This is a genomic window from Micromonospora sp. WMMB482 (assembly GCF_019038635.1).
GTDB classification, from domain to species: domain Bacteria; phylum Actinomycetota; class Actinomycetes; order Mycobacteriales; family Micromonosporaceae; genus Micromonospora; species Micromonospora marina.
The window spans coordinates 6,678,650-6,851,653 of record NZ_JAHOPD010000020.1 but is presented as its reverse complement, the minus strand read 5'-3'; the positions used below and the strand labels follow the sequence as shown (position 1 = coordinate 6,851,653).

At 71.6% G+C, this 173,004-nt stretch carries 128 protein-coding genes and 4 pseudogenes (1 of these 132 running past the window's edge); 62 read left to right on the top strand and 70 right to left on the bottom strand.

Features of this window, described 5'->3' with window-relative positions; all coding sequences use genetic code 11:
- Positions 1-201: 201 nt before the first annotated feature.
- From KSK32_RS33770 to KSK32_RS34700, 3 genes are read right to left on the bottom strand one after another with little or no spacing between them, the layout of a single operon-like run.
- On the bottom strand, positions 202-348 hold the full coding sequence (locus KSK32_RS33770) for a hypothetical protein (protein ID WP_254187290.1): 147 nt from the start codon (positions 346-348) through the stop codon (positions 202-204).
- On the bottom strand, positions 345-482 hold the full coding sequence (locus KSK32_RS33765; RefSeq protein ID WP_254187289.1) for a hypothetical protein: 138 nt from the start codon (positions 480-482) through the stop codon (positions 345-347). Before KSK32_RS33765 ends, KSK32_RS33770 begins: the two co-directional genes overlap by 4 nt.
- A complete protein-coding gene (locus KSK32_RS34700; protein WP_308163775.1) occupies positions 473-919 on the bottom strand; it encodes a peptidoglycan-binding domain-containing protein in 447 nt (148 codons plus the stop codon). The genes KSK32_RS33765 and KSK32_RS34700 overlap by 10 nt, the downstream gene beginning before the upstream one ends.
- 31 nt (positions 920-950) lie before the next feature.
- On the opposite strand from KSK32_RS34700, the pseudogene KSK32_RS35035 reads away from it, so the two are divergent.
- Together KSK32_RS35035 and KSK32_RS32235 are read left to right on the top strand one after the other, a co-directional pair.
- Positions 951-1,831, top strand: a pseudogene (locus KSK32_RS35035) (DUF2254 family protein).
- A gap of 40 nt (positions 1,832-1,871) precedes the next feature.
- Complete coding sequence (locus tag KSK32_RS32235; RefSeq protein ID WP_216935668.1) at positions 1,872-2,294, top strand: DUF2254 family protein; 423 nt, start codon at positions 1,872-1,874, stop codon at positions 2,292-2,294.
- Between the two features lie 463 nt (positions 2,295-2,757).
- Here KSK32_RS32235 and KSK32_RS32230 read toward each other — a convergent pair whose 3' ends face one another.
- The 3 genes from KSK32_RS32230 to KSK32_RS32220 form a co-directional block, all read right to left on the bottom strand.
- Complete coding sequence (locus tag KSK32_RS32230) at positions 2,758-3,174, bottom strand: hypothetical protein (protein WP_216935043.1); 417 nt, start codon at positions 3,172-3,174, stop codon at positions 2,758-2,760.
- A 37-nt stretch (positions 3,175-3,211) separates the two neighbouring features.
- Entirely contained in the window at positions 3,212-3,415 is a 204-nt protein-coding gene (locus tag KSK32_RS32225; protein WP_216935660.1) for a DUF1330 domain-containing protein, read from the bottom strand.
- 201 nt (positions 3,416-3,616) lie between these two features.
- Complete coding sequence (locus tag KSK32_RS32220; protein ID WP_216935047.1) at positions 3,617-3,886, bottom strand: BON domain-containing protein; 270 nt, start codon at positions 3,884-3,886, stop codon at positions 3,617-3,619.
- Positions 3,887-4,536: 650 nt separating this feature from the next.
- On the opposite strand from KSK32_RS32220, the gene KSK32_RS32215 reads away from it, so the two are divergent.
- The 4 genes and pseudogenes from KSK32_RS32215 (at position 4,537) to KSK32_RS32205 (ending at position 6,532) form a co-directional block, all read left to right on the top strand.
- Positions 4,537-4,926, top strand: a complete 390-nt coding sequence (locus KSK32_RS32215) for an SCO5389 family protein (protein ID WP_374226737.1) — start codon at positions 4,537-4,539, stop codon at positions 4,924-4,926.
- A 392-nt stretch (positions 4,927-5,318) separates the two neighbouring features.
- Positions 5,319-5,660 (top strand): annotated as a pseudogene (locus KSK32_RS34695) (DUF305 domain-containing protein); the annotation flags it as partial.
- A gap of 106 nt (positions 5,661-5,766) precedes the next feature.
- Positions 5,767-5,919 carry a DUF305 domain-containing protein gene (locus KSK32_RS33740; protein ID WP_308163619.1) on the top strand — a complete coding sequence of 51 codons (153 nt, stop codon included), beginning with the start codon at positions 5,767-5,769 and terminating at the stop codon, positions 5,917-5,919.
- 166 nt (positions 5,920-6,085) lie between these two features.
- Positions 6,086-6,532, top strand: a complete 447-nt coding sequence (locus KSK32_RS32205; RefSeq protein ID WP_216928006.1) for a DUF305 domain-containing protein — start codon at positions 6,086-6,088, stop codon at positions 6,530-6,532.
- Between the two features lie 89 nt (positions 6,533-6,621).
- Here the strand turns inward: KSK32_RS32205 and KSK32_RS32200 are convergent, their stop codons facing one another.
- The 5 genes from KSK32_RS32200 to KSK32_RS32180 all read right to left on the bottom strand — a co-directional run bounded on the left by KSK32_RS32200 (position 6,622) and on the right by KSK32_RS32180 (position 11,255).
- Positions 6,622-8,286 carry a serine/threonine-protein kinase gene (locus tag KSK32_RS32200; RefSeq protein ID WP_216928005.1) on the bottom strand — a complete coding sequence of 555 codons (1,665 nt, stop codon included), beginning with the start codon at positions 8,284-8,286 and terminating at the stop codon, positions 6,622-6,624.
- Between the two features lie 86 nt (positions 8,287-8,372).
- Positions 8,373-9,092 (bottom strand): anti-sigma factor domain-containing protein, encoded by a 720-nt coding sequence (locus tag KSK32_RS32195; protein ID WP_216928004.1) that lies wholly within the window; start codon positions 9,090-9,092, stop codon positions 8,373-8,375.
- Positions 9,089-9,706, bottom strand: a complete 618-nt coding sequence (sigK, locus tag KSK32_RS32190) for an ECF RNA polymerase sigma factor SigK (protein WP_216928003.1) — start codon at positions 9,704-9,706, stop codon at positions 9,089-9,091. The genes KSK32_RS32195 and sigK overlap by 4 nt, the downstream gene beginning before the upstream one ends.
- A gap of 60 nt (positions 9,707-9,766) precedes the next feature.
- Entirely contained in the window at positions 9,767-10,453 is a 687-nt protein-coding gene (locus KSK32_RS32185; RefSeq protein WP_254186906.1) for a class F sortase, read from the bottom strand.
- A 16-nt stretch (positions 10,454-10,469) separates the two neighbouring features.
- On the bottom strand, positions 10,470-11,255 hold the full coding sequence (locus KSK32_RS32180) for a hypothetical protein (protein WP_216928001.1): 786 nt from the start codon (positions 11,253-11,255) through the stop codon (positions 10,470-10,472).
- Between the two features lie 212 nt (positions 11,256-11,467).
- Here KSK32_RS32180 and KSK32_RS32175 point away from each other — a divergent pair, with 212 nt between their 5' ends.
- Positions 11,468-12,199, top strand: coding sequence for a hypothetical protein (locus KSK32_RS32175; RefSeq protein WP_216928000.1), 732 nt, complete (start codon positions 11,468-11,470; stop codon positions 12,197-12,199).
- Positions 12,200-12,357: 158 nt separating this feature from the next.
- On the opposite strand, the gene KSK32_RS32170 is transcribed toward KSK32_RS32175, so the two are convergent.
- Positions 12,358-13,161 (bottom strand): hypothetical protein, encoded by an 804-nt coding sequence (locus KSK32_RS32170; RefSeq protein WP_216927999.1) that lies wholly within the window; start codon positions 13,159-13,161, stop codon positions 12,358-12,360.
- Between the two features lie 192 nt (positions 13,162-13,353).
- Here KSK32_RS32170 and KSK32_RS32165 point away from each other — a divergent pair.
- Together KSK32_RS32165 and KSK32_RS32160 are read left to right on the top strand one after the other, a co-directional pair.
- Positions 13,354-13,817: pseudogene (locus KSK32_RS32165) on the top strand (aminoglycoside phosphotransferase); the annotation flags it as partial.
- 592 nt (positions 13,818-14,409) lie between these two features.
- Complete coding sequence (locus KSK32_RS32160) at positions 14,410-15,021, top strand: hypothetical protein (RefSeq protein ID WP_216927998.1); 612 nt, start codon at positions 14,410-14,412, stop codon at positions 15,019-15,021.
- A gap of 575 nt (positions 15,022-15,596) precedes the next feature.
- Here KSK32_RS32160 and KSK32_RS32155 read toward each other — a convergent pair.
- The 3 genes from KSK32_RS32155 to KSK32_RS32145 form a co-directional block, all read right to left on the bottom strand.
- Positions 15,597-16,391, bottom strand: coding sequence for an SGNH/GDSL hydrolase family protein (locus KSK32_RS32155; RefSeq protein WP_216927997.1), 795 nt, complete (start codon positions 16,389-16,391; stop codon positions 15,597-15,599).
- A gap of 198 nt (positions 16,392-16,589) precedes the next feature.
- Positions 16,590-16,760: a DUF1080 domain-containing protein gene (locus tag KSK32_RS32150; RefSeq protein ID WP_216927996.1), complete on the bottom strand. Its 171-nt coding sequence runs from the start codon at positions 16,758-16,760 to the stop codon at positions 16,590-16,592.
- Between the two features lie 84 nt (positions 16,761-16,844).
- Positions 16,845-17,591, bottom strand: a complete 747-nt coding sequence (locus KSK32_RS32145; protein WP_216927995.1) for a hypothetical protein — start codon at positions 17,589-17,591, stop codon at positions 16,845-16,847.
- A gap of 177 nt (positions 17,592-17,768) precedes the next feature.
- Here KSK32_RS32145 and KSK32_RS32140 point away from each other — a divergent pair, with 177 nt between their 5' ends.
- Positions 17,769-18,563, top strand: coding sequence for a hypothetical protein (locus KSK32_RS32140; RefSeq protein ID WP_216927994.1), 795 nt, complete (start codon positions 17,769-17,771; stop codon positions 18,561-18,563).
- 151 nt (positions 18,564-18,714) lie between these two features.
- A complete protein-coding gene (locus KSK32_RS32135) occupies positions 18,715-18,927 on the top strand; it encodes a hypothetical protein (RefSeq protein ID WP_216927993.1) in 213 nt (70 codons plus the stop codon).
- Positions 18,928-18,947: 20 nt separating this feature from the next.
- Here the strand turns inward: KSK32_RS32135 and KSK32_RS32130 are convergent, their stop codons facing one another.
- Positions 18,948-19,613, bottom strand: coding sequence for a low temperature requirement protein A (locus KSK32_RS32130; protein ID WP_216927992.1), 666 nt, complete (start codon positions 19,611-19,613; stop codon positions 18,948-18,950).
- Here KSK32_RS32130 and KSK32_RS32125 point away from each other — a divergent pair.
- Entirely contained in the window at positions 19,588-19,989 is a 402-nt protein-coding gene (locus tag KSK32_RS32125; protein WP_216927991.1) for a hypothetical protein, read from the top strand. The two genes, KSK32_RS32130 and KSK32_RS32125, sit on opposite strands and share 26 nt — an antisense overlap.
- On the opposite strand, the gene KSK32_RS32120 is transcribed toward KSK32_RS32125, so the two are convergent.
- Positions 19,971-20,228 (bottom strand): hypothetical protein, encoded by a 258-nt coding sequence (locus KSK32_RS32120; RefSeq protein WP_216927990.1) that lies wholly within the window; start codon positions 20,226-20,228, stop codon positions 19,971-19,973. The genes KSK32_RS32125 and KSK32_RS32120 overlap by 19 nt on opposite strands.
- Entirely contained in the window at positions 20,229-20,450 is a 222-nt protein-coding gene (locus KSK32_RS32115; RefSeq protein ID WP_216927989.1) for a hypothetical protein, read from the bottom strand.
- A gap of 228 nt (positions 20,451-20,678) precedes the next feature.
- On the opposite strand from KSK32_RS32115, the gene KSK32_RS32110 reads away from it, so the two are divergent.
- Positions 20,679-21,602 (top strand): NAD-dependent epimerase/dehydratase family protein, encoded by a 924-nt coding sequence (locus tag KSK32_RS32110; protein ID WP_254186905.1) that lies wholly within the window; start codon positions 20,679-20,681, stop codon positions 21,600-21,602.
- A 48-nt stretch (positions 21,603-21,650) separates the two neighbouring features.
- Here KSK32_RS32110 and KSK32_RS32105 read toward each other — a convergent pair whose 3' ends face one another.
- Positions 21,651-22,229 carry a dihydrofolate reductase family protein gene (locus tag KSK32_RS32105; protein WP_216927988.1) on the bottom strand — a complete coding sequence of 193 codons (579 nt, stop codon included), beginning with the start codon at positions 22,227-22,229 and terminating at the stop codon, positions 21,651-21,653.
- Between the two features lie 243 nt (positions 22,230-22,472).
- On the opposite strand from KSK32_RS32105, the gene KSK32_RS32100 reads away from it, so the two are divergent.
- Entirely contained in the window at positions 22,473-23,663 is a 1,191-nt protein-coding gene (locus tag KSK32_RS32100) for an FUSC family protein (protein WP_216927987.1), read from the top strand.
- Between the two features lie 82 nt (positions 23,664-23,745).
- On the opposite strand, the gene KSK32_RS32095 is transcribed toward KSK32_RS32100, so the two are convergent.
- The 4 genes from KSK32_RS32095 to KSK32_RS32080 form a co-directional block, all read right to left on the bottom strand.
- Positions 23,746-24,309 (bottom strand): hypothetical protein, encoded by a 564-nt coding sequence (locus KSK32_RS32095; RefSeq protein WP_216927986.1) that lies wholly within the window; start codon positions 24,307-24,309, stop codon positions 23,746-23,748.
- 898 nt (positions 24,310-25,207) lie between these two features.
- Positions 25,208-26,443: a PP2C family protein-serine/threonine phosphatase gene (locus KSK32_RS32090; RefSeq protein ID WP_216935658.1), complete on the bottom strand. Its 1,236-nt coding sequence runs from the start codon at positions 26,441-26,443 to the stop codon at positions 25,208-25,210.
- A gap of 497 nt (positions 26,444-26,940) precedes the next feature.
- Positions 26,941-27,369: a PRC-barrel domain containing protein gene (locus KSK32_RS32085; RefSeq protein WP_216927984.1), complete on the bottom strand. Its 429-nt coding sequence runs from the start codon at positions 27,367-27,369 to the stop codon at positions 26,941-26,943.
- A 109-nt stretch (positions 27,370-27,478) separates the two neighbouring features.
- Positions 27,479-27,865, bottom strand: coding sequence for an ATP-binding protein (locus KSK32_RS32080; protein WP_216927983.1), 387 nt, complete (start codon positions 27,863-27,865; stop codon positions 27,479-27,481).
- Positions 27,866-28,181: 316 nt separating this feature from the next.
- On the opposite strand from KSK32_RS32080, the gene KSK32_RS35030 reads away from it, so the two are divergent.
- The 4 genes from KSK32_RS35030 (at position 28,182) to KSK32_RS32055 (ending at position 30,615) form a co-directional block, all read left to right on the top strand.
- A complete protein-coding gene (locus tag KSK32_RS35030) occupies positions 28,182-29,771 on the top strand; it encodes a YhjD/YihY/BrkB family envelope integrity protein (RefSeq protein WP_374226736.1) in 1,590 nt (529 codons plus the stop codon).
- Positions 29,768-30,049, top strand: coding sequence for a DUF3618 domain-containing protein (locus tag KSK32_RS32065; protein WP_216927982.1), 282 nt, complete (start codon positions 29,768-29,770; stop codon positions 30,047-30,049). The genes KSK32_RS35030 and KSK32_RS32065 overlap by 4 nt, the downstream gene beginning before the upstream one ends.
- The gene (locus KSK32_RS32060; RefSeq protein ID WP_216927981.1) at positions 30,046-30,318 is read left to right on the top strand and encodes a DUF4235 domain-containing protein; all 273 of its coding nucleotides are present in this window, start codon (positions 30,046-30,048) and stop codon (positions 30,316-30,318) included. The genes KSK32_RS32065 and KSK32_RS32060 overlap by 4 nt, the downstream gene beginning before the upstream one ends.
- Before the next feature lie 99 nt (positions 30,319-30,417).
- The gene (locus KSK32_RS32055) at positions 30,418-30,615 is read left to right on the top strand and encodes a hypothetical protein (protein ID WP_216927980.1); all 198 of its coding nucleotides are present in this window, start codon (positions 30,418-30,420) and stop codon (positions 30,613-30,615) included.
- 77 nt (positions 30,616-30,692) lie between these two features.
- Here the strand turns inward: KSK32_RS32055 and KSK32_RS32050 are convergent, their stop codons facing one another.
- The 6 genes from KSK32_RS32050 to KSK32_RS32025 all read right to left on the bottom strand — a co-directional run bounded on the left by KSK32_RS32050 (position 30,693) and on the right by KSK32_RS32025 (position 36,698).
- On the bottom strand, positions 30,693-30,854 hold the full coding sequence (locus tag KSK32_RS32050) for a hypothetical protein (protein ID WP_216927979.1): 162 nt from the start codon (positions 30,852-30,854) through the stop codon (positions 30,693-30,695).
- Between the two features lie 253 nt (positions 30,855-31,107).
- Entirely contained in the window at positions 31,108-31,755 is a 648-nt protein-coding gene (locus tag KSK32_RS32045) for a TetR/AcrR family transcriptional regulator (RefSeq protein ID WP_216935656.1), read from the bottom strand.
- A 240-nt stretch (positions 31,756-31,995) separates the two neighbouring features.
- A complete protein-coding gene (locus tag KSK32_RS32040; protein WP_216935654.1) occupies positions 31,996-32,469 on the bottom strand; it encodes an NlpC/P60 family protein in 474 nt (157 codons plus the stop codon).
- Between the two features lie 235 nt (positions 32,470-32,704).
- Positions 32,705-34,777: a glycogen debranching N-terminal domain-containing protein gene (locus KSK32_RS32035; RefSeq protein ID WP_254187286.1), complete on the bottom strand. Its 2,073-nt coding sequence runs from the start codon at positions 34,775-34,777 to the stop codon at positions 32,705-32,707.
- A gap of 333 nt (positions 34,778-35,110) precedes the next feature.
- A complete protein-coding gene (locus tag KSK32_RS32030) occupies positions 35,111-36,148 on the bottom strand; it encodes an NADP-dependent oxidoreductase (protein ID WP_216935650.1) in 1,038 nt (345 codons plus the stop codon).
- Between the two features lie 73 nt (positions 36,149-36,221).
- Entirely contained in the window at positions 36,222-36,698 is a 477-nt protein-coding gene (locus tag KSK32_RS32025) for a GNAT family N-acetyltransferase (RefSeq protein WP_216935648.1), read from the bottom strand.
- A 148-nt stretch (positions 36,699-36,846) separates the two neighbouring features.
- Between KSK32_RS32025 and KSK32_RS32020 the strand changes: the two genes are divergently transcribed.
- A complete protein-coding gene (locus KSK32_RS32020) occupies positions 36,847-37,629 on the top strand; it encodes a hypothetical protein (protein ID WP_216936504.1) in 783 nt (260 codons plus the stop codon).
- A gap of 201 nt (positions 37,630-37,830) precedes the next feature.
- Here KSK32_RS32020 and KSK32_RS32015 read toward each other — a convergent pair whose 3' ends face one another.
- Both KSK32_RS32015 and KSK32_RS32010 read right to left on the bottom strand, forming a co-directional pair.
- Entirely contained in the window at positions 37,831-38,235 is a 405-nt protein-coding gene (locus tag KSK32_RS32015) for a VOC family protein (RefSeq protein WP_216935646.1), read from the bottom strand.
- A 278-nt stretch (positions 38,236-38,513) separates the two neighbouring features.
- Entirely contained in the window at positions 38,514-39,065 is a 552-nt protein-coding gene (locus KSK32_RS32010; protein WP_216935644.1) for a hypothetical protein, read from the bottom strand.
- 310 nt (positions 39,066-39,375) lie between these two features.
- On the opposite strand from KSK32_RS32010, the gene KSK32_RS32005 reads away from it, so the two are divergent.
- Positions 39,376-39,909: a dihydrofolate reductase family protein gene (locus KSK32_RS32005; RefSeq protein ID WP_216935642.1), complete on the top strand. Its 534-nt coding sequence runs from the start codon at positions 39,376-39,378 to the stop codon at positions 39,907-39,909.
- Positions 39,910-40,014: 105 nt separating this feature from the next.
- Here the strand turns inward: KSK32_RS32005 and KSK32_RS32000 are convergent, their stop codons facing one another.
- A complete protein-coding gene (locus KSK32_RS32000) occupies positions 40,015-40,296 on the bottom strand; it encodes an NUDIX domain-containing protein (RefSeq protein WP_216935634.1) in 282 nt (93 codons plus the stop codon).
- 58 nt (positions 40,297-40,354) lie between these two features.
- Here KSK32_RS32000 and KSK32_RS31995 point away from each other — a divergent pair, with 58 nt between their 5' ends.
- On the top strand, positions 40,355-40,525 hold the full coding sequence (locus KSK32_RS31995; RefSeq protein ID WP_216935632.1) for a hypothetical protein: 171 nt from the start codon (positions 40,355-40,357) through the stop codon (positions 40,523-40,525).
- A gap of 245 nt (positions 40,526-40,770) precedes the next feature.
- Here KSK32_RS31995 and KSK32_RS31990 read toward each other — a convergent pair whose 3' ends face one another.
- The gene (locus tag KSK32_RS31990; RefSeq protein WP_216935630.1) at positions 40,771-41,208 is read right to left on the bottom strand and encodes a DoxX family protein; all 438 of its coding nucleotides are present in this window, start codon (positions 41,206-41,208) and stop codon (positions 40,771-40,773) included.
- A gap of 205 nt (positions 41,209-41,413) precedes the next feature.
- Between KSK32_RS31990 and KSK32_RS31985 the strand changes: the two genes are divergently transcribed.
- Complete coding sequence (locus KSK32_RS31985) at positions 41,414-41,884, top strand: SRPBCC family protein (protein WP_216935628.1); 471 nt, start codon at positions 41,414-41,416, stop codon at positions 41,882-41,884.
- A gap of 94 nt (positions 41,885-41,978) precedes the next feature.
- On the opposite strand, the gene KSK32_RS31980 is transcribed toward KSK32_RS31985, so the two are convergent.
- Positions 41,979-43,007 carry an FUSC family protein gene (locus KSK32_RS31980; protein ID WP_216935626.1) on the bottom strand — a complete coding sequence of 343 codons (1,029 nt, stop codon included), beginning with the start codon at positions 43,005-43,007 and terminating at the stop codon, positions 41,979-41,981.
- Positions 43,008-43,248: 241 nt separating this feature from the next.
- Positions 43,249-43,737 (bottom strand): hypothetical protein, encoded by a 489-nt coding sequence (locus KSK32_RS31975; RefSeq protein WP_216935624.1) that lies wholly within the window; start codon positions 43,735-43,737, stop codon positions 43,249-43,251.
- Between the two features lie 411 nt (positions 43,738-44,148).
- Between KSK32_RS31975 and KSK32_RS33735 the strand changes: the two genes are divergently transcribed.
- Positions 44,149-46,173 carry a cellulase family glycosylhydrolase gene (locus KSK32_RS33735; protein ID WP_254187284.1) on the top strand — a complete coding sequence of 675 codons (2,025 nt, stop codon included), beginning with the start codon at positions 44,149-44,151 and terminating at the stop codon, positions 46,171-46,173.
- Positions 46,174-46,252: 79 nt separating this feature from the next.
- Here KSK32_RS33735 and KSK32_RS31965 read toward each other — a convergent pair whose 3' ends face one another.
- From KSK32_RS31965 to KSK32_RS31955, 3 genes are all read right to left on the bottom strand, one after another.
- Complete coding sequence (locus tag KSK32_RS31965) at positions 46,253-47,788, bottom strand: ricin-type beta-trefoil lectin domain protein (RefSeq protein ID WP_216935622.1); 1,536 nt, start codon at positions 47,786-47,788, stop codon at positions 46,253-46,255.
- A gap of 166 nt (positions 47,789-47,954) precedes the next feature.
- Positions 47,955-49,115 (bottom strand): RICIN domain-containing protein, encoded by a 1,161-nt coding sequence (locus tag KSK32_RS31960; protein WP_254187283.1) that lies wholly within the window; start codon positions 49,113-49,115, stop codon positions 47,955-47,957.
- Positions 49,116-49,312: 197 nt separating this feature from the next.
- Positions 49,313-51,667, bottom strand: a complete 2,355-nt coding sequence (locus tag KSK32_RS31955) for an AbfB domain-containing protein (RefSeq protein WP_216935621.1) — start codon at positions 51,665-51,667, stop codon at positions 49,313-49,315.
- Positions 51,668-51,794: 127 nt separating this feature from the next.
- Between KSK32_RS31955 and KSK32_RS31950 the strand changes: the two genes are divergently transcribed.
- Positions 51,795-51,992 (top strand): substrate-binding domain-containing protein, encoded by a 198-nt coding sequence (locus KSK32_RS31950; protein WP_289256463.1) that lies wholly within the window; start codon positions 51,795-51,797, stop codon positions 51,990-51,992.
- Between the two features lie 43 nt (positions 51,993-52,035).
- Here KSK32_RS31950 and KSK32_RS33730 read toward each other — a convergent pair whose 3' ends face one another.
- Positions 52,036-53,694 carry an RICIN domain-containing protein gene (locus KSK32_RS33730; RefSeq protein ID WP_254187282.1) on the bottom strand — a complete coding sequence of 553 codons (1,659 nt, stop codon included), beginning with the start codon at positions 53,692-53,694 and terminating at the stop codon, positions 52,036-52,038.
- 184 nt (positions 53,695-53,878) lie between these two features.
- Here KSK32_RS33730 and KSK32_RS33725 point away from each other — a divergent pair, with 184 nt between their 5' ends.
- On the top strand, positions 53,879-55,501 hold the full coding sequence (locus KSK32_RS33725) for an RICIN domain-containing protein (RefSeq protein ID WP_254187281.1): 1,623 nt from the start codon (positions 53,879-53,881) through the stop codon (positions 55,499-55,501).
- 41 nt (positions 55,502-55,542) lie between these two features.
- Here the strand turns inward: KSK32_RS33725 and KSK32_RS31935 are convergent, their stop codons facing one another.
- A complete protein-coding gene (locus KSK32_RS31935; protein WP_289256461.1) occupies positions 55,543-56,580 on the bottom strand; it encodes a LacI family DNA-binding transcriptional regulator in 1,038 nt (345 codons plus the stop codon).
- Between the two features lie 309 nt (positions 56,581-56,889).
- Here KSK32_RS31935 and KSK32_RS31930 point away from each other — a divergent pair, with 309 nt between their 5' ends.
- The 6 genes from KSK32_RS31930 to KSK32_RS31905 all read left to right on the top strand — a co-directional run bounded on the left by KSK32_RS31930 (position 56,890) and on the right by KSK32_RS31905 (position 65,370).
- Complete coding sequence (locus KSK32_RS31930; RefSeq protein ID WP_216935615.1) at positions 56,890-58,152, top strand: extracellular solute-binding protein; 1,263 nt, start codon at positions 56,890-56,892, stop codon at positions 58,150-58,152.
- 70 nt (positions 58,153-58,222) lie between these two features.
- Complete coding sequence (locus KSK32_RS31925) at positions 58,223-59,194, top strand: carbohydrate ABC transporter permease (protein ID WP_254187280.1); 972 nt, start codon at positions 58,223-58,225, stop codon at positions 59,192-59,194.
- A gap of 13 nt (positions 59,195-59,207) precedes the next feature.
- Positions 59,208-60,089, top strand: a complete 882-nt coding sequence (locus KSK32_RS31920; RefSeq protein ID WP_216935608.1) for a carbohydrate ABC transporter permease — start codon at positions 59,208-59,210, stop codon at positions 60,087-60,089.
- A complete protein-coding gene (locus KSK32_RS31915; protein WP_216935606.1) occupies positions 60,086-61,723 on the top strand; it encodes a glycoside hydrolase family 43 protein in 1,638 nt (545 codons plus the stop codon). Before KSK32_RS31920 ends, KSK32_RS31915 begins: the two co-directional genes overlap by 4 nt.
- Before the next feature lie 394 nt (positions 61,724-62,117).
- The gene (locus KSK32_RS31910; RefSeq protein WP_216935604.1) at positions 62,118-64,124 is read left to right on the top strand and encodes an AbfB domain-containing protein; all 2,007 of its coding nucleotides are present in this window, start codon (positions 62,118-62,120) and stop codon (positions 64,122-64,124) included.
- A gap of 49 nt (positions 64,125-64,173) precedes the next feature.
- Positions 64,174-65,370 carry an RICIN domain-containing protein gene (locus KSK32_RS31905; protein ID WP_216935602.1) on the top strand — a complete coding sequence of 399 codons (1,197 nt, stop codon included), beginning with the start codon at positions 64,174-64,176 and terminating at the stop codon, positions 65,368-65,370.
- Positions 65,371-65,841: 471 nt separating this feature from the next.
- Here KSK32_RS31905 and KSK32_RS31900 read toward each other — a convergent pair whose 3' ends face one another.
- Positions 65,842-67,119, bottom strand: coding sequence for a low temperature requirement protein A (locus KSK32_RS31900; protein ID WP_216935600.1), 1,278 nt, complete (start codon positions 67,117-67,119; stop codon positions 65,842-65,844).
- Positions 67,120-67,337: 218 nt separating this feature from the next.
- Between KSK32_RS31900 and KSK32_RS31895 the strand changes: the two genes are divergently transcribed.
- Positions 67,338-68,411 (top strand): NAD(P)-dependent alcohol dehydrogenase, encoded by a 1,074-nt coding sequence (locus KSK32_RS31895; RefSeq protein WP_216935599.1) that lies wholly within the window; start codon positions 67,338-67,340, stop codon positions 68,409-68,411.
- 61 nt (positions 68,412-68,472) lie between these two features.
- Here KSK32_RS31895 and KSK32_RS31890 read toward each other — a convergent pair whose 3' ends face one another.
- Entirely contained in the window at positions 68,473-69,348 is an 876-nt protein-coding gene (locus KSK32_RS31890; protein WP_216935597.1) for a helix-turn-helix transcriptional regulator, read from the bottom strand.
- Positions 69,349-69,695: 347 nt separating this feature from the next.
- Between KSK32_RS31890 and KSK32_RS31885 the strand changes: the two genes are divergently transcribed.
- The 3 genes from KSK32_RS31885 to KSK32_RS31875 are packed head-to-tail and all read left to right on the top strand — an operon-like array spanning position 69,696 to position 71,663.
- Complete coding sequence (locus tag KSK32_RS31885) at positions 69,696-70,103, top strand: cupin domain-containing protein (protein WP_216935595.1); 408 nt, start codon at positions 69,696-69,698, stop codon at positions 70,101-70,103.
- A gap of 23 nt (positions 70,104-70,126) precedes the next feature.
- Positions 70,127-70,774 carry a carboxymuconolactone decarboxylase family protein gene (locus tag KSK32_RS31880; protein WP_216935587.1) on the top strand — a complete coding sequence of 216 codons (648 nt, stop codon included), beginning with the start codon at positions 70,127-70,129 and terminating at the stop codon, positions 70,772-70,774.
- A gap of 34 nt (positions 70,775-70,808) precedes the next feature.
- Complete coding sequence (locus KSK32_RS31875) at positions 70,809-71,663, top strand: aldo/keto reductase (protein ID WP_216935585.1); 855 nt, start codon at positions 70,809-70,811, stop codon at positions 71,661-71,663.
- 327 nt (positions 71,664-71,990) lie between these two features.
- On the opposite strand, the gene soxR is transcribed toward KSK32_RS31875, so the two are convergent.
- From soxR to KSK32_RS31855, 4 genes are all read right to left on the bottom strand, one after another.
- Positions 71,991-72,416, bottom strand: coding sequence for a redox-sensitive transcriptional activator SoxR (gene soxR / locus KSK32_RS31870; protein ID WP_254187279.1), 426 nt, complete (start codon positions 72,414-72,416; stop codon positions 71,991-71,993).
- A gap of 160 nt (positions 72,417-72,576) precedes the next feature.
- Complete coding sequence (gene sodN / locus KSK32_RS31865) at positions 72,577-72,981, bottom strand: superoxide dismutase, Ni (RefSeq protein ID WP_216935580.1); 405 nt, start codon at positions 72,979-72,981, stop codon at positions 72,577-72,579.
- Positions 72,981-73,466 (bottom strand): flavin reductase family protein, encoded by a 486-nt coding sequence (locus KSK32_RS31860; RefSeq protein WP_216935578.1) that lies wholly within the window; start codon positions 73,464-73,466, stop codon positions 72,981-72,983. The genes sodN and KSK32_RS31860 overlap by 1 nt, the downstream gene beginning before the upstream one ends.
- A gap of 162 nt (positions 73,467-73,628) precedes the next feature.
- The gene (locus KSK32_RS31855) at positions 73,629-75,224 is read right to left on the bottom strand and encodes an MFS transporter (protein ID WP_308163772.1); all 1,596 of its coding nucleotides are present in this window, start codon (positions 75,222-75,224) and stop codon (positions 73,629-73,631) included.
- Between the two features lie 105 nt (positions 75,225-75,329).
- On the opposite strand from KSK32_RS31855, the gene KSK32_RS31850 reads away from it, so the two are divergent.
- Both KSK32_RS31850 and KSK32_RS31845 read left to right on the top strand, forming a co-directional pair.
- Positions 75,330-75,971 carry a TetR/AcrR family transcriptional regulator gene (locus tag KSK32_RS31850; protein WP_216935576.1) on the top strand — a complete coding sequence of 214 codons (642 nt, stop codon included), beginning with the start codon at positions 75,330-75,332 and terminating at the stop codon, positions 75,969-75,971.
- A gap of 63 nt (positions 75,972-76,034) precedes the next feature.
- A complete protein-coding gene (locus tag KSK32_RS31845) occupies positions 76,035-76,490 on the top strand; it encodes a MarR family winged helix-turn-helix transcriptional regulator (protein ID WP_216935574.1) in 456 nt (151 codons plus the stop codon).
- Positions 76,491-76,618: 128 nt separating this feature from the next.
- On the opposite strand, the gene KSK32_RS31840 is transcribed toward KSK32_RS31845, so the two are convergent.
- Positions 76,619-77,950: a radical SAM protein gene (locus KSK32_RS31840; RefSeq protein WP_216935572.1), complete on the bottom strand. Its 1,332-nt coding sequence runs from the start codon at positions 77,948-77,950 to the stop codon at positions 76,619-76,621.
- Between the two features lie 226 nt (positions 77,951-78,176).
- On the opposite strand from KSK32_RS31840, the gene KSK32_RS31835 reads away from it, so the two are divergent.
- From KSK32_RS31835 to KSK32_RS31815, 5 genes and pseudogenes are all read left to right on the top strand, one after another.
- Entirely contained in the window at positions 78,177-79,598 is a 1,422-nt protein-coding gene (locus KSK32_RS31835; RefSeq protein ID WP_308163771.1) for an FAD-dependent oxidoreductase, read from the top strand.
- A gap of 184 nt (positions 79,599-79,782) precedes the next feature.
- Positions 79,783-80,037: a hypothetical protein gene (locus KSK32_RS31830; protein ID WP_216935570.1), complete on the top strand. Its 255-nt coding sequence runs from the start codon at positions 79,783-79,785 to the stop codon at positions 80,035-80,037.
- 150 nt (positions 80,038-80,187) lie between these two features.
- Positions 80,188-81,550: pseudogene (locus KSK32_RS31825) on the top strand (IS1380 family transposase).
- Positions 81,551-81,657: 107 nt separating this feature from the next.
- Positions 81,658-82,104: an acyl-CoA thioesterase gene (locus KSK32_RS31820; RefSeq protein WP_254187277.1), complete on the top strand. Its 447-nt coding sequence runs from the start codon at positions 81,658-81,660 to the stop codon at positions 82,102-82,104.
- 3 nt (positions 82,105-82,107) lie between these two features.
- Entirely contained in the window at positions 82,108-82,731 is a 624-nt protein-coding gene (locus KSK32_RS31815) for a LysE family translocator (protein ID WP_216935568.1), read from the top strand.
- 52 nt (positions 82,732-82,783) lie between these two features.
- Here KSK32_RS31815 and tsaD read toward each other — a convergent pair whose 3' ends face one another.
- Together tsaD and def are read right to left on the bottom strand one after the other, a co-directional pair.
- Entirely contained in the window at positions 82,784-83,827 is a 1,044-nt protein-coding gene (tsaD, locus tag KSK32_RS31810; protein WP_216935566.1) for a tRNA (adenosine(37)-N6)-threonylcarbamoyltransferase complex transferase subunit TsaD, read from the bottom strand.
- A gap of 3 nt (positions 83,828-83,830) precedes the next feature.
- Positions 83,831-84,376, bottom strand: a complete 546-nt coding sequence (def, locus tag KSK32_RS31805) for a peptide deformylase (protein ID WP_374226735.1) — start codon at positions 84,374-84,376, stop codon at positions 83,831-83,833.
- 52 nt (positions 84,377-84,428) lie between these two features.
- Here def and alaS point away from each other — a divergent pair, with 52 nt between their 5' ends.
- The gene (gene alaS, locus KSK32_RS31800) at positions 84,429-87,086 is read left to right on the top strand and encodes an alanine--tRNA ligase (protein ID WP_216935561.1); all 2,658 of its coding nucleotides are present in this window, start codon (positions 84,429-84,431) and stop codon (positions 87,084-87,086) included.
- Positions 87,087-87,092: 6 nt separating this feature from the next.
- Here the strand turns inward: alaS and KSK32_RS34690 are convergent, their stop codons facing one another.
- A complete protein-coding gene (locus tag KSK32_RS34690; protein ID WP_216935560.1) occupies positions 87,093-87,689 on the bottom strand; it encodes a CGNR zinc finger domain-containing protein in 597 nt (198 codons plus the stop codon).
- The gene (locus tag KSK32_RS31790) at positions 87,668-88,126 is read right to left on the bottom strand and encodes a Fur family transcriptional regulator (protein ID WP_216935558.1); all 459 of its coding nucleotides are present in this window, start codon (positions 88,124-88,126) and stop codon (positions 87,668-87,670) included. Before KSK32_RS31790 ends, KSK32_RS34690 begins: the two co-directional genes overlap by 22 nt.
- Positions 88,127-88,211: 85 nt before the next feature.
- Here KSK32_RS31790 and KSK32_RS31785 point away from each other — a divergent pair, with 85 nt between their 5' ends.
- The 4 genes from KSK32_RS31785 to KSK32_RS31770 all read left to right on the top strand — a co-directional run bounded on the left by KSK32_RS31785 (position 88,212) and on the right by KSK32_RS31770 (position 92,311).
- A complete protein-coding gene (locus KSK32_RS31785) occupies positions 88,212-88,826 on the top strand; it encodes a superoxide dismutase (RefSeq protein ID WP_216935556.1) in 615 nt (204 codons plus the stop codon).
- Between the two features lie 4 nt (positions 88,827-88,830).
- Positions 88,831-89,100, top strand: coding sequence for a superoxide dismutase (locus tag KSK32_RS31780; RefSeq protein WP_254187276.1), 270 nt, complete (start codon positions 88,831-88,833; stop codon positions 89,098-89,100).
- Positions 89,101-89,730: 630 nt separating this feature from the next.
- Positions 89,731-90,849 carry a site-specific integrase gene (locus tag KSK32_RS31775; RefSeq protein WP_289256459.1) on the top strand — a complete coding sequence of 373 codons (1,119 nt, stop codon included), beginning with the start codon at positions 89,731-89,733 and terminating at the stop codon, positions 90,847-90,849.
- A 505-nt stretch (positions 90,850-91,354) separates the two neighbouring features.
- A complete protein-coding gene (locus KSK32_RS31770; RefSeq protein WP_216935554.1) occupies positions 91,355-92,311 on the top strand; it encodes a hypothetical protein in 957 nt (318 codons plus the stop codon).
- Positions 92,312-92,534: 223 nt separating this feature from the next.
- Here the strand turns inward: KSK32_RS31770 and KSK32_RS31765 are convergent, their stop codons facing one another.
- The 8 genes from KSK32_RS31765 to KSK32_RS31735 form a co-directional block, all read right to left on the bottom strand.
- On the bottom strand, positions 92,535-92,882 hold the full coding sequence (locus tag KSK32_RS31765) for a hypothetical protein (RefSeq protein ID WP_216935553.1): 348 nt from the start codon (positions 92,880-92,882) through the stop codon (positions 92,535-92,537).
- Positions 92,879-93,154, bottom strand: coding sequence for a hypothetical protein (locus KSK32_RS31760; protein WP_216935552.1), 276 nt, complete (start codon positions 93,152-93,154; stop codon positions 92,879-92,881). Before KSK32_RS31760 ends, KSK32_RS31765 begins: the two co-directional genes overlap by 4 nt.
- Positions 93,155-93,333: 179 nt before the next feature.
- Positions 93,334-94,074, bottom strand: a complete 741-nt coding sequence (locus KSK32_RS33715) for an ISL3 family transposase (RefSeq protein WP_254188896.1) — start codon at positions 94,072-94,074, stop codon at positions 93,334-93,336.
- A gap of 1 nt (position 94,075) precedes the next feature.
- Positions 94,076-94,651 carry a transposase family protein gene (locus KSK32_RS33710; RefSeq protein WP_254187275.1) on the bottom strand — a complete coding sequence of 192 codons (576 nt, stop codon included), beginning with the start codon at positions 94,649-94,651 and terminating at the stop codon, positions 94,076-94,078.
- A 311-nt stretch (positions 94,652-94,962) separates the two neighbouring features.
- Entirely contained in the window at positions 94,963-96,219 is a 1,257-nt protein-coding gene (locus KSK32_RS31750; RefSeq protein WP_216935551.1) for a TIGR02679 family protein, read from the bottom strand.
- On the bottom strand, positions 96,216-100,313 hold the full coding sequence (locus KSK32_RS31745; RefSeq protein ID WP_216935550.1) for a TIGR02680 family protein: 4,098 nt from the start codon (positions 100,311-100,313) through the stop codon (positions 96,216-96,218). The genes KSK32_RS31750 and KSK32_RS31745 overlap by 4 nt, the downstream gene beginning before the upstream one ends.
- Positions 100,310-101,530 carry a TIGR02678 family protein gene (locus KSK32_RS31740; RefSeq protein WP_216935549.1) on the bottom strand — a complete coding sequence of 407 codons (1,221 nt, stop codon included), beginning with the start codon at positions 101,528-101,530 and terminating at the stop codon, positions 100,310-100,312. The genes KSK32_RS31745 and KSK32_RS31740 overlap by 4 nt, the downstream gene beginning before the upstream one ends.
- On the bottom strand, positions 101,523-103,025 hold the full coding sequence (locus tag KSK32_RS31735; protein ID WP_216935548.1) for a TIGR02677 family protein: 1,503 nt from the start codon (positions 103,023-103,025) through the stop codon (positions 101,523-101,525). Before KSK32_RS31735 ends, KSK32_RS31740 begins: the two co-directional genes overlap by 8 nt.
- A 609-nt stretch (positions 103,026-103,634) precedes the next feature.
- On the opposite strand from KSK32_RS31735, the gene KSK32_RS31730 reads away from it, so the two are divergent.
- Positions 103,635-104,803 (top strand): IS3 family transposase gene (locus KSK32_RS31730; protein ID WP_216935541.1). Its coding sequence is split into 2 segments (ribosomal slippage): positions 103,635-103,919 and positions 103,922-104,803, totalling 1,167 coding nucleotides; the frame shifts between segments, so codons are not numbered across the junction.
- Positions 104,804-104,822: 19 nt separating this feature from the next.
- Positions 104,823-105,188: a hypothetical protein gene (locus tag KSK32_RS31725; protein ID WP_216935539.1), complete on the top strand. Its 366-nt coding sequence runs from the start codon at positions 104,823-104,825 to the stop codon at positions 105,186-105,188.
- 7 nt (positions 105,189-105,195) lie between these two features.
- Here the strand turns inward: KSK32_RS31725 and KSK32_RS31720 are convergent, their stop codons facing one another.
- Entirely contained in the window at positions 105,196-105,978 is a 783-nt protein-coding gene (locus tag KSK32_RS31720; RefSeq protein WP_216930649.1) for a transposase family protein, read from the bottom strand.
- Between the two features lie 338 nt (positions 105,979-106,316).
- Positions 106,317-107,234 (bottom strand): hypothetical protein, encoded by a 918-nt coding sequence (locus KSK32_RS31715; protein ID WP_216935537.1) that lies wholly within the window; start codon positions 107,232-107,234, stop codon positions 106,317-106,319.
- Between the two features lie 280 nt (positions 107,235-107,514).
- On the opposite strand from KSK32_RS31715, the gene KSK32_RS31710 reads away from it, so the two are divergent.
- From KSK32_RS31710 to KSK32_RS31700, 3 genes are all read left to right on the top strand, one after another.
- On the top strand, positions 107,515-108,927 hold the full coding sequence (locus KSK32_RS31710; protein WP_216935535.1) for a glycosyltransferase family 2 protein: 1,413 nt from the start codon (positions 107,515-107,517) through the stop codon (positions 108,925-108,927).
- Between the two features lie 90 nt (positions 108,928-109,017).
- A complete protein-coding gene (locus tag KSK32_RS31705) occupies positions 109,018-110,241 on the top strand; it encodes a glycosyltransferase (RefSeq protein WP_216935533.1) in 1,224 nt (407 codons plus the stop codon).
- Between the two features lie 121 nt (positions 110,242-110,362).
- On the top strand, positions 110,363-110,719 hold the full coding sequence (locus tag KSK32_RS31700) for a hypothetical protein (RefSeq protein ID WP_216935532.1): 357 nt from the start codon (positions 110,363-110,365) through the stop codon (positions 110,717-110,719).
- Positions 110,720-111,058: 339 nt separating this feature from the next.
- Here KSK32_RS31700 and KSK32_RS31695 read toward each other — a convergent pair whose 3' ends face one another.
- The 4 genes from KSK32_RS31695 to KSK32_RS31680 all read right to left on the bottom strand — a co-directional run bounded on the left by KSK32_RS31695 (position 111,059) and on the right by KSK32_RS31680 (position 113,454).
- Positions 111,059-111,619 carry an NADPH-dependent FMN reductase gene (locus KSK32_RS31695; protein ID WP_216935530.1) on the bottom strand — a complete coding sequence of 187 codons (561 nt, stop codon included), beginning with the start codon at positions 111,617-111,619 and terminating at the stop codon, positions 111,059-111,061.
- Positions 111,620-111,630: 11 nt separating this feature from the next.
- Positions 111,631-112,569, bottom strand: coding sequence for an ROK family protein (locus tag KSK32_RS31690; RefSeq protein ID WP_216935528.1), 939 nt, complete (start codon positions 112,567-112,569; stop codon positions 111,631-111,633).
- 8 nt (positions 112,570-112,577) lie between these two features.
- Positions 112,578-112,931 carry a DoxX family protein gene (locus KSK32_RS31685; protein ID WP_216935526.1) on the bottom strand — a complete coding sequence of 118 codons (354 nt, stop codon included), beginning with the start codon at positions 112,929-112,931 and terminating at the stop codon, positions 112,578-112,580.
- 91 nt (positions 112,932-113,022) lie between these two features.
- Positions 113,023-113,454, bottom strand: coding sequence for a type II 3-dehydroquinate dehydratase (locus tag KSK32_RS31680; RefSeq protein WP_216935524.1), 432 nt, complete (start codon positions 113,452-113,454; stop codon positions 113,023-113,025).
- A gap of 331 nt (positions 113,455-113,785) precedes the next feature.
- Between KSK32_RS31680 and KSK32_RS31675 the strand changes: the two genes are divergently transcribed.
- Genes KSK32_RS31675 through KSK32_RS31665 form a run of 3 tightly spaced genes read left to right on the top strand, consistent with a single transcriptional unit; the run spans position 113,786 to position 116,809 of the window.
- Entirely contained in the window at positions 113,786-114,949 is a 1,164-nt protein-coding gene (locus tag KSK32_RS31675; RefSeq protein ID WP_216935522.1) for a DegT/DnrJ/EryC1/StrS family aminotransferase, read from the top strand.
- The gene (locus KSK32_RS31670; protein WP_216935520.1) at positions 114,946-116,076 is read left to right on the top strand and encodes a Gfo/Idh/MocA family protein; all 1,131 of its coding nucleotides are present in this window, start codon (positions 114,946-114,948) and stop codon (positions 116,074-116,076) included. The genes KSK32_RS31675 and KSK32_RS31670 overlap by 4 nt, the downstream gene beginning before the upstream one ends.
- A 37-nt stretch (positions 116,077-116,113) precedes the next feature.
- Entirely contained in the window at positions 116,114-116,809 is a 696-nt protein-coding gene (locus KSK32_RS31665; protein WP_254187274.1) for an HAD-IA family hydrolase, read from the top strand.
- A gap of 73 nt (positions 116,810-116,882) precedes the next feature.
- On the opposite strand, the gene KSK32_RS31660 is transcribed toward KSK32_RS31665, so the two are convergent.
- On the bottom strand, positions 116,883-120,584 hold the full coding sequence (locus KSK32_RS31660) for an amino acid adenylation domain-containing protein (RefSeq protein ID WP_216935519.1): 3,702 nt from the start codon (positions 120,582-120,584) through the stop codon (positions 116,883-116,885).
- 127 nt (positions 120,585-120,711) lie between these two features.
- Positions 120,712-124,395: an amino acid adenylation domain-containing protein gene (locus KSK32_RS31655; protein ID WP_216935517.1), complete on the bottom strand. Its 3,684-nt coding sequence runs from the start codon at positions 124,393-124,395 to the stop codon at positions 120,712-120,714.
- Between the two features lie 823 nt (positions 124,396-125,218).
- Between KSK32_RS31655 and KSK32_RS31650 the strand changes: the two genes are divergently transcribed.
- Entirely contained in the window at positions 125,219-126,409 is a 1,191-nt protein-coding gene (locus tag KSK32_RS31650) for an ATP-grasp domain-containing protein (RefSeq protein ID WP_216935515.1), read from the top strand.
- A gap of 104 nt (positions 126,410-126,513) precedes the next feature.
- On the opposite strand, the gene KSK32_RS31645 is transcribed toward KSK32_RS31650, so the two are convergent.
- Positions 126,514-127,551, bottom strand: a complete 1,038-nt coding sequence (locus KSK32_RS31645; RefSeq protein ID WP_216935513.1) for a 3-dehydroquinate synthase — start codon at positions 127,549-127,551, stop codon at positions 126,514-126,516.
- The gene (locus KSK32_RS31640) at positions 127,532-128,365 is read right to left on the bottom strand and encodes a hypothetical protein (RefSeq protein WP_289256456.1); all 834 of its coding nucleotides are present in this window, start codon (positions 128,363-128,365) and stop codon (positions 127,532-127,534) included. The genes KSK32_RS31645 and KSK32_RS31640 overlap by 20 nt, the downstream gene beginning before the upstream one ends.
- A gap of 225 nt (positions 128,366-128,590) precedes the next feature.
- Between KSK32_RS31640 and KSK32_RS31635 the strand changes: the two genes are divergently transcribed.
- From KSK32_RS31635 to KSK32_RS31625, 3 genes are all read left to right on the top strand, one after another.
- Positions 128,591-143,506 (top strand): type I polyketide synthase, encoded by a 14,916-nt coding sequence (locus tag KSK32_RS31635; RefSeq protein WP_216935510.1) that lies wholly within the window; start codon positions 128,591-128,593, stop codon positions 143,504-143,506.
- 70 nt (positions 143,507-143,576) lie between these two features.
- The gene (locus KSK32_RS31630) at positions 143,577-145,139 is read left to right on the top strand and encodes a bifunctional 3-(3-hydroxy-phenyl)propionate/3-hydroxycinnamic acid hydroxylase (RefSeq protein WP_216935508.1); all 1,563 of its coding nucleotides are present in this window, start codon (positions 143,577-143,579) and stop codon (positions 145,137-145,139) included.
- A 29-nt stretch (positions 145,140-145,168) separates the two neighbouring features.
- Entirely contained in the window at positions 145,169-146,056 is an 888-nt protein-coding gene (locus tag KSK32_RS31625; protein ID WP_116506946.1) for a class I SAM-dependent methyltransferase, read from the top strand.
- A gap of 70 nt (positions 146,057-146,126) precedes the next feature.
- Here KSK32_RS31625 and KSK32_RS31620 read toward each other — a convergent pair whose 3' ends face one another.
- Positions 146,127-146,888, bottom strand: a complete 762-nt coding sequence (locus tag KSK32_RS31620) for a thioesterase II family protein (protein WP_289256455.1) — start codon at positions 146,886-146,888, stop codon at positions 146,127-146,129.
- 285 nt (positions 146,889-147,173) lie between these two features.
- Between KSK32_RS31620 and KSK32_RS31615 the strand changes: the two genes are divergently transcribed.
- The 3 genes from KSK32_RS31615 to KSK32_RS31600 all read left to right on the top strand — a co-directional run.
- Entirely contained in the window at positions 147,174-152,741 is a 5,568-nt protein-coding gene (locus KSK32_RS31615) for a type I polyketide synthase (RefSeq protein ID WP_216935506.1), read from the top strand.
- A 44-nt stretch (positions 152,742-152,785) separates the two neighbouring features.
- Entirely contained in the window at positions 152,786-172,291 is a 19,506-nt protein-coding gene (locus tag KSK32_RS34390; RefSeq protein WP_305801526.1) for a type I polyketide synthase, read from the top strand.
- 246 nt (positions 172,292-172,537) lie between these two features.
- Positions 172,538-173,004, top strand: partial view of a metallophosphoesterase gene (locus tag KSK32_RS31600; protein WP_216935504.1) — the 5' portion only. Its footprint extends 382 nt past the window's final position; the window shows 467 of its 849 coding nt (coding positions 1-467); its start codon is at positions 172,538-172,540; its stop codon lies off the right edge, out of view.

Sequence of the window (173,004 nt, the reverse complement as noted above, 5' to 3'; positions counted from 1 at the left end):
CGTGCTGAAGAACTGCTCGACGAGCGCGTCCATGCCGCCACCCTAAGGGGTTTCGCACCCTATTGCCGGGAATGTCAGGATCAGGCGTCCGACAACCTCGCGCGGGCAACGGGTACGGCAGCGGTGTGCGTTCAGTACACCCAGACCCGGGTCTTCTTCGGCAGCAAGTCCTGCGCCACAGCCAGTCCATCGCCGGCAGCGTCACCCGCACACACCCGTGCGACGCCGGATACGGCGGGACACTGTGTAGCCGTGGATCGCGATCCCCTGCTCCTGGAAGTACTTCGGCCGGTACAGCCGGCCGAGCGGGCCGTCGCGCCAGCCGTCGACCTGCCAGTCGATGGTCACCTCCGCGCGGGGTGTCCGCCAGGTAGGTTCTCCCCCTGGTGGGTGTAACGCTCGAACGTGCCGGTCGAGGTGTTGAAGATCCGACTCACCTCGCCGTCGTCGACGATCATCAGCAGTTGCCGTCTCAGGTCCACCTCGGCGAGGTGGCCGCCGGTGCTGCGGGCGTCCGGCGCCTCCCGTCGTCGAGCGCGGCCCGGGTCTTCGCGCCGACGATCCCGTCGGGGCGCAGGCCGGCCGCCTTCTGGAGCGCGTACACCGCCTGCTCGGTGAGCAGGCCGAAGGTGCCGTCGGTTTCGCCGACCCAATATCCGAGCCGGTCCAGCCCCTTCTGCAGCGCCTGAACCCGGTCGCCGGTGTCGCCGCGTCGCAGGGCGTCCCGTACGTCGGCGTCGGCGGTGCTCGGCGGCGACGGGGTCGCCGAGGGCGCCGCCGTGGTCGGCGCGGGCGTGGACGCCTCGCCGGTCGTCGGAGCCGCCGGCGTTCCCCGGCGGCGAGGCCGAGGGCACCGTGTGACTCGGGCCGGGTGAGGTCGGCTCCGGTTCCGGCCGTCGGCGCAGCCGGCCGCGAGCACCAGCAGGGCGGCGCAGGTGACGGATGCCGTGATGTTGTCGGCTCTTCATGATCAGCGTGCCGGAGTCCCGGCCCACCCCCTTCGTGCGTCCGTTCGAGGTCTCCCTTCAGGTAACAGACCCGTCGGCAGGCATGCAAAAGCACGCGCAGGGGACTACTGCGGGATGAGCAGCGCTCCGCGTACCCTCCGGCCCGCCTGGCGGCGGTGTGGTCGGGATTCTGGCTGGTGCCCGGCGGCGTTCGCCGCCGGGGCCGTGCTGCTGGCCCTCGGCCTGTCGGTGGCCGAGCTGCGACTGGGCCTGCCGACCGGCGGGATCCTGCCCAGCAGCGTGGCCGGCGCACGGTCGCTGCTGTCGTCGATCATCACCGCGATGATCTCGTTCACCGCGCTGGTCTTCTCCATCACCGTGGTGGCCGTACAACTCGCCAGCAGCCAGTACTCGCCCCGGGTGCTGCGGACCTTCCTGCAGACCGGATCACCCAGGTCGCGCTGGGCACCTTCCTGGCGACCGCGCTGTTCGCCATGGTGGTGCTGGCGGCGCTGCCGGCCGACGTCGACGCCGACGCCCGGCTGCCCGATCTGTCGCTCGCCGTGACGATGACGCTCGTGTTCGCCAGCAGCGGGCTGTTCGTCTACTACCTGCACCACGTCACCACGGTCATGCGGGTCTCGCACATCATCGCGGCGGTCGGCGCCCAGTCCCGCCGCGTGATCGAGGAGCAGTATCCGGTCGGCCCGGCCGCCGCGCCCGTCACGCCGCTGCCACCGCCGGTGCAGGTGATCACCGCGGTGCAGCCCGGCATGGTCGAGCACGTCGACCTCGACCGGCTCGCCGCGCTGGCCCGCGAACACGACTGCGCCCTGTCGGTCCTGCCCGCGCCGGCGACTTCGTGGTGGCCGGGCAGCCGCTGATCGCGGTCCATCCGCTGTCCGGCGGTCCCTTCCCTGCGGCGTGCCGGAGGCGCGGGCGTGCGTCGCGGTGAGCCTCGGCGTCGAACGGACCCTGGGCCAGGACGTCGGGTTCGGGTTCCGCCAGCTGACCGACATCGCCGAGCGGGCCCTGTCACCCGGGATCAACGACACCACCACCGCGGTCCGCAGCGTCCAGGAGATGCACGACCTGCTGCGCCGCCTGGCCGGCCGGCCGGGTCACCGCATGCTCGTCGACGATCCCGACGGCACACCACGCGTACGGGCGCGGACGCAGGACTTCGACGGCTTCCTCGCGGTCGCGGTCGACGACGTCCGGCGGGCGGGACGTGACCAGCCGCGGATCACCCGCCTCCTGGACGACGTACTGGCCGACCTGCGTTCCGTGGCGTTGCCGGAACATCTGCCCGACATCACCCGCAGGACCGTGCACCGGGAAGCATGAGTCGCCGAAACCGGGAAGGCGGCGGGCACGAGTCCGCGCCGCACGGCGTACTCACCCGGAGGGAGTGCCATGACCGCGTCCAGCGAGCCCGCCCGAGGAACAGGCGCGTCGACCCGCGCCGGCCGAACCGGTACGGCGGCCAAGACCAGCACAGCCGCCGCTCTCGCGCTCGTGTTCGGCGTGGCCGCCCTGTTCAGCGTGCTCACCGCCATCCTCGCCTGGATCGGCGTGGTGCTCGCCATCGTCGGCATCGTCCTGGGCATCGCAGGGCTCAAGATGGCCGCCCGACCGGGGGTGACCGGCCGGGGCGTGGCAATCGGTGGCCTCGTGCTCAGTGTGATCGCCCTGCTGCTCGGACTGGCGCTCGGTGCGGCATCACCACGTTCCTCAACAACGAAAGCGCGCGGTGGACCGACTCCAGCAGCAGGTCGACGACCTGCGCGACCGACTCGACAGCTGACGGTCATTTCCACACGGTCACGTCCCCGGCGACGAGCGCCCGGCCGCCCTCGAAATCCCGATAGGGGCCGGAGGGCCCGAGCTCATAGCGGCCGGACAGGTCACGGTACGAGAAGTCGACGACCGTGCCGACCACGGTCACCAACTGCGGCGGTTCCGGGATGTCCGGACCGGCGGACAGCACCAGCAGCGTCCCGTCGGTGAAGTCGACGTCGCGCACCACGAAGGCGGTGCCGGTGATGACGCGGTCGACAGTGGCGGTCACGGTCAGACGCGAGCCCGCCTCGGCGCGCGCGACAGTGCCCAGCCGGACGGTGGAGGTCGGCTCCGGGGACGGCTGGGGGTCACGCGGCTGACGGGCGCAGCCGGCGACGAGCATCGTCGCTGCCGAGAGTGCTGCCAGCGCCCGGCGCGTGTCCACCCGCGGGCGTTCCCTCCCTCGCCGCGGCCGCTGCGGCTCACTTCCCGGCCCACGGGAACGTGGGTTGCAGAACGGCCTCCTCCAGTGCCAGGGTCCGCCACCGGCTCACCTCCTGATACTCCGGGTCGGCGACCATCCGGCTGAACGCCGTCCGGCTCGGATAGCGCACCAGCAGCACCGCGTCCCACTGCTGCCCCTCCTCCGCCACCAGGGCCGGTCCACCTTCACCGGCGTAGAGCACCTTGCCGCCGTAGCGAGGCAGGAACGTCTCCCGTAGGGCGCGCCGTACCGCGCGTAGGACTCCCGTCCCCCTTCGGCAAAACGCAGCAGGTTGAGCATGACCACCGGACCGTCGGGGTCGGTGGCGAGAAACGCCTTCAGGTCCTCACCGATGGGATCGACTGCCATGACCTGTTTCTCCTGTCGTCCTCGCCTGCCGGCGTCACGCCACGTACACCCTGACGTTGACATCGTGCACCCCGGAGACGGCCCACGCGAGTGCGCGTGCACGGGCCAGCGCCTCGGCCGAGCCGACCCGGCCCTCCAGGATGACGACCCGGTTCTGCGCCTCGACACAGATGCGCTCGTGGCGCAGCAGCGGGTCACGACTCATCTGCTCGACGACGTGGCACGCCAACCGAATGTCGTCAGTGACCGGGCCCTCGTGAAACAGCGGCGGCAGCCCTTCCGGAAAGAACCACGGGTGGGTCATGGCGGGTCTCCTCACATCGCGATCGGGTTCTTCAGGCCGTACCCCGATGGTTCGACCGGAAATACGACAAACCGTGACGATCTGCACCCGCCTGTGCGACAGTTCGCCGCCTCGATCGATCGCCGCTCCGTTCCGCGCCGGCCGCGGTTTCTCCTGCTGGCCCCGGGCAGGGGACGACATGCTGCCGCGCCGGTCCGTCGGCGGGATCCCCTCGCCGGAGGTACCAGGCGCCGGCAGACAGCCCGCGCGACACTAACGCTTTTGACTATGGTTTGCACTGGCGATCCACCCGGCGCCCCGACCCTCGTCGCCTCTGGCACGGGCCGGCCGACGTGCGTCCGCAGGTGGGCGCCGCGCCGGCCGGTCCCGCCTCACCTGAGGTACCCCCTACCTCGCGGACGGCTTCACGATAATGAGTTCCGCTTCGATTGTCATCGGGAGCGGCCCCCCGGATACCCGCACCCCTGCGACCTGAATCGGATCGCCTGTCACCGCTGGCGAGACAGCGTCCGGCCGCCGTCGCTGCCGCCCGGAGCGGCCCGCGCCGAGCGGGGTCCAGTGAGGACTGTTGACGAGCCGTACGACTACGTGGTGTGCTCCTTCCGTAACCCTAATGGTAGCGATGGTCGTTTCAGGTTCCTAGGAGGATCATGTCTCTCACCGTCCCACCTGCCCTGCTCGAAGCCGCCGAGGCGGGCCCGTGGACGACGACGCCTTCGTCGCCTGTGTCCGCGACTCCCTCCCCGTACGCCTGGGCCACCGTCACCCGGGTGGTCGCGATCTACAGTCCTCCACCGGTGACTTCGCCGACAACGTCGTGCCGCCGCCGACCGAGGCGGAGCGGGCCAGCTCTTGCGGCGTTGGCCAGCGATGCGATCCGCTCAGGTCTGGAGCGCCATTTCGGGGTGAAGCTGGCATTTCAGAACTGTCACCGGGTGGCCGCGTTCCGGTTGAGCGCCGTCGACACCGACGTCTACCGCAGGTTCGTCTCGACCCGAGGCAGCTTCTCAACCCAGTCACCAGAGCTGCGTGACTGCTGACCACCACGCTGTCGGATCGCCCGGCGGGCAGGTCCAGGCACATCTGTTCCTGCTCGCCGGGCACCGGGCCGGCGGCAGCCACGCCGAGGCCCTGGCGGACGCGCACCGATTCGGACTGGCGGCGGAGGACGCCGGCTACGCCGGCTCGTTCGGGGTGGCGCTGGCGCTGACCGCAGCCCTGCTGTTGCGACGGGCGAGCGTCGCGCCCGGCGACGACCGATGCCAGCCGTCCTCGGCGGGTTCCGTGTCCCGCCCCCCTCGCCCGGGATGGGGCAACGCGCCGCCGCGGTGTCGGTGCTGCGCACATAGGAGCGTCTCTGCGGGCGGGCACCACGGCTGCCCGCCCGAGTCGCTCTGCGCACGTTCACCGACTTGGAAAGGCTTGGTCTGTCATGTCCCGTACCTTTCGGCGCTGTGCCCTCGTGGCCGGCGTGCGCCTCACCGCCGGCGCTGCGTTGGTCGCCTGCGACAGCATCGACGACCACCGCGCGGCCGGCGACGGCCACCGCTCGCCCACCACCACCTCGGTCGACAGCACGTGGGCTGGGGCACAGAACGCGGCGGACGTGATGTTCGCGCGGATGATGATCCCGCACCACCAGCAGGCAGTGGCCATGGTGGACCTGGCCGCCACCAGGGCTGCCGACCCTCAGGTCAAGCAGCTCGCCATCCAGACCAAGGACGCCCGGGCACCCGAGATCGCCGCGATGAGCCGCTGGTTGACCAAGTGGGGCACGCCGATGCCGCCGGGCGGCACCACCGCCACGCGGAGCGGCATGCCGGGGATGGACCACGGCGGCCCGGCGGCAGCCGGACGGATTCGACAGGCAGATCCTGTCGATGATGATCGCCCACCACGAAGGGGCGATCGCGATGGCGCGGGACGAGGCCGCGCACGGGACCAACGCAGACGCCAAGGCGCTCGCCGGGCGGATCAGCACCACCCAGCAGACCGAGATCGACACGATGAGGATCCTGCTGAGCCGGATCTGACCAGTACCGCGCGGCGGCCGGACCCGTCCGGCCACCGCGCCGGTCAGGGTGGCGGAGCACGGTCAGCGGCGTGCGCCTCGCCTCAGCTCGCGCCTCCACAGAAAGTGTCACCGATGGAGACAAGACGCCCGTGCATGACGGGCCGTCGAGTACCGACGGAGGAAAGATGACGAGGAACTACATCCGGTTCGGCCTGGTGCTGCTGATCAGCCTCGCGGTCATGTTCGTCCTCACGCTGTCGCAGATCCGCCGATGGTCGGACTTCTACCTGAACCCGAGCAACTTCTACATGGCGGTGCTCATGGTGGCCGTCATGGGTCTGATCATGATGGGCGTCATGCACCAGATGTTCACCGACCGGCGCCTCAACATCGTGCTGTACGCCGTGTTGGGCGCCCTGTTCGTCGGCGGGTTCGCGGCCGTACGCACCGAGCCGTTCGTGGGCAACGAGGGCTTCCTCAAGTCGATGATTCCCCACCACTCCCGGGCGGTCCTGGTCTGTGCGGAGTCGAACATCACCGACCCGGAGATCGTCCGGCTCTGTGACCAGATCGTCACGTCCCAGGAGGAGGAGATCACGCAGATGAAGAGGATCCTCCGCGACCGGTACTGACCCAGTCCTGATCTGGGCGCACGACGCCGAGTCTGCCCGTGATGTCGGGTCGATCCCGACACCGTTCCATGAACCGTCACTCGGCCGCCTCAGACCAGGCGAAAATTTCGGAGGGCCGTCTGTTGGAGCGGGCGGGTCTGGGTCCACCGGCTGTCCTGGGTGATCCAGGACAGGCTGTAGGCGCGGGCTCGGCCGTCGTTGATCAGCAGCCGGCGGGTGTGCAACCGCTCCCCGTCGGGCTGGTCGCAGGTGTACTCCCACTCGGCGGCGCCACCCGGGCGGATGATCGGCCCGATGCTGATTTTCTGATATCCGGACAGCGCTCCGGTCCTGAGCAGGTCGCGCTCGGCGGCCTCCCATCGCTTCGATGGCATGGTGGAGGCTCTGACGCTGAGGTCGACGGCGACGGCGTCTGGCCGAGCGGGATCGCGGAAGCAGATCGTCGTGCCCTCGGTGTGCCGGGTCCAGCGGTCGGGCACCGCGATCAGGAAGCCTGCCGGGTCCTGGTGCCACGACCACCCCTTCGGCGGGGCGTGCGGCAGCGGTTCGGTGGGTTCCCGCAGCGGTTCGGCCTCGCCGGCGGCGTCGTTCAGGCACAGGTGGACGGGGCGGGCCGGTGGGGTCGCCGGCATCGCGCCGGCCGTCGTGTCGTCCCGTCCGGCCGCCGGTGCGCCGTCCTGGCCGCGCAAGCCGCCCGTCACCGCGCCGGCTGCCGTGACGGCGACGGCACCGACTCCGATCAGGCCCAGCACGGCGCCGGCGAACGCCCAGCCGGTCTTCCGGTCGCGGGTGGTCGACGCGGTGACCGCGATGGGCGTGGTGGTGACCGCGTCCGGTGAGATCGGGTCGGTCGCCGCGGCGGCTGGACGCCACCGGGGCCGACCGCCGGCCCGGGGCTGCCCGCGGCCTGCTCGGGGTGTGGGCACGGGGTCGACGGGCGAGGTGGCCGCCGTTACCTGCTCAAGCCGGTCGCGGGCTTCCCGGGTGGACAGGCGCTGACGGGGATTGCGCAGCAGGAGACCGGTGATCGCGGGCTCGAGCGGCAGCGCGGTCATCCGGTCCGGTGCCTCGGTGGCCAGGGCGGCGAGCGTGGCGAGGGTGGTGGGCCGGGTCCACGGCAGCCGGCCCTCGGCGGCCAGGTAGAGGGTTGCGCCGAGGGCCCACAGGTCGGTCGCCGGGGTGGACCTGCCGTCCCGGGTGTGCTCCGGCGCGACGTACTGGAGCCTCGACAGGGTCGCCGCGGTGACGGCCGCCGGGACGCGGCTGTCGAGGATCGACAGGCCGAATCCGCCGAGTACCACCCGCCCGTCGTCGGCGAGGAGCACGTTTCGCGGACGGACCTCCCGGTGCAGCACCCCCACCGCGTGGGCGGCGTCGAGGGCGGCGAGCAGGTGCAGGCCCACCCTGGCGACCTCGGCCGGAGCCAGCGGGCCGTCGGTGGCGACCACCTCGGACAGGGTGCGGGAGGGTACGTGCTCCATGACGAGCCAGAGGTACCCGTCGGTGCTGAGCGCGTCCCACATCCCGGTCACGCCCGGATGGTCCAGACTCGCCAGGGCGCGTACCTCCCCGAGCGTCGTGTCCCGCAGGCGCGACCGTTCCGCGTTGCTCACCCAACCCGGTAGGGCGATCTGGTTGAGTGCGACGTGCCGGTCGAGTAGCTCGTCGCGTGCCAACCAGACGCGCCTCGGGGTCGCCGGGTCCCCGATCGGCGTGAGCCGGCGGTACCGGCCGGCGAGCAACTCGTCATCCATGCTGGTGATTCGAAGCGGCTCCCGGCCCGGATGGGAACGGGCGATGAGAATCTGCGGGCCGCGGCTGCGGCCCGGCGCGCCCGGGCTCAGCTCAGTTCGACGGTGCCGACGATCCGCGTGGGAGCGGCGGAGCCGCCCCGGGGCTCGTTGGACACGCCGAACGTGCCCGCACCGGCGACCGGACCGACGACAGTGGTCGCCGCCCTCGCTTCCTCGCCGAGTTGCCCCACCTTGCGGGGCTCGCCGCCGCGGATGAGCCACAGCTCGTAGATCCGTCCGCGGCCGGGCTCGGGCAGGTCGCGCAGCAGCACCACACCGCGGTCGCGCTCGCGCGAGACCACCACGGTGGCCGCGCCGCCGGGCTGCAGCGACCGCTCGAACACCCGGGCGTCGGGGGCCTCCAGGATGGCGGCGATGCGCCGGGCCTCGTCGGCGCTCGCCCGCTCGTCGCTGATCCGTCCGCTGCTCACGGTCCAGGTGACCGCGCTCGCACCGCCGGCCACCAGAACGGCTGCGGCTGCGGCCACGGTGAGCTGTCGCCACCTTCCTGCGCGCCGTCCGGCGCCCGCGGCGCGGCCCCTCAGCTGCGGGGTGCGCGCCACCTGGGCCAGGGTCCGCTCCCGCAGCCCGGGCGGTGGAGCCACGACGGTCTCGTCGGCGAGCCGCGCCACCGTCTGCCGAAGCTCGGCCACCTCGGTGCGGCACGGCTCGCACTCGGCCACGTGCCGCTCGAACGCCGCCCGCTCGACGTCGTCGACCGCGTCGAGAGCGTACGCACCGGCGAGGGTGTGGATGTCGCCGCTCATGCCCGCCCCTCGATCTCGATGCCGAGGCAGTCGCGCATCCGGATCAGGCCGTCGCGCATCCTCGTCTTCACTGTCGGCAGCGGTGTCCGGAGCTTCTCGGCGACCTCGCGGTAGGTGTGGCCGCCGTAGTAGGCGAGGGTCACCGCTTCCCGCTGGACCGGTGTCAGCCGGCCCAGACACCGGCGGACCTGTTCCCGCTCCAGCCGCGCGGTGACGTCCTCGACCACCTCGTCGTAGGGAACGTGCGCTTCGGCCGCGGCGACCTGTGACGTCCGTCTGGTGTGCGCCTGTTCCGAGCGCACCCGGTCCACGACCCGGCGGTGCGCCATGGTCAGAATCCAGGCCAGGGCCGAGCCACGACCGGCGTCGAAGCGGCCGGCGGTGCGCCACACCTCCACCATGACCTCCTGCGTCACCTCCTCCGCCTGCGCCGCGTCGCGAACGACGCGGCGAGTCAGCCCGAGGACCCGGCCCACCACGACGTCGTACAGCGACGCGAACGCCGTCTCGTCGCCACGCGCCACGCGCGCCAGCAACTCCTCGGCGGTCGGCGGCGTCGCGGTGTCGGGCGGTATCGGCCGGAGCCGCCGCGCCTGTTCCGGGTCACCGCTCATTCTCGGCAGGTCCTTCCGCATACGGGACGATGGGTGTGCCGCCTACGCGTACCCGACGTGCTAGGCGGGATGGGCATGGGCGAGGCGCGCGTAGACGATGACATTGTCGCGGTAGTGCTGCGTGTTGTCGTCGAACTCGCCGCCGCAGGTGATCAGGCGCAGTGCCGCGTGGTCGACGGCCCCGTACACCTCGTTGGTGGGGAAGCGGTCCTTGGGATACTGCGCCACCCTGGTCACGGTGAACATCGCGCTGCTGCCGTCCTGCCGGTCGACCGTGATCCCGGCACCGACGGCCAGCCTGCCCAGACCGAAGAACGTTCCGCGGTGGCCCTTCCAGTCGACGTGGCCGGCCAGCACGGCCGGGCCGAGCGCTCCGGGCGTCGGCGCCCTGGTGAACCACCCGACGTCGGCGGCGCTGTCCGGGACCTGCATCGCCCCGTCCGCCTGCAGGCCGAGGGCGACGACTGCCGCGGTGGCCCGCAGCGACGGAATCGACACCCGCGTTGGCGGCGACGAGGACATGAGCGGGCCCGACGTCAACTCGCCCGGCCTAATTGCCGGGCCGGCCGCCGGATCCGCGGCCGGCGCCGCAGCCGAGACGTCAGGTCGGGGCGGTTCTCCGCCCGGTTGGGCGACGGCGAACCCGATCGTCACGGCCGCCGTCAGGGTGAGGATGCCGGCCACCGCCAGGAGCGTGGCGCGCTCCCGACGGCGGCCGGCCGGCACTCGCGCGTCGCCGGTGTCCATCACCACCGCCTCCGGTTCAGCGCCCGCCGGCGAGCCGGCGGCGGGCGACCACCGCACCGGCGGCGCCGAGCAGCGCGAGAGCACCCACCGACCACATGACCGGCGTGTCGCCGGAGGTACTGCCGTCGCCGGTGGCGACACCCCCTGCGGGTACGGAGCCGGCCGCCGCGCCGCTGACCATGCCGCACGTCGCGGGATCGGTGGCCTCGGCGGGGATGCCGTTGACGCCGACGGACTTCGCGAACGTCGACTCCCCGAGCGCCTCCATGTCGTACGCGCCGTTCTTGTTGGCGTCGATGCCGTGCTGCACGAGATGCAGGTCCTTCAGGTGTTCGATGGTGCCGGCGGGCAGCTCGGCGGCGGGGATGGTGCGCTCGTAGCTGAGGTTGCCCCGCGCGTCGGCCTTCGGCATCCGGTCCACCGCCAGGCCGCTGGCCCTGGTGGTGTCCCCGGTGGTGGTCAGCGAGATGAAGATGTCCCCGTACATCTTCAGGCCCTCCTCGGTGCTGACGTAGCCGTTGCCGTCGGCGTCGGCGGACTTGTCCGGACAGTGGAAGTCCATGCCGTTGACCGCGCCGTGCACGTGCTGGGCGTGCGGCGAGTTCGGCGTCATGCCTGTCGACCGGATCATGACTTGCAGGTCGCCTCCGTCCGTCACGGTCAACGTCGCGGTCCCGGTCGCGCCGGTCTCGTTGAGATCCTGCAACCGGACCTGCACGCTCTCGCCGGCGTGCGCGACGCCCGGAACCGAGAGGGCCAGCGCGGCCACGGGCAGGGCGAGCAGGGCTCGGGAAAGTCTCACAACAGGTCTCCGTCTCCGCCTGGTCACGGCGCTGGTGTCGTTGCTGTCGGGAGGGATTCGTCGCCCACCGCCCGCCGGACTGGTGCCGGATCGCACATTTCTCGACCGGCGACCGGGCCACCCGCCTGTCGCGGTGGCACCGTGCCGTCTGCTGCTTCGGTAACGTCGACGCCAGGGCGAGCGCCCGGACATGCCGATCGATCGGAGGAGACGTGGACGATCGGGTGCGATCACTGGCCCTCGGTGGCGCCTGTGCGGCGTTCATCGCCGTACCTGTTCTCGGCCCGTTGCTCGGCAAGGGCGAACAGACCCGCCGCTTCGACACGGTGATCACCCCACCCGGCTACGCCTTCGTCGTCTGGGCGCCGGTCTTCGCCGGGTGCGCCCTGTCGACCGTAGGTCGGTGCCTGCCCGAAGGTCGAAGCCATCCCGTCAGCCGCCTCAGCGGATGGCCCCGGGCCGGTGCCTACGCGGCGAACACCGCCTGGTCGCTCGCCGCGCAGAGTGATCGGTTCGCCGCGACGCCGTTCCTGCTGTCCGTGGCCGTCGGCTTCGCCGCCGCGGCTCACGTCCGCCTGCAGCGCGCCACCCCCACGACGGCGTGGACGGCCGTCTCGCCGGCCAGCACCGGCCTGCTCCTGGGCTGGACAGCTCTGGCCGGCGTGGTCAACCTCGCGGCGGCCGGGGTCGCCTCCGGTGGGAGCAGGACCGCCCCGCGCACGGTGGCGGCATCCGCAGCCGGCCTGTTCGCCGCCGCCGGCGCGCTGGCCGCCGGAGTCGTCCGGAGCCGGCGGGGTGCACTGCCGCTCGCCGCGGCATCCGGCTGGGGGCTGCTGACCACCGCGCTGGCCATGGGCAGGCCGCGCAGCGTCAGAGTCGCGGCGGAAGCAGGCGTCGTCATGCTCGTGGCCGCCGTCGGGAGCGCGGCGACTCGTCGCGGGTAGCGGTCGCGTCGCGCCGTGATGACCCCGTCCCGGGCGCAGGCGGAGCGTCCGGAGCGAAGGTCCCTCCGGCGGTACGTGAGGTCGAGCCCGCGTCTCCGACCCTCACCCGTGACCTGTCGGTCTCCGACCTTCACGACGACGCGCGCTGACACCGCCGGTCATGCTCGTCGGGTCGACGGATCGACCACTCCGTATCGCCGGAGCGCCCGACGCACCAATCCCAGACCGGCGAGCCCGGGCAGCCTCTCGATCCGATCGTCGAGCTGCCGGATCTCCTGCCAACCGGCCTCGTCGGCGAGCAGGTACCGCATCAGGTGTGAGGTCTCGACCCGAGGCATCCTCGCCGCGTCGGCCGGTGCCCAGAAGTGGCGCAGCGCGAAGCGGGTCAGGCGACGGACGCGCGCCGAGTGGGCCAGCCGGTCGTGGGCCTGGCCTGCGTAGTAGGCGGCATGTCGCATCTCCAGACTCGTCACCCGGTGCAGGACGTCGGTCAGGACGGGGTGCTCCTCCCGTAGGACGAGCCGGTGATAGCAGCTGTGGGTCATCCACTCGTTGATCGCGCCCCACGTCATCCGGATGGCGGTGGCGTCGTCACCGCTGACGCCATGGCGTAGAGCCCACCGGGCCGGCCCCCGGCGACCACGTCGACCGATCCTGCACGGCGCCGCTGTCACAGGCGGCGTGCCGGTCGGGACGTTGTGTGCGGTGAGTACCTTGGCCAGCACCTCCCGATGCCAGTCCTTCTCATAGATCCATCTGGTCAGGATGGCTGTGTCGGTGGGTTCGGTGTGCGCCGGGGCGACCAGCAGGTCGTGCGGATGGCAGAGGTCACACAGATGGCGCAGGCAGCGTAGCCCCCCGGGCGAGAGAGGCTGGCGTCGGAAGACGTCGTAGTCCACGCCGTCGCCGCGGCGGGCAGTCCCACGGGTGTACGGACCGTAATCGAAGGCCATGAACTGCATTCGGAGGCGGCTGCCTGACGGATGGGTCTGTCGTCGACGGCGACGATCACGGCGCTCGCCCGCGCCCGTACCGTTCGGGAGCGAGCGCGGCTGCCGAGTGGTGGTAGGGGATGAGCCGCCACCTGGGTGACACCTCGGCAGAGTGTGGTGGGATACCGCGCATGGGGCGAGTCGCATTCTCCGGTGCTGGAGATGTTGTGGGAGGCGTACGACCCCGCCGCCACGCTGGGTGGAAGGTTCGGCTTCAGCGGCGGTGAGTCGGCTGGCCGGTGGGTCGCCGACATGCTCGACGAGCACTGGGGTGTTCGGGTCGACTCCTGTGAGCGGATCGTGATGAGCAGCGGCAACGCGCTCGCGTGGGTTGACACACCCGTGGGCCGGCTGATTGCGAATGGTCGGTGGTGCGCGACCGTTTCCCGAGGCTCGCGAAGATCGCGCCTATTACGAGTTGGCTGGACGGACGGGGTCTGCCGGTTTCGGCGCCCGTTCCGGCGCGGGACGGGCGCCTTCAGGTCGAGGCCGGTCACGCCTCGATGAGCTTGCAGCGGGTGATCGCGGGCGAACTCCTCGACCCCTCTGATCTGGCCCAGGTGCGGGCGGCCGGCGCGCTTCTGGCCCGGCTCCAGCAGGCACTGGCAGCCTGCCCGCATTCCGATCCGAACCCCGCCTTGGCCTCCTGCACGACGTGACGCGAAGGCGGCGCGGGTCCGTCGGCTGGCGGGCCAGCCCCACGCCGGCGCGCAGCCCGGCGACCAGTCCAGACGGGCCGAAGGTCGAGGTTTGGGCAGGTGCGACCCGGGGATCCAGGTGCTTCCACGCCACGCTCCGGGACCGGCGACGATCAACGTCGCCGGGCCCGAAGCGTGGCTGGGGTGCCGAATGTGCACGACGTTCAGTGCGGTGTCGACACCTCTGGGCCGGAGGTCGACGGGCTTCGGCGCCCGATCGTGAGTTCACTCAGCGGTTGCGCTGACAGATCCGGGTCGTCGCGCAGGAGGCGGCCAAACAGGTGGACAAGCGGCCGGGGCTTCCGTTCGCCAGCATCCACCACCGCGACGTGGACGCCGCGCGTGAGGTCGGCGGGGCTGGCCGCAGGTACCACCAGCATTCGCCGTATGGCAGCTCGGAGACGTACGGGAAAATTCCTGACGTCCGGTGTGGTGCCGCCGCCGGGAGGCTGTCGTCGTGTGGTGGGCCTCGATCCGGGTACACGTCGCACCCGGCGGTCGTGCGAGGACGGGGGAGCTGGTGACGGAGCAGGAGCGAGCGCAGGTTCTGGTAACGGCGTTGACGACCGAGCACTTCGTGCTGCAGACATCGCGTTCGGCAACGGTCGCGGAGTCGGTGGGTCGCGCCACCGTGTTCCTGTCGACGCTGTCGGCTGGGCTGATCGGGCTCGGCTTCGTCGCCGGCAAGGGTACGGTCACCGCGGCGTACCTGGCCGCCGTGATGCCCACGCTGTTGGTCGTGGGGTGGCTGACCTTCGTACGCCTCACCCAGACCACCGTGGAGAACGCGGTGGACCTCCAGCGGATCCGTCGCATCCGCGCGTACTACCACGAGCAGTTCGAGCCGGACGGCCAGTTCTTCGCCGACGCCGTCGCCCCGGGCGGCAACGCACGAGTGGCTTGGGCGGCGACCGGGGTGCCGCCGAGCCGGTTCGCGATGCTCTACACCGCTGCCGCCATGGTGGCAGCGATCAATTCCCTGCTCGCCGGCGCTGCCGTGGCGCTGCTGCTGGCTCTGGCCAGAACCGCATTCGTGACGGGCATCAGTGCCGGCGTCGTGATCGCTGTTCTCGCCTTCGTGGCGCAGATCCGCTTCCAGCGGCGGGTCATGTCCCGCCTACCCGAACCGTGAGTCGACACCCACGACGCCTGGGCCAGTGACCGTTGCGACGCGACGGTCGGAGCCGGTGGCATGGCGCTCTGCGTGGTTGCGGCCCCACGTATCCTGCTGCCCCCGCTGGGCTACCGAATCGTGCGGGCTTGCCTGCCGGTGTCCTACCTGCGTTCGCCCGGCGAAGTGTGACGAGCTTCGGCGGATGTGGTGGCTGACTCGTCGTCCGATAGATCCATCGGTCCCGGCCGCTGGTGGGCGTGACGGGCCGGTCCGGAGTCGACCGGTTCAGGAGGCTCCGTCATGGGCGGCTGTCGCGCCGCCTGCGCCCATCCCTGGTCGCTGGGCACGGGCCGTGCCGGGGCACCTGCGGGCGGCACCGAAGCGGCAACGCGGGGTTGTACCCGGCCTGGGTCGCGTCGCGCCAGCCGGGATCGACTTCGGGGTGAGTACGGGCAGGGAGGGGCGCGATCCGGCCCGACACTCCGGCGGGAACGCATTCCGGATCCGGTAGCCGATGACCCTCCAGATCCGGTCGGACGCTGAGGCGCGGAGCGCCTCGGGCCCGACCGGTCGGTCGGGCCCGAGGCGCTCGGTCAGCCGGTGACGGCGGTGAGCGCCGGTAGGTATCCACCGGAGTAGCCGCTGGCCCTGGGGTGGTAGGACTCGACGACGGGCAAGGTCGTGCCGTTGATCCAAGGGCTGCTGGCGCACACACCGTGTCCGGCGAAGCGGCCCCGCACGTCGGCGTAGGTGAAGCCGGCCGCCGACGCGCGGCCGGAGATGACGCCGGACATGGTGTCGGCGCCGCCGTTGAGCAGGCCCCGCTTGTACGCATTGATGCTGCCGAAGCCGCAGGAGCCGAGTTCGAACAGGCGCGGGTAGCCGAGCACGACAACCCGCGCGCCGGGCGCGCGGTTGCGGATCGCCCGGTAGGTTTCGTCGAGGCGGCCGGGCAGCGTGTTGGTGATGTAGGACTTGGCGTTGTTGACGGCGGTGAGGCATCCGCTGTCCGAGCCGAGGCGGCAGGTGGTGACGACGTCGGCGAAACCGGCGTCGTTGCCGCCGATCGAGATCGTGACGAGATCGGTGCCGGCGTTCAGCGCGGCGAGCTGGTTGTTCAGCACCTCGCGCGTGGTGGCGCCGGAGCAGGCGACGAACTGGAAGCTCGCCGGTGCGTGGCTGTTGGCCCACAACCTCGGGTACGCCTGCGGGCTGCGCCGGCACGAGCCGCTGCCGCTGTCGTAGTTGTTGGTGCCGACACCGGAGGAGTAGGAGTCGCCGAGGGCGGTGTAGTCCGTGCCGGCGGCGGAGGCGGGGGCGGCGAGACCGAGGCTGAGCAGCAGGCCGGTGGCGAGACTGCCGAGAAGCGCCAGGGGGCGACGGGTCATGCGGGACCTCCAGGGGGATGGGGCCCACTTCGTAACACGTCGTCTACTGGCTAGTAACAATTATCGGAGTCGATTCCATGGCTGGCGCTTTTTGTCGCAGCCGGCCTTGCCGTCGATGAAATCTATCGAGCAAAATGGATGGGTTCATGGTCTGGTGACGGCGAGGGCGGCCGCCCGCTCCGCCTTGACCGACGGGCCTCAGGTCAGCGGTTCGCGCCAGTTGCTGCGCTGCCGGACGTCTGCTCCGGGATCGCCGTGATCCTGGAGCCGCAGTCGCCCGCCGGTTGCCGTCTCGGCGGCGCCACCGCCGCGCGGGCCGGTGACCTCGGTGTCGTCGTGTACCGGCACACCGTTGCACCGCAGGCTCATGCGCGCCTGTCCGGGGGCCGACGGCCCGCTCCGGCCGCCGGGGAGAGACATCGATTACCGGCTACGGCCTCAGCAGCACATGCCTCAGCACGGATAGCCGGTGCGAACCTTGTCGAAGGCGGCCTCGCGGGTCAGGCCGGTCTCGCTGACGCTGGTCGGCCCATTGCGGGCGGACCGGCCGAGCTGCATCGGTTCGATCACGGTGCGGCGGATCTGGTACCTGTCGCCGTCGGTCGTTCTCTCCGCTCGAAGGCCGACCAGTGTCAGGCCGTCGCTCCCGCGTAGGCATCCGACGCCGGTGCCGGACCGGGCGAACCCGTTGTCGAACCGGTACTGCTCGCCCTCGGCGTTGCGCGTCACGACCACTCGGCATCCGACGAACGCGAAGAGGTATGCCTGCCGCGAGCCGCCGAGAAGGATGAACGACGAGCCGTCGGCGATGAGGAAGCCGTGCGGTTCCAGTTCGCTGGGTTCGGCGACGGAGAAGCGGGTGGAGGTGGTCAGGCCGGTCGCGGTCCGGACCCCGATGCTGTTCTCCCCGTCATCGACCAGGAACAGCGTGTCCCGCCGGCCGTCATGGTCGAGGTCGCCCGTCGATACGCTGCGGGAACCCGGCGGGATCCGATCCTCGTTCGCCGGACAGCCCGGCCCGGTGCCACTGCCCGGGGCGCCGGCGGTCGGCGTGGCGGGGCTCGGCGTGCCCGTGGTCGTGGCGGTGCCCGGCGTCGTGGGTGCCGCCGGGGCGGCGGCCTCCTCCCCGGTGCAGCCGCTCAGCCCGGTTGTCCCGAGGATGACCAGGGCTGTCGCCAGCATGACGGTGGGGCGTCGCATCCTCTTCCTCTCCTCGACGGCACGTGTCCGGCGAACGTGCTCACGTGGGGCTCAGTGCCCCGTCCGGGTGGAGCCCACTCCTACCGTCCGGTGACGCATCGGGGCGGCGAGAACCTTCCGGGGAGGCGTCGCACGCCGGGGGAGTCGCCCACGCTGCGACGGGGTAGGAACCGGGGCGTGACGCAGACGGTTGGGATGGTGCGGCGGATGATCGAACGCGGGCCGGGTGGAGGAGTCGTGGGGCTTCTCCTGCTGGCGGCGCTGCTTGGCGGCTGCCGGGCCGGCGAGCCACGGGACGCCGGCCGCCCGGGCGCCGGCGGCGACGGCCACGCGTGGACCGACCGCAGTCCCGGTGGCGAGGATCGGCACACCGTGGCGGCGGATCGGGGTGACCTGCGTTCCGCCGTCTTCGTGCTGGTCGACGGCGCGGACGCGGTGCGCGTGCGGACCGCCGATCTCGGGGACGACCTGTACCGGGTGTCGACGCCGACCGGCGCGAAGGTCCGGCCGGCGGTGTCGGTGTCCGACGGCACCGTGACGGCTGGTCTTGCCGCCGCCGGCGGCGCGGGTCCGGCATTGGTCGAGGTGGCGCTGCACGACGACGTGCGGTGGCGTGTCCGGCTCGGCGGCGGCGCCCAGGAGGAGGTGCTCGACCTGCGTGGCGGCCGGATCGAGGAGGTCGAGCTGACGGCCGGCACGAGCCGCGCGGAGGTCACGTTGCCGCCCGCCGAGCGTACGGTGCGGCTGGCGATGACCGGTGGGGCGAGTCGGCTGCTGGTCCACCTGGCCGGCGACGCGCCGGTGCGGGTTCGGGTGGCGGGCGGTGCCGGCCGGATGAGCGTGGACGGTGCCGAGCGAACTGGAGTGGCCGGCGGCACGGTGCTCACGCCCAGCGGTTGGGACACCGCGACCGACCGGTACGACGTCGACGCGGTCGCGGGAGTCTCCGACCTCGTCGTCGACCGCACATGACCGAGCCTGCCCCACCGACGCGAGCACGCTTGACCGGCAGGGATGACGGCCGCGTCGCCACCGGTTCGGACGGTGTTCACCGTGCGGTGGCCCGCACGGGGAACGAGCGGCGTTGAATGGCGGTGAGCACTCCGCCGTCGGAAGGTTCACCGTGGCGCTGCCGTTGCCCGAGGGTCTGCTGTTCGCCGGGTGGATGATCGCCCTGGCCTGCGCCGCTGCCGGTGGATACGCGATCCTCGCCCATCGCGAGTCCTCCCGGCCGGCGACGATGCTGCGGGCGGGGCGGTATGCGGTCATGGTGGCGGCGACGGGACTCGTCGGCCAGGCCGCCTGGGCGTTGCTCACCGTGCTCCTCGACCGGTGACGTCGGACGACAGGCGGCGATCAGTGGCGGTGGCGGCGTCGGTGGGAACGGTGTGATACGACGCTGACACTGGCGACGACCGCGGCGGCGGTGACGAGGCCGGCTAGGGGCACGGCGAGTGGGCCGGTGAAGCTTGCCGCCAGGGTGAGCGCGGCCGCGGTCGGTGCGATGAGCTGCTCTGTCCGACCTCGTTTGTAGTGGCGGGTCTGCAGGAGCCAGACGGCGAGCACGAACATGGCGGTGGGCGCGGTCACCGCGACAGCGACGGCGGTCACGTCGGCCGTGCCGCGTCCGACGGCGTGCTCGAAGGCTGCCTCCAGGCCGGCGCCGACCGCCGCGGCGGAGGCGAAGACCACGTAGTGGCCGTAGCCCCAGTTGAAGCCGGATCGGCGGTCGAGCAGGCGGTCGCGCCCGGGCACGGCGAAGTAGATCGACCAGAACGAGAAGACGATCAACAGGCCACCGGCCGCGATCGGCAACAGTTGGTCGAGCTGGTCGGCGCCGTCCACGGCGGACTGCAGCGCCACCGAGGCGGCGGCGATCGTCTCACCGAGCACAATGATGGTGAACAGGCCGTACCGCTCGGCGATGTGTCGGGGGTTCCACGGGGTGGGCCGTCCGCGTTCGGCGGCCGGAGGCACGCTGAGTTCGGCGGCGGCCGTGGCGACGAACAGCCACGGCTTCACCGGCACCGGTACGGCGACCAGCAGCAGGCAGCCGAACTGTCAGATCCTCGATCGGGATGGGGCCGGCCAGCGGCTGCCCGCGAAGGTGCCGGTCGAACAGGGCGAGCACCTGCTTGCGGGCGACGGGTGCCGCGTACTCGAAGGGGGTGGCGACCGCGTCGAAGTCCAACTCCTCGACCAGGTCGCGCGCCTGACGCGACTCGTCCTGCGAGAGCGGGATCTGGGCGTGGTAGGACAGCCCCACCGGCATTTACCCGGCAAGCTCCACCTTGATCAGGTCGCCGCCGAACAGGATCCCGCGCCGCTCGTCGTGCAGCACGCTGTGCCCGGGGAGGTGGCCGCCGGTGCGGTACATGGTCAACCCGGGCGCGAGTAGCTGCCGGTCGTCGGTCGGCAAGTGACCTGGAACGCCTTGGTCCAGGCCAGGTCGTGGATGCCGATGGCGAGCAACGGTGGGGCCAATTCGTCCTGGAGCTGCCACAGGGCGCCGTACCCGTGCACGTGGCTGGCGCCGAGCGCCACCAGGCCGCCGCAGGCGCGCAGGTCGGCGAGGGCCGCGGCCGGATACCGACCGGCCGCCTCCCAGCCGACCAGGCCGACATCGGTCTCGATCACTCAGCCGCTGCTGCCGAGACCGAGCCGCGGCTCGCTCCAGTAGCCGGTCACCCCGGGCGCGACGACGGCCGAGCGGGCCTGCCCTACCGCCACCTCGTCAGCGCTGAGGAACCGCCGGCCGTCGGAGGGCAGCGCGTTGCGCATGTCGGTGCAGACCGGACAGGACGGCGGGCGCGCGAACCAGCGCTGCCAGTGGCCGCAGGCGTACGGGAGCAGAGGCACGTCAGTTACCCGGCTATCGCCGTGGTCGCCACGGTGCCACCCAGTCCGACCACCGCGACCCCGATGTGCTGCTGCGTCATGCTGCCTCCCGATTCGACCGGGTCGTCCGACCTGGGCCGCCGCGTACCCGCGCGACGCCCCGCCAGCCATGCACATCCGTCGAACTTACCGTCCATGCGCCGATCCGTCGATGCCGGAAAGGAACGGTGGCCTGCGGCCAGGATGCAGATGGCGGCGTCACCGGTCGTGGTGGCGGTCACCCGGGGAGGTCTGCTGGTGAGGGTGCTGATCTCGGGCGGAGTGGGGTTCATCGGTAGCACGGTCGCCTCGGCGTTGACCGATGCGGGAAACACGCCGGTGGTGCTGGACAACCTCGTCATCGGGCGGCGGGAGATCTGCCGCGGACGGGCGTTCCAGCTCGGCGACGCTGGAGTTCGTCGACCGGCTGCTGGCGCACGGCGTACACCGGTTGATCTTCAGCTCGTCGCGGCGATCTACGCCCCCGACGCCGACATCGGCGTCGACGAGACGTCGCCGCTGGCGGCCGGCAGCCCGTACGCGCAGACCAAGCTGGTGGTGGAGCGGATGCTCGCCGACATCGCGGCAAGCAGCCCGCTGCGGGTGCTGTCCCTGTGCTACTTCAACCCCATCGGCGCGGACCCGGCGCTGCGTACCGGGCTGCAGACCTCCGTGCCGTCGCACGCCCTGGGCCGGCTGATGCTCGCGCACCGAGCCGGTGTGCCGTTCGCGGTCAACGGGTTCGACTGGCCCACCCGCGACGGCTCAGGACTTCGCGACTACGTGCACGTCTGGGACCTGGCTGCGGCACACCTGCGGGCACTGGAACGCTTCGATGACATCTTCGCCGTCGGTGCCGCTCCGCACGTGGCTGTGAACCTGGGCAGCGGCACCGGCACCACGGTGCTGGAACTGGTCGCGGTGGTCGACCGGCCGGTCCTGGTTCGGGAGGCGCCGCGTCGGCCCGGCGACGCCGCCGGCGCGTACGCCCGGGGTCGCCGGGCCCGTGAGTTGCTGGGCTGGCGGGCGCGACGTGACCTCGCCACCGGCATCGCCGACTCACTGGCCTGGCACGACCGGCGCGAGCGGCTTCTCGGGGATCTGGCACCGCGCCGTCGGCAGCTCGCCGGCTGATCGATCGGACCTTCGGGCGCGCCGAGTCGGGCACCATGGGTCGCCGCATCATCGGAGGGTGGGGCGGTAGACAAGCTCCTGGGTGTGGCCGTCGAGGGTCCGGCTCTCGAGCAACTCCAGGTCGAAGTCGTCCGCGCCGTGCAGAACGGGGCTGGTTCCGCTCCGTCCGGATATGACGGGGAAGATGGTCACCTGGAATCGGTCGACCAGTCCGGCGGCCATCAACGCCCGGTTAAGCGACAGGCTGGCCTGCGAGCGTAGCGGCACGTCCGACGTCTGCTTGAGCTGGGCGACGATGTTCACGGCATCGCCGCTGACGATGGTCGCGTCCGGCCAGCCGAGGGTGTCGTGCAACGTGGAGGAGATCACGGTGGCGGGCATGCGCATCAGCCGGACGTTCCACTCGTCCGAGGAGTGAGGGTCGAGGCCCGAGGTCATGATCTGTGCGACCTCGCGGAGGGTGGTGGCGCCGTAGACCATCCGTTGTGGGGTGCCGAAGAGGGCAGCGCGGTGTTCGAGCAACTCGGGGCCCTGCTTGCCCCAGTAGCCGCCCCAGTCGCCGGTCCGGTCGTAGGAGCCGTAGCCGTCGACGGTGGAGAAGACATCCCAGGTATACGTGGCGGTCATGACAAAATTCTCGTCTCTGTTGTGGAAGGGCGGCGTGGACGTCCCGCTCTCCGCGTCTGCGTACCCGATCGCGAGCGTGCCACGAGTCGGTCGGAGGCATCCAGCGCTCGGTTCCCCCGCGGTTGAGGCGGCGCCTGCGCCGTTTTCGGCCAGCTTCCGGCGGGCGCAGTACCGGGACCTCGCCGCGCGGTCCGCACGCCCCCGAAGCGGGATTCGGGCACCTGATGACGGGTAAGGACTCGTGTGGCTGACGACCGGCGGAACGGGCGCGCCGCCGACGCGGCGTGGCGCGCGGCGGCCGAACACGGTGAGCGGGACGTCGTGAGCGCGCGGCGGCGCGGTCAGGCCGCCGGCCGGGTCCGCCTCCGTCAGACGGAGGTCATCCTGGTGATCTCGGTCCAGGCCGGTCTGGCGGCTGCCCCCGCCGCCGTTCTCGCCGACCACCTGCTCGGCCCGGGGGCGCACGTGTTCGCGCCGTCCGCGGCCGTCGGCACCATCGCGACGGCCATCGGGCAACGCGCGCGGCGTACCGTCGAGTTGCTGGCCGGCGTCGGGCTCGGGATCGCCATCGGCGACGGGTTGCGGTTCCTGCTCGGGTCGGGCCCGTGGCAGACCGGGGTGATGGTCGCTCTGGCGATCGCCGCGGCTCTGCTGCTCTCCGGCCGGGGTAGCGCCCTCGTCGGTCAGGCCGGCGGCACGGCGGTGCTGATCGCCACGCTCGCACCGATGGAACGCGGGCTCGAGCTCCCACGGATCTTGGACGCCCTCGTCGGTGCGGTCGTGGGCATCGCCGTCGTCACCCTGCTGCTGCCGGTCAACCCGCTGCGCATCCTGGACAAGGCCACCAAGCCGATCTTCGACTCGTTGTCCGGTCAGCTGAACCGGGTTGCGCGCGCGCTGGTCGACCGGGACGCCGAAGCCGCCGTACGGGTGCTCGAGGAACTCCGCAACCTCGACGACGACCTCGGTCGGATGCACGAGGCGCTGGCCGGCGCCGACGAGGTGGTCACGCTCGCACCGGTCCGTTGGCGCCGCCGGCAGCAGTTCCACCGGTACGCGGACATCGCCCAGCACCTGGAGCGCCTGGTCGTTGACGCGCGTGGCATGTCCCGCTGGGCAGCGAACGCGCTGCAGTATCGCGAGCTGATGCCCTGGTCGTTGCCCCGGGGGATCGCCCGCCTCGCCGATGCCATCGACCAGCTACGGCGGGAGAGTCACCGCGGAAGCGGCCACGCGCACAGCCGGGACATGGCCCGACAGGCGGTCGAGTTGGCCGCGGCGGCCCGGAGCGGCGGCCTGCGCACGTACGGCGACGGCCTCGTCGCCGACCTGCGGACGGCCGCCAGCGACGTCCTTCGGGCGACCGGTTGTCCATCGCCCGAGGCGAACCGGATCGTCCGTGCGGCGGCCGACGCCGGGACGACGGCTACCTGAGCTCTCGAAACGGACGACGGAGCGGGGAGAATGTGGTGGGGCGCCACCGGCGCGCTTCCGGGGCGGGCCGCACCACGCCGGCTCACCATCGCAGCGGCACGCGACCCGCGGCGATGAGGCCGAGTCGGCGGGCTGCGCTCATGAGCTGTGCGATCCTGCGGCCGTCGCCCGTCGGGGGCAGGCTCCCGGCCGGCACACCATAGGCCGCGATCACGCCCGAGACCAAAGCCGTCGTGGTCCAGCCGACCGGCACCTCGATCAGGCCGCCGGCGAAGGGCAGTCCCGTCGGGTCGTGAAGCGCGAAGCCCATGGCGTGCCGGCGCGCGTACCATCCGGGTGCCGGCGGTGGCGACGCCGCGTGCCCCCACCGGGCGAGCCCGAGCACGATCGCGGCCTCGACCTGCGCCTCGTACACGTGTCCGTTCAGGGCCTCGGTCATCGCCGGGCGCCCCGGCGCGAACCACACCACGGCCGGCGACCGATCGACCGCGTCGGACCGGCGCGGTAAGAGGAGCACCCGGACCGCGCCCGGTTCAGGGGTCCGCCGTCGAGCGGTCTCAGCCTCCGCGAGCATCCACGCGTCACTCACGTGGTCCCGCTGACGCGCCCGGGGAGCTGCGGTCGGATCGCTCGCGTCGTACACCACGTGACGTAACGTACCGAACACCCGCGGGGATGTCCGAGTCTGATGGAACACCGTCGGGCCCGAACCTCATGGACACGGTCTCGGGCGCCGCACCGTCCTGCCATCGTGACGAATCCAGAATGTCTCCGGGTTGACCGCGCTCCGGTGCGGTACCGTGCCCTGCGCACTGATCGCCACGGCGGATACGGCCGGACGAGCCGCCCCACTGTCGTTTTCCGCAGATTGCGTACCGTGACATTCTGATTGGGTTCCTGGCCTGCGGTTCACTCCCGATGCTCAGGCCGGGGCACCGGCCCGGCCTGTTCGCCGGTCAGCGCTTTCCGTCAGTCCGTCCCGTTCGCAGAAGTTACCGTCGCGGATGCGGGGCGCACCCTTCCAGGAGGGACCACGGATGTGAACATGCCGCATCGGGAGTCTGACGCGCCACGGGAACTCACGATCGACTTCTTCGTCGGTGAGCGGCTGATGCGCCGCCTGCGCCGAACCGCGGCGCCGATGTCTGCGAAGCGGCGGCACCTTCCGGTCGTGCCCGACTGGTACTGCGGCGACTGCGCCCAACCCTGGCCGTGCCGAGCCGGTCGCGATCGCCTCAGGGACGAGCACCGCCGTGCGCCCGGAGCCGTCTTCCAGTACCTCGGCGTCTGCTACACGCGGGCTCTGACCGACCTACCCGCGGAACCGACCCGATACCTGCACGCACGGTTTCTGGGCTGGATACCGCGTCGTCGGACGCCCAATTCCGTTCCCGATCGGAGGTACGGAAGAGACGTGCCGTCGAACTGAGCCCAGCGCGAGCACGAGGGGGACCGGCAGGAGGAGGCTTGAGGTGAGCAGCCGCGGTGCCTGTCCTCGCCGCAGGCGGCGGCCGACGCGGCGGAGCAGGCGACACGGTCAGGCCTCATCCTCCGTCGCTTCCAGGCCAGGTCAGGTGGAGCAGGGCGGTGTCGTCGTTGTGTCGGCCGTCGTCGCCGCGCCTGATCTCGGTGAGGAGAGCGGTGAGGAAGTCGCCGGGATCGGTGGTGACGCTCAACCTGCCGGCGAGGTCGACGAATCGTTGCTCGCCGAGCCGGGTTCCGTCCTCGGCGAACCCTTCGTAGGCTCCGTCGGTGTAGAGCAGCAGTCCCGCGTCTTTCGGAAGGGTGACGATGGACTCCTGCCAGCGGCCCCGTCCGGGGAACATGCCCAACCCGAGGTGGTGACGGATCGGCGCGGGGTAGGCGCCGTCGGGTGTGATCACCAGGGGTGCGGGATGGCCGGCGCTGACGACGACCACCGTCGAGCGGTCCGGGGTGACGCGGATGGTGCAGGCGGTGGCGAACATCGCCTCGCGTGGTCGTTCGGCCACCAGCACCTGTTCCAGCAGCCGCATCCGGGAGGTCTTGTCCACTCCGGCCAGGGTCAGGGTGCGCCATCCGACGCGGAGGCCGACGCCGATCGCGGCCTCGTCCGGGCCGTTGCCGCAGACGTCACCGATGACGGCGTGGATCGTGTGGTCCCTGTCCTGCACCAGGTCGAAGAAGTCACCGCCGAGCAGCGATCGTCCTCGCCCCGGTACGTATCTGCTGGTGACCGCCAACGTGGGATCGGTGATCAACGGTGTCGGGAGCAGGCCCCGCTGCAGCCGGAGGTTCTCGCTGGCCTGCATGCGGCTGTCCCGCAACTGCCGCTGCGTGACGACCACCCGGCGGCGCTGAACGGCGTACTCGACGGTGCGCCCGAGAAGCGTCCCGTCGATCTGGCCCTTGATCAGGTAGTCCTGGGCGCCGGCGGCGACGGCTGCCGTGGCCGTGGCGGCGTCGGCCAGGCCGGTGAGCACCACCACGGCCGCGTCCGGCCATCGGTGCAGCACCTGCCTGAGCGCCGCCAACCCGCGGCTGTCGGGCAGGTGCAGGTCAAGCAGTACACAGTCCGGCGTCGAGGTGGTGGCGGCGGCCTCGGTCAGGCTGCTGGCCTGCGCGAACCGGGTGCCCAGGCCGCTGTCCGCCAGCAGTTCCCGGGTGAGCAGCGCATCGCCGGGATCATCCTCGATGAGCAGGACCGCGAGATCTACCGCTGCGGACGATGACGCCGGACGCCCGACCGTCGACGGTGCGGCGGTGGACGGCGCCACCGGCCGGTCGGCGTCACTGAGCACGGCAGATCCCCTTCTCCCCGGCTGCGACATGGATGCTGACGTCAGCGCGATGCGTGATCCGCTCGTCCGGTGGATCCCAGCCATTATCACCTTCGCTCACGCCGTCGGATACGCCGCCGGCGTCGATGTGGCCGCGCCGCCCGACGACGTTCGCCCCAGCGCCGGTCGAGGGCCGGTCCGGGAACGAAACGAAGCGAGAGTCAGACGCCCGACGCGGACTCGCAGTCGAGGTCGATGATTGGCGACGGGACTGGCGGGGCATCAGGAAGGTAGATCCGATCGGGTTCGAGTGGCAGCGATCCCCGTGCTCGATCGCGAGGAAGAGAGGTCCCCTGCCGCTTCGGGCGGCAGGGGCTCTCCTTCGCGGCGGATGATCCTTGGTCGAAGCCCCGGCAGCCGCGTTGCGTGGTAGCGGCGCCGAAGTGACAGGCGCGAGGTACGTCTACGCGTCGTGAGTCAGCCCTCACCGATTCGCTGTCCGCACCCCGCCGTGGTGGTCAGGGTCGATCGTGCTCGCCATCGTCCAGTGAAGCGGTGTACGTGCAGGCGTAGTAGTCCCCGACACGCTGACGGAACCCTGCGGTGTCGAAGTCCGCCTCGTCGTACCGAGGGGAGTTCTTGATCTGCTCCTTGGTGCGGTCGACGAACAGGGTGCGTGCGTCGTGGTCGGCGTAGGCGACGGTGCCCGCGGGCAGAAGCACTTTGCGACCGAAGATCCAAGGACCGGTGTCCACGACGAGCAGGGCGTCGCCGACGTCGTAGCTGGCCCGGTCGACCGAGCCGATCTGTCCGTCGGTGGCCTCCACCCAGTAGCCCACCATGTCGGCGTGCGGGCTGCCGGCCGAGCGGCCCGCGTCCGGATCCTCGGTGCCGCGGGCAGCGTCGAGAAAGCTCTCGCGCCACGTCCAGGGGGTGAACGGCTGCACAGCGACCTCCGGTCCTGACGAGCGTCGTTCCTGCTCCGGTAAAGTACCCAGGGTCAGGTGGGCTGACTCCGTCATGGGGGCGCGTAGCACCCCTGCCCGGCCGAGGAGATCAGGCGGGCCGGTCGAGGGGGATCTCCGCCCACACCACTTTGCCGGGCCGGCCGTCGTCGATGGTGTGCGCGCCCCACTCGCGCGCCATGGCCTCCACGATCAGCAGGCCCCGCCCGCCGATCCGATGCGGGTCCGGCGCGAGACGTCGGGGTTGCCGGGTGGAGTTGTCGAACACCTCGACGAGGATCGCGTCCGCCTGACGCGTCAGCTCGAGCTTCCCACCGTCGTCGGTGTGCCTGATGACGTTGTGCATCAGTTCCGTGATGACGGCGAGCGCGTCGTCGGCGACATGCGCGGCGTCCCAGTCGGCAAGGATCTTCCGGGCAGCCTGGCGGACCGGCGCGCTGTCAGCGCTGCCTCCGAAGGGCATCCGCACCGAGTCCATACCGAACACCTACCCCGCTCCACCGCATCCGTACCGTAGTCGATCATTCTGGCGTCGGCGAACCGGGCACTGCCCGCGTCCCGACCGCGCCGTCACCGCACGTTCGGGCGACCCCGGCGTGGATCGAGCAGTCCATGCCACCTGACCCGGATCAGGTGAGCGCCGCTTCTCAGCCATCGAGCAGGGGAGTGTCTAGGCTGGTCGACGACGTCGCCGGCCGACAATCCGGTCCGAACGGGCCGCTCCTGTTACCGGATCGTCTCGGCGGGGTACCGGCGAGGGCATGTCGCGTCCTGTCCGCGCGAAGGAGGGCAGAGTGGCGAGGAACGGATCAGCGGCCCACAGCGTGACCGCCGGCAGTGGTCAGGTGCCGCAGCGGCTGCGGCAGATGCGCGCGGCGGCGTGGCGCGGAGTGTTCCGGCGCGCGGCGCAGGGGTTCATGAAGAACAGTTGTACGGACCTGGCGGCAGGTCTGACCTACTACGCGGTGCTGGCGGTCTTTCCGTCCGCGATCGTCGTCGTCGCCCTGGTCAATCTGGTCTCCGAGGGTGACCGCACCGTCGACACGATCGTCGACCTGCTCCGCGACCTGGGGGCCGGGGCGGTGGTGGACCAGCAGTTGCGCGACCTGATCCAGGAGGTGGTGTCGAGCCAGGGTGGCGCGGGGGCGCTGCTGAGTTTCGGGTTGCTGGGCGCGCTGTGGTCGGCGTCGGGCTACGTCGGCGGTTACACCCGGGCGTCCAACGTGATCCACGGGGTGCGGGAGGGGCGGCCCTTCTGGAAGTTGCGCCCGCTGCAACTGCTCATCACCGCGGTGTCGTTGCTGCTCATGGCCGTCGTCGTGGTGATCCTCATCGTGAGCGGTCCGGTCACCCGAGCCGTCGGCGACGCCCTGGACATCGGCGAGACCGCCCGCACTCTGTGGTCCGTGCTCAAGTGGCCGGCCCTGGTGCTGATCGCCATGGTGATGCTGGCGATGCTGGGGTGGCTCGCGCCGAACGTGCAGCCGCCGCGGCTCCGCTGGCTGACCGTGGGCGGCTTCGTCACCCTGCTCGCGGTGGCGATCGTGTCCTTCGGCTTCGGCTTGTACGTGGCCAACTTCGGCTCCTACGACAAGACCTACGGCACGCTCGGCGGGGTGATCGCGTTCCTGGGCTGGCTCTACCTCGTCAACGGCGCCGTCCTGTTCGGTGTCGAGATCAACGCCGAGGTGCAGCGTGGCAGGGCACTGCAGGCCGGTCAGCCCGCCGACGATCCCGTCCTGCCTCCACGGACCGCAGCCGACGGCGACCGCTCCGACGAGGCGACGACGCATGCGGCGCGACCGGGTGAGCGGCCACCCTCGCCGCAGCGGGACGCCGCCGACGACGGCGCTCGTCCCCACTCGGGGGCAGCTATCCTGGCGTTTGCGCCGCGACCGCTGGGGGCATCACGGGAGCAGCCAGACGAGGAGGCCCCGGTGTCGCCAGACGCAACCACCCGTGCACAGGAGTCGCCCTCCGGTACGCCGGAGACGATGTCGACGTCGGAACTGGTCACCCGGGCCGCCGAGCAGGTGAGCACGCTGATGCGTGACGAGCTGGCGCTGGCCAGGGCGGAGATGGTCGCGAAGGGCCGGCGGGCCGGAGCCGGTGGCGGACTGTTCGGCGGCGCCGCGGTCCTGAGCCTGTACGGGTTGGGACTGCTGCTGGCGCTCGCGGTGGTGCTGCTGGACCTGGTCTGGCCGCTGTGGCTTGCGGTCCTGGTCGTCCTGGTGCTCGTGTTCGCCGTGGCCGCGGTGCTGGCGCTGCTCGGCCGTCGGCGGTTGCGCGCGGCGACGCCGCTGGTGCCGCAGGAGGCGGTTTCCGGGGTCGCGGCGGACGTGGACGCGGTGAAGACCGCGGTTCGGGAGGGACGATCGTCATGAGTGAGAGCACACCGACGGACCCGCAGCAGTTGCGGGCAGAGATCGCGCAGACGCGCGCCGCTCTCGGTGACACCGTGGAGGCGCTGGCGGCGAGGACCGACGTCAAGGCCCGCGCCAAGGCCGGCGTCGAGGACGCCGCCGCGCAGGCTCGGGAGAAGGTCACGACGGCGGCAGGTCGCATCGAGGGGGCAGCCGGGGCGGTGCCGCTGGCGGTGGTCGGCGCGGCGGCGGTGCTGGCGGTGCTGGTGGCCCTTCTGGTCCGGCGGCGGCGGGCGTGAGTCACGTCGCGGCGAAGGTCGCGTACCGACCGGTCGGCCTCCTGCTCGGCGTCGGGGCCGGACTGGTGTCGGGGCTGTTGTTCAAGCAGGTGTGGAAGCTCGTCGAGGGCGAACAGGACGCACCACACGCCACCGACCAAGACCGTGGGTGGGGCGAGATCGTCATCGCCGCCGCGATCCAGGGCGCCATCTTCGCGGCGGTGAAGGCCACCGTCGACCGGGCTGGTGCCGTCGCCGTGCACCGGGTCACCGGATACTGGCCAGGCTGACCGGGCACCCGGGTCGCCGCATCGACGTGCGGCAACGGCAGACGACTTCGCGCCTGCGAGAGCAGCACCATCTTCGGCCAAGGGTCAGAGAGGAACACGATGAAGGTCACGAGGTTCGCCGCCGGCCTGGCGGTCGGCTACGTGCTCGGCGCCCGCGCCGGCCGCGGCAAGTACGAACAGCTCACCGGGCAGGCGCAGGCGCTGCGCGCGAACCCGACGGCCGCCCAGGCCCGGGCTGCCATCGTCGAGCTGCTCTCCAAGCCCAAGGTCACCCCTACGCTGCCGACGCCCGAGTAGCGTGTCCGCGCCTCGGGCAGCCGCTGACACCGGCAGGCAGGCCCGCCGGCGCGGCGGTGACGTGCGGAACCGCCGCGTCACACCGCTCGGTCGTCGGTGACGGTCGCCAGCGACAGGTCCTGTGCGGCTGCCTCGATCCAGTCCAGAAGCACCTGGATCCACTGGTCCACCTCCGCGACCCGTCGAGCCAGGTCGGCGAGACGCAGCGACTGCTGCTCCATGACAGCTTCGAAGGTCATGCGACGACCTCGCTCTGGAGGATGGCCTTCGCTCCTCGGCTCTGTGCGGCCATGTCAGTGCCACACCGCCCGTCCGGCCGGCGTGGCCGAGCAGTGGCGGGTGAACCTGCTGAGGAGCGCCGGCGGTGCGGACGATGTCGCGATCACCGTACATGTGTTCGGGAACCGACGAACGCAGCGCCTCTGGCCGGAGGGATGCTGGTCCCACCTCGAACCGGGCTCCGCTCGACCTGCGGGATGGCGCTGTGGCGCGTCACGTGACCGTTCCCGTTGCGGGGGAGTCGTACTTCGCCGCCGTGACGCTGGTCAGGTCGATGCCGGTCGTGTGGCTGGCGTATCTGAGCAGGTAGGCGCGGGCCTGCTCGGAGGTGACGGAGGTGCGGGCGATGATGTGGTAGCCATAGGCATCCTCCAGTGCGACGAGGTTGCGGGCGGCTTCCGCAGCGGGTAGAGCGAGAGTGAAGGCGCCCTGGTCGCTGCCGGCGTCGAGGAGATCCTCGTACAGTTGGGCCTGCCGGTCGTAGAGACTGCGGCGTAGGGCGGCGTGGTCGGGGCGGCGGCGCGCGCGTGGGGAGAACTCGTAGAGCAGGCAGCACAGTTCGTCGTCGGCACCATGAGGCAAGCCGGCGTCGATCGCGGCCGCCAGCTTCCTGGCGTGGTCGATGTGTTGCTCCACCGCGTGCGCTCGTTGGCGGTGGAACCGGTCGGCGGCGTCTTCGAAGACCTGCTGGAACAGGTCGTCGAGGTGCCGGTAGTAGTAGGTGACGGTGCCGGGAGACATGCCCGCCGCATCGGCGATGTCCCGGATCCGCACGCGGGCCAGGCCGTGCTTGACGATCGCGCGGCGAGCCGCCGCGGTGACGTGGGCGCGCTGGTGGTCCTGATCCTTGGGGCGGGCCATCTGTCTCTCCGGTGACGGTGGGCTGCCGGGCCGCCTGCCCACGCTACCAACGCTGTCACCGCTGTGCCGTGCGGTACCGGGGTGGCGTTGACGGGGACCACGGCTTCGTGGTGGTCCGGAGGTGGTCGGCCGGCCGTTGCGACACCGCCGGCACCGGCTGACCGCCGGTGGGGCAGCGGCTGGGCCCTGGTGAGGGCCGGCCGGTGGTCTACGGTGCTCACCGGCCGGCCCTACGTCCGCTCAGTAGCCGTTGGGCGTCAGCACGTCCACGAAGATCGGGTCGGGTTCGGTGCCGCCGAGGGTGATGGTGTCGTACTTGACGTAGCCGTAGTAGGCGTTGGCGTCGATGGCGCGGTTGTTGCCGACGTACACCCCGGTGTGGTCCAGGTCGCCTCCGTAACGGATCCCGTCGTGCGGGTCCGTGTCCCAGAAGATCAGGTCCCCGGGCCTGGGGTTGTTGGTGCGCCGCCCCTGATTGATCTGCCCCTGCAGCCAGTAGTTCAGCTGTAGTCCCCGACCGGTGGCGGCCTTCGTGCCGTCCCAGATGGCGTGGCGGTTGAGGCACTCGCAGTCAACCCTGGCGGTCCCGCACGTCCACCCGTACGCCAGCTTGTAGGGCGTGCCCAGGTATGCCTTGGCGGCGTTCACCACGCTCGTTCGCACGCCGGCCGCCTGAGCCGGACCAGTGGTCACCTGCACGGTGCCGACGGTCATCAGAACGGTTACCGAGGCCACCGCCCCGCCTCGACGAACCGCGTCACGCACTCTGCGTCGAAGATCCATTCCCATTCCACTCCTCACCGTCCCGGCGCCGAGGAGATCCAGCGCCCGAATTCTTCGTTCCGGACAGCAAAGAATAGACGGGTCTCGCTGTCAAGAGGGTGAGGTCGACTGCTCGCCGGGCCATACCCCCGCGACGTCCATATCGGCAGCGGGCTCACCAGACGGTCTAGACATCCTCCAACCGGACGTAGCCAGTGCGTCCTACCGCCTCGATCGTCCAGCAGTGGCCGAAGGCTCGGACCCGCTCCGCGGTCATCCGGCCGAACTCCTCCGGTATGTCCGGATCGAGGGTCAGTCTGCCGTCGACCGGGTGAAGATCGAGCATCGCCCGCAGCAGGGCCAGCGGCGCTCCGCTCGCCCACGCCTGTGGGCTGCAAGCGGTGGGATAGGGCACGGCGAACAGCATCAGTTCCCGTGCGTAGCCGCTGAGTGCCTCCGGCAGCCGGTGGCCGAACTGCTCGGCCGCCTCGAACATGGCAAGGCTGATCCGGTTGACCTCGTTTCGGAAGCCGTATCGGGCCATGCCGAGCGCGGCGATCGAGTTGTCGTGCGGCCAGACGGTGCCCAGGTGGTAGCCCAGCGCGTTGTAGCGGCGTTCCTCCCGGGACAGGGTGCGGACGCCCCAACCGGAGAACATGTCGGGCGACATCAGCTGCCGCACCACCTGTTCGGCCCGATCCGCCGGGACGATGCCGCTCCACAGCAGGTGACCCATGTTCGAGGTCTTCGAGTTGATCCGGTTCTTGTCCCCGTCGAGGCCCACCGCGTAGTAGCCGCCGCGTTCCTCGATCCAGAAGTCGCGGTTGAACCGTTCGAACAGTGCGGCGGCATCTGCGCGTAGCCGCACGGCGAGGGTCGGATCGTCCAGCGGTCCGTCCGCCAGCTCCGCCAACCGCATCTTGGCGTCGTACGTGTAGCCCTGCAGGTCGCACGTGGCGATCGGCAGGAACGGGATCTTGCCGTCGGAGAAGCACACGCCGTCCGGTGAGTCTCGCCAGCACTGGTTTCCCAAGCCCTCCGGGGAGCGGGTGCCGTACTCGACGTATCCGTCGCCGTCCCGGTCGCCGTACGAGTCGATCCATCGCAGCGCGGCCAGCGCGTTGTCGCGCAGGTGCCGCACCGTGTCGTCGTCGCGGGTCCACCGCCAGTACTCGGAGAGCAGGATCAACCACAACTGGGTGGCGTCCGCCGTGCCGTAGTTGGGGTTGTACGGTTTCACGCCGGTCCGCGTCAGCTCGCCGCTGCGGAACTCGTGCAGGATCTTGCCCGGCTCCTCGTCGGTGAAGTCGTCACAACGGGTGCCCTGCAGCCGGGCGAGAGCCAGCAGCGCGCCGCGCGCGAGCGCCGGCCCGGCCACCAGCGTCTGGTAGGCGGTGATCAGCGTGTCGCGGCCGAAGACGGTGAGGAACCAGGGCAGCCCGGCGCCGGGAAGCATGACCTGCTGACCCTTGATCTCCATGTCCAACCGCAGCGCCCCGAGATCCTCCCGGGACCGGCCGAGCACTCGCTCGAGCATCGGGTTGTCGCTGCGTACCAGCGCCCGGTTGTCCACCCACCGGCGTAGCGGGTCGTCGACCCGGCCGTGAATCACCTCGGCGATGTCGCCGCGAACCGGCTCGACCACGCCGAGACCGGGCGGCAGGGGCACGTGGAGGTCGAGCTGCCAGCGCTGACGGGGCGCCAGGTCGAGCTGCCAGATCAGGTCGTCGCCCTCGACCCGGTCGGGCGGGATCGACGTCAGCACCGACGTCTCGGCGGTGAAGTCACCGTTGGCGTACGCGAAAGCCAACGCCGCCCCGCTCGCGTTGCGCCGGCGGTCGATCCGGGCTGAACGGTCCCGCACTCCGGACTTGACCTCGAACAGGTCGGCGAAGTCGGCTTCCACCGACAGCCGTACCTCGATCCCGACCGGCTCGGTACGGAAGGAGACCAGCTCGATCCGCTCCCGGAAGCCGTCGCCGATGTAGCGTAGGCGGCGCACTCCGATGCTGTCCGTGGGTAGACCGGGCAGGTCGGGGTTAGTCAGGACGAACTGCGCCGAGTAGTGCTGGAGCGTCTGCGAACGCAGCACCAGGAGGCGCCCACCGTTGACGGTCAGCAGCCACCCGCTGAGCAACCGCGTGTCGAGGTGTACCAGGCCGCCGATGCTGCCGGCCGGCACGTCCCCGACCGAGTCGGAGTACATGAACGTCGGCCCGCTGAGCACGGCGATGGAGTCCGGTCCCAGTTCGGGCGGCATGGCCCGTTGGTCACCGCTCTCCTGCGAGGCACGTACACCGGGTGTGGGATCGGCGGGTGTCGGACGCGCGGCAGCTGCCATATCCCTGACCGTAGAGCGACGCCCACCCGGCCACATCACCCGTTTCGGATGATTCCGGCCCGGGTGGATCATCCATCTCGGAGCCGGGCAGGATGGGCCAGGCGGCATGGTGACCGGCAACCGCACGAGAGCGGTCAGCGAGCGCCGTCGGCGTTCCGGGGCCAACCGGCGATCGGCAATCGATCCCGACCGCGCCCCCGCCCCTATGTCTACCGGTCAAGACGTCGGAGCGCCGAATCGGGTCCGTGCGGATCAGTGGACCCGTAGGAGAAGCTTGCCCAGGTAGGGCGCCTGCAGGCGGCGGTGCGCCTGGGCCGCCTCGGCGAGGGGAAAGGTCTCGGCGACGTGGATCTCGAACGGTCCCGACTCGATCAGATGGTTGAGCCGGCGCAGCTGGTCGGGCCCGGTGGTGCCGTCGTAGGCACGCGCGCCGCGCCCCGCCGGTGCGGTGGGCTCCGGCTGCACCCCGTGCGGGTAGGCGAGCGTGCCGTCGGGCTTCAGCAGGTCACCCAGGCGCGCCAACATCGGGCCATTGGCCATCGCCAACAGCCCGTCGACACCGCCGGGTACGGCCTCACCCGCCCGTGTCGGCGTGGCGGCGTCGTGCCCGTCGAGGACGACATCGGCGCCGAGCCGGGACACCAGGCGGACGCCTTCGTCGCCGGAGGCGATCGCCACGACCCGCAGCCCGAGCCTCTTGGCCAGCTGAACCGCCAGATGTCCCTGACCACCGCTGGCACCGAAGACGAGCACCGTGGCCCCGGCCGGCAGGTCGAGTGCGTCCAGTCCGGCCAAGGCGGTCAGCGCGTCCGTCGGCATCGCCCCCACGTGCTCGATCGGCACGTTCTCGGGCACCCGCGTCACGTAGTCGGCCTTCACCGCCGCGTATTCGGCGTAGCAGCCACCCTTGGGTCGGGAGAAAGCGTACGCGTAGACGACGTCGCCCACCGAAAAGTCGTCGACGGTGGCGCCGACGGCGGTGACCGAGCCGGCCGCGTCGGAGCCGGGAACGATGGGGAAGGTGGCGCCCTCGGGCACCAGTTGGCCCTGGCGTTCCATGACGTCCCACACCCCGACTCCGGCGGTCCATACCTTGAGCAGGATCTCGTCGTCGGCGATCTGCGGAATCGGCAGTGTGCGGGCCGTGAGCACCTCGGGCCCGCCGAACTCGTCGAACGCGACCGCCCGCATCGACGTCAACTGCTCATCACGGCTCATCACTCGTCCTTCCAGCTGCTCGCCGGAGCATAAAGCCGGGTCGACCGTCAGGACCGGGGAATCAGCAATCACGGTGGCCGGCGTCGGACCGGCCGGGATCGCCCGCGGCGCGGCGCCGACGGGCGGAAGTGACCCGTGGGTCGCGTCAGGCAGGTGCGGAGCCGGTCGTCTCGTGATGCATGACGTGGCCGGTGGCGGGGAAGGCCTCGTTGCCGGCGAGTCGTCCGGTTCGGGTCTGCGTCACGGTGAAGCCCTCACTCTCGTACAGCGCGAGGGCGGCCGGGTTGCCGTCGAGCACGGTGACCTCCACCCGCCGGCCGGCGGCACTCAGCGCATGCCGCAGCAGCGCTCTCCCGACGCCTCGCCGGTAGCGGTGCGGATCGACGTACAGCCAGGTGATCTCGTCCTCGCCGAGTGCGACGAAGCCGACCACGCTTGCGTCGATCTCGGCCACCCACACGCAGCCGTCGAAGAGCCCTTCGGCGTTCGCGGTCTGCGCGAGCGTGCGGAACGCGTCGACGCCGGCGGAGCCGCGCAACTCGTCGAGCCGGGCGGCGTCGTGGATCCGCGCGATCGCCGGCCAGTCACGGTCGGAGTAGGGCCGGATGACAATGGCAGACATCGCGCGATGATGGCAGGTGGAGTGGGGCTTGCCCAAGCCGATTCTCGGCGGCGGGGCGGGCCGGCGCCGGGGCGCCGGGGTTTCGAAAATCGTCGACACACCGGCCGCGGGCTGCGTAGCGTCGCCTCGAATGAGGGAGGTCGATATGCTGGGTGCCGTCACCCGCCGATCCCTGCTGGCCGCCGGCGCGACAGGATTGCTGTCCACGGTTGCCGGGGCGTCGCCGGCGCTGGCCGGACCGGTCGGGCCGATCCCGCCGTCACTGGTGACCAGGTACGGTCTGGACACCCGGTGGTACGGCAAGTACGTCGACGCGTGGGGGCTGCCGGTCTTCGGTCCGCGCCACGTGCAGGACGCGACCCTGGTGCGGATGCGGGACCAGCTCCAGACCTTGCTGTGGACCTACCCCTACTGGCCCGTGCCCGAGTTGGGCCGGCGCAACGTGCGCCTCGTGGTCGTCGCGCGAGGTGAGCACATGAGTTCGATCCCCGAGGTGTACCAGCGGTTCGGTGAGACCTTGGACGCTCGGTACTGGGCGGGATTCGGCGCCACCGACTCCTTCCCGCTGTCGGTCTGCACCGAGAGCAACGTGCTCGACAACCAGGGGCGGGAGAACGTGTTCGTGCACGAGTTCGGGCACACTCTGCATCTGATGGCCCTGCAACACATCGACCCCGCTCTGTCCGCCGAGTTGGCCGGTGCGTGGAGCAGCGCCCGCGCCCGCGGCCTGTGGAGGAACACGTACGCGGCAGCGAACATCCAGGAGTACTTCGCCGAGGGCGTCCAGAGCTACTTCGGCGTGAACTACCCCGGACCGGCGGGCGGCGACGGTGTGCACAACGACATCAGCACGCGGACGGCGTTGCAGGCCTACGATCGAGCCCTGTTCGGCCTTTTCGACCGCATCTACCGAGGTGCGGTGCTGCCGTGACGACGATCACCACCGTCCACGTCGCCGCGGTTGACGAGTGGCTGCGACACCGACCTCAGTGGGCCGAGTCGACCATCAGGGGACTGTCCCGTCGCGAGCGACCGGAGGCGGTGGCCGGCGGCGGGACCGGGCCGGCCGATCGGTGCGGAGGTGTGAGAGACCGCGCGACACGGGGCTCGAGTCGGTCCGAACTGGCGCCGGTCAGGCGAAGTCGGCCGCCGTCATCCCGGCTGGATGGTCGGGTGGCCACTGCACGAGCTCGATCCGGTAGCCGTCGGGGTCGGTGAGCCACGATGTCCGCATCCCTGGCCCTGGTTCTGTCGGCGGCTCGGCGGCAACGCCCCTGGTTGCCAGTTCGGCGAGCGTAGCGGTGAGGTCATCCACCTGGATGACGAGGTGGTTGACGGCGCCGATGTCGTTGACCGGCCGCGCGGGATCGTGCACAAGCTCCAGGCTGACAAACGGGTCGTCGGGGAGTTGAAGCATGGTCAGGCTACCGAACCCGGTCTCAGGGACACTGCCGATCCTGGCGTATCCGAGCGCGCTGTAGAAGGCGAGCGAGCGTTCGAGACTGGTTACTCGAAGACCGAGGTGTAACATCCGCATGCCGGGAGAGTATCGCCCGTCTCCGGCCCGTGGTACCGATGTCCGACCACGCGACGCCAGTCGCGGCAAGCTGCCCGAGAGCGCAGGTGACGATCGGCCAGGTCCGCCTCTCGGCGGCGCAGCAGGCTCTCGTGGGATGACCGCCGTTCGATCACGTCGAACGTGGAGCGTGTCCGATGTGCCTGTGCAACAGGACAGCCAACAGCGCGATGAGCAGCACCTGCGCCTCCGAGTCGTCGCCCTCCTGCCGCGCCGAGGTAACTCCACAAGGCCGAGGCTCAACGCCGCCTCAACTCGGCCTCCATGCGCTGAAGAAGGGCCTTTCTGGCCTTGCCCCGCCGCTCGCGTTGCAACGCGGCGCGGAGATCCCGGGTGTCGAGCCCTCGCACGACCTTCCCCGCCTCGGCGACCGGCAGGTCCGACAGTCGGTTCGGAGTGGTCACGTTCTTTCGCGCGCGTTTGGCCGGCCCGGTGTTGGGGACGAACTGCCGTCCGGTCCTGGACGCGCGCCGTTTCGTGCTCTCGGTTGCCGCGCGCTCCTGGTCGGAGAGCTGTTCCCAGGCCCGTCTGGGGAGGTAGCGGCGGGTCTCACCGCCCTGGCGGGCCCTGGTCGAGCCGTCCTCGGTCCGCCAATCCTGTTCGCCCCACCGTTGCAGGGAGCGCTGCCGCTCGTCCTTGGGGCCGATGAACCCTCCACCCTGTCGCTTGTACTCCTGGGTGAGCAACTGCGATTTGCGCGCCGACCACTGCCCCTTCCGACCTCCCTTGTCGGAGTCGCGGATCTGCGCCTTGAGCCTTTCCCGCAGTTCGGGTTCGGTGTATTTCGCCATGCCGGGACGATTCCCCGTTCGAACGGCCTCATGCCTTCGGTTGGGCCACCCATGCCACCACGTCGGCTCTCGTGGGTGGTCGGGGAGTCACAGCCCACGATATGAGGTGTGCTTGCGGGCCCGCCGACCGTCGGATCTGGCGACCCGGCCTGTTCGCGGTGGGGCGACTTCCGCCGGGCGCACCCCGGGCCTACTGTGCGAAGGTACGCGGCTGCCCGGCAGTACGCGGCCTGGGCCAGATCGGAGTGCGGAGGTTCGGTCCCCCTCGGGCCGGGGCCGGCCACGCCTCCGGCAACGGAGAGGAGCCCTGATGGGCGCACTGATTGTGTCCGTCCAGACGACGATGGACAGCGTCATGGATCAGCTCGAGGGTTGGTTCCAGGAGCAGGGGGACGTCGAGCACCACGGGGTCGAGGAGTTGCGTGCCGCCGACGCGGTCCTGTTGGGCCGCAAGACCTACGAGGAGCTGGCGGAGCTGTGGCCGAAGGGGTCGGGGCCGTACGCTGACCTGATCAACCCGATGCCGAAGTACGTCGCATCGCGGACCCTGAACGAACCGCTGGCCTGGAACGCGAAGCTGCTCGGCCGGGACACCGTCGAGGAGGTGGCGGCGGTGAAGGCGAAGCACCCCGGATCACTGATCTCGTACGGCTGCGGCGAGCTGGCCAGCGTGTTGGCGCGCCACGGGCTCGTCGACGAGGTGCGTTTCTGGTTGCACCCGGTGGTCTGGGGTGACGGTGAGAGGCCGTTCCGGCCGGGTAGGTTGCCGATCAGACTGCGACTGGTCACCGCCGCCCCCTACCCCACGGGTGTCGTGAGACTGAGCTATCAGCCGCTCGTCTGACGGCGGGCGGTTGTCAGGTCCGCCGGACGGCGTCGGGCATGTAGACCGGCGTCGGTCCGGGCCGTGCGCGCACGGCCGCGATCAGGCGGGCGGCCGTTCCCTCCGTCACCCGTGTCGGGGGCCGCAGTCGAAGAGGAAGTAGACCGCCGGTCCGGCGCGGTGCCGGTGGGGTGGCAGCCAGTCGATCACCAGGATCCGGGAGGGGACGACGCGCAGGCCCGTCTCCTCTCGGATCTCACGGGCGCACGCCCGCTCGGGAGTCTCGCCGATTTCGACGTCACCACTCGGAGGCACCCGGTCCGGACGGCAGGCGGGCTGGGTCCGCAGGATCCGCCCCAGCCGGTCGGTTTCCGCCGTCGTGGTGTGGTCGCTCGGCCCCGGTCTCATCGCGGGCCGTGGCCGCCTCGCGGTCGCCGACGGGGAGACCATGATGGATGATTGCTCCATGACAAACCCCGATCTCGACCCGGACGTCTACCCGCCCCTCGATCCGCGTGAGCCGATACCGGACGACGCCGACGAGCTTCTGGCCGACACGCCCGGGGAACTGCCGGAGGCCCCGGTCGAGCCCATGCCTGACGGCGGCGAGGCGGGCGGGGTGCCCGAACCGGCGTGACGCACCGCGGCACAGGACGATACGGAGTTGTCGGCGGCCGGGGCTTCGCCCGCCACCTCGACGCTCTCGACGACCAGCCGGCGAGCTGAGGCGCCCAGCTTGAGCGGCGGCCACCGCCGAGGGGCGCTCCCGAGGGCGCTTCCGGCGCAGCCGCTGCCGGCAACTCCGACCGGCCGTGGTCCGGTCGGGGTGAGGCTCAGCACCGCGGTGCGGGGCGGTGTCCCCTCCCGATGGGGCCGGCCGCTCTACGCGTCCGGGTTCGCGACCGGTCCGGCGGCTCGGCGGGCGAAATGCTCGACGACCGAGCGGCGGCGGCCCCAGGCGACGAGCACGAACAGCGCGAGCAGCACCACGGGTGTGATCACCAGTGCGCCACCGTGCAGGATGAACGCCTGGGTGATGGCGGCGCCCACCATGAGCAGGGCGAGTCCGGCAGCCGCCAGGCCGGCGAGCCGTGGTACGAGCAGTCCGATGCCGCCGGCCAGTTCGAGCAGGCCGACGAGGACGCGGAACCAGGGCGCCGCGCCCATGTCCTCGAAGGTCCGGACCGCGTACGTCTCGCCGACGAGTTTGGGGCCGGCCGAGGCGACGACGAGGAACACGCCGAGGACGCCCTGTAGTGCCCAGAGCGTGCGGTGCATTCCGCGGGTGACCTGTGCGGGCGCGGCATGGACAGCAGTCATGATGATCGTCCTTCCTGATGGTCGGGCTTTCTGCCTCCGCCGGCAAGCGGATGCACCGGTTTTGACCGGCGAGACCGCCGGAACTCATCGCCGATCCCGCGCCGAGATTTCGCCGGCCTCGTGTCGAAGCTCCTCGGTGGGCTCGGGATTGAATCGGGTACGTGGGGGCACTACGACGTGACGTTCCGTCGTTCGAGGGGGTTCCGTGAGTACCGTGACCGAGTCCGTCGACGTCCGGGTGCCGATCCGGGCGGTGTACGACCAGTGGACGCAGTTCGAGTCGTTTCCGCAGTTCATGGACAACGTCGAGTCGATCACGCAGATCGACGCGACCCACACGCGTTGGGTCACCAAGGTGGCCGGGGTGACCCGGGAGTTCGACGCGGAGATCACCGAACAGCACCCCGACGAGCGGGTGGCCTGGAAGAGCACCGGCGGCGACACGAAGCACGCCGGTGTGGTCACGTTCCACCGGCTCGCGCAGGACGAGACGCGCGTGACGATCCAGCTCGACTGGGAGCCGGAGGGTCTGGTGGAGAAGGCCGGCAGCGCGGTCGGGGTGGACAGTCACCAGGTGAAGGCCGATGCGAAGCGGTTCAAGGAGTTTATCGAGAGCCGGGGCAACCCCACCGGCGCCTGGCGCGGCGAGGTCGACCGCCCCGACGCTACGTCCTGATCGGCGTTTCGGTGCCGCTCTGCCGGCACCTCGGCTCCGTTACTTCAGTTCTACGCGGGTGCGCGGCGCAGCAGCGTCCGGCGGGCGACGGCCCTCATCGCTGCGTGGCCTGCCGGACCATCCGGTTGGCGTCGGTACGGGAGATCGCGGTGGCGCGCAGCAGATCTCGGGCGATGGTGCGGATCTGGGCCATGACCACGGTTCCGGAGAGGCCCAGGCCGTCGCGCGCGGCGTGACCGGCCTGGTGGACGGCCCGCAGTGCGTGGTGTCGTGCCGAGGACGGTTCGCGCCCCCGCACGAACTCGGCGTGCAGGCTTCCTACGGCGTGGCCCAGGTCGACGACGGCATGACCGAGGACAGCCGGGATCGGCTCGTCGTCACTGATCGCCGTGTACGCGCGCCGGGCCAGGCCACGGGCACCCAGCACGGCCCGGTCGAGGTGTTCGGCGCCGATGCGATACTCCCGCAGCGTGCTGCGCCAGCGGAAGCGCTGCGGTGAGTACCTGACCACTTCGAGCCCACCCTGAACGGCGTCGGAGAGTTGGGTGAGCTGCGCCCCCATGCTTCGAAGTCCCTGGAGCGAGTCGGCGACGGCTGCCGGGTCGCGGCGGACCAGTGCGTGACCCACCTCGGTGAGCTGGTGGGACAGGTCGTCCAACTCCGGGCCGGCGGCGCGTTCGACGATGCGCAGGGGGTTGAGTGGTAACAGCAGGAGCACCACGACCAGTGCGCTGGTGCCCCCGAGGACAGCGTTGAAGACCTGCGGCGCGTCGACCCGTTCGCTGGCGGGGGCGACGCTCGTCACCAGGACGGCGGTGCCGCCGGCCTGGGTGCTCAGGCTACCGCGTCCGACGACCGCGATGGCGGTCGCGATCGTGACCGCTGCGATCACCGCGATCTGCCAGGCTCCGCGGTCGACGACCACGACGAGTCCGTCGGCGACGGCCGCGCCCAGCGCCACTCCCACGACGAGTTCGACCGTCCGCCGCAGTCGCTGCCCCGCGGCGGCAGCGACCGTGCCGACAGCGGCGATGGGCGCGAAGACCGGGTTGTTGTCGAGGGCGACGGCGCCGGCGGCCGTCCAGGCGAGACCGGCGGCGAGGCCTGCCTGGATCGCGACCACGAGGTAGATGCCCAGTTGACGGCGTCGATTGCGGAGGCTGGGTCGTCGTTGCGATTTCCACCGCCGGAGGACCGCCTCTGCGCGGGCATCGTGGTCGCCGCTTCGGCCACCGGGTCGCGTGTCGGCGGAAGAGTCACTGCGCCCTCGCATGACGCGAGATACCCGAACTCTCCGTGGACAAGCGGGCGGATCTCACGTGCTCGCGTGAGCGGGTCGAGTGCCTGTTGACTGGATCCGGACGTCAGAGGGGACCGGTTGCCCCCGGGTCGAGACCGAGGTGTTCCAGTGCCGTGCTGCCCACCCACCCGTCGGTGACGGGAAAACCGTGGCACCGGTTGACGACACCACCGAGGGGAACGGCCCACACGTGCTCGACCAGGAGGATCAGGACGCCGCTGCCGGCCGGCATCTGCTGCCGCAGTGAACCGATTCGACCGGCAATGAACAAACCGTTGTCGTCCGTCGTCGGCTCGCTGGTCAGCGACGCCTCCGCGCCCGCTTCTGTGATCAACCTGCTCAGCAGCCGTCCGGGCGTCCCCGACCAGGTCCGCGCCAGGTCGGAATCCGTAAGCTCCCGCATGGTGCGGTCCGGACGCATCGCGACGGACCACATGTCGAGCACATGGACGCAGGATTCGTCGCGCATGAGAGAGCACACCACGTCGTGCACTTCACGGGGAATTCGATTCCCGCGGAATCCGATCATCATCAGCTGCACCGGTCCGATCACGTCGCCCTCCCAGTCGTCGAGGTCGACCCCGTGCGCCTGTCATGCCGGGGCGGGATCGACGGATTGACGCTTCCGGGCTGCGGCGTGCGGGAATGGTGGGAAGCCGCTGCGCAGACCACGCCCGGCGTCAGAGTGACCTGGCCGAGAGGTGGAGGCGTCGAGCACGTACCCACCGGCGAGGTCGAGCAGGGTGACGTCGCCCGTCGCGTACCCCGGAAGCCGAGGCGCTAACGCGGCCAGGGGCCGCCAAGCGTTTTCGAAATCTCTGGCCGGCACCCAACCGCATATCACAAGCTTCGATGGAAGCGCTCCCATTCCGCTCCACCACACCAGCTTTGGGGATTGCGAATGAAAATTTTTTCCATCCGGTGTCATCCGCGCTCTCCCGTCATGCGACGAGGAGTCGCCCGAATGATCGTTGCCGTCGTGGCCGCTGCGACGATGCTCACGCCCAACGGCGCGCAGGCGCAGCCCGTTGCCTCGCTCATGGTCGACGGGTCTGTGGCGGCGCCCGCCGCCGGCGACGACTGGCTGCACGTCCAGGGAAACCAGATCGTCGACGCCGCCGGCAACGCGGTCTGGTTGACCGGGACGAACTGGTTCGGGTTCAACGCCACCGAACGGGTCTTCCACGGCCTGTGGTCCGGCAACATCACCGAGATCACCAGGTCGATGGCGAACCGCGGAATCAACATCGTCCGGGTGCCGATCTCCACCCAACTGCTCCTCGAGTGGCGCAACGGCCAGGCCGCGGTGCCGTCCGGAGTGAACACCTGGGCCAATCCCGAACTGGCCGGCATGACCACGCTCCAGGTCTGGGACTACTTCCTCCAGTTGTGTGCTCGCTTCGGCATCAAGGTTCTGCTCGACGTGCACAGCGCCGAGGCGGACAACTCGGGCCACATCTATCCGGTCTGGTGGAAGGGCAGCGTCACCCCGGAGCTGTTCTACCAGGCATGGGAGTGGGTGGCCAACCGCTACAAGAACAACGACACGCTCGTGGCGATGGACATCAAGAACGAGCCGCACGGCAAGCACACCGAGTCGCCCCGGGCGAAGTGGAACGGGTCCACCGACCAGGACAACTTCAAGAACACCTGCCAGGTGGCGGGACGCCGGATCCTCGCGCTCAACCCGAACGTGCTCATCCTCTGCGAGGGCATCGAGATCTACCCGCGAGACGGCGTGAACTGGAACTCCACCGTCGAGGGCGACTACCACTTCAACTGGTGGGGCGGCAACCTGCGCGGCGTCCGCCAGTATCCGGTCGACCTCGGGTCCCAGCAGGACCAGCTCGTCTACTCGCCGCACGACTACGGACCCCTGGTCTGGGAGCAGCCCTGGTTCCAGAAGCCGTTCGACAGGGCCACGCTCACCGCGGACGTGTGGGACCCGAACTGGCTCTACATCCACAAGCAGAACATCGCACCGCTGCTGATCGGGGAGTGGGGCGGCCGGCTCGGTCAGGACGCCCGACAGGACCGCTGGATGACCGCGCTGCGGGACACCATCGTCGAGCACCGACTGCACCAGACGTTCTGGGTGTTGAACCCGAACTCGGGTGACACCGGTGGACTGCTGCTCGACGATTGGAAGACCTGGGACGAGCAGAAGTACGCGTTGCTCAAGCCGGCCCTCTGGCAGCACGGCGGCAAGTTCGTCAGCCTGGACCACCAGGTGCCACTCGGCGGCGTCGGCTCGACGACCGGCAAGAGCGTCTCCGACGTCTACGGAGGCGGTGGTGGCGGCGGCGACACCAGCCCGCCGAGCGCACCGGCCGGCCTGCGCTCCACCGGCGTGACGGCCTCGTCGGTCGCGCTGGCCTGGACCGTCTCGACCGACAACGTCGGCGTCACCGGCTACGACGTCTACCGCGAGGGCGCGAAGGTCAACGGCTCCCCGGTCGTCGGCACCGCCTACACCGACGTCGGCCTCACCGCCGGCACGGCCTACCGCTACACCGTGCGCGCCCGGGACGCCGCCGGCAACGTGTCCGCGCCGTCCGCCGCGCTCACCGTGACCACCAGCGGGGGAGGCGGTGGCCCGACGACGACGATCATCGGGCAGGCGTCCGGCCGGTGCGTGGACGTGTCCGGTGGGCGCACCGCCGACGGGACGGTGGTCCAACTCTGGGACTGCCTCAACAACCCGGCGCAGCAGTGGCGGCGATCCGGCAACACGTTCGTCAACCCCAACTCCGGCAAGTGCCTGGACGTCTCCGGCGGGCGTACCGCCAACGGCAGCGTGGTGCAGTTGTGGACCTGCCTGAACAACGGCGCCCAGCAGTGGGTGGTCAACAGCGACGGCTCGGTGGTCAACCCGAACTCGGGCAAGTGCCTGGACGCGGTCGAGTACGGGACGACCAACGGCACACGACTGCAGATCTGGGAATGCGGCCGGCCGCTGGGCGGGAACCAGCGGTGGCGCCTGAGCTGACGCGTTGCTGAGCGGCACGGCGTCCCATCCGCGGCCCACCTCGGACCGGCCCGGACGGGACGCCGTGTCACGCCTCGGATCAGCCGGTGCGCCACTTCTGGTTGGCGGTGCCGGCGCACTCCCAGAGGATCAACCGCGCGCCGTCGTTGCCGTTCCAGTCCTTGATGTCGACGCACTTGTTGGCCTGCGGGTTGACCAGGTCTCCGGCGGCCGAGAGCACGAACTGCTGGGCGGGGTTGCCGCTGCAGTTGGCGATCTGGATGACCGCGCCGTTGTCCCGGGAGCCCCAGGCGACGTCCATGCACTTGTTGTTCTGCGTGCGTAGGCTGCCGCCGGTGAACGTCCACCCCTGGGCCGCCGTGCCGTTGCACGTCCAGGCCTGCAACGGCACTCCGTCGGAGAAGTTCGAGTTGGGCACGTCGATGCACTTGTTGTTCCAGTTGCTGATGATCCGGGTGCCGGAGCCGCCGCCGGTGGTGACCAGGCTCAGTCCGTAGGTGCCGAGGATCTCGTTGACCGGCTGGAACCACATCGTGCCGCCGGTGGAGCAGTTGCCCGATCCGCCGGAGGTGACGCCTTGGGCCTGGTCGCCGGAGAGCCATGCGCCGCCGGAGTCGCCGCCCTCGGCGCAGGCGTTGCTGCGGCTGAGTCCGTAGACCGCGCCCTGCGCGTAGTTGACCGTCTCCTCCCGACCCAGGAGGGTGCCGCAGCGCCAGCCGGTCGTCCGTCCCGACCGGCACACCGAACTGCCGATCACCGCGTCGCGGGAGCCGGCGACGGGAGCGTTACCGCCGGCGTAGTTGTTCACCCAGGGGCGCGACGTCCAGTCGCCGTTGGTGCGCACCCAGGCGTAGTCGTTGCCGGGGAACGACGAGCCGGCGAAGGTGCCCTGGGCGGCGTTGTTGAAGCCACGGGTGGGGCTGCCGGTGGCTCCGCAGTGACCGGCGGTGACGAAACCGCCGACCACGGCGAAGCCGACCGAGCAGAGCACGTTGCCGTTGATGACGAACTGGTCGCCGCCGCGGATGTCGTACATCGGGCGCGGCGCGTCGGGTGTCGGCGCGTAGCGGACGAGCGTGTCGGCGAGGCCGGCGCCGCGCACGAGCGCTCGGCCGGCGCGTTCCTGCCCCGGCGCGATCCGCACCACCACCTGGTTTGCGGCGACGTCCACGTACCATCCCCGGACGGCGGCGCCGGGGGGTCGGCCGGTGGCGCTGCGGTCGAGGGCGGTACGCGCCGAGGACAAGGTCGCGAGCGTTCGAGGGACGAGCCGGGGTCGGGCACCCTCGGCCCGGACCGCGGCGGCAGTGGACGCGTCGGCGACGGCGACCGTGAGGAGGCCGTCCGCCTCCAGCCACGAGCCGGCGTACCGGGTGCCGAGGCGCGAGCGTAGCCGCCGGTCGACCACGGCCGCGGCGGCCTCGGCCGTGAGTCGGGCGGTGAGTTGATCGTCGGTCAGGTGCAGGTCGCGGCGCATCGCGGCGGCCATGCCGGACGGCAGGCCGGCCACCGCTGGTCGCGCCCCGGGGTCGTGTGCGGTGGGTGCCGCCGTCGGGGCCGCCGGTGCCGACAGCCCGAGCGTCACGGCGGTGAGCAGCGCCATTGTCCTGATCATCGAACTCCTTCCGGTTGTTCGCCGACACGTCGGAGGCGACGTGGGAGAGCGCTCTCAGCGTGAAACCGTAAATAATCCTTGTCAATAGAAAACTCTCGATTCCTTCTCGCGGGTGGGCCGCTCGTCTCGCCGGTCGACGGGACGAGCGCCGGTCACCGCGCGGACGTCAGCGGAAGCTCCACGTCTGGTTGGACTGGCGGCTGCCGCACTCCCAGATGATCAAACGGGTGCCGTTGACGGTGCCCCAGCCATCGGCGTCGAGGCACTTGCCGGACTGCGGGTTGCGCAGGGCGCCGTCGACGGCCAACCACTGCTGCGCGCCGTTTCCGAGGCAGGTCCACAACTGCACCACGGTGCCGCCGGCCGTCCGGCCGCCGGAGACGTCGAGGCACTTGCTCGTGGCGGTGTTGACCAGTGTGTTGCCCCGCCAGCGCCAGCGCACCTCCGGCCCGCCGTGGCAGTCCCAGAGCTGGACCCGGGTGCCGTCGGCGCTACGCCCGCCGGAGACGTCGACGCAGCGGCCGGATCCGGCGCCCGCGATCATCCGGTCCGGCTGGACCGGCAGGCCGGGGACGCCACGCCGGTTGCCGAGCGTCCATGCCTTCGCGCCGAGGCCGAGGTTGCCCGGGATGGTGCCGTTGAGGAAGTCGCGGTACCAGCCGATCCAGTACGGGAGTCCGTACTGGTTCTGGGTGTAGCCGTGGTCGGCGGCGGAGTGCAGGTCGACCGCGCCGGGGACGCCACGCTGCTGGAAGTAGTACTGCTCACCGAGCTGGTGCAGCATCTCGTGCACCCAGCCGGCCAGCGCGTCCTGGTGGTAGCCCAGATCGTCGCGGGCGTTGACGCTGCTCCAACCGGTGTTGTATGGCCCGGGCGCGCCGCTGGAGAAGTAGGCGTGTGGTCGGAACGCGTTGTAGACGAAAACGCCGTCCCACTCCTCGGGGTGCACGAACTCGGCGACGTCCTCCGGGATGTTGCCGGGCTCGACCATCAGGCCCGCGTACCCGATCGAGGTGAGCGGTCGGGGCGAGATGACCACCTGCGTGTTCATGTCCACGGTGCCGTTGGTCAGGTCCTCGACCATGCGTGGGAACGTGCTGAGGAAGGCGGTGCTGGCCGCGTCGACCTGTGCCGGGCTGAGCGTGGCCGACAGGTTGGGCACCTGCGACACCGGCTTGACGATCATCAGGAAGCGCAGCGACACCTGGGGTGCGGCCGCGGCGGCGTGGGCCGACGGAGCGCCGGGTCCCGCCCCCAGCAGAGTGGTGGTGCCGAGGGCAACCGTTGCCGCCGAGCGGAACAGCCGTCGGATCAGGGAGCGTGTCATGGAGGGGTCTCCGATCTCCGGCGTGCGTCAGGTGTGGGACCCGCGACGGCTCGTCCGCCGGTGCGCGCCGGTGCGGGCCCGGCGAGGCTGTGGCAAGTGTCGATCGACGGGTACTGTGCGCCGAGACGTTTCGAAACCTCGACGCCGACGGCGGTCCAGGACGCCGGAGTCCATCCGGCGTCCTGGACCGGTGCGCGTCAGGGCACCCAGGGAGCTGCGATGTTCCAGGTGCTGTCCGCGGCCCACAGCGTGGGGGAGTTCCACGCCTCACCGCCCGTGCCGTTGCTCAGCCAGACCTCGGAGTTGTAGTGCCGCAGATACTTGCCGCGGAAGTTGTACGACTCCAACGAGACGCCGCTGCCTGTGACGCCGACCCGCGCGCACCAGGTCGCATCGGCGCGCATAAGCGCCGAGCCGTCGTTGGGTGAGTTGCGCACCCGTGATTCCTGGTGCCGCAGGAACTGGCCCGGGAAGTTGACCGACTCGAACGAGTAGCAGGCCGGGTCGGCCAGACCGGTCCGGACGGTGTAGGTGGCGTCGTTCTTGAGCAGCGCGGAGCTGGCCGCATCCACCACCTCCGTGTAGGCGAGGCTGTCCCGGTGCCGCAGGTACCGGTTGGTGTAGCCGGGCGTCGTGACCTGGAGGGACCGTCGGGTGTTCAGCGGCAGTGCCACCGGGGCCGAGTTGCCGATCGACTTCGACGCGTTGATGAGGGACAGGTTGGCGGCCCGCACGCGGGCCTGGTCCATCTTGACGACCTGCCGGTCGTAGGTGAGGAATCCGTTGAGTTCACCCTCCTGGTCGGCGATCTCGGTGTAGACCGAGGCGCTCAGTCCCTTGCCGAGCATCAGGTTCTGTGTGCCTTGAGCGAGGCCGACATAGCGGTCGGTCAGCGCAGTCGAGTTGGGTTGCCATTCGTAGGCGAAGAAGTTGCCGTTCGGGCTCCACTCGTGGCCGGGCGCTCGCAGGCCCAGGCCGCCGAACTCGCCGAGCACCGCGATCCGGCTGCTCGACGGCACGGGTGAGTCGGGTCCGAGGTAGATGTGCCAGTCGTCGATGTCGCCGTTGCCCGGGTTGCCCAGCGACTGGCAACAGTTGTAGCCGCTGTGCGCGTTTACCAGTCGGGTCGGGTCCTGGTTCTTCACGTTCTGGGCGACCCGGCGGGTGTCGCTGAGTGCGCGCTCTCCCCAACCCTCGTTGTAGACGGTGTAGGTAACCACCGCCGGGGAGCTGCGGTGCTCCTCCACGATCTCGCGGGCTTCGGTCTCGAGCTGCGCCTGCTGCGCGTCCGTGGCATTGATGTCCTGCGCAGTCAACGAGGGGATGTCCTGCCACACCAGCAGACCGAGGCGGTCGGCGTGGTAGAACCAGCGCTGCGGTTCGACCTTGATGTGCTTGCGCACCATGTTGAAGCCCAGATCCTTGTGTTTCTGCAGGTCGAAGGCGAGCGCGGCGTCGGTGGGCGCGGTGTAGAGCCCGTCCGGCCAGAATCCCTGGTCCAGCGTGCCGGTCTGAAAGACGAACTGGCCGTTGAGCTTGGGCCGCAGGACGCCGTTGACCAAGCCGGTGCTGATCTCGCGCATGCCGAAGTAGTGCGTGGTCCGGTCGACCTGGCCGCCGGCGGCGTTGCGCAGGGTGACCCGCAGGTTGTAGAGGAACGGGTCGTCGGGCGACCACCGCCGGGCGTTCGGTACGGGCACCGTGAACTCGGTGAAGCCGCCGGTGGCGGAGCCGACCACGGTGGAACCGTTGAGCGCCTCGGCCACGACGCTGTGCCCGCTGACGTCCCCGCGGGTGAAGACCCGGACGCGGAGCGTGTTGTCGGCGAGGTTCGGATAGAGGTCGACGCTGCTGATCGAGGCCGCCGGCACCGGTTCCAGCCACACCGTCTGCCAGATGCCCGAGCTCGGCGTGTAGAAGATGCCGCCGGGTTGCTTGGTCTGCTTGCCGATCGGCGGCAGACTGCCGTTCTGCCGGCTGTCGGTCGGATCCCAGACCTTCACCACGATCTCGTTGGTGCCGCCGCGCAGGTGCGGGGTGACGTCGAAGGTGAACGCGTCGTAGCCGCCGGTGTGCCCGCCGACGGCGGTGCCGTTGACCCAGACGGTGGTCTGCCAGTCGACGGCGCCGAAGTGCAGCAGGACGCGGCGCCCGCTCCAGTTCGTCGGCACCGTGACGGTACGGCGGTAGAACAGGTAGTTGCGGTTGTCGCCGGCCGCCCGCCGCACCCCGGACAGCGCGCTCTCCACCGGGAACGGCACGTTGATCCGCTCGGGCAGGTCGGTGTTGAACTGGGGGGCGTCGTCGGTGGTGGACTGGCGTAGCTGCCACTCGCCGTTGAGGTTGAGCCAGTCCGGGCGGGTCATCTGTGGTCTCGGATAGTCCGGCAGTGGCGTGCCGTTGAGTGCCTGAGCGGTCCAGGGGGTGGTCAGCGGCGGGTTCTTCGCCGGCACGGCGCGCGCCGGTGCGGCCGGCGGGGTGAGCAGGCCGGCGATCAGGGCGAGGACAGCCAGCAGGGGTGCGGCGAGGCGGACGGGATCGGGACGTGTCATGCCGTCTCCATCGGACGGGCCGTCAGGACCGAGCTGCGCCACTGGCGGCTGGCGGTGGGTGTCGGGGCGGCCGGTCGGTCGGGTCCGGGCCCGGATGTCGGTGGGATTTCCGGGGGCGATCGTCGCGGTGGCCGGCATCGACGACATCGAGGAGGGTCGCTTCAGTAACCCCACCTTGACCAGCATTGCCCCGGACAAGCGGGAGACCGGCCGGCTGGCGGTCCGGCGATTGGTGGCCCGGATCGAGGGCGAAGGTGGTCCGCCGATGCATGCGCAACCCGCGTTCCATCTGGTCGAGCGGGAGAGCACCCGCCCCGCCCGGTGACGAGAGCGGATCCCTGCCGGGCAGCAGGGACCCGCTCCGCGAATCAGCCCAGTCGCCAGATCTGGTTCGACTGGTTCGTGCCGCACGCCCAGATGATCAGCTCGGTGCCGTTGGCGGTGCCCCAGCCGTCCGCGTCCAGACACCTGCCCGACTGCGGGTTGAGCAGGGTGCCGTTGCTCTGCTGGACCCAGCGCTGGGCGCCGCTGCCGGCGATGCAGGTCCAGAGCCACACCTCGCTGCCGTTGGCGGTGCCGTTGCCGCGCACGTCGAGGCACTTGCCGGACTGGGGGTTGACGAAGGTGTCGCCGGAGCGGCGCCACTGTTGTGGCGCGCCGCCCCAGCAGTCCCAGAGGATGATGTTGGTGCCGTCGGCGGTGCCACCTCCGGCCACGTCGAGGCAGCGGTTGCTGCCCTGCCCGCGGATCACGGTGCTCGTGGCGGTGGCGCCGCCGACGTAGATCGACTTGCGGATCTCGGTGAGGAACCGGCTGCGGATGGTGGGATCGGCCTGGATACGCGAGTCGCCCCAGTAACCGTTGGCGCAGCCGGGCTGGCCGGCGGGAGCGCCGTTGCACTGCCACTGCGTCTGGGCGTCCCAGTTCGTGTTGATGTAGGCGACGGCCCGGATGACGTCGGTGTTGGCGTTGACGTAGCCGAAGAAGTCGGCGTACCAGGTGTCCCAGAGCGCGGTCGCGCTGATCGGCTGCGGGTTCTTCGCGAAGATGCAGCTGGAGGTCTTGGCGCCGGTGGTGAAGCCCTGCGGCGCGGCCTCGGCGATCATGACCGGCTTGCCGTGCCCGCGGGCGAAGTTCAGCGCCCGGTCCTGCAACGCTCTCGGCGAGGTGTTCGGGGCGCGGCAGGACCACTGGTAGCGCTGGTAGGTGGCGCCGTAGAACGCGGACAGGCCGACCCAGTCGACGTACTGGTCGCCCGGGTACCAGGCATCGAAGTGGTTGGCGGCCGTGACCACGTAGTTCCACTCCGGGTGGTCGGTGTGCTCGTCGATCGGCCAACCGGCGGACTGCCAGACGGTGGCGACCCGGCTCGCGCCGAGCGCGTCGATGCGACTCTTGACGAAGCGGAACGCCTCCTTGTAGTAGTCGGCGTTGTAGCAGTTCCACGGCCCGTCGTACTCGTAGCCGATGCGCAGGAACACCTCTCGTCCGGTGTTCTTGAGCCAGGTGACCATCTCGTCGACCTTCTGCCGGTAACCGGCGGTCAGGTTGACCACGTCGGCGTCCGGGCGACCGATGATGGCGCGCAGGGGCTGGTTGTTGCACCCCGTGCTGGCGTCGGACAGGTAGAGGCCGACGGCGAGCGCCGCGTCCGGGTACTGCGCGAGCGTGGCCGGGAAGTCGACAGTGCCCGAGCCCCAGTTGACCGGGCCGTAGAAACCGGCGAGCGGCGGTGGGTCCCCGCCCAGCAGCAGGTTGGTGTACAGGGTTACCCCGCCGGGGCGCGGTGCGGTCGGATCGGTGTCCAGGACGTCGCGCTTGTAGTCGGTCAACGTGCTTGAGTCCTGCCCCATGAACAGGCGGACCTTCCCATCGGCGGGAAGGTTTCGGCCGCTGACCGCGGCGCTCGCGGGGGGCGCGGGAATCAGACCACCGATGCTCGCGGTCGTCGCGAGGACGAGGGCGAGCGCGGCGCGTATCAGGGTACGGGACCGGCGTGCGCCGCCGGTCGAGCGGATGGTCCGCATCGAAGCTCCCTGGTTCGGAGGTGGTGGGGGGTGCCGGCCCTTCGCCGGGACGATCCGGCGTGGGGACGACGGCCGGAACGTAACGACGTTTCGATCGAAAGTCCCGTAGTTTCGAAACACGCCGGCAACAATCGATTATCGAAAAACGTCGACGTCGCGGCGGCCGGCTGCCTAGCGTTCGCCCATGTCACGTACCCGTCCCCTGGCGATGCTCGCGGCCCTGCTGATGGTCGTCGGCGTCGTCACCGTGTTATCCACATCCACCCCCGCGTCGGCCGCGACCTTTCTCCCGGCCGACGGCGGCCGGCTGTTGTTCGTCGGCCAGTCCACCGCCGCCGCCTGGAACGACTACACCTCGTTCGCTGCGCCGCCGTCCGGCGGCTCGGTGTACTACGAGGTGAGGTCCGGCACCTGGGTCAACCCCGGCCACCGCGACCACGCCACCCAACTCGCTCAGCAGGGCCGGATGGTCCAGGTGGGTATCTCCTGGAAGGACAACCCGCCCGGCTACACCGGCGGCGACGAGAACGCCAAGGCGGCCCGCTCGCGCGCGGTGACCCAGGAGATCGCCGACGGGCGTCACGACGCCCAGTTCGGCAACCTGATCGCCTTCGTCAATCAGTATCCCGCGGCGAAGTTCTTTCTCCGCGTCGACTACGAGGTGTCGTCGTTCTACCACTGCACCGACGCCTCGTGCGCGTCCTACCGGAACGCGTTCGCGAAGGTGCGCTCGTTGATCAACGCCGCCAAGCGGCAGGACAATGTCACCTACGTGTTCCACCCGGTGCGGGGCGAGTTCGAGAAGCTCTACCCGGGTGACGCGGTCACCGACTGGATCGGCGTCTCGGTCTTCGCCCACGAGCTGTGCCTGCCGATCTACGACAACGGTTACCTCTACAACGGCACCCCACCGCAGAACTACGACACGGCGGCCTCGCAGTGCCGCAATGCCTACGTCGGTACGGACGCGGCCGGCAATCCGGCAGCGGTGTGGCGCAACTGGGACCACGACGCGAACGTGTTGAAGATGATGAAGTTCGCCAAGGACCACGGCAAGCCGATGATCGTCTCGGAGGCCGGGATGATGAACTTCACCGACAACGGCGCCGACACCGTCGGCCTGGAACCGCAGCGTGGTGACCTGTGGGTTCGGCGGCTGTTCTCGCTGATGGACTACGTGGGTCCGATCCCGAACATGTCAGGCAGCTACGACCTGCGCGGCGTGATCCGCGCCGCGGTCTACATCAACCTCGACTTCCGCTACGGCTGGGACGGCGTCAACGACGGATCCTTCGACTTTCCGGTCAACTCGACCTGGTTCGTCGACGGCCGGCTGTCCCGTTACGCGGAGGCGCGCGCCTCGTTCTGCCGAGGGCTGACCGAGCGCAACTTCGTCACCCGTTGCACCGGCAGCACCGACCGGGCGATCGTCGGCGCCGGCAGCGGGCGCTGCGTCGACGTGGCCGGCGGCGGCACGGCGGACGGTACCGCTGTGCAGTTGTGGGACTGCCTGGGCAACGGCGCCCAGCGCTGGCGCCGGGCCGGTGACACCTTCGTCAACACCGGATCCGGCAAGTGCCTCGACGTCCGCGGAGTCGGTACCGCCGACGGCAGTCAGGTGTGGCTGTGGACCTGCATCGCCGGCAGCGCCGCCCAACGATGGCTGGTCAACTCCGACGGCACCCTGGTCAACCCGAACTCCGGCAAGTGTCTCGACGCGGCCGGGTGGGGTACCGCCAACGGCACCCGGTTGCAGATCTGGGCCTGCGGTACGAACCAGTCCAATCAGCGGTGGCAGGTGATCTGACGGTGTGGACCGGGCCGCCGGGCGCGAGCCGGTGGCCCGGGTCAGGTCGGTGGCGGGGGAGCGGTGCTCTCCCGCTGGACCAGAGTCGTGGCCAGCTCGATGCGATGGGTGTCGAGTCGCTGGCCACCGATGATCCGCAGCAGCGTCCGGGCGGCGGTGACGCCCATCTCCCGCAGTGGCTGGCGCACGGTCGTCAACGGGGGAGCGGTCCACTGGGCGAAGTTCAGGTCGTCGAAGCCCACCACGCTGACGTCGTGCGGGATGCTGCGCCCGATCTGTCGCACCGCCTCGTAGACGCCGGTGGCCTGCTGGTCGCTGCCGGCGAAGATGGCGGTCGGCGGCTCCGGCAGGGCGAGCAGGCGCTGGGCGGCGGCCAAACCACCGGTGTGGTGGAAGTCGCCGTAGCGCACCAGCTCACGGCACACGGGCAGGCCCGACGCCTCCAACGCGGCCCGGTAGCCGGCCACCCGGGCCCGGGTGCACAACATCTGCTCCGGACCGCCGATCACGCCGATCCGGCGATGACCCAGAGCGAGGAGATGTTCGGTGGCGGCGTAGCCGCCGCCGAAGTTGGTGGCGCCGATCGAGGGCACCTCCGGCGGCGGCAGGCTCACCCCGTCGACCACGACGAACGGCAGCGTCCGCCGGGCCAGCTCGGCCCGCTGTTCCTCGGCCAGTTCCGAGAGCACCAGGATCGCACCCTGCGAGCCCCGGGAGATCAGCGAGTCCAGCCAGCGTCGGGTCAGGCTGGCCCGGTTGTGCACGGCCGAGACGACGAGGCTCATGTTGACCTCCTCGGCCACCTCCTCCACCCCGGTCAGGATCTCCAGCGCCCATGCGCTGTCCAACTCGTTGATCACCAGATCGAGGAGATCCCCTCGCCGGCTGGTCCGCCGCGGCACCCGGGGTCGCTGGTAGCCGTGCAGGGTGAGCAGCCGCTCCACGTGCGCCCGGGTCGTCGGTGCGACGTCGCTGTGCCCGTTGAGCACCTTGGAGACGGTGGGCACCGAGACGTTCGCCTCCCGGGCGATCGTCGCCAGCGTGCACCGGGATGCCGGAGCAGCCGATGTGCCTCCCACGGTGCCTCCCTCGCGCCGCGGTCCCCGGTGATGCGCCGCGTCCGGCCAGTCTGCCCCCGCCCGGGTCACAGTTTCCAACATGTTTCGAAACTTGTTGGTCGATGTTTCGAGCCGCCCTACGTTGTGTCGCACCGCACCGGTGCCGATCTCCGCCTGATTGGCGACGGCACCACCGGACCGTTCGCGACCGTCGTGGATCGGCCGGGCGGATTCCACCAGCAAGAGAGCGTCCCGGGCCGGCCGGCCCGCTCATTGAGGAGGCAGACAATGGCGCCTTGGCGCACCCCGCTCCGTCGCGGAGCCGTGGGTATGAGGTTGGCCGCCGGGCTGATCGCCGCCGCGCTCGCCGTGACCGCGAGCGGCTGCGGTGGCGGCGACGGCGGCTCGGGTGGCAAGACCACCCTCACCGTCGCGGTGTTCAGCGACTTCGGGTACGAGCCCCTGGTCAAGGAATACATGACCGCGCACCCCGACATCGAGGTGAAGATCCGCAAGGCGGAGTTCGACCCGCACCACAAGCAACTCGCCACCCGGCTGGCCGCCGGCTCCGGCGCGGCCGACGTCGAGGCGGTGGAGGAGGGCTTCCTGCCGCAGTTCCGGCAGTCCAAGGACAAGTTCGTCAACCTCGCGGACTACGGCGCGGCGGACCTGAAGAGCCAGTGGCTGCCGTGGAAGTGGGAGCAGGGTGTCGCCGACGGCGGCGCGTTCGTGATGGGTCTCGGCACCGACATGGGCGGTCTCGCGCTGTGCTACCGCGCGGACCTGTTCAAGGCCGCCGGTCTGCCGACCGGCCGAGACGAGGTGTCCAAGCTCTACATGAGCTGGGACGACTACTTCGCGGTCGGTCAGCGGTTCGTCGCCTCCGGCAGCAAGGCCAAGTGGTTCGACAGCGCCGGCAACGTCTACAGCGCCATGATCAACCAGTTGCCGTACGGCTACTTCGACCCCAGCGACCAGTACGTCGGCGACACGAACCCGCAGATCAAGGACACCTTCGCCAAGGTCGCCACGGCGGCCAGCGGCAAGGGCATGTCGGCTCAGCTCGACCCGTTCAGCCAGCAGTGGAACGTCGGATTCAAGCAGGGCACGTTCGCTACCCTTCCGTGCCCGAGCTGGATGCTCGGCCTGATCAAGGACGGCTCCGGGCCTGCCAACGCCGGCAAGTGGGACATCGCCAAGGTGCCTGGCAGCGGCGGCAACTGGGGAGGATCCTTCCTGACTGTGCCGAAGCAGGGCAAGCACCCCAAGGAGGCGTACGAGCTGGCGAAGTTCCTCACCTCGCCGGAGTCGGAGACCAAGATCTTCCAGAACGTCGGAAGCCTGCCCTCCCAGCCCGGGCCGCTCAAGGACCCGGCGGTACTCGACTTCCGCAACGAGTACTTCAACAACGCCCCGGTGGGCGAGATCTTCGCCCGCTCGGGTGAGACCCTGCGCCCCAACTACCGGGGCACCCGTGACGGCGACGTCCGGCCGGTCTTCGGACGCGCGTTGGCCCGCGTCGAGCAGGGCAAGCAGTCGCCCGACGCGGCCTGGCAGGCCGCGCTCGGTGAGGCCCGGAAGACCCTCGGCTGATCGGCTGTCGACCGCGGGTGGCACGGACATGTCCGTGCCACCCGCCCCGACGCGAACCCTCGGAGTTGACATGACCACCGACGTGAGCCTCCGCCGCGCCGCCCGGCACCGACCCGCGACCCCACCTCCTGCGGCCCGCCGCCGCACGCTGGCTGACATGCTGGACCGCCGGACGACCCCGTACCTGTTCATCGCGCCGTTCTTCGTCCTGTTCGGAGCCTTCGGACTGTTCCCCCTGCTCGCCACGTTCTGGATGTCGCTGCACGACTGGCACCTGATCAACGGCGACGGCGGCTGGACCGGCGTGCAGAACTACCGCACGCTCCTCGCCGACGGCGACTTCTGGAACGCGCTGTTCAACACCCTGAGCCTGTTCGTCATCTCCACCGTGCCGCAACTGCTGCTGGCCCTCGGCCTCGCGGCGGCGCTGAACACCACGCTGCGCGCTCGTACGTTCTGGCGGGCCGGCGTGCTGGTGCCCAACATCGTCTCGGTGGTCGCCGTGGCGCTGGTCTTCGCCCAGGTCTTCGGCAAGGACGCCGGGATCGCGAACTGGCTGCTCGGCTTCGTCGGGGTCGACCCGATCAACTGGCAGGCCGAGAAGTGGTCCGCGCACCTGGGCATCAGCGTCATCGTGATCTGGCGTTGGACCGGCTACAACGCGCTGATCTACCTGGCCGCCATGCAGGCCGTGCCGGCCGACCTCTACGAGTCGGCCCGGCTCGACGGCGCCTCGGCCTGGTCGGCGTTCTGGCACGTCACGGTCCCGATGATCCGACCGACGATCCTGTTCACCACAGTGGTGTCGACGATCGGGGGACTGCAGCTGTTCGCCGAACCGCTGCTCTTCGACGGCCAGGGTGAGCCCAACGGCGGCTCGGACCGCCAGTTCCAGACCGTGACCATGTACCTCTACGAGAAGGGTTTCACGCTCTTCGACGCCGGCTCCGCCTCCGCGGTCGCCTGGCTGCTGTTCCTGCTCATCGCCGTGTTCGCGCTGGTGAACTTCCTCGCGGTCCGGCGCTCGGTGGCGAGCCGGTGAAGGGAAGACGACCATGGTGACCTCCACGCGTGTCGGTGCCGCGCCCCCTCTCGCGGCCCGGCCGGGCCGCTACTCGCGCGGCCGCCGGCCCGGGAAATTGATCTACCTGTTCCTCGCCGCCGTGCTGGTGGCCTCGATGTTCCCGCTCTACTGGACCTTCGTGGTCGCCAGCAACGACAACAGCGTCATCGGCAACACCACCCCACCGCTGACACCCGGTGGGCACCTGCTGGACAACATCGCCCGGGTCTTCGACAGCTCCGACTTCGGGGTGGCGCTGACCAACTCGTTCCTGGTCGCCACCTCCGTCGCGGTGGGCAACGTCTTCTTCGCCTCACTCGCCGGCTTTGCGTTCGCCCGCCTGCGCTTCCGGGGCCGCAACGCCCTGCTCGTGCTGGTGATCTCCACCATGATGGTGCCGACCCAGCTCGGCATCATCCCGCTCTACCTGCTGATGACCGAGTTGGGCTGGACCGGTCGGCTGCAGGCGCTCATCGTCCCCGCGCTGGTCTCCGCGTTCGGTGTCTTCTGGATGCGACAGGCGGTCGAGGAGACCGTGCCGGCGGAACTCGTCGAGGCGGCCCGGGTCGACGGGTGCAGCCTGATCCGGGTGTTCTGGCACGTCGCGCTTCCGGCGATCCGGCCCGCCGCCGCAGTGCTGGGCCTGTTCACCTTCATGACGGCGTGGAACGACTTCTTCTGGCCGCTGGTGGTGCTCAACCCGGAGAACCCGACCGTCCAGGTGGCGTTGTCGGTGCTGGCCAGCGGCTACTACACCGACTACGCCCTGATGCTCACCGGCGCCACGCTAGGCGTGCTTCCGGTGCTCGTGGTCTTCGTCCTTCTGGCCCGACAGATCGTCGGCGGAATCATGCAGGGAGCGGTCAAGGGATGACGGAACTGCTCGCGCCCGGACGGCCCGGCCCCGCCGGCGAGGACACGGCTCTGATCCGCAACCCGGTGCTGCCCGGCTTCCACCCCGATCCGTCGATCCTGCGGGTCGGCGACGACTACTACCTCGCCACCTCCACCTTCGAGTGGTATCCGGGGGTACGAGTGCACCACTCCCGGGACCTGGTGCACTGGCGCCCGCTCGGTGGTGTGCTGACCGATCGGCGCCTGCTGGACCTGACCGGATGTCCGGACTCGGGCGGCGTGTGGGCACCCTGCCTGTCCCACGTCGACGGCGAGTTCCACCTGGTGTTCACCGACGTCGACTCGTACACCGGCGGGTTCTGGGACACCCCCAACTTCGTCACCACCGCACCGTCGATCGACGGGCCCTGGTCCGACCCGGCGCCGTTGCACGCCCGCGGCTTCGACCCCTCGCTGTTCCACGACGACGACGGCCGCAGCTGGCTGTTGTCCAACGCCTGCGACTGGCGGCCGGGCCGGTCCTGGGCCGGCGGGATCATCGCGCAGGAGTACGACCGACGCCGGCGTGTCCTGGTCGGCAAGTCGATCACCCTCTTCGACGGCACTCCGGCCGGTTTCACGGAGGGGCCGCATCTGTATCGCCGAGGGGACTGGTACTACCTCGTGACCGCGGAGGGTGGCACCGGTTGGGAGCACCAGGTGACCGTGGCCCGATCCCGCTCGCTGACCGGCCCATATGTCGCCGATCCCGATGGACCGATGCTCACCTCGACCCACCGCCCGGATCTGCCGCTGCAGAAGGCCGGCCACGGCAGTCTGGTCGCCGCCCCGAACGACCAGTGGTATCTCGCGCACCTCACCGCGCGCCCGCTCGGCCGCCGGGGCGCCTGTGTCCTCGGTCGGGAAACCGCGCTGCAGCGCGTCGACTGGACTGTCCACGGCTGGCCGCGCGTCGAGGGCGGCATACCGCACGAGCGGGTTCCCGGCCCCCGGCTACCAGCAAGGCCGTGGCGGGAGGCGCCGCAGACCGACGACTTCGACGCCGATCGGCTCGACCCGGCCTGGAGCACCCTGCGCCGGCCGCCGTCGCCGGACTGGCTGTCGCTGACCGCACGCCCCGGTCACCTGCGGCTCGCGGGCGGCCAGTCGCCGTCGTCGCGGCATCGGGTGAGTCTGGTCGCCCGGCGGATCGAGCACCCACGCGCCACCTTCTCGGCGGTGGTCGACTTCATCCCCCGCTCGTACCAGCACCTCGCTGGGGTGGTCGCCTACTACAACACCCGCAACTGGTACTACGCCCACCTCACCTGCCAGGACGGCGTCGGCGTGGTGGCGGACGTGCTGACCTGCCGACGTGGACGGTTGCGCCGTCTCGGCCGGCCGGTGCCGGTGCACGGGCCGGTCGAGCTGCACGTCGCGCTGGACGGGCCGGCACTGCGCTTCGCCCAGGGCGCGCCGGGGGCGGCGCCGACTTGGTGGCCGGACGTGTTCGACGCGACGATCCTCTCCGACGAGCACGCGACCGAGATCGTCGACGGGGTGCCCGAGGTGTGGGGCTTCACGGGTGCCTTCTTCGGTCTGTGGGTTCAGGACCTGACCGGCGGCGACGCGTACGCCGACTTCGACCGGACGACGTACCGGGCGGCGCGGTAGCGCGTCGGACGCGGTGGGGTGACCCGTGGCGCCGTGCTGGGTCATGTTTCGAAAACACTGGTTCGGACATCGACGAGCATTGCATCCTGTCGATCGAAGCGTTGCCCTGGCGTTCCAGCCAGAACATCCTCGCGCGGGCTCCCGTCCGCCCGCCACCGGGCGGCGGGCGGACCGGAGCCGGCCGGCGGCTGCGATCCGCCGGGAGCGCGTACCACCACCGGGAGACACCATGACCACACGACGACAAGAGTTGCCCGGCCACACTGGCCTCGCGCCCGCACGAGCCCGGCCCGTCGGTCCCACATCCACGAGCCCGGTCCCGCGACGGCTCACCGGACGACGCCGCCGAGGGTGGGGAAACGGACCGGTCGGTGCCCGCGCATCCCGACTCGTCGTGGTCGCCGTCCTGACCCTCGCCGGCGTCGTCGCCGCGCTCACCGCACCCGTGGCCGCCCGCCCGGCCGCGGCGGCTGGCGGGACGCCCGTCGACGGTCAGGCCGCCCTCTATCCACGCGCGGTACGGCTCGCCCACTCCGGCGCCGCGAGCGGGCGGGTGATCCTCACCGTCACGCAGTTCCCGGCCGGAGGGCCGGCTGCGGGCATCTACGAGAGCACCACCGACGGTCCCTTCCGCCGCGTCGGCACGGTCACCGACCCGGAGGCTCGGCGGGGCCTGTGCTGCACCACGCTGTTCGAGCTGCCGCGACCGCTCGGCGGGCTGCCCGCTGGCACCTTGCTCTGGGCGGGCAGCGTCGGTCAGGACGGCGGGTCCGACCGGCGCATGTCGATCCGCGTCTGGGCGAGCAACGACGTGGGCCGCACCTGGCGCTACCTGTCCACCGTCGCCCAGTCGGGCAACGCCGGCGGGCTGTGGGAACCGGAGTTCTTCCTCGACGCGGCCGGCCGGCTTGTCGCGCACCTCGCCGACGAGAGCCAACCCGGCCGAAGCCAGGTCCTCGTGCAGTCGATCAGCACCGACGGGCTCACCTGGTCAACGCGGTCGCCGATCGTGACCGGACCACAGCCGGGGCACCGCCCCGGCATGCCCGCCGTCCGCCGGATGCCCAACGGCACCTACCTGCTGGCGTACGAGGTGTGCGGCTTCGGCGGCCAGTACGACTGCGCGGTGCGCTCCCGCACCTCCGTGGACGGAACGACCTGGGGCGACCCGGCCCGGCTCGACCCCGTGGTCCAGACCGCGGACGGGCGCTACCTGACCGCCACCCCGACGCTCGCCACCACCGCGACCGGCCGTGTGCTGCTCGTCGCGCAGCGGATCCGTAACGCCGACGGCACCGAGGCCGCCCTCAACGGCCGAGCGCTGTTCGTCAACCTGGACAGCGGTCGAGGCTCCTGGTATCCGGCACCCGCTCCGGTGGCGGTGCCCGGCGCGCGTCCCGGCGTCTGCCCCAACTACAGCCCCACTCTGGTGCCATCCGCCGACGGCTCCGCACTGTTGCAGGTCAGCACCGATGACGCTGCCGACGGCACCTGTCGCGCCTACTCGGCCTCCGCGCTGCTGCCGCCGAGTTCGGCGCGCCCCGGACGCTTCGTCGGCGGCGCCGGAAGCTGCGTCGACGTCGGGGGCGGCGGCGCGGCCAACGGCGCCGCGGTGCAACTGTGGCAGTGCAACGACGCACCGGTGCAGCGGTGGACCCTGCGACCCGACGGATCGGTCGGCGCCCAGGGACGGTGCCTGGACGTGCCCGGGGCAGCATCCGGGGCCGGCACCAGACTGCAGATCTGGGACTGCAACGGCTCACCGGCCCAGCAGTGGCTGCGCCGCGGCGACGCACTGGTCAACCCGAACTCCGGCCGGTGCCTCGACGCACCCGGCGGCGCGACCGCCAACGGCACCCGCCTGCAACTGTGGGACTGCAACGGTCTCGCGCCACAACGCTTCCCGTTCGTCGCGGCGGTGGATCACCCACCGCAACTGCGTCCCGGAAGCACCGTCTCCCTGCGCGTCACCACACCCGGGTTCACCGACCGCTACCTGCGCCATCGGAACTTCCTCTCGGTGACGTCGGTGCTCGACGCCGGCGCCGCCGAGCCCGACCGACGCGACGCGACGTTCCGCGTCCAGTCAGGGCTGGCGGACCCGACCTGCGTCTCCCTGGCGGCCGTCAACGTCTCCGGCGCCTACCTGCGGCACCGCGACTTCCGGGTACGGCTGGACAGCTTCACCGACACCGCGCTGTTCCGCGCCGACGCCACCTTCTGCCCGGAGAGCACCCCGGGCGGAGTCCGCCTCCGCTCACTCAACCTGACCGACCGCTACCTGCGGCACTACGACGCCACCGGATACATCGCCGAGCCCGCAGGCGGCAACGCCTTCGACAACCCCGCCCACTTCGACGACGACACCGTCTGGCAGCCGACCGCCCCACTCGCTCCCTGAACCACCCGCGTTCCACCGCGACTGTCCACTTCTCACCGAGGAGGATCCATTGAACTGGCGATTCCGCCCACTCGCCGCCGCCGCCGCGCTGGTGGTCACCGCGGCCACCGCGCTGCTGGCGGTCAGCACGGCCCCGGCCAGCGCCGCGCCGCTGCTGTGCGACCAGTACGCCACCGCCCAGGTCCAGGGCGGTCGGTACATCGTGCAGAACAACCGCTGGGGTGCCAGCACCACCCAGTGCATCGACGTGTCGAACGCCGGCTTCACGGTGACCCGCGCCGACCACAACAACTCCACCAGTGGCCCGCCGGCCTCCTACCCGTCCATCTACGCCGGCTGCCACTACGGCGCCTGCACCGCCAACAGCGGCCTGCCGGCCCGGGTGGCCGGGTTGAACAACCCCAGGGCCACGTTCAACATCAGCACCCCCAACGCCGGCGAGTGGGACGCGGCCTTCGACCTGTGGTTCGACGCCAACCCCAACCCGGCCGGGCAGAACTACGGCGCCGAACTGATGATCTGGACCAACCACCGCGGCCGCCCACAACCCATCGGCAGCCGGGTCGCCACCGTCACCATCGAGGGCGGCACCTGGGACGTGTGGTTCGGCAACATCGGCTGGAACGTCATCTCCTACGTGCGGACCACGCCGAGCAACACGTTCGCCAACTTCAGCCTGAAGTCCTTCATCAACGACTCCGTCGGCCGTGGAAAGATCAACACGAACTGGTACATGACGAGCGTTCAGGCCGGCTTCGAGCCCTGGATCGGCGGCGCCGGCCTGGCCGTCAACCTCTTCGACTTCAACATCAACGGCAACGCCGCCGGGGGCGGTGGTGGCGGAGGCGGCGGTACCTCGGTCATCCGGGGGGTGGCCTCCAACCGGTGCGTCGACGTGGCCGGCTGGGGCAAGGCCGACGGGACCCCGGTGCAGCTCTACGACTGCTTTCCGAACAACGGCAACCAGCAGTGGCGTCGCGTCGGCAACACGTTCGTCAGCAACGACTCCGGCAAGTGCCTGGACGTCTCCGGTGGGCGCACCGCCAACGGTAGCGTTGTGCAACTCTGGTCCTGCCTGAACAACGGCGCTCAGCAATGGATACCGAACAGCGACGGGTCGATCGTGAACCCGAACTCGGGTAAGTGCCTCGACGCCACCGAGTTCGGAACGGCCAACGGCACCAGATTGCAGATCTGGGAATGTGGTCGGCCGCTGGGCGGCAACCAGCAGTGGCAGCTGGGCTGATGCCGGAAGCACACGCATCGACGAAAAGGGAGTAGGAGATCAGTCTGACGCTCGGGTTCCACGACCGCACCGGTGCTCGATCGGTGCGGTCGTGGCGGGGCCCCGGTCGACCTCCGGTGCAGGTGCCACCCGATAGCCTTGCACCGCCTCAACGGCATCTACCGACCGTTCATCGACGACAGGCCGCTGATCGAGGGCATGGGGGCGCGCGGTCGGACGGCGTAGTCCCCGACGATCCGCAGTGGCACATCAGCGACCCGCTTCGACGACCTCGCAGAACGCATGTGGGCTCGCCTGGCATGACCCGAGCCGGCGGAAGCCCGCCGGGACGCGCTAGTTACACCTCGTGAGGTAGGCGAGGGTTTCAGCTACCACGGAGGGCTTCCGGTCTCCGTAGGGCCGGGGTCGGCAGGCTGCTGAGCTGATGTCATCAGCACGGGCTGATCGCCGTCGGCTTACGGCCGACCAGGATCAGTGCGGCAACTGGCTGGAATGCGTCAGCTTGGTCGCGGCGATGATGAGAAGCGCTGCGGCTGTGAGCAGCGTCAGGTATGGCGGTGCGAGGGCGCCGGTTATCGCACCGGCCAGCGCCAGTGCGGTGGCGGCGATCAGCCAGGGCCGCGGGTTGCTCGGGGGAACCCTGCGCAGGTACCAGCCTTGGGCGAGGAGGAACAGGATCGAGCCACCGTACAGCAGCACGCTGATCGTGGCGGCCGCCCGGCCGTGCGGATGTCGGATGATCATTTCTTGGGCGGCCGCGACGGCGATGAGCCCGGCCACCATGACGGTCAGGACGTTGCCGGCCATCCGGGTGGCCCGGTTCGGGTCGCCGGTCCGTTCGACGTGGTGTTGGACCAGCCGGCCCGGACCGCCGAAAGCGAGCAACCACAGGGCGACGGTGACGAGCAGGGCGGCTGAGCCGGTGACCACGGTGAGTGGGGTCAGCGGCGTCGCGGTGAGGGCCAGCCCGGTGGACAGGACCGTGCCGCCGAGTGCGAGGAGCAGGAACAGGCGGCAGCGTTCCAGCATGTGTGCGCTCTCGGCCGTGGCGGCGTTTTCCGAGTGCAGGGTGCGCCCGGGGATCGGGTGCCCGAGCCAGGTGCCGAGCAGGTCGACCCCGGCGGCTGCGGCCCACCAGTAGAGGCGATGCGCGGGAGCCGCAACCGCGCCGATTGCCCACAGCGGTGCGCTGACGAGCAGCCACAGCAGCGTCCGCCGATAGTGGTCCCGCCAGATGTCGCCGGGCACGTTCAGCAGGGTCCAGAGGCCACGGCCGAGCTGCACGAGCAGGAACGGCGCGGCGAAGTCCCATCCCGAGCCGGTGAACGCGCGGGACACGGCGGCGGTCAGGAAGAGGCCGAAGAAGGTCACGGTCAGGACCATTGCGGTGGTTCGGGTGCGCTCGGTCCGTACGAGGGTCGCCTCCCAGCTGGTGAAGTACCACACGGTGAAGACCGCCAGCAACAGCACACCGGTCTCGCCCGCACCACGGATCGAAGGGTCTTCCCGCAGCCGAGTGGTGAGCTGGAAGATCGCGAACACGAAGACGAGGTCGAAGAACAACTCGACGGGGTCTACGGCGTACGTCTGCCGTTGCCGCGCGGTGCCGTCGGCGGTCTGGCCGGTTCCGGACAGTGGATCTCTCCTTTCCTGGAATCCGCTGCTCGGCTGGGCGCAGCCCAGGCCCGGTGTGCCGTGCGGGTGCCCTGGCCGGTGCGCTGCCCGCCACCGCTTTCCATCCCACCACATCCGCGATACGTAGCCGTCCTCGGACAGGTTGTTTCCTCCATCGGGTGGGCAACCAGGCGGGTTCCCCCGGTGGTGTGAAGATTTCCCGAGGCAACGACGACGCCGCCCCGTCCGACCACGCTGTTCGGTAGAGCCCGGCCCATCGGGCCGCCGGTAGGTGATGGCGCTCCGCGCTCGGGCGTTCCCCGAATCCGTGACCGTCAGCAAGGAGCATTCTCATGGCGTCGAACATCGGATGGGCCACCGCGGGTGCGGCAGAACCGCTGGCGTCTGTGCCGTTCGATCGTGGCCCGGTGGGCCCCGAGGACGTGCGCATTGCCATCGCCTTCTGCGGGGTCTGTCACTCCGATATCCACCAGGCCCGTGACGAATTCGGAGGCGGCCTCACCACCAACTTTCCCTGCCTGCCGGGACATGAGATCGCCGGGACGGTGAGCGAGGTCGGCGAACGTGTGCAGCGGCATGCCGTCGGCGACCGGGTGGGCGTGGGCTGCATGGTGTATTGGGGGTCCGAGGACCAGCGCGGCGCCGTGGACGAGCAGTATCAGGTTCCGCCGCCGGTGTACACCTACAACACCAGGGATCCAGACAGCGGGCAGGTGACCTTCGGCGGCTACTCCGACGAGATCGTGGTGAACGAGCACTTCGTGTTGCGGATTCCGGACTCTCTGTCGTTGGAGCGGGCCGCGCCGATGCTGTGCGCCGGCGTCACCACCTGGTCACCACTCAAGCACTGGAATGTCGGTGACGGCCAGGTGGTCGCGATCGCCGGCGTCGGCGGGCTGGGTCACATGGCGATCCAGCTCGCGAAGGCGCGTGGCGCGGCGAAGGTCATCGCGTTGACCACCACGGCCGCCAAACGCGACGACGCGGTGCGCCTGGGCGCCGACGAGGTCATCGTCATGCCCGACAGCGACGCCGTCACCGCACGTCAGGCGTCGGTCGACTTCCTGCTGTCGACCATCCCCACACCCTTCGACATGAAGCCGTACCTGTCACTGGTCAAGCACGACGGCGCCTTCGTCACCGTCGGGATGCTCGAACCCAGCCTGCCCCAGGCCATCGATTTCGGGATCGTCTCGATGCTGCGCGTCAGCGTCGCCGGCTCGCTGATCGGCAGCATCGCCGAGACCCAGGAGGTGCTCGACTTCTGCGCGGAGCACCGGATCGCCGCCGACGTGGAGGTCATCACCGCCGACCGTGTCAACGAGGCCTTCGACAACGTGGTCGCCAAGAAGGCCCGGTTCCGCTATGTCATCGACAACTCGACCATTCGCTCAGCGGCTACCTAGTCCATTCGGGGGCCGGGCCGACAGGCCCCGAGCACGCTGGCTCCGTGAAGGAGGTTGACGCTCATTCGCCGTCGGATCCCCGGAGGGCCGGATCGTTGCTCGATGCGGCCCAGGTCGACAGGAGGCGTAGGGCGTCGGCGGTTGGAGTGCCGGGTGCGGCGCTGTAGGCGGTGAGGGTGAGTCCTGGGTCGGCGGGCATCGGCATGGCCTCGAAGTTGAGGTCCAGGAGTCCCACCACGGGGTGGCGGAAGGATTTGACGCCGGTGTGGTGCAGTCGGACGTTGTGCGCTCCCCAGCGGGTGCGGAAGTCGTCGCTGCGGGTGGCGAGTTCGCCGATGAGATTGCTCAGATCCTTGTCGCAGGGATCCCGGCCGGCTTCGGTGCGCAGCAGCGCCACGGTGGTGTCGGCGGCCGCCTCCCAGTTCGGGTAGAGCTGTGGGGCTCGTGTGTCGAGGAAGCAGAACCGGGCCAGGTTCACGGGTCGGACCGGCGTCTGGAAGGCCGGCAGGTAGAGCGCCTCGGCGAGGTGGTTGGCGGCGACGATGTCGAGGCGCCCGTTGCGGACGAATGCGGGCGCGTCGGTCATTGCCTCGAGTAGGTGCAGGGTGGCGGGGCGGATCTGTCTGGTGGGGCGCCGGCGTACCCGGGGGTTGGTGTTGGCGGCGCGGGCGAGGTCGTACAGGTGGGAGCGCTCCGCCTCGTCCAGCTGCAGGGCCCGGCACAGAGCGTCCAGCACGCTGTCGGAGACGCCGGACAGGTTCCCGCGCTCGAGGCGGGTGTAGTAGTCGGGGCTGACTCCGGCGAGCATGGCCACCTCGGCACGGCGCAGGCCCGGCACGCGGCGGCTGCCGCCGAAGTCCGGCAGACCAGCCCGTTCGGGCGTGATCCTGGCGCGGCGGGTCGCGAGAAACTCCCGAATGTCGGCTCTGTTGTCCACCCTTGCGACGGTACGGGGCTCGACCACGCGTCAACGAGGCCCTGTCATGACCTGTCCTGCCGGACGCCCCGGACGCCGGCGTCCCGCCGGAGGTCCAGTTCCCACCCCGCCCGGGGGCTGCACCCTTGGTACCCGCAACCAAAGGAGTTGAGCGGAGCGGCCGACACACGGCAGGGCGAAGCAGAATCGCTGCGGCCTGATGGGGGCACTGTCATGACCTGTTTCGACAACCCCTCCCACGGGCACCCGGTAGCGGCTTACATGGTGACGTGAACCCGCCCGCTGATCGCTCGTGGGTCACCAAATGCATAACATGTTCGCTTTCGTGGCTTGTGAGGAGAACTGACATGGAACTTCAGCCTGTACGGCAGACCGCGAAGGCGCCCGCCCAGTCGTTCATCGGCGACGTGTACCTGACCCCGATCTACAACGGCACCGGGCCGTCGCGGATGACTGTCGCGCTGGTGCGGTTCGTTCCCGGGGCGCGGACCAACTGGCACTCCCACGCCGTCGGCCAGACTCTGCACGTGACCGAGGGGGTCGGCCTGGTCGGCACGCGTGACGGCTCGGTGGTGCGGATCCACGCCGGCGAGACGGTGGTCTGCCCACCCGGTGAGGAGCACTGGCACGGCGCCGCCGCCGACACGTTCATGAGTCACCTGGCCATGCTCGAAATGGCTGCGGAGGGCGGTGACCCGACGACCTGGCTGGAGCCGGTCACCGCGGAGGTCTACGAGCAGGCCAACAAGCAGTGACGTCGCACGGAGAGAGTCGATCGATGGCGAACGGATCCGAGCTGAGCCCGCGGCGGCAGGCGACCGCGGCGATCGCGGCCTTCACCGCCACCGGCCAGCTGCCGCAGCTGCGTGACGCCCTGGCCGACGGTCTGGACACCGGGCTGACGGTCACCGAGATCAACGAAATTCTGGTGCAGATGTACGCCTACGCGGGGTTTCCGCGTGCCCTCAACGGCCTTGGCGCGTTCATGGCGCTGCTTCAGGAGCGCCGCGACAGCGGCATCGACGACCCGGCCGGCGAGCCGCCGACCCCGTTGCCCGCCGGCACCGACATGCTCGCGCTGGGCACCGAGAACCAGACCCGGCTCTCCGGTCGACCGGTGACGGGGCCCCTGTTCGACTTCGCCCCCGCGATCGACGAGTTCCTCAAGGCGCACCTGTTCGGCGACATCTTCGCCCGCGACACCCTCGACTGGCAGAGCCGCGAGATCGCCACCGTCGCCGCCCTGGCCACCCTCGATGGCGTCGAGAGCCAGTTGAGGTCACACCTCGGCATCGCGCTCAACGCCGGGCTGAGCCCGGCGGACCTGCACGGCCTCGTCGCGACGCTGCGCTCCCGCGTCGGCCAAGCCGCGTCCGACCGGGCCGGTGACCTGCTCGACCAGGTCCTGGCCGGCAGCGACGACTGAGAACCGTCACCGCAACCGAAGGAAGACAGAGATCATGACTTTCCACGAGACGTACACGTTGTCCAACGGCGTGGTCATCCCCAAGCTGGGGCTGGGCACCTGGTTCATCGACGACGACAAGGCGGCCCAAGCCGTCCGCAACGCCATCGAGGTCGGCTACCGCAACATCGACACTGCACAGGCCTACGGCAACGAACGCGGCGTCGGCGAGGGCGTACGCACCAGCGGCACCTCCCGCGACGAGCTGTTCGTGTCCACCAAGCTCGCCGCCGAGATTAAGAACTACGACGACGCGGCAGCGGCCATCGACGGCTCCCTGCAGACGCTGGGCCTGGACCACATCGATCTGATGCTGATCCACGCCCCGCAGCCGTGGAACGACTTCCGCGGCGGCGACTACGCCGAGGGCAACCGCGAAGCCTGGCGTGCCCTGGAGGACGGGCTCCGTGCGGGCAAGCTCCGCTCCATCGGGGTGTCGAACTTCCTGCAACAGGACCTGGATAACATCCTCGCGTCGTGCACCATCGCGCCGCAGGTGAACCAGATGCTCGTCCACGTCGGCAACACCCCGACCGAACTGATGACCTACTGCGAGAGCAGGAACATCCTCGTCGAGGCGTACTCGCCGATCGCCCACGGTGAGATGCTCAAGAACGCCGACGTCGCCGCGGTGGCGGAGAAGTACGGCGTGAGCGTGCCGCAACTGTGCATCCGCTACACCATTCAGTTGGGCACCGTCTCGCTGCCCAAGACCGCCAACCCCGAACACATGCGCAGCAACGCCCAGCTCGACTTCGTCATCTCTGACGACGACATGGACCTGCTGCGAAACATGGTCCAGCGCGACTACGGCGAGCACAGCGTCTTCCCCGTCTACAGCGGCAGGTAACCACCGCCGGCCGGTCCGACCGCGAGCCTCTGGTGCCCCGATCGGCTGCCGCTGGTGCCCAGCGCGCTGGTCGGGGGTCCGTCGCGGCGGGGGCACATCCTGTCGGTGTTGGTGGTGTTCACGACGCGGCTGGCGTCGCTGCCGGCCATTTGCCGCGGTTGTGGGGGCCGGCGCGCACGACGCGACTGCTGTGCTGCATGGATGGAACATCGCGGTGCTGCTCACCAACGCGTTCTCGGTGACCGGCGCCGCTGCCGTGGTGGTCGCCCGCCAGGATGCCGCAACCCGGAATCAGGCGACATCGGCACCGTGATCTCTCTCCCGGAGTCATCTGCGAGAGTCGTCGAGGCGCACCGGACCAGGGCCGCGTGCGCGGAGTCCGTCGCCGGGGTTGAGAAGGTTGCAGGCCTTCATCGAGAGACATCCGCATCCTATGCAGCCGACCAGCTCGTGTTCGAGGTTTTCGAGGTAGCGCCGCCGATTCTCCAGCTGGCGTTTCCACGACCTGGAGACGCGTTGCCAGTCGTCCTGCGTCGGCGGGCGGTCGCAGGGAAGGGAGGCGAATACGTCAGCGACCTCGGTGAGGTGGATCCCGAGGCGTTTGGCGACGAGGATGAGCGAGATCCTGCGGAGCATGTGCCGCCGGTACAGGCGCCGATTGCCGCTACTGCGCTCGGCGGTGATGAGGCCTCTGCTCTCGTAGAACCGCAGAGCGGATGCGGCCACACCGGTACGAGCGATGACCTCCGCCATGGTGAGACGATCGTCGGGGCTGGCGTCGTTACCGGATATGGCGAGTTTGCTGGTAGGCGGCGGCGAGGTGAGTGCTGACGTTAGGGTGTGCGACGGCATCCGGCCTCCTGAACGGGTTGTGCGGAACCGGGTACGCCGGCGCGTACCCGGTCCCCGTGGCTCACGCCTGTTTGGTCTGCCAGAAGATCGTGGAGATCTCCTCGACCTTCGCGAGCAGTTGCTCGGCGACGGCGGGGTCCGCGGATCCCTTCGCGCCGCCGGCGCCAGCCAGCTTGGTGGCCTCGTTGAGCAGGGTGTGTAGCTGGGGGTACGTCGCGAAGTGGGGTGCCTTGAAGTAGTCCGTCCACAGCACCCAGAGGTGGTGCTTGACCAGTTCGGCGCGCTGCTCCTTGATGATCAGAGCGCGGGCGCGGAACGCCGGATCCTGGCTGGCCTGGTACTTCTCGCAGATCGCTCTGAGCGACTCGGCTTCGATGCGGGCCTGCGCGGGGTCGTAGATGCCGCACGGCAGGTCGCAGTGGGCGCTGACGGTGGTGCGCGGGCGCAGGAGGCGTGGCAGTCGCATCAGATTCCTTCGCTGGATGGTGAGATGACGAAATTCCTGTGGTGATAGATCAGCCGCCCGTCGGGCGGCCCGTGAAAGACCTCGGCCACGGAGGCGACGACGAGCGTCGCGTCGCCCACGCTTATCCGTTGCAGTGGCATGACGCGAAGCGCGGCGAGGGCACTGGGGAGCATCGGTTCCCCCGACGGCAGAATTCTCCAGCCCTGGTCCGGGGTGAAGTGCCGACCGTCGGCGTGGGAGAAGTCCTGAGCCAGATCGGCATGTTTGGGTCCCAAGAGGTGCACGACGAAGCTGGGCGCTTGCAGCAGAACCCTCGCCGTCCGCGTTGCCATGAGGGAGAAGGACAGCGTTGGTGGTGCCACCGACACGGACGCGACGCTGGAGGCGGTCAGCCCGACCGGCCCGTGGGGACCAGCCGCAGAGATGACGGCGACTCCCGTGGGGTACCGGCGGAAAGCCTCCTTGAACCGCTCGCTCAATGGCACTTCCTCCCTTCCTGCTCCCGGGCGAGACGCTAAAACCTCAACCGCGCTTCATGTCAAACGCCTGGCACCCCCAAGGCGCCTTTCGAGCTGTTGCCGAGGTGGTGAGCCGCACGTCAGTTCGAGGTGCGGTCCGCGACCGACCGGGGGATCGGGGCGCCACACTCAGCCCATGTGCACAGCCGAAGCCGCCTTGGCGCCGTGCTGTGCCTTGGAGTTCAGGGCTGTCAACGTGATCACCAGAGCGATGATCAGCAGGCCCGACGCGGCGGCGAACGCCACCGTGTAGCCGTGTGTCAACGCGTCGGAAGCCTGCTGGATCAGGCCCCTGTCGCCGGTGGCCACGCCCTGGAAGAACGCGCCGTCGGCGTGGGGCAGTTGATCGTCGGCGGCGCTGGTCGACAACGTCGCCAGCACCGCCAGGCCCACGGCACCACCGATCTGCTGCGTGGTGTTGAGCACCGCCGAGGCGATCCCGGCGTCTGTGCTGGTCACCCCCGAGACCGCGCCGAGGGTCATCGGCAGGAAGCTCGCGCCCAGGCCGACCGCAGTGACGAACATGGCCGGCATCAGGTGGGTGGCGTACGAGGACGACGGCTCCAGCAGGCTGAACCACAGCATGCCGCCCGCCGCCAGGACAAGGCCGGGCGCGGCGATCGCACGCGGCGGGAACCGGCCGACCAGCCGGGAACCCAGACCCGCCGACAGGCCCATGCCGAGACTGAACGGCAGGTACGCAAACCCGGCGCGGACCGGACTGTAGCCGTGCACCTGCTGCAGGTACAGCGACAGGAAATAGAACGTCGCGAACATGGCAGCACCGATGAGCAGCATCGTCGCGTACGATCCGGCCCGGTTGCGGTCGCGCAGCAGCCGTAGCGGCAGGATCGGGTGGCTGTTGCGCCGCTGGGTCCGCAGGAACACCGCCAACAGGACCGCTGCGATGACGAACATCCCGATCGTCACGTTGTCGTTCCAGCCGCGGTCACCACCCTGCGTGATCGCGTACACCAGAGCCACCAGGCCGCCGGTACCGAGCACGGCTCCCCGCACGTCGAGCTCGCCGTGCGACTTCTCGCCGCTGGCCACCACCCTGGTGCCGATCAACACCGCCAGCCCGATCGGCACGTTGACGAACATCACCCACCGCCACGAGAGATAGTCCGTGAGGACCCCGCCCAGCAGCAGACCGACGGTCGAGCCGATACCGGACATGGCGGCGTACACGCCCATCGCACGGTTACGCGGCGCGCCCTCGGCGAACGTGGTCGCGATCAAGGACAGCGCGGTCGGGGCGATCACGGCAGCGCCGAGACCCTGCAGAACCCGGGCGGCGATGAGCAGCTCGGCGTTCGGCGCGAGTCCGCCCAGTAGTGACGCGAAGCTGAAGACGACCAAGCCGACCCGGAACACCCGGCGCCGGCCGTAGAGGTCACCGGCCCGGCCCCCGAGCAGCAGCAGGCCGCCGAAGGCGAGCACGTACGAGTTGACGATCCAGGACAGACCGGAGGCCGAGACCTCAAGGTCTTCCTGGATGCTCGGTAGCGCGATGTTCGTGATGGTGCCGTCGAGCACGACCATCAGCTGTGCTGCGGCGATCACGACGAGCGCCAGGCCCGGATGTGCGGTCGCGGACCCCGCCGAGACTCGCTCGGTACGCACGGGCACCGTCATTCTCACCCTCCGAAAAGTAGACAGTCGTTGAGAAACTTTGGTCAGCGTAGCCGGACGGTTGGGGCGGCCCGTAGGCGAGTGCCACACCTCACCCCCGTGGCCGTGACACAGCCCGCCGGGTCGGTGGACGGCACTTTGTCTGGCAAATCAGCCCAGGTACGATCGACGTGCCGAGGTGAGAAGGAGTGCCAGATGAGCCGGGCGCAGGCGGACGGTCCCTCGCCCCCCGGGATCCTCTCGGAAGCGACCGCGCAGCGGCCGGAGCGCAAGGGCGAGCGCACCAAGCGCCGCATCCTCGCCACGGCACGACGAGTGTTCGCCGAAGTCGGTTACGAGCGCGCCACCATTCGGGCGATAGCCGCCGCCGCCGACGTCGACAAGTCCTCGGTCATCCAGTACTTCGGTACCAAACAGCGGCTCTTCCGCGAGGCCGTGCACTGGCGCATCCCGCTGCGCGAGCTCACGACCGGCGACCCTGTGCAGAGCACCGACAACTATCTGAGAGCCATGCTCAGTAGCTGGGCCGCCGACCCGAACAGTCCGATGGCGGTGCTCCTACGGGCCAGCATGACCAGCGACGAAGCCGCCGGGATCCTGCGTGACCACGTCACCGCCGAAGCCGTCGACGTCATGGCCGACACCATCACCGCCGCGGAGCCGCGGCTGCGCGCCGCCCTGGCTGGCGCCATGATGATGGGAATCGCCGCCCAGCGCTACGTGCTCCGCATGCCCGACCTGGCGGACGCGGATCTCGACGATGTCCTGCGCGTGGTCGCGCCGGCCATGCGTGCCATCATCGCGCCGGACTCCTGCATCGGCGCTGACGGCGAATGAACGTCGGTTACCACCGTCGAAAATTTTCTCAACGCCCGTCTACTTCCAGGTAGACTCGGTCCCATGGCTGCTGTACCCGCCGGGGATTCGGAGCACCGTTGCGGGCCGCTGCTCGATCACCTGGCCCGGCGGATCTGGCTGCGTGCCGAGCCGGCGCTGACTCCGCTCCATCTCCGGCCACGGCATCTTGTCGCGCTGACCATGATCCGCGCCGGCGGCGGAATCAGTCAGCAGGCCCTGGCCAGGACGCTGGCGATGGACGGGACGAATATCGTGGGGCTGCTCAACGAGCTGGAAAGCGGTGGCCTCACCAAGCGGATGCGCTCACCGCAGGACCGTCGTCGGCACCTGGTCGAGCTGACCCCACTCGGGGTCGAGCGCCTCCGGGATGCGGAGGGCGCCATGGCCACCGCCGAGGACGAGGTGCTCGTGGCCCTGGCGCCCGTCGAGCGCGAGAGGCTCTACCACCTACTCCGGCGGGCCTCCACCGCGGTCGACGAGGAGTTGACCGCACGCTGATCGGACCGACAGTTGGCGCCAGATGGCCCCGCCAGCGGCCCGCGCAAGTTTTGCCGCGTCTGTCGTCAGACCGACCACCAAACCGATCCGCTCTCTCGTGCGCGACCTGTCGCCGCCGACGTCGGAGGCTATCCGTTCACGGCTGCACCGGCTGCGGAGTCGGCGGGCAGGCTGTCCATGAACGAGCTCACCGAGAAGACCGCCCGCCCGGGACCAGCGGGGCCGTACCCGGGCGGACTGGACAGGCCGTTGGCCTCCATGGTCGCCCGGTAGGTCTCCAACAGCCGGATGTGGTACTCCAAAGGTGCGCCCTGAGGGTTGGTCCGGCCGAGCGGGGTGGTCGGCTCCGGGCACCAGGTGGTGAATCGCGGGGTGATCCCGCGGGACATGAAGTACTGCAGGCCCTCGGCGGTCGATTCGATTGCCTCGTCCACCGTGGTGAAGCCGTGCGGGGCGGCCATCTCGACGCCGGCGACGAAGTTCGGGATGACGTTGCGTGGTCCGAAGACCTCGGCGGAGTCGAGGATGCGGCGGTGCCACTCCTCGCGGCCCACGTACCGCTCCTTGCCGGGGCAGTAGAGTTCGAAGAGTCGCTTGTCCCACACCTCGTAGTTGGGGTGGTAGATCCGGATCCCGTAGTCGTGGAAGCGCTGTACGTCGGCCCGCGGCAGGGCTTGGGCGACCACCTTGCCGACCCACCGGCCCGGGAACCGCTCCTCGATCGCCTGGGCGTAACGGCCGTAGAAGTCGGCCTCGGCCAGCCCGTCGACCTTCGAGGTGATGCTGCCGCCGGTCAGTGTGTACGCCTGTGAGGCGCGTGCCGTGTCGTGCTTGTCGATGATTGCCAGCGCTTCGAGGACCTCGTCGACCGGCTTGACCCCGGTGTACGGGCGGCCGGCCTGCTTGTGCTGACGCCAGTTGTGGTTGATGTCGCAGTACTGGCACTCCTCTTTGGCGCCGAAGTACTGGCAGACCCGGAAGGCGGTCAGGTAGATGAGGTAACCCCACTGGATCGTGGGGGCGACCTCCATCACCGACTTGCCGTTGGCGAGCGTGTGCCGGTAGTAGTCAGGCATCGGGGGCAGGCCCACCTCGGCGATCGCCCGCCCGTCGAGGAGCAGCATGAGCCGTCCGTCGTCGTCGGGCTTGACCCGGTAGGGCGAGTCGGGGTTCGTGCGGACCGACACGACGGTCCGGCGCAGGTCGTACGGCCCCCCGGTGAGCACGATCTCCTCCGGCGGCCGACGCAACGCGGCGGCGCCCAGCTCGGGCAGTGTCCGGTGGTCGAACGAGAAGATGAAGTACGACTTCGGCTTGACCTCACCGTGTTCGTTGTCGGTCAACGCCGAGTCGTCGAAGGCCAGTCCTCCGCGCAGCAGGTCCTCCTTGATCACCGCCTCACGCGGCACATCAGGAAAGCGTCCCATCAGGTCTTCGATGAGGTCCGTACGAGACTGCATGCGTTGCTCCTTCTCGACGGCCGACGAATGTTTGGCGGCGGGTCAGCCGTCCGTCATTCGCTCCATGCAACACCCGCCCGGACCGGTGCGGCAACGAGGGCCGCGCTACCGGCGGCGTAAGTGTGAGCAGAGTCTCCCTTCATTGACCTGAAGTCCGGTTGAGTTCCTAGCTTTGCGGCGAACCGACACTCCCGCCGCCTCCGAGTCTTGATAAAAAGCGCGAAGAGTGCTGCATATCTGCGTACGACAAGCGGCTCTTCGCAATCCTGAGTATCCGACTGGTACACGAACAGAGGGAACAGCCATGGACCGATCCGTGCGGGTCGCCATCGTAGGAGCCGGCCCGGCTGGCATCTACACCGCGGACATCCTCACCAGAGCCGTCCCGACGGCGACCGTCGACATCTTCGACCGCCTGCCCACGCCGTACGGCTTGATCCGGTACGGCGTCGCGCCCGACCACCCACGGATCAAGGAGATCATCACCGCACTACACCACGTGCTGGACGACCCGCGGATCCGTTTCATCGGCAACGTCGACTACGGCGTGGACGTCAAGCCGGAGGAGCTTGACCAGTTCTACGACGCGACAGTCATCGCCACCGGCGCCGACAAGGATCGTGAGCTGGCGATCCCGGGTATCGATCTGCCGGGCAGCTTCGGTGCCGCGGACTTCGTCTCCTGGTACGACGGGCACCCCGACGTGCCCCGCGACTGGCCGCTGACCGCGACCAGGGTAGCGGTGATCGGCGCCGGCAACGTGGCGGTGGACGTAGCCCGGGTCCTCGCGAAGACCGCTGACGAGCTACTCGAGACCGAGATCCCGGACAACGTGCACCAGCGCTTGATGACCAGCCCGGTCACCGACGTGCACCTGTTCTCTCGCCGTGGGCCCGGCCAGGTGAAGTTCACGCCGCAGGAACTGCGCGAGCTCGACGAGTCGCCGAATGTCGAGGTGATCGTGCACCCGGAGGGCATGGAGTTCGACGAGGGCAGCCTGGCCAGGATCCGCGCCAAGCGTTCGGTCAAGATGTGCGTCGACATCCTGCAGAACTGGGCCGCGCGTACACCAACCGCACGCACACGCAACCTGCACCTGCACTTCCTCGAGGCGCCGGTGGAGATCCTGGGTCAGGGCCGGGTGACCGGCTTGCGCACCGAGACGCAGGAGCTGACCGGCGACGGCTCGGTGCGCGGCACCGGCGTGTACACCGACTGGGACGTCCAAGCCGTCTACCGGGCGATCGGCTACCTCAGCCGCCCCATCGCCGACCTGCCGTTCGACGCAGCTACCGGGACGGTTCCGCACGACGCCGGTCGCGTTCTCGGCCTCGACGGCGACCGGATCCCCGGTAGGTACGTGAGCGGCTGGATCAAGCGTGGCCCGGTCGGACTGATCGGCCACACGAAGAAAGATGCGAGTGAGACCGTCGCGAGCCTGCTTGCCGATCTGCCCGGCAAGCAGACGGCGAGCACCCACCCGGCCGACATGCTAGCCCACCTCGCCCGACGTGGTATCACCCACACCACGTGGGCGGGCTGGCAGCAGCTGGACCGCCACGAGATCGAGCTCGGCCGCCCGCACGGGCGCACTCGAGTGAAAGTCGTCCCCCGACAGGACATGATCGACATCAGCAGCGTGCGCTGAGAGTCACATCGCCCGCGCAATCGAACCCGGCGGCACCCCTCAGCTTCCTCGGCCGCTGCCGTCCCGGCTCTCGACGGAGCGGGTGTGCGACGGATACCCGGTGCCACGGACGGCCACGGGCCGGCCGCCGGAGCTGGTGATCGGCGACCAGCGGTGGAAACCACTGAGTCGCACCCTCATAGTCGTGCTGAAAGGCAGTCTCGTGAACGCTCGGCAGCCGATCGACGATCTGATCGTGCAACGGCGCATCGCCACGGCAATACGGGCAATTCGCGCGGCCGAGGAGTGCAGCCTCCAGCGAGCGCTTGACGTGTTCTACGAACGGTACGACTTCCTGCGGCGAACCAGGGCCCATGACTTCACGGTCTCCCACGAGGAGTACTGGCAGGGCGTCTACAGGGCCGGACAGTGGGATGTCCATCCTGATCGCATGAACTAACCTCGGCCCTTCGGTAAGGGCTGTCCACGGACTGGGCTGGGAACGAAGAAGTGCCTTCTGATCTGGGAAAATAGGGCTTGCTGAGGGTCCGATTTTCCTGTCACGGAAGGCACTTGCTGGGTGAAGGTTACCGCAACACGTCCGAAGATCATGGTGACCGGCGGCGGGCGGGGGTCACGTCGGTGCCCGGCTGCTCGCTGATCTGGCCGACGTCACCGGGCTGACCAGCGCGTTCGGGGAGGCTCTGGCGGGGCTGCGGCAGCGGCAGGGCGGGCATGACCCTGGCCGGATCGCCGTGGATCTGGCGGTGATGCTCGCCGACGGCGGTGAGGCCATCGCTGATCTGGCGGTGCTGCGGGATCAGCCGGGGTTGTTCGGGCCGGTCGCCTCTGACCCGACCGCGTGGCGGCTGTTGTCGCAGGTGGACGAGACCCTGTTGGCTGGGCTGCGGGCCGCGCGGGCCCGCGCCCGTGAGGTCGCCTGGGCCCAACACGCCGAGGTCTGCGGTGACCTGCCGCAGCCGTTGGTGGCCGGCCGGCACGTCGAGGGTTTGGTCCTGGACATCGACGCCACGATCGTGCTCTGCCACTCCGAGAAGGAAGCAGCGACCCGCACCTGGAAGAAGACGTTCGGCTACCACCCGCTGCTGTGCTTCCTGGACAACACCGGCGAAGCCCTGGCCGGCCTGCTGCGGGAGGGCCGAGCCGGGTCGAACACCACCGCCGACCACATCACCGTCCTGAACCAGGCATTGGCCCAGATCCCCGACGCCGTCCGGCACGGCACCCCGATCCTGCTACGCGCCGATTCGGCCGGCAGTAGTCACGGCTTCCTCGCCCACATCCGGACTCTGCGCCAGCAGCAGCACCTGGACATCCGGTTCTCCGTCGGCGCCGCGATCACCGAACCCATCCGGGCCGCGATCAGGTCCGCTACCGGCTGGCTCCCCGCCGTCGACACCGACGGTGGCCTGCGCGACCACGCCGAGGTCTGCGAGATCACCGGCCTCATCGACCCGGCCGGCTGGCCCGAAGGCACCCGATTCCTGGTCCGCCGCGAACGCCCACACCCCGGCGCCCAACTGACCTTGTTCGACACCGTCGAAGGCTGGCGACATCAAGTCGTCGCCACCGACACCCCACCCGGCCAGGGCAGCATCCAGCACCTGGAGGCGCGCCACCGCGCTCACGCCCGCGTCGAGGACCGTATCCGCACCGGCAAGGACACCGGCTTCGGTCGGTTCCCCTCCCGGATCTTCGCCATCAACCAAGCCTGGCTGCAGTTGGCACTGACCGGCATCGACCTACTCGCCTGGACCCAAACCCTGCTCCTCGACGGTGACCTCGCCCGCGCCGAACCCAAGAAGCTGCGCTACCGGCTGCTACACGTCGCGGCCCGCCTCACCCGCACCGCCCGCCGGACCCGACTCGCCATCGCCACCGACTGGCCCTGGACCCACGCTCTGACCAGCGCCTTCACCCGCCTCGCCGGACTACCCCGACCCGCCGGCTGAACCCGCAGCCCCACGCCCCGACCAGCAACACCGAGGAACCCGGCCCCGCGCCGGGCCATCAGCATGCCAACGACCCGGCGCGCGAACCCCGGACCCTGTCGCAGATCATGGACCAGCACCACACCAACCTGATGGGTACGGTGCACGGCGGCCGGATCCTCAACCTGATCGACTCGGTCGCCGGGGTCGTCGCCGCCCGCCACTCCGACGGCCCGGCGGTCACCGCAGCCATCGACGAGACCGCCTTCCTACGCGCGGTCCGCGTCGGTGACGTGGTCAACGTCGACGCGCGGATCACCTGGGCCGGCCGCAGCTCGATGGAGGTGGCGGTGAAGGTCAGCGCGGACCGCTGGGACCGCGCGGTGCCCCCGGTCGACGTGGCCACGGCACACCTGGTGATGGTGGCCGTCGACGACCACGGCGACCCCCGCGCGGTCCCGCCGCTGCTGCCGCAGACCGACGGGGACCGGCGACGCTACCGGGAGGCGCAGATCCGACGGGAGCACCGGCTGGCGCTGCGCCGGGCCCTGCTCGACGGCGCCGGGGTGGGCTGAACGGTGCTCGGACTGTCCGTTGCGGCGCTCGCCGGCTATCTCGCCGCGATCGTCGTCCTCATGGTCACGCCCGGCCCGGACATGATGTTCGTGCTGGCCAACGCCACCCGCTACGGCGCCCGATCCGGGGTCGTCGCCGCGCTCGGTGTCGCCGCCGGGGAAGCCGTGCACGTCGCCGCGGTGGTCGGGGGACTGGCCACGGTGATCAGCGCGTCACCGGTCCTGTTCACCGCCATCCGATGGGCCGACGCCGCGTATCTGATCGTCCTGGGGGTCTGGGCCGCGTGTCGGCGCGATCCGGTCACCGCCGACGATCCGGACCGCGGCGCGTCGCCCGGGCGGGCCTTCCTGCGTGGACTGGTGACGAACCTGCTCAATCCGAAGATGATCCTGTTCAGCGTGGCGTTCCTGCCCCAGTTCGTCGATCCCGCCGCCGGTGACGCCACGGCGCAGCTCGTCCTGCTCGGCGCCCTGTTCGTCGCCGTGCAACTCGCCGTCGACGTCACCCTCGGCGCGGGCGCCGGCAGGCTCGCCTACCGGTTGGCCGACCAGCGGTGGTCGCGGCGGATCAACCGGCTCTGCGCGGTCGCGTTCATCGCACTCGGCGTCCGGCTGGCCGTTGGCTGACATGCCGTCACCGGGTGGGGCGGCGCTCACGCCGACTACCTGAGCGTCGTGCTCACCGGTGCCGACCGGCGCACGGGATCGTGGCGCGGGTCAGGGCGGCGTTCGGGTCGGCGCCAAGGATCAGTGGTGAGGGCGCGACGTCGGCGCGGACGAGGAGGTCGCCGATGGCGGCGATCATGGCGCCGTTGTCGGTGCAGAGTCGGGGTGCGGGGACGCGCAGGGTGATGCCGGCGGCGTGACAGCGCTGTTGGGCGAGGGCGCGCACGCGGCTGTTGGCGGCGACGCCGCCGACGAGCAGCAGGGTGTCGATGTCGTGGTCGCGGCAGGCGGCGACGGCTTTGCGGGTGAGTGTGTCGGCGACGGCTTCCTGGAAGGAGGCGGCGATGTCGGCGACGGGCAGGGGGCCGTGGTGGCGTTCGGTCCAGCGGGCGACGGCGGTTTTCAGGCCGGAGAAGGAGAACCGGTAGGGCGGGTCTCCGGGTGCGGTCATGGGGCGGGGGAAGGCGATCGCGGTGGGGTCGCCGTGGCGGGCGGCGGCGTCGATTGCCGGGCCGCCGGGGTACGGCAGGCCGAGCAGCCGGGCGACCTTGTCGAAGGCTTCGCCGGCGGCGTCGTCGGCGGTGTCGCCGAGGTGGACGACGGGGTCGCGGGCGAGGTCGCCGAGCCGCAGCAGGCTGGTGTGGCCGCCGGAGACGATCAGGGCGATGCTGCGCGCGGGTAGCGGGCCGTGGTCGAGGATGTCGACGGCGGCGTGGCCGGCGAGGTGGTGCACGCCGTAGAGGGGGACGCCGAGGGTGAGGGCGTAGGCCTTGCCGGCGGCGAGGCCCACCTGTACGGCGGTGGCGAGGCCGGGGCCGGCGGTGGCGGCGACTGCGTCGATGTCGGCGAAGCCGATACCGGCGCGGTCGAGGGCGTGGCGGACCATCGGGGTGATGGCGTGCAGGTGGGCGCGGGCGGCGATCTCGGGGACGACGCCGCCGAAGCGGGCGTGTTCGTCCATGCTGGTGGCGAGGGCGTCGCCGAGCAGGACGCCGCCGGCGACGATGCCGACGCCGGTCTCGTCGCAGGACGTTTCGATGCCGAGGACGACCGGCACCGCTCAGTCCTGCCCGGCGCCCGCGCCGACGCCGGGGTGTTCGGCCGCGGCGGCGAGCAGTCGTTTGCGGGTGCGGGCGGGTAGCCGGTCGACGTAGGCGAGGCCGTCGAGGTGGTCGACCTCGTGTTGCAGGCAGCGGGCGAGTGTTCCGGTGCCGTCGATGCGGACGGGCTGGCCGTGCAGGTCGACGCCGGTGACGGTGGCGGTGGCCTGGCGGGTCACGTCGGCGTACTGGCCGGGCACGGACAGGCAGCCCTCGCTGTCGGTGGCGAGGTCACGCTGCTCGGGCAGGTGCAGGACCGGGTTGATCACGTGGGCGACGGTGTGGGCGCCGGTGGCGTCGGGGCAGTCGAGGACGAAAATCCGGGCGTCGGCGCCGATCTGGTTGGCGGCCAGGCCGACGCCGTGGGCGGCGTGCATGCTGGCGAACATGTCCGCGACGAGCTGCGCGAGGGCGTCGTCGAAGACGGTCACCTCGGCGCAGCGGCGGTGCAGCACCGGGGTGCCGTATCGGGTGATGGGTCGTGGGGTGCCGGTCGGTGTCTGCACAGTCGCCCATACTATGCAATTGCCAATGACTTGCAGTAAGGGATGGGGTGGTATGCGGACGGGGGAGATCAGGCGGCGGTTCCTCGCCCATTTCGAGGCGAACGGGCACGCCGTGGTGCCGTCGGCTCCGCTGCCCGCCATCAGCGACCCGAACCTGCTGTTCATCAACGCGGGCATGGTGCAGTTCGTGCCCTACTTCCTGGGCCAGCAGGCCCCGCCGTACCAGCGGGCGACGAGCGTGCAGAAGTGCATCCGGACGCCGGACATCGACGAGGTCGGCAAGACCAGCCGGCACGGCACGTTCTTCCAGATGAACGGCAACTTCTCCTTCGGTGACTACTTCAAGTCCGGGGCGATCCCGCTCGCCTGGGACCTGGCCACCAAGTCGGTCGAGGCGGGCGGTTTCGGGCTGGACCCGGAGCGGATCTGGGCGACGGTCTACCTGGACGACGACGAGGCGTACGACATCTGGCGGGCCACCGGCGTGCCCACCGAGCGGATCGTGCGCCGGGGCAAGGCCGACAACTTCTGGTCGATGGGCATCCCCGGCCCGTGCGGCCCGTGCTCGGAGCTCTACTACGACCGCGGCCCGGCCTACGGCCGCGAGGGCGGCCCGGAGGTCGACGAGGACCGCTACCTGGAGTTCTGGAACCTCGTCTTCATGCAGTTCGAGCGCGGCCCGGGCACGGGCAAGGAGGACTTCCCGATCCTCGGCGACCTGCCGGCGCGCAACATCGACACCGGCATGGGCCTGGAGCGGATGGCCTCGCTGCTGCAGGGCGTGGACAACCTCTACGAGATCGACGAGGTCAAGCCGATCCTGGACCGGGCCGCCGAGCTGACCGGCAAGCGGTACGGCGCGCACTCGGGTCACGCGGCCAACCAGTCGCACCCGGACGACGTGCGGCTGCGGGTGATCGCCGACCACGTGCGCACCGCGCTGATGCTGATCGGCGACGGCGTGACCCCGTCGAACGAGGGCCGGGGCTACGTGCTGCGGCGGATCATGCGCCGGGCGATCCGGGCGGTGCGGCTGCTGGGCTACCAGGATCGGGCGCTGCCGGAACTGCTGCCGGTGGCCCGCGACTGCATGGCGCCGTCGTACCCGGAGCTGGCCGAGGACTTCGGTCGGATCTCCCAGTACGCGTACGCCGAGGAGGACGCGTTCCTGGCCACGCTGCGCGCGGGCACCACGATCCTGGACACCGCCATCGCCGAGACCAAGTCGGCCGGCAAGCCGGCGCTGTCCGGTGACAAGGCGTTCCAACTGCACGACACGTACGGCTTCCCGATCGACCTGACCCTGGAGATCGCCGCCGAGCAGGGCCTCCAGGTCGACGCGGAGGGCTTCCGCCGGCTGATGGCCGACCAGCGCAGCCGGGCCAAGGCCGACGCGCAGGCCCGCAAGACCGGGCACACCGACCTGTCTGCCTACCGGCGGATCATCGACACGGCGGGCCCGACGGACTGGCGCGCCTACACCGACCTGACGACCGAGTCGACGATCGTGGCGATCCTGACCGACGGCGAACCGGTGCCCGCCGCGTCCGAGGGACAGATCGCCACTGTGGTCCTGGACGTCACCCCGTTCTACGCCGAGTCCGGCGGGCAGGCCGCCGACGCCGGGCACCTCACCGGCCCCGACGGCGCGGGCGAGGTGATCGACGTGCAGCGCCCGGTCAAAGGGCTCGTCGCCCACCAGGTCCGCGTCACCGCCGGGCACCTGACGGTCGGCGCCCACCTCACCGCGCACGTCGACGCGACCTGGCGCCTCGGTGCCCGACAGGCGCATTCCGGCACCCACGTGCTGCACGCCGCGCTGCGGCAGGTCCTCGGCCCGACCGCGTTGCAGTCCGGCTCCTACAACCGGCCCGGCTACCTGCGGCTCGACTTCACCTGGCCCGGCGGCCTGTCCCCGGCCACCCGCAGCGAGGTCGAGGACGTCGCGAACCAGGCGCTGCGCGACGACCTCCCGGTCACCGCGCAGCTCATGCCGCTGACCCGAGCCCGCCACCTCGGCGCCCTGGCCCTGTTCGGGGAGACCTACGACGAGCAGGTCCGGGTGGTCGAGATCGGCGGGGCCTGGTCCCGGGAGCTGTGCGGCGGCACCCACGTCGCCCACTCCAGCCAGATCGGCCTGCTCGCGCTGACCGGCGAGTCGTCCGTCGGCGCCGGTCACCGCCGCGTCGAGGCCGTTGTCGGCCTCGACGGGCTGCGCTACCTCGCCCGGGAACGTGACCTCGTCACCCAGCTCGCCGCGCAGCTGCAGGCCCCGCGCGAAGACCTGCCCGAACGCATCGGCGCGCTGCTCGACCGCGCCAAGGCCGCGGAACGCCGCGCCGACCAGCTCACCCGAGAACTCACCGCGCAGCGCGCCCGACGCCTCGCCGCCGACGCGGTACGCATCAACGGCACCCGCCACGTCGGCGTCGTCGCCGCCGACGGCGAGGACCCACGGCAGCTCGCCGAGCTGATCCGCGCCGCGCTGCCCCAGGACCAGCCCGGCGTGGTCGCGGTCGCCGCGTCCGCGCCACGCAACACCCGACTGGTCGTCGCCACCACCGCGGCGACGCCGGACCCGCTCAGCGCCGTACACCTGGTCAAGGCCACCCTCGACGGGCGCGGCGGCGGCACCGCCCGCCTGGCGCAAGGCGGAGCCTCGGGTCGCACCGCCGAGGAGATCCTCACCGCGCTCGCCACGATCATCTGACCGCCGTCAGGTGACACGCCGCCGCGCGCGGTGCGCCCGCACGTGCGTGCGGGTGGCGCAGCGCGGCGAGCAGAAACGGCGACGCCGGTTCGTGCTGCCGTCCAGGAACACCGCGCCGCACCCCGGTTCGGCGCACACCTTCAACCGGTCGACGCCCTGCTCGCACAGGAACACCGCGAGCGCCCACACCGCCGCCGCCACATACTCCACCGCCGCGTCGCTGCCCACCGCGGCGACGTGCAGATGGCGATCCGACGGGCCGGCGCCGGAGATGACCGGCCGCAGCCGGTGCCGGGTGAGCAGCCGGTTGAGCCGGTCGACAGCCTCCCGGTCGCGGCCGCCTGCGGCGTCGACGAAGACCGCGCGAAGCTGCCGGCCCGCCGACCCCAACACCGCGAGGCCGGTCGACGTGAGCCCGTCGCCCAGGCCCGGCCACCGGGTCACCGCGGCGCACACCTGGGTGGTGTCGTCGAACCGCGTGTTGGCCAGGCACACCGCCAGCGCCGTCAACTCACCGCGATCGGTGAGGTCCGTCCGGTGCTCGCGAGGGCGGGGCACGGACGTGCGACCGGCCGACGCGGTCAGGTGATCCTGCTGCGGCACGGCGCGCACCGCCCGTACACGACCACCCCGCCGTTACCCCCGTCCGGATCCACCTCGATGCCCACCGCCCGGGCCGCCGTGACCGTGCCAGCCACCGCCGAGGCGGCCAGCTGGCGCATGCCGCCGCAGCCCTGACACACCGCGTGATGGTGCGGCAGGTCAGCCAACCCGAACGTCGCCGTCCCACTCACCGACACCGTGTGGGCCACACCGACGTCCACCAGCTGGGTGAGTACGCGGTGCACGGTGGACAACTCCACCGCCAGTCCTCGACCGGTGAGCCGCTGATGCACCTCGGCGGCGCGCAGATGCCGACGCTCGCCGGCGGCCTCGCCGAGCGCGTCGACGACGCCGCGACGCGCGAATGTCGTACGAAGACCGGCACGGCGCAGCCGATCCATCACGGCGCTCACCCGGTCGACAGGCGATGTGATCAATCCCCGCTCCTCACGACAACCGCCACCTTGTTGCAAGATACTGGCAACAACCAAACTACGGCAGCATCACCGGAAGGATTCCCTGATGGCGCTCTACACCCTGCCCGACATGCCCTACGACTACGGCGCGCTGGAACCGGCCATGTCCGGCGAGATCCTCCAGCTGCACCACAGCAAGCACCACGCGGCGTACGTCAAAGGCGCCAACGACGGCCTGGAGAAGCTCGCCGAAGCCCGTGAGAAGGGCGACTTCGCCACGCTCGTCGGCCTGGAGAAGACGTTCGCCTTCAACCTCTCCGGCCACGTGCTCCACTCGATCTTCTGGGGCAACCTGTCCCCGGACGGCGGCGACCGCCCCGACGGCGACCTCGCCGCCGCGATCGACGAGCACTTCGGCTCCTTCGACGCGTTCACCGGCCAACTCTCCGCAGCCACCAAGGGCGTGCAGGGCTCCGGCTGGGGCGTGCTCGGCTGGGAGCCGCTGGGGCGGCGGCTGATCGTCGAACAGGTCTACGACCACCACGGCAACGTCGGCCAGGGCACCACCCCGCTGCTGGTCTTCGACGCCTGGGAACACGCCTACTACCTGCAGTACCGCAACGTGCGCCCCGACTACGTCGACCGACTGTGGAACCTGGTCAACTGGTCCGACGTGATCGCCCGCTTCGACGCCGCCCGCGCGACGAGCCCGAAGATCTGACCTGGTGGATCAGACCACCCCCGCCACGGCGGACCTCCTCCAACGCGCCGCCGGAGTCATCGCCGCCAAGCACCGCGGTGACCTCGCCGGCGCCGAGGAACTGCTCGCCGCGTTCGCCGGCGAGCAGGCCCGCACCCTCGGCTTCTACCTGCTCGCCGACCTGGCCCTCGGCCTGGTCCGGGCCAGCAGCGGCCAGCCCATGGACGACCTGGTCCGGGAGCTGTCCCTACTCGTCGCCGCCACCGCCGGCCAGCCACCGGTAGAGGGAAGCTGAGCGCAGGGTCCTCGACGCCCGCACCACCGGCGACGAGGACCCTGCCAGGCATGTCGACACCGCCGATCACACCCAGGACCTCACCGTCGACGACTGACCACCATCGCCCCCCCGCGGGCAGTCGCAGCCTTCGAGGGCAGCTATGCCGTTAACAGGTGATGACCCCGTTGAGCGCTACCGAGCGACTCATCCGCCCTCTGCTTCCCACCCATCGTCCCGAGAGACCAGTCCCCACCCCGATGCCGATACCGGTACTGCCCACCCGAAGCCCTCTCCCGACGGTCACCGAGCCGTCCGATCTGCTCCTGGGGATGGCTCACCCCGCCCGGTGCGGCCGACTGACCGCCCAGCAACCGCTTCGGGCATTGGCCTGGGGCCCGGGACACCGCCTCGAAATCCGGCCCCACCAAACGATGATCGTCATCACGTCGTCCGACATCGGCCGGCACCGGGTGGGCAGCCGAGGCGACCTGCCACTGCCGGCCAGCCTCCGACAACTGTGCCGATTCGAACCAGGCCAACCGGTGCTGCTCGCTACCCTCGTAGACCACGACACGCTCATCGTCCACCCCTTCACCGTCGTCGTGCGTCTTCTAGCCACCCTGCACGCTGACCTGTCGGGAGAAGATCGTGACCGCTGATCCCGCCACCGTCGCCGTAGCCCGCCAGGTCCTGGCTCGCCTGGGTGTCACCATCGCCGACCTTCAATCCCAAACCGCGACGTCGGTAACCCTGCCGACGATCACCGAGTACCTGCCCCACGTCGTCGCCGCTGCCGGGCCCGGAGCCCGACGCACGTACGGCACCTACTGGGCCCGCATGGCCTACACGTGGCCCGACCGACCCCTGGACACCATCGCCGCCACCGACATCGAGGCCCTGAAACAAACGATCATCGCCACCGCCGTATCGCGACGAACCAGCCGCAACGGTCGCCACGCCGGTGAACACGTCATCGCCGCCGCCCGCGCCTTCTACGCCCGCGCCATCGACGACGGGCTGATCGCCGCGTCCGCCAGCCCCGCGCACCGGGTCGCGAAACCCCGGCGACTGCCCAGCAACCGTCGCGCCCTGACGCGACACGAGCTGGAAGAGATCAACATCGAAGCGCGTACGAGTGGTAACGACGTCGTACTCGACACGCTGCTGCTGCGGCTGCACACCGAGACCGCGTGCCGCCGCGGAGGCGCCCTCGCGCTGCGGCTGGTCGACCTCGACACCACCAACGGACTCGTCCGCCTCACCGAGAAGGGAGCCACCCTCCGCTGGCAGCCGATCACCCTTGATCTTGCCGAACACCTGCGCGAACACGCCCGCGCCCGGGGTGCCGTTCTCCACACCGATCGGCTGCTACGCAACCGCGCCGGCCAACCGATCACCAGCCGCCGCTACGACCACCTCTGGAAACGCCTTGGGGAACGCCTACCCTGGGTCGCCGTGCACGGCGTGTCGACCCACTGGCTGCGCCACACCACCCTGACCTGGGTGGAACGACACTTCGGCTATGGCATCGCCCGCGCCTACGCCGGACACACCGACAGCCCAGGTCCCTCCACCACCACCTACATCAAGGCTGACCTGCACGACATGGCCGCCGCGTTGTCCGTGATGACCAGTCAACCCCACCCACTGGCCCAGGCGGCAGCAGACCACGCCGTCCCCTGGCCCCGCATCCGCGAACTACCTCATAAGGCACCTCCGAATGCTGTCCCGGACCCCCGCGGCGCTGCTCGACCGCCTTCCCCATGAAGTCGCGCCTCATCGGCCCGACGCCGTGCAGCGTGGCCAACTCGCCGCGCGGCACTCCGGCAAGCTCACCCGGAAGCGGTGCGGCCAGTCTTGTTCTCAATCCGGACCGTTGACACACCGGTGTGACGCTGCGGATCCGCGCCGGTGCCGAGCACACAGGTTGGCGGTGCAGGACTCGGCCCCTTGATCCGTCGGCTGTGGCCTGTCGATCTGCGCATGGCGGCGCTGCTGCTGTTGGAGAGCGCCGGCTGTCGCGCGCCCCGTGTGCGGTGCGGCGCCCCGTGTGGCCCCGGCCCCGGGCCGGGGCCACACCGCGACATGTGCGCGCCTCGCGGTGGTCGTAGACAGCGCGGAGCGCGCACAGCAGAGCGGGCTGGCAACCGAGAGGTACCCGCCGCTCGCGTGTCGCAGCGAAGCTGTGGGCGCACACCGCATAGCCTCCATCAACGGCAACCTATGGCGTCCGTGACCACCCGTAGCGCCCCCATGTCGAAGGAGAGGACCCGTGCGGGAAACAACAACCGATGTCCCTGAACACGTGGCACCGTCGACTCCTCCCGAGATGACGCCCGAGGCCGTCGACACCGTCTTGGCGGACCTCGCCGCGACCGCCGATCGCCTCATCGAGGAATCGGCTACGGCGCAGCGCGAACTCGACGAATGCAACGACGACAACGAGCGCTGGTTCACGCAGGACGGGCTACCGGCCGGCCACCTCTGCTACCCCAACCCGAGCCGAGCGCTGTCGTCCGTGCGCCTGGCCCACGCCACCGACAGGGCGCGCCTCCTGCGACAGTCAGCCCGACAGATCGTGGCCTGGTGGGCCGACCTGGCAACCTACGCCGTGTTGTCCACCGTAGCCGGCCAGCCGATCGACCCCGTGCGCGCAGCCGGCGCCGACCCCAGCGCCCACCTCACTGACGAGGAGCTTCACCACCTGCCAGGGCCATCCCAGGACGTCAAAACGTTGGCCAGGCTCGCCGCGTTGTTCGCGGGACCGCCCGTGAACCCGGACGCACCCGCTGACCCACCGCTGGATGCGGGCGAGTACGCCGCCCGAGCAGGACTGATACTTCAACGCTCACCGTCCGGCGAGATGGACGTGGTCGATGATCCCCTGCCCGATGCTCGGCTGCGCCGCATGTGGGGTGACACCTGGGTCGACCATCAGATGCCGGTTCTGCTGCCCGCGGACGAGCTCACGGCGACGATCACCGCCGCTGGCGTACCGCTGACGGTTGTCGACACCATCCGAACGACGACCAGGGCCGTCGACGTCGCGCTCGCCGCCGCCGTACGGCTCGCCGAGCCGGAGGATGCCGCTGCCGTATCCGAGGCGGAGGAAGAGGCGCTGTGGGAACATGTCGAGCGGACCACGGACCTGCTGGCCGCGTATGCTCGAACCCTGACCAGTCACCTGCCCGCGATCCGCAGGGCAGCTCAACAACGCGCCTGTCGCTGAACGGGCGGTCGTTGCCGCCCTACCGTACATGGTGCCTGCGGGCGGGGGCGGACCTGCCGCTTCTGGTGCCGGGGGAGCGGGATGGCTTGGGTCGCCGCAGTCTCGTGTCGCGGTGCGTGTAGTTATTGACCGCTCAGACCGAGCAGGACGTCCAGGCGGGCGAGGCAGGTTGCGCGGTTCTGCTCGCCCGTTGTGAGCCTGGTGTCGGCGGTGATCTACGTGGTCAGGCGGCGCGGCGGACCGGGCGGAGCAAGGTGAGCGCGCGAAGGGCGTCGGCGCGGGAGATGGGCTGGTCGTCGTCGGACTGCATGGTCAGCACGATCTCGATGGCTTGGCGGATCCAGGCTGTTTTGGTGACGCCGGCGTCTTTGGCGGCTGCGGTGACGGCGTCGTCGAGGTCGGTGGGCATGCGCAGGGACCGCACGACCATGACCTCGGCGCCTTCTGGCGGGAGGGAGGCAAGCAGCTCCGCCTCCTGTTCCGCTGTCGTCGGCGCAGGGTCGAAGGTGAGGTCGTTCATGAGTGCGGCGGCCTCTTCCGGGGTGCGCGGCAGGTGCTGGTTGTCGCTCATCGCGTCTGCTCCCATCGGGTGAAGTCAGCACGTTCGGTGTCGCTCATGTCTCGGGCACCGATGATCTTCCAGGTGAAACCGTCGACGTGGTGCACCGCCACGATCAGAGGACGACCGTCGCGGGTGCGCGCCCACACGGTCAGTACGCGCAACCCGGTGGCGTCAGCGCCTGGACGCGGCCACCGCTGCTTGGCTTCCAGGACTTGGCGGACCTCGTAGGGCTGAATGCCCGCCAGCGCCTGCAACGCCCACTCTTCCCACTCGTACGGCACCTAGCGAGTGTAATACACACGTATTTTAGCAGCTAGACCCGTCGTTTCGGACAAGGCTCAAGGCCACCGGAGGGGGAGTCCATGCGCCCGGCAGTTACGCGTCTGTCCTAGGACGCCCTACAAGCTGTTTCGGAGACCGCGCCGCCAGTGTGATGACTATCCATACCGGCTCTTCTAAGTTAAGCGGGGTTGAGGTGTCCGCGGTGGCGGCGGGTGGTCGCGGTGCGGGTGCGTAGTCGCTGGTTTTCGGTGTTTCGGAAGCCGTAGGCGTCGCGGGCGACGGTCTTGATGACCCGGTTGGTTCCTTCGGAGCCGGCGTTGGTGATCCCGGTTGTCAGGAACGCAAAGATCTGTGGCCACCAGGTCTCGATGGTGGTGGCGAGTCGGTGGAGTTCGGGCAGGTCGGTGGCGGCGCAACGGGTGTAGAAGCGGCGTAGCAGATGGTGGACGTGTTCGCGGTCCGGGTGGGTGCGGGCGGTCGCGAGTAGGTCGAGGAGGTCTTCCTTGGCGTTCCACGCGGCGAGGATCGGGGCGCCGATCTTGGCGGGTAGGGCGTCGAGGGTGTCGGCCAGGCGGTCGACGTGTTTGCCGGGCATGCGGGCCGCGGATCGGGTCAGCCGGTTGCGGATCCGCCATTCCGGGTCGGTGCCGCGGCCACGGCGTCCGCGCTGGGTGAGCGTGACCCGGCGGCGGACCTCGGTGACGGCCCGGTTGGCCAGTTGCACGACGTGGAAATGGTCGACGACCAGCAGCGCGTGTGGCAGGACCTGCCGGATGGCGGCCTTGAACACGGTGCACATGTCGATCGCGACCGCCGTGACCTGCTCGCGCCAGGCGGGTGGGCGAGCGGCCAGCCAGCCGGTGACCGCGGCGGTGGTGCGGCCTTCGACCTGGGCGAGTAGCCCTTGGCCGCCGGACAGATCACAGAAGCCGACGTGCCATCGGTCCGCGGTCGTGGTTCCATGAGGCGGCCTGCTCGTCCCAGACCCAGCGGGGCTTGCCCCGGCGGACCTCGTCGATGCCGAGCACTGCGACCGGCTCGGGCTCGGCCGGCAACACCGCGGTGGCGTGGGTGGTGAACGCGGCCGCGACGATCGGCCACGAGATACCGTGGTCGCGGGCGGCCTGCACGATCGTGCGTCCGCCGTCGGCGACCGCCGCCCCGGCCGCCTGCCGCAGTCGGGTGGTCAGCCGTGAACGGGCCGGAACCTGGGCGACCTGCTCGGTGAACGACCTGCGCGGACAGGCCGGGGTCGGGCAGTACCAACGTCGTTTGCGCCAGCGCAGCCGCACTGGTCGACCGGCGACCGGCAGGTCCCGCGGCCGGGTCGTGGCCCACTGCTTCACCCGGGCCGCTCGCTGCCCACACTGCGGGCAGCATCGTGCCTGCTCACAACCGGTGGACACATCCACCACGGGGACGCCCTCGACGTCCAGCTCGACCCGTTCCACCACCAGGCCGTCCAGACCCAGCAGCCGGGTCGTATCGTTGACCATGCTCGCAGCTCTTCACTTGTGACCATCCGATCTAGACACTCAGATGATCACCGATGAGCTGCGAGCCCTCTATATCCGGGTCGCCGTCAGCCACGAACCCCGCTCAACTTCGAAGAGCCTCCATACCTCTGAGCCGACCGGGGTGGGCTTCGCCACCGACGATCGGCCGCGCTGTTGTGGGCCGTGGCTGGGCCACACGGGCTCACGGGCGAGATGGACCAGAGGGACTGCCGGGCGGCACAAGATCCCGGCCGGCCTGCCTGCGTCGAGCCCAGGGCAGACCAGATTTTCGGCGAAGGCGGGCAGGCCAGCTACCTCGTGCGACTAAGGTCGCCCAAGAGGCTCTCGATCACCGCCTCCTCGTGGATCGCGGTGGCGGTCTGCGCCATCGCCCCGGAGAGGGCCGGATCCCACGGAGTCTCCCTCGCGCGCCCGGTGAGAGGTTGTCGTGGCGTCCCACGTTTGGTGGCCTGTGCGACGGCACGGCGATAGTCGGCAGCCATGAATTGCCAGGGTTTGGCGTTGTATCGCCGCATGATGCGGTCGGCGATGGCGATGCCAGGCCAGTCGAAGTCTCCGTGGTAGAGCAGACGCACGTCCGGCGATTCCACGGCAGCGTCTAGGAGGGCGATGGAAACCGTTGTGGGGTTGCCCATCGTGCAGACGATCGCCGGAGCAGCACCCGCATCGGCCGCAGCTTCCAGAACCCGTGGGTTCTCACATACATAAACGGTCTGCGGGGCCAGACGCAGGGGAGCAAGACGGCGGATTTCCCGTAGCGTCAGGTGGGTCTCGGCGCCTGCGTCGGCGCGGAAGCGCAGCCAGTCATCGCCGAGGGGGCGCAGCCCATAGGTGAGTACGGTCGTCGCAACAGTGTCGCTGGTTACCCCGGCGGCATCCCAGAGAGCGCGGCGTTCCGCAGCGCCTAGCGGGTAATCGGAGGCACCGGTGAGGGCGAGGGCGAGCCCTCGCAGGACTAGGCGGGTCAGCGGGCTGTCATCGTCGAGCCCGTGGGCGCTGCCGGTGACTACTTGAGCCAGTTCGCCGCGGGACCAGGTTCGCCCGTGCTCGCCGACGGTCAGCCCAAGCGTGGTGGTCGCCTGGCTGATGATGCGGCGTACCTCCTCGGAAGGTAGGCGCGCCGGTAGGCCGTGACGCCACAAGTGGTCCAACCACTCGGACGTCCAAGGGCAGTTGCTCAGGCCGGCGGCTACCAGGGCTGCGTTCGCCTGGTCCCGCAGCCAGGCTCGCCGCGCCGTCTCTACGGAGGCGTCGGCTCGTCGGTCCGGCACCAGACCGACGATCGCTTCCACCACGCCGAGCAGTCCGGTTCCCGCAGCACTTTCCCACAGCTGCCGGTCGAGGTCGGCCAATTTAAGCGTGTGCGTCGACCCGACAGCCTGACCGAGGAACTGGCCGACGGCTTCGCGTTCCTCGTCGTTCAGCCCTGTCAATGTCAAACGTCCACCGACCATACGGCCGTTACGCACCAGGCGCGCGTGTACGGCAGCCCACAATGGTCGTAGCCCATTTGACTTCAGGTATTCGAGTGCGCCGACCGGGATCATGAGGTGAGGACCGTCCGGCGGCGACCGTCCCAGCGGAAGTGCAGCGTGGCAACGCCGGGTTGGGCGGGGTCGCGGAGACACTCGTAGATGCCCAACGAGGGCACCTCGGGGAAGCAGCCCCAGAGCCGCTCGCTGGTCAGCACGGCATCCAGGTCGAGGTCGACCAGCAGACCGAGCAGCCGACCATGGGTGGGTTCGTCGACCTTTGCGAACGCGTCGTCGAGAAGGATCAACCGTGGGGCTTTCGGGTAGGCATCGCCGACCGAGGTGAAGTGTGCGGCGGCGGCGGCGAACAACACCAGGTACGACACCACCCGCTGCTCCCCTTGCGACATCGCGGTACGCGCCGACAGGATTCGCTCCCGGTTCGGGTTTGCCTGGTCGGTGACCTTGACGGTAAAGCCGAACCAGCTGCGGTAGTCGAGTGCCGCGCGCAGATGCACCGCGTACCCGGCGGAGGGGTCTGCGCGTCGGGCATCCTCGACCCGGCGGGCGAGGGCCGCGCGGAGCCGGTCGTTGTTCTCTCGGGTCCGCAGCTCGAGCGGGGTCCTGAGCAGGGCGACGGCCGTACGGGTGTCCGCGTCCGCGCCGTCCTTCAAAGTCCACACGAGTCGGGCGCCGAGCCCGTGCGAGGTCCGTACTCCGGCGAGGGTGGCGTTCATGGCCGACACGAGGCTCTCGGCAGAACGGATCTGCCGGGACAGCGCATCCCCCAACTCGCCGAGCAGGAAGCGCTCGAACGCGTGCCGTTCCCGTTCGGCGACGGCAGAACGCTTCTGCTCTAGCTCCGTGCCGAGTCGTGCGGTTGCCACGGCGGCGGGGTGCTGCCCGATGTCGTCGGCGATCTCGACGACCTTAACGCCGTCCCGATCCTCCCAGACGAGGTCGAAACCGCCGGGCAGCCTGCTTCGAACGTCGTTGTAGCGCTGGTGCAGGGCATTCTCGCTCAGGTCCTGCTGGGGCCGGCCGAGCGCTTCGCGGAGCAGGCCGGCGAGTTCGTCGAGCTGCCGGATCCTCTCCGGCGGGGCCCCGGTGCCTGGCTCGAATGACACGTCGGTGGACAGCGCGAGCGCGGGACCGACGCCGGGCAGGGTGAGGACACGTGGCAGCGCGATGCCGGCGTCCAGGGCAACCTGCTCCTGATGAGTCAGCAGTTGCCGGGTGTGGTCGCGCACCTGTTCGGCCCGGACCCGGCGGTCCCGTGCCTGTTCGTAGCCGCGACGGGCCGATGGCAGCTCCGTCTCGGCCGCGTGCAGGCGTGCCTCGGCTGCGCTTTCCTGCCGGTGGATTTCCGCCGGCTCAGCGTCGAGCGACCGTTCGAGAACGGCGAACGCTTCTTCCGCAGCGAGATATACCTCGGCTGCGGCTCGGGCCTCGTCGGCGGTAACGGCGGCACGGTCACCGGCCTCAACGTGCCGGACGATCAGTGACTCGTATTGCTTGAGCTCGTTGATGAACTGTCCGATCTTCCGGCTGTAGCGGGGCAGCTCCGCACCGAGCTGGCGCAGGCGTTGGTCGATGCTGCTCAGACTGTCGCGATCCGCGGGTAGGAGATGGGCCTCCGCCGCGGACTGCACGCGGGCCCTGCGGTCGTCGGCGACGCTGCGGAGCTCGCGTGCTCTTCGTCGCGCGTCGGCCGCCTGGCGAGCAAGCCGGTGCGCGGTAGATTCCGCTTCGTCACGACGGGCCCAGGCGCGGCCCAGCTCAGCGCCATCGGGCAGAGCGCGAAGCGCCGTGGTGAGCGCGCCACGTTCGCGGTCGTTCACGGTGAGCTGTTCGTCGATGCCGGTGAGTACGTGCGTCAGGTCGTTCAGCTGTTTTTGCAGGTCGGCGAGCCGGCGTCGCCGCAAGGCCTCGCGGTTGGCCGTGCCGACGTACTCGGCCGCCGGTTTCGTCCAGGCACCGTGGGCCACGCCGAGTCGCCATCGACCGTCGTCGGCGATCCAACTGCTCGCGTTCGAGGTCGGCCCGAGGCCGATGCTGTGCAGCAGGTCCGCCACGTGTTTAGCCCCGGGCACGACGACCAGCGCCTCCCAGAGAGTGGGTGCGGCTGCCGGCGGACCAGGTCGGAGAATCACCTCACCGCTTAACGGGTCCAGCACCGTGCCGCCCTCGGCGAGCAGCCCGTCGAGCAGCCCGCTGGACTCCAGAGCTGCCTCGATCCCGGCCCGCTGCCGCTCGTCGAGGTGATCGGCGAAGTCAATCAACCGGTATAGCGGTACGCCCGGTCGCGACGGGGAGCCGGGCCGAAATCGCGACCGGGGTGGCTCAGGGTCGGTCATGGCGTTCCACCGACTGTGCTCGCCGCGTACCTCGTCGAGGTTGGCCTGGACCTGCGCCTGCTGGGACCGCAACGTGTCGCGCCGGGCCTCGGCCGCGCCGCGCAGCGGTTCCGCAGCAAGCTCAGCCGCTGCGCGCACCTCAGCCTGCGTGCCCGCCGGCAGCGGGTCATCACCGAGCAGAGCCTCCTGCACCGGCGCGAGAGCTGCGTCGGCCAGGGCCGGCAGCGACATCCATTCCCTTACGGCGTGCGCGAAGGCGCTGCTGGCCGCAGCGAGGCCGGTCGTGACCTCGCTCAGGCGGTCCTGAGCGACGCTCTGCTGTCCGTCGAGCAGGTCGCGGTCGGCCTCCGCGCGGACGGCCGCGGCGACGGCCGCGTCCGCCTCGTCCAGCCGCCGGTGAACGTCGACGACGGCCGTCCGCCGTGCCCGCGCCGCCTCCTCGGCCGCTGCGATGCGCGCACGGTGCTCGCCGAACTCCTGACCTGCCAGGCTGTGGTAAACAACTCGCGTCGAGGGGTCAGCCGGAGCTCCGAGATAGCGCAACTCCGGCACCGCACCGAAATGTCCGGTGTCCAGGCCCGATTCGGCGGCGAGGTCGCGAAGGTGCCGATGGCTGTCGCGCAGTTCGCTGACGGCGCCCGTCAGCCGGTCGGTCTCCGCGGCAAGGCGCGACACGACATCGGTGAAAGTCTGTCGGTCGGCGTCGGCTGCGCGCGCCGCGGACCGGGCCGCCGACTCGAGCGCCCGTACCGCGAGACGGCGCTGCCCCAGCTCCTGAACGGCCCGATACGCGGCGCTGTCGCGGAGAGCTCCGAGCTCGGCCCGAGCCTGCCGCTCCGCGTGCTCGCAGCGTTCGACTGCGGCCACGGCGGCTTGCTCCGCGCCGAGGGCCGCCGCGACCTCCCGCTCGGCTTGGCCCGCCTGCCGACGCTGGGCTCGTAGCTGGGACAGAGCCTCGTCCACCGCCTGTACACGGCGGCGCAGCTCGCCGCGCAGATATCCTCGGTAGGCCGCCATGAGGTCGACTAGCGCGGCATGGGTGGCTTCGAGTCTGCCCAAGTCTGCGCGGACGGTCTCCAGGTCGTCGAGATTGTGCGCGACCGAATCGAGTACGTCGTCGTCGACTGATGGCAGTGCCTCGCTCAGTTCGGTGGTGAGCTGGCCCGCCTCGATCCGGTCGCCGATGGTGGGACGGCGCAGCCGGTACAGCAGGTGGACGAGATTGCGGTATCGGCCCGGATCGCTGATCCCGAAGAGTTCACGACCCACCCGGGCACGGTAGTCACGGGCGCTGCTCATTAGAGCCGCCTCGCCCAGGGTCTCGCGGAGTCGCTCGACGGGCACGGGTTGTCGGTCCACTGCCAGGTCGACGTCAACGCCGATACGCAGGGGAGTCATGAAATAGGTGAGCCGTGCCTCCGTGGTGGATGACGACCACCGAACGACCGCCCCCAGCGTCACAAACTGTGCCACGTCATGTTCGTCGGTGCGCCGGAGCTCCAGCCAGACAAATCCCTGCCGATTCACCCCGCTGGCACCCTCACTCATCAGCCAGCGGAAGGTGGTGCGGCCAGCACCGGTGGCATCCAGACGCTTGGCGTCGCCGTCCAACAGGAATGGCAGCAGTAATTCCAAGGCCTTCGATTTTCCGGCGCCGTTCTTACCGCGCAGCAGCAGGCGGCCGCCCTCGAACTGGAACACCTGATCGTCGTACTGCCAGATGTTGCAGATCCCCGCCCGGTGTAGGCGATACCTGTACGGGTGCGCCGGCAGGGTCTCCATCCGGCTTGCCACGACGGCCGCTGTGCTCATGACCGCACCGCCTCGCTCGCAGCGTAGCGGGCTGCAGCCGCGAGCAGAACCAGCGTGCCTTCGGGGGCGTCGCCACGGGCGGCGCGAGCGTCGACCGCCCGTTCGGCGGCGACGGTTTCGTCGGACTCGGCGTCGGCTACCGTCGGCGCCGATCGCGCCAGTAGTCCCATGCTGGTCAGCAACGCGATGACCGCCTCTCGCAGCAGGAGTGGATCGTCGACGTACCGGCCCGCCCACCGCCGGCTGTGGCGGTCGGCCAGGTCAGCCAAAACCCGGTCCAGGGCGCCTTCAGGTATGGGCACCCCGACCACCAGCCGCCCCGAGGCTGGGCGCACCTGCTCGACCAGCGCACCGATGGTCAGCAGCGCGGCTTGGGCGACGGTACCGACCCCGGGAAACAGCACATCGGTGAGATCCTCGTCGGGGTCGAGTAGAGCTGCCCCCTCGGCGCGCAGCTCCGCCTGCAGGCCGGTGTATTCCAGAAACGACCGCTCGTCGCGGCGTTGCTCCCGGCGCAGCCAGGCACGCTCCGAGGCGGGCAGCTCGTCGAGGTAGGTCACCGGTTCCTCAGTCAGCCGCCGGCGCACCGCGTGGCGCGCGCCACCTGGACCGGGCTCGGCGGCACAGCGGACGAACTCCGCCGCTGTGGCAGCCCGTCCCGGGGGCGTCGCCATCAAGTGGGCGACGATGTCGCGATTGACGGTGAGTAGGGCTTCGGCTTGGTCGTCGTCGGCGTAACCGGCGACCGTGCCCTGCTCCTCGCGCAGCGCGTTCCATGAGACTAGTTGCCGGAGCGCGGCGCTAAGCGCGCGGCGTTCGGTGGGCCGTTGGGCGTCACCGAGTTCGATCCGGGCCTCGACCGCCGCCGCCCGTACATCAGCGATGAGCTGGGACAGCAACACCTGTTCCGGGCATGTGAGCAGCACCGCCGCAGCGAGCGTTACGTAGGCATACATTCTCGGGGTGAACGGCCCGGTCGCGCGCAGCAACGGACGGCCTCTCCCCGGACCCAACCCGGGCTTGAAGAGCCGGGCGAAGTCCGCCTCTACGACGAGTCGGTAACCGAGAAAGTTGCCGAACCAACTCTTCAACCATTCGGCGTGGCGGCGGGCCAGGGGAAAGTCGTCGCTGGCGGTGAGCAACAGCGGCGAGGCCAGCAAGGCGCGTATGGCCCTGCGGCGCTCGGTCGCCAGCGCGATGTCGTGGTCGTCAGCCACCACAGTCCTCCAGGCGAGTGATCGCGATATCGATGTCCTGGGCGATGAAGTTCCCGGCTGCCGAGCGTAGGGTCAGCACATTCCGCGGCTTGCTCATGAGCTCGCAGCGCAACCCTAGATCGACGACCATGGTGACGGCGTTGCCCAGCAGGGGGTCACCGGCGCCCAATGTCTGCGCCATCAATTCGAGCAGGAGATGTACGGCCGGGGCGGAGAGGCTTACCGCACCAAGGTCTGCCGCGGCGGACAGTAGCTCCGCCGCGGCCGCGACCCGCAGCTCATGAAGGACGGCCGCCTGATCGATCAATGCCTGTTGTAGGGCGCTGCGATCGGCAATTCCGGAAGCGCGACCGCGCGGCGTGCGCTCTCCGCGGTCGCGCAGAGCGACGGGAACCTGCACCGCCGGGGTCGGCCACCAGCTCGCCGTCGCGGCTACCACGCCCTGCTGATCGGCCGCGATGCCGAGGTGCCGGGCGCCGTAGAGCCCGAACGCCGACGTGTACAGATCAGCCGCCGATTCCTCATCGGCGGTGTCCAGCCAGGCTGCCAGCCGCAGCAGCTCACGACGCCTTGAGGCACCGTGTCCGGTGGAGCGCATCATCCGTTTCGCATTGGCGAGCAGGGACTGCAGGGCCCGCATGGTGGCGTCTCGCAGTTGAGTTACCTCGCTGCGGCGACCGTCGGCGTCACTGAACCAAGCTCGCAGCGCAGTCCAGTCGGCGAGTTCATGCCCGCGGCTGCGTTGCACCGTGACGCCGAGGTCGGCGGCGGCTCCGGCCAGCCCTCCGTCTCTCATGACTTGTACCAGGCCCGGCAAGTGCGGCCAGAGGCGGTGAAGATGACGTTCGATCCGTGGTGCGAGGAGAACGATCTCCTCGGTGATCGACTCGACGTAGTCCAGAAGAAGGTCCTTGAAGCCGACGTACTCCGCACTGTTGAGGTCGTACCGCGCCAGAACCTGTCCGAGGAAGGCGTAGAAGTCGCGTACTGAGTCCCGAAACGCCCAGAACTGGGCGAAGATCGCGGCGACCGTCTCGCGAGCGGTGCCGGTATCGAGCCCGCCCGGTTGTTCGACACGATTCGCCAGGTCGCCCAACCCGCTGCTGATCAAACCCAGCAGCTCACGGCTGATTTCTCGGGCGGCGTCCGCACTCGACAGCACGTCATCCGCGTGCCGTTGCACCCGTTCGCCCAGCGGTGAAAGCTGATATCGGGACCGGGCGCGTTGATACTCCTCGATGCTTTTCACTCGTACGGTGTGTGAGCTCGGAAGCAGATTGCCCCACCCGACAAGCTGGTTCAAGCGGCTCACCGCGGTGTCGAGGTTAAGGTCAATCTCCTGGGCGGCGAGTTCCTCGACCACCTGCTGGGCGGAGAGATCCGTCATCAGGGACGCCGTGAACAGACGCATGATGGCGAGGTAGGTGGCGCGCTCAGGTGCGGTCAGATAGGTGAAGGCCTCAAGGCGGCCCAGGTCGTCCGCCAGCTCACCCACGAGGACAGAATAGGCGACAGTCAGTAGTGGCCGCATTGCCGGAACCGCTGGAAAATGCGGTCCAGCGGTGGACGGACAACTTGGACTGGCGGGCCGGTAGCGGCCGAGGCGCTCCCCTCAGTGGGGCGCGCGCCGCAGCAGCGAGGCGCGGGCATCGGCGACGACCCCCAGATCGTCATCACCGGACCTCGCTGCAAGCGTGTTCGGCGCAGGAAGGTCGGGAGGCACCCGCTCGACACGCCTCGGCGATTCATGCTGGCGCGGCGTGTGCACTAAGTGGACGATTTGCGCGTGCTGATCATCCCCTTCCCCAGCTTCAACCCCGAATCGCTCAGTTCCGCGGTCGGGAACCTACGTGACTCTCTCGCGAACGTGTACGTCGCCGGCACCGACCGAACAGTTGGGCGGGCCTACACATATCTGGAATGGGTGAACCAGGCCTGCCGGCACCTGCGCAGGCAGATCCGGCCGCGTCGTCCGGTCTCCGGTCTGCAAGCGGGCTCACCATGCCAGGTCAAGCGAGGTCTCTTGCTCACGGGTCGGGTCTGCTGCACCGATAGGTGACATCTGAGATGGCTTGCCCTGACGGCGAGCTGGAAGGATGTCGCTGTGCCCAAGCCCTATCCCCGAGAGTTCCGCGACGATGTCGTGCGGGTGGCCCGTGACCGCGATCCGGGCGTGACGGTCGAGCAGATCGCCAAGGACTTCGGAGTCCACCCGATGACGTTGTTCAAGTGGATGCGCCAGGCTGACGTCGACGCCGGAACCAGACCGGGTGTCAGCGGCGGCGAGTCAGCCGAGCTGCGTGAGGCCCGTAAGCGGATCAAGCTGCTGGAGCAGGAGAACGAGGTCCTGCGCCGGGCTGCGGCTTACCTGTCGCAGGCGCATCTGCCGGGAAAAGGCTCTACCCGCTCGTGAGCGAGCTGGCCGCTGACGGGGTCCCCGTGGCGGTGACGTGCCGGGTATTGACCATCGCTCGTCAGCCCTACTACCGGTGGCTTGCCCGCCGTGTCACAGACGCCGAGCTGGTGGCGGCGTATCGGGCGGACGCGTTGTTCGACGCGCATCGCGACGACCCGGAGTTCGGCTACCGGTTCCTGGCCGATGAGGCCCGCACTGCCGGCCAGCCGATGGTCGAACGCACCGCCTGGAAGATCTGCTCCCACATGGGCTGGTGGAGCGCGTTCAGCAAGCGCAAGCGTCGGGGCAAGGGCGGCAAGGTCGGTCCGCCAGTGCACGACGATCTGGTACGCCGCGACTTCACCGCCGACGGCCCGAACCGGTTGTGGCTGGCCGACATCACTGAACACCGCACCGGTGAGGGCAAGCTCTACCTGTGTGCGATCAAGGACGTGTGGTCCCACCGGATCGTCGGCTACTCCATCGACTCACGGATGAAGTCTCGCCTGGCCGTCAATGCCCTGCGCAACGCCGCAGCACGTCGTGGTGACGTGGCCGGCTGCGTGCTGCACACCGACCGCGGATCGCAATTCCGAAGCCGGAAATTCGTCCACGCCCTCAACCAGCACAACATGACCGGGTCGATGGGCAGGGTCGGCGCCGCCGGCGACAACGCTGCCATGGAATCCTTCTTCGGCCTGCTGCAGAACAACGTCCTCGACCGCCGAACCTGGACGACCCGGCAGCAGCTGAGGACCGCGATCGTGACCTGGATCGAGCGGACCTACCACCGCCGCCGACGCCAACGATCCCTGTCCCGGTTGACCCCCATCGAGTACGAGACCATCATGACCCCACCGGCCAGTCAGGCCGCGTGACTGAACCTGTCACCTATCGGTGCAGCAGACCCACAGCATCCTCGCCATCGAAGGCTTCGAGATCGCACACAGCCAGGGGCGACCCGTCATTCGGCCCTACAAGCAGCCAGAAGACCAAGAGCAACAGTCACCAGACGTCATGCTCCACGTGGCCATGGCAGACATCGTCCGCGACGCCGACCTCGCGATCGTCCTTGAAAGTCGGCTCAACGAGGCACGCATCTGCGACCGCAACGGTGCCTACGCCAGCGCGATCATCATGCTCGGCAGCCTTCTGGAAGGCGTTCTCCTCGACGCCGTCAAGGCCCGCACGCCCAACGCACAAAAGCCTCTCGACAAGTGGACCCTGCACGAGCTGATCGAGACCGCCCACCATGAAAAGTGAGCCATTTTCATCCTGCGTAGCGGTTCGCTTCGACGTGGTGCAGGGCGAGGATGGCCTGGACGATCGCGGTGGCTCGGCGTGGGCAGCAGCGCAGCTTGACCAGAATTTTCCAGGTCTTGAGCGTGGCGATCGCTCGTTCTCCGCGGGCGCGGATCTTGGCGTTGGCCCGGTTCACGGCCTTTTGCCGGCGTGACAGCTTCGGGCGGAAGCGGCGTCGCTTGAACGGGGTGCGCACGCTGCCACGGGCGCCCTGGTAGCCCTTATCGGCGAAGGTCATCACATCCGCGCGGGTCAGAGCATCGATGATGCCGTGATGGCGGGCGGCGGTCAGGTCGTGTACCGACCCGGGCAGTGCCGGTGATGCCCACACGAGCCGGCCGGCGGCGTCCGCGATGACCTGCACGTTCACGCCGTGGCGTTTGTGCTTGCCGCTGTAGTAGAGCCTCTGATCGGCGACTCGGTCGATCGGGATGAGCGTGCCGTCCAGGATCGCGTACGCCAGCAGCCGGATGCGTCGCATCGCGGTGTCCAGGTCATCGGCTGCCGAGCTGAGCAGGGCGATCGCTTCCTGGACGTAGCGCCAAGCAGTGGCGACGCCGATCTCGAATCCGGCCGCGAGTCGGGTGTAGGTGTCGCCGTTGCGCAGATGGGCGAGAGCGAGCAGCGCCTGCCGGCCGGGTTCGAGACGCCGCCACCGGGATCGGCGCTGCTTACGGTGGCCGCGGATGCGTTCGGCGAGGTGGTTCAGGGTGCGGCTGGACAACGGAATCGTGGCGGGGTAGGACAGCATGGCGAGGCTCCCGGTCGGGGCTTCGAGTCTTGGTCGACAGCTGTCCTACCTGGAGCCTCGCACCCATCGATCACCGGGCCTACCGCAACCGCCCTGAGCTGCAAGATCAGCTTGGAAAAGGCTCAGTGGATACAAGCCGACGTCCGCGGTTTCGCTGGAAAACTCCGCGAATACCGCAACCTCGTGCATCCCAACGCCCAGGTGAAGATCGGCCATGCTCCAGACCGCGATACTCTCAGCATGTGTTGGCCCGTGATCAACGCAGCCCTAAACGACTTGGCGGCCACCGCAACATGACACCGAAGCTGCGGCTGGCCGCTCGACGTACCCGACATGCCTCAAGAGATCCCGTGGCCAGCGGGCCCCAACCGTCGTCGGCCGGCTGACCAGCGCAGACATCGAACCAGGGCGGTGAACCTCGTGCACTGAGCGCCGAAGAATTCGACCGCTACGGTTGCCGGCACGTCGACCGGCTGAAGCGCGCCATAGGCAGAAATGCTTAGCGGCGGCTCGCCGGCGCCTGATTGAGCGGTCATTGGGGATAGCTGCACATTCATCTTGGCCCGTCGATGACGGGGCGAGCCGCTGCGCAAGGTATGTGGGCCCAATGTGTGCGAGCTGCCATTCATGCTCACGCACAGTGATGTGCATTGGGGGATTGAACCAATCCTGGCCGTGCCGTAACCTATGAGCATGCGCACCCAAAATGGCGCACAGGTGATACGTACAAGAGTTCGAATCCCCCCTCGGACACCAACTGAATCCCAACGGTGCGCGGCAAGGTCAACACTTGCCCGCACCGTTCGCGTTTCCGGGTCGTAGGTCAGGTGCAGCTCGAGGCTGCGGTAGACCTCCAGTTTGTGTTCCGGCTGCGCGTTCCGCAGGGCGGCCACGAGGTCTCCGAGTTCCTCGGCGACGGCGATGATCTGCTCCTCGCTGTAGCGGGTAGGGACGTTGGTCTTCTCTTCGACTGGCGTGTGCTGGTGCCGTTCGGCGTGTTCACGTTCTGCCTGGGTCTCGGCGATCCAGCCGGCAACGACGCCTGGGTGGGCGCCGGCGTCCGTCGCCGCACGGTGGCGCGCCAGTTTGGCGTCGCACTCGGCGATTGTGGGTTCTTCGAGCGCCGTCGGGGCGGCGGTGGGTGTGCCGGTGTGGGCCTGGTCGAGGAGCGTGGTGACGGTGTTCCGCCGGTGCAGTGGCCCGAAGCCCTGTATGAGCCAGGTGTCCAGCGGTGCGATCAGCACGTCTTCCCGCATGATCACATCTCGGGGGTGGTCGACTCTGTTGGCCAGGACGTACTCCCCCTGCCAGGCGTACATGAGTTCGCCAGCCGAACCGGGTTGATCTAACCCTCTGCTTCCTGTCGCGGCTGCTGTTCCTGCGCGTGGGTAGGTTCCGATCAGGCGGCGACTGTCGTGTCGGGACAGTGCACCCCTATCGACCCCTATTGATGCGTAAGGATGTCGTCGCGGAGCGTTATGGTCTGACGGTGTCGCCGCCCCCCGACGGCAAGATCGTCTGACGGAGAGGATCGCCATGTCGCTGCCCACCAACCCTCCGGCGCTGAGTGTGGTGATGCCGACCTACCAGGATCCGCAGTGCCTCGCGCTGACCCTCAGGGCGCTGACCCGGCAGACGCTGCCGCCGGAACGCTTCGAGGTGATCGTGGTCCGGGACGGTGGCTCGTCCGACGGGTACGCCGAGGCGCTCGCCGAGGGCGCCGGTCTCCGCCTGCGCGTGCTGGAACTCGCCGAGCGCAAGGGCCGCTCCGTCGCCCGCAACGAGGGGGCGCGCCGTGCCTGCGCACCTCTGCTGGTCTTCCTCGACGCCGACTCGTGGGCGGTGCCCGACCTGCTGGAGCGGCACCTGGCCTGGCACAGCGTGCCCGGCAACGCGGCGGTGCTGATCGGCCGGCGGGACGAGATCGGCCTCGCTGACCTGCCGGCAGTGCTGGCCGGGGAGTCGCACGCTGTCGCACGCGCCTTCCCGCACGGCGGCGACCTGCGGTTCGCCACGGGGCTTCCCGACGACGGGGGCGAGTGGCTCCGGGCCGGCTGGGTCATCGCCTACACGCACAACATCTCGCTGTCCAGCGCGCACTTCGCGCAGGTCGGTGGCTACCGCGAGGCGTTCGGTCTGAGCTACGGCGTGGAGGACGTCGAGTTGTTCTACCGCGTCGACCGCAGCCTTCCCGACGGCGTCAACTTCGGCTACGACGACGACGCCCGGGTCGTCCACCTGCCGCACCACAAGAACATCACCCGCAACTGGATGGAGATGAAGGCCAACTTCCAGCAGGCGGCCCGGCTCTATCCGTGCCTGGAGTGGGAGTTCCTCACCGCCGTCATGGGGTACGAGGCGATCCGGCGCATCCTGCACTATCGCGCGCTCATCGACGAGTGCGTCGAGCGGTCGGCCTGCGCCATCGGGCCCGCCGCCGCGCGCCTCGCCGGCCAGGTGCGGGGGCACCGCACGCTCTGGATCGGCACCGGCCGCGCCGAGTCCGGGTTGCCCGCCTCGGCGTTGACCTTCGACTACGCCGCACCCATCGGGCGGACCAACTTCCACCTGCTCGGCGTCGCCCCGCCCATGCCGCCGGGCAGCCTGGACGCGGTGATCAGCGTGGACTTCTGGCGGTACCTGCTGTGGCCGGAACTCTGCCAGTTCATCTCGGCCTCGCTGCTGCTGGCCGGCGAGGTCCACCTGGTCGCCACCGCCGGCTCGACGCCGGGGATGTGCGCCGCCGACCCGCAGACGCTGGACTACCTGCGCCAGGCGCAGGCCGCGGCCTGCACGGCCGAGCTGCGCGCGGTCGAGGGGCTCGGCCACGTACTGATCCTGCGGCCCCTCCGACCCGCGCCCGGCGCCGCGCGCCGGGTACCCGCTCAGACCGCCGCCAGGGCGCGACCCGCTGCCCTGGTGCCGGGGCGTTCCACGACGCGGGGATAGCAGATCGACGGTTGGGCCAGGCCCGACAACGCTGTCGGGCCTGGCCCAACCGCGCCCGGATCCGGCGTAAAAGACGGAAAGGCGAGTACCATGCGCGTACTGCTGTCGACTCTCGGGTCGCGCGGCGATGTCCAACCACTGGTGGCGCTCGCGTCGCGGTTGACGGCCCTCGGCCATCAGGTCCGCCTCTGCGCCCCGCCCGACTTCGCCCGCTGGGTGGCCAGCTTCAGGATTCCCTTCGTGCCCGTCGGCCCGCCCTGGCGCAGGTCGGCGGCGCCCAGGTCGCGGACCGCCGTGCCCAAACCCTCGCCCGCGCAGGTACGCAAGCTGGCCGAGTCCTCCATCGGTATCCAGTTCGAGGTGCTGTCGGCCGCAGCCCGGGACTGTGACATTGTCGTCGCGTTGACGGGCCTCCAGATCGCCGCCCGCACCGTGGCGGAGAAGCGCGGCATCCCGTACGTCTTCGCGGCGCTCTGCCCGGCGGCCCTTCCCTCACCCCACCACCCCCCGCTGCCGCTGCCGGTGCCCGGGGAGGTTCCGGCACCCGCGTCGGCCGACAACAGCGACCTGTGGGCCGCCAACCTGCGGCACGTCAACGACACCTTCGCCGCGCCCCTCAACGCGCTGCGGTCGGCGGTGGGGTTGGGCACGGTCGACGACGTCAGCGACCACATCCACACCGACCGGCCGTGGCTGGCCGCCGACCCGGCCCTGGCACCCTGGCCGGACGTCGCCGATCCGGCCGTCTACCAACCCGGCGCCTGGTTCCTGCCCGACGAGCGGGCCCTGCCCGCCGAGCTGACGGCCTTCCTGGACGCCGGCGGGCCGTGCGTCTACGTCGGATTCGGCAGCGTCGCCGCACCCCCGGGTCTGCTGGAGACGGCCGTGCGGGCCGTGCGCGCGGTCGGTTGCCGGCTGGTCGTCTCCCGGGGCTGGGCACCGCTCTCGCCGGTCGACCGGTCCCCCGACTGCCTGGTGGTCGGCGATGTGAACCAGCAGGACCTGTTCCGGGAGGTGGCCGTGGTGGTCCACCACGGCGGCGCGGGCACCACGACCACGGCCGCGCGGGCCGGGACGCCGCAGGTCGTCGTACCGCAGGTGTACGACCAGCACTACTTCGCGCGCCGGGTGTCCGCGCTCGGCATCGGCACCGCACACCCCGGCTCCGTGCCGACCGTCGAGTCGCTGACCGAGGCTCTGGGCGCCGCGCTGCGGCCGGAGGTGGCCGCCCGCGCCCGCGAGTTCGCCGGCGTCGTACGCACCGACGCGGCGCAGGTCGCCGCGGAGCGGTTGGTCGCCGCACCGGGGGCCTGAGCGGGCAGCCCCGCGCCGAGGTCAGGGCGTCGGCGGACCGGGCCGGTGTCGGGGTGCTCCCTACTCCGGCCGCGCTGTTCACCGGCGGGGCTGCGGAGACCGTCGGTCGCGCCGCGGGCTCGTGGCGGGCGGGGCGCGACGGCGTCAGAAGCTGCTGACCAGCTTCACGAACGCTTCGTCGATCTTGGCGGGACCGGTCGCGTCGAAGGCCTTGTCCGATGATGCCTTGGCGATCCGGTCCAGGGGTGGCGAAGTCCGACTCCCGGTCGAAGGCGATCCCGAACACCTTCACCGGACGCCGCGGATCCAGGGCGACCTCGGCGAGCAGGCGGTCCAGGTCATTGTCCTGTCGGTACTCGTTGTTGCCGTCGGTCAGCACGACGATCGCGTTGATCCGCTGTGGGTCGTACCGGTCGAGCAGCTCTCGGTGTGCGGCCCGGACCGTCGCGTAGAGCGCGGTGCCGCCCTCGACGTGTAGGCCGGCCAGTTCTGACATCCCGACTCCATCAGGGTTGTGCCCGGCCACCGGCGGCGCAGGACACGGCCACCGTGCCATGCCGCAGCGGCGACCGAGGACAGCCGATCATGGGTGGAGGCCACCACCGCCGGTGGTCTCGCGGCGGTGGTCGCCGCACTGCGCGGGTCGGCCTGGCCTACGACAGCGGGCGTCGCTCCAGGGTGTCCCTTCGTCCTCCGCCGTGGCCGGCGCGAACTCGCTTCCCGCCGTGCCGTGCCGTGCCGGGCCGGGCCGGGCCGAGCGGTCGGGTCGACGCTGGGTGCCCGACTCCCGTCACCGGCCCGCGCAGCCGCAGCGGCGTCAGCCCCGGCGCAGCGTCCGCAGTGTGCCGGCCCAGGCGACCACCTCGTCGAGCATGGTGCCGAGGGCCTGCTCGTGGTGCGCGGCCGGCCGGAAGTCGCGGAAGTTGACGAAGTCGGTCGTCAGAGAGAGCGCGACCTGGGAGCGGACGTCGGCGACGCCGAGCTGCCCGAGCACCAGCCGCAGGTGCTCCGCCGCCCGGGTGCCGCCGTGCACGCCGTAGCTGACGAGACCGGCGGCGGCGTGTCGCCACTCCTGGTAGAGGAAGTCGAGCGAATCCTTCAGCGCGCCCGGAATGGAGTGGTTGTACTCCGGCGTGACGAAGACGAAGCCGTCGAACCCGGCCACGGTCGCCGCCCAGCGGCGTACGGCCGGGCGTCGCGACGGCGCCATCGACGGCGGCAGCACCTCGTCGAAGTGTGGCAGGGCGTAGTCGGCGATGTCGACCAGCTCGACAGTGGCGTCGCCCCGCTTGGCGGCGACGTCGCGCACCCAGCGGGCCACGGCGTCGGCCTTGCGGCCGGGTCGCGTGCTGCCGACGATGACACCGATCCTGACCATGCTGCTCTCCTCTATGCGATGGGGATGGGGCGCGCGGGAGCCGGCGTGCCGGTCAGGTCACGAGCCAGCTCCACCGCTCCGTGCAGGGACGACAGCCCGCCGAGGGCGGCGGGACGCACCGGTGGCGCCGGGCGCCCGGCCCGGCCGGCGCGGCGTGCCCGTTGCGCGACGAGCGGCACGAAGCCGGGCAGTCCGGCGGCGAACCCACCGCCCACGATCGCCAGCGCCGGATCGAGGATCTCGCCGAGGCTCACCACCGCCGCCGCCAGCGCCCGGCAGCTTTCCTCGACCGCCGCCACCGCCCAGGGCTCGCGCCCGTCGAGTCCGGCCCGTAGGTCGTCGAAGCCCACCTCGCCGCCCCGGCGGGCGGCGGCGCGGCGCAGGGTGGCGGGGCCGGACGCGACGGACTGGAGGCAGCCGTGGCGGCCGCAGTCGCAGCGCTCACCTTCGAGGGCGACGACCACGTGGCCGATCTCGGCGGAGGACCGGCCCGGCACCGGCCGGCCGGCCAGCACGACGCCGCCGCCGATCCCGGTGCCGACGCCCAGGTAGACCACGTCGTCCGCGCCGGCGCAGCGCGCCTCGGCCAGGGCGGCGAGATCACCATCGTCGGCGACGGCGGTCGCCGCGTCGGGAAAGAGGCGGCGCAGCGCGCCGGTGAGGTCGAGGCCCACCCAGCCGGGGCGCCCAGGCCAGGTGGTGACGGTGCCCTCGGTGTCAGTGGTCGCCGGCATGGCCACCCCGACCGCGTCCACCGGTCCCCACCGGTCGCGCAGCCGGTCCACCTCGACGGCCAGCACCGTCAGGTCGGCGGCCGGGTCGGCGGCCCCCCGGGGCCAGCGGAAGGTCCGGTCGTACGCCGGCCGCCCGGGTGCCTCCGCGTGCAACGCGACCTTGGTGCCGCCGACGTCGATGCCGAGGACGCCGCCGTGGCGCTGCGGACCGGACACGGCCGGCCTCAGCCCAGCCGCACGTGCAGGTAGACGAGCGCCAGGGCGGCCACGGCAAAGATCACCGGCGTCAGGATCGTCGCGGCCGGGTCCTTCGCCCGGGCGTGGTAGACGACCGCGCCCGTCATCTGCAGGGCGAGACCGATCGCCGCCGCGATGCCCAGGGGCGGCCAGAGCAGGCCGAGCAGCAGCCCGGCGACCGCGGCGAGTTCCAGCACCCCCAGCACGCGGGTCAACCCCGGCGAGACGCCGAGGTGGTCCATCCGCTCGCGCATCTGCGCCTGCCCGGTGAGCTTCGGCACGGCGGTGCCCACGAACACGGCGGCGAGGACGAGGGTCAGGACGAGGACGGGAATCTCCACGTGAGGTCCTTCGGGAAGAGTCGGGACGTGCGGACGACCGTACTGCCGGCACGCCGGCGCCCACGGCACCGGACGTCGGGGTGCCCGGTCGTCATCGGACGGTCGCGGTGAGGGCGCGCGCGGCCAGCCGGTAGCCCAGCGCTCCGAGCCCGACGATCACCCCGCTGGCCAGCGGGGCGATCACCGAGTCGTGCCGGAAGCTCTCCCGAGCCCACACGTTGGACAGATGCACCTCGACGAAGGGCCGGGGGTAGTCGGCCAGCGCGTCGCGCAGGCTCCAGCCCGCGATCATCAGGGCGCCCGGGTTGACGATCGCGCCCACCGTGCCGTAGCTGTTCTGGATCGTACGGATCAGCGCACCCTCGCAGTCGTGCTGCTCGGCGACCACACCCCAGCCCCGGGCGGCGACCTCCTCGCCGACGGCGCGTCCGATGTCGTCCAGGGTGTCCGTGCCGTAGATCTCCGGTTCCCGCCGGCCGAGAATGCCCAGGTTCGGGCCGTTCAGCAGCAGTACGTCCGACACGCTTCACCTCGTGGGGCACGGCCCTGGTCCCGCAGAGCCTGATGACTGGTCACCGCAGTCTTACTACGCCGACGGCTCCCGGCGAACCAGCGGCGCCCGACGCACGGGCGGACTAAGGGGTGGCTAGGGGCTGTTAGGGGCGGTGACCGCGTATCCGCGTCGGTTACCGTCCTCCCTGCTGAAGCGACGCCGCCGGCTCCAGACGGAGGCGTCACGTACCGCGGCCATCCGGTGCTCCGCTGCGCCCGGACCGCGCACCGGCGGTCTCGGGTCGCACCGCCCGATGGTCCGTCCAAGCCCCTGGTCTGCCCGAGTTGGGAAGTGGGAAGTCATGAGTGGTCAGCCCTCGACGGTGTCCGAGTTCCCCGAGTGGCCGCGGTACGGCGACGAGGAGCGAACCGGACTGATCCGCGCCCTCGAACAGGGCCAGTGGTGGCGGATGGGCGGCAGTGAGGTCGACTCCTTCGAGCGGGAGTTCGGTGACTACCACGGCAGCCCCCACGCGCTCGCCGTCACCAACGGCACCCACGCCCTGGAGGTCGCGCTGGAGGTGCTCGGCGTCGGCCCCGGTACGGAGGTGATCGTCCCGGCCTTCACGTTCATCTCGTCCTCGCTGGCCGCCCAGCGTCTCGGCGCGGTCGCCGTGCCGGTCGACGTCGACCTGGACACCTACTGCCTCGACCCCGCCGCCGTCGAGGCCGCGATCACCCCGCGTACCAAGGTGATCATGCCGGTGCACATGGCCGGGCAGTTCGCCGACATGGACGCGCTCGACAAGCTCGCCGCCGACGCCGGGGTGGCGCTGCTACAGGACGCGGCACACGCCCACGGCGCGCAGTGGCGGGGCCGGCGGGCCGGCGCGCTCGGCTCGGTGGCCGCCTTCAGCTTCCAGAACGGCAAGCTCATGACCGCCGGCGAGGGCGGAGCGGTCGTCTTCCCCGACGAGGAACTGCGCGAGCGGGCATTCCTCGTGCACAGCTGCGGCCGGCCCCGCACCGACCGCGACTACCTGCACGGCACCACCGGCTCGAACTACCGGATGGGCGAGTTCGCCGCCGCCGTGCTGCGCGCCCAGCTGACCCGCCTTGACGAGCAGATCGCGCTGCGCGAGCAGCGTTGGCCGCTGCTGTCGAGCCTGCTCGCCGAGATCCCGGGCGTCGTCCCGCAGACGGTCGACCCCCGCACCGACCGCAACCCGCACTACATGGCGATGTTCCGCATTCCCGGGATCGGCATCGAGCGCCGCCGTGCCGTGGTGGACGCGCTCATCGCCCGGGGCGTCCCTGCGTTCGTGGCGTTCCGGGCGATCTACCGGTGCGAGGGCTTCTGGATGGCCGACGCGCCCGACGAGTCGGCAGAGGTGATCGCGGCCCGCTGCCCCAACACCGAGCAGATCCACTCCGACTGCGTCTGGCTGCACCACCGCACGCTGCTCGGCACGGAGCAGCAGATGCACGAGATCGCCGCCGTGCTCGCCGACGTCCTCGCCGGATGACGGCCCGGCCCCCGGCCACGTCCGACCGGCCGGTGCGGGTCGCGGTGGTCGGCCTCGGCTGGGCCGGGCGGGAGATCTGGCTGCCCCGGCTCGCCGCACACCCCGGCTTCGAGGTGGTCGCCGTGGTCGACCCGCAGCCCGTGGCGCGCGACCAGGCCCGCGACACCCACGCCGTCGCGTCCGCGTACGCCGACGTCGAGGACCTGCCCGCCGGAACGGTCGACCTGGCGGTGGTCGCCGTACCGAACCACCTGCACGCGGTCGTCGCCGTCCGGCTGCTGCGCCGGGGCGTACCGGTGTTCCTGGAGAAGCCGGTCTGCCTGACCTCCGCCGAGGCGGGCATCCTGGCCGATGCGGAGCGTGACGGCGGCGCGGTGCTGCTGGCCGGCAGCGCCGCCCGTTACCGGGCCGACATCCGGGCGCTGGCCGACGTGGTCGGCGGGCTGGGCCCGGTCCGACACGTCGATGTGGCCTGGGTCCGCGCCCGAGGGGTACCCGACGCGGGCGGCTGGTTCACCCGCCGCGACCAGTCCGGCGGGGGTGCGCTGGTGGACCTCGGCTGGCACCTGCTCGACACGGTGCTGCCGCTGCTCGGCCCGGCCCGGGTCACCCACGCGATCGGCAGCGTCTCGGACGACTTCGTCAACGACGTCGCCGCCCACGCCGCCTGGCGCGGCGGGGCCGACACCGCAGGTCACGTTTCCGGCGACGTCGAGGACACCGCCCGGGGGTTCCTGCTCACCGACACCGGCGCCTCGGTCGCCCTGCACGCCTGCTGGGCCTCGCACGAGTCGCTGGACCGCACCACCGTCACCGTGCACGGCGCCGCCGGGTCGGCGACGCTGCGCTGCACGTTCGGCTTCAGTCCCAACCGGGAGCCCACGCCTGTGCTGACGCGTACCCGCGACGGCCGGACCGCGCGGCTGCCGCTGCCCGCGGAGCCGATCGGCGCAGAGTACGACCACCAGCTCGACGCCCTGCCCGGGCTGCTCGCCGACCCGGCAGCCCGAGGCGCGGCCGTCGTCGAGGCCCGCCGGACCATCGACATCATCGAACGGATCTACCAGTGCGCCCGGCCCACCCGGCCGGAGCGCCAGCACGCACTGGTGGGCCATCGCGCCGGGTGAGAACCACCGTCGGCCCCAACCGCTTCCGGGAGCAGCTATGAGCCGTCCATCGTCCACAGTCGAGGTGACCCCGCCGTCGCCGGCGCGCGGGCCGATCCGCGCGGTCGTGTTCGACCTCGACGGCGTCATCGTCGACAGTTCGGCCGTCATGCGTGAGGCGTTCAGCATCGCGTACGCCGAGGTGGTGGGCGACGGGCCGGCGCCGTTCGACGAGTACAACCGGCACATGGGCCGGTACTTCCCGGACATCATGCGCCTGATGGGGCTGCCCCTCGAGATGGAGGAGCCGTTCGTCCGTGAGAGCTACCGGATGGCCCACCTCGTGCCGCTCTTTCCCGGCGTCCGGGAGACCCTCGAGACTCTGCACTCGCGGGGCATCCGGATGGGGATCGCCACCGGCAAGGCCGGCCCGCGGGCCCGCTCCCTGCTCGACCAACTCGGCGTGCTGGGCCTCTTCGGCCAGGTGATCGGCTCCGACGAGGTGGCCCGTCCCAAGCCTGCCCCGGACATCGTGCTCCAGGCGCTGGACAACCTCGACGTGCCGCCGCACGAGGCCATGATGGTGGGCGACGCGGTGATCGACCTGCTCAGCGGCCGGGACGCCGGGGCGACGGCCGTCGCCACGACGTGGCACGGCGGGGACATCGCGGCGCTGCTCGCCGCCGGCCCCGACCTGGTCGTGCACGCCCCGGCGGAGTTGCTGGCGCACTGCCCGGCGGCCCTCGTCCACTGACCCGGACCGGAGCGTGCCGGGCTGCTCGCGCGAGCCCGGCGCGCTCCGGTCCGGGCCTGCCGGCGGGCGGTGGTCAGCGTGTCCCGCTGACCGCCTCGGGGCCGGCTTCCAGGAAGCGCAGCATGCCGGTAGCCAGGATCTCGGCGACGGGGGCCGGGACCAGATCGGTACGGATGGTGACCCGCAGGAGGACACTCCCGTCGCCGGGCAGCACCTCGGCGACGCAGGCACCGGACCACTCCCGGGCGTACGGCTCGACGACCTCCTCGGTCCGGCAGCCGGGCAGGTCCAGCGGGAGGACGAGGTTGTCCTGGTAGGCGAACGAGGGCAGGCTGTCGATCACCTTGCGGGGCAGGTCGAGGACCGGGTCGTCGGTGACCATCTCCAGGAAGGAGACGTCCTGGGCGGCCATCAGCTCGTCCGCCGTCTGCTGGAGGGCGCACATCAGGCCGTTCTCCGGGTCACCGAACCGGACCCGGAGACAGTTGCTGCTGATCCTGCTCGTGAAGGCGGAGTCGAGGACGCGGCTGCCGCGCTGGGCGACGATCATCAGCAGGGCGATGTCGTCCTGCCCGTGGATGGCGCGCAGCGCCGAGGCGTAGGCGGCGGCGAAGTAGGTGGACCGGCTGAAGCGGTGTTCACCGGCGGCCCGGTCCCAGCGCCGCACCAGCTCGGGCGAGACAGCGACGATGTGCCCGGTCTTGGGGCCCCAGGGCGGGGTCTGTTCCAGGATCTCCTGCGGCCGGCCCTCGCCTTGGCGGGGTAGGTCGCGGAGTTGTTCGCGCCAGTAGGTTCGTTGGGTTTGCAGGTCGGCGGCGTTGCGGAGGCGGGTGTGTTCGTCGTGGGTCTGGTGGAGTGTGGGTGCGGGGTGTGTCCAGGTGGGGGTGTGGCCGGCGTGTCGTGCGGTGTAGGCGTGGTTGAGGTCTCGTACGAGTAGTCCGTATGACCAGCCGTCGAAGGCGATGTGGTGGATGCCGACGCCGAACAGGATTCGGTTGGTGGTTTTGTTTCGGATCAGGGCGGCGCGCCAGTTGCGGCCCTGGGTGTAGTCGAGGGGTTGTTGTACTGCCTCGGCGAGTTGGTCGAGGGCGTCGTGTTCGGTGGCGGCGTCGGCGAGTAGCCGTAGCTGTGGCATGCCGGGGTTGGGTGGGATGATTGCGGTTGGTGGGTCGGTGCGCCGGTAGCGGGCGTGCAGGGCCTGGTGGCGGTGGTGTATGTCGCCGAGGGCGGCCATCAGGGCGCGTAGGTCCAGCTCACCCTCGATCCACCAGGTGGTCGGGCAGACCAGTTCGAAGGGGAGCACGACGCACTTCGCGACGGACGGGGTCAGCGGGACGGGCTTCGACGGGCCGGGACGGCCGGTGACGGACGGCGCCGGCTCGGCCCCGGGGCGGCGGGGGGCGGTGGCGAGCCAGCGGGCCAGCTCGTGCGGGGTGGGCGTGCGGTGGATCTGCGAGACGGGCACCACCACGTCGGCGGCCTCGTCGAGGGCGACGGCGACGGCGGCGGACTGCAACGACGTGCCGCCGAGGTGGAAGAACCCGTCGAGTGCCCCGACCCGGTCCAGCCCGAGCACCGTCGCGAAGATCCCCGCGACGAGGCGTTCGGAGTCGGTGGCCGGTTCGGTGTACGGCACGTCGAGGTCGGGACGACGCGAGCCCGGTTCTGGTAGCGCCCGCCGGTCGATCTTGCCGGTGCCGCCGGTGGGTAACCGGTCCAGGACCATGATCACGGCAGGGACCATGTAGGGCGGGAGCACCGCGGCGGCGTGTGCCCGCAGGTCGGCGGTGACGGGGACGCGGCCGTCGCGTCCGGTGACGTAGCCGACGAGCCGGGCGATGCCCTGGTCCTCGCGACGGGTGACGACGGCGGTGCCGACGTCCGGATGCTGTTCGAGAGTCGCTTCGATCTCACCGAGTTCGATCCGGATGCCGTTGACCTTGACCTGATGGTCCATCCGGCCGAGGATCTCCAGCGCTCCGGCGGCGTTCCACCGGCCGAGGTCGCCGGTGCGGTAGGCGGTCCCGCCGCCGTACGGGTCGGTGACGAACCGCTGGGCGGTCAGTTCGGGGCGGTTGAGGTAACCGTCGGCGACGCCGGCGCCGGTGATGAGGATCTCGCCGGGAACGCCCATGGGGACGAGGTCGAGATTGGCGTCGACGACGCGGATCTGCCGGTTGGGCATGGGTCGGCCGATGGGCACGTACGCGCCGGGCCAGCCCTGCGACGCGTCGAACCAGGTGCAGGCGACGGATGCCTCCGCGGGCCCGTACGCGTTGATCAGGCGGGCACCGGCGGCCGTCCAGCGGTGTGCCATGCGGGGCGGAATGGGTTCCCCGGCGAGGGTCACGCACGTCAGGCTGGGGCAGTCGGCGGGATCGACGGCGGCGAGGTTCGTGGGTGGGCAGAACGCGTGGGTGGCCTGCTCCTTGGCGATCAGCTCCGTCAGCCGGCGGGCGTCGAGCAGGTCGTCGCGGGAGCTGACGACGACGCGGGCACCGGAGGTCAGCGCGGTGTAGATCTCGCCGAGGGCCACGTCGAAGACCGGGGAACAGGAATGGAGCATCCGGCTGTCCGGCCCGACCGCGCACTCCTCCCGCATCCAGGTGACGAAGTTCGTCAGGTGCTCGTGGGTCAGCACGACACCCTTCGGTGTCCCGGTCGAGCCGGACGTGTAGATCACGAACGCCGGCCGGGAGGGGGCCACCACCGGCAGGTCGGCCGCCTCGGCCGCCGCCACGGTGGGCCGGTCGGCATCGAGGGCGACGACCCGTACGCCGTCAGGTCTGGGGACACGCGGGGCGACCTCGCCGACGGTGAGGACGACCCGGGCGCCGTGGTCGGCCAGCAGCATCCGCATCCGCTCCGCGGGCCAGGACACGTCCATCGGCGTGTACGCCGCCCCCGCCCGCAGCACCGCCAGGGTGGCGACGAGCGTCCACATGCTGCGGTCCAGCGCCAGCGACACCACGTCCCCGGGCCGTACGCCCATCGACCGCAGCCGCGCGGCCAACTCCCCCGAGCGACGGGCCAGCTCCGCGTACGTCAGCACCTCCCCGGCGGCGACTCCGGCCACCGCGTCCGGCGTGCGTCGCGCCCATTCGAGCACCAGCTCGTGCAGCGGCGCACCTGGCACCGGGCGGGCCGGCCCCCGGCCCCACGCGAGCAGCCGCTCGCGCTCGGTCGCGCCCAGCAGCGGCAGCGCGCCCAGCGGCACCCCGGGTTCCCGGACCCCGGCCGACAGCAACGACACGGTCTGGTCCACCAGGCCCCGCACCCAGTCCGCCGAGAAGCCGTCGGCGGTGTAGTCCACCCGGAGCGCCGACCCGTCCCCCGCGACGGTCACCAGGATGTCCACGTCCACCACGTCCGGCCCCACCTCGGCCACCGGGGCGTCCACCAGCCCGACCACCACCGGCCCCGCCGCGCCCGCGCTGCGCGCGACCGGTCCGGCCAGCGCCGTGGCCACCCGCGACGTCAGCTCTCCGAAGCCCGGTTCGTCCGCGACGTCGACCCGCAGCACGCCGCCCGACGACAGGCCGACCGCCACCTCGGCCTGGCCGGTGTACCGGGCCAGCACCCCCAGCAGACCGGCCAGCAGCACCGGGCCGGGGGAGCGCGCCCCCTGCGGGACGGGCGGGTCGACCCGCCGGTAGGCGGAGGCCGCCCGGGCCGGCCACGCGGCCGGCCGGCGCAGGTCCCCCATCAGGTCGAGGATCTCGAAGCCGGGCCCAGCGACATCCGTGGCCTGCGCACCGACGATTCCGACAGACATTGAGCCAGCCTCCGATCAGGGCCGGCGCCACCCAGAGGGGTGCGCCGGAAGGGACAACCACGAACTCTCGGGACAACGGGCCGCATGCCACGCGGCGACGAGCGGTCCGGTACGCAGGGGCGGACGGTCAGCCGGCGGTGGGCGCACCCGCCGGCCCGTCTTCGAGGAAGCGCAGCATGTGGTGGTTCAGCTCCTCGGCGAAGCTGTACGGCAGGTAGTCGGTGCGGATGGTGACGCGCAGGAGGGCATGGTCGACGCGGGGCAGCACCTCGACCGTGAGCCCGTTGGGCACCTCCCGGGCGTACGGGTCGACGACCTCCTCGGCCCGGCAGCCGGGCAGCTCCAGCGGCACCACCACGTTGTCCTGGAACACGAACGTCGGCAGGCTCGCGACCACCTCGCCGGAGAGCCCGGCGGCGGGATCGTCGGCGGTCTCCGCGAAGGGAACGTCCTGGGCCCGCATGAGATCGCGGATCGTCTCGTCGACCCGCAGGACCAGCTTGTCGTCGTGCGGCCCGTCGAAGCGCACCCGCACACAGTTGAGGTTGAGCCGGGTGGTGAACGCGGAGTCGAGGACGCGGCTGCCGCGCTGGGCGACCACCATCAGCAGGGCGATGTCGTCCTGCCCGTGGATGGCGCGCAGCGCCGAGGCGAAGGCCGCCACGAAGTAGCTGGATCGGCTGAAGCGCTGGTCGCGGGCGGCCCGGTCCCAGCGGTCGAGCACCTCGGGGGTGACGGTGACGGTGTGGCCCGCCTTCGGTCCCCAGGCGAGGGCCTGTTCCAGGGGCGCGGTGGCCGGGCCCTCGCCTTGGCGGGGTAGGTCGCGGAGTTGTTCGCGCCAGTAGGTTCGTTGGGTTTGCAGGTCGGCGGCGTTGCGGAGGCGGGTGTGTTCGTCGTGGGTCTGGTGGAGTGTGGGTGCGGGGTGTGTCCAGGTGGGGGTGTGGCCGGCGTGTCGTGCGGTGTAGGCGTGGTTGAGGTCTCGTACGAGTAGTCCGTATGACCAGCCGTCGAAGGCGATGTGGTGGATGCCGACGCCGAACAGGATTCGGTTGGTGGTTTTGTTTCGGATCAGGGCGGCGCGCCAGTTGCGGCCCTGGGTGTAGTCGAGGGGTTGTTGTACTGCCTCGGCGAGTTGGTCGAGGGCGTCGTGTTCGGTGGCGGCGTCGGCGAGTAGCCGTAGCTGTGGCATGCCGGGGTTGGGTGGGATGATTGCGGTTGGTGGGTCGGTGCGCCGGTAGCGGGCGTGCAGGGCCTGGTGGCGGTGGTGTATGTCGCCGAGGGCGGCCATCAGGGCGCGTAGGTCCAGCTCACCCTCGATCCACCAGGTGACCGGGACGACGACCTCCAGCGGCGACATCAGGCACTTCGCCACCTGCTGCGCGAGCGGGACCGGTCCCGGGCGCTGCCGGGCCTGTCCCACGGTCGAGCCGGTGTCCGTGCGGCGGGGGGCGGTGGCGAGCCAGCGGGCCAGCTCGTGCGGGGTGGGCGTGCGGTGGATCTGCGAGACGGGCACCACCACGTCGGCGGCCTCGTCGAGGGCGACGGCGACGGCGGCGGACTGCAACGACGTGCCGCCGAGGTGGAAGAAGCCGTCGCGGGCACCGACCCGCTCGATGCCGAGCACGCTCGCGAACACCTCCACGACGAGGCGCTCGCCCTCGGTGGCCGGCTCCACGTACGGCACGCCGAGATCGGGGCGTTGGGCGCCGGGTGCGGGAAGGGCACTCCGGTCGATCTTGCCGGTGCCGCCGAGGGGGAAGCGGTCGAGGACGACGACGGCGGCGGGGACCATGTAGCCGGGCAGGTGGGCCGTGGCGTGGTCGCGCAGGTCGCCAATGCCCGGGGCGCGGCCGTCGCGCCCGGTGACGTACGCGACGAGCCGGGCCACGCCCCGGTCCTCGCGGCGGACGACGACGGCGGTCTCCACCTCCGGGTGCTGGGCGAGGATGCTCTCGATCTCGCCCAGCTCGATGCGGATGCCGTTGACCTTCACCTGGTGGTCCATCCGGCCGAGGATCTCCAGTGCGCCGGCGCTGTTCCACCTCCCCAGGTCGCCGCTGCGGTAGGCGAGCCCGCCGCCGTACGGGTCGGTGACGAACCGCTGGGCGGTCAGTTCGGGACGGTTGAGGTAGCCGTCGGCGACGCCGAAGCCGGCGATCAGGATCTCCCCGGGAACCCCGACCGGCATGAGGTCGAGGTTCGCGTCGACGACGCGGACCTGCCGGTTCGGCATCGGCCAGCCGATCGGTACGTACGCGCCACCCCACCCGGCCGACGCGTCGAACCAGGTGCACGCCACGGCGATCTCGGCCGGCCCGTACGCGTTGACCACCCGCGTGCCCGCCGTCAGCCACCGCTGGGCCAACCGCGGCGGGACGGCCTCGCCGCCGAAGATGATGCAGCGGAGGCCGGGACAGGCGGCCGGGTCGAGCGGGGCGATGTTGGTGGCCGGGCCGAACGTGTGCGTGACGCCGTGGCTGTTGACCAGGTCGGTGAGCCGGCGCGCGTCGAGCAGATCGTCGCGCGGGCACACGACGACGCAACCCCCGCCGGTGAGCGCGGCGAACATCTCCCCGAACGCGGCGTCGAAGACCGGTGCCGCCGAGTGCAGCATCCGGCTGCCGGGGCCGATCGCGCATTCGTCGGTCATCCACGCCAGGAAGTTCGTCAGCCTCTCGTGCGACAGCACCACGCCCTTCGGCGTGCCTGTCGAACCCGACGTGTAGATGACGAACGCCGGAGCGTCCACCGGCACCACCGGCAGATCCGCCGCCGCACCGGCCGGTACCGTAGGCCAGCCGTCGTCCAGCGCCACCACCGTGACCCCGTCCCCGACGGGGATCCGGGGCGCTACCGCACCGACCGTCAACACCACCCGCGCCCCGTGGTCGGCCAGCAGCACCCGCATCCGCTCCGCCGGCCACGACACGTCCATCGGCGTGTACGCGGCACCCGCCCGCAGCACGCCCATCGCCGCCACCAGCGACCACAATCCGCGCTCCAACGCCACGGACACCACGTCACCGGCGCGGACACCCACCGACCGCAGGTACGCCGCCAGCAGTCCGGACCGGCGATCCAGCTCCCCGTACGTCAGCACCTCGTCGCCCGCGACACCCGCCACCGCCTCCGGCGACCGCCGCGTCCAGCCCAGCACGAGCTCGTGGATCGGCTCAGCCGGGATCTCCCGCACCGGGCCGCGCCCCCACGCCAGCAACCGCTCCCGTTCCGCGGCATCCAGCAACGGCAACCTCGACAGGGCGACCTGCGGCGCCGCCGTCCCGGCGGAGACGAGCACCACTACCTGATCCACGAGTCCCCGTACGAACTGCGCGGAGAATCCCTCCACCGCGTAGTCCACCCGCAGCACGGATCCGTCCGCAGCCACGCGCACCACCATGTCGACGTCCACCACGGCCGGTCCCGTCTCCGCCACCGGACCGTCGGTCAACTCCACCGCCACCGGGTCCGGCCGGTCCGGGCCCGCCACCGGCACCGTCCACGCCAGTCCCACCCGCGCCGCCAACTCCCCGAATCCCGGGTCGCCCGAGACGTCCACCCGCGCCACCGACCCGCCGGCCGGGGCCGGCCCGAGCACCACCTCGTCCTGGCCGGTCCAGCGGGCCAGGACCGCCACGAGCCCCGCCACCACGACGTGCCCGGCCGGTGTCACGCGCGACGGCCAGGCGGGCAGCACCCGGTGCACCGAGGCCGCCCGCGCGGGCCACACCGCCGGCCTCCGCAGGTCCCCCACGAGTTCCAGAGCAGCCGCGCCGTCCGCGGCCTGGGCGCCATCGAACCCGACAGACAACAGCTCAACCTCCGATCGAAAGGGGACGACCGAAAGGCTCAGGGCCGCGACGATCGGTCAGCCGGGATGCCGTACGCCGGACGGTGGGGGTGACGCGAGGCGCGTCGACGGGCGGCACTGCTCGCGGGCCACCCGATCCGGTGCGCTGAGAGTGGCAACGACGAGCCGACGGGGCCCGACCATACGAAGCGCTGTGCAGTGACGTACACCCCTAGAGATCGGCATGTCGACCCCTAGCGCGCCAGCCGGAGATCCCGCCCCCGGGCAGGCCGGGGACGTGGCGGCGGTGCAAGCCCGGCACCGGCCGCGTCGAGGCCGGGCCGGCAATGTCAGCCTGGCAGAGGGCGTGGCCGTGCGAGTCCGGGCCGTCGGCAGCGCGGGCTGCGACAGCGCTGTCCGGCGACTCCAGCCCTACCGAAGAACAGCTTTTCGGTCAGCCCGAGTCGATGGCCCCGCCTAGGAGTATCGGCGGCCCCGGCGGCGAAAGGGCCGTCCACGTTCGCCTGTCTGGCCCATCCCGGGGCAATGAGTAGTGACTAAGCTCCTTCGATCATGACTCCAGTCGGTGGCTGGAAAATCAGCCGCTGACCGGCGGTGTGCACCTCGCCGAGCGACGCCGGCCACAAGTCGGCCGGCTTCCCGGCCGGTCCAGCTCACGACCGTTCGGCCGGTGCACACTGCACGCCCGACTCTCGCGGCCGAGCGGCCGCATCAGGACCGGGAGCCCACGCCTGAGGCCATGTTCTCCGCTGTTCGTGGCCGTGGCGCACCGGTTTCAGCGCTACCCCGAGGCCCGCACCGGGCCAGCATGTCAGGAGATCAGATGCAGGTTCCCATCCAGGTACAGGTGTTCGCACACGACGGGGTGGTCCTGGCCCGACCGCCCGACCCGTCGGCCACCGCCGACAGCCCCTATCTCGCCGGCGCGGGCGCCGCTCTCCACAACGGCCTGGACATGATCACGGGTCTGCACCTGACCCTTCCGCATCAGTCGGCGGCCATCTGCAGCACCGGCTCCAGCGCGGACAAGTCACTGCGTCTGCTCAGCCGGAGTGGTTTGAAGACGCCCAGCGACCTGCGGGAGTTCCGTTCCGGCGCGCAGGCGGTGCGGTACGCGCGGGAAGCCGTCGAGCGGGGCGAGACGCTGGAGTTCCAGTTTCCTCCGCATGACCCGCTGCTGCGGGCCGCTCGCGCCCGGGTGCCCGCGGATCTGCTCGCCCGCCTCAACAACAAGACCGTGCTGGAGACTCTGGTCGCGCCGGAGTACCTGCCCCGCCGGCAGGTCGCCACCCCCGCCGAGGTGCGCCGGATCGTGGCGCGGGACCGCCGGCCGGCGGTCATCAAACCGGCCGGGGTCGAGGTGTCCAGCGGAATTGCGATCTTCACCCGTCGGTTGCGGGACCGGCGGAACCGTTCCCTGTTCAACCAGTTGGAACAGGTGAGCGAGCAGTGGATCGTCGAAGAGGAGGTGCCCTTCCAGACGATCTGGGGTATCCAGTTCGGCGTGACCGACAGCGGATCGGTGCACTACTTCGGATCGTCGGTACACCTGCCGCAGCCCACCTCGACGTGGGTCGGTTGTGTGATGGACGACGACCAGCCCCCGGAGGAGCTGGTCGAAGCGCTGACCGTAGGGGTCCGAAAGGCCAGTGAGCTCGGGTACCGGGGCTACTGCTCCTTCGACGCCGGGATCGGCCGCGACGGCGCCCTGCGGGTCATCGACCCGAACTTCCGGGTCAGCGGGGCCACCAGCTCGCTGCTGCACCGAAGCTCGCTGCTGGGCCGGCATCCGTGCGCCATGACCACGTTCTTCTCACTGGCCCCCGGCGTCGACGCCGAGCCGATCCTCGCGCCGTTCATCGACCGGGGGCAGTTCGTCGTGTTCATGCACCACGATCCGGCGGAGACGGACAACGGCCCGCTGCCGGCGACCATCGTCGGCATGGTCGGGGCCGCGGACCGGTACGCCTGCGGCGTGCTGGTGGCGCAGATCCAGCGGGCCCTGGGCGCCTGACGCGCCGGTCCGGGCCCGCTCGGCTCCGGCGGCTCGTCATCTGTTCGCCGGCCCGGCCGCCCCCGCGGCGCCGGCCGGCGAACGGGCACCCGGCCGTGTCGGCCTCACATGCCGGAAAGTGCGGTACGCACAGCGACCTCGGGGACACGGGCGACCAGTTCGACTCCGCCCGGTCCGTCCAGGACGAAGGACAGGCCCGAGGTTGCCTTCTTGTCCCGGCGCATCAGCCTGATCAGCTCGTCGTGGTCGACGCCGCCGGGCAGCGTGGTGTCGAGCCCGTAGCCCGCCACCACGTCGTGGTGCTCGGCCACCCGGTCGGCCGGTATCCGGCCGAGGACGCCGGCCAAGCGGCCCGCGAAGACCGTGCCGACGCCGACCGCCTCACCGTGGCGCATGCCGAAGTCGGTGGCCCGCTCCAACGCGTGCCCGAGCGTGTGGCCGTAGTTGAGGATGTGCCGCAGGCCGGAGTCCCGCTCGTCCGCGGCCACCACCCGGGCCTTCAACGCCACCGACGCGGCGATCTGCTCCGCCACCGGCCGGTCACGCAGATCACCGGCGCCGATGAAGTGCGCCCGGGCGATCTCCCCGTACCCGTTGCGCCACTCCCGCTGCGGCAGCGTCCCCAGGTGCTCGGTGTCGCAGAGCACCGCCCGGGGCTGCCAGTACACGCCCACGAGATTCTTGCCCTCCGGCAGGTTGACGGCGGTCTTCCCACCGACGCTGGCGTCCACCTGGGCCAGCAGCGAGGTCGGCAGGTGGATCACCGGTACGCCCCGGTGGTAGAGGCCGGCGGCCAGCCCGACCACGTCCGTGGTGGTGCCGCCGCCGCAGGAGACCACCGCGTCCGTCCGGGTCAGCCCGAACTCGGCGAACGCCCGGCAGAGCTGTTCCACAGTGGTCAGGTTCTTGTCGTGCTCGCCGTCGCGGGCCGGCACCACCCGGTGCGGCACGCCCGGGTCGGGCGTCCACTCCGGTGGCCGGGCCGAGACCACCACGACCCGCTGGGCGCCGATCCGCGCCACCTCCGCCGGGAGCCGGTGGCGCACGCCGGGACCGATCAGCACCGGGTACGACCGTTCCCCGAGTGCCACCTCGACGCGGGCCGGCTCGCCGGCGGGACGGTCAGGTACCGGCGCGTGCATGTGGTTGCTGCCTCCTCTGCGGAACGTGGGCCGGCGCGGTCGCGGCCGGGCTGCCCCGCACCATCGACAGGCGCAGCGCCAGCGCGGCCAGCGAGTCGACCTCCGGCCGGATGCCCCACCGATCGTGGGTGAGCTGCGCGTGGTGCGCCAGCAGGAACCCGGGAGGCGCTGTCGGGTGGTCGTGGCCCACCACGTCGGTCACCCGGTCCAGGTAGCGCTGCCACGCCACTGCCACGTCCCCGCCCAGCGGTAGGTCACCGGCCGACAGGACGATCTTCTCCGCCCCGGCGTCGGCCTGCGCGGCCAGGTCCCGCCGCTGCGCGCCGGTGAGCCGCTGGCTGCGTTCCTGCCAGTGCAGGAACAGGAACGCCAGGCGGTCGGCCGCCGGCATCAGCCCGGTCAGGTGCCGCAGGTGCGCCACGGCCAGCGGCAGCTCGCCGCCGGCCAGCCAGGGCACGTCGCCGCCGAGCAGGGTGAGGGCCAGTTCGCTGCCCGCGAACGCGAGCGGGCCGCCCCGGGCGGGGTCGCGCACGACGCACCGGTCCCCGGCGAGGGACGTCCCCGGGTCGTAGGCGAGCAGCCCCGCCCGTACCGCGTCGAGCGCGGCGGGGGCGGCATGGAAGCCGAGGCTCAGCCGCCCGGCGGGGGAGTTCTCCGGGTCGAAGAACCAGTCCATGCCGGGATCGGCCCGGCGGGCGGCGGCGACCAGCCCGGTCAGGACGGTGCCGACCAGCTCGGTCAGCCGCGTGCCCGGGCAGCCGCCGGCCGGTACGGCCGAACGGGCGAACAACCAGCAGCGTTCCAACGACGGCACCTCGGCTGACGGGCGGGTGGAGCACGGGATTCGACGGTCCGCGGGGGTCGCCCCATCATCGGCCCGCAGGCCCGTTCCACCACCCGATCGGCGCTCCGAACTGGGGACGACTTAGGGGGTGACAGGGGTAGGACACCGGCAGGGTGCTCGGAAGACTTGGGCCGCTACGGCGAGCGAGGTCTACGCCGCGGATGAGGAGTCTCGCCGACGGATGGATGTGGTGACATGCTTCGGAGCGACCTGATCCAGCCGTTGTCCGATCTGATCGAGGCGCACGCCGCCAGGTCGGGGAACAAGGTCGCATTCCGCGACGACCGCCGGGCGGTCGGATACGCCGATCTGGCGGCGCGGACCCGTCGGCTGGCCGGTCACCTGGCGGCGGCCGGGGTCGCCCGGGGCGACCGGGTGGCCTTCTGCCTCGGCAACCGCGTGGAGACGGTGGAGACCTGGCTGGCCGTCACGCGGGCCGCCGCGGTCGGCGTGCCGGTGAACCCGCACAGCACCGACGCGGAACTGGCCCATCTGCTGGACGACTCCGGCGCGGTGCTGGTGGTCACCGACCCGCGTCACCTCGACCAGATGCTGCGGCTGCGTGCCACCCGGCCGGCCCTGCGGATCGTGGTCACCGGGGACAACCCGGTTCCGGACGGGGTCGTCGCCTGGCGCGACCTGGTCGACACCGAGCCGGCCGTGGGGGCCCGCGACGACCTGGGCCTCGACGAGGTGGCCTGGATGCTCTACACCTCCGGCACCACCGGCCGGCCCAAGGGTGTCCTTTCCACCCAGCGCACCTGCCTCTGGTCGGTCGCCGCCTGCTACGTGCCGATCCCCGGGCTCACCGCCGCCGACCGGGTGGTCTGGCCACTGCCGCTGTTCCACAGCCTCTCCCACATCGGGTGCGTGCTCAGCGTGACGGCGGTCGGGGCCACGGCCCGGCTCATCGACGGCTTCTCCGCCGACGACGTGCTGCGCGCGGTCGACGAGGACGAGGCCACCGTGCTCGCCGGTGTACCGGCGATGTACCACCACCTGGTCACCGCCGCCCGGGAGACCGGCTTCCGCGCCCCGGCCCTGCGGGTCTGCCTGGTCGGCGGGGCGATCACCACCGGCGCGCTGCGGCGGGCGTTCGACGAGGTCTTCGACGCGCCGCTGCTCGACGCGTACGGCAGCACGGAGACCTGCGGCTCGATCGCCGTCACCCGGCCGGAGCAGCCCTGGGTCGAGGGCTCCTGTGGACGCGCGGTGCCCGGCGTCGAGGTGCGCCTGGTCAGCCCGCAGACGGGTCTGGACGTGCCGACCGGCGCCGAGGGGGAGGTCTGGGTCAGCGGTCCGAGCGTCATGCTCGGCTACCACGGCCTGCCGGAGGTCACCGCCGCGGCCCTGCGCGACGGCTGGTACCGCACCGGTGACCTGGCCCGCCGCGATGCCGACGGCAACATCTTCGTCACCGGCCGCCACCAGGAGCTGATCATCCGGGGCGGGGAGAAGATCCACCCGGGCGAGGTGGAGGAGGCGCTGCGCGCGGTGCCCGGCGTCGCCGACGTGGCGGTGACCGGCCGGCCGCACGAGGTGCTCGGCGAGGTGCCGGTGGCGTTCGTGGTGCAGGGGCCGGAGGGCTTCGACCCCCGTGCCGGGTACGCGGCCTGCCGGGAGAGGCTCAGCTACCACAAGGTCCCCGAGGCGCTGTACGAGATCGGGCAGGTGCCCCGCACCGCGTCCGGCAAGGTCACCCGCCGGCTCCTGCTCGACGGGCCGGCCCGGCTGCGGGCGGTCAACGGCAGCCACCACGAGGCGCTCAGCCTGCTCGCCTGGCGACCGCTGGACCTGACCGCCGTACCGCCGGTGGCGGCGCCCGTACCGGCGGCCGCGCAGGACGCCGCCGCCCCGGCCCGCCGCTGGGCGCTCGTCGGCGCCGGGAGCGAGCCGCTGGTGGAGCCGCTGCGCGCGGCGTCGCCGGGGGAGCGGTTCCGGGCCCACCGGGATCTGGCCACCCTGCGCGAGACTCCCGACGCGCCCGACGTGACGGTGCTGCTGGCCGGGCCGGCCGACGCCGACGCGGCGGACCTCGCCGACCGGCTGCGTGGCTGGCTCGACGACGACCGCTTCGCCGGCACCCGGCTGATGCTGCTGACCGGCCCGGCCGGCGACGCGGCCAACGGCCCCGGTACGAGCGGTGCCGGCAGCGCGGGCGACGCCCCCGCGCGAGACGCCTCCGCGGGCGAGGCCACTGCGGGAGACGTCGCCGGGGGAGCCGCCACTGGGGGCGACGCCGCCGGCTGGCCCGGGCCCGATCCGGCGGCCGGCGCCGTCTGGGCGGTCGGGCGCAGCCTGCAGGCCGCGTACCCGGACCGGATCGTGCTGGTCGACCACGACGCGGCGGACCGCTCGCTCGCCCTGCTGCCCGCCGTCGTGGACGCCGGCGCCGCGCAGGTCGCCCTGCGGGCCGGGGCGGCCCGGCACGCGGCCCTCGTGCCCGCCCCGGCGACCGTGCCGGGACGGCCGGCGACCGTGGCCGACCCGGAGCGCCCCGTCCTGGTCACCGGCGCCGACGGACCGACCGGCGCCGCGCTGGCCCGGCACCTCGTCGCCGCGCACCGCGCCCGCCGGCTGCGGCTGCTGCACGCTGGCGCGACACCCGCCCCGGCCCTGGCGGACCTGGCCGCCGAACTCACCGCCGCCGGTGCGGAAGCCGTTCCGCTGCCCGCCGAGCGGGCGGGCGACGAGGCGTTCGGCGCCGTCTTCCTCTGCCCGTGCGACGACGACCTGGCCGACGCCGAGGGCGCAGTCCGGCTGCTCGGCCTCGCCGCGACGCTGGACGCCGCGGGCCGGCACCCGGGGGCGGCGGCGTTCACCGTCCTCGCGCCGTCCGCCCTGCTGCTGGGTGCGGCGGGCCGGGAACGCGCCGCCTCGGCCGTCGGGGCCCTGCACGCCCTGGTCGCCCGCCGCCGGGCCGCCGATCACCCGGCCCGGCTCGTCGGCACGACCGCGCCCGCCGAGCGCGGGCCGGCGGCGACCGGACCCGCAGCGGGCACCGCGTCGGCGGCCGTACGTGCCGACCTCGCCGCGTTCGACGTGGCCCACGACGGCGCCGACATGGTCGTGCTCGCCCGCCCGGCGGGCCACGCCGACGCCGCGCACCCCGCCTGGCGCGGGCCCGTGGCCGAGCCCGGCGACTCCACGGACGACCGGGACGCCGCCGAGCTGCGCCGCCGGCTGGCCGGGCTCACCACCGCCGAGGGGGACCGGCTCGTGCTCGACCTGGTCCGCGCCGCCACCGCGCAGGTGGCCGGGCTGCCCGACCCGGCCGCGGTCCGCCCCGGCCGCGCCTTCAAGGAGCTCGGCTTCACCTCGGTCGCGGCGGTTGCGTTGCGCGACCGGCTGGCCCGGGCCACCGGGGTACGGCTCTCCGCCACGGCCGCGTTCGACCGGCCCAGCCCCCAGGCCCTCGCCCGGCACCTCGCCGCCCGGCTGCGCGGTGCCGTCCCGCCGGCCACTCGCACGACCGGCCGGTCGGTACCTTCGTCAACGGTGGACGATCCGGTGGCCGTCGTCGCCATGGCCTGCCGGCTCCCCGGCGGCGTCGCCTCCCCCGAGGAGCTGTGGGAGCTGGTCGACCAGGGCCGGGAAGGGCTCACGGAGTTCCCCACGGACCGGGGCTGGGACCTGGCGAACCTGTTCTCCGACGACCCCGACCGCCCCGGCACCTCGTACGCCCGGGTGGGCGGCTTCCTCACCGGCGCCGCGGACTTCGACGCCACCCTGTTCGCGATCAGCCCGCGCGAGGCGCTCGCCATGGACCCGCAGCAGCGGCTGCTGCTGGAGACGTCCTGGGAACTGTTCGAGCGGGCCGGCATCGACCCCACCTCGCTGCGCGGCAGCGCCACGGGCGTCTTCACCGGCGTCATGCACCACGACTACGCCGCGAACCTGCGCCAGGCGCCGCCCGGCACCGAGGGCCACCTCGGCGTCGGCACCGCCGGCAGCGTCGTCTCCGGCCGGGTCGCGTACGCGCTGGGGCTGGAGGGGCCGGCGGTCACCGTCGACACGGCGTGCTCGTCGTCGCTGGTGGCGCTGCACCTGGCCGCCCAGGCGCTGCGCGCCGGGGACTGCTCGCTCGCCGTGGCCGGCGGCGTGGCGGTGATGGGCACCCCGCAGGCGTTCGTGGAGTTCAGCCGGCAGCGCGGGCTCGCCCCGGACGGCCGGTGCAAGGCGTTCGCCGACGGCGCCGACGGCACCGGCTGGTCCGAGGGCGTCGCCGTGCTGCTGCTGGAACGGCTCTCCGACGCCCGCCGGCACGGGCACCCCGTCCTCGCCGTGCTGCGCGGCTCCGCCGTCAACTCCGACGGCGCGTCCAACGGGCTGACCGCCCCCAACGGGCCCGCCCAGGAGCGGGTCATCCGCCGGGCGCTGGACGCGGCCGGGCTCTCCACCGCCGACGTGGACGCCGTCGAGGCGCACGGCACCGGCACGTCCCTCGGCGACCCGATCGAGGCGCAGGCGCTGCTCGCCACGTACGGGGTGGGCCGCGGTGACGCCGAACCGCTGCGGCTGGGCTCGCTGAAGTCCAACCTGGGCCACACCCAGGCCGCCGCCGGGGCCGCCGGGGTCATCAAGATGGTGCTCGCGATGCGGCACGGGACACTGCCGCGCACCCTGCACGTGGACGCCCCGACGTCCGAGGTGGACTGGTCCGCCGGCGCGGTCGAGGTGCTCACCGAGGCCCGCCCGTGGCCCGAGGTACACCGGCCCCGCCGGGCCGGCGTCTCGTCGTTCGGCATCAGCGGCACCAACGCCCACGTCATCGTCGAGGCCCCCGCCGATCCGCCTACCGCCGCCGGCGACGCCGCCCGGCAGTCGCCGCCCGCCACCGCGGCAGCGCGGCCGTCGACCGGCACCGCTCGGCCGCCCGTACCGTGGCTGCTCGCGGCTGCCTCCGGCGAGGCGCTGCGTGACCAGGCGGCCCGCCTGCTGGCCTGGCTCGACGGGCCGGGGGCGCACGCCGACCCGGCCGACGCCGGGCACGCCCTCGCCACCACCCGCGCCGCGCTCGAACACCGGGCCGTGGTGCTGGTGGACGACGCGGAGTCCGCCCGGACGGGGCTCGGCGCGCTGGCCCGCGGCGGACCGGACCCGGGCCTGCCGGGCGTGCTGACCGGCCGGGTCGTCGACGGCCGACTCGGCCTGCTCTTCGGTGGGCAGGGCGGCCAGCGCGCCGGCATGGGCCACGAGCTGCACGCGGCGTACCCCGTCTTCGCGGCAGCCTTCGACGCGGCCTGCGCCGAACTCGACCGCTGCCTCGCCGGCCACGCCCTGCTCCCCGTCGCGGACGTCGTCCTCGCGGCCGAGGGCACCGCAGCGGCCGACCTGCTCGACGAGACCCTGTACACCCAGCCGGGCCTGTTCGCCTTCGAGGTGGCGCTCTACCGCCTCCTGGAGCACTGGGGGATCCGCCCCGACGCGGTGCTCGGGCACTCCGTCGGCGAGCTTGCCGCCGCGCACGTGGCCGGGGTGTTCTCCCTCGCCGACGCGGCGGCGCTGGTCGCCGCCCGCGCCCGGCTGATGCAGCAGCTGCCCGCCGGGGGCGCGATGGTCGCCGTCGAGGCCGACGAGGCCGAGGTCGCCGCGCACCTGACCGACCGGGTGGGCCTCGCCGCCGTCAACGGCCCCACCAGCGTCGTCCTCTCCGGCGACACCGACGCGGTGCTGGCCGTCGCGGACACCCTGCGCGCGGCCGGGCGCCGCACCAGCCGGCTGCGGGTGTCGCACGCGTTCCACTCGCCGCGCATGGACCCGATGCTCGACGAGTTCCGCGCGGTCGCGGCCGGTCTCACGTACCGCACCCCGCACCTGCCGGTGGTGTCCAACCTGACCGGCCACCCCGTCGACCCGGCCCGGCTCTGCTCGCCCGAGCACTGGGTGGCGCACGTGCGGGGCACCGTCCGCTTCCACGACGGCGTACGGGCCCTGCACGGGCAGGGCGTCACCACATTCCTGGAGATCGGCCCGGCCGGTGTGCTCACCGCGATGGCCCAGGACTGCCTCGTCGCCGAGGCCGACGAGCTGGCCTTCGTCCCCGCCGTACGGGGCACCGCAGGGGAGGTCGAGGCGCTGCTCGCCGCCGTGGCGCGGCTGCACGTGCGGGGCGTCGCGGTGGACCGTGCCGCCCTCGCCGGCCCCGGCCCGCACCGCCGCGTCGACCTGCCCACGTACGCCTTCCAACGCCGGCACTACTGGCTGCCCGCTCCCACCGGCGCAGGCGGTCCCGTCGGCGCCGGACTGGCCGACGCGGGGCATCCGCTGCTCGGCGGCCTGCTGGCGGTCGCCGGCACCGGGCAGGTGGTCTGCACCGGGCAGATCGCCACGGCCACCTCGCCGTGGCTGGCCGCGCCCGGCGACGGCACGGCGCCGCTGCTGCCCGCCACCGCCCTGCTGGACATGCTCACCCACCTCGGCGACCAGCTCGGCGCCCCGAGCGTGCGGCGGCTGCGCGTGCCCGAGCCGGTTCCGCTGCCCGCCGAGGCCGCCCTCGAGGTGCAGATCGACGTGGGCGCGCCGGACGAGCACGGACGCCGGGTGGCGCGCTGTCACGTCCGGGCCGGCGAGGGGCAGCCCTGGCGGGAGGCCGCCGAGGCGGTGCTCGCACCCGTCGACCCGGAGAGCGGCCGGGGTGCCCTCGCCCCCGTCTGGCCCCCTGCCGGGGCCCGGCCGGTGGACCTGAGCGCCCCGCCGCACCGCGCGCTGGCCGGGGAGCTGGCCCGCGCCGCGTGGGTCGCCGCCGATCGGCTCTACGTCGACGTACGCCTGCCCGACGACGCCCGCGACCCGGACGCCGAGCGGTACGGCGTGCACCCGCTGGTGCTGGAGGCGGCCCTGCGCCTGCTCCCGCTCGCCGGCTTCGCGTCGGTCGCCGACGCCGGGCCCACCGCCCGGCTGCTGCCCTCCGAGTGGGCGGGCGTGCGCCGCCACGCCGTCGGGGCGCACGCGCTGCGCGTCTGCCTGGCCCCCGCCGGGGCGGACGCGGTGACGCTGAGCGCCGTCGACGACGCGGGCGGGCCCGTGCTCGACGCCGACCGGGTGGTGCTGCGGCCGGTGGACCTGCCGTCCGCCGACGCGCCGGCGCCGGCGGCCACCCCCGCCGGGCTGTACGCCGTCGACTGGCTGCCCGCCGCGTTCCCGGCGACCCCGGCGCCCTCCTGGACGCTCGCCGACGGCACGCCGCCGGACGGGCCGCTGCCGCCGCTGCTGGTGCTGCGGGTCGGCGACGGCGAGCCGGGCCGGCCGGTGCCCGATCGGGCGCACGCCGTCGGCCTCGCCGTGCTCGACGTGCTCCAGACCTGGCTGGCCGACCCCCGCGCGGAGACCACCCGCCTGGCCCTCGCCGTGCGCGACGGCGACCCGGTGCACGCCCCCGTGGCCGGGCTGCTCCGCGTCGCCCAGGCCGAACAGCCCGACCGTTTCCTCCTGCTCAGCCTCGACACCACCGACGACGCCGCCATCCGTTCGGCGCTGGCCGCCGCCGACGACGAACCCGAGGTGGCCGTCCGCGACGGCCGCGCGCTGCTGCCCCGCCTCCGTCCCGTCGAGCGGCCCCCGGCCGGCGCGCCGCTCGCGGCCCTGGCCGGCGGCACCGTGCTCCTCACCGGAGGCACCGGCGGGATCGGCCGGCACGTCGCCACCCACCTCGCCACCGCGCACGGCGTCACCGAGCTGGTGCTGGTCAGCCGCAGCGGCCGGGCCGACGACTGGACGACCGCGCTGACCGACGCCGGCGTCACAGTGCGGGTGGTCGCGGCCGACGTCGCCGACCGGGCGGCGCTCGCCGAGGTCGTCGCCCCGCTGGCCGACCGGCTCGTCGCCGTCGTGCACGCCGCCGGGGCCACCGACGACGCCCTGCTCACCGACCTCGACCCGACCCGCTGGGCCCGGACCCTGCGCGCCAAGGTGCACGGCGCCTGGCACCTGCACGAGCTCACCGCCGGCCTCGACCTGACCGCGTTCGTGCTCTTCTCCTCGGCCGCCGCCACCTTCGGCAGCCCTGGCCAGGGCAACTACGCGGCCGGCAACGCGTTCCTCGACGCGCTCGCCGCGCACCGCCGCGCCCAGGGCCGGCCGGCGAGCGCCCTGGCCTGGGGGCTGTGGGCCGCCGAGGACGGGATGGCCGGCCGGCTCAGCCCCGCCGACCTGGCCCGGCTCGCCCGCGGCGGCACCCGCCCCCTCGACACGGCCGCCGGGCTGGCGCTGTTCGACGCCGCCCTGCACGTGGACCGGCCGGCGCTCGTGCCGATCGGGCTCGACCTGGCCGCCGTACGGACCTCCGGAGAGGTGCCCGCCCTGCTGCGGGCGCTGCTGCCCCCGCCGCCCCGCCGGGCGGTCAACGCCGCCTCCGCGCCCGCCTCCGCGAAGGGCTTCGCCGACCGGCTGGCCGAACTCGCCGAGCCCGAGCGCGCCGAACTGCTGCTGGACCTCGTGCGTGCCCGGTGCGCCACAGTGGTCGGGCACAGCGGCCCCGAGCAGGTCGAGCCGCGCCGCCCGTTCAAGGACCTCGGCTTCGACTCGCTGATGGCCGTCGAGCTGAGCAACCGGCTCACCGCCGTCTCCGGGGTCCGGCTCGCCCCGCACGCCGTGTTCAACCACCCCACCCCCGAGTTGCTCGCCGCGCACCTGCACGCCCGGCTGCTCGGCACCGCCGCCACCGAGGTTGCCGACGCGAGCACCGTCGCCCTGGACGAGCCGGTCGCCATCGTCGCGATGGCCTGCCGCTTCCCCGGCGGGATCGGCTCCCCGGAGAAGCTGTGGCGGCTGCTCGACGCGGGCGACGACGTCATCGGCGACCTGCCCGACGACCGGGGCTGGCCGCTGGCCGACCTCCACGACCCGGTGCCCGGCACGCCCGGCCGGACGTACGTGCGCTCCGGCGGGTTCCTCACCGGCATCGCCGACTTCGACGCCGAGTTCTTCGGCATCAGCCCCCGCGAGGCCCTCGCCATGGATCCGCAGCACCGGCTGCTGCTGGAGACCTCCTGGGAGGCGCTGGAACGCGGTGGCATCGACCCGGCCACCCTGCGGGGCAGCCGCACCGGCGTCTTCGCCGGCACCCACGGGCAGGACTACGCCGACCGGGTCGCCCCCGGTGTCGTCTCCGACGACGGCGAGGTCACCGCCGACGAGGGACACCTGCTGACCGGCACCGCCGGCAGCGTCCTCTCCGGCCGGGTCGCGTACGCGCTCGGGCTGGAGGGACCAGCGGTCACCGTCGACACCGCCTGCTCGGCGTCGCTGGTGGCGCTGCACCTGGCCGTCCAGGCGCTGCGCCAGGGCGACTGCGACCTGGCGCTGGCCGGTGGGGTGTCGGTGATGTCCACCCCGGCCGGGCTGACCGGCTTCAGCCGCCAGCGGGGTCTCGCCGCCGACGGGCGGTGCAAGGCGTTCGCCGAGGACGCCGACGGCTTCGGCATGTCCGAGGGCGTCGGGATGCTGGTGGTGGAGCGGCTCTCCGAGGCCCGCCGCCGGGGCCACCCCGTGCTGGCCGTCGTGCGCGGCTCGGCGGTCAACTCCGACGGCGCGTCGAACGGGCTGACCGCGCCGAACGGGCCGTCGCAGGAACGGGTCATCAAGGCCGCGCTGGGCGCCGCCGGGCTGAGTGCCGCCGACGTGGACGTGGTGGAGGCGCACGGCACCGGCACGTCGCTCGGCGACCCCATCGAGGCGGAAGCGATCCTCGCCACGTACGGGCAGCGCCCGGCCGGCGCCGCGCCGGTGCTGCTCGGCTCGGTCAAGTCCAACCTCGGGCACACCCAGGCCGCGGCCGGCGTCGCCGGCGTGCTCAAGATGGTCCTCGCCATGCGGCACGGGCGGCTGCCCCGCACCCTGCACGCCGAGCGCCGCAGCTCGCGGATCGACTGGGACTCGGGAGCGGTGCAGCTGCTCACCGAGGCCCGCCCGTGGCCGGCGGCGGACCGGCCGGTGCGCGCCGGCGTCTCGTCGTTCGGCATCAGCGGCACCAACGCCCACGTGATCGTCGAGTCGGTCGCCGAGACGCCGCCGGAGGCCGCCGAATCCGAGCCGCCGCAGGAGCGCGCGCTGCCGTGGCTGCTGTCGGCGCGTACCCCGCAGGCGCTCGCCGGCCAGGCGCGGCGGCTGCGGGAGCACCTCGCCGCCCGGCCCGACCAGCGGCCCCTCGACGTGACGTGGTCGCTGGCCACCAGCCGGGGCACCTTCGACTCCCGGGCGGTGCTGGTCGCCGCGTCCGCGCAGCGGGTCGCCGACGCCCTCGACGCGCTCGTCGAGGGCCGGCCCGACCCGGCGGTCACGCGCGGCGAGGCGCAGCCCACGGGCCGGTGCGTCTTCGTCTTCCCCGGGCAGGGCTCCCAGTGGCTCGGCATGGGGTTGGACCTGCTCGACCAGGCCCCCGTGTTCGCCGAACGCATGGCGGCCTGCGACGCGGCGCTGCGGCCGTACCTGGACTGGTCGCTGCTGGACGTGCTGCGCCAGGTGCCGGGCGCGCCCGGCCTCGACGAGGTCGACGTCGTGCAGCCCGCCCTGTTCGCGATGATGGTGTCGCTGGCCGAGCTGTGGCGCTCGTACGGCGTGCAGCCGGCCGCCGTGGTCGGCCACTCGCAGGGCGAGATCGCCGCCGCCTGCGTCGCCGGGGTGCTCTCCCTGCCCGACGCGGCGCGGGTGGTGGCGCTGCGCAGCCGCGCGCTACGGGCTCTGGCCGGGCACGGGGCGATGGCCTCCGTCGCGCTGCCCGCCGACACGGTCCGCGACCGGATCGCCCGCTTCGGCGAGCGGATCTCGGTCGCCGCCGTGAACGGGCCGGCCGCCGTCGTGGTCTCCGGCCAGCCGGAGGCGGTCGAGGAGCTGCTCGCCGAGCTGGCCGGCGAGCAGGCCCGGGTGCGGCGCATCGCCGTCGACTACGCCTCCCACTCCGCCCAGGTGGAACGCATCCGCGACGAGCTGGCCGAGGTGCTGGCCGGCATCACCCCCGGCCCGGCCGCCGTGCCGCTGTTCTCCACCACCGACCTGCGCTGGCTCGACGGCGAGGAGATGGGGCCCGACTACTGGTACCGCAACCTGCGCCGGCCCGTCGAGCTGGAACGGGCGATCCGCGTGCTGGCCGGCGAGGGCCACGACGCGTACGTCGAGTGCAGTCCGCACCCGGTGCTCACCGTCGGCGTGGAGGAGACCCTCGCCGACCACGACGGCGATGCCGTGGTGGTCGGCTCGCTGCAACGGGACCAGGGCGGCCGGGAGCGGTTCCTGCTCTCGCTTTCCCAGCTCCACGTGTCCGGTGTCGCGGTGGACTGGCGGCCCGCACTGGCCGGCGGCCGGCGCGTCGACCTGCCCACGTACGCGTTCGCCCACCGCCGCTACTGGCCCCGGGCGGTCTCCGGCCCCGGCGACGTCGGCGCCGCCGGTCTGGACGCCGCCGGTCATCCGCTGCTCGGCGCGTCGGTCGTGCTGGCCGAGACGAGGGGCCACCTGTTCACCGGGCGGCTGTCGGCCGACGCGCAGCCGTGGCTGGCCGATCACCGGGTCACCGGCAGCGTGCTGGTGCCCGGCACCGGCCTGGTGGAGTTCTGCCTGCGCGCCGGCGACGAGGTCGGCCACCCGTTCCTCGACGAACTGGTCATCGAGGCCCCGCTGACCCTGCCCGCCGACGGCGCGACGCAGGTGCAGGTGGCGGTCGGCGCGGGCGCCGGCGACGGACGCCGCCCGGTGACCGTGCACTCCCGGCCCGCCGACGCGCCGGCGGGACAGCCGTGGACCCGGCACGCCAGCGCCACCCTGCGCGCCGACCAGCCCGCGGTGTCGCCGCAGCTCGCCGCCTGGCCGCCGCCCGACACCCGGCCCGTCGACCTGACCGGCTTCTACGCCGGCCTGGAAGCCGACGGGTACGCGTACGGGCCGGCGTTCCAGGGCCTGCGCGCGGTGTGGACCAGCGGCGACGAGGTCTACGCCGAGGTGGAACTGCCGGCGGCCCAGCGGGTCGACGCCGACCGGTACGGCCTGCACCCCGCCCTGTTCGACGCCGCCCTGCACGCCGCGCACTTCGGCGGCCTCGCCGGGGCCGGGGCCGGCCAGCTCCTGCTGCCGTTCGCCTGGAACGGTGTCAGCCTGCACGCCACCGGGGCGACCGCCCTGCGGGTACGGCTGACCCGGGTCGGGCCGCACGCCATCGCGCTGACCGTCGCCGATCCGACCGGCGCCCCGGTGGCCGAGGTGGCCGCCCTGACGATGCGCCCGATCTCCACCACCGAGCTGGCCGTCACCGACGACCGGGCCACCCGCGACGCCCTGTTCCGCGTCGACTGGACGCCGCTGCCGCCCGTCGAGTCGGCCACTCCGGTCGACGCCGTGGCCGTCGCCCCCGGCCTGGACAGGTTCCCGCTGTACCACGGGCTGGACGGGCTCGCCGACGCGGTGGACGCCGGACTGGCCCGGCCCGGGGCGGTGCTCGTGCCGCTCGACGCGGACCCCGCGCAGCCCACCCCCCGCGCGGCGCGCCACGCCGCCGTGCGGGCCCTCGACCTGGTCCGGCGCTGGCTCACCGAGCCCTGCTGGGCGGCGTCGCGGCTGCTGCTGGTGACCCGGGGCGCGGTGGCCGTGCACCACGCCGGCGAGGTGACCGACCCGGCCGCCGCGGCGGCGTGGGGCCTGGTGCGCTCCGCCCAGTCGGAGAATCCGGGCCAGATCGTCGTCGTCGACGTCGACGGCGACGGGATCGGCCCCGACGAGGTGGCCGCCCTGCTGGCGGCGGACGAGCCGCAGGCCGCGATCCGGGTCGGCACCGCGTACGTGCCGCGTCTGGCGCGGGCCGGGTCGGCCGGTGAGCTGCCCGTACCGCCCGCCGCCGCGTGGCGGCTGGACGCGCCGGTGCGCGGCAGCCTGGAGAACCTCACCCTGGTCCGCACCGACGCCGCCGACACCGCGCTCGGCCCCCGCGAGGTCCGGGTACGCGTCCGTGCCGCCGGCCTCAACTTCCGCGACGTGCTCAACGCGCTCGGCCTCTACCCGGGCGACGCGGGACCGCTCGGCGGCGAGGGCGCCGGCGAGGTCGTCGAGGTGGGCGCCGAGGTGACAGACCTGCGCCCCGGCGACCGCGTGTTCGGGGTCTTCGTGGGCTGCTTCGGGCCCGTCGCGGTCACCGACCGCCGCCTGCTGGCCCCGATGCCGGCCGGCTGGTCGTACGTCGAGGCCGCGTCTGTGCCGGTGGTCTTCCTGACCGCATACCACGGTCTGGTCAACCTGGCCGGGCTCACCCGTGGCGAGTCGGTGCTGGTGCACGCGGCGGCCGGCGGCGTCGGCATGGCCGCCGTGCAGCTCGCCCGCCACCTCGGGGCCGAGGTGTACGCCACCGCCAGCCCTGCCAAGTGGGACGCCCTGCGCGCGCTCGGTCTCGACGAGGAGCACCTGGCCTCGTCCCGGACCCTCGACTTCGAGTCCCGCTTCACCGACGCCACCGGCGGCCGGGGCGTTGACGTCGTGCTGGACTCGCTGGCCCGCGAGTTCGTCGACGCCTCGCTGCGGCTGCTGCCGCGCGGCGGGCGGTTCGTCGAGATGGGCAAGACCGACATCCGCGACGCCGCCCGCGTCGCCGTCGACCATCCGGGGGTGGCCTACACCGCCTTCGACCTGACCCTGGAGGAGCCCGACGAGGTGCAGCGCATGCTGGTCGTCCTGCTGGGGCTCTTCGAACGGGGGACGCTCACCCCGCTGCCCACCCAGGTGTGGGACGTCCGCCAGGCGCCGGAGGCGTTCCGGCACGTCAGCCAGGCCCGGCACGTCGGCAAGGTGGTGCTCACCATGCCCCGGGCGTGGAACCCCGACGGTACGGTGCTGCTGACCGGCGGCACCGGGACTCTGGGCCGGCTGGTCGCCCGGCGGCTGGTCGAGACGCACGGCGTACGGCGGCTGCTGCTGGTCAGCCGCCGCGGCGAGCGGGCCCCCGGCGCGACCGAGGCGCTCGACGAACTGCGGGCCCTGGGGGTCGAGGCCATGGTGGTGGCGGCCGACGTGTCCGACCGCGACAACCTCGCCGGGGTGCTGGCTGCGGTACCGGAGCGGCACCCGTTGACCGCCGTCGTGCACCTCGCGGGGGTGCTCGACGACGGGGTGGTCACCGCCCTCACCCCGCAGCGCGTCGACAAGGTCTTCGCGCCGAAGCTCGACGCCGCGTGGCACCTGCACGAGCTCACCCGCCACCTCGACCTCGCCGGGTTCGTGCTCTTCTCCTCCGGTGCCGGAGTCTTCGGCGTACCCGGTCAGGCCAACTACGCGGCGGCCAACGCGTTCCTCGACGCGCTCGCCCTGGCCCGCCGTGCGGAGGGGCTGCCGGGCCGGTCGTTCGCCTGGGGGCTGTGGGAGCAGGCCAGCGAGATGACCGCCAAGCTGGACCGGACCGATCCCCGGATCACCGCCCGTGACGGGCAGCTCGCCATCCCGTCCGAGCTGGGCATGGCCCTGTTCGACGCGGGCCTGCGGCTGGCCGAGCCGGTGCTGGTGCCGACGAGGATCGACGTCGCCGCGCTCGGCGAGCGGGCCGAGCGGCCCCCGGCGCTGCTGCGCGGGCTGCTGCGCCGGGAGCGGCCGACGGCGCGGGCGGCCACCCCGACCGGCGGCGGGCGCACGCTCGCCGACGAACTGGCGGCGCTGGACGGGCCCGAGCGCCACACCCTCGTGGTCGACCTGGTACGCGACCAGGCGGCGAGCGTGCTCGGGCACGGCAGCCGGGTGGCGGTGGCCCCGGGCCGGGCGTTCAGCCAGATCGGCTTCGACTCACTGACCGCCGTCGAGCTGCGCAACCGGCTGACCACGGCCACCGGCCTGCGCCTGCCGGCCACGCTGATCTTCGACTACCCGGACCCGAACGAGCTGGCCACGTACCTGGTGTCCGAGCTGGCGCCGGACACCGGACCGGCGGCCCCGCCGGTCCTCGCGGACCTGGAGAACCTGGAGCGCTCGCTGGCCGAGGCCACTGTGGAACCGGAGCTGCACGACCAGATCGGGTCGCGCCTGGAGGTGCTGATCGCCAAGTGGCGGACGATGCGCGCCGGCACGGGCGGCGATCCCGACCTCGATCTCGAACTGGCCAGCGACGACGACCTGTTCGATCTCATCGACTCCGAACTCGGTATCTGATGGCCGTCCGGCCGCCCCGCACGCCGCAAGCCCACCCCGTGTCCGACCGACCCCCGAGGAACCGATACCGATGCTGACGACCGACGTCCTGATCGTGGGCTACGGCCCCGTCGGTGAGATGCTCACGATCCTGCTGGCGCAGCGAGGGCTCACCGTCACGGCGGTCGAGCGGTGGGCAACCCCGTACAACTTCCCCCGCGCGGTGTCGTACGACGGGGAGGCGAGCCGTGTCCTGGCCGCCGCCGGCGTCGCCGACCGCCTCGGCCCGGTGGTGGAGTCGTCCGGCGAGTACACCTTCAAGAACGGCTTCGGCCGGACCCTGCTGCACGTCAAGGTCACCGGCGACGGCCCGATGGGCTGGCCGGACTCGGTCTCGTTCTACCAGCCGGGACTGGAGGCGCTGCTCGCCGAGCGGGGCGCGGAGCTGCCGGGTGTCACGGTGCTGCGCCCGTACCAGGTGACGGGCCTGGTCGAGCACGACGACCGGGTCGAGGTGACCATCGCCGGCCCGGACGGCGAGGAGGTCCGCGCGGCCCGCTGGGTCATCGGCTGCGACGGGGCCAACAGCTTCGTGCGGGAGCACCTGGGCAGCGGCGTCACCGACCTCGGCTTCACGTACGACTGGCTGGTCTGCGACGTGGTCCCGCACGAGGCCCGCGAGTTCAAGCCGAACAACCTGCAGGTCTGCGACCCGGCGCGGCCCCGCACGGCCGTTTCGGCCGGCCCGGGGCACCGGCGGTGGGAGTTCATGCGGGTGCCGGGGGAGAGCCGCGAGGAGTTCGAGAGCACCGCCAGCGTGTGGCGGCTGCTCGGCCTCTTCGACATCACCCCCGACAACGCCACCCTGGAGCGGTACGGCGTCTACACCACCCAGGCGTGCTCGGCCGGGCGCTGGCGTTCCGGGCGGATCCTGCTCGCCGGCGACGCGGCGCACGTGATGCCGCCGTTCATGGGGCAGGGGATGAGTTCGGGCTTCCGCGACGCCCTCAACCTCGCCTGGAAGCTCGACCTGGTGCACCGCGGCCTCGCCGACGAGGCCCTGCTGGACACCTACCAGGAGGAGCGCTGCGCGCACGTGCAGCACGCCATCCGGATGTCCATGGACTCGGGCACGGTGATCTGCGAGACCGACCGCGCCGCCGCGGCCGGCCGCGACGCCGCGATGCTCGCCGAGCTGCGCCGGCGTACCGCCCGCCCGCGCACCCGGTCCCTCCTGGAGCCCCTGTCCGGCGGGATCCTGCACAGCGGCTGCGAGGCCGCCGGCGCCCCGATGCCGCAGGGCCGCGTCGAGGTCGACGGCCGCGCCGGGCTCTTCGACGAGGTCGTCGGCACCGGCTTCGTCCTGCTCTGCGCCGAGGATCCCGACGACCTGCTCGACGCCGACGCCCGGGCCTTCCTGGACGCGCTCGGCACGCGGGTCGTCCGGATCGTTCCCGCCGGCGCGCCCGTACCCGGATCCAGCGCCGCGCCGACCGCCTTCGACCTCGACGACGTGTACCTGCCCCACCTCAAGCGGTACGACGCGGTGGCGGTGCTCGTCCGGCCCGACTTCTACGTCTTCGGCACCGCCGCCGACCCGGCCGTTGTGCCCGCGCTCGTCGAGGATCTGCGCCGGCAGATCCGGCGCGGCTGATCGGCATCCACCCACCGGAAGGAACCGACATGTTCGAGAACCTGAAGATCGCCGGCCGGGCGATCCGCACGGTCTTCACCGCCGACCCCATCACCCGGGTCCGGCGCTTCTACGAGATCCAGTCGCCCGACGTGGAGTTCGCGGCCCGCCGTACCCACTACATGAACGTGGGCTACTGGTCCGACGGGGTCACCGACATCGACACGGCCGCCGACGCGCTGGCCGACAAGCTGGCCGACGCCGCCGGGCTGAAGCCGGACGACACCGTGCTCGACGTCGGCTTCGGCTACGGGGACCAGGACTTCAAGTGGCTGCGGGAGCGCCAGGTCGCCAAGGTGTACGGCCTGAACATCACCCCGCACCACGTCGAGGCGGCGCAGCGTCGGGCGCAGGAGGAAGGGCTCGCCGACCGGACCGACTTCCGGCTCGGCAGCGCCACCGAACTGCCCTTCGGGGACAACACCTTCGACCGGGTCGTCGCCCTGGAGTCCGCCTTCCACTTCTACCCGCGCAGCGCGTTCTTCGCCGAGGCGCTGCGGGTGCTGCGCCCGGGCGGCGTGCTCGCCACGGCCGACATCATCCCGGTCAGCGGCGACGTCGTCCGCGCCGCCATCCAGTCCGGCCCGCTGAGTTTCGTCAAGTTCAGCATCCCGAAGGAGAACTGGCACGACCGGGACACGTACCGGCAGCAGTTGGTCGAGGCCGGCTTCGCCAACCCGGAGGTCCGCTCGATCAAGGAGCAGACCTGGGAGGGCTGGCGGGCGTACATGGCCGAGCGGACCAACGACCCCGCGTTCCGGGCCGTCGTCAAGCCGGCCGTCCGCAAGAGCATGGCGGCCCACTGGAAGAACCAGGACCTCATGAAGCGTGAGCTGGCGCAGCTCGACTACGTGATCGCGGTCGGCCACAAGCGGTGACAGCGCGCACCGACGAGGGGCCCGTCCACCGGTCGTGACGACCGGTGGACGGGCCCCTCGTCCGGTGGGATCAGATCGCCGGCGCCGCGCTCAGGGCCGTCGAGATGGCCCGCAGGACCGCCGGCTGGTGCTCGGCCAGGAAGAAGTGCCCGCCCGGGTAGACCTTCAGGTCGAACGCTGCGGTGGTGTGGTCCGACCACGCCCGGGCCTCCTCGACCGTCGTCTTCGGGTCGTCGTCGCCGGTGAGGACGGTGATCGGGCAGCTCAGCGGCGGCCCCGCCCGGTAGGTGTACCGCTCGGCGGCCCGGTAGTCGTTGCGGATCGCCGGCAACGCGGCGCGCAGCATCTCCGGGTCCCCGAGGACGGCGGAGTTGGTGCCGCTCAGCTTCCGGACGTCGGCCAGCAGCCCCTCGTCGTCGAGCAGGTGCACCGTCTCGTGCCGTGACTTCGACGGCGCCCGGCGCCCGGAGGCGAACAGGTGCGCGACGCTGCCGCCGTCCTGCTCGATGAGCCGGGCGAGTTCGAAGCCGAGGCTGGCCCCCATGCTGTGCCCGAAGATGGCCAGCGGCTCGTCCCGCCAGGGCCGCAGCACGGTGAACACCTCGAGCGCGAGGTCGTGGATGTCGCCGATGCACTTCTCGTGGCGCCGGTCCTGCCGCCCCGGGTACTGGATCGACAGCACCTCCACGGCGGGGGAGAGAGCGCGGGACACCGGGAAGTAGAAGCTTGCCGACCCGCCGGCGTGGGGCAGGCACACCAACCGCCTCGCGCCGCCCGGAGCGGGGTGGAAGCGTCGCACCCACAAGCCGTTGTCGGTATCTGGCGTCGTCATCCTCTGGTGGTCCTTCCGGCGGCTGCGGTTGCCGACCGGATCGGCGCGGACCCGGTCGAGGCGACGCTAGTGCGACGGGTCGGGACCGGACACCCCTAGCTGGTCGGTTGCCTGGTTAGGGGTTGTCCGCGCTCGCGCGCAACCAATAGCTTCTCCCGGCAGATGGGGATCTGCGTGGCTCTCGGCCGAGCGAGCCGAACGACAGATACAGGTGTCGCCTGAGACTTCTGCGCATTCGTACCGTCGCTTACGTCGAGTCTCCGCCGTGAATCGCGATGGGCTGGGTTGATGGACACCGAAGAGAAGCTCCGGGAGTACCTGAAGAGAGTCACCGCCGACCTGCGGCGGACCCGGCAACGGCTCCGGGACGTCGAGGCCGACGCGCAGCAGCCCATCGCGATCGTCGGCATCGGCTGCCGGTTCCCCGGCGGGGTGCGCACCGCCGAGGAACTGTGGGCTCTCGTCGCGTCCGGCGGTGACGCGATCGCCTCCTTCCCCACCGACCGCGGCTGGGATCTCGACGCGCTCTACGACCCGGAGCGGTCCCGGCCGGGCACCTCCTCGGTCCGTGAGGGCGGATTCGTGGCCGACGCCGCCGAGTTCGACCCTCGGCTGTTCGGGGTCTCGCCGCGCGAGGCCCTTGCCATGGACCCGCAGCAGCGGCTGCTGCTGGAGACCGCGTGGGAGGCCGTCGAGACGGCGGGGATCGACCCCACAAGCCTGAAGGGCGCCCGGGTCGGGGTCTTCGCCGGCATGACCCACAGCGGGTACGCCCACCCGCCGGAGTCCCCGCCGGCGGGCGTGGAGGACTACCTCGGTCTCGGCAACGCGGGCAGCATCGCGTCGGGTCGGGTGGCGTACTCGTTCGGGTTCGAGGGGCCGGCGGTCACTGTGGACACGGCGTGTTCGTCGTCGCTTGTGGCGTTGCACCTGGCGGCGCAGGCGCTGCGGTCGGGGGAGTGCGATCTCGCGCTGGCCGGCGGCGTGACGGTGATGCCCACTCCCGCGGTGTTCGTCGACTTCACCCGGCAGGGCAACCTGTCCCCGGTGGCCCGGTGCCGGGCGTTCGCCGACGCGGCGGACGGCACGGCGCTCGCCGAGGGGGTCGGCGTGCTGGTGGTGCAGCGGTTGTCGGATGCGCGGCGTGAGGGTCGTCGGGTTCTGGCGGTGGTGCGGGGTTCGGCGGTGAATCAGGATGGTGCGTCGAATGGTTTGACGGCGCCGAACGGTCCGTCGCAGCAGCGGGTGATCCGGCAGGCTCTGGCGAATGCGCGGTTGTCGCCGTCGGACGTGGACGTGGTGGAGGCGCACGGTACGGGTACGACGTTGGGTGATCCGATCGAGGCGCAGGCGTTGTTGGCGACGTATGGGCAGGGTCGGGATGTGCCGTTGTTGTTGGGGTCGGTGAAGTCGAACATCGGTCACACGCAGGCCGCTGCCGGGGTGGCGGGTGTCATCAAGATGATTTTGGCGATGCGGCACGGGGTGGTGCCGGCGTCGTTGCACGTGGATGCCCCGTCGTCGCATGTGGATTGGTCGTCGGGTGCGGTGGAGCTGGCGACGCGGACGCGTGAGTGGCCGGGGGTGGGGCGTCCCCGGCGTGCGGGTGTGTCGTCGTTCGGTATCTCGGGGACGAATGCGCACGTGGTCCTGGAGCAGCCGGAGGCCGAAGCCGATCTCGAGCCCGTCGCGGTGCCGGTGGGTGTGCCGGTGCCGTGGGTGGTGTCGGGGCGTTCGGAGCGTGCTCTGGTGGGTCAGGCGTCGAGGTTGGCGTCGTTCGTGCCTGGGTCTGGCGTGTCGTCGTGGGATGTGTCGTGGTCGTTGGTGAGGTCGCGGGCGGCGTTGGAGTATCGGGCGGTGGTGTGGGGTTCGTCGGTGGACGAGCTGGTGGCGGGTCTGTCGGCTGTGGCCGAGGGCCGTTCGGTGGTGTCGGGTGTGGTGTCGGCGGGTCGTCGGGCGGTGTTGTTCACGGGTCAGGGTTCGCAGCGTGTGGGCATGGGCCGGGAGTTGTACGAGACGTTCCCGGTGTTCGCGAAGGCCTTCGACGGGGTGTGCGCGGGGTTCGATGGCCTGTTGCCGCGGGCGTTGCGGGAGGTCGTGTTCGCCGAGGCGGGTTCGGGTGAGGCCGCCCTGGTGGATCAGACGGTGTTCACACAGGCGGGGTTGTTCGCGGTGGAGGTGGCGTTGTGGGAGTTGTTGTCGTCGTGGGGGGTGCGGGCGGATTTTGTGGCGGGTCATTCGATCGGTGAGGTGACGGCGGCGTACGTGGCGGGGATGTTGTCGTTGGCGGATGCGTGTGTGTTGGTGGCGGCGCGGGGTCGGTTGATGCAGGCGTTGCCGGCCGGTGGGGTGATGGCGGCGGTGGGTGCGTCGGAGGAGGCTGTCGCCGAGCTGATCGCGTCGACTGGTGTGGGTGTGGATGTGGCGGCGGTGAACGGTCCGGCGTCGGTGGTGGTGTCGGGTGCTGCGGGTGAGGTCGCTTCGGTGGTGGCGGTCTGCCGGGAGCGGGGTTGGCGGACGAGGGAACTGTCGGTGAGTCACGCGTTTCATTCGCGGTTGATGGAGCCGATGCTGGAGGAGTTCGCGTCGGTGGTGGCGGGGCTGGACTGGCGGGTGCCGCGGGTGCCGGTGGTGTCGAACGTGTCGGGCGCGGTGGCGGACGCGGCGGAGCTGACCGACCCGGGCTACTGGGTGCGGCACGTACGCCAGCCGGTACGGTTCGCCGACGCGGTGCGCACCCTCCACCAGCAGGACGTCACCCAGTTCCTGGAGGTCGGCCCCGACGCCGTACTCACCGCCATGGCGCAGGACTGCGTCGAGACGGCCGGCGAAGTCCGGTTCACCGCCACGATGCGTGCCGGGCACTCCGAGGCCGACACGCTGCGCACCGCCCTCGCCGAGCGGTACGTCACCGGCGGCCACGTCGACTGGACCGGATATCTCGCCGCCCTCGACGGGTCCGGCCCCGAGCGGGCAGCCGAGGCACGCCCCCGCGTCATCGCCCTGCCCACGTACGCCTTCGACCAGCAGCGCTACTGGCTCAACGCCAGCGCGGGGGTCGAGACGGTGCCCGGGCTCGGTGTCCGCCCCGTCGACCACGCACTGCTCGGCGCCGCCGTACGCGTCGCCGACGACGACGTACGGGTCTTCGGCACCGAACTCTCCGTACTGACACACCCGTGGCTCGCCGAACACGTCGTCTGGGACTCGGTGGTGGTGCCCGGCGCCGCCCTGGTCGAGATGGTCCTGCACGCGGGCGCGCAGGTCGGCTGCGACACCCTCGACGAGCTGACCCTCCAGGCCCCGCTGGCGCTCGCCGAGGACGGCACCCGGGCGGTGCAGGTGAAGCTGGGCGCGGCGGACGAGGACGGTCGCCGGACGGTCACCATCCACTCCCGCGCCGCCGCCGACCCGGACGGCGAGTGGGACCGCCACGCGGCGGGCGTCCTCGCTCCCGCCGCATCGCAGCCCGACCGGTCCGATCCGGCGCCGTGGCCGCCCAGCGCCGCCACCGCCGTCGCGGTCGACGGGATCTACACCGAGCTGTCCCGAATGGGCGTCGAGTACGGCCCCCTCTTCCGTGGCCTGCGCGCCGTCTGGCGCACCGGCGACGAGGTGTGCGCCGAGGTGGCGGTGCCCGACGGCACCGAGGTCGCCGGCTTCGGCCTGCATCCCGCCCTGCTGGACGCTGCGCTGCACGTCGTCGGCCTGCTCGACTCCGACGCGGAGGACACCTCCGGCGTACGCCTGCCCTTCGCCTGGACCGGCGTCACCCTCTCGGCGGTCGGCGCGACCGCGCTGCGGGTACGCGCCCGGCGCAGCGGCGGCGGCGTGGCCCTGACCCTGACCGACCCGGCCGGCGCCCCCGTAGCCCGGATCGACTCCCTGGTCTCCCGCCCCGTCACCGCCGACCAGGTGCGCGGCGGTGACTCCGCAGCCGACCCGCTGTACGCCGTCAACTGGCAGAGCGTGCGGCCGGGTACCCCGGCGACCGTCCGGGTGGTGCTCCTCGGCGACGCGCCGTCCGACCTGTCCGAGATCGCCAGTTACAGGCTCGCCGAGCTGGCGGAGGCGGTCGACTCCGGCCGGATCGACCCGGAACTGGTGCTGCTCGCCGCGTACGCCGACGACGAGGGCGCCCCGGTTCCCGCCGCGACGCGGAGCCGGCTCAACGCAGTGCTGGCCGCCGTCCAGGGCTGGCTCGCCGACGACCGGTTGGCGGAGCGGCGGCTGGTCGTGCTGACCCGCGGGGCCGTCGCCGCCGGCGACACCTGTCGTACGGGCGACCTGCCCGGCGCGGCGGTCTGGGGTCTGCTGCGCTCGGCCCAGGCGGAGCACCCCGACCGCTTCGTGCTCGTGGACCTCGACGAGGCGCGGCAGTCGGAGTCCTGCACGGTGGACCTGGTGGCCCGTGCGGTCGCCACCGGCGAACCCCAACTGGCGGTCCGGGACGAGCAGGTGCTGACGCCCCGGCTCGCGCCAGCCGTCCTCGACCCGGCGCCGGCCGCCGCCCTCGACCCCGACGGGACGGTCCTGGTCACCGGGGCCACCGGCGCCCTCGGCGGTCTGCTGGCCCGGCACCTGGTCAGTACGCACAAGGTGCGCCACCTGCTGCTGGTCAGCCGCCGCGGAACCGACACCCCCGGCGCGGCGGAGCTGCTCGCCGAGCTGACCGCGCTGGGTGCGCAGGCCCGCCTGGTCGCCGCCGACGTGGCGGACCGGGACCGCCTGGCCGCGGTGCTGGCCGACGTTCCCGCCGAGCACCCGCTCACCGGCGTGGTGCACGCCGCCGGCGTCCTCGACGACGCGGTGATCTCGGCGCTGACCCCCGGCCGGCTGTCAGCCGTTCTCTCCGCCAAGGCCGACGCCGCCTGGCACCTGCACGAGCTGACCCGATCGCGGCCGCTGGCGATGTTCGTCCTCTTCTCGTCGGTCGCCGGTGTCCTCGGCGGCCCCGGGCAGGGCAACTACGCCGCTGCGAACGCGTTCCTCGACGGCCTCGCCGGGCACCGGCACGCCTGCGGCCTCGCCGCCACGTCCCTGTCCTGGGGCCTCTGGGCCGCGGACAGCGGGATGACGGGCGCACTCGACGCCGCCCAGCGGCAGCGGATGAGCCGCAACGGCCTCAGCCCGCTCGGTACCGGCCAGGCGCTGCGTCTCTTCGACAACGGCCTCCACGGTGGACGCCCCCACCTGGTGCCGGCGCTGCTCGACCTCGCCGCGCTGCGCCGCCAGGCCGCCGCCGGCCAGCTTGCGGCGCCGCTGCGCGGCCTGGTGCGGGCCCGGCGGCGCGTCGTCGAGGGCCGCGGCGACGGCGGCCCGTCCTTCGCGCAGCGCCTCGCCGGCACGCCCGAGGCCGAACGCGGCCGGCTGGTGGAGGAACTGGTCAAGGCGCAGGTCATCGAGGTGCTCGGCTACCCGCCGGCCACCGTCGTGCCGTCCGGGCAGACGTTCACCGGCCTCGGCTTCGACTCGCTGACCGCCGTGGAGCTGCGCAACCGGCTGACCGCCCTCACCGGCATCCGGTTGCCGGCGAGCCTGATCTTCGACTGCCCCACGCCCGCCGCCCTCGCCGACTTCCTGCTGGTCGACGCCGCCCCGCCGAAGCCCGAATCAGGCCTGCTCGCCGAGCTGGACCGGCTGGAGGCCGCGTTCGCCGCGACCGCGCCGGAAGAGCTGGAGCGGCTGGCCGCCGACGACGAGACGCGTACCGCCGTGGCGGTCCGCCTCCGGGCGCTGGTCACCCGGTGGAGCGACACCACCGACCGGCCCGACGACGTCGGCCAGGCCCTCGACGACGCCTCGGACGACGAGCTGTTCGACTTCATCGACCAGAAGTTCGGCCGATCCTGACCATGAGTCCGCCGCTTGCCCCTTAGCGACAGGTGATCAACCCGATGGCGAACGAAGCCAAGCTCCGCGAGTACCTCAAGCGCGTCACCGCTGACCTGCACGAGACCAGCGAACGCCTGCGGGCCGTCGACGAGCAGAACCACGAGCCGATCGCGATCGTGGGGATGGGCTGCCGCTACCCGGGCGGGGTGCGGACTCCGGAGGCGCTGTGGCGCCTGGTCGAGTCCGGCGTCGACGCCGTCACACCCTTCCCGGCGGACCGGGGCTGGGACGTGGAGAGCCTCTACGACCCCGACCCGGACGCGCACGGCAAGTCGTACACCCGCGAGGGCGGCTTCCTGCACGACGCCGGCGAGTTCGACAGCGGCTTCTTCGGCATCTCGCCCCGCGAGGCGCTGGCCATGGACCCGCAGCAGCGTCTCCTGCTGGAGGTCGCCTGGGAGACGGTCGAGCGCGCCGGCATCGCCGCGGACTCGCTCAAGGGCAGCCGCACCGGCGTCTTCACCGGCGTCATGTACCACGACTACGTCTCCCGGCTCAACGGCGTGCCGCAGGAGGTCGAGGCGTTCGTCGGCACCGGCAACCACGGCAGCGTCGTCTCCGGCCGGATCGCGTACACGTTCGGGTTCGAGGGTCCGGCCGTCACCGTCGACACCGCCTGCTCGTCCTCACTGGTGGCGCTGCACCTCGCCGTGCAGGCGCTGCGTTCCGGCGAGTGCACTCTCGCGCTGGCCGGCGGCGTCACCGTCATGTCCAGCCCCGACACGTTCGTCGGCTTCAGCCGCCAGCGTGGCCTGTCCCCGGACGGGCGTTGCAAGTCCTTCGCGGCCACCGCCGACGGCACCGGCTGGAGCGAGGGCGCCGGGTTGCTGCTGCTGGAGCGGCTCTCCGACGCGCAGCGCAACGGCCACCGGGTGCTCGCCGTGGTGCGCGGCAGCGCGGTCAACTCCGACGGCGCCTCCAACGGCCTCACCGCGCCGCACGGCCCGTCGCAGCAACGCGTGATCCGCCAGGCCCTCGCCAACGCCCGGCTCGCCCCGGCCGACGTGGACGCCGTCGAGGCCCACGGCACCGGCACCCGCCTCGGCGACCCCATCGAGGCGCAGGCCCTGCTCGCCACGTACGGCCGGGACCGGGCCGACGACCAGCCGCTGTGGCTCGGGTCGATCAAGTCGAACCTCGGGCACACCCAGGCCGCGGCCGGCGTCGCCGGCGTCATCAAGATGGTCATGGCGATGCGCCACGGCGTCCTGCCGCGCACCCTGCACGTCGACGAGCCGTCCCCGCACGTCGACTGGTCGGCCGGCGCGGTGAGCCTGCTCCGCGAGCCGCGCCCGTGGCCGCGCGCGACGAGGCCCATGCGCGCGGGCGTCTCCTCGTTCGGTGTCAGCGGCACCAACGCCCACGTCGTCGTCGAGGCCGCCCCGCCCGCGCCGCAGCCGGCCACCGACGCCGTCACCGGCCCCGACCCGCTGCCGTGGGTCGTCTCCGCGCGCAGCGCCACAGCGCTCGGCGCCCAGGCCGACCGGCTGCGCTCCTGGCTCGCCGAGCACCCCGACGCCGCGCCGGCAGCCGTGGGCCGGGCCCTGGCCACCGGCCGGTCCGTCCTGGAACACCGGGCGGTGCTGCTCGGCGCCGACCGGGACGAACTGCTCGCCGGGCTCGGCGCGCTGGCCGACGGGGTTCCGGCGGCGTCCGTGCGGCGCGGGGTCGCCAGTCCCACCCGCGTCGCCGTGCTCTGCACCGGCCAGGGCGCCCAGCGCGTCGGCATGGGCCAGCGGTTGTACGCCGCCTTCCCGGCCTTCGCCGACGCCTTCGACGCCGCCTGCGCGGAGCTGGACAGGCACCTCGACCGGCCGCTGCGTGGCGTGCTCGACGGCCCCGCCGACGTGCTCGACCGCACCGGGTACGCCCAGGCGGCGCTCTTCGCCGTCGAGGTCGCCGCCTACCGGCTCGTCGAGTCCTGGGGTGTCGTGCCGGACTTCGTGGCCGGGCACTCGGTCGGCGAGGTGGCCGCCGCGCACATCGCCGGCGTGCTGTCGCTGCCCGACGCCGCCCGCCTGGTGGCCGCCCGGGGCACCCTGATGCAGGCGCTGCCCACCGGTGGCGCCATGGTGTCGATCCGCGCCACCGAGGCGGAGGTCCGCGCGCACCTGGCCACCGTCGGCGGGACGCCGGGCGCCGGGCTGGCCGCCGTCAACGGCCCGGAGTCCGTCGTCGTCTCCGGCGACGAGGACGCCGTGCTGGCGGTCGCCGCACACTTCGCAGCCCTCGGCCGCAGCACCAGGCGACTGCGGGTCAGCCACGCGTTCCACTCCGCCCGCATGGACCCGATGCTCGACGCGTTCGGCGATGTGCTCGGGCAACTGACCTTCGCCGCGCCCCGCATCCCCGTGGTCTCCACCGTGACCGGAGCGGTGCTCGACCCCGACGAGGTGTGCTCCCCGGCGTACTGGCTGCGCAACGTCCGCGACACGGTCCGCTTCGACGCCGCCGTGACCACGCTGCGTGAGCTGGGTGTCGGCGCGTACGTCGAGGTGGGCCCGGGCGGAGTGCTCTGCGCGCTCACCCAGGAGATCGTCGGCGCGGACCAGGCGGTCTGCGCCCCCGTGCTGCGCGCCGAGCACGACGAGGCGACGGCCGCCCTGGCCGCCGCGGCCACCGTGTGGACCAGGGGCGTGCCGGTGAACTGGGCGGCCCTGTTCGCCGGCCCGCCCGTGCCGGTCGACCTGCCCACGTACGCGTTCCAGCGCGAACGCTACTGGTTGCTGCCCCTGCCGCAGCCCGCCGACGTGACCGCCGCCGGGCTGACTCCGACCGGCCACCCGCTGCTCGGCGCGGTGTTCCGCTCGGCCGACGGCGACGAGGTGACGCTCACCGGCAGGTTGTCCGTGGAGACCCAGCCCTGGCTGGCCGAGCACGCCCTGCGCGACGTCGTGCTCCTGCCCGGCACCGGGTTCGTGGAGCTGGCGATGCGGGCCGGCGCGGAGGTCGGCGCCGAACGGCTCGCCGAGCTGACCCTCCAGGCGCCGCTGGTGCTGCCCGAGACCGGCGGCGTCGACGTGCAGGTCGCCGCCGAACGCACCGGCGGCGGAGCGTGGCAGCTCACCGTCCACGCCCGTCGCGTCGGCACCGACGACATCTGGGTACGGCACGCCACCGGCCTGCTCACCGAGGCGCCGGATGAGGACACGGGCGCGCTGGCGCAGTGGCCGCCGAGCGACGCCACCTCCCTGGACGTGTCGGAGCTGGCCGGGCGGGCGGCACGGGCCGGTTTCGCGTACGGCCCGGCCTTCTCCGGGCTGCGTGCCGCCTGGCGCGTCGGCGCGGACGTGTACGCCGAGGTGGCGCTGCCCGATCCGGCGGCCGGCGACGCCGGTGGGTACGGGCTGCACCCGGCGTTGCTCGACGCCGCCGTGCAGGCGGTCGGGCTGGGCATCGTCGACCCCGGCGAGGCCCGGATGCCGTTCGCCTGGTCCGACGTGACGCTGTCCGCCCACGGCGCCGACACGCTGCGGGTACGGTTGACCCCCACCGGTCCGGACACGGTGTCCATGCTGGTCGCCGACGCCACCGGGGCGCCCGTCGCCCGGGTCGGCTCCCTGGTGCTTCGGCCCCTTCCGGCGGGGGAGCTCACCGCCGGCGGGTCCGCGTGGCGGCGTTCGCTGTTCCGCCTCGACTGGCTCCGGCACCCCGTCGCCGGGGGCGCCGCCGACGGCACGACCTGGGCGGTACTCGGCGAACGTCCCGCCCCGCTGCCGTCCGGCCCGCCCGCCGCCCGGTACGCCGACCTCGAGGCGCTCCGCGACGCCGGGGTACCCGACGCCGTGCTGTACCCGGTGGCCGGCGCGACCGGCCCCGGCGCCGTACACGACCTGCTCGCCGAGGTCCTCGCCGTGCTCCAGGGCTGGCTCGCCGCCGAGCCGCACACCGGCGACTCCCGGCTGGTGGTCCTCACCAGCGGTGCGATCGCCGTCGACGACGACGCGGAGGTCACCGACCTGGCCGGCGCCGCCGTGTGGGGCCTGCTCCGCTCCGCCCAGGCCGAGCACCCCGGCCGCTTCCTCGTCGTCGACGTCGACGACGAGGAGAACTGCGCGGCCGTCCTCGCCGGCCTGCTGCCGGCCGACGAGCCGCAGGCGGCGGTACGCGACGGGGCGCTCCGCGTGCCCCGGCTCGTCGCCGCCCCGGAACCCGACGGGCCGGCGCCGGCGCTGGACCCGGAGGGCACGGTGCTGATCACCGGCGGCACCGGTGCCCTCGGCGCGCTGACCGCCCGCCACCTGGCCACCCGGTACGGGGCCCGGCACCTGCTGCTGACCAGCCGGCGCGGCGCCGACGCCGACGGCGCAGCCGACCTGGTCGCCGCCCTCGCCGACCTGGGCGCCACCGCGACGGTCGAGGCGTGCGACGCCGCCGACCGGGCCGCCCTCGCCGCGCTGCTGGACCGGATCGACCCGGCGCACCCGCTGACCGGCGTGGTGCACACCGCCGGCGTGCTGGCCGACCGCACCCTGACCTCGCTCACCCCCGAGACCCTCGGTGACGTGCTGCGGCCGAAGGTGGACGCCGCCGCGAACCTGCACGAGCTGACCGCCGCCAGCCGCCTCGCGCTCTTCGTCACGTACTCCTCGGCGGCTGGCGTGACGGGCAGCCCCGGCCAGGCCAACTACGCGGCGGCCAACGCCTTCCTGGACGCGCTCGCCCACCGGCGACGGGCCGCGGGCCTGCCGGCGCACTCGTTGGCCTGGGGCCCGTGGGCGGAGTCGGGCGGCGGCATGACCGCCGGCCTCGACCGCGCCGACACCGACCGGCTGGCCCGGGTCGGCGTACGGCCGCTTCCCGAGGCGGACGGCCTCGCGCTCCTCGACGCCGCCCTGCTCACCGGCCTGCCCGCGACGGTGCCGATGGCACTGGTCGGGCCGGCGCTGCGCGCCCAGGCCGAGGCGGGCACCCTGCCGTCGGTCCTGCGCGGCCTGGTCCGGGCGCCCCGGCGTCGCGCCGCGCGGTCCGGCCCGGCGGAGACCGCCGCGCTGACCGGGCGGCTCGCCGGCCTCGACCGCGAGGAGCGCGCCGCGGCCCTGCTGCGGCTCGTCCTCGACCAGGTCGCGACGGTCCTGGGGTACGCCGACGCCGCCGCCGTCGAGGCCGGGCGTCCGTTCACCGAGCTCGGTTTCGACTCGCTCACCGCCGTCGAACTGCGCAACCGGCTGGGCGCGGTCACCGGCCTGCGCCTGCCCGCGACGCTGGTCTTCGACCACCCGACCCCGCTGGCCCTCGCCGACCACCTGGACGCCGAGACCGGAACGGACGCCGGCACCCGGGCGGCTCCGGTCGCCGCCGTCGCGGCGCTCGACGAGCCGATCGCGATCGTCGGCATGAGCTGCCGCTACCCCGGCGGCGTACGCAGCCCCGAGCAACTGTGGAACCTCCTCGTCTCCGGTAGCGACGGCATCACCGGCTTCCCCGCCGACCGCGGCTGGGACGTCGACGACCTGTACGACCCGTCCGGCACGCGCCGGGGCAGCAGCTACGCCCGCGAGGGCGGCTTCCTGGCCGACGCCGCCGACTTCGACGCCGACCTGTTCAAGATCTCGCCGCACGAGGCCCTCGCCATGGACCCGCAGCAGCGGCTGCTGCTGGAGACCTCGTGGGAGGCCATCGAGGACGCCCGGATCGACCCGCTTGCGCTGCGTGGCCGCCCCGTCGGCGTGTTCGCCGGCATGATGTACCACAACCACGCCGCAGGGCTGGCCGACGTCCCCGAGACCCTCGACGGCTACCTCGGCGTCGGCACGGCCAGCAGCGTGTTGTCGGGTCGGGTGGCGTACTCGTTCGGGTTCGAGGGGCCGGCGGTGACGGTGGACACGGCGTGTTCGTCGTCGCTTGTGGCGTTGCACCTGGCGGCGCAGGCGCTGCGGTCGGGGGAGTGCGACCTCGCACTGGCAAGCGGCGTCACGGTGATGGCGACGCCCGAGACGTTCATCGACTTCTCCCGCCAGCGGGGCATGGCACCCGACGGCCGGTGCAAGTCGTTCTCCGACGCGGCGGACGGCACCGGCTGGTCCGAGGGTGTCGGGGTGCTGCTGGTGCAGCGGCTGTCGGACGCGCGGCGTGACGGGCGTCGGGTCCTCGCGGTGGTGCGGGGCACGGCGGTGAACCAGGACGGCGCGTCGAACGGGTTGACGGCGCCGAACGGCCCGTCGCAGCAGCGGGTGATCCGCCAGGCCCTGGCGAACGCCCGGCTGGGCGTCGCCGACGTCGACGTGGTGGAGGCGCACGGCACGGGTACGACGTTGGGTGATCCGATCGAGGCGCAGGCGTTGCTGGCGACGTATGGGCAGGGTCGGGATGTGCCGTTGTTGTTGGGGTCGGTGAAGTCGAACATCGGTCACACGCAGGCCGCTGCCGGGGTGGCGGGTGTCATCAAGATGGTCTTGGCGATGCGGCATGGGGTGGTGCCGGCGACGCTGCACGTGGACGAGCCCTCGTCGCATGTGGACTGGTCGTCGGGTGCGGTGGAGCTGGTGACCCAGGCGCGCGAGTGGCCGGGTGCGGGCCGCGCACGCAGGGCTGCCGTGTCGTCGTTCGGCATCTCCGGCACGAACGCCCACGTGGTCATCGAACAGGCGGAGCCGGCGCACGCCGCGGGGTCTGCCGCGCCGGTCGGGTTGCCGGTGCCGTGGGTGGTGTCGGGTCGTTCGGAGCGTGCTCTGGTGGGTCAGGCGGCTCGGTTGGCGTCGTTCGTGCGGGAACGGTCCGGCCTTGCGGTGGCGGACGTGTCGTGGTCGTTGGCGACGACCCGGGCGGCGTTGGAGCATCGGGCGGTGGTGTGGGGCTCGGACGTGGACGAGCTGACGGCGGGCCTTGCGGCGGTGGCTGAGGGCCGGTCTGCGGGTGTGGTGTCGGCGGGTCGTCGGGCGGTGTTGTTCACGGGTCAGGGTTCGCAGCGTGCGGGTATGGGCCGGGAGCTGTACGAGGCGTTTCCGGTGTTCGCGGTGTCGTTCGACGAGGTGTGCGCCGGTTTTGACGGCTTGTTGCCGCGTGCGCTGCGCGAGGTGGTGTTCGCCGAGCCGGGCACCGCCGATGGGGCTCTGTTGGATCGGACCGTGTTCGCGCAGGCGGGGTTGTTCGCGGTGGAGGTGGCGTTGTGGGAGTTGTTGTCGTCGTGGGGGGTGCGGGCGGATTTTGTGGCGGGTCATTCGATCGGTGAGGTGACGGCGGCGTACGTGTCCGGGGTGCTGTCGCTGTCGGATGCGTGCACGTTGGTGGCGGCGCGGGGTCGGTTGATGCAGGCGTTGCCGGCCGGTGGGGTGATGGCGGCGGTGGGTGCGTCGGAGGAGGCTGTCGCCGAGTTGATCGGTGCGTCGGGTGCGGGTGTGGATGTGGCGGCGGTGAATGGTCCGGCGTCGGTGGTGGTGTCGGGTGCCGTCGGCGAGGTTGCGGTGGTGGTGGCGGCCTGTCGTGAGCGGGGTTGGCGGGTCAAGGAACTGGCGGTCAGTCACGCGTTCCACTCGCGGTTGATGGATCCGATGCTGGAGGAGTTCGCGTCGGTGGTGGCGGGGCTGGACTGGCGGGCGCCGCGGATCCCGATCGTGTCGAACGTGACCGGCGTGGTGGCGGACGCCGCAGAGATCACCGAGCCCGGCTACTGGGTGCGGCATGTGCGGCAGCCGGTGCGCTTCGCCGACGGTGTGGCGGCGTTGCGGGCACAGGGGGTGGACACCTTCCTGGAGGTGGGTCCGGATGCGACGTTGACGGCGATGGTGGCGGAGATCGTCGCGGATGCGGGGGTGTGGCGGGTTCCGGCGTCGCGGCGGGACCAGTCGGAGCTCGCTGCGGTGACGGCGGCGCTGGGCCAGTTGTGGGTGGCGGGTGTGCCGGTCGACTGGGCTGCCTACCACGGTCAGACCGGCGCCCGGCCCGGCGTGGTCGACCTGCCCACGTACGCCTTCGATCATCGACGTTACTGGATCAATGCCGCGACGCGGTCCTACCGTCCCCCCGCCGCCCGGCGTACCGCCGCCGACGAGGACTTCTGGCGGGCGATCGAGGCGGAGGACCTGACGACCCTCGCCGAGAGCCTGGCCGTCGACGCCGACACCCCCCTCGCGGACGTGCTGCCGGCGCTGTCCACCTGGCGGCGCCGCCGGGATGCCGAGGCGGCACTCGACTCCTGGCGCTACCGGGTGGCCTGGCAGCCGCTCACGGACGACGCCGCCCGCGCCGAGGCGACCGACTTCCTGCTCGTCGTACCGGCCGACGCCGACGCGGCCGTGACGGACTGGGCCGCCGCCCTCGGCGCAGCCGGCGGGCGGATCGTCGAGATCGACGCCACGTGCGACCGCAAGCGCCTCGCCCACGACCTCGCCGAGGCGTCGACCGGCCGCGACGGGGACGTGCTGCCCGTACTCTCCCTGCTGGCCCTCGACACCCGGCCGTACGCCGGGGCCGCCTCCGTGCCGACGGGCCTCGCCGGTACGGTCGCGCTCGCGCAGGCCCTCGGCGACGCCGGGATCACCGCCCGGCTCTGGATCGCCACCCGCGGCGCGGTCTCCGTCGGATCCCGGGACCGGCACGTCGATCCCGTACAGGCGATGGCGTGGGGCTTCGGCAGCGTGCTGCGCGCCGAGCACCCGCACCGGTGGGGCGGGCTCGTCGACCTGCCCGAGCAGCCCGACCAGAACACCGTACGCACCCTGCGGACGTTGGTCTCCGGCGTCGGCGGGGAGGACGAGATCGCCCTGCGCCGCAACGGCGCCCACGCGCGCCGGCTCGTCCGGGCGGCGGCGTACGGGGACACCGGCCCGCGCGGCTCCTGGACGCCGTGCGGCACGGTGCTGATCACCGGTGGCACCGGGGCCCTCGGCGGGCACGTCGCCCGCGCGCTGGCAGCCGAAGGCGCAGAACACCTCCTGCTGGTCAGCAGGCGGGGCGGCGAGGCACCGGGGGCGACCACCCTCGCCGACGAACTCACCGCACTCGGTAGCCGCGTCACCCTCGCGTCCTGCGACGTGGCCGACCGGGACGCGCTCGCGGCGCTGCTCGCCTCGATCCCCGACGAGCTTCCGCTGAGCGCGGTCGTGCACACCGCCGCGGCCCTCGACGACAACGTCGTCGACGCGGTGGGCGTCGACCAGTTGGCCACCGCCCTGCGGGCGAAGGTCGATGCCGCGCGCAACCTGGACGAGCTGACCCGGAACGCGGACCTCTCCGCGTTCGTCCTCTTCTCCTCCCTCGCCGGGCTCATGGGCGCCGCCGGCCAGGCCACGTATGCGCCGGGCAATGCGTTCCTCGACGCCCTGGCGCAGCGCCGCCGCGCCGAGGGGTTGCCGGGCACCTCGCTCGCCTGGGGCCTGTGGGCCGACGGCGGGGTGAGCGCGGGCGACTTCGAGCAGCGGCTCAGCCGTACCGGTTTCGGCGCGATGGCGCCGGAGACGGCTGTGCGCGCCTTCAACCGGGCGCTGGACCGCGACGAGACGTACCTCGTCGTGGCCGACGTCGACTGGGCCCGGGTGGCCGCCACCGGTTCCCGGCGCGCCCACCCGCTGGTCCGCGACCTGCTGGCCGAGGCCGGCGCGGCCGTGACCGCCGACGCCCCCGTACTGGCGGCCGACCTGCGTCTGCGCCTGTCGGGACTGCCCGGCGCGGAGCAGCTACGCGTCCTCGGCGAGCTGGTACGCGCCGAGGTCGCCGCCGTGCTCGGCCACGAGTCCGTCGAGCGGGTGGCGCCGGACCGGGCGTTCCAGGACCTCGGCTTCACCTCGCTGGCAGCCGTCGAACTGCGCAACCGGCTCGACGCGGCGACCGGCCTCGCGTTGCCGAGCACACTCGCCTTCGACTACCCGAACTCCGCCGCCCTGGCCGGGCACATCCACGCCGAACTGCTGGGCGGGCAGGCCCTTCCCGCCCCCACCACCGTCGCCGGCCCCGTCGTGGACGACGACCCGATCGTCGTCGTCGGCATGGGCTGCCGTTTCCCAGCCGGAGCCGAGTCCCCGGAGGGCCTCTGGGAGCTGCTCACCGCCGGCGCCGACGCGATGTCGGACTTCCCGGCCGACCGGCACTGGGATCTGGAGTCGCTGGCCGGCGCCGACTCCTACGTCTCGCGCGGAGCCTTCCTGGCCGACGCGGGTGGCTTCGACGCGGAGTTCTTCGGCATCTCGCCGCGCGAGGCCCTCGCCATGGACCCGCAGCAGCGACTGCTGCTCGAGGTCTCCTGGGAGGCGTTCGAGGACGCCCGGATCGAACCCCTCGCGCTGCGCGGCAGCCGCGTCGGGGTGTTCGCCGGCACCAACGGCCAGGACTACGAGACCGTCGTGCGCGGGGCCGGCGAGTCGCTCGCCGGGTACGGCGCGACAGGTGCGTCCGCGAGCGTGTTGTCGGGTCGGGTGGCGTACTCGTTCGGGTTCGAGGGGCCGGCGGTGACTGTGGACACGGCGTGTTCGTCGTCGCTTGTGGCGTTGCACCTGGCGGCGCAGGCGCTGCGATCCGGCGAGTGTGACCTGGCGCTGGCCGGCGGCGTCACGGTGATGGCCACCCCGGGCGCCTTCATCGAGTTCTCCCGCCAGGGCGGGCTGTCGGCCGACGGCCGCTGCAAGGCGTTCGCCGAGTCGGCGGACGGCACCGCGTGGGGTGAGGGCGTCGGCGTGCTGGTGGTGCAGCGGTTGTCGGATGCGCGGCGTGAGGGTCGTCGGGTTCTGGCGGTGGTGCGGGGTTCGGCGGTGAATCAGGATGGTGCGTCGAATGGTTTGACGGCGCCGAACGGTCCGTCGCAGCAGCGGGTGATCCGGCAGGCTCTGGCGAATGCGCGGTTGTCGCCGTCGGACGTGGACGTGGTGGAGGCGCACGGTACGGGTACGACGTTGGGTGATCCGATCGAGGCGCAGGCGTTGTTGGCGACGTATGGGCAGGGTCGGGATGTGCCGTTGTTGTTGGGGTCGGTGAAGTCGAACATCGGTCACACGCAGGCCGCTGCCGGGGTGGCGGGTGTCATCAAGATGATTTTGGCGATGCGGTACGGGGTGGTGCCGGCGTCGTTGCACGTGGATGTGCCGTCGTCGCATGTGGACTGGTCGTCGGGTGCGGTGGAGCTGGTAACGCAGTCGCGTGAGTGGCCGGGGGTGGGGCGTCCCCGGCGGGCGGGTGTGTCGTCGTTCGGCATCTCCGGCACGAACGCGCACGTGATCATCGAGCAGCCAGAGTTGGCGGCGGAGCCTGCCTCGCGGCCGGTGCAGGGGCCTGCGGCCGCGTCGGCTGCGGAGCCGGTGGCGGCGGCGGAGTCCGTCCACCTCTCGGGTGCGCAGCAGCGCGGCGAGACCGACCGGGGCGGATCGGCGGACGGGCTGCCGGTTCCCGCGTCTGCCGACGCCGGTCGCCGCGAACGGGATGGAGATCAGCAGGGCGCGTCCGTCGGTCTGCCGGTGCCGTGGGTGGTGTCGGCTCGCTCCGAGCGGGGCCTGGCGGGTCAGGCGGGGCGGTTGGCGTCGTTCGTGCGGTCCCGGTCCCTGTCGCCGGTGGATGTGTCGTGGTCGTTGGCGACGACCCGGGCGGCGTTGGAGCACCGGGCGGTGGTGTGGGGCTCGTCGGGGGACGAGCTGGTTGCCGGCCTGTCGGCGGTGGCCGAGGGCGGGCCGGCGGTGTCGGGTGTGGTGTCGGCGGGTCGCCGGGCGGTGTTGTTCACGGGTCAGGGTTCGCAGCGCGCCGGGATGGGCCGGGAGCTGTATGACGCGTTCCCGGTGTTCGCCGCGTCGTTCGACGAGGTGTGCGCGCGTTTCGACGGCTTGTTGCCGCGTGCGCTGCGCGAGGTGGTGTTCGCGGAGGCGGGTTCGGGAGCTGCTGCTCTGTTGGATCAGACCGTGTGCGCGCAGGCGGGGTTGCTCGCGGTCGAGGTGGCGTTGTGGGAGTTGCTCGCGTCGTGGGGCGTACGGGCCGACTACCTGGCGGGTCACTCCATCGGTGAGGTGACGGCGGCGTACGTGTCGGGGATGTTGTCCCTGGGGGACGCGTGCACGTTGGTGGCGGCGCGGGGTCGGTTGATGCAGGCGTTGCCGGCCGGTGGCGTGATGGCGGCCGTCGGCGCGTCGGAGGAGGCTGTCGCCGAGCTGCTCGGCGCGTCGGGCGCGGCCGTGGACATCGCGGCGGTCAACGGCCCCGCGTCGGTGGTCGTCTCGGGCGCGGCCGATGAGGTGGCCTCGGTGGTGGCGACCGCCCGTGAGCGGGGTTGGCGGGTGAAGGAGCTCGCGGTCAGTCACGCGTTCCACTCGCGGTTGATGGAGCCGATGCTCGAGGAGTTCCGGTCGGTGGTGGCGGGGCTCGACTGGCGGGTGCCGCGCGTCGCGGTGGTGTCGAACGTGACGGGTGCCGTGGCGGACCCGTTGGAGCTGGTGGATCCGGAGTACTGGGTGCGACACGTGCGGCAGCCGGTGCGCTTCGCCGATGGTGTGGTGGCGTTGCGGGCGTTGGGGGTGGACACCTTCCTGGAGGTGGGTCCGGATGCGACGTTGACGGCGATGGTGGCGGAGATCGTCGCGGATGCGGGGGTGCGGCGGGTTCCGGCGTCGCGGCGGGAGCAGTCGGAGGTCGCCGCGGTGACGGCGGCGGCGGGGCAGTTGTGGGTGGCGGGTGTGCCGGTCGACTGGGCTGCGTACCACGGTCAGGCCGGCGCCCGGCCGGGGGTCGTCGACCTACCCACGTACGCCTTCGACCACACCTGGTACTGGCCCGAAGCGGCGCCCGCGGCCCGCCGGGACGCGCACGGCGAAGCTCTCGACGGGCGGTTCTGGGCGGCCGTGGAGTCCGGCGACCCCGACCTGGTCGGCGGCGAGCTGGGTGTCGGCGCGGACGAACCGTTCAGCGCGGTCCTGCCGAAGCTCGCGCAGTGGCGGCGGGCCGCACAGCAGCGGTCGACGGTGGACTCCTGGCGCTACCGCGTGGTCTGGCGGCGCCAGGACGTGACCGGGAACGAGAACCTGACCGGCTCCTGGCTGGTGCTGATGGTCCCCGGCCAGGAGGACCACCCGTTGCTGGCCGGGCTGGCGGAGCGGGGCGCCGAAGTGGTGCCGGTGGTGCTCGACGCGCTGGACCGGAACGAGATCGCGCGCCGGCTGTCCGCCGCCTCGGCGGCCGCCGGACCGGTCGCCGGGATGATCTCGCTGATGTCGCTGGCCGGCGCCGGTGTCGTCGAGGCACTGGCGGTCGCGCAGGCGCTTGCAGTCACCGAGGTCGAGGGTCGGTTGTGGTGGCTGACCAGCGGTGCTGTCTCCCTGGACGACTCCGAGCCTCTGACCGACCTGGACGGTTCTGCGGTGTGGGGTTTGGGTCGGGTGGTGGGTTTGGAGGTGCCGTTGCGGTGGGGTGGTTTGGTGGATTTGCCGGGTGTGTTGGGTGGGGGTGTGTGGGGTCGGTTGTGTGGGGTGTTGTCGTCGGGGGTTGAGGATCAGGTGGCGTTGCGGTCGTCGGGTGTGTTTGTGCGGCGGTTGGTGCGTGCGGGTTCTCCGGCGGGTGCGGGTGCGGGTGCGGGTGCGGGTGTGGGTGGTGGTTTTCGGTTGTCGGGGACGGTGTTGGTGACGGGTGGTACGGGGGCGTTGGGTGCGCGGGTGGCGTTGTGGGCGGTGGGTGTGGGTGCGGAGCATGTGGTGTTGGTGAGTCGGCGTGGTGGTGGTGCGCCGGGTGTGGGGGAGTTGGTGGGGCGGTTGGAGGGTTTGGGTGTGCGGGTGTCGGTGGTGGGTTGTGATGTGGCGGATCGTGGTGCGGTGGCGGGGTTGTTGGGGGATTTGGTGGGTCGGGGTGAGCGGTTGCGGGCGGTGGTGCATGCGGCTGGTGCGGCGCAGTTGACGCCGTTGGGTGAGGTGGGTGTGGGTGAGGTGGAGGAGGTGTTGCGGGCGAAGGTTGGTGGTGCGGTGGTGTTGGATGAGTTGACTGCTGGTTTGGATTTGGATGCGTTTGTGGTGTTCTCGTCGATTGCGGGGGTGTGGGGTTCGGCGGGTCAGGTGGGGTATGCGGCGGGGAATGCGTTTGTGGATGGGTTGGTGGTGTCGCGGCGTGCGCGGGGGTTGGTGGGTACGTCGGTGGCGTGGGGGCCGTGGGCGGAGGCGGGTATGGCGGTGGGGGTGGCGGGGGAGCAGTTGAGTCGGCGTGGGTTGCCGGGGATGGCTCCGGAGTTGGCGGTGGCGGCGTTGCAGCGGGCGTTGGATGGTGGTGAGGGGCAGGTGGTGGTGGCGGATGTGCGGTGGGATCGGTTTGTGCCGTCGTTCACGGCGTTGCGTCCGTCCCGGTTGTTCACCGACATCCCCGAAGCACAGGCGGCGATCGAGGCGGCGTCCCGAGCCGAGACCGGCCCCACCGACCGGGCGTCCGCACTGCGCGAGCGGCTCGCGGCCCTGACGCCGCCGGAGGTCGAGGCGTCCCTCCTGGATCTCGTACGCTCCCAGGTCGCCACGGTGCTCGGCCACGCCACCGTGGAGGCGGTGCGGCCGGACCGGGCGTTCCAGCGTCTCGGCTTCGACTCGCTCACCGCAGTCGAGCTGCGCAACCGGCTGACCGCCGAAACGGGCCTCGCGTTGCCCTCCACCCTCGTCTTCGACCACCCGACGCCGGCCGCCCTGGTCGCCTTCATCCGGGAGACCGTGCTCGGAGCATCGGGCGACGCGCCGGCCGACCGCAGGGTCGCCACCGTCGACGACGACCCGATCGTGATCGTCGGCATGGGCTGCCGCCTCCCGGGTGGCGTCGCGTCCCCGGAAGAACTGTGGCAACTGCTCGCCACGGGACGCGACGGCATCTCCGAGTTCCCCCTCGACCGGGGCTGGGACAGCTTCCTCAGCAGCGGCCTGTCCGACACGTCCTTCGCCCGCAGGGGCGGCTTCGTCTACGACGCCGGCGAGTTCGACGCCGAGTTCTTCGGCATCTCGCCGCGGGAGGCCCTCGCCATGGACCCGCAGCAGCGGCTGCTGCTGGAGACCTCGTGGGAGGCCGTCGAGTCGGCGGGCATCGACCCGACCACCCTGCGGGGCGGTGCGGTCGGCGTCTTCGCCGGGGCGAGCTTCCAGGGGTACGCCAGCGGGTCGGTCGGTCGGGCCCAGGAGGTCGGCGGCCACCTGCTCACCGGCAACGCGACAAGCGTGTTGTCGGGCCGGGTGGCGTACTCGTTCGGGTTCGAGGGGCCGGCGGTGACTGTGGACACGGCGTGTTCGTCGTCGCTGGTGGCGTTGCACCTGGCGGCGCAGGCGCTGCGGTCCGGCGAGTGCGACCTCGCCCTGGCCGGCGGAGTCACCGTGATGGCCTCACCGGGCACGTTCGCCGAGTTCTCGATCCAGGGCGGCCTGTCCGCCGACGGCAGCTGCAAGTCGTTCTCGGACGCGGCGGACGGCACGGGCTGGTCCGAGGGTGTCGGGGTGCTGGTGGTGCAGCGGTTGTCGGATGCGCGGCGTGAGGGTCGTCGGGTTCTGGCGGTGGTGCGGGGTTCGGCGGTGAATCAGGATGGTGCGTCGAATGGTTTGACGGCGCCGAACGGTCCGTCGCAGCAGCGGGTGATCCGGCAGGCTCTGGCGAATGCGCGGTTGTCGCCGTCGGACGTGGACGTGGTGGAGGCGCACGGTACGGGTACGACGTTGGGTGATCCGATCGAGGCGCAGGCGTTGTTGGCGACGTATGGGCAGGGTCGGGATGTGCCGTTGTTGTTGGGGTCGGTGAAGTCGAACATCGGTCACACGCAGGCCGCTGCCGGGGTGGCGGGTGTCATCAAGATGATTTTGGCGATGCGGCACGGGGTGGTGCCGGCGTCGTTGCACGTGGATGTGCCGTCGTCGCATGTGGATTGGTCGTCGGGTGCGGTGGAGTTGGTGACCGAGTCCCGTGAGTGGCCGGCCGTAGAGCGTCCTCGGCGGGCGGGTGTGTCGTCGTTCGGCATCTCGGGGACGAATGCGCACGTGATTTTGGAGCAGCCTGAGCCTGAGCTGGGTCTGGTGGCGCTGCCGGCGGGTGGCGAGGCTGGCCGGATCGGGTCGGCGGATGCGGAGCCGGAGTCTGTCGGGACGTCCGGGGTGGGTGTGCTGGTGCCGTGGGTGGTGTCGGGGCGTTCGGAGCGTGCTCTGGTGGGTCAGGCGTTGCGGTTGGCGTCGTTCGTGGGGGACCGGCCGGACCTGTCGGTGGCTGATGTGTCGTGGTCGTTGGTGAGGTCGCGGGCGGCGTTGGAGCATCGGGCGGTGGTGTGGGGTTCGTCGGTGGACGAGTTGGTGGCTGGGCTGTCGGCTGTTGCCGAGGGTCGGTCGGTGGTGCCGGGTGTGGTGTCGGGTGTGGTGTCGGTGGGTCGTCGGGCGGTGTTGTTCACGGGTCAGGGTTCGCAGCGTGTGGGTATGGGCCGGGAGTTGTATGAGGTGTTCCCGGTGTTCGCGGCGTCGTTCGACGAGGTGTGTGCGGAGATCGATCCGCGCCTGCCGTGTGCGTTGCGGGATGTGGTGTTCGCGGAGGCGGGCAGTGTCGAGGCGGGTCTGTTGGATCAGACCGTGTTCACACAGGCGGGGTTGTTCGCGGTGGAGGTGGCGTTGTGGGAGCTGTTGTCGTCGTGGGGGGTGCGGGCGGATTTTGTGGCGGGTCATTCGATCGGTGAGGTGACGGCGGCGTACGTGGCGGGGATGTTGTCGTTGGCGGATGCGTGTGTGTTGGTGGCGGCGCGGGGTCGGTTGATGCAGGCGTTGCCGGCCGGTGGGGTGATGGCGGCGGTGGGTGCGTCGGAGGAGGCTGTCGCCGAGCTGATCGCGTCGACTGGTGTGGGTGTGGATGTGGCGGCGGTGAACGGTCCGGCGTCGGTGGTGGTGTCGGGTGCTGCGGGTGAGGTCGCTTCGGTGGTGGCGGTCTGCCGGGAGCGGGGTTGGCGGACGAGGGAACTGTCGGTGAGTCACGCGTTTCATTCGCGGTTGATGGAGCCGATGCTGGAGGAGTTCGCGTCGGTGGTGGCGGGGCTGGACTGGCGGGTGCCGCGGGTGCCGGTGGTGTCGAACGTGTCGGGCGCGGTGGCGGACGCGTTGGAGTTGGTGGATCCGGAGTACTGGGTGCGGCATGTGCGTCAGCCGGTGCGGTTCGCCGACGGGGTGGCCGCTCTGCGGGGGCAGGGTGTGGACATGTTCCTGGAGGTCGGCCCGGACGCGGTCCTCACCGCCATGGCCGCCGAGGCGAACACGGCCGACGACGTGCGGTACGTCGCCACGCTGCGCCGCAGCCAGCCCGACGTCACCACCCTCACCAGTGCCGCCGGGCAGCTCTGGGCCGCCGGCGTGGCCGTCGACTGGGCGGCGTACCTCGGCCAGACCGGCACCCGGCCGCGCGCGGTGGAACTGCCCACCTACGCCTTCGACCGGCAGCGCTACTGGCTGGAGGACCCCCAGCCCGGCTCGGCTCCGGAGCGGGCCGACGGCCCGTCCGACGAGCAGTTCTGGGCGGCGGTCGAGTCCGGGGACCTCGGCGTGCTGGGCGACGATCTCGCCGTGGGCGCGGACGAGCCGTCCACGGCGCTGCTGCCCAAGCTCGCCCGGTGGCGGCGGGCGACGCAGCAGCGGGCGGTCGTCGACTCCTGGCGGTACCGGGCGACGTGGCGTACGGCCGCCGTGCCGGACTCCGCGACGTTGGCGGGAACCTGGCTGCTGCTGATGGCGCCCGGGCAGGAGGACCACCCGCTGGCCGCGGCGTTGGCTGCCCGGGCCGACCGGGCGGTCCCGGTGCTGGTCCCGGCCGGCGCCGACCGCGACCGGGTGGCGCGGCTGCTGCTGGAGGCGATGAGCTCCGACGCCCGGGACGCCCACGTGGTGTCCCTGCTGTCGCTGGCCGAGCCGCGGGAGGCGTCCCCGGTTCCGGCCGCCGCCGAGGTGTCGACGGCGCTGGCCGTGGTGCAGGCGCTGACCGACGTCGGTGGGTCGGGCCGGTTGTGGTGGCTGACGCGCGGGGCGGTGTCGGTCGGCGGCTCGGACGAGCTGGCGGATGTCGCGGGTTCTGCGGTGTGGGGTTTGGGTCGGGTGGTGGGTTTGGAGGTGCCGTTGCGGTGGGGTGGTTTGGTGGATTTGCCGGGTGTGTTGGGTGGGGGTGTGTGGGGTCGGTTGTGTGGGGTGTTGTCGTCGGGGGTTGAGGATCAGGTGGCGTTGCGGTCGTCGGGTGTGTTTGTGCGGCGGTTGGTGCGTGCGGGTTCTCCGGCGGGTGCGGGTGCGGGTGCGGGTGCGGGTGTGGGTGGTGGTTTTCGGTTGTCGGGGACGGTGTTGGTGACGGGTGGTACGGGGGCGTTGGGTGCGCGGGTGGCGTTGTGGGCGGTGGGTGTGGGTGCGGAGCATGTGGTGTTGGTGAGTCGGCGTGGTGGTGGTGCGCCGGGTGTGGGGGAGTTGGTGGGGCGGTTGGAGGGTTTGGGTGTGCGGGTGTCGGTGGTGGGTTGTGATGTGGCGGATCGTGGTGCGGTGGCGGGGTTGTTGGGGGATTTGGTGGGTCGGGGTGAGCGGTTGCGGGCGGTGGTGCATGCGGCTGGTGCGGCGCAGTTGACGCCGTTGGGTGAGGTGGGTGTGGGTGAGGTGGAGGAGGTGTTGCGGGCGAAGGTTGGTGGTGCGGTGGTGTTGGATGAGTTGACTGCTGGTTTGGATTTGGATGCGTTTGTGGTGTTCTCGTCGATTGCGGGGGTGTGGGGTTCGGCGGGTCAGGTGGGGTATGCGGCGGGGAATGCGTTTGTGGATGGGTTGGTGGTGTCGCGGCGTGCGCGGGGGTTGGTGGGTACGTCGGTGGCGTGGGGGCCGTGGGCGGAGGCGGGTATGGCGGTGGGGGTGGCGGGGGAGCAGTTGAGTCGGCGTGGGTTGCCGGGGATGGCTCCGGAGTTGGCGGTGGCGGCGTTGCAGCGGGCGTTGGATGGTGGTGAGGGGCAGGTGGTGGTGGCGGATGTGCGGTGGGATCGGTTTGTGCCGTCGTTCACGGCGTTGCGTCCGTCCCGGTTGTTCACCGACATCCCCGAAGCACAGGCCGGGCAGGCCGAGGAGAAGCTCGGTGACGCGGATCGCGGTGCGGCGTCGGCCCTGCGCGAGCGGCTGGGCGCGGCCTCCGGGCCCGAACGCGACCGCATCCTGCTCGATCTGGTCCGCAGCACCGCCGCGGCGGTGCTGGGCCACGCCACGCCGAGCGGGATCAGGCCCGGCCGGGGCTTCCTCGAACTGGGCTTCGACTCGCTGACCGCCGTCGAACTGCGCAACCGCCTGACCGCCGAAACCGGCATCGGGCTGCCCGCCACCCTCGTCTTCGACCACCCCACCCCGAGCGCGCTCGCCGGTCACCTGCGGGCCGAGTTGGTGCCCGAGCAGCCGGCGTTGCCGATCGTGGCGGAGATCGAACGCCTCGACAAGCTCCTCGGCGGGCTGCCGGGCGACCAGGTCGACGACGCGGTCGTCGGTCGGCTGGAGGACCTGCTGACCCGGTGGCGGGGCCGACCCGCCGCCACCGCGCCGGCGTCGGCCGCCGGAGAGGAGTTGGAGTCGGCCAGCCGGGACGAGCTGTTCGACATCATCCAGCGGGAGTTCGGCAAGTCCTGAGCGGACACTGCCCGACCCCGGGCGGGACGGGCCGGGAAAAGGGACACCCGACGGCGCCGGACGCCTGAACGGTGCCGTCGGCCAGGCGCGGCTGCCTAGGGGTCCACGTATCCCGTCTAGGGGTGTGCCGGCGCGGGCCCGGCTCCGTAGGGTTCGGAGCACGCCAGGCCGTCTCGCCCTGCCCACCGGCAGCCGAGCGGTACGGATGTGGGTGCGTGCGGTGCCCCGGATGGACGGGAGGTCCGCATGGCCGGATCCGGCTTGCCTCAACTGCTCGCCATCAGCGACCTGCACGTGGTGCACGCGGAGAACAAGCCGATCGTCGAGCGGCTGCGGCCGGAGCGCGACGGCGACTGGCTCGTCGTCGCCGGCGACGTCGGGGAGTTCGTCGGCGACGTCGAGTGGGCGCTCGGACTCCTCAGCCGCCGCTTCGCGAAAGTGATCTGGGCCCCCGGCAACCACGAGCTGTGGACTCCCCGCGAGGACCCGATCCAGCTGCGGGGAGACGCGCGCTACCAGCACCTGGTGGAGCTGTGCCGGGGGCTCGGGGTGGTCACCCCGGAGGATCCGTACCCCGTCTGGGATCCGCGGGGCGACGACCCGGTCCTGATCGCCCCGCTGTTCCTGCTCTACGACTACACCTTCCGGCCCCCGGGGACGTACACGAAGGAGCAGGCCCTGGCGCGGGCCCACGAGGTCGGCGTGGTCTGCAC

What these genes read in the sequence shown, in the direction of transcription:
- KSK32_RS32220 (WP_216935047.1), bottom strand. Translation starts at nt 3,886, where the DNA reads ATGACCCACCCGTGGTTCTTTCCGGAAGGGCTGCCGCCGCTGTTTCAC.
- KSK32_RS32215 (WP_374226737.1), top strand. Translation starts at nt 4,537, where the DNA reads ATGTCTCTCACCGTCCCACCTGCCCTGCTCGAAGCCGCCGAGGCGGGC.
- KSK32_RS33740 (WP_308163619.1), top strand. Translation starts at nt 5,767, where the DNA reads ATGATGATCGCCCACCACGAAGGGGCGATCGCGATGGCGCGGGACGAG.
- KSK32_RS32205 (WP_216928006.1), top strand. Translation starts at nt 6,086, where the DNA reads ATGACGAGGAACTACATCCGGTTCGGCCTGGTGCTGCTGATCAGCCTC.
- KSK32_RS32200 (WP_216928005.1), bottom strand. Translation starts at nt 8,286, where the DNA reads ATGGATGACGAGTTGCTCGCCGGCCGGTACCGCCGGCTCACGCCGATC.
- KSK32_RS32195 (WP_216928004.1), bottom strand. Translation starts at nt 9,092, where the DNA reads ATGAGCGGCGACATCCACACCCTCGCCGGTGCGTACGCTCTCGACGCG.
- sigK (WP_216928003.1), bottom strand. Translation starts at nt 9,706, where the DNA reads ATGAGCGGTGACCCGGAACAGGCGCGGCGGCTCCGGCCGATACCGCCC.
- KSK32_RS32185 (WP_254186906.1), bottom strand. Translation starts at nt 10,453, where the DNA reads ATGGACACCGGCGACGCGCGAGTGCCGGCCGGCCGCCGTCGGGAGCGC.
- KSK32_RS32170 (WP_216927999.1), bottom strand. Translation starts at nt 13,161, where the DNA reads ATGCAGTTCATGGCCTTCGATTACGGTCCGTACACCCGTGGGACTGCC.
- KSK32_RS32155 (WP_216927997.1), bottom strand. Translation starts at nt 16,391, where the DNA reads ATGACCCGTCGCCCCCTGGCGCTTCTCGGCAGTCTCGCCACCGGCCTG.
- KSK32_RS32150 (WP_216927996.1), bottom strand. Translation starts at nt 16,760, where the DNA reads ATGAGCCTGCGGTGCAACGGTGTGCCGGTACACGACGACACCGAGGTC.
- KSK32_RS32145 (WP_216927995.1), bottom strand. Translation starts at nt 17,591, where the DNA reads ATGCGACGCCCCACCGTCATGCTGGCGACAGCCCTGGTCATCCTCGGG.
- KSK32_RS32110 (WP_254186905.1), top strand. Translation starts at nt 20,679, where the DNA reads ATGGCGGCGTCACCGGTCGTGGTGGCGGTCACCCGGGGAGGTCTGCTG.
- KSK32_RS32105 (WP_216927988.1), bottom strand. Translation starts at nt 22,229, where the DNA reads ATGACCGCCACGTATACCTGGGATGTCTTCTCCACCGTCGACGGCTAC.
- KSK32_RS32080 (WP_216927983.1), bottom strand. Translation starts at nt 27,865, where the DNA reads ATGGACTCGGTGCGGATGCCCTTCGGAGGCAGCGCTGACAGCGCGCCG.
- KSK32_RS32065 (WP_216927982.1), top strand. Translation starts at nt 29,768, where the DNA reads ATGAGTGAGAGCACACCGACGGACCCGCAGCAGTTGCGGGCAGAGATC.
- KSK32_RS32055 (WP_216927980.1), top strand. Translation starts at nt 30,418, where the DNA reads ATGAAGGTCACGAGGTTCGCCGCCGGCCTGGCGGTCGGCTACGTGCTC.
- KSK32_RS32050 (WP_216927979.1), bottom strand. Translation starts at nt 30,854, where the DNA reads ATGACCTTCGAAGCTGTCATGGAGCAGCAGTCGCTGCGTCTCGCCGAC.
- KSK32_RS32045 (WP_216935656.1), bottom strand. Translation starts at nt 31,755, where the DNA reads ATGGCCCGCCCCAAGGATCAGGACCACCAGCGCGCCCACGTCACCGCG.
- KSK32_RS32040 (WP_216935654.1), bottom strand. Translation starts at nt 32,469, where the DNA reads ATGACCGTCGGCACCGTGCAGGTGACCACTGGTCCGGCTCAGGCGGCC.
- KSK32_RS32035 (WP_254187286.1), bottom strand. Translation starts at nt 34,777, where the DNA reads ATGCCGCCCGAACTGGGACCGGACTCCATCGCCGTGCTCAGCGGGCCG.
- KSK32_RS32025 (WP_216935648.1), bottom strand. Translation starts at nt 36,698, where the DNA reads ATGTCTGCCATTGTCATCCGGCCCTACTCCGACCGTGACTGGCCGGCG.
- KSK32_RS32015 (WP_216935646.1), bottom strand. Translation starts at nt 38,235, where the DNA reads ATGCGGATGTTACACCTCGGTCTTCGAGTAACCAGTCTCGAACGCTCG.
- KSK32_RS32010 (WP_216935644.1), bottom strand. Translation starts at nt 39,065, where the DNA reads ATGGCGAAATACACCGAACCCGAACTGCGGGAAAGGCTCAAGGCGCAG.
- KSK32_RS32005 (WP_216935642.1), top strand. Translation starts at nt 39,376, where the DNA reads ATGGGCGCACTGATTGTGTCCGTCCAGACGACGATGGACAGCGTCATG.
- KSK32_RS32000 (WP_216935634.1), bottom strand. Translation starts at nt 40,296, where the DNA reads ATGAGACCGGGGCCGAGCGACCACACCACGACGGCGGAAACCGACCGG.
- KSK32_RS31995 (WP_216935632.1), top strand. Translation starts at nt 40,355, where the DNA reads ATGACAAACCCCGATCTCGACCCGGACGTCTACCCGCCCCTCGATCCG.
- KSK32_RS31990 (WP_216935630.1), bottom strand. Translation starts at nt 41,208, where the DNA reads ATGACTGCTGTCCATGCCGCGCCCGCACAGGTCACCCGCGGAATGCAC.
- KSK32_RS33735 (WP_254187284.1), top strand. Translation starts at nt 44,149, where the DNA reads ATGATCGTTGCCGTCGTGGCCGCTGCGACGATGCTCACGCCCAACGGC.
- KSK32_RS31965 (WP_216935622.1), bottom strand. Translation starts at nt 47,788, where the DNA reads ATGATCAGGACAATGGCGCTGCTCACCGCCGTGACGCTCGGGCTGTCG.
- KSK32_RS31960 (WP_254187283.1), bottom strand. Translation starts at nt 49,115, where the DNA reads ATGACACGCTCCCTGATCCGACGGCTGTTCCGCTCGGCGGCAACGGTT.
- KSK32_RS31955 (WP_216935621.1), bottom strand. Translation starts at nt 51,667, where the DNA reads ATGACACGTCCCGATCCCGTCCGCCTCGCCGCACCCCTGCTGGCTGTC.
- KSK32_RS33730 (WP_254187282.1), bottom strand. Translation starts at nt 53,694, where the DNA reads ATGCGGACCATCCGCTCGACCGGCGGCGCACGCCGGTCCCGTACCCTG.
- KSK32_RS33725 (WP_254187281.1), top strand. Translation starts at nt 53,879, where the DNA reads ATGTCACGTACCCGTCCCCTGGCGATGCTCGCGGCCCTGCTGATGGTC.
- KSK32_RS31930 (WP_216935615.1), top strand. Translation starts at nt 56,890, where the DNA reads ATGAGGTTGGCCGCCGGGCTGATCGCCGCCGCGCTCGCCGTGACCGCG.
- KSK32_RS31925 (WP_254187280.1), top strand. Translation starts at nt 58,223, where the DNA reads ATGACCACCGACGTGAGCCTCCGCCGCGCCGCCCGGCACCGACCCGCG.
- KSK32_RS31920 (WP_216935608.1), top strand. Translation starts at nt 59,208, where the DNA reads ATGGTGACCTCCACGCGTGTCGGTGCCGCGCCCCCTCTCGCGGCCCGG.
- KSK32_RS31915 (WP_216935606.1), top strand. Translation starts at nt 60,086, where the DNA reads ATGACGGAACTGCTCGCGCCCGGACGGCCCGGCCCCGCCGGCGAGGAC.
- KSK32_RS31900 (WP_216935600.1), bottom strand. Translation starts at nt 67,119, where the DNA reads ATGTGGTGGGATGGAAAGCGGTGGCGGGCAGCGCACCGGCCAGGGCAC.
- KSK32_RS31895 (WP_216935599.1), top strand. Translation starts at nt 67,338, where the DNA reads ATGGCGTCGAACATCGGATGGGCCACCGCGGGTGCGGCAGAACCGCTG.
- KSK32_RS31885 (WP_216935595.1), top strand. Translation starts at nt 69,696, where the DNA reads ATGGAACTTCAGCCTGTACGGCAGACCGCGAAGGCGCCCGCCCAGTCG.
- KSK32_RS31880 (WP_216935587.1), top strand. Translation starts at nt 70,127, where the DNA reads ATGGCGAACGGATCCGAGCTGAGCCCGCGGCGGCAGGCGACCGCGGCG.
- KSK32_RS31875 (WP_216935585.1), top strand. Translation starts at nt 70,809, where the DNA reads ATGACTTTCCACGAGACGTACACGTTGTCCAACGGCGTGGTCATCCCC.
- soxR (WP_254187279.1), bottom strand. Translation starts at nt 72,416, where the DNA reads ATGGCGGAGGTCATCGCTCGTACCGGTGTGGCCGCATCCGCTCTGCGG.
- sodN (WP_216935580.1), bottom strand. Translation starts at nt 72,981, where the DNA reads ATGCGACTGCCACGCCTCCTGCGCCCGCGCACCACCGTCAGCGCCCAC.
- KSK32_RS31850 (WP_216935576.1), top strand. Translation starts at nt 75,330, where the DNA reads ATGAGCCGGGCGCAGGCGGACGGTCCCTCGCCCCCCGGGATCCTCTCG.
- KSK32_RS31845 (WP_216935574.1), top strand. Translation starts at nt 76,035, where the DNA reads ATGGCTGCTGTACCCGCCGGGGATTCGGAGCACCGTTGCGGGCCGCTG.
- KSK32_RS31840 (WP_216935572.1), bottom strand. Translation starts at nt 77,950, where the DNA reads ATGCAGTCTCGTACGGACCTCATCGAAGACCTGATGGGACGCTTTCCT.
- KSK32_RS31820 (WP_254187277.1), top strand. Translation starts at nt 81,658, where the DNA reads ATGGACCAGCACCACACCAACCTGATGGGTACGGTGCACGGCGGCCGG.
- alaS (WP_216935561.1), top strand. Translation starts at nt 84,429, where the DNA reads ATGCGGACGGGGGAGATCAGGCGGCGGTTCCTCGCCCATTTCGAGGCG.
- KSK32_RS31785 (WP_216935556.1), top strand. Translation starts at nt 88,212, where the DNA reads ATGGCGCTCTACACCCTGCCCGACATGCCCTACGACTACGGCGCGCTG.
- KSK32_RS31765 (WP_216935553.1), bottom strand. Translation starts at nt 92,882, where the DNA reads ATGAGCGACAACCAGCACCTGCCGCGCACCCCGGAAGAGGCCGCCGCA.
- KSK32_RS33710 (WP_254187275.1), bottom strand. Translation starts at nt 94,651, where the DNA reads ATGGTCAACGATACGACCCGGCTGCTGGGTCTGGACGGCCTGGTGGTG.
- KSK32_RS31750 (WP_216935551.1), bottom strand. Translation starts at nt 96,219, where the DNA reads ATGATCCCGGTCGGCGCACTCGAATACCTGAAGTCAAATGGGCTACGA.
- KSK32_RS31745 (WP_216935550.1), bottom strand. Translation starts at nt 100,313, where the DNA reads ATGAGCACAGCGGCCGTCGTGGCAAGCCGGATGGAGACCCTGCCGGCG.
- KSK32_RS31720 (WP_216930649.1), bottom strand. Translation starts at nt 105,978, where the DNA reads ATGCTGTCCTACCCCGCCACGATTCCGTTGTCCAGCCGCACCCTGAAC.
- KSK32_RS31715 (WP_216935537.1), bottom strand. Translation starts at nt 107,234, where the DNA reads ATGCGGGAAGACGTGCTGATCGCACCGCTGGACACCTGGCTCATACAG.
- KSK32_RS31710 (WP_216935535.1), top strand. Translation starts at nt 107,515, where the DNA reads ATGTCGCTGCCCACCAACCCTCCGGCGCTGAGTGTGGTGATGCCGACC.
- KSK32_RS31705 (WP_216935533.1), top strand. Translation starts at nt 109,018, where the DNA reads ATGCGCGTACTGCTGTCGACTCTCGGGTCGCGCGGCGATGTCCAACCA.
- KSK32_RS31695 (WP_216935530.1), bottom strand. Translation starts at nt 111,619, where the DNA reads ATGGTCAGGATCGGTGTCATCGTCGGCAGCACGCGACCCGGCCGCAAG.
- KSK32_RS31675 (WP_216935522.1), top strand. Translation starts at nt 113,786, where the DNA reads ATGAGTGGTCAGCCCTCGACGGTGTCCGAGTTCCCCGAGTGGCCGCGG.
- KSK32_RS31670 (WP_216935520.1), top strand. Translation starts at nt 114,946, where the DNA reads ATGACGGCCCGGCCCCCGGCCACGTCCGACCGGCCGGTGCGGGTCGCG.
- KSK32_RS31665 (WP_254187274.1), top strand. Translation starts at nt 116,114, where the DNA reads ATGAGCCGTCCATCGTCCACAGTCGAGGTGACCCCGCCGTCGCCGGCG.
- KSK32_RS31660 (WP_216935519.1), bottom strand. Translation starts at nt 120,584, where the DNA reads ATGTCTGTCGGAATCGTCGGTGCGCAGGCCACGGATGTCGCTGGGCCC.
- KSK32_RS31650 (WP_216935515.1), top strand. Translation starts at nt 125,219, where the DNA reads ATGCAGGTTCCCATCCAGGTACAGGTGTTCGCACACGACGGGGTGGTC.
- KSK32_RS31645 (WP_216935513.1), bottom strand. Translation starts at nt 127,551, where the DNA reads ATGCACGCGCCGGTACCTGACCGTCCCGCCGGCGAGCCGGCCCGCGTC.
- KSK32_RS31635 (WP_216935510.1), top strand. Translation starts at nt 128,591, where the DNA reads ATGCTTCGGAGCGACCTGATCCAGCCGTTGTCCGATCTGATCGAGGCG.
- KSK32_RS31630 (WP_216935508.1), top strand. Translation starts at nt 143,577, where the DNA reads ATGCTGACGACCGACGTCCTGATCGTGGGCTACGGCCCCGTCGGTGAG.
- KSK32_RS31625 (WP_116506946.1), top strand. Translation starts at nt 145,169, where the DNA reads ATGTTCGAGAACCTGAAGATCGCCGGCCGGGCGATCCGCACGGTCTTC.
- KSK32_RS31620 (WP_289256455.1), bottom strand. Translation starts at nt 146,888, where the DNA reads ATGACGACGCCAGATACCGACAACGGCTTGTGGGTGCGACGCTTCCAC.
- KSK32_RS34390 (WP_305801526.1), top strand. Translation starts at nt 152,786, where the DNA reads ATGGCGAACGAAGCCAAGCTCCGCGAGTACCTCAAGCGCGTCACCGCT.